This window comes from Paraburkholderia sp. BL27I4N3 (genome assembly GCF_003386115.1).
In the GTDB taxonomy this organism is placed as follows: domain Bacteria; phylum Pseudomonadota; class Gammaproteobacteria; order Burkholderiales; family Burkholderiaceae; genus Paraburkholderia.
This window is the reverse complement of the sequence record NZ_QREJ01000001.1, coordinates 1,208,330-1,439,015: the sequence shown is the minus strand read 5'-3', so window position 1 is coordinate 1,439,015 and position 230,686 is coordinate 1,208,330. Positions and strand designations below refer to the sequence as shown.

At 60.9% G+C, this 230,686-nt stretch carries 189 protein-coding genes, 5 tRNA genes, 14 pseudogenes and 1 other annotated feature (2 of these 209 cut by a window edge); of the genes and pseudogenes, 86 read left to right on the top strand and 122 right to left on the bottom strand.

Going from position 1 to position 230,686, the window contains the following annotated elements:
• The 15 genes from rnhB to rpsB form a co-directional block, all read right to left on the bottom strand.
• On the bottom strand, nucleotides 1-610 hold the 5' portion of the coding sequence (rnhB, locus tag B0G71_RS06555) for a ribonuclease HII (RefSeq protein ID WP_116140546.1). 137 nt of this gene lie to the left of the window's left edge; only the first 610 of its 747 coding nucleotides appear in the window; its start codon is at nucleotides 608-610; the stop codon falls past the left edge of the window.
• Complete coding sequence (gene lpxB, locus B0G71_RS06550; RefSeq protein ID WP_106279647.1) at nucleotides 607-1,776, bottom strand: lipid-A-disaccharide synthase; 1,170 nt, start codon at nucleotides 1,774-1,776, stop codon at nucleotides 607-609. The genes rnhB and lpxB overlap by 4 nt, the downstream gene beginning before the upstream one ends.
• Nucleotides 1,777-1,779: 3 nt before the next feature.
• Entirely contained in the window at nucleotides 1,780-2,568 is a 789-nt protein-coding gene (gene lpxA, locus B0G71_RS06545) for an acyl-ACP--UDP-N-acetylglucosamine O-acyltransferase (RefSeq protein ID WP_116148372.1), read from the bottom strand.
• Between the two features lie 118 nt (nucleotides 2,569-2,686).
• A complete protein-coding gene (fabZ, locus tag B0G71_RS06540) occupies nucleotides 2,687-3,151 on the bottom strand; it encodes a 3-hydroxyacyl-ACP dehydratase FabZ (RefSeq protein ID WP_012433437.1) in 465 nt (154 codons plus the stop codon).
• A 228-nt stretch (nucleotides 3,152-3,379) separates the two neighbouring features.
• Nucleotides 3,380-4,480, bottom strand: coding sequence for a UDP-3-O-(3-hydroxymyristoyl)glucosamine N-acyltransferase (gene lpxD / locus B0G71_RS06535; RefSeq protein WP_116140544.1), 1,101 nt, complete (start codon nucleotides 4,478-4,480; stop codon nucleotides 3,380-3,382).
• A gap of 74 nt (nucleotides 4,481-4,554) precedes the next feature.
• A complete protein-coding gene (locus B0G71_RS06530) occupies nucleotides 4,555-5,076 on the bottom strand; it encodes an OmpH family outer membrane protein (RefSeq protein ID WP_181916899.1) in 522 nt (173 codons plus the stop codon).
• Nucleotides 5,077-5,138: 62 nt separating this feature from the next.
• Nucleotides 5,139-7,442 carry an outer membrane protein assembly factor BamA gene (gene bamA, locus B0G71_RS06525; protein ID WP_116140542.1) on the bottom strand — a complete coding sequence of 768 codons (2,304 nt, stop codon included), beginning with the start codon at nucleotides 7,440-7,442 and terminating at the stop codon, nucleotides 5,139-5,141.
• A 67-nt stretch (nucleotides 7,443-7,509) separates the two neighbouring features.
• Nucleotides 7,510-8,895 (bottom strand): RIP metalloprotease RseP, encoded by a 1,386-nt coding sequence (gene rseP, locus B0G71_RS06520; protein WP_116148369.1) that lies wholly within the window; start codon nucleotides 8,893-8,895, stop codon nucleotides 7,510-7,512.
• 7 nt (nucleotides 8,896-8,902) lie between these two features.
• The gene (locus B0G71_RS06515; protein WP_106279639.1) at nucleotides 8,903-10,108 is read right to left on the bottom strand and encodes a 1-deoxy-D-xylulose-5-phosphate reductoisomerase; all 1,206 of its coding nucleotides are present in this window, start codon (nucleotides 10,106-10,108) and stop codon (nucleotides 8,903-8,905) included.
• A 10-nt stretch (nucleotides 10,109-10,118) separates the two neighbouring features.
• Nucleotides 10,119-10,940, bottom strand: coding sequence for a CDP-archaeol synthase (locus B0G71_RS06510; protein WP_116140540.1), 822 nt, complete (start codon nucleotides 10,938-10,940; stop codon nucleotides 10,119-10,121).
• Nucleotides 10,934-11,716 (bottom strand): polyprenyl diphosphate synthase, encoded by a 783-nt coding sequence (gene uppS, locus B0G71_RS06505; protein WP_106279635.1) that lies wholly within the window; start codon nucleotides 11,714-11,716, stop codon nucleotides 10,934-10,936. The genes B0G71_RS06510 and uppS overlap by 7 nt, the downstream gene beginning before the upstream one ends.
• Nucleotides 11,717-11,779: 63 nt before the next feature.
• On the bottom strand, nucleotides 11,780-12,340 hold the full coding sequence (frr, locus tag B0G71_RS06500) for a ribosome recycling factor (RefSeq protein WP_012433445.1): 561 nt from the start codon (nucleotides 12,338-12,340) through the stop codon (nucleotides 11,780-11,782).
• A 100-nt stretch (nucleotides 12,341-12,440) separates the two neighbouring features.
• Nucleotides 12,441-13,154: a UMP kinase gene (gene pyrH, locus B0G71_RS06495; RefSeq protein ID WP_012433446.1), complete on the bottom strand. Its 714-nt coding sequence runs from the start codon at nucleotides 13,152-13,154 to the stop codon at nucleotides 12,441-12,443.
• Between the two features lie 221 nt (nucleotides 13,155-13,375).
• Nucleotides 13,376-14,257: a translation elongation factor Ts gene (tsf, locus tag B0G71_RS06490; protein WP_106313372.1), complete on the bottom strand. Its 882-nt coding sequence runs from the start codon at nucleotides 14,255-14,257 to the stop codon at nucleotides 13,376-13,378.
• A gap of 205 nt (nucleotides 14,258-14,462) precedes the next feature.
• A complete protein-coding gene (gene rpsB, locus B0G71_RS06485) occupies nucleotides 14,463-15,215 on the bottom strand; it encodes a 30S ribosomal protein S2 (protein ID WP_012433448.1) in 753 nt (250 codons plus the stop codon).
• A gap of 464 nt (nucleotides 15,216-15,679) precedes the next feature.
• Between rpsB and map the strand changes: the two genes are divergently transcribed.
• From map to B0G71_RS06470, 3 genes and pseudogenes are all read left to right on the top strand, one after another.
• Complete coding sequence (gene map, locus B0G71_RS06480) at nucleotides 15,680-16,489, top strand: type I methionyl aminopeptidase (RefSeq protein WP_116140538.1); 810 nt, start codon at nucleotides 15,680-15,682, stop codon at nucleotides 16,487-16,489.
• A gap of 30 nt (nucleotides 16,490-16,519) precedes the next feature.
• Nucleotides 16,520-19,099 (top strand): [protein-PII] uridylyltransferase, encoded by a 2,580-nt coding sequence (locus B0G71_RS06475; RefSeq protein ID WP_116140536.1) that lies wholly within the window; start codon nucleotides 16,520-16,522, stop codon nucleotides 19,097-19,099.
• Between the two features lie 306 nt (nucleotides 19,100-19,405).
• Nucleotides 19,406-21,328: pseudogene (locus tag B0G71_RS06470) on the top strand (pseudouridine synthase); the annotation flags it as partial.
• A 123-nt stretch (nucleotides 21,329-21,451) separates the two neighbouring features.
• On the opposite strand, the gene def reads toward B0G71_RS06470, so the two are convergent.
• The 5 genes from def to B0G71_RS06445 all read right to left on the bottom strand — a co-directional run bounded on the left by def (nucleotide 21,452) and on the right by B0G71_RS06445 (nucleotide 30,298).
• A complete protein-coding gene (def, locus tag B0G71_RS06465) occupies nucleotides 21,452-21,985 on the bottom strand; it encodes a peptide deformylase (RefSeq protein ID WP_012433453.1) in 534 nt (177 codons plus the stop codon).
• A complete protein-coding gene (gene ligA / locus B0G71_RS06460) occupies nucleotides 21,982-24,048 on the bottom strand; it encodes an NAD-dependent DNA ligase LigA (RefSeq protein ID WP_116140532.1) in 2,067 nt (688 codons plus the stop codon). Before ligA ends, def begins: the two co-directional genes overlap by 4 nt.
• A 190-nt stretch (nucleotides 24,049-24,238) precedes the next feature.
• Entirely contained in the window at nucleotides 24,239-25,519 is a 1,281-nt protein-coding gene (locus tag B0G71_RS06455; RefSeq protein WP_116140530.1) for a cell division protein ZipA C-terminal FtsZ-binding domain-containing protein, read from the bottom strand.
• 116 nt (nucleotides 25,520-25,635) lie between these two features.
• Nucleotides 25,636-29,154, bottom strand: a complete 3,519-nt coding sequence (gene smc / locus B0G71_RS06450; RefSeq protein ID WP_116140528.1) for a chromosome segregation protein SMC — start codon at nucleotides 29,152-29,154, stop codon at nucleotides 25,636-25,638.
• Between the two features lie 148 nt (nucleotides 29,155-29,302).
• On the bottom strand, nucleotides 29,303-30,298 hold the full coding sequence (locus B0G71_RS06445) for a DMT family transporter (protein ID WP_116140526.1): 996 nt from the start codon (nucleotides 30,296-30,298) through the stop codon (nucleotides 29,303-29,305).
• A gap of 51 nt (nucleotides 30,299-30,349) precedes the next feature.
• Between B0G71_RS06445 and B0G71_RS41255 the strand changes: the two genes are divergently transcribed.
• The 7 genes from B0G71_RS41255 to cls all read left to right on the top strand — a co-directional run bounded on the left by B0G71_RS41255 (nucleotide 30,350) and on the right by cls (nucleotide 37,430).
• Complete coding sequence (locus B0G71_RS41255; RefSeq protein WP_181916725.1) at nucleotides 30,350-30,688, top strand: hypothetical protein; 339 nt, start codon at nucleotides 30,350-30,352, stop codon at nucleotides 30,686-30,688.
• Nucleotides 30,689-30,824: 136 nt separating this feature from the next.
• On the top strand, nucleotides 30,825-32,042 hold the full coding sequence (gene dapC, locus B0G71_RS06435; protein WP_116140522.1) for a succinyldiaminopimelate transaminase: 1,218 nt from the start codon (nucleotides 30,825-30,827) through the stop codon (nucleotides 32,040-32,042).
• A 70-nt stretch (nucleotides 32,043-32,112) separates the two neighbouring features.
• Entirely contained in the window at nucleotides 32,113-32,940 is an 828-nt protein-coding gene (dapD, locus tag B0G71_RS06430) for a 2,3,4,5-tetrahydropyridine-2,6-dicarboxylate N-succinyltransferase (RefSeq protein WP_012433460.1), read from the top strand.
• Nucleotides 32,940-33,305, top strand: coding sequence for an ArsC family reductase (locus tag B0G71_RS06425; protein WP_012433461.1), 366 nt, complete (start codon nucleotides 32,940-32,942; stop codon nucleotides 33,303-33,305). The genes dapD and B0G71_RS06425 overlap by 1 nt, the downstream gene beginning before the upstream one ends.
• A gap of 243 nt (nucleotides 33,306-33,548) precedes the next feature.
• The gene (gene dapE / locus B0G71_RS06420) at nucleotides 33,549-34,688 is read left to right on the top strand and encodes a succinyl-diaminopimelate desuccinylase (protein WP_116140520.1); all 1,140 of its coding nucleotides are present in this window, start codon (nucleotides 33,549-33,551) and stop codon (nucleotides 34,686-34,688) included.
• A 16-nt stretch (nucleotides 34,689-34,704) separates the two neighbouring features.
• Complete coding sequence (prmB, locus tag B0G71_RS06415; protein WP_116140518.1) at nucleotides 34,705-35,589, top strand: 50S ribosomal protein L3 N(5)-glutamine methyltransferase; 885 nt, start codon at nucleotides 34,705-34,707, stop codon at nucleotides 35,587-35,589.
• Between the two features lie 389 nt (nucleotides 35,590-35,978).
• Nucleotides 35,979-37,430, top strand: a complete 1,452-nt coding sequence (cls, locus tag B0G71_RS06410; RefSeq protein ID WP_116140516.1) for a cardiolipin synthase — start codon at nucleotides 35,979-35,981, stop codon at nucleotides 37,428-37,430.
• A gap of 11 nt (nucleotides 37,431-37,441) precedes the next feature.
• Here the strand turns inward: cls and B0G71_RS06405 are convergent, their stop codons facing one another.
• Nucleotides 37,442-37,921: a glutathione peroxidase gene (locus B0G71_RS06405; RefSeq protein WP_116140514.1), complete on the bottom strand. Its 480-nt coding sequence runs from the start codon at nucleotides 37,919-37,921 to the stop codon at nucleotides 37,442-37,444.
• Between the two features lie 134 nt (nucleotides 37,922-38,055).
• Here B0G71_RS06405 and B0G71_RS06400 point away from each other — a divergent pair, with 134 nt between their 5' ends.
• Complete coding sequence (locus B0G71_RS06400) at nucleotides 38,056-40,008, top strand: ATP-binding cassette domain-containing protein (protein ID WP_116140512.1); 1,953 nt, start codon at nucleotides 38,056-38,058, stop codon at nucleotides 40,006-40,008.
• Nucleotides 40,009-40,020: 12 nt separating this feature from the next.
• Here the strand turns inward: B0G71_RS06400 and B0G71_RS06395 are convergent, their stop codons facing one another.
• Nucleotides 40,021-40,338 (bottom strand): hypothetical protein, encoded by a 318-nt coding sequence (locus B0G71_RS06395; protein ID WP_116140510.1) that lies wholly within the window; start codon nucleotides 40,336-40,338, stop codon nucleotides 40,021-40,023.
• Between B0G71_RS06395 and B0G71_RS06390 the strand changes: the two genes are divergently transcribed.
• A complete protein-coding gene (locus B0G71_RS06390; RefSeq protein ID WP_116140508.1) occupies nucleotides 40,325-41,368 on the top strand; it encodes a CaiB/BaiF CoA-transferase family protein in 1,044 nt (347 codons plus the stop codon). The two genes, B0G71_RS06395 and B0G71_RS06390, sit on opposite strands and share 14 nt — an antisense overlap.
• 225 nt (nucleotides 41,369-41,593) lie before the next feature.
• Here the strand turns inward: B0G71_RS06390 and B0G71_RS06385 are convergent, their stop codons facing one another.
• From B0G71_RS06385 to alr, 3 genes are all read right to left on the bottom strand, one after another.
• Nucleotides 41,594-41,872 (bottom strand): DUF2866 domain-containing protein, encoded by a 279-nt coding sequence (locus B0G71_RS06385; protein ID WP_106279604.1) that lies wholly within the window; start codon nucleotides 41,870-41,872, stop codon nucleotides 41,594-41,596.
• A 143-nt stretch (nucleotides 41,873-42,015) separates the two neighbouring features.
• Nucleotides 42,016-43,392 (bottom strand): DNA repair protein RadA, encoded by a 1,377-nt coding sequence (gene radA, locus B0G71_RS06380; RefSeq protein ID WP_116140506.1) that lies wholly within the window; start codon nucleotides 43,390-43,392, stop codon nucleotides 42,016-42,018.
• A gap of 102 nt (nucleotides 43,393-43,494) precedes the next feature.
• Nucleotides 43,495-44,565 carry an alanine racemase gene (gene alr, locus B0G71_RS06375; RefSeq protein ID WP_106279600.1) on the bottom strand — a complete coding sequence of 357 codons (1,071 nt, stop codon included), beginning with the start codon at nucleotides 44,563-44,565 and terminating at the stop codon, nucleotides 43,495-43,497.
• A 221-nt stretch (nucleotides 44,566-44,786) separates the two neighbouring features.
• Between alr and lplT the strand changes: the two genes are divergently transcribed.
• Together lplT and thiD are read left to right on the top strand one after the other, a co-directional pair.
• A complete protein-coding gene (gene lplT / locus B0G71_RS06370; protein ID WP_106279598.1) occupies nucleotides 44,787-46,094 on the top strand; it encodes a lysophospholipid transporter LplT in 1,308 nt (435 codons plus the stop codon).
• 59 nt (nucleotides 46,095-46,153) lie between these two features.
• Nucleotides 46,154-46,960, top strand: a complete 807-nt coding sequence (gene thiD, locus B0G71_RS06365; RefSeq protein WP_116140504.1) for a bifunctional hydroxymethylpyrimidine kinase/phosphomethylpyrimidine kinase — start codon at nucleotides 46,154-46,156, stop codon at nucleotides 46,958-46,960.
• Nucleotides 46,961-46,967: 7 nt separating this feature from the next.
• Here thiD and B0G71_RS06360 read toward each other — a convergent pair whose 3' ends face one another.
• From B0G71_RS06360 to tsaB, 4 genes are read right to left on the bottom strand one after another with little or no spacing between them, the layout of a single operon-like run.
• Complete coding sequence (locus B0G71_RS06360; RefSeq protein ID WP_116148367.1) at nucleotides 46,968-47,981, bottom strand: DUF1853 family protein; 1,014 nt, start codon at nucleotides 47,979-47,981, stop codon at nucleotides 46,968-46,970.
• Nucleotides 47,978-49,192 carry a uracil-DNA glycosylase family protein gene (locus tag B0G71_RS06355; RefSeq protein ID WP_116140502.1) on the bottom strand — a complete coding sequence of 405 codons (1,215 nt, stop codon included), beginning with the start codon at nucleotides 49,190-49,192 and terminating at the stop codon, nucleotides 47,978-47,980. Before B0G71_RS06355 ends, B0G71_RS06360 begins: the two co-directional genes overlap by 4 nt.
• Nucleotides 49,179-49,673, bottom strand: coding sequence for a ribosomal protein S18-alanine N-acetyltransferase (rimI, locus tag B0G71_RS06350; RefSeq protein ID WP_012433475.1), 495 nt, complete (start codon nucleotides 49,671-49,673; stop codon nucleotides 49,179-49,181). The genes B0G71_RS06355 and rimI overlap by 14 nt, the downstream gene beginning before the upstream one ends.
• Nucleotides 49,670-50,491, bottom strand: a complete 822-nt coding sequence (gene tsaB / locus B0G71_RS06345; protein ID WP_116140500.1) for a tRNA (adenosine(37)-N6)-threonylcarbamoyltransferase complex dimerization subunit type 1 TsaB — start codon at nucleotides 50,489-50,491, stop codon at nucleotides 49,670-49,672. Before tsaB ends, rimI begins: the two co-directional genes overlap by 4 nt.
• Nucleotides 50,492-50,833: 342 nt before the next feature.
• On the opposite strand from tsaB, the gene B0G71_RS06340 reads away from it, so the two are divergent.
• The 3 genes from B0G71_RS06340 (at nucleotide 50,834) to aceA (ending at nucleotide 55,041) form a co-directional block, all read left to right on the top strand.
• Nucleotides 50,834-51,103, top strand: coding sequence for an acyl-CoA-binding protein (locus B0G71_RS06340; RefSeq protein WP_012433477.1), 270 nt, complete (start codon nucleotides 50,834-50,836; stop codon nucleotides 51,101-51,103).
• Nucleotides 51,104-51,635: 532 nt separating this feature from the next.
• A complete protein-coding gene (locus B0G71_RS06335) occupies nucleotides 51,636-53,276 on the top strand; it encodes a DEAD/DEAH box helicase (RefSeq protein WP_116117608.1) in 1,641 nt (546 codons plus the stop codon).
• A gap of 460 nt (nucleotides 53,277-53,736) precedes the next feature.
• Nucleotides 53,737-55,041, top strand: a complete 1,305-nt coding sequence (gene aceA, locus B0G71_RS06325; protein ID WP_116140496.1) for an isocitrate lyase — start codon at nucleotides 53,737-53,739, stop codon at nucleotides 55,039-55,041.
• 246 nt (nucleotides 55,042-55,287) lie between these two features.
• On the opposite strand, the gene B0G71_RS06320 is transcribed toward aceA, so the two are convergent.
• Together B0G71_RS06320 and B0G71_RS06315 are read right to left on the bottom strand one after the other, a co-directional pair.
• The gene (locus tag B0G71_RS06320; RefSeq protein WP_012433480.1) at nucleotides 55,288-55,722 is read right to left on the bottom strand and encodes a universal stress protein; all 435 of its coding nucleotides are present in this window, start codon (nucleotides 55,720-55,722) and stop codon (nucleotides 55,288-55,290) included.
• Between the two features lie 191 nt (nucleotides 55,723-55,913).
• Nucleotides 55,914-56,816, bottom strand: a complete 903-nt coding sequence (locus B0G71_RS06315; protein WP_116140494.1) for a LysR family transcriptional regulator — start codon at nucleotides 56,814-56,816, stop codon at nucleotides 55,914-55,916.
• 151 nt (nucleotides 56,817-56,967) lie between these two features.
• Between B0G71_RS06315 and B0G71_RS06310 the strand changes: the two genes are divergently transcribed.
• Entirely contained in the window at nucleotides 56,968-57,783 is an 816-nt protein-coding gene (locus tag B0G71_RS06310; RefSeq protein ID WP_106279583.1) for a haloacid dehalogenase type II, read from the top strand.
• A gap of 82 nt (nucleotides 57,784-57,865) precedes the next feature.
• Nucleotides 57,866-59,476: a malate synthase A gene (aceB, locus tag B0G71_RS06305; RefSeq protein WP_116140492.1), complete on the top strand. Its 1,611-nt coding sequence runs from the start codon at nucleotides 57,866-57,868 to the stop codon at nucleotides 59,474-59,476.
• A 208-nt stretch (nucleotides 59,477-59,684) separates the two neighbouring features.
• On the opposite strand, the gene B0G71_RS06300 is transcribed toward aceB, so the two are convergent.
• Together B0G71_RS06300 and rraA are read right to left on the bottom strand one after the other, a co-directional pair.
• Nucleotides 59,685-60,086 (bottom strand): gamma-glutamylcyclotransferase, encoded by a 402-nt coding sequence (locus B0G71_RS06300; protein ID WP_116117612.1) that lies wholly within the window; start codon nucleotides 60,084-60,086, stop codon nucleotides 59,685-59,687.
• Nucleotides 60,087-60,174: 88 nt separating this feature from the next.
• A complete protein-coding gene (gene rraA, locus B0G71_RS06295) occupies nucleotides 60,175-60,669 on the bottom strand; it encodes a ribonuclease E activity regulator RraA (protein ID WP_116140490.1) in 495 nt (164 codons plus the stop codon).
• Between the two features lie 174 nt (nucleotides 60,670-60,843).
• On the opposite strand from rraA, the gene B0G71_RS06290 reads away from it, so the two are divergent.
• On the top strand, nucleotides 60,844-61,743 hold the full coding sequence (locus B0G71_RS06290; protein WP_116140488.1) for a helix-turn-helix domain-containing protein: 900 nt from the start codon (nucleotides 60,844-60,846) through the stop codon (nucleotides 61,741-61,743).
• A 36-nt stretch (nucleotides 61,744-61,779) separates the two neighbouring features.
• On the opposite strand, the gene B0G71_RS06285 is transcribed toward B0G71_RS06290, so the two are convergent.
• From B0G71_RS06285 to gltX, 7 genes are all read right to left on the bottom strand, one after another.
• Complete coding sequence (locus B0G71_RS06285) at nucleotides 61,780-62,244, bottom strand: GNAT family N-acetyltransferase (protein ID WP_116140486.1); 465 nt, start codon at nucleotides 62,242-62,244, stop codon at nucleotides 61,780-61,782.
• Nucleotides 62,245-62,386: 142 nt separating this feature from the next.
• Nucleotides 62,387-62,463, bottom strand: a tRNA-Asp gene (locus B0G71_RS06280).
• 93 nt (nucleotides 62,464-62,556) lie between these two features.
• Nucleotides 62,557-62,632, bottom strand: a tRNA-Glu gene (locus B0G71_RS06275).
• Nucleotides 62,633-62,693: 61 nt separating this feature from the next.
• Nucleotides 62,694-62,770, bottom strand: a tRNA-Asp gene (locus B0G71_RS06270).
• 97 nt (nucleotides 62,771-62,867) lie between these two features.
• Nucleotides 62,868-62,943: transfer RNA gene (locus B0G71_RS06265), tRNA-Glu, on the bottom strand.
• Nucleotides 62,944-63,098: 155 nt separating this feature from the next.
• Nucleotides 63,099-63,174 (bottom strand) — tRNA-Ala (locus B0G71_RS06260).
• A 122-nt stretch (nucleotides 63,175-63,296) separates the two neighbouring features.
• The gene (gene gltX / locus B0G71_RS06255) at nucleotides 63,297-64,706 is read right to left on the bottom strand and encodes a glutamate--tRNA ligase (RefSeq protein WP_116140484.1); all 1,410 of its coding nucleotides are present in this window, start codon (nucleotides 64,704-64,706) and stop codon (nucleotides 63,297-63,299) included.
• Nucleotides 64,707-65,112: 406 nt separating this feature from the next.
• Between gltX and B0G71_RS06250 the strand changes: the two genes are divergently transcribed.
• The gene (locus tag B0G71_RS06250; RefSeq protein ID WP_116140482.1) at nucleotides 65,113-66,063 is read left to right on the top strand and encodes a patatin-like phospholipase family protein; all 951 of its coding nucleotides are present in this window, start codon (nucleotides 65,113-65,115) and stop codon (nucleotides 66,061-66,063) included.
• Nucleotides 66,064-66,177: 114 nt separating this feature from the next.
• Here the strand turns inward: B0G71_RS06250 and B0G71_RS06245 are convergent, their stop codons facing one another.
• The 5 genes from B0G71_RS06245 to B0G71_RS06225 form a co-directional block, all read right to left on the bottom strand.
• The gene (locus B0G71_RS06245) at nucleotides 66,178-66,843 is read right to left on the bottom strand and encodes a C40 family peptidase (protein ID WP_116140480.1); all 666 of its coding nucleotides are present in this window, start codon (nucleotides 66,841-66,843) and stop codon (nucleotides 66,178-66,180) included.
• A 137-nt stretch (nucleotides 66,844-66,980) separates the two neighbouring features.
• Complete coding sequence (locus B0G71_RS06240; protein ID WP_116140478.1) at nucleotides 66,981-68,615, bottom strand: ABC transporter ATP-binding protein; 1,635 nt, start codon at nucleotides 68,613-68,615, stop codon at nucleotides 66,981-66,983.
• Nucleotides 68,612-69,718 (bottom strand): ABC transporter permease, encoded by a 1,107-nt coding sequence (locus B0G71_RS06235; protein WP_116140476.1) that lies wholly within the window; start codon nucleotides 69,716-69,718, stop codon nucleotides 68,612-68,614. Before B0G71_RS06235 ends, B0G71_RS06240 begins: the two co-directional genes overlap by 4 nt.
• Nucleotides 69,718-70,755: a microcin C ABC transporter permease YejB gene (locus tag B0G71_RS06230; protein WP_116140474.1), complete on the bottom strand. Its 1,038-nt coding sequence runs from the start codon at nucleotides 70,753-70,755 to the stop codon at nucleotides 69,718-69,720. The genes B0G71_RS06235 and B0G71_RS06230 overlap by 1 nt, the downstream gene beginning before the upstream one ends.
• Nucleotides 70,756-70,790: 35 nt before the next feature.
• Nucleotides 70,791-72,632, bottom strand: coding sequence for an extracellular solute-binding protein (locus B0G71_RS06225; RefSeq protein WP_258875748.1), 1,842 nt, complete (start codon nucleotides 72,630-72,632; stop codon nucleotides 70,791-70,793).
• A 246-nt stretch (nucleotides 72,633-72,878) separates the two neighbouring features.
• Here B0G71_RS06225 and fabI point away from each other — a divergent pair, with 246 nt between their 5' ends.
• Nucleotides 72,879-73,670, top strand: a complete 792-nt coding sequence (gene fabI, locus B0G71_RS06220; protein ID WP_116140470.1) for an enoyl-ACP reductase FabI — start codon at nucleotides 72,879-72,881, stop codon at nucleotides 73,668-73,670.
• A 155-nt stretch (nucleotides 73,671-73,825) separates the two neighbouring features.
• Here the strand turns inward: fabI and B0G71_RS06215 are convergent, their stop codons facing one another.
• The gene (locus B0G71_RS06215; RefSeq protein ID WP_116140468.1) at nucleotides 73,826-74,173 is read right to left on the bottom strand and encodes a hypothetical protein; all 348 of its coding nucleotides are present in this window, start codon (nucleotides 74,171-74,173) and stop codon (nucleotides 73,826-73,828) included.
• Between the two features lie 756 nt (nucleotides 74,174-74,929).
• Here B0G71_RS06215 and B0G71_RS06210 point away from each other — a divergent pair.
• The 5 genes from B0G71_RS06210 (at nucleotide 74,930) to B0G71_RS06190 (ending at nucleotide 82,559) form a co-directional block, all read left to right on the top strand.
• Entirely contained in the window at nucleotides 74,930-76,216 is a 1,287-nt protein-coding gene (locus B0G71_RS06210) for an MFS transporter (RefSeq protein ID WP_116140466.1), read from the top strand.
• Between the two features lie 23 nt (nucleotides 76,217-76,239).
• Nucleotides 76,240-78,663: a glycoside hydrolase family 31 protein gene (locus B0G71_RS06205; protein ID WP_116140464.1), complete on the top strand. Its 2,424-nt coding sequence runs from the start codon at nucleotides 76,240-76,242 to the stop codon at nucleotides 78,661-78,663.
• A 63-nt stretch (nucleotides 78,664-78,726) separates the two neighbouring features.
• A complete protein-coding gene (locus B0G71_RS06200; protein WP_116140462.1) occupies nucleotides 78,727-79,911 on the top strand; it encodes a porin in 1,185 nt (394 codons plus the stop codon).
• A gap of 158 nt (nucleotides 79,912-80,069) precedes the next feature.
• Entirely contained in the window at nucleotides 80,070-80,981 is a 912-nt protein-coding gene (locus B0G71_RS06195; protein WP_116140460.1) for an amidohydrolase, read from the top strand.
• Between the two features lie 324 nt (nucleotides 80,982-81,305).
• Nucleotides 81,306-82,559, top strand: a complete 1,254-nt coding sequence (locus B0G71_RS06190; RefSeq protein ID WP_116140458.1) for a site-specific integrase — start codon at nucleotides 81,306-81,308, stop codon at nucleotides 82,557-82,559.
• 498 nt (nucleotides 82,560-83,057) lie between these two features.
• Here B0G71_RS06190 and B0G71_RS06185 read toward each other — a convergent pair whose 3' ends face one another.
• Together B0G71_RS06185 and B0G71_RS06180 are read right to left on the bottom strand one after the other, a co-directional pair.
• On the bottom strand, nucleotides 83,058-83,672 hold the full coding sequence (locus B0G71_RS06185) for a hypothetical protein (RefSeq protein ID WP_116140456.1): 615 nt from the start codon (nucleotides 83,670-83,672) through the stop codon (nucleotides 83,058-83,060).
• The gene (locus tag B0G71_RS06180; RefSeq protein WP_116140454.1) at nucleotides 83,665-84,036 is read right to left on the bottom strand and encodes a mCpol domain-containing protein; all 372 of its coding nucleotides are present in this window, start codon (nucleotides 84,034-84,036) and stop codon (nucleotides 83,665-83,667) included. Before B0G71_RS06180 ends, B0G71_RS06185 begins: the two co-directional genes overlap by 8 nt.
• A 398-nt stretch (nucleotides 84,037-84,434) precedes the next feature.
• Between B0G71_RS06180 and B0G71_RS06175 the strand changes: the two genes are divergently transcribed.
• From B0G71_RS06175 to B0G71_RS06155, 4 genes are all read left to right on the top strand, one after another.
• Nucleotides 84,435-85,706, top strand: a complete 1,272-nt coding sequence (locus B0G71_RS06175; protein WP_181916724.1) for an SMODS domain-containing nucleotidyltransferase — start codon at nucleotides 84,435-84,437, stop codon at nucleotides 85,704-85,706.
• Nucleotides 85,707-86,338: 632 nt separating this feature from the next.
• Nucleotides 86,339-87,202 (top strand): nucleotidyltransferase, encoded by an 864-nt coding sequence (locus tag B0G71_RS06165; RefSeq protein ID WP_116140452.1) that lies wholly within the window; start codon nucleotides 86,339-86,341, stop codon nucleotides 87,200-87,202.
• A gap of 3 nt (nucleotides 87,203-87,205) precedes the next feature.
• The gene (locus B0G71_RS06160) at nucleotides 87,206-87,970 is read left to right on the top strand and encodes a hypothetical protein (protein WP_116140450.1); all 765 of its coding nucleotides are present in this window, start codon (nucleotides 87,206-87,208) and stop codon (nucleotides 87,968-87,970) included.
• Nucleotides 87,971-88,752: 782 nt separating this feature from the next.
• Nucleotides 88,753-88,965, top strand: a complete 213-nt coding sequence (locus B0G71_RS06155; protein ID WP_116140448.1) for an AlpA family transcriptional regulator — start codon at nucleotides 88,753-88,755, stop codon at nucleotides 88,963-88,965.
• Between the two features lie 17 nt (nucleotides 88,966-88,982).
• Here the strand turns inward: B0G71_RS06155 and B0G71_RS06150 are convergent.
• The 4 genes and pseudogenes from B0G71_RS06150 to mobH form a co-directional block, all read right to left on the bottom strand.
• Nucleotides 88,983-89,428, bottom strand: a pseudogene (locus B0G71_RS06150) (SET domain-containing protein).
• A gap of 54 nt (nucleotides 89,429-89,482) precedes the next feature.
• Nucleotides 89,483-90,181, bottom strand: a complete 699-nt coding sequence (locus B0G71_RS06145) for a DUF4400 domain-containing protein (protein WP_116140446.1) — start codon at nucleotides 90,179-90,181, stop codon at nucleotides 89,483-89,485.
• A 10-nt stretch (nucleotides 90,182-90,191) separates the two neighbouring features.
• Nucleotides 90,192-92,345 (bottom strand): type IV conjugative transfer system coupling protein TraD, encoded by a 2,154-nt coding sequence (traD, locus tag B0G71_RS06140; RefSeq protein ID WP_116140444.1) that lies wholly within the window; start codon nucleotides 92,343-92,345, stop codon nucleotides 90,192-90,194.
• A 23-nt stretch (nucleotides 92,346-92,368) separates the two neighbouring features.
• Nucleotides 92,369-94,504, bottom strand: a complete 2,136-nt coding sequence (gene mobH, locus B0G71_RS06135; protein ID WP_116140442.1) for a MobH family relaxase — start codon at nucleotides 94,502-94,504, stop codon at nucleotides 92,369-92,371.
• A gap of 636 nt (nucleotides 94,505-95,140) precedes the next feature.
• On the opposite strand from mobH, the gene B0G71_RS06130 reads away from it, so the two are divergent.
• From B0G71_RS06130 to B0G71_RS06095, 8 genes are read left to right on the top strand one after another with little or no spacing between them, the layout of a single operon-like run.
• Nucleotides 95,141-95,671 (top strand): lytic transglycosylase domain-containing protein, encoded by a 531-nt coding sequence (locus B0G71_RS06130; RefSeq protein ID WP_116140440.1) that lies wholly within the window; start codon nucleotides 95,141-95,143, stop codon nucleotides 95,669-95,671.
• Nucleotides 95,668-96,717, top strand: a complete 1,050-nt coding sequence (locus B0G71_RS06125) for a CpaF family protein (protein WP_116140438.1) — start codon at nucleotides 95,668-95,670, stop codon at nucleotides 96,715-96,717. The genes B0G71_RS06130 and B0G71_RS06125 overlap by 4 nt, the downstream gene beginning before the upstream one ends.
• Nucleotides 96,710-97,132, top strand: coding sequence for a hypothetical protein (locus B0G71_RS06120; protein WP_116140436.1), 423 nt, complete (start codon nucleotides 96,710-96,712; stop codon nucleotides 97,130-97,132). Before B0G71_RS06125 ends, B0G71_RS06120 begins: the two co-directional genes overlap by 8 nt.
• An 11-nt stretch (nucleotides 97,133-97,143) precedes the next feature.
• Entirely contained in the window at nucleotides 97,144-97,518 is a 375-nt protein-coding gene (locus B0G71_RS06115; RefSeq protein WP_258875501.1) for a VirB3 family type IV secretion system protein, read from the top strand.
• A complete protein-coding gene (locus tag B0G71_RS06110; RefSeq protein ID WP_116140434.1) occupies nucleotides 97,512-100,190 on the top strand; it encodes a VirB4 family type IV secretion system protein in 2,679 nt (892 codons plus the stop codon). Before B0G71_RS06115 ends, B0G71_RS06110 begins: the two co-directional genes overlap by 7 nt.
• The gene (locus B0G71_RS06105; protein WP_258875500.1) at nucleotides 100,183-100,986 is read left to right on the top strand and encodes a conjugal transfer protein TrbJ; all 804 of its coding nucleotides are present in this window, start codon (nucleotides 100,183-100,185) and stop codon (nucleotides 100,984-100,986) included. The genes B0G71_RS06110 and B0G71_RS06105 overlap by 8 nt, the downstream gene beginning before the upstream one ends.
• Nucleotides 100,987-100,997: 11 nt before the next feature.
• Nucleotides 100,998-101,282 (top strand): hypothetical protein, encoded by a 285-nt coding sequence (locus tag B0G71_RS06100; protein WP_116140430.1) that lies wholly within the window; start codon nucleotides 100,998-101,000, stop codon nucleotides 101,280-101,282.
• 29 nt (nucleotides 101,283-101,311) lie between these two features.
• Nucleotides 101,312-102,340: a type IV secretion system protein gene (locus B0G71_RS06095; protein ID WP_116140429.1), complete on the top strand. Its 1,029-nt coding sequence runs from the start codon at nucleotides 101,312-101,314 to the stop codon at nucleotides 102,338-102,340.
• A gap of 3 nt (nucleotides 102,341-102,343) precedes the next feature.
• Here B0G71_RS06095 and B0G71_RS06090 read toward each other — a convergent pair whose 3' ends face one another.
• Nucleotides 102,344-102,613, bottom strand: a complete 270-nt coding sequence (locus tag B0G71_RS06090) for a hypothetical protein (protein ID WP_116140427.1) — start codon at nucleotides 102,611-102,613, stop codon at nucleotides 102,344-102,346.
• Between the two features lie 75 nt (nucleotides 102,614-102,688).
• Here B0G71_RS06090 and B0G71_RS06085 point away from each other — a divergent pair, with 75 nt between their 5' ends.
• Genes B0G71_RS06085 through B0G71_RS06075 form a run of 3 tightly spaced genes read left to right on the top strand, consistent with a single transcriptional unit; the run spans nucleotide 102,689 to nucleotide 105,794 of the window.
• Entirely contained in the window at nucleotides 102,689-103,435 is a 747-nt protein-coding gene (locus B0G71_RS06085; RefSeq protein ID WP_116140425.1) for a VirB8/TrbF family protein, read from the top strand.
• The gene (locus B0G71_RS06080) at nucleotides 103,432-104,457 is read left to right on the top strand and encodes a TrbG/VirB9 family P-type conjugative transfer protein (protein ID WP_116140423.1); all 1,026 of its coding nucleotides are present in this window, start codon (nucleotides 103,432-103,434) and stop codon (nucleotides 104,455-104,457) included. Before B0G71_RS06085 ends, B0G71_RS06080 begins: the two co-directional genes overlap by 4 nt.
• A gap of 2 nt (nucleotides 104,458-104,459) precedes the next feature.
• Complete coding sequence (locus B0G71_RS06075; protein WP_116140421.1) at nucleotides 104,460-105,794, top strand: TrbI/VirB10 family protein; 1,335 nt, start codon at nucleotides 104,460-104,462, stop codon at nucleotides 105,792-105,794.
• A gap of 321 nt (nucleotides 105,795-106,115) precedes the next feature.
• Here B0G71_RS06075 and B0G71_RS06070 read toward each other — a convergent pair whose 3' ends face one another.
• On the bottom strand, nucleotides 106,116-106,988 hold the full coding sequence (locus B0G71_RS06070; protein WP_116148362.1) for a LysR family transcriptional regulator: 873 nt from the start codon (nucleotides 106,986-106,988) through the stop codon (nucleotides 106,116-106,118).
• A gap of 147 nt (nucleotides 106,989-107,135) precedes the next feature.
• Between B0G71_RS06070 and B0G71_RS06065 the strand changes: the two genes are divergently transcribed.
• Nucleotides 107,136-107,780, top strand: a complete 645-nt coding sequence (locus B0G71_RS06065; protein ID WP_106282936.1) for a hydrolase — start codon at nucleotides 107,136-107,138, stop codon at nucleotides 107,778-107,780.
• 372 nt (nucleotides 107,781-108,152) lie between these two features.
• Here B0G71_RS06065 and B0G71_RS06060 read toward each other — a convergent pair whose 3' ends face one another.
• Nucleotides 108,153-109,040 (bottom strand): hypothetical protein, encoded by an 888-nt coding sequence (locus B0G71_RS06060; protein ID WP_220377317.1) that lies wholly within the window; start codon nucleotides 109,038-109,040, stop codon nucleotides 108,153-108,155.
• Between the two features lie 456 nt (nucleotides 109,041-109,496).
• Here B0G71_RS06060 and B0G71_RS06055 point away from each other — a divergent pair, with 456 nt between their 5' ends.
• Together B0G71_RS06055 and B0G71_RS06050 are read left to right on the top strand one after the other, a co-directional pair.
• Complete coding sequence (locus tag B0G71_RS06055; RefSeq protein ID WP_116140419.1) at nucleotides 109,497-110,516, top strand: IS110 family transposase; 1,020 nt, start codon at nucleotides 109,497-109,499, stop codon at nucleotides 110,514-110,516.
• 286 nt (nucleotides 110,517-110,802) lie between these two features.
• Complete coding sequence (locus B0G71_RS06050) at nucleotides 110,803-111,825, top strand: IS110 family transposase (RefSeq protein ID WP_116140417.1); 1,023 nt, start codon at nucleotides 110,803-110,805, stop codon at nucleotides 111,823-111,825.
• A gap of 902 nt (nucleotides 111,826-112,727) precedes the next feature.
• On the opposite strand, the gene B0G71_RS06040 is transcribed toward B0G71_RS06050, so the two are convergent.
• The 10 genes from B0G71_RS06040 to B0G71_RS05995 all read right to left on the bottom strand — a co-directional run bounded on the left by B0G71_RS06040 (nucleotide 112,728) and on the right by B0G71_RS05995 (nucleotide 125,279).
• Nucleotides 112,728-113,729: a nitronate monooxygenase family protein gene (locus tag B0G71_RS06040; RefSeq protein WP_116140413.1), complete on the bottom strand. Its 1,002-nt coding sequence runs from the start codon at nucleotides 113,727-113,729 to the stop codon at nucleotides 112,728-112,730.
• A 37-nt stretch (nucleotides 113,730-113,766) separates the two neighbouring features.
• Entirely contained in the window at nucleotides 113,767-115,578 is a 1,812-nt protein-coding gene (locus B0G71_RS06035; protein WP_220377316.1) for an acyl-CoA dehydrogenase C-terminal domain-containing protein, read from the bottom strand.
• Nucleotides 115,579-115,669: 91 nt separating this feature from the next.
• Entirely contained in the window at nucleotides 115,670-117,574 is a 1,905-nt protein-coding gene (locus tag B0G71_RS06030; RefSeq protein WP_116140409.1) for an acyl-CoA synthetase, read from the bottom strand.
• 92 nt (nucleotides 117,575-117,666) lie between these two features.
• Entirely contained in the window at nucleotides 117,667-118,455 is a 789-nt protein-coding gene (locus tag B0G71_RS06025; protein ID WP_116140407.1) for a crotonase/enoyl-CoA hydratase family protein, read from the bottom strand.
• 53 nt (nucleotides 118,456-118,508) lie between these two features.
• A complete protein-coding gene (locus tag B0G71_RS06020) occupies nucleotides 118,509-119,291 on the bottom strand; it encodes an SDR family oxidoreductase (protein WP_116140405.1) in 783 nt (260 codons plus the stop codon).
• 23 nt (nucleotides 119,292-119,314) lie between these two features.
• Nucleotides 119,315-120,490 (bottom strand): acetyl-CoA C-acyltransferase, encoded by a 1,176-nt coding sequence (locus B0G71_RS06015; RefSeq protein WP_116140403.1) that lies wholly within the window; start codon nucleotides 120,488-120,490, stop codon nucleotides 119,315-119,317.
• Between the two features lie 28 nt (nucleotides 120,491-120,518).
• Nucleotides 120,519-122,597 carry a 3-hydroxyacyl-CoA dehydrogenase NAD-binding domain-containing protein gene (locus B0G71_RS06010; RefSeq protein WP_116140401.1) on the bottom strand — a complete coding sequence of 693 codons (2,079 nt, stop codon included), beginning with the start codon at nucleotides 122,595-122,597 and terminating at the stop codon, nucleotides 120,519-120,521.
• A gap of 43 nt (nucleotides 122,598-122,640) precedes the next feature.
• Nucleotides 122,641-123,414 (bottom strand): enoyl-CoA hydratase-related protein, encoded by a 774-nt coding sequence (locus B0G71_RS06005; RefSeq protein WP_116140399.1) that lies wholly within the window; start codon nucleotides 123,412-123,414, stop codon nucleotides 122,641-122,643.
• A 147-nt stretch (nucleotides 123,415-123,561) separates the two neighbouring features.
• The gene (locus B0G71_RS06000; protein WP_116140397.1) at nucleotides 123,562-124,194 is read right to left on the bottom strand and encodes a response regulator transcription factor; all 633 of its coding nucleotides are present in this window, start codon (nucleotides 124,192-124,194) and stop codon (nucleotides 123,562-123,564) included.
• Complete coding sequence (locus B0G71_RS05995; RefSeq protein ID WP_116140395.1) at nucleotides 124,191-125,279, bottom strand: histidine kinase; 1,089 nt, start codon at nucleotides 125,277-125,279, stop codon at nucleotides 124,191-124,193. The genes B0G71_RS06000 and B0G71_RS05995 overlap by 4 nt, the downstream gene beginning before the upstream one ends.
• 150 nt (nucleotides 125,280-125,429) lie before the next feature.
• Between B0G71_RS05995 and B0G71_RS05990 the strand changes: the two genes are divergently transcribed.
• Nucleotides 125,430-125,996, top strand: a complete 567-nt coding sequence (locus B0G71_RS05990; protein WP_116140393.1) for a TetR/AcrR family transcriptional regulator — start codon at nucleotides 125,430-125,432, stop codon at nucleotides 125,994-125,996.
• Between the two features lie 386 nt (nucleotides 125,997-126,382).
• Entirely contained in the window at nucleotides 126,383-128,050 is a 1,668-nt protein-coding gene (locus tag B0G71_RS05985) for an MFS transporter (RefSeq protein WP_181916722.1), read from the top strand.
• A 62-nt stretch (nucleotides 128,051-128,112) separates the two neighbouring features.
• On the opposite strand, the gene B0G71_RS05980 is transcribed toward B0G71_RS05985, so the two are convergent.
• Nucleotides 128,113-128,580, bottom strand: a complete 468-nt coding sequence (locus B0G71_RS05980) for a MaoC family dehydratase (RefSeq protein ID WP_116140390.1) — start codon at nucleotides 128,578-128,580, stop codon at nucleotides 128,113-128,115.
• Between the two features lie 79 nt (nucleotides 128,581-128,659).
• Entirely contained in the window at nucleotides 128,660-129,406 is a 747-nt protein-coding gene (locus B0G71_RS05975; protein ID WP_116140388.1) for an enoyl-CoA hydratase-related protein, read from the bottom strand.
• Between the two features lie 624 nt (nucleotides 129,407-130,030).
• Between B0G71_RS05975 and B0G71_RS05965 the strand changes: the two genes are divergently transcribed.
• A complete protein-coding gene (locus tag B0G71_RS05965; protein WP_116140386.1) occupies nucleotides 130,031-131,056 on the top strand; it encodes a type IV toxin-antitoxin system AbiEi family antitoxin in 1,026 nt (341 codons plus the stop codon).
• 31 nt (nucleotides 131,057-131,087) lie between these two features.
• Complete coding sequence (locus tag B0G71_RS05960; protein WP_116140384.1) at nucleotides 131,088-131,936, top strand: nucleotidyl transferase AbiEii/AbiGii toxin family protein; 849 nt, start codon at nucleotides 131,088-131,090, stop codon at nucleotides 131,934-131,936.
• A 36-nt stretch (nucleotides 131,937-131,972) separates the two neighbouring features.
• On the opposite strand, the gene B0G71_RS05955 is transcribed toward B0G71_RS05960, so the two are convergent.
• Entirely contained in the window at nucleotides 131,973-132,392 is a 420-nt protein-coding gene (locus B0G71_RS05955; protein ID WP_116140382.1) for an ACT domain-containing protein, read from the bottom strand.
• Between the two features lie 193 nt (nucleotides 132,393-132,585).
• Between B0G71_RS05955 and B0G71_RS05950 the strand changes: the two genes are divergently transcribed.
• The 10 genes from B0G71_RS05950 to B0G71_RS05905 all read left to right on the top strand — a co-directional run bounded on the left by B0G71_RS05950 (nucleotide 132,586) and on the right by B0G71_RS05905 (nucleotide 141,762).
• Complete coding sequence (locus B0G71_RS05950; protein ID WP_116119537.1) at nucleotides 132,586-132,810, top strand: helix-turn-helix domain-containing protein; 225 nt, start codon at nucleotides 132,586-132,588, stop codon at nucleotides 132,808-132,810.
• A 407-nt stretch (nucleotides 132,811-133,217) separates the two neighbouring features.
• Nucleotides 133,218-133,904, top strand: a complete 687-nt coding sequence (locus B0G71_RS05945) for a DUF3577 domain-containing protein (RefSeq protein ID WP_116140381.1) — start codon at nucleotides 133,218-133,220, stop codon at nucleotides 133,902-133,904.
• Between the two features lie 505 nt (nucleotides 133,905-134,409).
• The gene (locus B0G71_RS05940; RefSeq protein ID WP_116140379.1) at nucleotides 134,410-134,829 is read left to right on the top strand and encodes an antirestriction protein; all 420 of its coding nucleotides are present in this window, start codon (nucleotides 134,410-134,412) and stop codon (nucleotides 134,827-134,829) included.
• Nucleotides 134,830-134,919: 90 nt separating this feature from the next.
• Nucleotides 134,920-135,507, top strand: coding sequence for a hypothetical protein (locus B0G71_RS05935; RefSeq protein ID WP_116140377.1), 588 nt, complete (start codon nucleotides 134,920-134,922; stop codon nucleotides 135,505-135,507).
• 281 nt (nucleotides 135,508-135,788) lie between these two features.
• A complete protein-coding gene (locus B0G71_RS05930) occupies nucleotides 135,789-136,349 on the top strand; it encodes a DUF3275 family protein (RefSeq protein WP_116140375.1) in 561 nt (186 codons plus the stop codon).
• Between the two features lie 53 nt (nucleotides 136,350-136,402).
• Nucleotides 136,403-137,521 carry a DUF6094 domain-containing protein gene (locus tag B0G71_RS05925; RefSeq protein ID WP_258875498.1) on the top strand — a complete coding sequence of 373 codons (1,119 nt, stop codon included), beginning with the start codon at nucleotides 136,403-136,405 and terminating at the stop codon, nucleotides 137,519-137,521.
• A 73-nt stretch (nucleotides 137,522-137,594) separates the two neighbouring features.
• Entirely contained in the window at nucleotides 137,595-138,047 is a 453-nt protein-coding gene (locus B0G71_RS05920; RefSeq protein ID WP_116140371.1) for a hypothetical protein, read from the top strand.
• 290 nt (nucleotides 138,048-138,337) lie between these two features.
• Nucleotides 138,338-138,949: a hypothetical protein gene (locus B0G71_RS05915; RefSeq protein WP_116140369.1), complete on the top strand. Its 612-nt coding sequence runs from the start codon at nucleotides 138,338-138,340 to the stop codon at nucleotides 138,947-138,949.
• A 119-nt stretch (nucleotides 138,950-139,068) separates the two neighbouring features.
• Nucleotides 139,069-141,366 carry a DEAD/DEAH box helicase gene (locus tag B0G71_RS05910; protein ID WP_116140367.1) on the top strand — a complete coding sequence of 766 codons (2,298 nt, stop codon included), beginning with the start codon at nucleotides 139,069-139,071 and terminating at the stop codon, nucleotides 141,364-141,366.
• 45 nt (nucleotides 141,367-141,411) lie between these two features.
• Nucleotides 141,412-141,762: a DUF3085 domain-containing protein gene (locus B0G71_RS05905; RefSeq protein WP_116148359.1), complete on the top strand. Its 351-nt coding sequence runs from the start codon at nucleotides 141,412-141,414 to the stop codon at nucleotides 141,760-141,762.
• 409 nt (nucleotides 141,763-142,171) lie between these two features.
• Here B0G71_RS05905 and rarD read toward each other — a convergent pair whose 3' ends face one another.
• Nucleotides 142,172-143,083 (bottom strand): EamA family transporter RarD, encoded by a 912-nt coding sequence (gene rarD / locus B0G71_RS05900; protein WP_116140365.1) that lies wholly within the window; start codon nucleotides 143,081-143,083, stop codon nucleotides 142,172-142,174.
• 23 nt (nucleotides 143,084-143,106) lie between these two features.
• Complete coding sequence (locus B0G71_RS05895) at nucleotides 143,107-144,045, bottom strand: LysR family transcriptional regulator (RefSeq protein ID WP_116140363.1); 939 nt, start codon at nucleotides 144,043-144,045, stop codon at nucleotides 143,107-143,109.
• 679 nt (nucleotides 144,046-144,724) lie between these two features.
• Between B0G71_RS05895 and B0G71_RS05890 the strand changes: the two genes are divergently transcribed.
• The 3 genes from B0G71_RS05890 (at nucleotide 144,725) to B0G71_RS05880 (ending at nucleotide 148,364) form a co-directional block, all read left to right on the top strand.
• Nucleotides 144,725-145,981 carry a conjugal transfer protein TraB gene (locus tag B0G71_RS05890; protein WP_116140361.1) on the top strand — a complete coding sequence of 419 codons (1,257 nt, stop codon included), beginning with the start codon at nucleotides 144,725-144,727 and terminating at the stop codon, nucleotides 145,979-145,981.
• Between the two features lie 280 nt (nucleotides 145,982-146,261).
• Nucleotides 146,262-147,134 carry a hypothetical protein gene (locus B0G71_RS05885; RefSeq protein ID WP_116140359.1) on the top strand — a complete coding sequence of 291 codons (873 nt, stop codon included), beginning with the start codon at nucleotides 146,262-146,264 and terminating at the stop codon, nucleotides 147,132-147,134.
• Nucleotides 147,135-148,364 carry a hypothetical protein gene (locus B0G71_RS05880; protein ID WP_116140357.1) on the top strand — a complete coding sequence of 410 codons (1,230 nt, stop codon included), beginning with the start codon at nucleotides 147,135-147,137 and terminating at the stop codon, nucleotides 148,362-148,364. It begins immediately after the preceding gene.
• Nucleotides 148,365-148,417: 53 nt separating this feature from the next.
• Here the strand turns inward: B0G71_RS05880 and B0G71_RS05875 are convergent, their stop codons facing one another.
• The 11 genes from B0G71_RS05875 to B0G71_RS05825 all read right to left on the bottom strand — a co-directional run bounded on the left by B0G71_RS05875 (nucleotide 148,418) and on the right by B0G71_RS05825 (nucleotide 157,462).
• Nucleotides 148,418-148,702 carry an HU family DNA-binding protein gene (locus tag B0G71_RS05875; RefSeq protein ID WP_116140355.1) on the bottom strand — a complete coding sequence of 95 codons (285 nt, stop codon included), beginning with the start codon at nucleotides 148,700-148,702 and terminating at the stop codon, nucleotides 148,418-148,420.
• A 269-nt stretch (nucleotides 148,703-148,971) separates the two neighbouring features.
• Complete coding sequence (locus B0G71_RS05870; RefSeq protein WP_116140353.1) at nucleotides 148,972-149,256, bottom strand: hypothetical protein; 285 nt, start codon at nucleotides 149,254-149,256, stop codon at nucleotides 148,972-148,974.
• A gap of 63 nt (nucleotides 149,257-149,319) precedes the next feature.
• Complete coding sequence (locus tag B0G71_RS05865) at nucleotides 149,320-149,889, bottom strand: single-stranded DNA-binding protein (RefSeq protein ID WP_116140351.1); 570 nt, start codon at nucleotides 149,887-149,889, stop codon at nucleotides 149,320-149,322.
• Nucleotides 149,890-150,020: 131 nt separating this feature from the next.
• A complete protein-coding gene (locus tag B0G71_RS05860) occupies nucleotides 150,021-150,509 on the bottom strand; it encodes a hypothetical protein (RefSeq protein WP_116140349.1) in 489 nt (162 codons plus the stop codon).
• Between the two features lie 16 nt (nucleotides 150,510-150,525).
• Entirely contained in the window at nucleotides 150,526-151,599 is a 1,074-nt protein-coding gene (locus B0G71_RS05855) for a PFL_4669 family integrating conjugative element protein (RefSeq protein ID WP_116140347.1), read from the bottom strand.
• 170 nt (nucleotides 151,600-151,769) lie between these two features.
• Nucleotides 151,770-153,377, bottom strand: coding sequence for a hypothetical protein (locus tag B0G71_RS05850; RefSeq protein WP_116140346.1), 1,608 nt, complete (start codon nucleotides 153,375-153,377; stop codon nucleotides 151,770-151,772).
• Nucleotides 153,374-153,865 carry a hypothetical protein gene (locus tag B0G71_RS05845; protein ID WP_116140344.1) on the bottom strand — a complete coding sequence of 164 codons (492 nt, stop codon included), beginning with the start codon at nucleotides 153,863-153,865 and terminating at the stop codon, nucleotides 153,374-153,376. Before B0G71_RS05845 ends, B0G71_RS05850 begins: the two co-directional genes overlap by 4 nt.
• The gene (locus B0G71_RS05840; protein ID WP_116140342.1) at nucleotides 153,858-154,508 is read right to left on the bottom strand and encodes a hypothetical protein; all 651 of its coding nucleotides are present in this window, start codon (nucleotides 154,506-154,508) and stop codon (nucleotides 153,858-153,860) included. The genes B0G71_RS05845 and B0G71_RS05840 overlap by 8 nt, the downstream gene beginning before the upstream one ends.
• Entirely contained in the window at nucleotides 154,508-156,280 is a 1,773-nt protein-coding gene (locus B0G71_RS05835) for a ParB N-terminal domain-containing protein (RefSeq protein ID WP_116140341.1), read from the bottom strand. Before B0G71_RS05835 ends, B0G71_RS05840 begins: the two co-directional genes overlap by 1 nt.
• The gene (locus B0G71_RS05830; RefSeq protein WP_116140339.1) at nucleotides 156,277-157,152 is read right to left on the bottom strand and encodes a ParA family protein; all 876 of its coding nucleotides are present in this window, start codon (nucleotides 157,150-157,152) and stop codon (nucleotides 156,277-156,279) included. The genes B0G71_RS05835 and B0G71_RS05830 overlap by 4 nt, the downstream gene beginning before the upstream one ends.
• A 61-nt stretch (nucleotides 157,153-157,213) precedes the next feature.
• Complete coding sequence (locus tag B0G71_RS05825; RefSeq protein WP_116140337.1) at nucleotides 157,214-157,462, bottom strand: helix-turn-helix domain-containing protein; 249 nt, start codon at nucleotides 157,460-157,462, stop codon at nucleotides 157,214-157,216.
• 133 nt (nucleotides 157,463-157,595) lie between these two features.
• Here B0G71_RS05825 and B0G71_RS05820 point away from each other — a divergent pair, with 133 nt between their 5' ends.
• The 4 genes from B0G71_RS05820 (at nucleotide 157,596) to B0G71_RS05805 (ending at nucleotide 161,176) form a co-directional block, all read left to right on the top strand.
• A complete protein-coding gene (locus tag B0G71_RS05820) occupies nucleotides 157,596-158,033 on the top strand; it encodes a helix-turn-helix domain-containing protein (protein WP_116140335.1) in 438 nt (145 codons plus the stop codon).
• A 136-nt stretch (nucleotides 158,034-158,169) separates the two neighbouring features.
• The gene (locus B0G71_RS05815; protein WP_116140333.1) at nucleotides 158,170-158,382 is read left to right on the top strand and encodes a hypothetical protein; all 213 of its coding nucleotides are present in this window, start codon (nucleotides 158,170-158,172) and stop codon (nucleotides 158,380-158,382) included.
• 615 nt (nucleotides 158,383-158,997) lie between these two features.
• Nucleotides 158,998-159,951 carry a fatty acid desaturase family protein gene (locus tag B0G71_RS05810; RefSeq protein WP_116140331.1) on the top strand — a complete coding sequence of 318 codons (954 nt, stop codon included), beginning with the start codon at nucleotides 158,998-159,000 and terminating at the stop codon, nucleotides 159,949-159,951.
• Complete coding sequence (locus B0G71_RS05805; protein WP_116140329.1) at nucleotides 159,938-161,176, top strand: sodium:solute symporter; 1,239 nt, start codon at nucleotides 159,938-159,940, stop codon at nucleotides 161,174-161,176. The genes B0G71_RS05810 and B0G71_RS05805 overlap by 14 nt, the downstream gene beginning before the upstream one ends.
• Nucleotides 161,177-161,245: 69 nt before the next feature.
• Here the strand turns inward: B0G71_RS05805 and B0G71_RS41835 are convergent, their stop codons facing one another.
• From B0G71_RS41835 to B0G71_RS41830, 4 genes and pseudogenes are all read right to left on the bottom strand, one after another.
• Nucleotides 161,246-161,596 carry a helix-turn-helix domain-containing protein gene (locus B0G71_RS41835; protein WP_404935321.1) on the bottom strand — a complete coding sequence of 117 codons (351 nt, stop codon included), beginning with the start codon at nucleotides 161,594-161,596 and terminating at the stop codon, nucleotides 161,246-161,248.
• Between the two features lie 959 nt (nucleotides 161,597-162,555).
• The gene (locus B0G71_RS05795) at nucleotides 162,556-163,470 is read right to left on the bottom strand and encodes an HTH-type transcriptional regulator ArgP (RefSeq protein WP_181916721.1); all 915 of its coding nucleotides are present in this window, start codon (nucleotides 163,468-163,470) and stop codon (nucleotides 162,556-162,558) included.
• Nucleotides 163,464-164,278: pseudogene (locus tag B0G71_RS05790) on the bottom strand (IS5 family transposase). The gene B0G71_RS05795 and the pseudogene B0G71_RS05790 overlap by 7 nt, the downstream one beginning before the upstream one ends.
• A 138-nt stretch (nucleotides 164,279-164,416) precedes the next feature.
• Nucleotides 164,417-164,950: pseudogene (locus B0G71_RS41830) on the bottom strand (NAD(P)/FAD-dependent oxidoreductase); the annotation flags it as partial.
• Between the two features lie 506 nt (nucleotides 164,951-165,456).
• Here B0G71_RS41830 and B0G71_RS05780 point away from each other — a divergent pair.
• The 5 genes and pseudogenes from B0G71_RS05780 to B0G71_RS41820 all read left to right on the top strand — a co-directional run.
• A complete protein-coding gene (locus B0G71_RS05780) occupies nucleotides 165,457-167,073 on the top strand; it encodes a carboxylesterase/lipase family protein (RefSeq protein WP_116140323.1) in 1,617 nt (538 codons plus the stop codon).
• 346 nt (nucleotides 167,074-167,419) lie between these two features.
• Nucleotides 167,420-167,718 (top strand): annotated as a pseudogene (locus tag B0G71_RS05775) (transposase).
• Nucleotides 167,719-167,730: 12 nt separating this feature from the next.
• Nucleotides 167,731-168,968, top strand: a protein-coding gene (locus tag B0G71_RS05770) for an IS3 family transposase (RefSeq protein ID WP_258875494.1) whose coding sequence is annotated in 2 segments (ribosomal slippage) — nucleotides 167,731-168,034 and nucleotides 168,034-168,968 — 1,239 coding nt in all. Because the reading frame shifts where the segments join, the coding sequence is not laid out codon by codon here.
• Nucleotides 168,021-168,137: a sequence feature (AL1L pseudoknot), on the top strand. (Overlaps the previous gene by 117 nt.)
• Nucleotides 168,969-169,006: 38 nt before the next feature.
• Nucleotides 169,007-169,583 (top strand): annotated as a pseudogene (locus B0G71_RS41825) (IS5 family transposase); the annotation flags it as partial.
• A gap of 218 nt (nucleotides 169,584-169,801) precedes the next feature.
• Nucleotides 169,802-169,984: pseudogene (locus B0G71_RS41820) on the top strand (IS21 family transposase); the annotation flags it as partial.
• Between the two features lie 172 nt (nucleotides 169,985-170,156).
• On the opposite strand, the gene B0G71_RS05750 reads toward B0G71_RS41820, so the two are convergent.
• The 3 genes from B0G71_RS05750 to B0G71_RS05740 all read right to left on the bottom strand — a co-directional run bounded on the left by B0G71_RS05750 (nucleotide 170,157) and on the right by B0G71_RS05740 (nucleotide 173,689).
• A complete protein-coding gene (locus B0G71_RS05750; protein WP_116140319.1) occupies nucleotides 170,157-171,818 on the bottom strand; it encodes an electron transfer flavoprotein-ubiquinone oxidoreductase in 1,662 nt (553 codons plus the stop codon).
• Nucleotides 171,819-171,993: 175 nt separating this feature from the next.
• The gene (locus B0G71_RS05745; RefSeq protein WP_116140317.1) at nucleotides 171,994-172,926 is read right to left on the bottom strand and encodes an electron transfer flavoprotein subunit alpha/FixB family protein; all 933 of its coding nucleotides are present in this window, start codon (nucleotides 172,924-172,926) and stop codon (nucleotides 171,994-171,996) included.
• A 13-nt stretch (nucleotides 172,927-172,939) separates the two neighbouring features.
• A complete protein-coding gene (locus B0G71_RS05740; protein WP_116140315.1) occupies nucleotides 172,940-173,689 on the bottom strand; it encodes an electron transfer flavoprotein subunit beta/FixA family protein in 750 nt (249 codons plus the stop codon).
• Between the two features lie 729 nt (nucleotides 173,690-174,418).
• Here B0G71_RS05740 and panD point away from each other — a divergent pair.
• Nucleotides 174,419-174,791: pseudogene (panD, locus tag B0G71_RS05735) on the top strand (aspartate 1-decarboxylase).
• A 338-nt stretch (nucleotides 174,792-175,129) separates the two neighbouring features.
• Here panD and B0G71_RS05730 read toward each other — a convergent pair.
• On the bottom strand, nucleotides 175,130-175,795 hold the full coding sequence (locus tag B0G71_RS05730; RefSeq protein ID WP_258875493.1) for a TetR/AcrR family transcriptional regulator: 666 nt from the start codon (nucleotides 175,793-175,795) through the stop codon (nucleotides 175,130-175,132).
• Between the two features lie 312 nt (nucleotides 175,796-176,107).
• On the opposite strand from B0G71_RS05730, the gene B0G71_RS05725 reads away from it, so the two are divergent.
• Complete coding sequence (locus tag B0G71_RS05725; RefSeq protein ID WP_116140311.1) at nucleotides 176,108-176,920, top strand: citryl-CoA lyase; 813 nt, start codon at nucleotides 176,108-176,110, stop codon at nucleotides 176,918-176,920.
• A gap of 336 nt (nucleotides 176,921-177,256) precedes the next feature.
• Here the strand turns inward: B0G71_RS05725 and B0G71_RS05720 are convergent, their stop codons facing one another.
• The 16 genes and pseudogenes from B0G71_RS05720 to B0G71_RS05645 all read right to left on the bottom strand — a co-directional run bounded on the left by B0G71_RS05720 (nucleotide 177,257) and on the right by B0G71_RS05645 (nucleotide 191,606).
• On the bottom strand, nucleotides 177,257-178,147 hold the full coding sequence (locus B0G71_RS05720) for a nitrilase-related carbon-nitrogen hydrolase (protein ID WP_116140309.1): 891 nt from the start codon (nucleotides 178,145-178,147) through the stop codon (nucleotides 177,257-177,259).
• Nucleotides 178,144-179,640, bottom strand: coding sequence for a class I adenylate-forming enzyme family protein (locus B0G71_RS05715; protein ID WP_116140307.1), 1,497 nt, complete (start codon nucleotides 179,638-179,640; stop codon nucleotides 178,144-178,146). Before B0G71_RS05715 ends, B0G71_RS05720 begins: the two co-directional genes overlap by 4 nt.
• A gap of 29 nt (nucleotides 179,641-179,669) precedes the next feature.
• Nucleotides 179,670-180,188 (bottom strand): MaoC/PaaZ C-terminal domain-containing protein, encoded by a 519-nt coding sequence (locus tag B0G71_RS05710; RefSeq protein WP_258875492.1) that lies wholly within the window; start codon nucleotides 180,186-180,188, stop codon nucleotides 179,670-179,672.
• A 36-nt stretch (nucleotides 180,189-180,224) separates the two neighbouring features.
• The gene (locus B0G71_RS05705; protein ID WP_116140303.1) at nucleotides 180,225-181,034 is read right to left on the bottom strand and encodes a polysaccharide deacetylase; all 810 of its coding nucleotides are present in this window, start codon (nucleotides 181,032-181,034) and stop codon (nucleotides 180,225-180,227) included.
• Nucleotides 181,031-182,212, bottom strand: a complete 1,182-nt coding sequence (locus B0G71_RS05700) for an acyl-CoA dehydrogenase family protein (protein WP_116140301.1) — start codon at nucleotides 182,210-182,212, stop codon at nucleotides 181,031-181,033. Before B0G71_RS05700 ends, B0G71_RS05705 begins: the two co-directional genes overlap by 4 nt.
• Nucleotides 182,213-183,007, bottom strand: a complete 795-nt coding sequence (locus B0G71_RS05695) for an SDR family NAD(P)-dependent oxidoreductase (protein WP_116140298.1) — start codon at nucleotides 183,005-183,007, stop codon at nucleotides 182,213-182,215.
• Between the two features lie 467 nt (nucleotides 183,008-183,474).
• Nucleotides 183,475-184,137: a TetR/AcrR family transcriptional regulator gene (locus B0G71_RS05690; protein WP_116140297.1), complete on the bottom strand. Its 663-nt coding sequence runs from the start codon at nucleotides 184,135-184,137 to the stop codon at nucleotides 183,475-183,477.
• Between the two features lie 46 nt (nucleotides 184,138-184,183).
• On the bottom strand, nucleotides 184,184-184,618 hold the full coding sequence (locus tag B0G71_RS05685; RefSeq protein ID WP_116140295.1) for a thioesterase family protein: 435 nt from the start codon (nucleotides 184,616-184,618) through the stop codon (nucleotides 184,184-184,186).
• A 231-nt stretch (nucleotides 184,619-184,849) separates the two neighbouring features.
• Nucleotides 184,850-185,653 (bottom strand): aspartate/glutamate racemase family protein, encoded by an 804-nt coding sequence (locus B0G71_RS05680; RefSeq protein ID WP_181916720.1) that lies wholly within the window; start codon nucleotides 185,651-185,653, stop codon nucleotides 184,850-184,852.
• Between the two features lie 86 nt (nucleotides 185,654-185,739).
• Nucleotides 185,740-186,096: pseudogene (locus B0G71_RS05675) on the bottom strand (hypothetical protein); the annotation flags it as partial.
• Nucleotides 186,097-186,445: 349 nt separating this feature from the next.
• Nucleotides 186,446-187,942, bottom strand: a complete 1,497-nt coding sequence (locus B0G71_RS05670) for a class I adenylate-forming enzyme family protein (protein ID WP_116140291.1) — start codon at nucleotides 187,940-187,942, stop codon at nucleotides 186,446-186,448.
• Between the two features lie 29 nt (nucleotides 187,943-187,971).
• Entirely contained in the window at nucleotides 187,972-188,469 is a 498-nt protein-coding gene (locus B0G71_RS05665) for a MaoC/PaaZ C-terminal domain-containing protein (RefSeq protein WP_116140289.1), read from the bottom strand.
• Nucleotides 188,470-188,597: 128 nt separating this feature from the next.
• Nucleotides 188,598-189,437, bottom strand: a complete 840-nt coding sequence (locus B0G71_RS05660) for an ABC transporter substrate-binding protein (protein WP_116140287.1) — start codon at nucleotides 189,435-189,437, stop codon at nucleotides 188,598-188,600.
• Between the two features lie 65 nt (nucleotides 189,438-189,502).
• Nucleotides 189,503-190,159, bottom strand: a complete 657-nt coding sequence (locus B0G71_RS05655) for an amino acid ABC transporter permease (RefSeq protein WP_116140285.1) — start codon at nucleotides 190,157-190,159, stop codon at nucleotides 189,503-189,505.
• Complete coding sequence (locus B0G71_RS05650; RefSeq protein ID WP_116140283.1) at nucleotides 190,156-190,809, bottom strand: amino acid ABC transporter permease; 654 nt, start codon at nucleotides 190,807-190,809, stop codon at nucleotides 190,156-190,158. Before B0G71_RS05650 ends, B0G71_RS05655 begins: the two co-directional genes overlap by 4 nt.
• Nucleotides 190,809-191,606, bottom strand: coding sequence for an amino acid ABC transporter ATP-binding protein (locus B0G71_RS05645; RefSeq protein WP_116148353.1), 798 nt, complete (start codon nucleotides 191,604-191,606; stop codon nucleotides 190,809-190,811). The genes B0G71_RS05650 and B0G71_RS05645 overlap by 1 nt, the downstream gene beginning before the upstream one ends.
• Before the next feature lie 587 nt (nucleotides 191,607-192,193).
• On the opposite strand from B0G71_RS05645, the pseudogene B0G71_RS05640 reads away from it, so the two are divergent.
• From B0G71_RS05640 to B0G71_RS05625, 4 genes and pseudogenes are all read left to right on the top strand, one after another.
• Nucleotides 192,194-193,211 (top strand): annotated as a pseudogene (locus B0G71_RS05640) (MBL fold metallo-hydrolase).
• A 140-nt stretch (nucleotides 193,212-193,351) separates the two neighbouring features.
• A pseudogene (locus B0G71_RS05635) lies at nucleotides 193,352-194,429 on the top strand (tartrate dehydrogenase).
• A gap of 637 nt (nucleotides 194,430-195,066) precedes the next feature.
• Entirely contained in the window at nucleotides 195,067-195,474 is a 408-nt protein-coding gene (locus B0G71_RS05630) for a RidA family protein (RefSeq protein WP_116140282.1), read from the top strand.
• 8 nt (nucleotides 195,475-195,482) lie between these two features.
• Nucleotides 195,483-197,066: an NAD(P)/FAD-dependent oxidoreductase gene (locus tag B0G71_RS05625; protein ID WP_116140280.1), complete on the top strand. Its 1,584-nt coding sequence runs from the start codon at nucleotides 195,483-195,485 to the stop codon at nucleotides 197,064-197,066.
• A 98-nt stretch (nucleotides 197,067-197,164) separates the two neighbouring features.
• Here B0G71_RS05625 and B0G71_RS05620 read toward each other — a convergent pair whose 3' ends face one another.
• The gene (locus tag B0G71_RS05620; RefSeq protein ID WP_116140278.1) at nucleotides 197,165-198,250 is read right to left on the bottom strand and encodes an IS630 family transposase; all 1,086 of its coding nucleotides are present in this window, start codon (nucleotides 198,248-198,250) and stop codon (nucleotides 197,165-197,167) included.
• A 152-nt stretch (nucleotides 198,251-198,402) separates the two neighbouring features.
• On the opposite strand from B0G71_RS05620, the gene B0G71_RS05615 reads away from it, so the two are divergent.
• Complete coding sequence (locus B0G71_RS05615; protein ID WP_116140276.1) at nucleotides 198,403-199,503, top strand: IS630 family transposase; 1,101 nt, start codon at nucleotides 198,403-198,405, stop codon at nucleotides 199,501-199,503.
• 359 nt (nucleotides 199,504-199,862) lie between these two features.
• Here the strand turns inward: B0G71_RS05615 and istA are convergent.
• Nucleotides 199,863-200,813, bottom strand: a pseudogene (gene istA, locus B0G71_RS05610) (IS21 family transposase); the annotation flags it as partial.
• 117 nt (nucleotides 200,814-200,930) lie between these two features.
• Here istA and B0G71_RS05605 point away from each other — a divergent pair.
• A complete protein-coding gene (locus tag B0G71_RS05605) occupies nucleotides 200,931-202,472 on the top strand; it encodes an IS3 family transposase (RefSeq protein ID WP_116140274.1) in 1,542 nt (513 codons plus the stop codon).
• 34 nt (nucleotides 202,473-202,506) lie between these two features.
• Here B0G71_RS05605 and B0G71_RS05600 read toward each other — a convergent pair whose 3' ends face one another.
• The 3 genes from B0G71_RS05600 to B0G71_RS05585 all read right to left on the bottom strand — a co-directional run bounded on the left by B0G71_RS05600 (nucleotide 202,507) and on the right by B0G71_RS05585 (nucleotide 207,205).
• On the bottom strand, nucleotides 202,507-203,037 hold the full coding sequence (locus B0G71_RS05600) for a transposase (protein WP_116140272.1): 531 nt from the start codon (nucleotides 203,035-203,037) through the stop codon (nucleotides 202,507-202,509).
• 318 nt (nucleotides 203,038-203,355) lie between these two features.
• Nucleotides 203,356-205,284 carry an ATP-binding cassette domain-containing protein gene (locus B0G71_RS05590; protein WP_116140268.1) on the bottom strand — a complete coding sequence of 643 codons (1,929 nt, stop codon included), beginning with the start codon at nucleotides 205,282-205,284 and terminating at the stop codon, nucleotides 203,356-203,358.
• 337 nt (nucleotides 205,285-205,621) lie between these two features.
• The gene (locus tag B0G71_RS05585; RefSeq protein ID WP_116140266.1) at nucleotides 205,622-207,205 is read right to left on the bottom strand and encodes an NAD(P)/FAD-dependent oxidoreductase; all 1,584 of its coding nucleotides are present in this window, start codon (nucleotides 207,203-207,205) and stop codon (nucleotides 205,622-205,624) included.
• A 241-nt stretch (nucleotides 207,206-207,446) separates the two neighbouring features.
• On the opposite strand from B0G71_RS05585, the pseudogene B0G71_RS41815 reads away from it, so the two are divergent.
• A pseudogene (locus B0G71_RS41815) lies at nucleotides 207,447-208,122 on the top strand (transposase); the annotation flags it as partial.
• 707 nt (nucleotides 208,123-208,829) lie between these two features.
• On the opposite strand, the gene B0G71_RS05570 reads toward B0G71_RS41815, so the two are convergent.
• Nucleotides 208,830-209,942 carry a helix-turn-helix domain-containing protein gene (locus B0G71_RS05570; RefSeq protein WP_116140259.1) on the bottom strand — a complete coding sequence of 371 codons (1,113 nt, stop codon included), beginning with the start codon at nucleotides 209,940-209,942 and terminating at the stop codon, nucleotides 208,830-208,832.
• Nucleotides 209,943-210,281: 339 nt separating this feature from the next.
• Here B0G71_RS05570 and B0G71_RS05565 point away from each other — a divergent pair, with 339 nt between their 5' ends.
• The 4 genes from B0G71_RS05565 (at nucleotide 210,282) to B0G71_RS05550 (ending at nucleotide 214,171) form a co-directional block, all read left to right on the top strand.
• Nucleotides 210,282-210,494, top strand: coding sequence for a hypothetical protein (locus B0G71_RS05565; protein ID WP_116140257.1), 213 nt, complete (start codon nucleotides 210,282-210,284; stop codon nucleotides 210,492-210,494).
• Nucleotides 210,495-210,503: 9 nt separating this feature from the next.
• Nucleotides 210,504-211,994: a cytosine permease gene (locus B0G71_RS05560; protein WP_116140255.1), complete on the top strand. Its 1,491-nt coding sequence runs from the start codon at nucleotides 210,504-210,506 to the stop codon at nucleotides 211,992-211,994.
• 171 nt (nucleotides 211,995-212,165) lie between these two features.
• Nucleotides 212,166-213,029 (top strand): SMP-30/gluconolactonase/LRE family protein, encoded by an 864-nt coding sequence (locus B0G71_RS05555; protein ID WP_181916718.1) that lies wholly within the window; start codon nucleotides 212,166-212,168, stop codon nucleotides 213,027-213,029.
• Nucleotides 213,030-213,274: 245 nt separating this feature from the next.
• Nucleotides 213,275-214,171 (top strand): DMT family transporter, encoded by an 897-nt coding sequence (locus B0G71_RS05550; RefSeq protein ID WP_116140252.1) that lies wholly within the window; start codon nucleotides 213,275-213,277, stop codon nucleotides 214,169-214,171.
• A gap of 824 nt (nucleotides 214,172-214,995) precedes the next feature.
• Here B0G71_RS05550 and B0G71_RS05545 read toward each other — a convergent pair.
• The 9 genes from B0G71_RS05545 to B0G71_RS05505 all read right to left on the bottom strand — a co-directional run bounded on the left by B0G71_RS05545 (nucleotide 214,996) and on the right by B0G71_RS05505 (nucleotide 227,629).
• Nucleotides 214,996-216,090 (bottom strand): zinc-binding dehydrogenase, encoded by a 1,095-nt coding sequence (locus B0G71_RS05545; protein WP_116140250.1) that lies wholly within the window; start codon nucleotides 216,088-216,090, stop codon nucleotides 214,996-214,998.
• A gap of 157 nt (nucleotides 216,091-216,247) precedes the next feature.
• Nucleotides 216,248-216,946: an SDR family oxidoreductase gene (locus B0G71_RS05540; protein WP_116140248.1), complete on the bottom strand. Its 699-nt coding sequence runs from the start codon at nucleotides 216,944-216,946 to the stop codon at nucleotides 216,248-216,250.
• A 116-nt stretch (nucleotides 216,947-217,062) separates the two neighbouring features.
• The gene (locus tag B0G71_RS05535; protein WP_258875491.1) at nucleotides 217,063-217,902 is read right to left on the bottom strand and encodes an ABC transporter substrate-binding protein; all 840 of its coding nucleotides are present in this window, start codon (nucleotides 217,900-217,902) and stop codon (nucleotides 217,063-217,065) included.
• A gap of 243 nt (nucleotides 217,903-218,145) precedes the next feature.
• Nucleotides 218,146-219,135 (bottom strand): YCF48-related protein, encoded by a 990-nt coding sequence (locus tag B0G71_RS05530; protein ID WP_258875490.1) that lies wholly within the window; start codon nucleotides 219,133-219,135, stop codon nucleotides 218,146-218,148.
• A gap of 13 nt (nucleotides 219,136-219,148) precedes the next feature.
• Nucleotides 219,149-221,509: an RND family transporter gene (locus B0G71_RS05525; protein ID WP_116140244.1), complete on the bottom strand. Its 2,361-nt coding sequence runs from the start codon at nucleotides 221,507-221,509 to the stop codon at nucleotides 219,149-219,151.
• An 88-nt stretch (nucleotides 221,510-221,597) separates the two neighbouring features.
• Entirely contained in the window at nucleotides 221,598-223,424 is a 1,827-nt protein-coding gene (locus B0G71_RS05520) for a DUF1302 domain-containing protein (protein ID WP_116140242.1), read from the bottom strand.
• Between the two features lie 92 nt (nucleotides 223,425-223,516).
• On the bottom strand, nucleotides 223,517-224,899 hold the full coding sequence (locus tag B0G71_RS05515) for a DUF1329 domain-containing protein (RefSeq protein WP_116140240.1): 1,383 nt from the start codon (nucleotides 224,897-224,899) through the stop codon (nucleotides 223,517-223,519).
• Nucleotides 224,900-225,987: 1,088 nt separating this feature from the next.
• Nucleotides 225,988-226,398, bottom strand: coding sequence for a substrate-binding domain-containing protein (locus B0G71_RS05510; RefSeq protein ID WP_116140238.1), 411 nt, complete (start codon nucleotides 226,396-226,398; stop codon nucleotides 225,988-225,990).
• Nucleotides 226,364-227,629 (bottom strand): IS256 family transposase, encoded by a 1,266-nt coding sequence (locus B0G71_RS05505; protein WP_116140236.1) that lies wholly within the window; start codon nucleotides 227,627-227,629, stop codon nucleotides 226,364-226,366. The genes B0G71_RS05510 and B0G71_RS05505 overlap by 35 nt, the downstream gene beginning before the upstream one ends.
• 324 nt (nucleotides 227,630-227,953) lie before the next feature.
• Between B0G71_RS05505 and B0G71_RS05500 the strand changes: the two are divergent.
• Nucleotides 227,954-228,704: pseudogene (locus B0G71_RS05500) on the top strand (IS5 family transposase).
• Nucleotides 228,705-228,971: 267 nt separating this feature from the next.
• Here B0G71_RS05500 and B0G71_RS05495 read toward each other — a convergent pair.
• The gene (locus tag B0G71_RS05495) at nucleotides 228,972-229,526 is read right to left on the bottom strand and encodes a cupin domain-containing protein (protein WP_116140234.1); all 555 of its coding nucleotides are present in this window, start codon (nucleotides 229,524-229,526) and stop codon (nucleotides 228,972-228,974) included.
• 76 nt (nucleotides 229,527-229,602) lie between these two features.
• On the opposite strand from B0G71_RS05495, the gene B0G71_RS05490 reads away from it, so the two are divergent.
• Nucleotides 229,603-230,427 carry a pyrroline-5-carboxylate reductase gene (locus B0G71_RS05490; protein WP_116140232.1) on the top strand — a complete coding sequence of 275 codons (825 nt, stop codon included), beginning with the start codon at nucleotides 229,603-229,605 and terminating at the stop codon, nucleotides 230,425-230,427.
• 75 nt (nucleotides 230,428-230,502) lie between these two features.
• On the opposite strand, the gene B0G71_RS05485 is transcribed toward B0G71_RS05490, so the two are convergent.
• Nucleotides 230,503-230,686, bottom strand: partial view of an aldehyde dehydrogenase (NADP(+)) gene (locus tag B0G71_RS05485; protein WP_116148350.1) — the 3' portion only. The gene runs 1,433 nt beyond the window's last position; 184 of the gene's 1,617 nt are visible here — the last part of the coding sequence; its start codon lies off the right edge, out of view; the stop codon is at nucleotides 230,503-230,505.

Below are 230,686 nucleotides of genomic sequence, written 5' to 3'. Positions count from 1 at the left end.
GATGATGCTCGCAAGGCCCATGCTCGCGCAGCGCCTTGAGATGCTGTGGCGTGCCGTAACCGGCATGCGCGTTGAAGCCGTAGACGGGATGCGTCTGGTGCAATTCGAGCAGCATCCGGTCGCGCGTAACCTTGGCGAGAATCGACGCCGCCGAAATGCTTTTGACGAGCGCGTCGCCGCCGATCACCGCTTCACTGCGCACGCTCAGCGTGGGGCAGCGATTGCCGTCGATCTTGACGAGCGTCGGCACGACCGACAGGCCCTCCACGGCGCGCTTCATGGCGAGCATGGTGGCATGCAGGATATTCAGCGAATCGATTTCTTCGACGGATGCCGACGCAATGCAGTAAGCGAGCGCCCGGTCGACGATCTTGTCGTACAGTTCGTCGCGCTTTTTCGCGGTCAATACTTTGGAGTCGTCGAGGCCGCGAATCATCGGCTTCGACGGGTCGAAAATCACCGCCGCGGCCACGACCGGGCCGGCCAACGGGCCGCGCCCTGCTTCGTCGACGCCGCAGACGATGTCATCCGGCGTCTCGAAGTTCAGGCCGACCTGCTGCGCCGCCGCACCGGCGACGGTTTTACGGCGAGGCGCGCGTGACAGGGTCACGGCCGCCCCTTCCGCTTTTCGATGACGCTCGCCACGACTTCCGCCGCACGCTGCGCGGTGTTCTGCTTCAGCACGTGATGCATCTCCGTGAAGATTTCCGTCAGCGTGCGCCGGTTGGTCTCGTCGCGCAACTGTTTCAGCGTGGCTTCGGCCAACGCCTGCGGGGTGGCGAAGTGCTGCAGGATCTCCGGCACCACGAAGCGCCCTGCCAGGATATTCGGCAGCCCGACATACGGCAGATAGCCCTGGCGACGCATGATCTGGCCAGTCAGCCAGGGCACCTTGTACGAGATCACCATCGGTTTTTTCAGCAGCGCGGCTTCGAGCGTCACGGTGCCGCTCTTCACGAGGATCGCGTCGGCCGCCGTCATGGCGAGTTGCGCCTGGCCGTCGGTAATCGTCAGCGCGAGGCCGGGGTGCGAATCGACCAACGGCCGTAGCATTTCGCGCAGCGCCGGCGTGGCCGCCGGCATCACGAAGCGCAGACTCGGCTCCTGGTGCTGCATCATCTCCATCGCGGCGAAGAACGTCGGGCCGATCAGATCGATCTCGGAGCGCCGGCTACCCGGCAGCACCGCGATGATCGGACCGTCTTCCGCAAGACCCAGTGCCCGGCGTGCGCCGAGCGTGTCCGGCACGAGCGGAATTTCATCAGCGAGCGGATGGCCCACGTACGAGGCCGCGACGCCCGCTTTTTCCAGCAGCGCCGTTTCGAACGGGAACACGCACAGCATGTGGTCGACCGCCTTGGCGATCTTCTTGATGCGGCCGCCGCGCCACGCCCAGATGGACGGGCACACGAAGTGAACGGTTGGGATCCCGGCCTCGCGCAACGGATGCTCGAGCCCAAAATTGAAATCCGGCGCATCCACGCCGACGAACACCGACGGCGGCTCTGCCAGCAACTGCCGCTTCAGTTCGTTGCGAATGCCGAGAATGCCGGGGATATGCTTCAGCGCCTCGACATAGCCGCGCACCGAGAGCTTTTCCATCGGAAAGTGGGCGTCGAAGCCCGTGGCGATCATGCGTGGGCCGCCGATCCCGTAGTACTGGGTGCCGGCGGGCAGGCGGCTCGTGAGGCCGTCGAGCAGCGAGGCCGCCAGCAGGTCGCCGGACGGCTCGCCGGCCACCATCGCGACGCGCAATGGACTGGGTTGCAATGCCATCGGTTAGCGGATGATGCCGCGTTGCGACGCTTCGACGAACGCGAGCAGCGTCTGCACCGGCGCGTCGCCATCGCCGCCCGCGGTCGCGAGTTCGCGCAACTGCACCTTCGCTTCTTCGAGCGAGAGACCGTTCTTGTACAGCACGCGATACGCCGCGCGCAGCGCCGAAATCGCGTCCGGCGAGAAACCGCGGCGGCGCAAGCCTTCGACGTTAATGCCGTGCGGCTCGGCCTTGTTACCGGCGGCGATCACGAACGGCGGAATGTCCTGCACCAGCGCCGAAGCGCCGCCCAGCATGGAGTGCGCACCAATGCGCACGAACTGATGCACGCCCGACATGCCGCCGACGATCGCGTGGTCGCCGATCGTGACATGTCCGGCCATCTGCGCGTTGCTCGACAGAATGACGTTGCTGCCGACGTGGCAATCGTGCCCGATGTGCACGTACGCCATGATCCAGTTGTCGTCGCCGAGCGTGGTGACGCCCGCGTCCTGCATCGTGCCGGTGTGGATCGTGGTGAATTCGCGGATCGTGTTGCGGTTGCCGACCACGAGCCGGGTCGGCTCGTCCTTGTACTTCATGTCCTGCGGACGGCCGCCGACCGATGCGTAGTGGCCGATCCGGTTGTCTTCGCCGAGGGTGGTGTGACCTTCGATCACGCTGTGCGAACCGACCATGGTCCGTGCGCCGATCGTCACATGTGCGCCGATCACGGCATACGGTCCGACTTCGACGGATTCGTCGAGTTGTGCGCCCGGTTCGACGATCGCAGTGGGATGAATCCTGCTCATGCGTCCTCGCTTCTGATTCTGTTGCGTTGTCTGGATGGGCATCTGGCGGGAGGCCAGCGCGCGCATGACGCCGCCGACCACCCGGACGCTGGCTTAAGCGCCTCGCGCCTAAGTGCGTTTAAGCGTCTTTGTCCGTGTGCCGCACCGCGCACATCAGGTCGGCTTCCGCCGCGACCACGCCATCCACTTCGGCGCGCGCCTTGAACTTCCAGATGCCGCGCATGTGACGCTCGAACGTGCAGTTCAGGATCAGCTGATCGCCCGGTTCCACCACGCGCTTGAAGCGCGCGTTGTCGATGCCGACGAACAGATACAGCGTGTTCGACGGGTCGCTCGGCTCTTCCGAAAACGTCAGCAGGGCCGCCGTTTGCGCGAGTGCTTCGAGAATCAGCACGCCCGGCATCACCGGACGCGTCGGGAAGTGACCCTGAAAATACGGTTCGTTGATCGACACGTTCTTCAACGCTTTGATGCACTTGTGCGGCTCGAGTTCGAGCACCCGGTCGACCAGCAGGATCGGGTAACGATGCGGCAGCAGCGTGAGAATCTTATGAATGTCGAGATTGATTTTTTCGGTGCTCATGGTGTTTCTGCTCACGCATTGACTGCGCGGTGATGACTGCGGATGCTGGTGCAGGTGGATTGGTAAAGCGTGCTGCCGGCGCTCGCCGTGACTCGGTAGCCGCGCCACCCGGTCACGGCAACCGACTTTGCTTCCTGTTGCTTGCCCGCCATTTTACGCGGTGCCGGCGGGTTGCCCGGCGAAATGCTGAGTCTGCTGAGTCAATTGCCCTGCGAGTTGCCCTGATGTTCAGGCTTTGCTGCCCGCGGAATTGCTTGCTGAGCCGTCCTGCTTCTCAGCTGCGGCGTTTTCAAGCGCCTTGATTCGATCGCGAAGTTTGTCGATATTGCGCAGCAACGCCGCGCTCTTGTTCCAGTCTGCATGGTTCACGGCCGGGAAGGCACTGGTGTACATACCAGGCTTGAGCAGCGACTTCGAGACGCCGGACTTGGCCGTGACGATTACATAGTCGGCCAGCGTGACATGCCCGGCAATTCCGACCGCGCCGCCGATCATGCAATGGCGGCCAATGGTCGTGCTGCCCGCGATACCCGCGCAGCCGGCAATCACCGTATAAGCGCCGACCTTGCAGTTGTGACCGATCTGCACCAGGTTGTCGATCTTCACGCACTCTTCGATGATCGTGTCCGCCATGGCGCCACGGTCGATAGTGGTGTTCGCGCCGATTTCGACGTCGGCCGCGATCGACACGCCGCCGACCTGCGGAATCTTCACCCAGCTGCCGGTACGCGCCTCACCCTCGCCGACGAAATCCGGCGCGAAGCCGAAACCGTCCGAGCCGATCACCGCGCTCGCGTGCACGATCACGCGCTCGGCGAGCTTGCAACCGTGGTACACCGCGACATTCGGATAAAGATGCGAGCCCGCGCCGATGCGCGTGCCACGGCCGATCACGACATTGGCGTCGAGCCGCACGTTGTCGCCGATCACCGCACCCGCTTCCACCGTGACGTGCGGGCCGATCACCGCGCTCGCGGCGATCTGCGCCGACGGGTCAATGGTCGCGCTCGGATGCACGCCGGGCGCCGCCTTGGGCGCAGCGAGGTCTATGAAGGTTTGCGCGACGCGCGCGAAGTAAGCGTACGGATTGGGCGTGACGATGAAGTTACGATTCTCGCGGGAAGCGAGCTTGGTGAGGTCGTCGGCGTTGATCAACACCGCGCCCGCACGGGTCGTTTCAACCTGCGACAGGTACTTCGGATTGGCGAGGAACGCCAGCTGGTCCGGGCCTGCCTGGTCGAGCGGCGCAAGACTGCCGACGCGCTGCGAACCGTCTCCGACTACTTCACCGCCGAACCGCTGGACGATGTCCTCGAGCGTAAATGCCATGCCTATCCTGTCTCCTGGTATTCGGTCCAACTTGTCAGATCCGCTGCCGGGGCCGTTAAGCCCGGCAGCCATGCTCAGTTACCCGACGCCGCCAGAGCCTTCAGCACCTGATCGGTAATATCGATGCGCGGACTCACGTACACCGCTTCCTGGACGATCAGATCGTAATGCTGCGCTTCGGCGATCTGTTTGATCACCTTGTTGGCGCGGTCGAGCACCGCCGCCAGTTCTTCGTTGCGGCGCTGGTTCAGATCCTCACGAAACTCGCGTTGCTTGCGCTGGAAGTCCGTGTCCAGTTGCGACAGGTCGCGCTGCTTCTGCGCGCGGTCGGCGGGCGACATGGACGCGCCGTTCTTGTCGAGCGAATCGGACATCGACTTCAGCTTCTGCGCCATGTCGGCCAGGTCCTTGTCACGCTTGGCGAACTCGGCCTCGAGCTTGACCTGCGCGGCCTTCGCGGCAGCGGATTCGCGCAGGATTCGGTCGGAATTCACCGCCGCGATCCTGGCCTCCTGCCCATGCGCGACCCCGACACCCAAGGTCATTGCCAGCGCCAGCGCGCACGCCACACGTTTCGAAAACATACCGGTTAGCAAAGTCATCCTCTCGATACTGTAGTTTGGCCGGGCCGCCAGCCGCCTGCCTCCAGGCCGCCGGATCAGAATGCCGTCCCGATCTGGAACTGGAATTTCTGATACTGGTCGCCGGTGTGCTTCGTAAGCGGGAAGCCCAGGCTGAGCTTGAGCGGGCCGATCGGCGAGATCCACGCCAGACCGACACCGTAGCCGTAACGCAGGCCGTTGGCGCCGATACTGTTGCCTTCCGTACCCCACACGTTACCGGCGTCGAGGAACGTGAAGACACGCAACGTGCGGTCGTAGCCCGTGCCCGGCAGCGGGAACGTCAATTCGATGTTACCCACCAGCAGCTTCGAGCCGCCGATCGGGTCGTTCGTCTTGGCGTCGCGCGGACCCAGCGAGCTCGGCTCGTAGCCCCGCACCGAACCGATACCGCCCGCATAGTAGTTCTTGAAAATCGGATAAGGCTTGCCGCCGAGGCCGTTACCGTAACCGCCCTGGAAGTTGAAGCCCAGCACGAAGCCGCGCGAGAACGAATAATAGTACTGCGCGTTGATGTCGGCCTTGTAGTACTGCGTGCCGCCGATCGGCGTGCCGTATTCGGCGTTCGCCTGCGTGAAGTAGCCGCGGCTCGGCACCAGCGCGCTGTCACGCGCGTCGCGCGACCAGCCCACCGTGATCGGCACGTTGTTCGACACGCGGCCGAATTCATGCACGTAGTCGATGTAGCTCTGCGGCGTGTTCGCGTCGATATCCAGCTGGTTCTGCTCGAGGCCGGCACCGAAATACACCGTGTCGACTTCCGAGAACGGAATACCGAACTTCAGGTCGCCACCGATCGTGACGATCTTGAAGCTCGAATCCGTGGAGTAGTACAGCGGCTGGTACGTACGGTAGTAGACGTCGGTAATACGCTTGATGCCGTCGACCGTGAAGTACGGGTCGACCTGCGTGACCGTCAACGTACGGTACGTCTTGGCGGTATTCACGTTCACCGAGAGACTCGTGCCCGAGCCGAACACGTTGTCTTGCGACACGCCGGCCGAGAGCACCACCTTGTCGGTCGACGAGAAGCCCGCACCCAGCGTGATCGCGCCGGTCGGTTTTTCGGCCACCTTGACGTCCACATCGACCTGGTCCGGCGTGCCTTCAACGGGCACCGTGGTCACGTCGACATCGGTAAAGTAGCCGAGACGGTTGATCCGGTCTTTCGACAGCGCGAGGCGGTTCGAATCGAACCACGAGCTTTCGAGCTGGCGCATTTCGCGGCGCACCACTTCGTCACGCGTACGCGTATTGCCGACCACGTTGATGCGGCGCACGTAGACGCGGCGGCTCGGATCCACCTGCAGCGTCAGGTCGACCTTATGGTTGGCCTGATCGATCTGCGGCTGCGCATTGACCGTGGCGAACGCATAGCCGTATTCGCCCAGCTTGTCGACGATAGCCTTGGTGGTGGCCTGCAGCTTTTCAGCCGAGAAGCGGTCGCCCGGTTTGATCTTGATGAGCTTGGCCAGCTCCGGCTCACGATCGAGCAGATTGCCCGCCAGCTTGATATTCGAAATCGTGTACGGCTCGCCTTCGTGCAGCGTGACCGTCAGATACATGTCCTTCTTGTCCGGCGTGATCGACACCTGGGTCGACTCGATGTTGAACTCGAGATAGCCGCGATTCAGATAATACGAGCGAACGTTTTCGAGGTCGCCGGTCAGCTTGTCTTTCGCGTACAGGTCGTTCTTCGTGTACCACGAGAACCAGTTCGGCGTGGACAACTGCATTTCGTCGCGCAGCGTGCCCGTGCTGAACGCCTTGTTGCCGATGAAGTTGATCTGGCGGATCTTCGCGCTCGGACCTTCGGCCACCGAGAACAGCACCGACACGCGATTGCGGTCGATCGGCGTGATCGTGGTGGTGACTTCAGCGGCGTAGTAGCCGCGCGTCAGATACTGACGCTTCAGTTCCTGCTCGGCCTTGTCGACCAACGCCTTGTCGTAATAACGGCCTTGCGACAAACCCACGGCGCGCAGCGCCTTGGTCAGATTTTCCTTGTCGAACTCATGAATGCCGGCGAAGTCGATCGTGCCGATGGCCGGACGTTCCAGCACCTGCACGATGACGACGTTGCCTTCGGTCGCGATCTTGACGTCGTTGAAGAAGCCCGTGGCATACAAAGCGCGGATGGCTTCCGATGCCTTGTCGTCGCTGAAGGTGTCGCCTTGCTTGATAGGCAGGTAGGCAAACACGGTACCAGGTTCGACGCGTTGCAATCCCTCGATCCGGATGTCTTGCACCACGAAGGGCGTCGTTGCGTGAGCAACCAGCCCATGCGCGGCGAACGCCGCGGCTATAACCGTCTTTGGAACAAAGCGATGAGGTTTAAACAACGTGCTTCCCCAGTGTGTATAGCTGCATCAGGTCGGGCGGTCGCCATCGTGAACGCCGCCGAACACTTTAAAAATGGATTAAACGAGCCAGATCGTTGAACAGCGCGATCGCCGACAACGCGACGATGCAGGCGAGACCCGCCCTCTGAAAAACGAGTTGCCAGCGATCGGAGACAACTTTACCGGTAACAGCTTCAACCAAATAATATAACAGATGACCCCCGTCCAATACCGGAATTGGTAACAGGTTCAGTACACCAAGGCTAATACTGACAAGGGCCAGGAACGACAGGAATGCAGAAGGACCTAGACGTGCGCTCTTTCCTGCGTAATCCGCGATCGTCACCGGCCCGGAAAGATTTTTTAGCGATGCCTCGCCTACGATCATCCTGCCGAACATGCGCACCGAGTAGACCGCAAGGTCCCACGTGCGGTGCGCGCCCAACTGCAAGCTTTCAACCGGACCGTAATGCACGTCGATCGACGGCACCTGCGTGGCCAGTTCCGCGCCGATGCGGCCGATCTGCTGCCCGGTCGTTTCATCGCGCTGCGCCTGCGGCACGATGTTCACGTCTTCGAGCTTGCCCGCCGCTTTACCGCCTCGCTCGACCTGCAGCGTCACCGCTTTGCCGGCGTGCGATTTTACATAAGCGATGAAGGCCGTGGCGTTATCGGTCGGAATATCATCGACGGCACGCAGACGATCGCCGGCAACGAGGCCGGCCTTTTGCGCCGCGCTGCCCGGTTGCACACCCGCGACCGTCAGCTTGCCACCGCCCGGCTCGAAACCGAGATGCGACATGAAGTCGTCATCGACATCTTTTTCGCTGAGGCCGCGCAGATCGAGTTGGAAATCCGAGGTGCCGTGTGCGTCTTTTGCACTCAGCACGATGCGCTTGTGATCGAATGCCGCGCCGAGCAGCTTCCAGCGCAGGTCTGACCACGAACGCACCGGCTCGGATTCGGCAGCGTTCTCGGCACGCACGGCAACGATCGTTTCACCGCCGTCAAAACCGGCAACAGCCGCGGGCGTATTCGGCGCGGGCGCCGCGATCACCGCCGCCGGCTCCGTCACGCCAGTGGCGAAGACGAGCGCGAACAGCACGATGGCCAGCAGGAAGTTCGCGACCGGACCGGCCGCGACAATCGCAAAGCGGCGCCACACGGACTGCCGGTTGAACGCATGCGGCAAGGCTTCGGCGGGAATCGGCTCAGCGCCCGTTTCGCGCTCGTCGAGCATCTTCACGTAGCCGCCGAGCGGCAGCGCGGCAATGGTCCATTCGGTGCCCGTCTTCGGACTCACCCACTGAAACAGCGGCTTGCCGAAGCCGATCGAAAAGCGCAGCACCTGGACGCCGCACAGGCGCGCCACGCTGTAATGCCCGTATTCGTGGACGACCACGAGTACGCCAATCGCGACCGCGAAGGCGAGCAGTTCGATCAGCAGGTTCATGAGCGCCTCACTGGACGGCGCGTTCCGTGCGACGGGCGCCGTCGGGCAGACGCGCGATGAATTCGGCAGCGGCGCGACGCGCGGCGGCATCCGCTTCGATCACGTCTTCGAGCGCATGCGCGCTGCGGTTCGGCAATGCGCTGAGCACCGCGTCGACCACCTGGGCAATCGCCATGAAACCGATCTGGCGCGCGAGGAACGCTTCAACCGCGATTTCATTCGCGGCGTTCAGCGCCGCGCTCGCCAGGCCGCCCTCGGCCAGTGCCTTCACTGCGAGAGCAAGGCACGGAAAGCGCGTGTAATCCGGCTTTTCGAACGACAGGGACGCGACCTGCAGCAGATCGAGTTGCGCCACGCCCGAATCGACGCGATCCGGAAACGCCAGCGCATGCGCGATCGGCGTGCGCATGTCGGGATTGCCCAGTTGGGCGAGCACCGAACCGTCGGCGTAGGACACCATCGAGTGAATCACGCTTTGCGGGTGAATCAGCACCTCGATGCGCTCGCCCGGCAGATCGAACAGCCAGTGTGCCTCGATCACTTCGAGGCCCTTGTTCATCATGGTGGCCGAGTCGACCGAAATCTTGCGGCCCATGACCCAGTTCGGATGCTTACAGGCTTCGTCCGGCGTGACGTCGACGAGGGTGGCCGGTTCGCGCGTGCGGAACGGCCCGCCCGACGCCGTCAGAATGATCTTGGAGACGCCGCCGTGCAGCGCGGCCTCGCGCGGCAGGCACTGGAAAATCGCGTTGTGTTCGCTGTCGACCGGCAGCAGCACCGCGCCGTTGTCGCGCACCGCGTCCATGAAGATCGCGCCGGACATGACCAACGCTTCCTTGTTGGCGAGCAGGATGCGTTTGCCGGCGCGCGCGGCGGCAAGACTCGGCGCGAGGCCGGCCGCGCCGACGATCGCCGCGACCACCGTATCGCAGCCGTCGCTCTTCGACACGTCGACGAGCGCTTGCGGTCCATACGTGACCTCGGTCTTGCAACCCGCTTCGCGCAGTTTCGCCGCGACGCTCGCGGCCGTATCGGCGTCGCCGACCACCGCGACTTCGGGCTGAAAGCGCAGGCATTGCTCGACGAGCTTGTCGCCGTTGCGATGCGCGCTCAGCGCATAAACCGAAAAGCGCTCGGGATGACGCGCGACGACGTCGAGCGTGCTGTCTCCAATCGAGCCCGTGGAACCGAGCAATGTCAGACGTTTTTGCATATCTCTTTCTCTAGCCGAGCAGCAGCATGGCAAGCGGCAGCACCGGCAACAAGGCATCGATGCGGTCGAGCACGCCACCGTGCCCCGGCAACAGGCCGCTTGAATCTTTCACACCGGCCTGGCGTTTCATCATCGATTCGAACAGGTCGCCCACCACGCTGAATGCCACCAGCAAGGTCAGCGCGAGCAGCGTGCGCACGGCGCCCCAATGCGCCAGCAGCGCAGAATACAGGGTCGGCTCGAACGCATGCAAAAAGACCGCCGCCGCCGCGACGATCATCACCACCAGCCAGCCGCCGATCGCGCCCTCCCAGGTCTTACCCGGACTGATGGCAGGCGCCAGCTTGTGTTTTCCAAACGCTTTTCCGGAGAAGTATGCGCCGATATCGGCCAGCCATACCAATAGCAGCAGCGACAGCACGAATGGCACACCCTGCATGCGCGCGGCGACGAGAGCATGCCAGCACGCGACGAATACCACAATGCCGGCAAGAAACAGGAAGGGACGCCACGCGCCCTGCGCGAGCGTGGGCTTGCGCAGCAGCACGAACGGGCCGGCGATCACCCAGAAAATAGCGGCCGCTTCAAAGAGCGGCCTGGCCTGTTCGATGCCGGTACCGAGACGCGTGCTGGCCACCAGCGCCACTGCGGCGATCAGGGCGTAAATGACCGGGCCCGCGCCGCCCAGCTTGAGCAGGCGCGCCCACTCCCACGCGGCGAACACGACGACAAAAGCGATCAGCGCGCCGAACGCGCCCACCGGCGCGAACAACGTGACCGGCAGGAACACTGCCAGCAGGATGATCGCCGTGATGACACGGGTTTTTAGCATGGAAGCGAATCGACGTTTTGCGATTGCGGCTCGAGTTGAGCACTGGTGCGGCCAAAGCGGCGTTCGCGCTCCGCGTACGAAGCGATGGCGTGGCCGAGCGCGTCGGCGTCGAAATCCGGCCAGAACGTGTCGGTGAAGTAGAACTCGGTGTAGGCGAGTTGCCACAGCAGGAAGTTGCTGACGCGGCGCTCGCCGCCGGTGCGGATGAAGAGATCCGGCTCCGGCGCATAAGCCATGGAGAGGTGTTCGGCGAACGAATCCTCGGTCACCTCGACCGCCTTGCCCGCCAGCGCCGACTGTTCGGCGAGCTTGCGGGTGGCCTGCATGATGTCCCAGCGGCCGCCGTAATTCGCGGCAATCGTGAGTGTGAGACGGGTATTACGCGCGGTCTTGGTCTCCGCGCGCTTGATCAGATCGCGGATGCGCGTATCGAAGCGGGCCAGGTCGCCCACCACGCGCAAGCGGATGCCGTTCGCATGCAGCTTGCCGATCTCGCGCTCCAGCGCGGTCACGAACAGGCGCATCAGGAACGAGACTTCCTCGTTCGGACGGCGCCAGTTTTCCGAGCTGAAAGCGAACAGCGTCAGATATTCGACACCCTGACGGGCGCACGCCTCGACGGCCGCACGCACCGCGTCGACGCCGCGCGTATGGCCCGCCACGCGCGGCAAGCGCCGCTGGGTGGCCCAACGGCCGTTGCCGTCCATGATGATCGCGATATGTCGCGGCACCGCGGCGACATCAGGCACGCGCACGGTTGAGCTGGTATAGGTCATGGCCGTCGGGACAGTGACTGCAAATAAAAGAAGTGGAGAACGTGAGCAACTGAGCGGCCGGCCTCAGACCGTCATGATCTCGGCTTCTTTCGTCACGACGAGCTTGTCGATTTCGGCGACGAACTTGTCCGTCAGCTTCTGAACGTCGTCGCCCGCACGACGTTCGTCGTCTTCCGAAATTTCCTTGTCTTTCACGAGCTTTTTCAGTTGCTCGTTGGCGTCGCGACGCAGGTTGCGCACCGCGACCTTGGCCGTTTCCGCTTCGCTCTTGACCACTTTGGTCAGTTCGCGGCGGCGTTCTTCGGTCAGCGCGGGCATCGGCACGCGGATCACGTCGCCTTGCGTGGCCGGGTTCAGACCCAGGTCCGATTCGCGGATCGCCTTTTCGACGACTTGCACCATCTTCTTTTCCCACGGCTGCACGCCGATCGTGCGTGCGTCGATCAGCGTCAGATTCGCGACCTGCGAAATGGGCACCGGCGAACCGTAGTAATCGCACTGGATGTGATCGAGCAGGCCCGTGTGCGCACGGCCCGTGCGGATCTTCGACAGGTCGTTCTTGAACGCGTCGATGGAGCGCTGCATCTTTTGTTCAGCGCCCTTCCTGATATCAGCCACAGACATTTTTAAACCTCCGAACCTTCAAAACGGTGCGAGCCGGCCAGCGCGCGCAAGATGCGGCGGCCCGGGCTCGCGCTAAAGCCCACGTTATGTGAACGAGAGTTTACACGTGGACGAGGGTACCCTCGTCGTCGCCTTGTACGATGCGCTTGAGCGCGCCCGGTTTGACGATCGAAAACACCCGGATCGGCAGTTTCTGGTCGCGGCACAGCGCGAATGCCGTGGCGTCCATCACCTGCAGATTGCGGCCGATCGCCTCGTCGAAGCTGATCGTGGTGTAACGCGTCGCGCTCGGGTCTTTCTTCGGGTCGGCGGAATACACGCCGTCTACCTTGGTTGCTTTCAGCACGACTTCCGCGCCGATTTCCGAGCCGCGCAGAGCGGCGGCCGTGTCGGTCGTGAAGAACGGGTTGCCGGTGCCGGCCGCGAAAATCACGACTTTGCCTTCTTCGAGCTGGCGAATCGCGCGGGGCCGGATGTACGGCTCGACCACCTGGTCCATGCGCAGCGCCGATTGCACGCGCGCCTCGATGCCGGCGTGGCGCATGGCATCCTGCAGCGCCAGCGCGTTCATCATGGTGGCCAGCATGCCCATGTAGTCGGCCGTGGCGCGGTCCATACCCGCCGCGCCGCCCGCGACGCCGCGGAAAATATTGCCGCCGCCGATCACCACGGCCAGCTGCGTTCCGAGACGGACCACTTCGGCCACGTCCGCCACCATTCGTTCGATGGTCGCGCGATTGATGCCAAAGGCATCGTCGCCCATCAGAGCTTCACCGGAGAGTTTGAGCAGGACGCGTTTATAGGCAGTGGGCATAGGGGTATCCAGATCGCGCAGAACAGGGCAACAACAAGGGACTAATGTAGGGGTGAAATGCTGATTCGGGCAAGCGTCGCCAAATTGACGAACCCTGGGTTCGCCAGCGGCGGCTGCGCGGCGAGGGTCAACCCGCGCGCAGCCTTGCGGCGCTGCCGACCGCGGCAAAGTCTTGCTCCGCCGCGGGTCCGACGATACAACAGTTGCTGCTTAGGTAAGACTTATTGTTGCTTTGCAGCAGCGACTTGAGCGGCCACTTCAGCTGCGAAGTCGTCCTGCTTCTTCTCGATGCCTTCGCCCACCACGAACAGCGCGAACTTCTGCACGCTCGAGTTGCCGGCCTTCAGCATCTGTTCGATCGTCTGCTTGTCGTTCTTAACGAACGTCTGGTTCAGCAGCGACACTTCCTTCAGGTACTTCTGCACGCTGCCGTCGACCATCTTGGCGACGATTTCAGCCGGCTTGCCCGATTCGGCAGCCTTCTGCTCAGCAATGCTGCGCTCCTTGGCGATCAGGTCCGCCGGCACGTCGTCCGACGACAGCGAAACCGGCTTCATCGCGGCGATGTGCATCGCGACGTCTTTGCCGACCTGCTCGTCCGCGCCGGTGTACTCGACCAGCACGCCGATACGCGTGCCGTGCAGGTACGCTGCCAGCTTGTTCGAGGTTTCGAAGCGCACGAAACGGCGGATCGACAGGTTTTCACCGATCTTGCCGACGAGTGCCAGACGCACTGCGTCGACCGTCGAGCCGTCCAGCGGGAGTGCCGCCAGCGCTGCGACGTCAGCCGGATTTTGCGTGGCGACCAGTTCAGCGACTTTCTTCGAGAAACCCAGGAAGTCGTCGTTCTTCGAAACGAAGTCGGTTTCGCAGTTCAGCTCGACCAGCGAACCCGCGTTGCCGCCGATGAACGAGGCAACCACGCCTTCTGCCGTTACGCGCGATGCAGCCTTGCTGGCCTTGTTGCCCAGCTTCACGCGCAGCAACTCTTCAGCGCGCGCCATGTCGCCGTCGGCTTCCGTCAGCGCCTTCTTGCATTCCATCATCGGCGCGTCGGTCTTTGCGCGCAGTTCTGCAACCATGCTTGCGGTAATTGCCGCCATCATTTGCTCCTTGAGTTCCGTCTGTCACACACCGCCCGCACTTCGATGCCGGCGGCAAGAATTCGTTTCAGCGTTTACCGTATTTTTTACGGAGGACGCGTTGAGCGCTGCTTCGGACATTGCCGGCAGCGCCCCACTACAATGTCGCGGCTTAAAAAAAGGGGGCCTGTAGAAAGCCCCCTTTTTTGCCGGACACGGGGCAGCTTTACGCTTCCGAGTTGACCTCGACGAACTCGTCGCCGTCGCCACCACGTGCAGCCTGCACCACTTCGTTGACCGCGTTCGCACGGCCTTCGACGATCGCGTCAGCCACGCCAGCCGTGTACAGAGCGACAGCCTTCGAGGCGTCGTCGTTACCCGGGATCACGTAGTCGATGCCTTCCGGCGAGTGGTTCGTGTCGACCACGGCGATGACCGGAATGCCGAGCTTGTTCGCTTCGGTCACGGCAATCTTGTGGTAGCCGACGTCGACCACGAAAATCGCGTCCGGAATGCCGCCCATGTCTTTCACGCCGCCGATCGACTTGACCAGCTTGGCCATTTCGCGTTCGAACAGGAGCGCTTCCTTCTTGCTCATGCGTTCGGTTTCACCGGCTTCCAGCGCTGCTTCCATGTCCTTCAGGCGCTTGATCGAGACCTTCAGCGTCTTGAAGTTGGTCAGCATGCCGCCGAGCCAGCGTGCGTTGACGAACGGCATGCCGGCGCGTTGTGCTTCTTCGGCGATCGTGTCGCGCGATTGACGCTTCGTGCCGACGAACAGGATCGTGCCGCGATTGGCTGCCAGTTGACGCGCGTACTTCAGCGCGTCGTTGTACATCGGCAGCGTCTTTTCGAGGTTGATAATGTGAATCTTGTTGCGATGACCGAAAATGAAGGGAGCCATCTTCGGGTTCCAGAAGCGCGTTTGGTGACCGAAGTGGACACCGGCTTCCAGCATTTGACGCATGGTAACTGCCATGAAAATCTCCGCGAGGGTTGGGTCTTAAGCCGGCTGCCGTATCGGCCGCGCTGCCATCTCTCTGGCTGAACGCGACGGACACCCTGGGTGCGCCGGCTTGCGAGTCTGCTGCTTTGTGCTGCGTTTTCGTTGCCTTCTTATGCTCGGCTTCCGCTTCCGCATGACCTCATAGCGCAGGCAACCGGCGCTATGAGAAGCCAATCCTGCCGCTTTTTGCCCACATGTGGACAAATATTGCAAGACAGAGATCGACTTAGCCAAAGATTATAGCACGCGACTATTGCACGACTCAACCTGCCCGGTAGCCCTGTTGATGGCCTGCGGGTTGCACCCGCGCGAGCGCCGGCCGCTTTGAACGAGCCCGCACGCGAGTCCGTGAAAGCCGCCGGTCCGGCCGCAAAAGCCTGCGGCGGCCGGAATATGGTGCGATAATCCTGCAATAAATCGCATTTCAGGCCCGACTCATGGCTATTACGCTCAAAAACGAACACGATATCGCGCAAATGCGCGTCGCCTGCAAACTGGCAAGCGAAGTGCTCGACTACATTACTCCGTTCGTCACCGCCGGCATCACGACCGGCGAACTCGACCGTTTGTGTCACGAATACATGCTGAAGGAACAGGGCACGGTGCCGGCGCCGCTGAACTATCAGCCGCCCGGCTACCCGCCCTACCCGAAGGCCACCTGCATTTCCGTCAACGACGTGATCTGCCACGGCATTCCAGGCGACAAGACGCTGAAGAACGGCGACGCGCTCAATATCGACGTCACGGTCATCAAGGAAGGCTATTTCGGCGACACCAGCCGCATGTTCATCGTCGGCGAGGGCTCGATCATGGCCAGGCGGCTCGTGCAGACCACTTTCGAATGCATGTGGCTCGGCATCGACCAGGTGCGCCCGGGCGCACATCTCGGCGATATCGGCTACGCGATCCAGAAACATGCGGAAAGCCACGGCTACAGCGTGGTGCGCGAATATTGCGGCCACGGCATCGGCACGGTATTTCACGAAGACCCGCAGATCCTGCACTACGGCCGTCCTGGCACCGGGCTCGAACTGCAAACCGGCATGATCTTCACGATCGAACCGATGATCAACGCCGGCCGTCGCGACATTCGCACCATGCCGGACCAGTGGACCGTCAAGACCAAAGACCGCAGCCTGTCGGCGCAGTGGGAACATACGATCCTCGTCACCGAAACCGGCTACGACGTGCTGACCGTCTCCGCCGGCACGCCCGCGCGCCCGCCGGTCGTCGCGGCCACGGCCTGACCGATTTCCCACCTCTGCGCCTCCCTGCCAATGAGTAGTGTTCCAGCCGTCGCCCAATCCCCTGCCACGTCGCTCAAGGCGGAGTACAAAGTGGCCAAAGCCCAACTGCTGGAACGTTTCAGGACGGCCACCAACGTCGACGCGTTGATGGCCTCGCTGGCGCGCGCCACCGACGACTCCCTGCGCGCGGCCTGGAACACCTGCGAACTGCCGCCCGAGCTGGCGCTAGTGGCGGTAGGCGGCTACGGGCGCGGCGAATTGGCGCCGCATTCCGATATCGACATCCTGGTCCTGCTGCCCGACGCGCCGATCGAGCATCTCGAAGCGCGTATCGAACGCTTTATCAGCCTCGCATGGGATTTAGGGCTGGAACTCGGCAGCAGCGTGCGCAGTGTGTCGCAATGCCTCGAAGAAGCCGCCAACGACGTCACGGTGCGCACCTCGCTGCTAGAGGCACGCCGCATCACCGGCAGCGCTGAGCTGTTCGACGACTTCGCGAAGCGTTACCGCGAAGCGCTCGACCCGAAAGCCTTCTTCCAGGCCAAAGTGCTGGAAATGCGCCAGCGCCACGCGAAATTCCAGGACACGCCCTACTCGCTCGAACCCAACATCAAGGAAAGCCCGGGCGGCCTGCGCGATCTGCAGCTGATTCTGTGGATCACCCAGGCGGCCGGTTTCGGCAGCAGCTGGCGTGAACTCGAAGCACGCGGCCTGATCACCGAGCGCGAGGCGCGCGAGCTTCGCCGCAACGAGAGTTTCCTGAAGGCGCTGCGCGCACGGCTGCATGTGATTGCCGGGCGTCGTCAGGACATCATGGTGTTCGACCTGCAAACGGCGGTGGCCGAGAGCTTCGGCTACAAGCCGACCGCGACCAAGCGCGCGAGCGAACAGCTGATGCGCCGCTATTACTGGTCCGCCAAGGCTGTCACGCAGCTCGCCACGATCCTGATCCAGAACATCGAAGCGCAGCTCTTCCCCAGCACGAGCGGCATTACGCGCGTGCTGTCGGACCGCTTTGTCGAAAAACAGGGCATGCTGGAAATCGCCAGCGACGACGTGTTCCAGCGCGAGCCGAACGCGATCCTCGAGGCCTTCCTGCTGTACGAACAGACGCCCGGCGTAAAGGGCCTGTCGGCGCGCACGCTGCGCGCAATTTACAACGCCCGCGACGTGATGGACCAGCACTGGCGGCGCGATCCGGAAAACGGCCGCCTCTTCATGGACATCCTGAAGCAGCCGGCCGGCATCACCCACGCGCTGCGTTTGATGAACCAGACGAGCGTGCTGGGGCGTTACCTGCTGAACTTCCGGCGCATTGTCGGACAGATGCAGCACGACCTGTATCACGTCTACACCGTCGACCAGCACATCCTGATGGTGCTGCGCAATCTGCGGCGTTTCGCGGTGGCCGAGCACGCGCATGAATATCCGTTCTGCAGTCAGCTGATCGCCAACTTCGACCGGCCGTGGGTGCTGTACGTCGCGGCGCTGTTTCACGACATCGCCAAAGGTCGCGGCGGCGACCATTCCACGCTAGGCATGGCCGACGCGCGGCGCTTCTGCCGCAATCACGGCATCGAGGGCGAGGACGGCGAACTGGTCGTGTGGCTGGTTCAGCAACATCTGACCATGAGCCAGGTCGCGCAAAAGCAGGACACGAGCGACCCGGAGGTCATCAAACGGTTCGCCGAACTGGTCGGCACCGAGCGGCGCCTTACGGCGCTCTATCTGCTGACCGTGGCCGATATTCGCGGCACCAGCCCCAAAGTCTGGAACACGTGGAAAGGCAAGCTGCTGGAAGACCTGTACCGCGCCACGCTCGCGGTGCTGGGCGGCGCGCGGCCGGATGCGCATTCGGAGCTGAAGTCGCGTCAGGAAGAAGCGCTCGCGCTGCTGCGTCTCGAAACCGTGCCGGAAGGCGCGCAGAAAGCGTTGTGGGACAAGCTCGACATCGGTTATTTTCTGCGCCACGACGCGGCGGATATCGCGTGGCAAACACGTGTGCTGTACCGCCACGTGGAAACGCCCACGCCGATCGTGCGGGCCCGTCCGTCGCCGATCGGCGAGGCGCTCCAGGTGCTGGTGTACGTGAAGGACCAGCCGGATCTGTTTGCAGGCATTTGCGCGTATTTCGACCGCAACGGCCTGTCGGTGCTCGATGCGCGGGTCAGCACGACTCGGCACGGGTACGCGCTCGATAATTTCCTCGTCGCGCATACCGAAGAAGACGTGCATTATCGCGATATTGCCAATCTGGTCGAACAGGAACTGACCGCCCGCCTCACCGGTGACGGCACCCTGCTCCCTGGGCCGTCGAAAGGCCGTTTGTCGCGGCTGTCGCGGACCTTCCCTGTTACCCCGCGCGTCGATCTTCGGGCCGACGAGCGCGGCCAATACTACATCCTGTCCGTGTCGGCGAACGACCGGCCAGGCCTTCTTTATTCGATCGCGCGTGTGCTGGCCGAGCATCGGGTCGGCGTCGCTTCGGCGCGGATCAATACGCTCGGCGAACGCGTCGAAGACGTGTTCCTGCTGGATGGACACGGTCTGTCGGACAGCCGCCTGCAAATTCAGGTCGAGACCGAACTGCTGCGCGCGATCGCAGTGTGAGATTTCATGCGAGTCAAATTAACAGCCAAGCACCCGCGGCCGGCTTCGTCCGAACGCGCCCCTGTCCGTACCGGCAGCACGTCGGCGCGTAAGCCGACGCGCCCGGCGGGACCCAGGCCGGCGACCCCGGCTCCCGGCGGGGCGCGGGATGAACGCGCCGGCGCGGCCGGCGGCGGTAAGCGGCCGGCGGGCGCTGGCAAGTCGGCCGGTGCCGGCGCGCGTCCTGCGCGTCCCGCCAGGGCTGAAGGGTCGTTTTCGCGCGAGCGGGACGCCGGTGGCGCGCCGCGCGCGGCGTCGGATCGACCGGCGCGCCGCGAGGGCGCGGGTGGTGCGCCGCGTCGCTTCGAAGGTGGTGGCGATCGTGCTCCGCGTCGGGATGATGGTGAGCGTGCGCCGCGCCGGTTTGAGGGTGGCGGCGATCGTAGCGAACGTGCGCCGCGCAGGGCTGACGGCGAACGGGGTCCACGAAGGTTTGAAGGTGGCGGCGATCGTGCTCCGCGTCGGGATGATGCGGAACGCGCGCCGCGTCGGTTTGAAGGTGGCGCGGATCGCGGCGAACGTGCGCCGCGCAGGGCGGACGGCGAGCGCGGCCAAGGCGCGCCGCGTCGGTTTGAAGGCGGTGGTGACCGCACCGGCGGCGCGCCGCGCCGTTTCGAAGGTGCAGGCGATCGCGCTGAGCGGGCTCCACGCAGGTTCGAGGGCGGTGGCGATCGCCCGGAACGCGCTCCGCGCCGCTTTGAAGGCAGTTCGGATCGCGGCGAACGCGCCCCGCGCCGTTTCGAAGGCGCCGCGGACCGCGGTGACCGCGCGCCGCGTCGTGAAACCGGTGATCGAGCCGAACGCGCACCGCGCCGCTTCGAAGGCAGCACGGATCGCAGCGAACGCCCGCCGCGCAGCTTCGGCGATCGCGCTCCGCGCCGCGACGACGGCGAACGCCGTCCGTTCAGCGGAGCGCGTCCGGGCGCAGGCCGTCCGTCGGAAGGCGCTCCGCGTGGAGAGCGTCCGGAACGCCGTGAACGCGACGCATCCGACCGCCCGCGTTTCAGCGGCGACCGTGGTGCTCCGCAAGACCGCCGAGGCGGCGAGCGCGGGCCGCGCAGCGAAAGCGCGCCGCGCCGTTTCGAAGGCGAGCGCGGTGCATCCGATCGTGGCGAACGCAGCTTCGCCAAGCCCGTCAAAACCGGCTTCAGCGACCGCCCGGCACGCGCTCCGCGCGACGAGCGTGGCGAGCGCGCCCCAGCCAAACGCGAATTCGGCGACCGTCCGGCGCGCAGCGCTGAGCGCAATGAACGCAGCGAGCGTGGCGAGCGCCCGGCCCGCAGCTTCGACAAGACGCTGCCGGCCGCCGGCCGCCGTTTCGGCGACGACCGTCCCGCGCGCGCCGACAAGCCGCGTGGCGTGGCCCGAGCCCAGCGGGCCAGCGAAATCGATGCCGCTCCGCGCACCCCGCGTCGCGACTACGAAGACGCGCCAGGCATGCTGCGCCTGTCCAAGCTGATGTCCGAACTCGGCATGTGCTCACGCCGCGAAGCCGACGAGTGGATCGAAAAAGGCTGGGTGCTGGTGGACGGTGAGCGCATCGACACGTTGGGCACCAAAGTCCGACCGGACCAGCGCATCGAAATCGACCCCGCCGCCGAGGCCGCGCAGATGAGCCAGGTGACGGTGCTGATTCACAAGCCGGTGGGTCTGGTCTCAGGTCAGGCGGAAGACGGTTATCAGCCGGCCATCACGCTGGTCACGCCGGAGAATCGCTGGGAAGGCGATCACTCGGACATCCGCTTCTCCGTCGCGCATTTGCGGCAGCTTGCGCCGGCCGGCCGCCTGGACATCGATTCCACGGGCCTGCTGGTGCTGACGCAAGACGGCCGGATCGCCAAGCAACTGATCGGCGGTCATTCCGAGATCGATAAGGAGTATTTGGTGCGCGTGGCATTCGGCGAACACACCACCGACGTCGAAAGCCACTTCCCGCCCGAAAGTCTCGAGCTGCTATGCCACGGCCTGTCGCTCGACGACGTGCCGCTGAAACCCGCGCAAGTGAACTGGCAGAACGGCGAGCAATTGCGTTTCGTGCTGCGCGAAGGCAAGAAGCGCCAGATTCGCCGCATGTGCGAACTGGTCGGCCTCGAAGTGATCGGCCTGAAGCGCGTGCGCATGGGCCGTGTGATGCTGGGCGCGCTGCCGCCGGGCCAATGGCGTTATCTGTCGCCGGACGAGTCGTTCTAAAGCCGCGCGCCTGACCCACGCCTCAACAAAAAACCCCACGCGATCGCGTGGGGTTTTTTTATCCCTGCGCTGCGCCAAGCTGAATACGCCAGCGCCGCAGTGCCCGAAACAGCACAAGTCGCCTCAATCGTCGCTATTCGGATCCATATCCGGAAACAGCACCTCCGTGAAGCCGAACTTCGCGAAGTCGTTGATCCGCATCGGATACAGCTTGCCGATCAGGTGGTCGCACTCGTGCTGCACGACGCGCGCGTGAAAGCCCTCGGCGACACGGTCGATTGGCTTGCCGTATTGATCGAAGCCGTGATACTTGATCATCGAAAAGCGGCTCACCGCGCCACGCAACCCCGGCACCGACAGACAGCCCTCCCAGCCCTCTTCCATATCCAGCGAGACCGGCGTGATGGTCGGGTTGATCAGCACCGTTTCCGGCACCGGCGGCGCGTCCGGATAGCGCTCGTTGTGCCCGAAGCCGAAGATCACCACCTGCAGATTCACGCCGATCTGCGGCGCGGCAAGCCCCGCGCCGTTCGCGTCGTGCATGGTCTCGAACATGTCTTTGACGAGCTCATGCAGCTCGGGCGTGTCGAAGTGATCGACCGGATCGGCAATGCGCAAAAGGCGCGGATCGCCCATCTTGAGAATTTCGCGGATCATAACTGCCCCTCCAGGAGCTTACGCATACCATCTTCGTCGAGTACGGGAACGCCGAGTTCCTCAGCTTTCGCCAACTTGCTGCCCGCATCGGCGCCCGCCACCACATAGTCCGTTTTCTTCGATACGGAGCCGGCCACTTTCGCGCCGGCCGCTTCCAGCATTTCCTTCGCCTCTTCGCGGGCGAGGCTCGGCAAGGTGCCGGTCAGCACGACCGTCTTGCCGGCCAGCACGCCCACAGGCGCCTTCGGCGCGGGCGGGCCTTCGGGCCACGTGACCTTGCCCGGCGCGCGCAACTGCACGACCACCGTGCGGTTGTGCTCCTCGGCGAAGAACTGATGAATCGACTCGGCGACCACCGGCCCCACGTCGTTGACCTCGAGCAAGGCTTCGACCGAGGCGTCCATGATCGGGTCCAGCGAGCCAAAGTGCTTGGCGAGATCTTTCGCCGTGGATTCGCCCACATGCCGGATACCGAGCGCGTAGATGAAGCGCGCCAACGTGGTGTGCCGGGCTTTTTCGAGCGAATCGAGCAGGTTCTGCGCGGACTTTTCGGCAAAGCGGTCAAGTTCGGCGAGCGTGGCAAAACCGATGTTGAACAGATCGGCCGGCGTACGCACGAGATTCTGTTCGACCAGTTGGTCGATGATCTTTTCGCCGAGGCCGTCGATATCCAGCGCGCGCCGCTGCGCGAAATGCCAGAGCGCCTGCTTGCGCTGCGCGGGACAGAACAGGCCGCCGGTACAACGCGCGATCGCCTCGTCCGGCAGGCGCTCGATGCTCGAACCGCACACCGGACAGTGCGTGGGCATCACGAATTCGCGCGCGTCGGAGGGACGCCGGTCGAGCAGCGCGCTCACAACTTCGGGAATCACGTCGCCGGCGCGCCGCACGATCACCGTGTCGCCGATGCGGATGTCCTTGCGACGCACTTCGTCTTCATTGTGCAGCGTGGCATTCGTAACCGTCGCGCCGCCGACGAACACCGGCTCCAGCCGCGCTACCGGCGTGATCGCGCCGGTCCGGCCGACCTGCACGTCGATCGCGACGAGTTTGGTCAGCGCCTCCTGCGCGGGGAATTTGTGCGCCAACGCGAAGCGCGGCGCGCGCGACACGAAGCCGAGCGCATCCTGTTCATCGCGCCGGTTGACCTTGTAGACCACACCGTCGATGTCGTACGGCAGCTTCTCGCGTTTCTCGCCGACGCTGTGGAAAAAGCCCAGCAGGCCCTCGGCGCCCTGCACCACGGCTCGCTCGCTATTCACGGGCAAGCCGAGTTCCTTGTACCAGTCGAGCAGTTCGCTATGCGTGGCCGGCATCTCCATGCCTTCGAGCACGCCAATGCCATAAGCAAAAAACGACAACGGCCGTTGCGCGGTGATCTTCGAGTCGAGCTGCCGCAAGCTGCCCGCCGCGGCGTTGCGCGGATTGGCGAATTCCTTCTGTTCCGCGGCCCGCTGGCGTTCGTTCAGACGCTCGAAATCGCGCTTGAACATCAGCACTTCGCCACGCACGTCGAGCACGTGCGGGACACGCTTGCCCTTGAGCTTGAGCGGAATGGAGCGAATCGTGCGAACGTTCCCGGTGACGTTCTCGCCGGTCGTGCCGTCGCCGCGCGTGGAGGCTTGCACGAACGCGCCGTCGACGTAACGCAACGAGATGGCGAGGCCGTCGAATTTCAGCTCGGCCGCGTAGTCGACCGGCACCGGCGGCTCGCTCGCGTTCTTGCCGAGCGCGTCGCCAACGCGCTTGTCGAACGCGACGATGTCTTCGTCGGCGAAACCGTTGTTCAGCGACAGCATGGGCTGGTCGTGCACGACCGGCTCGAAGCCGCTCGCCGCCTCGCCGCCTACGCGCTGGGTGGGCGAATCCGGCACGATCAGGTCCGGATGCTCCGTCTCGATACTCTCCAGTTCCTTGAACAGCTTGTCGTATTCCGCGTCAGGCAAATCCGGCTGGTCGAGCACGTAGTACGCGTAGTTGGCGCGTTCGAGTTCCGCGCGCAGCCACGCGGCACGCTCGGCCGGGGCGTTGGTTGCGGGATGTGAGGCGGAGGTTCGGGCCATGCTGTCGGAAGGTTCTTCAATGAAGTTCAGACATTGGATTATCGCAGGAAGCGTGCCCCTTTACATCGGCCGAATGGCCAGTTTAGGCGCGTTGCGCGTCGGCTCGAAATGCGCGCGCGAAGCCGCGGCCTAAAGCGAGGACGGCCGCACATTGTGCGGCCGTCGGAGACAGCGGTAAGACGTAAAAAATTTACTGGCTGAACAACCGCCGCGTGGCCGGCGAACCCGCCGGAATGCCCGCCTGTTCGAGCTTCGCGTAAAGCGTCATCAACTGCTTTTCGATCGCGAGCAGCGCGGTTTCCGGCAACGGACGGCGGCCGTCGTCGACCACCCGCCCGCCGATGCGCTCGGCCAACGATTTCGCGTAGTCGCACATCAGACGGAACGGCAGGATGTCTTCATCGGCCACCGGCACGTCGAGCACCAGCGTGATCATCTGGCCGCCCTTGTAGGTGAGGTCGTCGCGCAAAAAGTTGGTGTCGCCGAATTGCAGCATGAACACCGGGCTTTGCCGCGCGTCGAGCTTGACGAACCGCGTACCGTCGCGCGAAAGCAGCAGGCCGTCTTGTGAAGCGACCGCCTGCACGTAGTTGGCGGACCACGGCGCCCCGTCGGAGAGCACGTTGATCGACAACTGCGCATCGCACTGCGCGGCGAAGCCGTCGAGTTCGCGCGCCATCGCGACCGTTTCGAGCATGTCCGGGAATTCCGGCGACGCATCCAGCGCGTCGGCAAACTGCTGCACGCCGGTCACGAACTCGGAAAACTCCAGTTCGTTGAGGGCGCCGCTGCGATTGGCCAGTTGCGCGGCCGCGCGCAGTTCTTCATAGCGCGCGCCGTTTTGCAGCAGTTCCCAAGCGCCGCCTTCGAGCTTGCCTTCGATATGCACCGGCTTGCTGCCGGCGCGGCGCAGACGCTGCGCGAGTGGAATTACCTTGTCGCCCGCGACCGGACCGTTCAAACGGATCGGCACAATGCAGTCGATGCGCCGATCGACAATAGCCGGCGGCGCCGACGAGATCGTCGTGGCGGCCGGCAGAATCGGTTCGACGGGTTCGCCGGACTGGCGGGCTTGCGCGGTCTCGGCGCTCGCGTCGCGCTCGGCTTCGGCCACGCCCTCGGCTTCCGGATAGCCGTTCGGCGTGGTCGTCTCGGCCTGAATATCGGCGGCCGTGTCGAGCGGCGCCGTGCCGGCTGCCTGGCCGCCGAACGTTGGTTCGACGCGCGCCGCCGTGCCTGGCTCCACCGCCTCGGCGCCCACTACGGGCTCACGGCGCGTGGTCGGCCGGGCCGGCTCGATGAACGGGCTCTGTTCCTCCTGATCGTCCCGCGCGAGATTTTCGGCGGTGTCGGCCGGCATCGGCCGCGGCATCTTCCGGCGCACCTTCGCGCTCTGCCATGCGTTGTACACGACCACGCCCCCGACCACCACGGCACCCGCGCCGATCAAACCGAGTGTCAACTCGTCCATGCATGCTCCATCAGCAATTCTTTTATCTGCGCGGCTCTGCGCCCGCTCCACGTGTCGCGCGACCACCGGCCGCTGCGCTGAACGCGGACACCCGCGAGGCTCAATTCAAATCAAACTCAAACGATATTCTGGGCGAAACCAGCGGCCGATTCCATGTCGACGGCAACGATCCGCGACACGCCCTGCTCCTGCATGGTCACGCCGATCAACTGCTGCGCCATTTCCATCGCGATCTTGTTGTGCGAGATGAACAGGAACTGGGTCTTGTCCGACATCGCCCGCACGAGGTTCGCGAAACGTTCCGTGTTGGCGTCGTCGAGCGGCGCGTCCACTTCGTCCAGCAGACAGAACGGCGCCGGATTCAACTGGAACATCGCAAACACCAGCGCGGTCGCCGTCAGTGCTTTTTCGCCGCCCGACAGCAGATGAATGGTCGAATTCTTCTTGCCCGGCGGCTGCGCCATCACCTGCACGCCGGCGTCGAGAATTTCGTCGCCGGTCATGATCAGCTTCGCCTGGCCACCGCCGAACAGACGCGGGAACAGTTCGCCGAAATGCTGGTTCACCTGGTCGAAGGTGCCTTGCAGGAGCGTGCGCGTTTCCGCGTCGATCTTGCGGATGGCGTCTTCGAGCGTTTCGATCGCGCTGTTCAGGTCGGTGGATTGCGAGTCGAGGAATGACTTGCGCTCGGTCGCCGCCTTCAGTTCGTCGAGCGCGGCCATGTTGACCGGGCCCAACGCGGTGATGGCGTTATTGATGCGCGTGACTTCGCCTTGCAGGTACGACGGCTTCATGTCCGGCGTAAGCTTGGCCTGCAACTCGGCCTCGTCGACACCGGCCGCGGCCAGTTGCTCGATAAACTGCTCGCCGTTCAGGCGCGCCGCCTGTTCCTTCAACTGCAATTCGTTGATGCGGTCACGCAGCGGCTGCAGCGCGCGCTCGGCGGTCAGACGCGTTTCGTCGGCTGCACGCAGCTTGGCGGTGAGATCGTCCAGTTCGAGGCGCGCGGCATGCAGCGCCTCTTCCTTGACGGCGCGAATATCGAGCGCGTCCTGCAAGCCGGTGTGTGCGGTCTGCTCGTTGATGGTTTCCAGCTCGGCGCGCGCATCTTCCAGCGACGCCGCCACACGCTCGCTCTGCTCGTGCGCGACCTGAATGCTGCGCTTCAATTCGTCGATGCGGTTCGCCATGTTGCGCGCCGCGAAGCGCGCGTCGGTGGCGGCACGGTCGAGATCGCGCGCCTGAGCGCGCGCGGCGGTAAGTTGCTCGTCGAGCGCTTCGAAAGCGAGTTGATGGTCTTCGAAACGCGCCTGCAATTCGGCGAGTTCGCCATCGTGACGCTCGAAGTTCGCTTCCGACTCCGCGCGCATGGCGCGCTGCTCTTCGATCTGCGCGGTGATCTCCGCGAGTTCCTCGCGAATCTGCGTGCTGCGCTGGGTGTAACGCTCGTGCGCCTGGGTAAGTTTGAGCACGTCCATTTGCAGCGCGTGCACGCGCTGCGTGGCGCGCTCGGCCTGTTGACGCACATCGGTCAACAGCTGGGCGGCTTGCGTGTGAGCGGCTTCGGCGCGGATCGCGGCGGCCTTCGCCTCGTCGGCGAGCAAGGCTTGCGCGCGAACCTGGCGCGCCAGATTTTCGATTTCCTGCTGACGGGCCAGCATGCCGGCCTGCTCGGAATCGGCGGCATACAGTTGCACGCCGACGCGCGTCACCACGTGCCCCGCCTTGACGACGAACGAGCCGCCTTCCGGCAGTTGCGAGCGCATGGCGAGCGCCTGCTGCAGATCGTCGGCGACGAACGCGAGGCCGAGCCAGTCGTTCAGCACCGCGCGGATGCCCGCGTCGTCGATCCGCACCAGCGACAGCAACGGCCGCAGAGCGGGCGGCGTGGCGGCCGGCTGGCCGGCTACCGGCGGCGCATAGAACGCGAGCTTGGCGGGCGGCGCGTCGGTGGCGAAGGCCTTGACCCAGTCGAGGTTCGACACTTCCAGCGCGGCGAGCCGCTCGCGCAGCACGGCCTCGAGCGCGGCCTCCCAACCGGCTTCGACATGCAGTTTTTTCCACAGACGCGGCAGGCTGCCCAACTCGTGCTTTTCGAGCCACGGCTGAATCTTGCCTTCGGTCTGGACGTTTTCCTGCAGTTGCTTGAGGGCGGCGAGGCGCGCGTCGAGCTGATGAATCTGGGCGCTTTCCGCCTGCACGCGTTCCTGCGCGGTGCGACGTTCGCCGTCGAGGCGCGGCAGCGTTTCCTGCGCCTCGGCCAAACGCGTTTGCGCGTCGTGCAGGATTTCCTCGTGCTCGGCGAGCTGCATGCGCAGGTCTTCGAGCTGCACTTCGTCGGGGGCGTCGAGACCGCCCGCTTCCGACTTCAACCGCTCGTGACGCGCCTGCAATTGCTGCAATTGCTGATCGGCGTTGCGCTGATGCGCGGCTTCGAGCTTGAGCGCCTGTTCAGTCTGCGCGATACCACCGCGTTCGGCGTTCAACTCCGTTTGCGCATCGCGCCAGCGCGCTTCGAGCGCGGGCATCGCGTCGTGCCTTGCGGCCGCTTCGTCTTCGGCGAGCGCGGCTTTTTCTTCGGCGACGGCCAGCTGTTCCTCGGCGTCTTCGAGATCGTCTTGCGCTTTTTGCGCCTGCGATTGCCACTGCTCACGCTGCGCGTTCAGCGCGGCAATCTGCGCCTGCACGCGATTGCGCGATTCGACGATGAACTTGATCTCGGCTTCGAGCCGGCTGACTTCCGAATTCGCCTCGTAGAGCGCGCCTTGGGCGCCTTGCATCGCGTCGCTGGCGGAGTAATGCGCGACGCGCAGCGTTTCGAGTTGCGCTTCCACTTCGCGCAGCCTGGCGGTGTGCGCTTCGAGATCGATCTGGGCCTGTTCGATCGCGCGTTGCTGGCGTTCCTGCTCGCTGCCGGCTTCATTCTTGCGCAACAGCCACAACAGCCGCTGCTTCTCTTCGCCGTCGGTCTGCAGTTCCTTGTAACGCGTGGCGACCACGGCCTGCGCTTCGAGCTTCTCCAGATTCGAACTGAGTTCGCGGACGATATCTTCGACGCGCGTCAGATTCTCGCGCGTGTCGTGCAGACGGTTCTCGGTTTCGCGGCGGCGTTCCTTGTACTTCGACACGCCCGCGGCTTCTTCGAGAAACACGCGCAGCTCTTCCGGCTTCGCCTCGATCAGGCGCGCGATCATGCCCTGCCCGATGATCGCGTACGCGCGCGGCCCGAGGCCGGTGCCGAGGAAGATGTCCTGAATGTCGCGGCGGCGCGCCGGCAGATTGTTGATGTAGTAGCTCGAGGTGCCGTCGCGCGTGAGCACGCGCTTCACGGCGATTTCGGCATACTGGCCCCACTGGCCGGCGGCACGGCCGTCGGCGTTGTCGAACACCAGTTCGACGCTGGCGCGGCTACCCGGCTTGCGCGCGGTCGAGCCATTGAAGATCACGTCCTGCATCGACTCGCCGCGCAGCTCGGAGGCGCGCGATTCGCCGAGCACCCAGCGCACGGCGTCGATGATGTTGGACTTGCCGCACCCGTTCGGCCCCACCACGCCGACTAACTGGCCCGGGACCTGGAAATGCGTGGGATCGACGAATGACTTGAAGCCAGCGAGTTTGATCGAGGTCAGACGCACGGCGATTTCGCTGTTTGAAAAGGGAAAAAATAGGTGGCTCGTGAAGGCCGCGCCAGCCGTTCGCCGACAGAGCGACACGGCCCGCGAACCTTCGCGCCTCGGGCGCCGGCTTCATGCATTGAGGCATGCGCCGGCTAATGAGGGGCAATCATACCATCGCGCGTGGGCGGTTTTTGCCGTCCTTACGGTCGTCGGGTCCGGCATCGCGCCCGTCAGCGAGACTGACCTCCTGAATGGCCGGATCGGGCGGCATGGCCTTGGTCCGATGCACCCAGCTGGACAGCGCCGAAGCCAGCACGATGCACACGCCGCCCGCCCACTCGCGCGGGCCGGGCGTCTCGCCGGCGAAGAGCCACGCGGACAGCGCCGTGACCACGATCTCAAACAGCATGATCATCGAGGCCCGGTTGGCCGGCACGCGCGCGAGCCCGTATTGCACCAGCATATTGTTCGAGGCCAGCAGAAAGCCGAGCCCGAGCACCAGCCAGGCCGCCGTGCCGAGATGCGCGCCGGTGGGCGGCGCGGGCATGGCCTCGAACAGGGAAGCACAGGCGCTGAATAACGCCGCACCGCCGAAGATCGTCGCGGTGCGCATTTCCGGTTTCATGTCCGGCAGCACGCGGCTCGTCTTGAGAATCAGCACGTTGCTCATGGCGAAGCCCATGCCGCCCGCGAGGCCCGCCCATTCGGCGAGATTGCCGGGCACGGGGATGCCGAGTTGCGGCGACCACAGCATGGTCATCGCGCCGGCCAGCGACAGCGCGGCGAGTGCCGCGCCGGCCCAGGTCAAGCGTTCATGCAGGATGAAATGCGCGAAAAGCGCGGTCCACGCGGGGGTGAGATAGAACAGCAGCAGCACGCGCATCACCTGGCCGTGAATCGAGCCCCATACGAAGCCGAGGTTGGTGATACCCGCCGCCAGCGCGAGCGCCGGCAGCAGCCAGTGCCAGCGCACGGTCTTGAGCGCGCGATAACGCACCAGCAGCACGAACAGGCAGCCGGCGCCGCTCGTCAGCGCGCTCGCCGCCGTGCCGGTCACGCCGAGCGCGTTCAGCATGCGCAAGGGGTACCAGATCATCCCCCACACCGACGCGCCCAGCATGATCGCGAGCGTCGGCCAACCGTTGCGAAGCCAGTTGCTCATGGTGCGGGGCTCCTTGCGGAGGTGATCGGGGTGTGTCTGTCGCGGACCGCGATGCGTGTTGCGGAGGCGCTGGGGGCTTTCCTTCCGTGGACCGCGGCGCTCCTGCGCCTGTTGTGTCCGGATGTCTCCAAGACTGCTGCGTACATTGCTGCTCCTGCTTCTTCTTGCGCGAACCGTCGGCGGCTCGCGTCGTTCCCGCTGCAGCGCATTGCCTGCGCCGCCTGGCGGGTTGCGCCGTTGCTCAACGGCGCGATGTTCTTCATCTGCTCAATGCTTCACTTGCTTTCACCGCGCTACCGTAAATCGCCTGCGCGACGCCGCCGTGCCATGCTTACCCGCAAATCCGCCACGCCACCGTATGCCCGCCATGCCGGCCTCGCCACGCTATAATCATTCGCCCGCCGCTGCTGCCGGCCGTTCAGCGTGTTTTGTACGTTTTTACCGCCGCCGGCGCGTGCCCCGCTTTTTGCTGCATGCTTTTCCGCAGCCGTCTCTCGCTCATCTTCGATCAGGCTCGATCCGCCCAGTGAATCCGCTCCTCGACTCCCTTCAGCCCTACCCGTTCGAAAAGCTGCGCGCGCTTTTCGCGGACGTCACGCCGAGCGCCGGTCTCGCGCATATCAGCTTCGGCATCGGCGAGCCGAAACATCCCACGCCCGAATTGATCCGTGACGCCGTGGTGGCTTCGCTCGGCGGCTTGTCGTCGTATCCGGCCACGATCGGATCGCCCGCACTGCGCGAGTCGATCGCGAAGTGGGCCACGCGCCGCTACAACCTGCCGCCGGTCGATCCGGCCACCCAGGTGCTGCCGGTGTCGGGTTCGCGCGAGGCGTTGTTCGCGCTCGCCCAGACCGTGCTCGACCCGAAAAAGAATGCTGACGGCGAACCTGCGATCGTACTCTGTCCGAACCCGTTCTACCAAATCTACGAAGGCGCCGCGATTCTGGCCGGCGCGCAGCCGTACTTCGTGAATAGCGACCCGGCGCGCAACTTCGCCTGCGACTATTCTGCGGTGCCGGCCGACATCTGGGCGCGCACGCAACTGCTGTATGTCTGCTCACCGGGCAATCCGACCGGCGCGGTGCTCACGCTCGACGACTGGCGCGAACTGTTCGCGCTGTCGGACCGCTACGGCTTCGTGATCGCTTCGGACGAGTGCTACTCCGAAATCTATTTCGACGAAGCCAACCCACCGCTCGGCGGCCTGGAAGCGGCGCACAAGCTCGGCCGAGGCTTCGAGCGCCTTGTGATGCTGTCGAGCCTGTCCAAGCGCTCGAACGTGCCGGGCATGCGCTCCGGCTTCGTCGCGGGCGACGCGGCGATTCTCAAGGACTTCCTGCTATACCGGACATACCACGGCGCGGCCTTGTCGACGGTGTTCCAGAGTGCCAGCATCGTGGCCTGGAACGACGAGACGCACGTGCGCGAGAACCGCGCGAAGTACGTGCAGAAGTTTTCCACCGTCGCGCCGATGCTCGCCGAGGTGCTCGACGTGCGCCTGCCGGACGCCGCGTTCTACCTGTGGGCGGACGTCTCGCGCACGGGCCTCACGGATACCGAGTTCGCCCAGCGCCTCTACGCCGACTATAATGTGACGGTTCTGCCGGGCTCGTTCCTCGCGCGCACTGCGCACGGCGTGAACCCCGGCCGCAATTTCGTGCGCATGGCGCTCGTCGCCGGCGTCGACGAATGCACGCAGGGCGCGCAGCGAATCGTCGACTTTTGCCGTGCGCTGGCGGGTTGAGTTTTCGTCGATCGCCACCCCGCGCACCGCATCCCTTCTTCAAACTTCAACTCTTCGATAAAGCACGCATATGTCGCAACAACTTCAGCAGATCATTGACACCGCCTGGGAAAACCGCGCCGAACTGTCGCCGAAAGCCGCTCCGGCCGACGTGCGCGAAGCCGTCGCCCACGCCATCGAGCAACTGGACAAGGGCCTGCTCCGCGTCGCGGAAAAGAAGGACGGCGACTGGGTCGTCAATCAGTGGCTGAAGAAAGCCGTGCTGCTGTCGTTCCGCCTGGAAGACAATGCGCCGATGCCGGCCGGCGGCTACAGCCAGTTCTACGACAAGGTGCCCTCGAAGTTCGCCAACTACACCGCTGAAGACTTCGCCGCCGGCGGCTTCCGCGTGGTGCCGCCCGCCATCGCGCGCCGCGGCTCCTTCATCGCGAAGAACGTCGTGCTGATGCCGTCGTACACCAACATCGGCGCGTACGTGGACGAAGGCTCGATGGTCGACACGTGGGCCACCGTCGGTTCGTGTGCGCAGATCGGCAAGAACGTGCACCTGTCAGGTGGCGTGGGCATCGGCGGCGTGCTGGAGCCGCTGCAGGCGAACCCGGTCATCATCGAAGACAACTGCTTTATCGGCGCGCGTTCGGAAGTGGTGGAAGGTGTGATCGTCGAAGAAAACTCGGTGATCTCGATGGGCGTGTACCTCGGCCAGAGCACCAAGATCTACGACCGCGAAACCGGTGAAGTCACGTATGGCCGCATTCCGGCGGGCTCGGTGGTGGTGGCGGGCAATCTGCCGTCGAAAGACGGCACGCACAGCCTGTACTGCGCCGTGATCGTCAAGAAGGTCGACGCCAAGACGCGCGCGAAGGTCGGCCTGAACGAGCTGCTGCGAGGCGACTGATGGCGCGCGGCACGAAAACCGTCGTCTACGGCATCCCGAACTGCGACACCGTGAAGAAGGCCCGCGTGTGGCTGGAAGAGCACGGCGTCGAGTTCGAGTTCCACGACTTCAAGAAACACGGCGTGACCGAACCGCTCGTGCAGGACTGGCTGAAAGACGTGAAGCTCGACGCCTTGCTGAACCGGCGCGGCACCACGTGGCGCGCGCTGTCCGACGACATGAAAGCGGCCGCGGACACGCAGTCGGGTGCGATCGCGTTGATGATCCACAAGCCGTCGGTGATCAAGCGGCCTGTGCTGGTGGTCAACGGGCGCGTCAAGTCGCTCGGCTTTTCCGCGGACGAGTACACGGCGCTGTTCGCCTGAGAAAGTTATTGTTGCCTGAGCGCGGAGCTGTTTGTTCAGGCAGGGCGCGACTCGCCTGGTTTGGCGTGCAGTGCTGGATACTGGGGCTCGCGGCCAGTCCGCGCGAGTCTCAGTGCATGCGCCGAACGCACCGCGCCATGTAGTAGAACGCGGCCCGGCCGCGTGACTCAAAAAGCTGTTGCCGGCTGCGGTGTTCAACCGCCAGCCGGCATTTTTTCATTTCAAAGTGGCTGTATCGAATCCATGTCCGGCACCCTCGCCCTTACCGAACAACTGATCGCGCGCGCGTCCGTCACGCCCGACGACCAGCATTGCCAGCGCCTCCTGATCGAGCGCCTGTCCGCGCTCGGCTTCGAGCACGAGACCATCGAATCGAACGGCGTGACCAACCTGTGGGCCGTCAAACGCGGCGTCGACGGCACCGCGGGCAAGCTGCTCGCGTTCGCCGGCCACACAGACGTGGTGCCGACCGGCCCGCTCGAACAATGGCGCTCGGCACCGTTCGAGCCGACCCATCGTGACGGCAAGCTCTATGGCCGCGGCGCGGCGGACATGAAAGCGTCGATCGCGGGCTTCGTGGTGGCAAGCGAGGAGTTCGTCGCCGCGTATCCGGCGCATCGCGGCTCGATCGCCTTCCTGATCACGAGCGACGAAGAGGGTCCCGCCACCGACGGCACCGTGAAGGTCGTCGAAGCGTTGCAGGCGCGCGGCGAGCGCATGGACTATTGCGTCGTCGGCGAACCGACTTCGAGCGTGCATTTCGGCGACATGGTGAAGAACGGCCGCCGCGGTTCGATGTCGGGCAAGCTGATCGTCAAGGGTGTGCAAGGTCATATCGCCTATCCGCATCTGGCGAAGAATCCCGTGCATCTGCTGGCGCCTGCCTTGGCCGAACTCGTCGCCGAACGCTGGGACGACGGCAACGAATATTTCCCGCCCACCACGTGGCAGGTCTCGAACATTCACAGCGGCACCGGCGCGACCAACGTGATTCCGGGCCATGCGGACGTGATGTTCAACTTCCGCTTCTCGACGGCGAGCACCGTGGAAGGTCTGCAGGCCCGCGTGCACGCGATCCTCGACAAGCACGATCTCGACTACGATTTGCAGTGGACCGTGAGCGGGCTGCCGTTCCTCACGCCGCGCGGCGATCTGTCGAACGCGCTCGCCAAGGCGATCAAGGACGAAACCGGCGTGAGCACGGAACTGTCGACCACCGGCGGCACCTCGGACGGCCGCTTCATTGCGCGCATCTGCAATCAGGTGATCGAGTTCGGCCCGCTGAACGCCAGCATCCACAAGATCGACGAACATATCGAAGTCGCACACATCGAGCCGCTGAAGAACGTGTATCGCCGCGTGCTCGAACAACTGATCGCCTGACCCAAGGACTATTGCGATGACGCTCCCGTTTTCCACCGTTCGCGACCTGCTGCGTTTCGCGGTCTCGCGCTTCAACCAGGCCGAACTGTCGTTCGGCCACGGCTCGGCCAATGCCTACGACGAAGCCGTTTATCTGGTCCTGCACACGCTGCATCTGCCGCTCGATCTGCTGGATCCGTTTCTCGACGCGCGCTTGACCGCGGCTGAAATCGACGCCGTGCTGAACGTGATCGAGCGCCGCGCCACCGAACGCGTGCCGGCCGCCTACATCACACAGGAAGCCTGGATGCACGGCTTCCGCTTCCACGTGGACGAGCGTGTGATCGTGCCGCGTTCGTTCATCGGCGAACTGCTGCAGGATGGTTTGCAGCCCTACGTGGAAGATCCCGAGCAGGTGAGCGCCGTGCTGGAGTTGTGCACGGGTTCCGGCTGCCTCGCGATTCTCGCCGCCCACGCGTTCCCGAATGCGGATATCGACGCCGTGGATCTGTCGGCGCCCGCGCTGGAAGTCGCCGCGCGCAACGTCGCGGACTACAAGCTCGATGACCGCATCGCCCTGTTCGAAGGCGATCTGTACGCGCCGCTCGCCGAGCGCCGCTACGACGTGATCATCAGCAACCCGCCGTACGTGAACGCGGCGTCGATGCAGGATCTGCCGGCCGAATACAAGCATGAGCCGGACATGGCGCTGGCGGGCGGCGTCGACGGCATGGACATCGTGCGCCGGATCATTGCCGAGGCGCGCAACTGGCTGACCGACGAAGGCGTGCTGGTCGTCGAAATCGGCAACGAGCGGCAGCACGTGGAAGCGGCGTTCGGCGGCCTCGATCTCGTCTGGCTCTCGACCAGTGCCGGCGACGACAACGTATTTCTGATCCAGGCGGCTGATTTGCCGGTTTGAGGTCTTATCCCTTCTCCCGGATGCGGTCCGCGCAGCGGGGCTGTTATGCCGTGCGCACCGCGTCTGGGCGAAGCTGCTTTTCCGGGCGTTCGCAATCGCGCCCAATCGCGGAATATCGCGCTTCCGAATGAGGCAGCCCTCACGAGCGCTCCCTTTGAGCCGAAATCTCGACGAGGTGCCCCAAAGCCCAACTCGCGCGCTTCCGGCCAGGCAAGCGCAAAAAATCTTTTGCCACGTCGACCACAGCGCATTGGGGCACTCGCCCTCCAAGCCTGACCGTGGCTCGACCATTCCCCCCAACGCACGCGCGTTCGGTAAGATGGGCGCGGTCAGCTGCCCGGCGCTCATCGAGCCGGCCCAGGCAGCGCTTCGCCAACCCAACGCCGCCTATGCAATTCGACCTGCTTCACATCGGCACGCTGGTCGCCCTCTGCCACATTCTCGGCGTGGCCGCGGCATGTCACGCGATTCTCAACACGCGCACTTCGCAAGGCGCGATTGCGTGGGCCGTGTCGCTGGTCGCGATGCCTTATCTGACGCTGGTGCCATACCTGTTCCTCGGCCGCAGCAAGTTCGCCGGCTACGCGGACGCTCGCCGCGTCGAAAACGAACTGCTGCGCACGCGCGCGCATCCGCCGGAATGGGACACGCGTGCTTCGTCAGCGGGACTGCCGACGCTGGAACTCGGCGGCCGGCTTGTGCATTCGCTCACGCGTCTCGGCGGCATGCCGTTTCTGCCTGGCAACTCGGTGCGCACGCTGGTGAACGGCGCGGCGACCTTCGAGGCGATCTTCGACGCCATCGAGCACGCGCGCCGCTACGTGATCGTGCAGTTCTTCATCGTGCGCGACGATGCGCTCGGCGAGATGCTCAAAGACGCGCTGATCGCGAAAGCGCAACAAGGCGTGCGCGTCTACTTCCTGTACGACAGCATCGGCAGCTTCGATCTGCCGCACCGCTACGTGGCGGCGCTGCGCGCGGGCGGCGTGGAGACGCATCCGTTCGCCACCAATCGCCGCTTCGTCAACCGTCTGCAACTGAACTTCCGCAATCACCGCAAGATCGTTTCGGTGGATGGCGAACGCGCGTTTGTCGGCGGACATAACGTGGGGGTTGAATATCTCGGCGGCAAGCCGCCACTCTCGCCGTGGCGCGATACCCATATCGAGGTGCGCGGGCCGGCCGTCGCCAGCATCCAGTTCGTGTTCACGGAAGACTGGCATTGGGCCACGCAGCAGTTGCCCGAGTTCGACCTGCCGCCCTTTCCTGTCGCCGACCCCGCAGCGGAGCAAGGCATGCACTGCCTCGTCGTGCCAAGCGGTCCCGCGGACAAGCAGGAGACCTGCTCGCTGTTTTTCGTCGAAGCGATCAACGCGGCACGCGAACGGGTCTGGATCACTTCGCCCTACCTGATCCCCGACGAGTCCGTGTTCGCGGCGTTGCGGCTCGCGGCGCTGCGCGGTGTGGACGTGCGCATTCTGATTCCGAGCCGGCGCGATCACCTGGTCGTGTTCGCCGCCTCGAAACTCTATGCGTACGACTCGTTACGCGCGGGGATCCGGATTTTCCGCTACCAGCCGGGCTTCCTGCATCAGAAGGTCGTGCTGATCGACAGCGTCGCCGCGGCAATCGGCAGCGCGAATCTCGACAACCGCTCGTTCCGGCTGAACTTCGAGATCATGGTGCTGACCGTTGACCGCGCCTTCGCCAAAGAGGTCGAAACGATGCTGCTGGCCGACTTCGCCGAATCGCGCGAAATCGACCGCAACGAATACCGCAAGGCGACCGCTTTGAAACGCGTGTTAATGCATGTGGCGCGTCTCTTTTCGCCGATCCTCTAGCGGCCGCCGCCTCATAGCAGCTTTTCGATGTCTTCGGTGATCGCGTCGGGCTTCGTCAGCGGCGCGTAGCGCTTCACCACGTTGCCGTCGCGGCCGATCAGGAACTTGGTGAAATTCCACTTGATCGCTTCCAGGCCGAGCAGTCCCGGCGCCTCGCCCGTCAGATAACTGAACAGCGGATGTGCGTTCGCACCGTTCACGTCGACCTTGTCGAACATCGGGAACGTGACGCCGTAATTCTTTTCGCAGAAGCTGCCGATCTGCGCGGCGTCGCCCGGCTCCTGCTTGCCGAACTGGTTGCAGGGAAACCCGAGCACCGTGAGTCCGCGTGCGGCGTAGGTGTCGTACAGGTTCTGCAAGCCCGCGTACTGTGGCGTGAACCCGCATTCGCTCGCCGTGTTGACGATCAGCAAAACCTTGCCTTCATACTGCCCAAGGCTGACCTCCTCGCCGCCCAACGTGCGTGCCGAAAACGAATAAATCGATGTCATATGCTCCCCCGTGAAAGCCGTCAGTCTATGCCAAAAGCCTCGCCGTTACAGTCGGCCGAATGGCCGATCCCGGTTGAGCGCCCGGTGTCGGGCCCGGCAGTCTAAAATAGCGGTTTTCTTCAGCCGGCCTCTTCGTGATCCGCTTTAACCAGTTCAGCCTCGCGCGCGGCACCAAGCCGCTCTTCGACAACACCACGTTCACCCTCAACCCTGGCGAGAAGGCCGGCCTGGTGGGGGCAAACGGCGCGGGCAAGTCGACGCTGTTCGCCGTGCTGCTCGGCGAACTGCACGCTGACGGCGGCGATTTTTCGATCCCGCCGAACTGGCAGATCGCCCACGTCGCGCAGGAAACGCCCGCCGCGGACAAGACCGCCCTCGCCTACACGCTAGATGGCGACGCCGCCTTGCGCGCGATCGAAGCGGCGATTGCCGCCGCCTCCGCGGCGCATGACGGCGCGGCCGAAGGCGAAGCGCACGCCGCGTTCGCCGACGCCGACGGCTACACCGCGCCGGCGCGCGCCGAAGCCCTGCTGCTCGGCCTCGGCTTCACGCTCGACCAGACTCGCGAACCCGTCAGCAGTTTCTCGGGCGGCTGGCGCATGCGGCTGAATCTGGCTCAGGCGCTGATGTGCCGCTCCGATCTGCTGCTGCTCGACGAACCGACCAACCACCTGGATCTCGACGCGATCGTCTGGCTGGAAGACTGGCTGGCCCGTTATCCGGGCACGCTGATCGTGATCTCGCACGACCGCGAATTCCTCGATTCGGTCTGCAATGTCACGCTGCATCTGGAACAGCAGCAGATCAAGCGCTACGGCGGCAACTACTCGCAATTCGAAGTGCTGCGCGCGCAGCAGATCGCGTTGCAGCAGAGTGCGTACGAAAAGCAGCAGCGCACGGTCGAGCATTTGCAGAGCTACATCAACCGCTTCAAGGCGCAGGCGACCAAGGCGCGCCAGGCGCAGAGCCGCGTCAAGGCGTTGGAAAAGATGGAGCTGATCGCGCCGGCGCATGCGTCCTCGCCATTCACGTTCGAATTCCGCACGCCCGATTCCGCGCCGAACCCGATGATGGTGATGGAAGACGTGCGCTGCGGCTACCGCAGCGAAGGCGAACCCGCGGTCGAGATTCCCATCGTCGATCACGTCATGCTGTCGATCCAGAATGGTCAACGCATCGGGCTGCTCGGCGCGAACGGCCAGGGCAAGTCCACGCTGATCAAGACGCTGGCCGGCACGCTCGAGGCGCTCGGCGGCCATGTGCGCGAAGGCAAGGGGCTGCGCATCGGCTACTTCGCGCAACATCAGCTCGAAACGCTGCGCCCGGACGACACGCCGTTGCAGCACCTCGCACGTCTGGCACCGGACACGCGCGAACAGGAATTGCGCGACTTCCTAGGCAGCTTCAATTTTTCCGGCGAGATGGCGACGTCGAAGATCGCGCCCTTCTCCGGCGGCGAAAAAGCCCGTCTCGCGCTCGCGCTGATCATCTGGCAAAAGCCGAACCTGCTACTGCTCGACGAACCGACCAACCATCTGGATCTCGAAACACGGCACGCGCTGACCATGGCGCTCGCGCAGTTCGAAGGCACGCTGATTCTGGTGTCGCACGACCGGCATCTGCTGCGCGCCACGACGGATCAGTTCATGCTGGTCGCGAAACATCGCCTGCAGGAATTCGATGGCGACCTCGACGACTACCGCGACTGGCTGCTGCAACACGCGGCCGAACAGCGCGCGGCGCTCAAGGCGAATGCAGCGGCGAGCGGCAGCAATGGCGGCGACAGCGGCCCGGACGGCGTGAACCGCAAGGAACAGCGACGCCTCGAGGCGGAAACGCGCCAGAAGCTTGCGCATCTGAAGAAGCCGCTGCAAAGCCGGATCACGAAGATCGAAAAGGAAATGGACGCGCTCAACGCGGAGAAGGCGACGCTCGACGCGTTCGTCGTCGACCCGGCAAGTTACGAGCCCGAGCAGAAAAGCAAACTGACGGAGGCGATCCGCCGTCAGGCAGATGTGAACGCGCGCCTCGAAGCGCTCGAAGCCGAATGGCTCGAGACTCATGAGGAACTCGAACAAATCGGCTGACGGCCCGCTGTTTCAGGGCCGTGCCGGCATCGACGGGAGCTTGGCTTTGTCATCCGGGAATTCATCCGTTTCAACGCCTGGGGCGTCGGCTGGGGCGTCGTCGGCGGCTTCGGCTGTTTCGTCGGCGGCGACTTCCGTTGCTCCGTCGGCGGCGGCTTCGGCGGCTTCATCCGTGGCGGCTTCGGCTATTTCATCGGCGCCAAATTCGGCCGCATCTTCGGCTGCCGCTTCGGCCAAGTCTGCGGCTACTTCACGGGCAGCGGGTTCGGCCACTTCGCCGGCCGCCTCCGCGCCACCCGCGTTACAGGGCTTGCGCGTGCTCGACCTCACGCGCCTGCTGCCGGGCCCGGTTGCCACGTTGCGGCTCGCCGAACTGGGCTCAGACGTGCTGAAGATCGAAGCGCCCGGTGCGGGCGACCCCACTCGCACGATGATGCAGTCGTCGAGCGATCGCGTGGCGGGGCGGCCCGGCGCGTTTTACCGGCTGGTGAATCGCGGCAAGCGCGAAACGCGCCTTGACCTCAAGTCCGAGGCGGGACGCAACGTGCTGTGCGCGCTCGCCGCCGAAGCCGACGTCCTGATCGAGAGTTTCCGGCCGGGTGTGATGGAGCGGCTGGGCCTCGGCTACGAAACACTGCACGCGCTCAATCCCCGGCTGGTTTACTGCGCAATCAGCGGATACGGCGCGAGCGGTCCGTTCGTCGATCATGCCGGCCACGATCTGAACTACATCGGCTACGCGGGCGTGCTCGATCAACTGGCGGGCCGTGACGGCGCGCCGATCCTGCCGAATTTCCAGATTGCCGACCTGCTCGGCGGCGCCCTCAGCGCGGTCACGCAGATTCTCGCGGCGCTATGGCATGTGTCGCGCGGCGGCGAAGGCCGCTTCGTCGATGTCTCCATGACGCACGTCACCTACGCGCACAACGTGGTGGCGCAGGTCGCGCTCGCCAACGACGGTGCGGCACCTGCCGCCGGCGCCGGCCTGCTGAACGGCGGCGTGCCGTGCTACAACCTGTACCGCACGCTCGATAACCGCTGGCTCGCGGTCGGCGCGCTCGAACTGAAGTTCTGGGAAACGCTCTGCATGGCGCTCGACCGGCCTGAATGGGCCACGCGCCATTGGAGTCTCGGCCAGGCGATCGGCGGCCCGGACGCCGCCGCGCTCACGCAAGAACTCGCCGAGGTGATCAGCAAGCGTCCGCTGGAAGAATGGGTTTTGCTACTGGAGTCGCTCGACTGCTGCGTCTCGCCGGTGCTGACGGCGGCGGAAGCCGCGCGCCATCCGCTGTTCAATCCACAGGCTTACGAGGCGGCGAGCGCAGACGGTGCCGACGAGGAAGACAGGTTGATCAGGTAGCGCGCGCGGGCCAGCCCAGGCTGGTCGGTAATACGGCGCTTGATATGGTGCGCGTTCGCTCCGTTAGGCTGATCAGCCTCACTAGCCGCGTTGGCATCGTCGCACTGTGTGCGGCGTTGGTTTCGTCGCACCGTTCGTGGCATTGGCCCCAAGTGGCATGACCGGCAACCGGGGCACAAAACCGATCACCACCCCCGCACCCGCAGATCCGCGCCGCGCAAGCCCTCAGCGCCGCGCTACCGCCTGCCGCGGCAAAGTCTGACGCGGCGTTTTTTCGTCGTCGTACAGCACGTGCTTGCGGCCTTCCACATGACGATTGATCGTCGCGCGGACTTCGGCGGCCGTGGCGTCTTCGGCCACGACCCGCCGGGAAATCTGCCCTGCCGTGTCGATCCACTCGACGATCCGGCAAGCGCCGCCCCATGGCTGGCGAATAGGCGCGGAGACGCGGCACCCGCGCACCTGTATCGGCTGTTCGGCTACGGTTTCATATGACTGTTTCAAGGCGCGATCCTTTTTCGGGCATCAGAAGGGATGCATACCCTTGCAGCTTAGGAAAAAGGAATGTCGGGTAGGTTACAGCCAATATGGAGATATTTACCGGTCATTACAGAACGTCGGGCGCCGCCAGGCGCCCGAACCCCGGTCTATTCAAGCGTGCGGACCCGGTCGATGGCCTGTTCGATCCGTTCGACCGCAACGACCTGTAAGCCTTCGATCGGCTGTTTCGGCGCATTGGCCTTGGGAATCACCGCAACCGAAAAGCCCAGCTTGGCGGCTTCCTTCAGGCGCTCCTGACCGCGCGGCGACGGCCGGATTTCGCCGGCGAGGCCCACTTCCCCGAACACCACCAGCCCCTTGGGCAGCGGCTTGTTGCGCATGGATGAGTGAATCGCGAACAGCACGGCCAGGTCGGCGGCGGGCTCGGTGATCTTCACGCCGCCCACGGCGTTCAGGAACACGTCCTGATCGAAGCACGCGATGCCGGCATGCCGGTGCAGCACCGCCAGCAGCATCGCGAGCCGGTTTTGCTCCAGACCGACGGCGAGGCGCCGCGGGTTCGGCGCGTTGGCCGAGTCCACAAGAGCCTGCACCTCGACCAGCAGCGGCCGCGTGCCCTCCTGCGTCACCAGCACGCAGGAACCCGGCACCGACTGTTCGTGCTGCGACAGAAACAGCGCCGACGGATTGGCCACGCCGCGCAAGCCGCGCTCGGTCATGGCGAACACGCCGAGTTCGTTGACCGCGCCGAAGCGGTTCTTGATCGCGCGCACCAGACGGTACGAGGAATGCGTGTCGCCCTCGAAGTACAGCACCGTGTCGACGATGTGCTCGAGCACGCGCGGCCCGGCCAGCGCGCCTTCCTTGGTCACGTGGCCGACCATGATGATGGTGGTGCCCGACTGCTTGGCAATGCGCGTGAGTTGCGCCGCGCACTCGCGCACCTGGGCGACCGAGCCCGGTGCGGATGTCAGCGCGTCGGAATAGACCGTCTGAATCGAGTCGACCACCGCGACATCGGGCCGCTGCTCGGCGATCGTCGCCTGAATTTTTTCGAGCTGGATTTCCGCCAGCAATTGCAGCTCGCTTGCCTTCGAGCCGGGTTCGAGCAACGAAAGCCGTTGCGCGCGCAACGCAATCTGCGCGGCCGACTCTTCGCCGCTGATATAGAGCGCGCGTTTGTCGGCGGCGATCTCCGCTAGCGATTGCAGCAACAGCGTCGATTTGCCGATGCCCGGATCGCCGCCGATCAGCACCACGCCGCCCGGCACCAGCCCGCCGCCGAGCACGCGGTCGAACTCGCTCACGCCGGTGGAAAAGCGCGGCACGTCGGATGCATCGATATCAGCGAGACGGCGCACGGGCGCGCTCTTCGCGAGCGACTGGAAGCGGTGCGTAGACGGCGCTTCCGCCACCGACTCGACCAGCGTGTTCCATGCATTGCACGAGGGGCACTGCCCGGCCCATTTCGGCGATTGCCCGCCGCATTCACTGCAGATGTACAACGTTTTGGGTTTTGCCACGCGTTATTGCCTGTGTTGCTGTTCTTTGGGATTGAAACGCTTGATGTGGGGCCGGGCGCGCACCGGGTTGCGTGCCTGGTTTGCGCGCCGGGTTTGCGTGCCTTACTCCGCCCGCACCGGCACGCGCGGCGCCACCGCGCACATCAACTCATAGCCGATGGTGCCGCACGCCTGCGCGACGTCGTCGATCGGCAGCGAGGTGCCCCACAGCTCGACGCGCGAGCCGACGTTGGCGGTCGGCACCGGCGTCAGGTCGACGGTGAGCATGTCCATCGAGACGCGCCCGACGACCCGCGTGCGCACGCCGTCGACGATCACCGGCGTGCCTTCCGGCGCGACGCGCGGATAGCCGTCCGCGTAGCCGCACGCCACCACGCCGATGCGCATCGACCCGCGCGCCTTGAAAGACGATCCGTAGCCGACCGTATGGCCTTCGGCAAGTGTCTGCACGGCGATCAGTTCCGAGGCGAGCGTCATGGCGGGCTGCAGGCCGGTGCCTTCGATCGCCGCCGTGACGCCGGACGGCGATGCGCCATACATGATGATGCCCGGGCGCACCCAGTCGAAATGCGTGGCAGGGTGCCACAGCGTGGCCGCCGAGTTGGCAAGGCTGCGCGCGCCGGCAATGCCTTGCGCGCCGCGCTCGAACGCCTGCACCTGATAGTCCACGCCGCGATCGCCGTCGGCGTCCGAGAAATGGGTCATCAACGTGATCTGACCGACGCCCTGGGCAGCGCGCGCCCGTTCCCAGGCGGCGCGGAATTTCTCCGGCGTGTAACCGAGGCGATTCATGCCAGTGTTCATCTTCAACTGGATATTGACCGGTTTCGACAGGCGCGCCATTTCGAGCATGCGCAACTGTTCGTCCGAATGCAGCGCGGTGGTCAGGCTGTAGCGGTCGATCACATCGATATCGGTCGGACGAAAGAAGCCTTCGAGCAGAAGAATCGGGCCGGCCCAACCCAATTCACGCAACTTCACGGCTTCTTCGAGGTCCAGCAACCCAAAGCCGTCGGTTGCGCGCAGGCCCGGAAAAACGCGCGCAAGGCCATGCCCGTATGCGTTGGCCTTGACGACGGCCCAGATTTTGGATTTCGGTGCATAGCGCCGGGCAACGGCGAGATTATTGGCGAGAGCGGAGGTATGAATCGTGGCTGAGAGCGGGCGCGGCATGGGATATTTTCGTAAAGACGCTTGCGAATCAGCGGCTTACAGTGCGTTTTCAGCGCTCCGTAGCCCGCTGGGCGGTGCGATCAAGGATTCTGCTAGTCCGAATGCATCTATTTTCATGATATAAAGCCGTGCGCACAACCCATTTCGACGAACGGCATAAGCCCGGACGCTCAACCAGCGGCCGGGGCGGACAGACCGCAGCGAGGACAGCATCGCATCAGATGAAAAAAGGTTTTTACACCATCATGGCCGCGCAGTTTTTTTCGTCGCTGGCCGACAATGCGCTTCTGATCGCTGCTATCGCACTGCTGAAAGATCTTCACGCCCCGAACTGGATGACGCCGCTGCTCAAGCTGTTCTTTGTGCTGTCGTACGTCGTTCTCGCCGCGTTCGTGGGCGCCTTCGCCGACTCCCGTCCGAAAGGACGCGTGATGTTCATCACCAATACCATCAAGGTCGTCGGTTGCATCACGATGCTGGTGGGCGCGCATCCACTGCTCGCGTACGGAATCGTCGGCTTCGGCGCGGCGGCCTACTCGCCCGCCAAATACGGCATTCTCACCGAGCTGTTGCCGCCTGACCGGCTGGTCGCCGCGAACGGCTGGATCGAAGGCACGACCGTCGGCTCGATCATTCTCGGCACGGTGCTCGGCGGAGCGCTCATCAGCCCGCACATCGCCGCGCCGATCCTGCGGCACCACATACCGTCCGTCAACACCCCCGCCGAAGCCGCGATGCTGGTCATCATGGCCATCTACGTTATCGCGGCGCTGTTCAATCTGCGCATTCCCGACACCGGCGCGCGCTATCCGAAACAGGAACGCGGCCCGATCAAACTCGTCACCGATTTCGCCGACTGTTTCCTCGTGCTGTGGCGCGACAAGCTCGGCCAGATTTCGCTCGCCGTGACCACGCTGTTCTGGGGCGCGGGCGCGACGCTGCAATTCATCGTGCTGAAATGGGCTGAGGTGTCGTTGAACATGTCGCTGTCCGAAGCGGCCATTCTGCAGGCAGTGGTGGCCGTGGGCGTGGCGGCCGGCGCGATCTTCGCGGCCTCGCGCGTGCCGCTGAAGAAGTCGCTGTCGGTGTTGCCGGTCGGCATCATGATGGGCATTGCCGTGATGCTGATGGCGTTCTATACACGCGACCTGTTCCCTGCCCACTGGGGCATTTATTTCGGCCGCGTGCACTTACCGGGCTATCTGATCGTCGCGTATATTTTCCTGATGATCGTCGGCGGCCTGTCGGGCTTTTTCGTCGTGCCGATGAACGCGCTGCTCCAGCATCGCGGGCACGTGTTGCTGTCGGCCGGTCACTCGATCGCCGTGCAGAACTTCAACGAAAACCTCTCCGTGCTCGTCATGCTGTGCCTCTACGCCGTGCTGGTATGGCTCGACGTGCCGGTCACGGCGGTGATCGTGCTATTCGGCACCTTCGTCTGCGTGATGATGTGGTTCGTGATGCGGCGCCACCAGGCCAACCAGCGCGCGTTCGACTCAGTCGCGCTGATCGGCGAAGTCAAGCACTGATTCGCGGCGGGTCGTCCGCTCACGTCGCGGCCCGTGCCTTCCTCCTTCCTCGCATTGCCATGACTCAACCGATTCCCAATGTGCTGACGATCGCCGGTTCCGATTCCGGCGGCGGCGCCGGCATTCAGGCCGACCTCAAGGCTTTCTCGGCACTCGGCGCGTACGGCGTGAGCGTGATCACCGCGCTCACCGCGCAAAACACGCGCGGCGTCACCGCGATTCACGCGCCGGACCCCGGCTTCATTACCGCGCAACTCGATGCGGTGTTCGACGACATCCGCATCGACGCCGTGAAGATCGGCATGCTGGCGAACGCGCCGATCGCGCGCGCGGTCGCCGATGCATTGCGCCGTCACAAACCGAAGCACATCGTGCTCGACACGGTGATGATTTCGAAGAGCAACCACGCGCTGCTGCTGCCGGACGCGGTCGCGGCGGTGCGCGACGAATTGCTGCCGCTCGCCGATCTGCTGACGCCCAATCTGCCGGAAGCGGCCGCGCTGCTCGGCGTGCAAGCCGCGACCGACGAAGCCGGCATGGTCGAGCAAGGCGAAGCACTGCGGGCGCTCGGCGCACGCGCGGTGCTGATGAAGGGCGGCCATTTGAGCGCCGCGGATAGTCCGGACTGGCTGGTGCAGGAAAGCGGCACGCTTCGTTTAGGCGGCCCGCGAGTGCCGGTGAAGAACACGCATGGAACGGGCTGCACGCTGTCGTCGGCGATTGCGGCGCTGATTCCGCAGCGCGGCGATCTGGCGAGCGCCGTCGCCGATGCCAAGCAGTATTTGACCGGCGCGCTGCAGGCGAGCGATCGGCTCGACGTCGGCGGTGGCGTGGGGCCGGTGCATCATTTTTATCGGTGGTGGTGACGCGCCGCTACTGCCGCGCGTAGTGTCGCGCCAGCTCGGGCCATTCGTCCGGCACGATAAAGCCGCGCGAGCGCTCGATCAGATTGCCTGCGCTATCCTCGACGAACGCACCCACCATCGCCGGTCCGTGCTGATGCAACGTTTGCCCGGCGAGCGTTTTCGCATCGACGAATGCGAGGTCCGCACTCCGCACCTCAAGAGCCGCATGGCGTCGCGGCGCCAGCCATTCCAACCGCAGCAATGTCCGCCATTTCTCCGCATGCGCCGCAGCGAACGCCGGCCAATCACTGCGCGTCACCCACCAGCCGCGACCATGTGCCGGATCGAGTTCGACCGGATCGACCGACGTTTCGCCATGCCGATAAAACAGCCAGCCTTTGATGAACATCTGCGGCGTCCACGGACCCGCGTAGCCGACCGAGGCAAACTCCTCACGCGCGCTCAACGGCAATTGATGATTGAGCATATGAGCGAGTTTCAGATCGAAGCGGTCTTTCAGATTCGGGCCGACGTAGTCGGATAACTGCGCGGATAACTGCGCGCGCCCGTCGCCGGCATGCAGATAGCACTTCACGGCCAACTCCCAATGGAGCCGCGCGCCCCGCCGCGTCCGCACCAGGAAATCGCATTCGCCGAGCGTGACGCCCCCGCGCCGTAGCGGCACGCCCGCCGCCACCAGCCGCGCCGCCGGCCCATGCTGCAGGAACCAGCCGAGCAGCCGTTCGGCGTAGCGGCCGAGGCGCGTGATGCGCGTCGCCGCGAGTTCGTGATGCAGGGGTTCAGGCGCGGCGTCGAGCGCGCGCAGCCAGTCGAGGGTCGCCTGTGCTTCCTGTGGCGTGTCGAAGGGATTCGCCAGCGCGCCGACCGGTGGTTGCGGGCGCAACAGGTCGGCGCTCAGCAGCAGCCAGGCGAGATCGCGCACGGCGGCGTCGCGCAAGGCGTCGAGCAGCGCATCACGGCTCGCGGCATCGATGCCGGGCGTCGCGGCGGAACCGAGCGCCGGACCCTCGCCGGACTTCACTTCGACGCGTTCGACGGCGTGCCGCCGGCCGCCCGCCAAGTGTCGCGCGCGAGGCACAGGTCGGCCCAGGCTTTCGCCTTATCGGGCAGGCTGCGCAACAGATACGCCGGGTGATAGGTGACGATCACGGGCACGCCTTCGTATTCGTGCACGCGGCCGCGCAGCGACGAAATGCTCGCCTCGGTCTTCAGCAAACTCTGCGCCGCGAAGCGGCCGAGCGCGACGATCAGCTTCGGCTTGACCAGCGCGACCTGACGTTGCAGATACGGCTCGCAACGCGCGACTTCGTCCGCTTCGGGATTACGGTTGCCGGGCGGCCGGCACTTGATCACGTTGGCGATATAGACGTTGGTGTCGCGCGCGAGCGTCAGCGAACGCAGCATGTTGTCGAGCAGCTTGCCGGCCTGGCCCACGAACGGTTCGCCCAGACGATCCTCGTTCTCACCCGGCGCTTCGCCGATCAGCATCCAGTCGGCGCCGCGATCGCCGACGCCGAATACCGTATTGGTGCGCTTCTCGCACAGACGGCAAAGCTGGCAGGCGGCGACGCGCTCGCTCAGCGCATCCCAGTCGAGCGTGTGGATTGCCGGCGCCGCAGGGGCTTCGTGGCGTGCGTCCGTGGGAGCCTGGGTCGGCAGATCGTCAAACCAGGCGAAATCGTCGTCGGGTGGCGCGTCGAATGCCGGTGGCTCGGGGCTGCGGGGTTGCTGGGGCCGTGCCGACTGCGGTGCTTGCGGCTGGCTTGCCTCGACCGACGCTTGCATCCGGCCTGGCATCGGGTCTTGTGAAGGCAGCCTTTGAGGTTCGGTTTGCGCACCGCTCTGCATGGACCGCGACGACTCGCCTGAGCGCGTGTCAGCGGGCGGCTGGCGCTCAGCGAACCGTTCGCGTGCCCCGGCCGCGGGCGATGCCTGATCCGGACGTCCAGACGCGCCGCGTTCGCCTGGCGCCGGCGCGGCGTTGGCTTGGTGAACGTCGGCGGCGCGCATCGCGGGCTGCGAGGCTTCCTGCGCGCGAGCAACGGGCGGCAGCCCTGGCGCCGCCCCACGCGCATCATCACGACGCGCATCCGGCACAGCCGCGCCCTGCCCGACCACGGCCGCGGCTTGCGCCTGCGGTTCAGCGACCGGCTCCTGCTCCGCCGCCATGCCCCGACGCACCCACAGCGGTGTGAGTCCGAACTCTTCCAGAACCGATTCATGCAGCGCCATCTGCGCCCTCCGTGGCAAACGAGAAACGCATCACGATGGCGTCCTCCCGGCTGCGATGCCGCGCCGGATAATAGTTTTTGCGCCGGCCGATCGAAGCGAAGCCGAAGCGCTCGTAAAGCCGGATCGCCCGATGATTCGACGGTCGCACTTCCAGCAACAGCCCCTCGAGTTTTTCAGCGCGGGTAATGCGCACGGCTTCGCGCAGCAGCGCGAGCCCGGCGCCGGCGCCTTGCGCCGCGGGCGTCACGCATAGATTGAGCAGATGCATTTCGTCGACGACCGGCATCAGCACGCAATAGCCGATCAGGGTACCCGTGACATGGCGCAGACAGACGCCGAAGTAGCCGTTGCGCAGCGAGTCGCCAAAATTGCCCCGGCTCCAGGGAAACTCATATGCGATTTTTTCGATGGCGGCGACTTCATCCAGATCGCCTTCAGTCATCGGCGACATGTAGCGGTCCGCGAGCAACACGCCACTCATTGCCGGCCCTCGCCTTGCGCTGCGTCGTGCGCGAGTCGGGCGGCCTGCTCGGCCCTGGCGGCTTTCTCGGCTTTCTCGGCGACCCGTTCGGCGGTGGTCTGGGCGACCTTGTCGCGCACGTATTCCGGCGCGGCCTGGTCGGCGGGCACCGTGCGACCCGCCCGCAACGCGCGCAGCGCGGCGTGCGCTAGCGGCACGGCATGCGGCAGCGCTTCGCTGTCGACGCTGCGCGCCGCGGCGACTGCGGGCAGCCGCGCGCCGAACGCCGCGGCGGCATTGCCTGCCAGCGTGAAGGGGACGTCGGGCAAAACGAGCCGGTCCGGCGCATCGAGCGAAGCCGCCTGCAGCGTGCGCCATTCACCTTGCGCGTCGTCCCACGCGTAGTCGGCCCAATAGATTTCGTCCATACGGGCGTCGAGCGCGGCGAGCACGCGCGTCGCCGACGGATCGCGCAGGCGGGCGCTCTCCGCACAGGCGAGCAGCGTGCTGACCGGCACGACCGGCAGATTCAGGCCGAACGCGAGGCCTTGGGCGACACCGGTGGCGGTACGCAACCCGGTGAACGAGCCGGGACCGGAACCGAAGGCGATGGCGTCGCAGTCCGCCAGTGTCAGGCCGGCTTCGTCGAAAAGTTCGCGGATGGCGGGGAGCAGGCGCGTGCTGGAAACCGCGCCGGTTTGCTCGTGGCGCACCCACAGATGCGGTTCGGCGCGGGCCTCTTCAGGCGTCGCGCCGGCCGCGTTGCCGGCGGCGGACAAAAGCGCCACCGAGCAGAATTCGGTCGAGGTATCGAGGGCGAGGAGCACAGTTTGAGTCATGGACCGTATTGTAATCGGCACGGCGCGCGCAAATGTGGTTTGGCATGCGCCGAGGTAGCTCGGGTCGCGCGAAGGTGGCTGCCCGCTCGCGAGGCTGGCTTGGGTCGCGCCAAGTGGTTTGGATCGTGCGAAAGTGGTCCACCTCGCGCGAGGCGCATATGGCTTGCGCCCAGCAGCGGCCCAGTTTGCGCCAAACCGGGTTCGCCTCGCGCCCGAGCCTGTCCGTCTTGCGCCGCATCGCCGGCCGGCGTTTGGAATGAGCCCTCGGCCCCTGCCGGGGCATCCAGTTGTTATGATCGTCAGCCGAGTTCAATCCCGATCCCGCCTGGCGGGCAAACGACAATGACCGACATCGACACCCAGTTCACCCAAGCCCACGAAGACGTCCAGCAACTGCCGGAGCGTCCGGGCAATCTCACGCTGCTGCGCCTTTACGCGCTCTACAAGCAGGCCACCCGCGGCGACGTTCAGGGCGACAAACCCGGCTTCACCGACATCGTCGGCAAATACAAGTACGACGCGTGGGCCGCGCTCAAAGGCACCGCGCAAGACGCCGCGAAGCAGCAATACGTCGAACTCGTCGAATCGCTCAAGAGCGGCGCGTCGGCCTGACTGGTCCCGATCGATGCCAGGCGACTTCACGCGAACGATTGCCTGATCCGCCCCCGGCCGACGGCGAATCGCCCTGAACCGCGCCGGCACGACGATAGCCGGCCGGCGCAGCCGCCTGTCGAGCCGCCCGAACAGCACCCCGGCACAAACTTTTCCGCCAGGAAAATTCCTAATAGTGGCGCAGTGCAGCAAAAGGCTATACAATGCTGCCTGCGCTTCACTGCTTTGCCCGGCTTTCCTCTAGCGGCCTTTGCGGCGCAGCGCCTCGTAGCGTTTAGCTCCAATCCAGTTTAGAACCTGTCCCCTCCTGCCTAGCCCCTCCGGGCGATCATGTCCCAGGCTGGCGGCACGCCGTGTTGGCATGTCGCATCCGATACAGCTTCTAACGAAAAGCTCGCCTTCATTGCCGCGAGCTGCCCCCGTTTTTCGATTTGCTCGCTGCTTCTTTGCTCGCTGAATCCGACGACTTGGGTATGCCGATTGGCGCCGACGTTTTAATTCCGTGTGTACCAAGGATTTACCAAGGATTCTCATGACTTCGAGCAATACCCCCAGCAGCCCGTTGAACGCCATCGCCGATCAAGCCCTCGGTCTCGAAAGCCGTGACGCAGCACCCGCACAAGCCGCAGCCGTTGCTGTCGCTCCGGAAGCCGTCGCAGCAGAAGCCGCAGTGCCGACCGGCCCGTCGTTCGCGTCGCTCGGTCTCTCCGCGGACGTCGTCTCCGCGCTGACCGCCGCTGGTTACCAGAACCCGACTCCGGTTCAGCAACGCGCAATCCCGGCTGGCATCGCCGGCCGCGATCTGATGGTCTCGAGCCCGACCGGTTCGGGCAAGACCGCCGCGTTCATGCTGCCCGCCATCGAACGTTTCTCGCAACTGCAAAAAGCACAAGCCAGCCAGCCGCGTGAACCGCGTCCGGCTGACGGCGCCCGCACGCGTCGTCCGCAACCGGTTGCCCGTCCGACCATGCTGGTTCTGACACCGACCCGCGAACTCGCCATGCAGGTCACCACCGCCGCCGCCACGTACGGCAAGCACCTGAAGCGCTTGCGCACCGTCAGCATTCTGGGCGGCGTCGCTTATGGTCAACAGCTGATGCTGCTGGCCAAGAACCCGGAAATCCTGGTTGCCACGCCGGGCCGTCTGATCGACCACCTGGAACGCGGCCGTATCGATCTGTCGCAACTGCAGATCCTCGTGCTCGACGAAGCCGACCGCATGCTCGACATGGGCTTCATCGAAGACATCGAAACGATCGTCGCCGCTACGCCGGCTTCGCGTCAAACCATGTTGTTCTCGGCCACGCTCGACGGCAAGATCAGCTCGCTGACGGGCCGCCTGCTGAAGGATCCGGAGCGTATCGAGATCGTTCAGCGCCTGGAACAGCGCACCAACATCGCGCAAACCGTCCATTACGTGGATGACCGCGATCACAAGGATCGTCTGCTCGACCATCTGCTGCGCGACGAGGGCCTCGACCAGGCTATCGTGTTCATGGCAACCAAGATGGACGCCGACCAGCTTGCAGGTCGTCTGGCCGATGCCGGTTTCGAATCGGCAGCTTTGCACGGCGATCTGCCGCAAGGCGCGCGTAACCGCACGATCAAGGCACTGCGCGAGCGCCGTGTCCGCGTACTGGTGGCAACGGACGTCGCCGCTCGTGGTATCGACATCCCGGGCATCACGCACGTGTTCAACTACGACCTGCCGAAGTTCGCTGAAGACTACGTGCACCGTATCGGCCGTACCGGCCGTGCTGGCCGCTCGGGCATCGCGGTGAGCCTCGTGCACCACGCCGAGCAAGGCGCGCTCAAGCGCATCGAGCGTTTCGTGCGTACCCCGCTGCCGGTCAGCGTCGTCGAAGGTTTCGAGCCGCGCAAGTCGGCTCCGTCGGGCAACGGCCGTCCTGGCTTTGGCGGCCGCGGCCGTCCGGGCGGTGGCAACGGCGGTGGCCGTCGCTTCGGCAGCGGTTCGGGCAAGCCGGCCGGTAACGGCGGCGGTGCGCGTAGCGGTAGCGGCACCGGCGGCGGCTGGGCCGGTAAGTCGGCTGGCGGCGGCTCGCGCGAAGGCGGCTTCGGCGGCGGTTCGCGTGAAGGCTACGGCGGTTCGCGCGACGGCGGCTACGGCGCACGCCGCAGCGACGGCCCGCGTACGGCGCGTCGCGGCAGCTAAGTACTGAGACGGGCGTACTCTGCATCAGGGCTTCGGCCCGTTGCGGCGCTCATCCAGTACTGTCAGCAGTCAGCTTGAAAAAAGACCCGGACGGCTTCTCGCCGTTCGTCAGTCGGAAGAAACCGGTGCTCATGCGCCGGTTTTTTTTCGCCCATCAATCGGCGCGCCCCAAATTTCACGATGTGGAAAATTTTTTTGCGTCGTAAAAAATCGTGCTGCACGGCACAAGAGCGCCTATTGCAAGATGGGAAAAGTCGTTTCTTAATGCGAAACGCTCATCGTAATTAATTGATTTTAAATACAAATAAATATTCAAAAAGGCCGTACGGGCGGCTGTTGCGCGACCATCGATTTGCCTAGACTCTTATACAAGACTTCACGAAACGAAACGCCTCAACCGGCCGCCCGCTTCGACGAAGAAAAGAGTCACCCATCCATACAGGCAACCAAGGAGCACACCATGTCCCGTCAAGAACAAGTCAAGCAACTCCAACAGCAATGGGAAACCGATCCGCGCTGGAAAGGCGTGAAGCGCAGCTACACGGCGGAAGACGTGATCCGCCTGCGCGGTTCGGTGCAAGTCGAGCACACGCTCGCCAAGCGCGGTGCGGAAAAGCTCTGGGAAAGCGTAAACAACGAGCCGTTCGTGAACTCGCTCGGCGCGCTGACCGGCAATCAGGCCATGCAGCAGGTCAAGGCCGGCCTCAAGGCGATCTATCTGTCTGGCTGGCAAGTGGCGGGCGACGCGAACGTCGCCGGTGAAATGTACCCGGACCAGTCGCTGTATCCGGCGAACTCGGTGCCGCTCGTCGTGAAGCGCATCAACAACACGCTGACGCGCGCCGACCAGATCCAGTGGTCGGAAGGTAAGAATCCCGGCGACGAAGGCTATGTGGACTACTTCCAGCCGATCGTGGCGGATGCGGAAGCCGGCTTCGGCGGCGTGCTGAACGCGTTCGAACTGATGAAGGCGATGATCGAAGCAGGCGCTGCGGGCGTGCACTTCGAAGATCAACTGGCTTCGGTGAAGAAGTGCGGTCACATGGGCGGCAAGGTGCTCGTGCCGACGCGTGAAAACATCGCCAAACTGACGGCCGCGCGTCTGGCCGCCGACGTCTCCGGCACGCCGACCGTGCTGCTGGCGCGCACCGATGCGGAAGCCGCCGATCTGATCACGTCGGACATCGACGACAACGACAAGCCGTTCCTGACGGGCGAACGCACGGTGGAAGGCTTCTACCGCACCAAGCCGGGTCTTGAACAGGCGATCTCGCGTGGCCTCGCCTACGCGCCGTACGCCGACATGATCTGGTGCGAAACCGGCAAGCCGGACCTCGAGTTCGCGAAGAAATTCGCCGACGCGATCCGCAAGGAGTACCCGGACCAACTGCTGTCGTACAACTGCTCGCCGTCGTTCAACTGGAAGAAGAACCTGGACGACGCGACCATCGCCAAGTTCCAGCGCGAACTCGGCGCGATGGGCTACAAGTTCCAGTTCATCACGCTGGCCGGCTTCCACGCGCTGAACTACTCAATGTTCAACCTCGCGCACGGCTATGCCCGCAACCAGATGACGGCCTTCGTCGAAATGCAGCAGGCTGAATTCGCTGCCGCCGAAAAGGGCTTTACCGCGGTCAAGCATCAACGCGAAGTCGGCACGGGCTACTTCGACGCCGTGACGCAAACGGTCGAGCGCGAAGCATCGACGACCGCGCTGCACGGCTCGACGGAAGACGAACAGTTCTTCGACAAGAAGGTCGCGTAAGCAGGCACGCGGTCTGATCGCTGGAACAAGGCAGATAGACGAAAAGCGGCGCCGTCAGAGAGCCGCCGTCACAGGGAGGAGCGAGGCCGTCGGGGCGGAAGTCGAACCGCACCCGACGGCCGAAGTCTCGCAGCGGAACTTGGGAGAGCTCGCAGCAGCAGTGGAGAGAAAGCCAGCACAACGGATTGTGCGGCGAACACAGCGCGCGCCGGCCTCACCGCCGGCGCGTTTTTTTCGCCCGCGATTTCAGCGATACACGATCACCGGAATCTTGGTATGCGTGAGCACCCGCTGCGTTTCGCTGCCGATCAGCAGGCTGCCCAAACCGCGCCGGCCATGCGAGGCCATGAAGATCACATCGCAGCCGCCCTGCTCCGCCGCTTCGATGATGCCGAGATACGGCGCCGGGTGCACGCTGGTCCGGCTGTCGACCGTGACGCCGACACGGCGCGCCGCCATTTCCACCTCGCGCAGATGCACGCGCGCTTCGCGCTCGCTGCGCTGCAGGAATTCGGAGGGCGGTTCGACCACGACATCGGAGAACGGCGAGTATGGGTATTGCGGCAGACACGCGTAGGCGGTCACGTGGGCATTGACGGCTTGCGCGAGATCGATGGCGCCGTCGATCGCCTTGCGCGACAGGTCGGAACCGTCGGTCGGAACCAGGATGTGCCTGAACATGATGCCCTCCGTCGCCGACTGCGCAGAGCGCGGCGTCGGCGTCCAACGAGGCTCGGCTTACGAGCCGCTTGAATCGATTGTAGGTCGCGGAATTGAGCACATGAATCTGTCGAGGGTCTGCCCGCATATCGGAAACCCCGTGTTCGCGGCGGCGCCAGCAACATCCGCCGCGCACCCGGCCTTCCGCATGTTCAACCCCAGTAGTCAGGGTGTCCGTACGTATGCTTGAGAAAGTCCAGAAACAGCCGCACGCGCAACGGCAAGTGACGGCGCTGCGGAAACACCGCGTGAATGCCGATGGGCGGCGCGGCGAATTCGTCGAGCACGCTGACGAGCCGCCCGGCCGCGATGTCCGTGCCGACTTCCCACCACGAGCGCCAGGCGAGTCCGTAGCCTTCGAGACACCATTCGTGCAGCACCGCGCCGTCCGAGCATTCCATCGTGCCGGACACCTTGATCGACACGACCTTGTCGCCCTGCTGGAACATCCAGCCACGCTGCTGGTTGGCGCTCGCGCCGAGCGCGAGGCAGTTGTGATGCGCGAGGTCGGCGAGGCTGTGCGGCGCACCGCGCCGGCTCAGATACGTTGGCGACGCCACGCACACACGGCGGTTCTCGCCGAGCTTGAGCGACACCAGCGACGAATCCGGCAACTCGCCGAGACGCACCGCACAGTCGAAACCTTCGTTGACCAGATCGACGAGGCGGTCGGACAGGTCGAGCGTGATCGACACGTCCGGATGCGCGACCGTGAAGGCCGGCACCAGCGGCGCGACGTGCCGCCGCCCGAAGCCTGCGGGCGCGGACAGCCGCAAATGGCCGCTCGCCTTTACGCCGCCCGCCGACACGCTGGCTTCGGCGTTCTGCATCTCGTGAATGATGCGCTGGCAGTCTTCGAGAAAGGCCGAGCCTTCGAAGGTCAGCGTGATCTTGCGCGTGGTGCGCACCAGCAATTTGACGCCGAGGCGCTCTTCGAGCGCGTCGATGCGGCGGCCGATGATGGCCGGCGCGACGCCTTCGGCCGAAGCCGCTGCAGACAGGCTGCCTTTCGCCGCGACGGTCACGAAAGTCTCGATCTGCTTGAAACGGTCCATGAGCGATGGGAGCCGCGTCTAGGCGGGAAAGTGGTCGGTGCGCGTCAGATTAGGCGGATGAAAGTAAAAGATCAAGTGATGTTTAGCCTCTTTTTTAGCGTCCGGCATCACTAATACAATCCGTCCTGACCTCTGACAGGAGTGCACGGCAATGTCGGCCACAACGACACTCTCCCCTAAAGCAGTGATTTTCGACGCCTACGGCACGCTCTTCGACGTGCATTCGGTGATCGCCGCCGCAGAGCAGATGTTCCCCGGCCGCGGCGACGCGCTCTCGCAGTTGTGGCGGCAAAAACAGATCGAATACACGCAGTTGCGCACGCTCGCCGATTCCGCGGACGCACCCGGCGCGCATTACCGGCCGTTCTGGGACATCACGCTCGACGCGTTGCGCTTTGCCGCAAAAAAACTTCAGCTCACGTTGGGCCGCACGGCCGAGAAGCGTCTGATGGACGAATACGCGTGCCTGTCCGCTTTCCCCGACGCCGTGGCCGCGCTGCGGCAGTTGCGCGAAGCTTCCCCTGACTCAGCGGCGCGCGCGGGCGGTGAACCCACCCCGCCGCCGCGCCTCGCGATTCTCTCGAACGGCAATCCGCAAATGCTCGACGTCGCCGTGAAGAGCGCCGGCATGACGCGCCTGTTCGACCGCGTTCTCTCCGTCGACGCCGTGCGCGCCTACAAACCCTCGCCCGCCGCTTACGCGCTCGGCACGCAAGCCTTCGACGCGCTACCGCGCGAGATCGTCTTCGTGTCGTCGAACGGCTGGGATGTGGCGGGCGCGACGTGGTTCGGCTTCACCACTTTCTGGCTCAACCGGCAGAACGCCCCAGCCGAAGAACTGGGCGTCACGCCGCATGGCGCGGGCGGAGGCATGGCCGATCTGCTCGCTTTTCTGAAGAACCCCGCGTCGCCCGGCCGCAGCAGCGGTGCCGGCGGCAGCCGCACGCGCCACAGCCCTGGCGCATGACGGTTACTGCTGGCTAACGCGACGCACAACTACCGCATCTCAACATTTGCACCGTTGCAATCTGACCGACCAAGGAGAAAACATGGCAAGCCCGCAGTCCTCGCATTCACCGTTGCAGTTGCCGCAGGGCATGGAAATCACGGCTGACCTCAAGCCGGGCTATGACGCGATCCTCACGCGCGAAGCGCTTGAACTCGTCGCCGCGCTGCATCGCACGTTCGAGCCGCGCCGCCAGCAGTTGTTGCAGGCGCGTGTGGAACGCACGAAGCGCCTCGACGCCGGCGAGCGCCCCGACTTCCTCGCCGAAACGAAAAGCGTGCGTGAAGGCGACTGGAAAATCGCGCCGCTGCCGCAGGATCTGCAATGCCGTCGCGTGGAAATCACCGGTCCGGTCGAACGCAAGATGATCATCAACGCGCTGAATTCGGGCGCGGATTCGTACATGACCGACTTCGAGGATTCGAATGCGCCGAGCTGGGATAACCAGATCACCGGCCATATCAATCTGAAGGACGCGGTGCGCCGCACGATTTCGCTGGAACAGAACGGCAAGTCGTACACACTGAACGACAAGGTCGCCACGCTGATCGTGCGTCCGCGCGGCTGGCATCTCGACGAGAAGCACGTGAAGGTGGACGGCAAGCGCGTGTCGGGAGGCATCTTCGATTTCGCGCTCTTCATGGTGCACAACGCGAAGGAACTGGTGGCGCGCGGCTCGGGGCCGTACTTCTATCTGCCGAAGATGGAAAGCCACCTCGAAGCGCGTCTGTGGAACGACATTTTCGTCGCCGCACAGGAAGCCGTCGGCGTGCCGCGCGGCACGATTCGCGCGACGGTGCTGATCGAAACGATCGTCGCAGCCTTCGAAATGGACGAGATCCTGTACGAGCTGCGCGAACACAGCTCGGGTCTGAACGCCGGCCGTTGGGACTACATCTTCTCGGCGATCAAGAAGTTCAAGGCCGACCGTGACTTCTGTCTGGCCGACCGCTCGCAGATCACGATGACGTCGCCGTTCATGCGCGCCTACGCGCTGCTGCTGCTAAAGACTTGCCATCGCCGCAATGCACCGGCGATCGGCGGCATGAGCGCGCTGATTCCGATCAAGAATGATCCGGCCGCGAACGAGAAGGCGATGGGCGGCGTGCGTTCGGACAAGGCGCGCGATGCCGGCGACGGCTACGACGGCGGCTGGGTCGCGCATCCGGGCCTCGTGCCGATCGCGATGGAAGAGTTCGTCAAGGTGCTCGGCGACAAGCCGAACCAGATAGGCAAGCAACGCGACGACGTGCTCGTCACGGCCACCGACCTGACGGACTTCCGTCCGGAAGCCCCGATCACCGAAGGCGGTCTGCGCAACAACATCAACGTCGGCATTCACTACCTGGGCGCGTGGCTCGCGGGCAATGGCTGCGTGCCGATTCACAATCTGATGGAAGACGCTGCCACCGCGGAAATCTCGCGCTCGCAAGTGTGGCAGTGGATCCGCTCGCCGAAGGGCAAGCTCGAAGACGGCCGCAAGGTGACGGCGGAACTGGTGCGCGAGTTGGCGACGCAGGAACTCGAGAAGGTAAAGCAGGCCGTGGGCGGCGATACCAGGCCGTACGAGCGCGCCGCGCAGATCTTCGAAGAAATGTCGACGTCGGAACAGTTCACCGACTTCCTCACGCTGCCGCTGTACGAGGAAATTTGAGGCTGGCGTCAGGCCTCGCGCATGCATCGGGCGCAGTCATTCAAATGCACTCCGATGCATCAACAACGGACGACGCAGTAACAAGCCCGCCTTCACGCGTCTTTAGCACGCGGCGTGAAGTGGCTTGAGTCGCAAGGCTGACCGACCGGACGGCCCGACAGGCGTATGCCTGCCGGGCCGTTTTTTATGCGCCCGTAGCGCCGCCTGGTCAGCGCGTGCTGCGGTGCTCGATCCAGTCGCCCGATTTGATTTCAGGCAAGCCCTTCACCACATTCGGTGCAACGGGATAAAAGCGGCAGTTGACGACGTTGCCGTCGACTTTCACCATCACTTCGCGCGCAAGGAAACGATCCTCGACGCCCGGATAGACCGCCTCGATTTCATCGAGCACGGCGACCAGTTCGTCGTCGATCTCGTAGACGTCGCCGATCACGTCGACGCCGGCTTCGTCGACCACGAGGCCGGGATACGAGCCGAAGTCGAATAGGTGGCCACGCACCGTGGCCGTGCCGAGCAGATTGGGCGCGGCGATCTCGTTGCGCGCCGCGGCGTGGCGGATGTCGTTCACTTCACCGGCGCGCAATGTGCCGTATACAAAGACGGTCTGCATCGTCGTTTGCTCTCCTTGAATCAGGTTTGGGAGGGTTCTGTTTCCAGTTCTGTTTCCGGCTCTGTTCGAGCTCGAGTCCGGGCTGGGTTCAGTTCAGCGCCGCGCTCGCCACGAGCACGCCGTCGATATCCACGTAGATCCATTCGCCGGGACGCACGAGCGCGCCGGGCAATTGCACCGCCACGTCGCGCTCACCGGTGCCGAGCTTCCGGCCGCGCCGTGGTGAAGTGGTCAAAGCCGCAATGCCGACATTCACCTCGTTGAGTTCGAGCGCATCGCGCACACAGCCGTTCAGGACGATGCCCGCCCAGCCGTTCTGTTCCGCGATTTGCGCGAGATTGCCGCCGACCAGCGCGCAACGCAGGCTGCCGCCGCCGTCGATCACCAGCACACGGCCCGCGCCCTTCTCTTCGAGCGTGGCCCGCACGAGCGCGTTGTCCTCGAATACCTTCAGCGTCACGGCCTCACCGCTGAAACACTCGGCGCGGCTGAACAGGTGGAAAACCGGCTCGAGCACACGCAACGTGCCGAGCGCCAGCTGGTCCTCGTGCGCGTCGCACAGATCCGCGGTGGCAAAGCTCATGGCGTTCTCCTCGGGTCCGTAATCGGGACATTATGCAACGCCCTGTCCTTTGCAACACCTACAATGAGAAGCCCGCGGCGGTTTGTCCGCCCGCACGGGGTTTTGCCTAGCGGCGCTTTCGGCGTACCGGGAGAGCGCGCTGCCCGCGTTCCGTTATCGGGATCGATCTTCACCATGACTTCGTCCGCCGACTCAAACCTGTCGAGCCTCGTACGCTTCGCCGATATTCCGCCCGAGTTCCAGCCGAACGAAACGCATCCGATCCGTGTGCGTTCGCGGCAGATGCCCTCGGGCTGGCGCATCGCACGTCACACGCATGCGTGGGCGCAGGTGGCCTATGCGTCGCGCGGCGTGCTGCGGGTCGCGACGACCGGCACGACGTGGATGGTGCCGCCCTCGCGGGCAATCTGGGTGCCGCCGCACGTGACGCACGAAGTGGTCGCCGTCGAAGACGCGTTCCTGCGCACGCTCTACATCACCGAAAGCACGGTGCCGGCCGGTCTCGATACGCCACGCGTCGTCGAAGTCTCGGATCTGCTGCGCGAAGTGATTGCCGCGCTCGACACGCCCGGCATCTCTGCCACGCGCGAGCGGTTGCTGGGCGCCCTCGCACTCGACGAACTGACTCGCTCGGAGCCGCTGCCGCTCTCCGTGCCGATGCCTAACGAAAAGCGTCTGCGCGCGCTGTGCGAAGCGGTGATTGCCGACCCGACGCATGGCGAGTCGCTCGAACAATGGGCGTCCAGCGTGGGCGCGAGCACGCGCACCATTGCGCGGCTGTTTCGTCAGGAGCTGGGCGTGAGTTTTTCGCAGTGGCGCCAGCAGGCGATTCTGGCGCGCGCGATCCCGCTATTGAGCCAGGGGCGGCCGCTTTCGCATGTCGCGTTGGAACTCGGCTATCAAAGCCAGAGCGCGTTCTCTGCGATGTTCCGCCGTGCCTTCGGAGAAAGTCCGCGCGCGTTTATCGAGCGTGGCTCGGAACATCGGGCGGCGCATGGCGAGCACGGCGAGACAGACGTGGACGACGAGACGGCGCGGGATCGCGCGGATGCCGAGAGCGATGCGGAGCATTGAGTGAGTGTGTAAACCCGCGGCGTCACACGCCACGCCTCAAACCCGTCGCGCCAGATGGCGAATCGCACCCAGTTGCGCAAGACGCGGCCCGGCCAGCTTATAGCCTTTGCGCTGATAGAGGCGGGCCGCAGGGTTGTCGACGAACACACGCAATTGCAACTCGCGCAGGCCGCGCTCGCGTGCCCATTGATGCGAGACATCGAGCAGATACGTGCCGGCGCCGAGCCGGCGATGGCCTTCGGCAATCTGCACGTCGCGGATATGCAGCGAATCGCCCTCTTGCGTGATGCGCAACACGCCGATCGGCGCGCCGTCCATTTCGAGAATGAAATTCTCCGACTCGCGCCAGCTGCCGAGAAACAGATCGCCACGCCAGACGAGATGATGGCGGTGGTAGTAGCCGCCCATATTGTTGCGTGTCAGCGCCTCGGCGAACTCGAAATCGTCCATGCTGGCTTTGCGCAGATGAAACGGTAACGGAGCTTCGGTGGGATCGAACATGGCGGGGCGACAAGGGAGAGTCGGGTCAACGGTAAAACAGGCCGCGCACGCTGGCAATGGCTGTTTGTCCCGAGCATACCCAGGCGCGCCGGACAGTGGAATAAAAAAAGCCCACTTCTTTCGAAGTGGGCTTTCTCAAATCTGGCGGAGCGGACGGGACTCGAACCCGCGACCCCCGGCGTGACAGGCCGGTATTCTAACCAACTGAACTACCGCTCCAGATTTCTTGCGCCGCGGCTGATGAGACTGGCTCATTCACCACTGCGTTACCGCTGCACCGTTCAAACTTCCAACCGAACGACGCCGATTTGCTGGCGTCCCCTAGGGGATTCGAACCCCTGTACTCACCGTGAAAGGGTGATGTCCTAGGCCTCTAGACGAAGGGGACAACGTACTGCTTACACCTTTAATGAAAAAGCCCGTTCAAGTTCGTATGAACGGGCTTTGTCTGGCGGAGCGGACGGGACTCGAACCCGCGACCCCCGGCGTGACAGGCCGGTATTCTAACCAACTGAACTACCGCTCCAGTTTGCCTATCAATGACTTGCGAGCGTTGGTTTTCTCTCTGCAAGCTGTGCCGCTTACTACTCGAATAAATCGAACGCTAAAGCGACGCTGATGTTTGGCGTCCCCTAGGGGATTCGAACCCCTGTACTCACCGTGAAAGGGTGATGTCCTAGGCCTCTAGACGAAGGGGACATAATCTTTTCAGATCTGTCTTTATCTTGCTGCTAACTCACGCTAACTTCTGTTTCGCCAGCAGCAAAGACCGATATTCTAACTACGTTACCGCTGTTTGTGAAGTCTTTTTTGCTACAGGCTCCACACTTCGGAACAACTTCACTCTGCTCTGATGGTGGAGGTAAGCGGGATCGAACCGCTGACCTCTTGCATGCCATGCAAGCGCTCTCCCAGCTGAGCTATACCCCCCTTGCAGAACAGAAACGAGATTCTAGAGGCCAAATTGCGCTTTGTAAATACCCTTTGAGCAATTGCATGCGACTTTTTTCCAAAGCCGCATGCAAACCCGCTCAAGGCATGCGCGAACGCGCTCAGACCAGCGCTTTTTCGATACGGCCCACGACGACGTCACGCCCGAACAGCATCAGCACGCTGTCGATCGACGGCGTATGGGTGGTGCCCGCCACCAGCAGACGCACCGGCATCGCCAGTTGCGGCATCTTCAGCTTGTGCGCGCCAAGCGTTGCCTTCAATGCGGCGGCGATCGCTTCCTTGGTCCATTCCACGGTCTTGAGCGCGGCGGCCAGATCGGCGAGCGCCGGGCGCACCGCGTCGGTCACGTGCTGCGAGACAGACTCGGCATCCGGCGCCGGCGTGCGATAGAACATCGCGGCGTTCTCGGCGATTTCCTTCACCGTCGACGCACGGTCCTTCAGCAAGCCGACCACGGCCACCAGATCGGCGCCTTCCGCGAGCGCGGCCTCGTCGATACCCAGTTCGGTGAAGAACGGCTTGGCCAGCTCGGCGAGACGTGCGTTATCCGCTTCCTTGATGTAGTGCGCATTCAGCCAGGCCAGCTTGTCGTGGTCGTACTGCGCCGGGGACTTGCCCAGATGCTCCAGATCGAACCACTCGACGAACTGCTCGCGCGAGAAGATTTCCGCGTCGCCATGCGACCAGCCGAGGCGCGCCAGATAGTTGACCACCGCCTCCGGCAGGAAACCGGCGTCGCGATAACCCACCACGCTCATCGCGCCGTGGCGCTTGCTCATCTTCTCGCCCTGCTCGTTCAGCACGGTCGGCAAATGCGCGTAGACCGGCGGCTCGCCACCGAGCGCGCGCAGAATGTTGATCTGCCGGGGTGTGTTGTTGACGTGATCGTCGCCGCGAATCACGTGCGTGATGCGCATGTCCAGATCGTCCACCACCACGCAGAAGTTGTAGGTCGGCGTGCCGTCCGGGCGCGCGATCACGAGATCGTCGAGTTCTTCGTTCGAGATTTCGATGCGGCCTTTCACGGCGTCGTCCCACGCCACCACGCCGGTGAGCGGGTTACGGAAGCGCAGCACCGGCTGCACGCCCGCCGGCGGCTCCGGCAGCACCTTGCCCGGCTCCGGACGCCACGTGCCGTCATAACGAGGCTTTTCGCCGGCTTCGCGTTGACGCTCGCGCAGTGCGTCGAGTTCTTCCGTCGACATGTAGCACGGGTAGACCAGCCCGGCGTCCTGCATCTGCTTGAGCACTTCGCGGTAACGGTCCATGCGCTGCATCTGGTAGAACGGGCCTTCGTCGAAATCGAGGCCGAGCCATGCCATGCCTTCGAGAATGGCATCGACAGATTCGGAGGTGGAGCGCTCCACGTCGGTGTCCTCGATCCGCAGCACGAAGGTCCCTTTCATCTTGCGCGCGAACGCCCACGGATAAAGCGCGGAGCGAATGTTGCCGAGGTGGATGAAGCCGGTGGGACTCGGTGCGAAACGGGTACGAACAGAGGTGGTCATTAGCGGTTACTCGGAAGACGGGCGCCGGCGCTCGGGGCGGACATCGCCCGCGAAGCGCGGCAGCGGAGCGCGCCCATTCGGCAAAACAGCGCCGTGCATGGGCACGAAGGAATTAAATGCGAGAGCCGAATTATACCTTCGAGAGGCGTCTTACCTGCCCTCGTCCGAACGGCCAGGTGCCGCGTGCGTGCCGCGCGGCGCAGCGTCCAAGGGCTTCCTCTGCAACGTTTCATTACCGCGCCGCCGCGCGCGCGGGGCTTTGCTTTATGATGTGCGCGCGCTGCGGCCGGAGATAGACCCACGGCGCATGGAATCGCCGCCGGCGACCCCGTCCCTCTGACTATCCGCCTGATCGCGGCCACCGGCGACGCCGACTGCGTCGCCCGCGCCGTTGCTGGAGAACTCGTTGAAGCCCTCATCGCCTAGCCTCGCCCGCCGCAACTTTTCACTGGCCGCCGCCTCCGCGGTGCTGGCCGCCTGCACCACGACCGGCGGCAAAACCGACAGCACGCCCGTCGCCGTCATACCCGTTACGCCGACACCGCCACTCGACAAGCCGCAGCGGCCGCTGCGCGTCGCGCTCGCGCTGGGCGGCGGTGCCGCGCGCGGCTTCGCGCACATCGGCGTGATCAAGGGGCTCGAGGCGCGCAATATTCAGGTCGATCTGGTGGCCGGCACCAGCGCCGGATCGGTGGTGGGCGCGCTGTACGCGTCTGGCATGAACGGTTTCGCGCTGAACAAGCTCGCATTGACCATGGACGAAGCGTCGATCAGCGACTGGGCCATGCCGTTTCGCACGCGCGGCTTTCTGCAAGGCGTCGCGCTGCAGAACTACCTGAACACGACGCTCAACAACCGACCGATCGAGAAGATGGCCAAGCCGCTCGGCGTGGTCGCCACCGATCTGAAAACCGGCCAGCCGATCCTGTTCCAGCGGGGCAATACCGGTATCGCGGTGCGTGCGTCGTGCAGTGTGCCGTCGATTTTCGAGCCGGTGAGGATCGGCGGCCACGAGTATGTGGACGGCGGCCTGGTGAGCCCGGTGCCGGCGTCGTTCGCGCGCAAGATGGGCGCGGATTTCGTGATCGCCGTGGATATCTCGCAGCGCCCGGAAAGCGGCCTGACGGCCAGTTCATTCGACGTGCTGATGCAGACCTTCACCATCATGGGCCAGACGATCAAGGCTTATGAACTCGACAAATACGCCGACGTCGTGATCCGTCCCAATCTGGCCGCCATGAGCGGCAGCGATTTCTCGCAGCGCAACGCGGCGATTCTGGCCGGCGAGGAAGCGGTGGCGAAGATGATGCCGGAATTGCAGCGCAAGCTGGCGGCGGCGAGGCGGGCCGCGGCGTAAACGAACCCGCGCGGACCCGCGCAGCCCCCGCCGCCGCCTCGTCCGCCGCTCAAACGCAAAAAAGCCTGCTTCGTTCGAAGCAGGCTTTTTCATGCGAGAAACGCAGGCGCGATCTTACTGATTGCCGCCGATTGTTGCGTTCACGCGCTTGCGCAGATCCTCGCCTTCCTGATACGAGGTCTCGATACGACGCGCGCCGGTGAAGCGCTTTTCCCAGTAGCCGTCATCCATGTCGTCGACACGAATCGTGCTGCCCGTGGAGGGCGAATGCACGAATTTGTTGTCGCCGATATAGATGCCAACGTGCGAGAACGTGCGGCGCATGGTGTTGAAGAACACCAGATCGCCCGGCTTCAGGTCGCTCACGCGAACCTTTTCACCGACACGGCTCATTTCCTCGGCGCGGCGCGGCAGCGCCATACCGAGCGTGTCCTGGAACACGTAGCGCACGAAGCCGCTGCAATCGAGCCCCGAATCCGGGGTGTTGCCACCCCAACGGTAGCGCACGCCGATCATATTCAGCGCACCGACAACCACATCGCCCGCTTTGCCGGCCATGCCGGAGAGGAACGATTTGGCGCCGCTGTCGCTAGTGGAAGCGGTGGCTTGCGAGGCAGGAGTGGACAAAGAATTCGACCCGTTGAGGGTCGAATATGAGGCATTCTGATTGAAACTGCTTACTTCGTCGGCGAACGCGCCGGGAGCTGCTGCCATCAAGACGCCAATGAACATCCCGGCGACGACGCGCGTGCAAGCCTGGGTTAGGTTTCTGTGCTGCATTGGTCGGTATTTTTTGCCTAAAAATCAGGGGTCTACGGAAAAAAGTTTGGTCGATACTAGCCAGTAAGTATTCACATGTCAAAACAAATAGAAAAATACAATCGAGAGGCGCACCCAATTGGTGAAAAAGCGGTAAATCAATGGTCCAGCGCTGCTTTCAGCAGCTTTCGGGTGTAGGGGTGGGCCGGTGTCGCAAAAATCTCCTCAACCTCGCCGCTTTCGACAATCGAACCGTTTTGCATGACCGCGACACGATGCGCCATGGCCCCGATCACCGCCAAGTCGTGGCTAATAAAAACGAAGCCGAGGTTGTACTTCCGTTGCAACCCGGCGAGCAGTTTCAGCACCTGCTGTTGAATGGAGACATCGAGGGCGGAGGTCGGTTCGTCGAGGATCAGAATGCGTGGTTCGAGCACCAGCGCGCGCGCAATCGCGATCCGCTGACGCTGCCCGCCGGAGAATTCGTGCGGATAGCGTTGCAGCACCGTGCGGTCGAGGCCGACCTCGCGCAGCACCGAGATCACCTTGTCGCGGCGCGCTTGCGGCGTCATGGCCGGCCGGTGCAGCGCGAGCCCTTCGCCGACAATCCGCTCGATGGTCTGCCGCGGCGAAAGCGAACTAAACGGATCCTGGAAGACAACCTGCATGTTCGACCGCAAGGCGGTCTGTTCGGCGCCACGATAGCTGTCGAGCGCCCTGCCCTGAAACTCGATCTCGCCGTGCACGGTGCGTTGCAGGCCGAGCAAGGCCATCGCGAGTGTCGACTTGCCCGAACCCGATTCGCCGACGATCCCGAGTGTCTCGCCCTGGCGCACCGACACGTTCGCGTCCGCGACCGCGCGAAACCGTCCCGAGCGGAACCAGCCGCTGAAGCCCGGCAGCTTCGTTTTGAAGTCGACCGAGATTCCGCGCGCTTCGAGCAGCACCGGCGAAATCGGCAGCACCGGCACCACCGTGCGTTCCGGGCGGCTCGCCAGCAGACGTTGCGTGTACGGATGCTGCGGCGACCCGAACACCTGTTCGACCGGCCCGCTCTCCACCAGCACGCCCTTCTCCATCACCGCGATGCGCTGCGCGAAATGGCGCACCAGATTCAGGTCGTGCGTGATCAGCAGCACGGCCATGCCACGTTTCTCCGCTTCGTCGCGTTGCAGTTCCAGCAGCAGGTCGACGATCTGCGCGCGGATCGTCACGTCGAGCGCCGTGGTCGGCTCGTCGGCGAGCAGGAGGCGCGGACGGCACGCCAGCGCCATCGCGATCATCGCGCGCTGGCGCTGGCCGCCTGAAAGCTGATGCGGATAGCTGTTCACGCGCTTGCCCGGCTCGGCGATACCCGTGCGTCCCAGCAGCGCCACGGCGCGCTTGCGCGCCTCGTTTGCGCTCACGCCGTCATGCACGACGATGGTTTCCGCGATCTGGTCGCCGACCGTGTAGAGCGGATTGAGCGCGGTCATCGGCTCCTGGAAGATCATCGCGATGTCCGAGCCGCGCAGGCCGCGCATCTCGCGCTCGGTCTTGCCGAGCAGATCCTCGCCATCGAAACGGATCGAGCCGCTCACCTGCGCGTCGCTCAGCAGCCGCAGGATCGACAGCGCGGTCACGCTCTTGCCCGAGCCCGATTCACCGACCAATGCCACACGCTCGCCGCGCTGGATCGCGAGCGTCACGTCGCTCACCGCGACGGTGTCGCCGAAGCGCACGTGCAAATGGTCGAGTTCCAGCAGCGGCGGTGTCGTGGCCGATGTCGCGTTGCTTTGCAAATTCGCGCTCATTGATTGCCTCCGGCACGCATCGCATCGGAGATACGGGTATCGAGCGCGTTGCGCAGCGCGTCGCCCATGAAGGTCAATAGCAATAGCATCGCCACCAGTACGCCGAAGGTGGACAGCGAAATCCACCACGCGTCGAGATTCGCCTTGCCTTGCGCGAGCAGTTCGCCGAGGCTCGGTGTCGGCGACGGCACGCCCAGACCGAGAAAGTCGAGGCTCGTCAGCGCGAGAATGGCGCCGCTCATGCGAAACGGCAGGAACGTGATCACCGGCGTGAGGCTATTGGGCAGCACATGCCGCCACATGATCTGCCAGTTCGACAGCCCCATCGCGCGTGCCGCCCGCACGTAGTCCTGATGACGATTGCGCAGGAATTCGGCGCGCACGTAATCGGACAAACCGATCCAGCCGAACAACGAGAGCAGTACGATCAGCAGAATGAAGCCCGGTTCGAAGATCGACGAAAAGATGATCAGCAGATAAAGCTCGGGCATCGCGCTCCAGATTTCGATCAAACGCTGTCCGATGATATCGATACGTCCTCCGAAATAACCCTGCACGGCTCCCGCGGCGATACCCAGTATCGTGCCGATCAACGTCAGCACCAGCCCGAATTCCACCGACACCCGGAAGCCGTACAGCAAACGCGCTAACAGGTCGCGGCCGCGGTCGTCGGTGCCGAGCCAGTTCTCGCGCGACGGCGGCGCCGGATTCGGTGCTTTCGAAAAGTAATTCAGCGTGTCGTAGTAGTAGCGATTCGGCGGATACACGGCGAAATTGCCCGGCGCGTCGAAACGATGCTTGATATACGGGTCGAGATAATCGGCCGGCGTCGGGAAGTCGCCGCCGAAGGTGGTCTCGGCGTAAGTCTTGAACATCGGAAAATACAGGCTGCCGTCGTAGCGCACCACGAGCGGTTTGTCGTTCGACCACAGCGGTCCGGCGAGGCTCGCCGCGAACGCCACGACGAACACGATCAGGCTCCAGTAGCCCAGACGCTGCTGGCGAAAACGCTGCCACACACGGCGCGCCGGCGAAGGCGAGACGAACGCGCGCGCCGGTTCGGAGCGCGCCGACGCGTCGGCGGAAAGACGGGCTCGATTCATCAGCGCTCCAGTTGTTCGAATTGGATGCGGGGATCGACCCACACATAGCAAAGATCGGAAATCAGCTTGGTCGCGAGTCCGATCAACGTGAACAGATACAACGTGCCGAGCACGACCGGATAGTCGCGCCGCACCACCGATTCGTACGACAGCAGCCCGAGGCCGTCGAGCGAAAATAGCGTTTCGATCAGCAGACTGCCGGTAAAGAACGCGCCGATAAACGCGGCCGGAAAGCCGACGATCAGCGGCAACAGCGCATTGCGAAACACGTGTTTCCACAGCACGCGCTTTTCCGACAAACCTTTGGCACGCGCGGTCAGCACGTATTGCTTGCGGATCTCGTCGAGGAAAGCGTTTTTCGTCAGCATGGTGACGACGGCGAAACTGCCCACCACCGAGGCCGTGATCGGCAACGCGATATGCCACAGATAGTCGAGAATCTTGCCCGCCACGCTCAATTGCGCCCAGTTGTCCGAAGTGAGATTGCGCAGCGGGAACAGTTGCAGGAACGTGCCGCCGCCGAACAGCACGAGCAGCAATACGCCCAGCACGAAGCCCGGAATCGCGTAGCCGACCAGCACCACGAGGCTTGTCGCGACATCGAAACGCGAGCCGTTGCGCACCGCCTTCGCAATGCCGAGCGGCACCGATATCAGATACGTCAGAAAGAACGTCCATAAACCGATGCTGATCGACACCGGCAGTTTGGACACGATCAGCGACCACACGCTTTGATGGCGGAAATAACTCTGGCCGAGATCGAAAGTCGAGAAGCGCTTGAGCATCAGCATATAGCGTTCGAGCGGCGGTTTGTCGAACCCGTAGAGCGCTTTGAGTTGCGCGATCTGCTGCGCGTCGACGCCGCTGTGCGCGCGCAGACCGAACGGCGCGCCGTTTTCCGCGCCTTTGCGCAACTCGTGCTGCATCTGCTCGACCGGGCCGCCGGGAACGAACTGGATCACGACGAAGGTCAGCGTCAGCACGCCGAGCAAGGTCGGGATCATCAGCAGGAGGCGTTTGAGGATATAGCTCCACATGGCGGCGTTTCCGAATGAATGACGCGTTGGCGCGCTTAAGGTTGCGCCGGCGGCTGCGGCTGCGATGGTGGCTGCGCGAACCACCACATCGACGTAATCCAGCCTTCCGCCGTATAGTACAAGGGCAGCGTTTTGGGCCACGCAAGACCGCGCTTGAACGCCACCCGATGCGTGGCGCTGTACCAATGCGGCACGACATAGTAGCCATGCATCAGCACACGGTCGAGCGCATGCGTGGCGTCGACCAGTTGCTCGCGCGTTTGCGCATGCACGAGCGCACTCAGGATCGCATCCACCACAGGCGACTTCAGCCCGATCATGTTATCGGACCCGTGCGTATCGGCGGCCTTGCTGCCGAATCGTTCGATCTGCTCGGAGCCAGGCACCTGCACGTCCGGCATGCGAATCGTGGTGGTGTCGAAATCGAAGGCGTCCAGACGCTTCTGATAGACCGCGAAATCCGACACGCGAAACGTGGCCTGGATGCCCAGCTTCTGCAGATTGCGAATGAAGGTGGCGACGATCGGCTCCATCTGCGCGGACGAGCCGGAGTCGTCGAGAATCTCGAAGCGGAACGGCTCGCCCTTGGCGTTGCGCAATGCGCCGTCGCGATAGGTCCAGCCGGCCTGCTCCAACAGCACGCGCGCTTCCAGCAGATTGGCACGCAGCGAGCCGGGCGGATCGGTATCCGGCTGCTTCGGCGGCGGACCGAACACCGCCGGGTCGAGCTTCGCGCGCCACGGCTCGAGCAAGGCCAACTCGCCCGGAGAAGGCAGACCCTTCGCCTGCAGATCGGTGTTGGCGAAGAAACTGTCGATACGCGTGTACTGGTTGAAGAACAACTGGCGATTGAGCCATTGAAAGTCGAGCGCGAGATCGAGTGCCTTGCGCACGCGAACGTCCTGAAACAGCGGCCGCCGCGTGTTCAGCATAAAGCCCTGCATACCGGTGCCGTTATGTTGCGGAAACACCTGCTTGATCAGTTCGCCGCTATCGAATTTTTTGCCGACGTCACGCCGCACCCAGTTGCGCGCGACGTACTCGACCAGTGCGTCGTACTCGCCCGCCTTGAACGCCTCCAGCCGCGCCGTGTTATCCGAGTACAGCTTGTAGACGACGCGATCGAAGTTATTCATGCCGACGCGCACCGGCAACGCCGCGCCCCAGTAATTCGGATCGCGCCGGTAGGTAATCGTGCGGCCGTTGTCGTAGTGCTCGATCAGATAAGGCCCGCTGCCGATCGGCTTTTCGAACGCGAGCTGGTCGAATGGAATACGGCTGCCGTCCGGCTTCAATCCCCACTTGCGCGAGAACACCGGTATGCCGCCCGCAAGCAAGGGCAGCTCGCGATTGCGCTGGTGAAACTCGAAGCGGATCGTATGCGGATCGATCACCACCGCGCGCGTGATTTCGCCGAAGATCGACGCGAATTGCGGCGCGGCCTGTGGGCTTTTGAGCGTGTCGAGCGAGAACTTGACGTCGTCGGCGGTGACCGGATCGCCGTTCGAAAACCGTGCGCGCGGATTGATGTGGAACGTCACCGACAAGCCATCCGGCGCGATGTCGATGTCGTCGGCGAGCAGCCCGTAGGCGGTTGCCACTTCATCGCTGCTGCCGACGGTGAGGCTTTCGAACATCAGGTCGATACCGGGCGCCGTATTGCCGCGCAGCGTGAACGGATTGAATTTGTCGAAACTGGTGAGGCGGCTTGGATTGGCGAGCACCAGCGTGCCGCCCTTCGGCGCATCGGGATTGACGTAGTCGAAGTGCTTGAAATCCGCCGGATATTTCGGTGCGCCGTATTGCGCGATCGCGTAGACCGCGTGCGCCCGTGGCGCCGCCAGCAGACCGGCCACGGCCAGCACGCCGCACATCATCGCGGCGCAGACGGAACGCCAGGAACGCGGCGCAAACGCAAGGCCGTCACACGAGGGTTGGTGAATCACGCTGCACCGAAGTGCACGAGGCGTTGGAACCCGTCGCGAGCCAGTTGTCATGGGGGCCTTGATGGTCAGTGGGCAAGTGCAATGTGAGAGAATTCTATCCAATAAACCCGCGCGATCCGCACGTCCGTCGCGCATGGTGTCGACGTGCACGGCGCGCCGATCCGATCAGGAGATTTCATGGGCTTCCTCGCTGGCAAACGTATCCTGCTGACCGGCTTGCTGTCGAATCGTTCGATTGCCTACGGCATCGCGCAAGCCTGCAGGCGTGAAGGCGCCGAGTTGGCGTTCACCTATGTCGGCGAGCGCTTCAAGGACCGCATCACCGAATTCGCCCACGAGTTCGGCAGCGACCTCGTATTCCCCTGCGACGTCGCCGACGACGCCCAGATCGACGCCCTCTTCGTCTCGCTCCGGCAGCGCTGGGACGGCCTCGACGGCCTCGTCCATTCGATCGGCTTTGCACCGCGCGAAGCGATTGCCGGCGATTTCCTCGACGGCATGACGCGCGAAAATTTCCGCATCGCGCACGACATCTCCGCGTACAGCTTTCCGGCGCTCGCCAAGGCCGCGCAATCCATGTTCACGCCGGACGCGTCACTGCTCACGCTCAGCTACCTCGGCGCCGAGCGCGCGATTCCAAATTACAACACCATGGGCCTCGCCAAGGCTTCGCTCGAAGCGAGCGTGCGTTATCTGGCGGTCTCGCTCGGCGCGAAAGGCGTGCGCGTCAACGGTATTTCGGCTGGTCCGATCAAGACCCTGGCCGCGAGCGGTATCAAGGGCTTCGGCAAGATTCTCGAGTTCGTCGAACAGAACGCGCCGCTCAAGCGCAACGTGACGATCGAACAGGTCGGGAATACGGCGGCGTTCCTGTTATCGGATCTGGCGGCCGGGGTGACGGCGGAAATCGTGCACGTCGATAGCGGGTTTAGCGCGGTGGTGGGCGGCATGGCCGCCGTGGCGGAATGAACGACGAAGGTTCCGCGTGAACGCGTGATGCTTCGTACTCGTTGCTGCGCTTTACGGGCTGATGGCAGAGCTTATGACAGAAGCCCAATGAAGAAACCGCCCACGTGGGCGGTTTTTCTTTGACCTCGCGATCCGGTCAACCGCGGGCTGGACGTTTAGTGCCAGCCGCGATGGTTGTCGTAATGGTCGCGGCCGTAGTTGTAATGGCCCGGGGGATGATGACGATACCAGTCATCGCGCGCCCAGTAGCGGCGGCCGTCCCAGTAGCGGTCGCCATGCCAGCCGATCACTACCGCCGGGCCGCCGTAGTACACGGGTGCCGGTTGATAAACGACCGGCGGAGGAGGAGGCGGCGGCGGTGCGTATACCGGTGCCGGCGCGACGTAGACCGGCGCGGGAATACCGATGTTGACCCCGATGTTGACACCGCCGGCCATTGCGGCACCCGACGCACCCAGTGCGAAAACCCCGATCAAAAGTGGAACAAGACGAGCGGACTTCATCGATCACCCTTTTAGAAGAATGTGTTGTTGGCGGAAATATAGCGCAAGGCGCCGCACCGCGTATTTCAACTTTGTAATAACTGATGCATAACATCGCACGCAACGCCGCGCGGTTACGTCTCGTTACATCGGACATGCTTTTGGTGAAAAGGCGGTGGCGTTGTAATCGGAGCGGGCCAAGCGCGAGGCGCCTCTGCTCGCAGCGCACTCATGCCTTGAAGGATTCGACCGCGGCGATATGCAAGCCAGGCACGCATGGCGTTTGCTCGTTTTCAGTGCGGACGAAATCCGTAGGATATCGAATTACTATTTCCTCCTGCCTTGCCCTTCCTTGACATTGAGACGTTCGGATTCGCCTGGCACGGTTCGAGTGCTGCCAGTTTCGGGACGCCGGTCGAGCCGGTTCCTGCGGCAAGACAAGTTGACGGCATCGACACGCCGTCGCCATCGCAAACACGCCCAGCGACCCGCCATTTGCGTCCATGCGCAAAACGAACATTCTATGTTCGAAGGAACATTTACAGAAAAATCAAGAAGTAGCCGGTCGTCCGACATCTAGCTGGTCACGCATCGCCCAAAGGCCTGTTTCATTGACCATTCCTCGCAGATTTCGACTGAGTGCATGGTTTTCCCTAGTATTCGGCAATCACATCAGTGATACGATGACTGACACTAAACGAAGATAAATGTTCGAATTCGCGCATAACCGCTTTCCCAACGGCCAGCCACCGAACACTTCGCGTACGGAGACGGATTTTGAAAACAATCATTGGTTTGCGCTGGTGGATCATCGCGCTCGTATGTCTCGGGACGATCGTCAACTACCTGTCGCGCAACGCACTCGGCGTGATGGCGCCGGAGTTGATGAAGTTGCTGCACATGAGCACGCAGCAATACTCGTACGTGGTGGGCGCCTTTCAGGTCGGCTACACGATCATGCAGCCCATCTGCGGGCTGATCATCGATCTGATCGGGTTGCGGCTCGGCTTTGCGCTATTCGCCTGCCTGTGGTCGCTGACAGGCGTGCTGCACGGCTTCGCGAGCGGCTGGCTTTCGCTCGCGGCTTTGCGCGGACTCATGGGCCTGACCGAGGCCGTCGCCATTCCGGCCGGCATGAAGGTGGTCGCCGAATGGTTTCCCAATCGCGAGAAGTCCGTCGCGGTAGGCTACTTCAATGCGGGCACCTCGCTGGGTTCGCTGCTCGCTCCGCCGCTTGTCGTGTTTCTCTCGTTGCGATACGGCTGGCAAAGCGCCTTTGCCGTGACCGGCGCACTCGGCTTTGTCTGGGCCGCTGCCTGGTATCTGCTGTACCGATCGCCGACTGAGCACGCCCGCATCAGCAAAGCGGAGCGCGAGACGATCGTCGGCGGCCAGACGCCGGGCGCGCCGCAGCGGCGCAGCATCCGCGAAGTGCTGCGCACGCGCCGCTTCTGGGCGATCGCCCAGGCGCGTTTTTTCGCCGAACCGGCGTGGCAGACGTTCAGCTTCTGGATTCCCCTGTATCTCGCCACGCAACGCCATATGGATCTGAAGCAGATCGCGATGTTCGCGTGGCTGCCCTTTCTCGCCGCCGACCTGGGCGGCTTGTTCGGCGGTTACCTGTCGCCTTTCCTGATGAAGCATCTGCGTGTGCCGCTGATCTGGTCGCGCATCGCGGGCGTCGTGCTCGGCGCGCTCATGATGCTCGGGCCCGCTTGCATCGGTCTCGTCGCGTCACCGTATCAGGCCATTGCACTCTTCTGCGTGGGCGGCTTCGCGCACCAGATGATCTCGGCGCTCGTGAATACGCTCGCCGCCGACGTGTTCGATCCCAGCGAAGTCGGCACTGTCGCCGGTTTTGCGGGCATGTCCGCGTGGATCGGCGGCCTCGGCTTTTCGCTGCTGGTGGGCGCCCTTGCCGATTCGATCGGCTACACGCCGCTCTTCGGCGCACTCGGCGCTTTCGATCTGATCGGCGCCACGCTGCTGATCATCCTGATGCGCGGCGTGACCCGCGACGCGCGTCCGCATCAAACCGATAGCAGCGCCAGCCCCGCTGCGTGACCTCAATCGAACGAAGACCCATCATGCATTCACCGACGAATTTGAAGCACCCGCCGCGCTTCTCGCTGTCGACACAGACCGGCAATCACATCGTTCTCGCCGCGCAGGCACAATGCCGGATCGAACTGTTCGTGCTCGCAGAAGACATCATCCGCGTGCTCGTGCTGCCTGACGGCGAACTGCATGGGCCGCGCACCTGGTCGATTGCGCCGGGCGAAGACGACGTCGCGCTCGAAGGGCGCGAGCGGCGCGACCTGAGCGGCTTCACGCCGCCGCCGTTCGAGGTGTCCAGCGACGCGCAACAGGTGGTGATCGAAACGGCGTGCATCCGCCTGACGGTCACGCTCGACGGCGGCTTCTGCGCCTGGGACATCCTGCACGACGACGCATGGCAGCGCGTGATGAGCGATCGCAAGACGCAGGCGTATAACTTCGGCTGGTGGGACGAGCGCGTGTATCACTACATCGAGCGGCGCCGGGATGAAATGTATGTCGGCCTCGGCGAGCGCGCCGGGTCGCTGGATCGCGCGCAGCAAAGCTACGAGATGCGCAATATCGACGCGATGGGCTACAGCGCGCGCACCACCGATCCGCTCTACAAGCACATCCCGTTCTACGTGACCTGGCAGCCGCAGACGTCGACGGGCTTCGGACTTTTCTACGACACGCTCGCCGATTGCCGCTTCGACATGGGCCGCGAGCTGGACAACTATCACGGCCACTACCGCCACTTCGTCGCCGAGCATGGCGATCTCGACTATTACTTCATCGCGTCGGCGGGCACGCCCCTGCACGCGGTGCGTCGTTTTACATGGCTGACCGGACGGCCGGCGTGGATGCCGAAGTGGGGACTCGGCTACTCCGGCTCGACGATGAGCTACACCGATGCGCCGGACGCGCAGCAACGCATGGGCGAATTCATCGAACGATGCGGCGAACACGACGTGCTGTGCGATTCGTTCCATCTGTCGTCGGGCTATACGTCAATTGGCGCGAAGCGCTACGTGTTCAACTGGAATCACGAGAAGTTTCCGGATATCGACGGCTTCGTGCAGAGCTATCTCGACCACGGCGTGCGTCTGTGCGCGAACATCAAACCTTGCCTGCTGCAGGACCATCCCGCCTTCGCGGACGTTGCCCGAGCCGGCCTGCTGATCGAGTCGCGCGACGGCAATCCTGCCTGGGTGCAGTTCTGGGACGAAGTGGGCGCGTATCTGGATTTCACCAATCCCGACACCATCGACTGGTGGAAGGCGCGCGTCCAGGACAGTCTCCTGAAACACGGCATCGCGGCCACGTGGAACGACAACAACGAATTCGAGATCTGGTCGCCCGACGCGATCGCACGCGGCTTCGGCGCGGCGTATCCGGCGCGCGAGGCCAAGGTGCTGCAAACGCAATTGATGATGCGCGCGTCGCACGACGCGCAGCGCGAGCACGCGCCTGAGAAGCGGCCCTTTCTCGTGTCGCGTTCGGGCGGCGTCGGCATGCATCGCTATGTGCAGACCTGGTCTGGCGACAACTACACGTCGTGGGAAACGCTGCGTTTCAATCTGAAGATGGGCCTCGGCCTCGCCATGTCCGGCATCTCCAACAGCGGCCACGACATCGGCGGATTCTCCGGCCCGGCGCCGGGCCCGGAACTGTTCGCGCGCTGGGTCGCGTTCGGCATCTTCCTGCCGCGCTTCAGCATTCATTCGTGGAACGACGACGGCACCGTCAACGAACCGTGGATGTACCCGGAAGTCACGCAGCAGGTTGCCGCGCTGATCAAGCTGCGCTACCGCTTCATTCCTTACCTGTACGAGTTGCTCTGGCAGTCGCACAGTGCCTACGAACCCGTCTTGCGCCCGATGTTCGCCGAGTTTCCCCGCGACCCGCGCTGCCTCGTCGACGGCGACGACATGATGCTCGGTTCCTCGATGCTGGTCGCACCGGTGGTCGACGCGGGCCAGTCGACGCGTGACGTGTATCTGCCGTCCGGCTCGCGCTGGGTGGCGTACTGGGGCGGCGAAACGTTCCACGGCGGCCAGACCGTGAACCTGCCCGCGCCGTTCGAGCAGCCGGTGATCCTGCTGCGCGAGGGCAGCGTGATTCCATTGAACGTCGCTGAACAACACTTCGGCCGCCCCGCCGACGAACGCGCGTTCATCGCCGTGCCGCATGCCGGCGTTGGCACCACGCGCGGCGGCTGCGTCGAAGACGACGGCGAGAGCGAAGCCTGGCGCGAAGGCGCTCAAGGCCGCTGGCACATCACGCTGGCCGGCGATGCGAGCACCTTGCGCATCTCGGCCGAACGCGAAGGCTGGATGCCGCAGCCGCAGCGCGAAGTCCGGATCTTTGTGCCGAAGGACGAAGCGCGCGCGGTCGAATGCATCGGCGGCGCGCTCGTGGCCGATCACACCGCCGACGGCTGGCGATGCCTGACGATTTCCATGGCCCACTAAACAAGCCCGCATCACCGGCCTGAAGCACTCAGGCCGCTCATCTAATCCGGAGACCTGCAAGCGATGAACTCATTCAAGCGTGCGCGTACGCGCGCACTCGTCCTCTCGTGCCTGCCGTTCGCGGGCGCCGCGCTGTCGAGCGACGCGGCCGCGCAAAGCAGCGTCACGTTGTACGGTGTCGTCGATAACGCGTTCACCTATGTCAGCAATCAGCGTGGTCACGCCAACTTCTACATGAGTCAGGGCAACCTGCAGGCGAGCAAGTTCGGCTTGCTCGGTTCGGAGGACATCGGCGGCGGCACGAAAGCGATTTTCCGGCTGGAGAGCGGCTTCAACTCGCTGACGGGCGCGCAGAGCAGCGCGGGTTTCCTATTCAATCGGCAGGCCTATGTCGGGCTGAGCAACGACCGGTACGGGACCTTCACGCTCGGCCGTCAATACACCCCCTACTTCCAGATGGTCGGCGCACTCGGGCCGACCGGCGTGCTGACCGGCGCGACCGGCGCGCACCCAGGCGATGTCGATGCGCTCGACACCACGCTGCGCTTCAATAATTCGGTAACCTATCTATCGCCGAACATCGCCGGCCTGCAATTTAGCGCGCAATACGGCTTGGGCGGCGTGCCGGGCAGTGTGGCCAACGGCAGCAATTTCAGCGCGGCGTTTCGCTACGACTACAAGCCGTTCGCGGTCGCGGCGGGCTATGTCAAGCTGAAAGACATTGCGACGAGCGCGGCGCTCGGCACCTTCGCGATCAACTCGCCGGTGAATAGCGGTTATGCGACGGCGCGCAGCGCGCAACTATTCGCCGCGGCCGCTCGTTATAACCTGCGGGACCTGATGGTCGGCGTCAACTATTCGAACGTGCAGTATGCGCCGGGCTCCGGTTCGCTATTTGCCGGCGAAGCGGTATTCAACACGTACGGCGTGATTTCGACGTATCGGATTACGCCGGCGGTGATCGTCGGCGCCGGCTATAGCTATACGCGCGCGAGCAAGGCGAATGGCATGAGCGATCCGGCGCGCTATCACCAGATTTCGCTGGAGCAGACCTATAACCTCTCGACGCGCACCACGTTGTACGCGCTGGAAGCGTATCAGCTCGCGCGCGGCAAGACGCTGATCGCGGCGGGCGGCGCCACGAGCATTACCGACGCGGTGGCCGTGGTCGGGGATTCGCAGAATACGACGCCGTCGTCGGGGCCTTCGCAGTTTGTCGGGATGGTGGGGTTGAGGCACGCGTTTTGAGGGCGACCTGAAGAGGCAATTAAGCGACGGTAAACCCGCGAAGAGAATCGGCTGCAAGAACACGCCGAGGGACTTCGCGGGATGCAGAAGCGACTCGTGCTAACCTCGCTGGACAGGCACTGTGCTTCAGTGCCGGCTCTCGTACGGAGACCTGGACGATGGACTGCGCCGCGCTGCCGATCCTTGACTGTCACCAACACTTCTACGACGCCCGACGCTTCCATTACCCCGTCTTCGCGACGCGCAGCGAAGGCTTCGAAGCGCTCGTCGGCGATTACGGCGCGCTCCCCCGCGTCTACTTACCCGACGACTACGCGCGCGACTCGAGCGCGTTAAATGTCGTCGGCACAGTCTGGGCGGAATTTATGTCGACCGATCCGGTGGGCGAGGCAGGCTGGGCACAGGAACTGGCGGACGCGACACGACGCCCTGACGGCATCATCGCTCTGGTCGATTTTTCGAGTCCTGATCTGCCGGCCACGCTAGACGCGTATTCGTCAGCGCAACGGATCCGTTGCGTTCGCCAGCACCTGGGCTGGCATCCGGCGAACCCGCTGCTTCGCTATGCGCCAAGGCCGGACCTCATGTCGGACCAGGCATGGCGACGCGGACTCGCGTCGCTGCGCGGACGTGGCGTGATTTGCGAACTGGAAATGTTCGCGCCACAACTGCCCCAACTTGCTTCGCTGGCGACTGCGTTTCCCGACACTCAGTTCGTGCTGCCTGTCATTGGCTGGCCACTTGACCTGACCAGCGAAGGCCAGGCGGCGTGGAAACGTGACATGAAAGCGGTGAGCGCGTGTCCCAATGTGGCAGTGAAAATATTCGGGCTGGAGTGCATCTTCGGCATTCATTGGACGGTCGCTCAGGTCCGGCCCTGGATACTGGAAACGATTGAAGTCTTTGGCCCCGATCGATGCATGTTTGCAAGTCATATGCCGATAAGCAAGCTGGCCTGCAGCTTCGAAAAGCTGTATCGCGCGTACTTTGAGGTGATCGCGGAATTCAGCGTGTCTGAGCAGCGAAGACTTCTGCATGACACGGCCGCGGCGATTTACAAGCTGAGCTAAATGTTGGTTGCGGGAGAACCGGACTGCGCGTACCGCTGCGAACGCGGGTGAAGCGACCCGTTGTCGTGCTGATCCGTTCGAACTGCAACACCCCCAAAAAAACAAAAACCCCGCAGAGCCTAGACTCTGCGGGGTTCTCTCTACCACTTCTGGCGGAGACGGAGAACTTCTCCGCTTGTCACTGCAGATCACGCCAGATCACTCAATGTCACATAGTCATTTGTTTTAAAAGGAAATTATTGTCCATTCTCGTTTGAGGGCGTATGCTTAAATCGACCGACTTGGCATGGGTAAAAACGTGGGTAAGCGCCGCTCGAGGACAATATGGCCCTAAAGCTTTTCAAGCTTACCGACCGCATGGTTCGGGAAATGAAACAGCGCGGTTACTTCGGCGATGGCGGCGGTCTCTGGCTGCAGATAAGCAGGTCAGGCAGCAAATCATGGGTTTTCCGGTACACGCGAAACGGCCGCACCCATGAGCTGGGACTGGGTTCCTATCTGAATGTCCCGCTGGGCACGGCACGACAGAAAGCGGAGGCAATACGCCACGCGCTCGGACGCGACGAGGATCCGCTCGCGGCGCGCATCGCCGAGCGGGCGGCGGCTGCGGCCAGGCTCACCTTCGCACAGTGCGCGGAACAATATATTGCCATGCACAGCCCGGGGTGGAAAAACCCCAAGCACGCCGACCAGTGGACCAATACCCTAGACACCTACGCGATGCCTGTCATCGGCAAACTCGATGTCGGCCTTGTCGATACCCAGCATATCGTGCAGATCCTCGAACCGATCTGGATCAGCAAAAACGAAACTGCGTCCCGCGTACGCGGTCGATTGGAGCGCGTGCTGGCGTGGGCCAGAACCCGCGGCCTGCGCACCGGCGACAATCCAGCGACCTGGCGTAATCATCTTGATACCCTTTTGCCCCGTCCTGCCTCGGTACAACGGCAGAAACATCACGCAGCCCTTCCCTTCAAGGACATCCACGCGTTTGTCACCGGGCTGCATGCGCAGCCCGGCGTGACGGCGCGAGCGCTCGAATTCACGATTCTTACTGCGACGCGCACCGGCGAGGTCATCGCGGCCACCTGGGAAGAGATCAATCTGCGCGAGGAGGTATGGATCATTCCGAAGACACGGACGAAGGCGAAGCGCGAACACCGGGTACCGCTGTCCAGCCGCGCGATCGAACTTCTCAAGCAGATGAAGAAAGCACGCAAGAGCGACTTCGTTTTCCCGGGATGGAAAGCAGGAACGGGCCTGTCGAACATGGCCATGCTTCAGTTGCTGCGCAAGGCCGGCTATTCAGAACTGACCGTTCACGGATTCCGCTCCACGTTCCGCGACTGGTGCGCCGAAATGACCTCGTATCCTCGCGAGCTCGCTGAAGCAGCACTTGCGCATACACTAACCAACAAGGCCGAAGCTGCCTACTTCCGTAGCGACATGTTCCAGAAGCGGCGTGAAATGATGCAGGCCTGGTGCAATTACATCAATGCGGCGCCAGCCCAGGCCCGGCAGCCCGCCAACACCAGGGCCGACCGAACCGAGCATTCGCGAGAGACGGCTTCTATCTAGTCGATTCAGCGTGCAGGTGACGTAATAACCTGGCATGCATCGCCAACCCTGCGTCCACGGGACTCACTAGACGCCGCATTTGATGTCCCTGGCGGCCGAGCTCGAAAATGGCCATAGTGGCCAATGTTTCCTCGTCAAATGGACTGCCGATTGGCGCGTTCCCGTACATCGGCGGCCGTGGCGATCGGCAAGGCGATGAACTCCCGCTCCGACGTTTCGAGGAATGCCTGCGGGACCGCCAGATAGAGTCGCACGATCCATTGCTTCCAGCGTACAGGTGGAGGATCTCGCCATCGGGCGCGCACCGGTCGAAGCGCAGCCCGCCCTCGCTCGGGTAAGCATGGGAACCTGGCATCACCAGGACCAACCGAGCCGAGCCGTCGCGGGAAGTTGTTTCCGGCTAACGTAGAGCATGCATGCGACCATGCCCCTTTTGCGCCAAGCTAATGTACCATGCCGCGCCTGGTTGGAACGCTTGCGGTCGGGGACCGCAGAAATCTAGTAGAAAGACACGTCAGTAGTAGTGTCGGGACTCTCTTGACGAAACCTGATTCTGCCAACGGTTTTTCGGCTTGTGAAGTATGCACCGGACAACTCCAATACCCTCCTCGGCCCCTCAGCGGCGCACCTTATGTCAAAAATCGTAGATCCTTTATATTCATCCCATTCCGGATTTTTCGGTATTGATCTATACAGATAGTAAATCTTGTACTGCCCCCCTTCGGCTGCGGGCGTGGTTTCCAGCGTGATAGATTTTGATGTTTCCGTATGGATATCGATTTGCATCTGCAAAAGCGTTTGACGAATAACCGCTTTCGCAGAGATGTTTTTTCCATCCGCAGTGACAATCTCGCCGCTCCAGGTTCCGTTCAAGTCCGGAAAGAGATTGCTATTAAGGCGCTTCACGCTCTTCCAAATAAAACGGGAGATGCCATTTGTAGTGAGCGCGAAAATAATTGCAAGAGCAACCAACGGTGCAATGCTCACAACCTTTATGAGGGGAAGATCGTTCTGCCAGTATGTGCGCAAGCATTCGTAAGCGATTAAGCTGATGAAGGTAGTGGCGGATGCAACATACCGAAGAACCGAAACAAAGTTTATGATTCTAAACATGGTCGATCATATCATCAAAGTTTTGCAGTCGACCTTTTCCGCTGCTTTTGGCGAACAGAAGTGCGATATAGGAATCTCTCAGGGTATTGCCAACGCCTGCCGAGAATGATATTTCCTCGCCCGCGATTTTTCTGATTTCTGCAAAAACTGTGCTATTTTGGAAAAAAGATGACGATGACCCGGCCACGCCATCGGCGGCACAAAAAAGTATGTTAAACCCTTGATATTTTAGAAAATCTGCAATTTGCGCGATTTTCTCTTGCACGAGGTCGTTGGTTCTTGTCAGTTCTTTCGTGTCGTTTGTCAGATACGCTGATGCTATTTTTTGCCCGATGTCGTCGCCGTCGATAGTAATGTATTTCATGACTGCCGTCGATTAACCATGTACAAGGGACGGCATAGTAGCATGCGCGTCAGTGCATGACCGTCGGCGTTTCCCGTCTCCCCAAGCGACGTTTGGCCTCTTTCGAGCGCAGGGCGGGAAATTCTCGCTGAAGACCGAAGGGCTTCTGCGTTTCGTCACGCGAGTGAGCATTCTTGCCCCGTCTCCGGCGACACCCGGCCCCACCTGTGCTTTTTCACAGGCCACCTACCATGCGCAAACGATTGCGTGTATTTTTGTTACAAAATAATTTTCCCGACCATCATGTACATAACCCACGCTGGAGGCAATCTCCACTAGACTCTGTGTTATTGAATCGGCTTGACACTATATCTAGTGTTGGTAGCGAGTGCCGGTCTCTTTTAATAAGGAACTGAAAAATGACCGCCGAAACGCTATTTGCCGAGCCTGCACGATTCAAGGTGAGTCGCCCAGCGACATCTGAACTCACTCGACGTTTTTTCTTTCTGGTCGATGCGGTCGCCCGCGATCATGAACCGACTGCAACGCAGCTTGACCGGCTGGCCTCCTCCTATGAGAGCACGGCGCAGTTTCTCGCGAACCGAGACGAGTTCGAAGGGCTGTTGCTCAAGATACATCCGCATGGTTCGCGGCAACTCGGCACGATGGTAAGACCGTCGAGATCGACTCACGACGGCTTCGACGTCGATCTGATTGCGCTATTGAGTGCCGATGCGCGCCGTCGGTATATGTCTAGCGGTGGCCCCTCTCTGCTCCTCAACGACTTCTATCGCGCCCTGAAGGATTACGCGGATTCTCATAGCTTATCGATTCGCCGTTGGGAGCGATGCGTCACGCTTGGGTACACCGACGGGATGTGCGCCGACATCACGCCGGTGATTGATGATCCGCTCCTGTCGGCGCCGTATGGGCAAACGCATGCGCTGATACCGGACCGGGAGCTGATGCGGTACGACTCGACCAACCCACTGGGTTACGCGAAACACTTCAATCGGGCTGCCGCAATATCACCCGCGTTTCGCGGGCAACGGGTCATGGCGAAAGCGATGGACTCCGCGGAACGTGCAGAGGTAGTACCACTGGCAGAGGCGGATGAGGTTTTTAACCGGCTGCTCTGCCGATTTGTGCAATTGCTCAAGCTACACAGAAACAGTCGCTTTTCCGCGAGCGACGGCTTGAAGGAACTCGCGCCTACGTCCGTGTTCGTTACGACGCTGGCAGCGATGGCGTACACCCAACTTGCTCCGCTTGAGCACGACAGTCCGCTGGATCTGCTTCTCGACATGGTCAAGATAATGCCCAGCCTATTTGTCCGGACCAGATCGATGAACGGCGCTGATGAGTGGAACCTGCCGAACCCGTCCGCACCCAGGGAGAATCTGGCAAGTTCGATGAACCGTACTGGGCGTCATGAGGCGTTCGATGGGTGGATAACCGTGCTTACCCGCGATCTTGAAAAACTACTGGAAGCAGTGGAACAGAACCTCGGCAATGACGTGCTGGTCGGCATCATCGACACCGCTTTCGGCACCCGATCCGCGAATGCGCTAAAGGCAGAGTTGTCCAAGATGCGCGATTCGAATCGGACCGCCGGGCGGGTCTCCATCGTCACGGCGGCCGCGAGTTCGCGTGTCATCCCCGCTCGCGCGCACAGCTTCTACGGTGACTGATGCAAAGTCCGTACGTGAGCGCGCCCACACTTTCCCAGAGGCGACTGGAACTCGAGCGGCTCGACCTGCCCGGCGCCACCATACACAGCCGGTCTGGACGGGAGTTGCAATACCGGTTCTCCGTATCACCAGGTGAGTTTTCTCGATTTTATGACTGCCTTCTCAGCGTCCGGCCCGGCTTTGTCGCGCCAGATATTTTTGTGTTGCGGCCTGATCTGTCGATCCTATCGGGCGGTCGTCGCCCACCACACATATACACGCACAAGGGGCGAGGTACCCGGCTTTGCCTGTTTTTGCCAAAGCGTCGCGAATGGATGCCGCAGATGAAACTGGCTGATACGCACCTTGCCTGGACCGTCGAATGGCTCGGATACTTCGAAGAGTGGCTACTGACCGGTGAATGGGCCGGCGGAGGTTACCATCCGACGTCGCACAGGCGCGCAGCCAAAATGTGCGCGCTAGTATCGATCGCGCGTAGCCGAGGACAGCGCTCCCTGAACAGGGTTACCACAAGTGAATTTGTGCCGTGACCGATCCACAAGGAACAGTTGCCAACGAACCCGACCTCATTGAAGAGGACTGCGCCGGTTCCTGCGATACACATTTCAGCGCTGGAATTCGACGAGACGCGCATGCCCTACACCGTTGAGGTTTCGTTTGACCGGTTCTACGATAACATTAACCTGAGCGGCGACCATCGGGGCACCGCAAACGTACGTCGCGACGACATCGTAGCTACGCTCGGCAGGACCTTCGAGATCGTTGAGGCTTTCAGTACAGGCTCGATTCCGAAATTCACCGCATTGAAGCAGCATGCCGATCTGGATGTGATGGTTGCCCTGCACTACGGCAAGCATATCAAGGACAAGACTCCAACCCAGCTGCTGCAGAGTGTTCGTGAAGCACTAGCGGAGTGGCGAACTGGCGTCCGTCGAAACGGGCAAGCAGTAACGCTTTACTACAAGACCTGGCCAACCGTCGATATCGTCCCCGTGAGTCGGGTTGTGAATGACGATGGAACGGTGTCGCACTATAACGTCCCCGACTCCAACACAGACACCTGGATTACATCCAGGCCCAAGGCCCTGGCTGCGACGATAGAGTCGAAGTCTTCGGAATGTGGCTACAACTTCCGGCGGATCATCAAAATGATCAAGAATTGGAATCGCATTCACAGCGACTACCTCCGGAGCTACCACATCGAGGCGTTGGCGATTAAGGTATTCAGCGGGAATCTGGACGACACCGCGTGGCACGTGTTCCAGTTCTTCGACAACGCGCGAAAGCTGCTCGAGGGCCCACTTTGGTACGACACTGGTTTCGCAGACGATTACCTGTTGTGGTACGACAGGCAGGAAGTACTCAAGCGGTTCGACACTGCAATCGAAAAAAGTCGATCAGCCTGGAGCAAGACGTACGGCGATACTAACGACCACAAAAGCGCTATCGAAATCTGGAGGCAGATCTTCGGCAGCGATTTTCCCAACTACGGATAAGCAATGTCTCGCGCCGACCCGATTCGCAAAAGTTACTACGATGCCGTTGAACTGGCCGACAAGACCTCCGACTGGCTTTTTTATGGCGGTGCGGTTCTGTCTTTCGCGACCTTGTTCGTGGATAGCGTGAGGTTTCCGGACGCCTACAGCGTCATCCTCATTGCTTTCACTGTCTCGGTCCTTGCCTTGTTCGTGATCGGCCTAGCCTCGCGCTTGTACCTGACACCTCGCGCAGAGGACAAACGGCGACAGGATTTCTACAGCAACGCATGCGGCATTGACCTGATACACCAGAGGACGGAAGGTTACTATAACAATGATCTCACCGACCCTATCAAAAAGATGGCGGCGCAATTACTAGAGAACAGCCTCTTCAGCAAAACGATTGCCCTAAGAATGACCAAGCGGGAGCGAATCAAGATCTCCGTGTACACCATCCTGTGGGTGGTCTGCCTGTTATATAGGCGGACCGATCTTGGCGTTGTGGTGGCTGCGTCACAGGCTGTGTTCAGTGAGCAGGTGCTGGCTAAGTGGGTTCGTCTGGAGTGGCTCCGGATGCGGTTTGAGAAGACGTTTGACGACGTGTATAAGGTCTTCCAGTCGAAGCCGCCGGTGAATGAGTTTAACGTTATAACGCTTGATGCGTTGTCGATGTACGAGACGGCCAAGGCGAACGCCGCGATCACCCTATCGTCGCAGATTTTCGAGGAATTGAACCCGCGGCTGTCCGCCGAGTGGAACGACATCAAAGCAGTACTCAAAATTTAGGCGATCGGAATCCACCCCCGGCGTCAGACTACTTATCGTGTTATCTGATTCCTGTAGACAGGATCCGGGGGCGGTAAGGGTGAATGAAAGCCTACTCCGCAACTGCACGGATGATCGCGCCATCTGCACTTGAGTCGCTAACGCCGATCAGCGACGACCTCGTCGCGCATTTTCAATGGATTCCGGCCGCCTCATATGCGCGGAGATTGTCACTGCGTCGGGGGTACTCCCACGCGGGCCCAGCAAAGCCAAGACGGCGCGGCAGCCGAGTTCAAATACGGCCGGCGATGACGCAACGCCAACCGACAGTTTTGCAGCTTTACCTCGCGCGAGGGTATGGCCGACTGGAATCGGGGCAACGCTCTATCCAAGCGATCGACCTCTGAGACCGGGGTCTAACGCGTCGTCATGCACCCCATATTCTCGCGGATCCTATTCGAATACGTGCGACCGCACAACGGCGTCGTCCGTTCCAAATGCCCCGCAGTTTCAGGTAAATCGTCGACGAGGGCCAAGCAAAAACGGACCAGGTACGCGAGCGACCACCGTAAAGACGCATTTCATCCCGCGCGACGTCGCTGCAATGCGTGAGCGCAAGCAAGTCGATTGATCGACAAACAGGTAACCAAGTGTAACACCGCCATATCTCATTTAATCGTCAAGTCCGTCGTGATCTCACGGTACCGTCTGCCACGTCACGGTGTACCTCGTGCGAGTCCATTGCCAGCAGGAACACGCCGAGGATAATTAGTCGTGGCGAGTGCAATCAGGAGTGGTACAAAATGGACCAGGTAATGCGCATGAAGGATGTGGTGAAAAAGATCGGCCTATGCCGTGCCACGATCTACGCGATGATCAGCCGCGGCGAATTCCCGCGCCCCATCCGCATTGGAGAACGTGCAACCGGGTGGCGCGAGTCCGAACTGGAAGCCTGGCTCGCAAATCGTTCGGCCGCCAGGGGACAATCGACGCCGGCCCTGTCAAAGAGCCGCTGATTTTCCGAGCGATGGCATCACAAAGATCCGGCTGCCAGCATTGTCCCCCGGCACCCTGCCGAGCCACACCGGCAGGCGTAGCACAGTCTCGTCCCTTCGTCCGGCGTTTCGTCCACCTCGAGCCTGTAGTCGAGGAAAAGCTCTTCGCCAGGCGCAATTGCGCTCGTGGCGTGGATGAACACGCGGTCCTCAAGCTCGATTGCCTCGCAGTTGGCGTTGCATGAGTGATTCAGCCGGCGCGCGCTGTTTCCCCGGAGCCCGCCGTCGATGACGCGCCCGTCGGACAATCCAAAGAAAAACGTATGGCCAAAGGTGCCGCGCTTCCCGTACTGCCTGATAGTCGTTCTCCAGGCGATCCGCTCGCCTTTGTACTCGAATATCCTCTCGCCCGCTTCCAGCCTTCGCAATGCGAATACCCCCGCCCGTGCACGGACGAGCGCCTACCCACCACACGTCGCTGCATGACCTATCTGCCCTCCTTTCTGAGTGGCCGAAGTATAGGGCGGCCAATTGTGATCTACGTGTACTTCTTGAAGTACTTCGCCATGTTCCATACTGCGATCACGATCATGATCGACACCAGCCAGAAAAGCAGGTTAATCGGCAGCCGTACCGGCGCCACGAGCCAGATGACCGCAGTCAACGGGATCACACCGAACGTCAAGAAGCGCTTCCCGTGATGGTAACGGGTCGCCGACTCGTGCCCGCCCTGCGTGCGCCTCACGTGTCGCGCCACCAGACCGTCGGCCACGGCGACAGCAATCGCAAGCACGAACTGCGGAACTGTCATCACGAGCATGGCGATGCGAACGCCGAAGAGCTTGATTCCGTACATCGCCACCACGAGCGCCTCGCGTGTCGCCCCGGAAAACGCCGGTCGCAGGTAGGAGCCGAGACCATGTGACGGCAGGACGCCCGCCTCCCATGCCCGAGCCGTCGCATCAACACCCGTCCAGCCAAACCAGCCCCAATACGCGGCGTCGGCCGCGCGCGCAGCCAGCGTAGGATCGGTCGTCTCGCTCAGGTAATAGCGCAGGAGCTCCTGCATCCCGCCCACCGGGTCATCGCGCCACAACGAGTGCGCAGCGGCGAGATCCGCCATCACCGCGAGGATACTGGCGAGCAGTAGCCAGAGGACAACGTGGATCGCCAGATCGACAACCCAGAAAAAAGACTTCACACCATCGGCATTGCCGTCGCGCGTTTTTGCCACCATGGTTGCTCTTCTATCGTCTGAACCCAGCGCCTTTGCCCTGCACCGCCCACGGTCCAGAGATCGGTGCCGGCGTGCCGGCATTCGCGTCGACGGGCATGAAACTGCCCACGGCGCCTCCGATGAAATCAGGCGACACACCTCCTACCTCATCGAACGGCGACACAGCCTGAACATAGGATGCATAGCGGGACCGCATGTCGGCCACCACGTCGTCGAGCCCCGGCAGCATGATTGGGTCATGCGCGTCGAGCAGCGGCAGCCGGACCTTCACAAGCTGGCCGCCCTCGATCAGCGCAAACGCGTGGCCCTTGGGTAACTGCGTGAGGTCGGACGCCTGCAGCGTCGGCACCTGTCGCACCGAGATCTGGTCGTGCGTCTGCGCCGTAAAATGTACGCCCTCGCCGTGCCGCACGGCGTCCGTCGCAGATGAGGCGAGCGTGAGCGATTTCACATCGATCATCGGAAGCTGGTCGGTCAGGATCTTCGCGGTCGTCACGTACTTCACGCGCAGCATCACGAGCGTGTTGAAATTCCCGAAGATCTGCTCGGCCTTCGCGCGTGAGCCAATCTTTGCCTCAAGGTCGGCGCTCGTCTGCGTGTAGGCGGTGACCTGGTAGCCCGCGCCCCCCGCCTTGTTGACCATCGGCACGAATTCGTCGCCGACCAGTTCGTTGAACTCGTCCGCATGGATCGACACGCGGCGCCTGCCGCCCACGTTGCTTTGTCCGTAGCTGTGCCCATACTTGTAGATTCGGCCTGCGGTCGACGTCAGATCGGCGAACATCGCATTACCGACCACGCCGGCCACCTCGAAATCCGATAGCGCGTCGAGTCCGACATAGACAATGCCACCGCGGTCCATCACGCGATTCCAGTCGAACACGGGGCGCGAATCATGGGGATCGTCATAGTCGGGCGACAGCAGTTCCGATGTCCGACCTGTGGTGAGCTTTTCCAGGAGCGGATACAGCGACGACACGAGCTTGTCGAAATACGAGCGCTCGTTGCTGATGACCGACAGCAGGCCGTTGGCGATCGGATCGGACCAGCCCTGCTGCCGGATCAGGTTCGCCACCTGCAGCACTTCCTGATTGCGCTGCAGCCGCATCGCCTGCTTCGCCTCCTCCTTGTCGAGCGGCTCCAGTCCCTCCTTCCATGCAGGGTGATCCCGGTCGAGCCAGAAGCGGAAGTACCGTAACGCCAGCCCATCGATGTTCACGGCGTTCTGGTAGATCATTTCGTAGGTCGGACGGATGCCGAGCGCACTCATCGCGCGCGCCATCACGTTCACGAAGCGCCAGACGAAATCCCGGAATGCGGCCGACTGGCCCTCCTTCGGCAGGTTGCCGGCGATACGGGTCGCCACCTCCGTGATCCGCGAATACGTGCCAATCGGACTATAGCGCGCGGATTTGTCCGGGTAGCCCAGATGGAAAAACGTGAACTCGCTCTCCCGCCCGCAACGTTTCGCCTCGGCGTACATGCGAAGCAGCAGGTCGACGTCGCCTTTCGGATCGAACACGATCACGATATCGCCGCGGCGGATGTCCTGGGCAACCAGGACCTCGCACAGCCGGGTCTTGCCAACGCGCGTCGTCCCAAGCACCGCCATGTGCCCCACACGCTCGCCAATGTCGAACCAGATGTCGCGTTCGTCAGGTTCGACGCCATGCAGCGCGGGATCGCCACCGACCGGCGGCAACGGCGCGACCGGATTCCACCATACCGCGCGACGGGTTACACGCGCGAGCCGACTATCGGGATACCGACGCTCATGATCCCGCGCCCGGTCGTACAGGTCATTGCGTGCAAGGAGGCGGCGGTTTTCGGGAAAGCGGGCCTGATAGAGCCGCTGAGTTTGAATAACGCTCCAGCGAAAGCCCCGCCCGAGAAATACCTCCTTGCTGGAGCACGGGATAACGCCTGCAGGAATCACATACTGCGGTAGGCATCGGAGATTGCGCTGGAAACGGATCAGCCGCCATGCCTGTCGCCCGCGAACGCAGGCCAGTGACAGGAGCGCAACGGTCGTGACGCCACCCGTGGCGGGCGTGATAAGGAAGAGCGCCGCGTGGGACCAGAGGATGCCGATCGCTGCGAGCGCAGCCACGGAGGACAGCAGTTCAACGGGCCTGCGAAAGAAGTTCTCGACCGGATACGCCATCGCCGTTGTCCCGATGCCCCCGATCACACCTCAGACGACTGAGGCAAATCCGCATCTTCCGTTGCGACTGCCTTCTGCTTCGACTGGATCATCGCGTTCGGCGGTGGCACGGGATTGAAGAACCGCTCCGGCTCGGGAACGAGCATCACAGATAGCTGCCGGCCACCGGCGCCCTTGATGGTGTAGTGGAGCAGATAGGACCGGCCTGCGCCGCCGGCATCGGCTGTCACCGGATAGCCGGATTTCTGGAAATCGCGTTGGACCTGCTTCCATGGCTCCGGGGTCCGTCCATCTTCGGTGGGCGTCTGCTCGATCGCGTCGGGATGCGTATGCGCGAAATCCCGGAAGATCGCCGGCGTCACAAGCAGCATGCCTTCCGGCACAAAATGCACACGGGCCATCGATTCGTTGTACGGCAACCCGCCCGTAGCAACTCCCTCCTGCACCCAGGCCATGAATCGTTCCGCATTCGGCCGCAACTGCCGGGCACCCGCCCGAGCGGCAATGGATCGCGACGGCACCCGCCCCTTCTCGCGCGGGCGAACCGGCGCACTCACCTGATCCGATATGGGTGCATCGTCGTTGCCTTTGCCGTGCGCCACGACCGCTTCGTCATTGAGCGCGGCAGCGCTCTCTGCGTCCGGCAGATACGCCAGCTCGCCGTCGTTCATGGACGAAGCAACGGCATCAGAAGCGGCCCGCTCCTGCGACGCAGGCGAGTCATCGTCCGCTTTACGCCGATCCCGCCGATCCGGTTCTTCGCGCGCTGTTGACGCCGCGGCGTCTGGCGCGTCGACGCTTTGATCGACCGCCGTCGTCACCGGGTCCCCGACTGGGGACGGCCCTTCCCGGCCACGCTCTGCGCGCGCGGCCAATACACCGTCATCGGCGCGGTCGACACATTCAGCCGGCGGGGTCCGCTCGGCGCCCACTTCGATGGTCTGGACCGAGCCCGCAGGCAGAGCGCGCGGGTAGTGAGCAGATTCGGCGTAGAGCCGATCAAGCGGAAAACGCAGAACCGTGAAGGTTTGCTTCCATGCGCCAATCGCGACTGCGATCGTCCAGATGGCACCGCCTTCCGCCGTAGGCACAAGCGCACCGTATTCCTGCCAGGTGTCGAAGAGCCGGTTATTGTCCGCCGGAATCCCTGCCGCGCCGCTCTGTTGCTGCTCATGCGACGCAAGGTAAGCCCGGACGGCCTCGGCCAGCGTTTTCGCCACGCACCAGAGCGATTCGCCGTCGCAATAGCCGGTCGCGCCGGCGCGGTTGAGCGGCATACCGCCCTCGGCCAGAAGCCGTCGCAGCCCCTCCATCAGCCGCTCGATCAGCGGCACCGCGCGCGCCGAGGCGAACCGCGTACGGGGACCGGCCAGCAGGTTTTCCGCGACCGAGCGGCGATCCGCGTCACCCACGATCTTCGCGAGCGCGCTGTCTTTCGAACTGGCCTCTCCGGACAGGTATGCAGCCAGTTCCTGCAGCACGGGCGGATACTGGGCCAGCCAGCTCAACGACGCTGGTGGCACGAGGCGCTGCAGCAGCACGATGGCGAGACGCGAATGGGCACCGTAATCGCGCTCGCCGGGCGTTGGGAAATCCACGCAATACCACGCGCCACCCTGCTCGTTCATGCTGCCGGCCATCGGCACCCAGGGACGGACGTCATGTCCGGTGGCCAGTTCGACTTTCAGGTCCGCGAGCGGCTTGCCGATGTCGTGCAGCAGCGCGCTGACCAATACCCCATAACTGCACCGCGCCTGATGCTGCATCTGGTCTTCGGGACTGGCCCCGAGCGGCAGCCGGTACCCTTCACGGAAATGCAGCGCATAGCGCGCGACCTCGAGCAGATGGATCAGCAGGCCACCCGGTTGCGCGTGATGATGCGACTCGGACGCGGGCAGGAGCTGCACAAATTCCGTGAGCCGCTGCAGCAACGGTTCGAGGTCACGCTGCTCGCTCTCAGGCGACAGCCCGAGACTGCTGGCGATACGCCGGACTGTCCCCTCCACACCGGTTCGCTGAATCAGCTCACGGTATCCCAGTACCGGCTGATACTTTGGCGAAGGTGGCACGCTGTGCCTGGCAGGCGGCACCGGCGGCGTCGCCTGCAGTCTCGACGATCGTGGCAACTTCAACCAGTTAAGGGCGTTGGCAAAAGCCATGTGGGGTTTCCAGCAGAACGGGAGAACGGGACTGACCTCGTCATGAGGCGCGCGACTCAACGCGTCGCATGGTTCAACCGTACGCACTGGCCCGCAGCGCCTGCCGCGAATGGCTGCACGAGAACGTGCCGCGCCGCGCAGTCATGCTGCTGGACAGATGGCCCCGATTACGCGCCGCCGCCTGTCCTTTCCCGGCCTTCTGCGGCAAAGGCCGTGGCGTTTTTGTCCACCTTTTTGCCCTTCGCCGTTTGCGCGTTTGAGCGGGTGATGCGATTCATCCCAGCTTCACCCGCGGCCTTTGGATTGGGCCCTTCCCTTTGAGCCGCCCTTTGTTTCCCTTGCCTTTACAGCCTTCTGCAGGCGCCTTTGCGTTGCGCTGGACGGGTGACCCCACCCGAAACGGGCCGATATGCGGCCCCCGGAAAACCTGCTCGCCCAACTGCGAATACGGGCAGGCATCCGGTCCGGTCGCGACTCTTCGCTGCCTACAGTGAACCCGTCGGCCCTTCCCCCTGGGCCGACGCGCGCTGTTGGCCTGCCGGACTGCTCCCCGCGCCTGGCAGGTCCTTTTTCCCTGATGGCTGGCGCGGCCAGGTCGTGGTCACCGGATCATGGCCACGAACAGACGAGGTCAAGGTGAAGCGTGTATGGATCGTTCTTGCTAGTGCTGTGCTCGGCGGCCCGGCCGCTACTGCCCGGGCCGACTGCATCGACGACGCCGCGCGGTTTCATCACGTGAATGCGCGGCTTGTTCGTGCGATCGCCATCGTCGAATCCGGGCAGCATGCAAACGTCGTCCACGTGAACACCGATGGCAGCACCGATATCGGACTGATGCAGATCAACAGCCGGTGGCTCGCCACGCTCTCGCGCTTCGGGATTTCGCTTGCGGACCTCCATGACCGCTGCATCAACGCCTACGTCGGCGCGTGGGTCCTGTCGCAGAACCTCCACCACCTCGGCCTGAGCTGGGATGCCGTTGGCGCCTATAACGCCGGGCCGCACGTGAAGCGCATTGCTTACGCGCGCCGCGTCTATCTCGCACTCAACACGGCCCCGCCCCTGCCGTCCGCGCCGGCCACTCCGCTCGCGGCGCAGGACCCGGGGCTGATCGCGAAGCTGTTCTGGCCGATCACGTGGCACACGACATGGGGAGCTGGGCGATGAGCCGGCTCACATACGAATACGCGATCGAGGTGCTGAACGACTACCTCGGCCCGCTTCAACCGATGCTCGCCGATCCCGACGTTCAGGAAATCATGGTCAACCGCGCCGATGCGATCTTTGTCGAGCGCAATGGAACAGTAACGTACGTCCCCGGCTGCGACCTCGATCCGGACGCACTGGATCGAACCATCACGATTCTCGCGAACGTGAATGCCAAGGAGCAGACGCCTCTGCTCGATGCCCGACTGTCGGGTCTGCGCATTGCCGCCGCCCGGCATCCTGTGGCCGTCCATGGCGACATGATGTCGATCCGCAAGCACACGCGCCGCCGCATTGGACTCGCCGACTACGAGCGCGCCGGGGCATTCGACGTGCTGCCAGATACGAAGTCGCCCGCCGCGCGCCGCCGCAATACCGCGCTACTGGGCCGTCTCGCATCGGGCGGCGCCGCGCTGCGCGAGTTCTTTGAATGGGTCATGCGCGAGCGGATCAACGTCGCGTTCTCCGGTGGCACCTCATCTGGCAAGACCACGATGCTCAACGCGATGATCGATGCGATGCCGCAGGAAGACCGCGTCATCACGATCGAGGACACGGCCGAACTGCAGGTGCACGCGCCCAATCACGTCGCGTTCGAGACCAATCTCGGCATCACCATCCGCGACCTTGTGCGCTTTTCGCTGCGCGTGCGCCCTGACCGCATCATCGTCGGCGAGGTCCGTGGCGCCGAAGCCTTCGACCTGATGGAAGCACTCAACACCGGGCACCCCGGCTCGATCGTCTCGTTCCATGCTGACTCGTCCGACACCGCCCCCGCGCGGCTGGAGTCGCTCATCCGCATGAGCGACGAAGGGCGGCTCCTGTCGATTGACGACCTACGCCAGAAGATTGCCTCGACGTTCCGCTTCTTCGTGCACGCCGAGCGGCAGGGCGCGGTGCGCGGCCCTGTCGAAATCCGCGAAGTGCTCCGTGCAGGGGACGGCCGCTACCAGACCCGGTGCCTCTTTTCCCGCTTCGCCTCCCACGAGGAGCTGGCCCATGCATGATTTACGTCAACGGGGCTGGTGGCTCCGTGCCGCCCGCCTCTTCATCACCACGCTTCGCAACCGTTGTGCGGATGTGCGCGACGCTTGGCGAAACGTTGCGACCCCTCATCACCGTTCGCTGCGCCTGTTCTTCACGGCCTTCTGGCTCGCTTTAATTCCGACCATCGCGCACGCGGGCATCTGGAACGGCGGGCTATGCACCGTGTACCAGGACGTGCTCGATAACGAGTTGCTCGAAGTCGTGTCGCTCTCGGCGCTCGTCGGCTCGATCGTGCTGTGGCTGCTCGACGATGGTCGCAGCAACATCAAGACGCATGTGCTGCGCGGCGTGCTCGGCACGCTCGCGATCCTGAACATGCCGCTGCTGTGGGCCCAGGTGTTCAACCACGGCGCTGCCTGCACGGGCACCATCTGACGAGGTCCGGCATGGAGACGCATCGCCCCGACGCACCTGACGCATCCGTTGGCTCGGTCGATCCGCTGGATCCACTTGATCCACTCGCCGCGCGCGTTCGAAAGACGATGCTCGAACAGTTCCTGCTACTCGGCATCGACCGCAAATGGTGCATCGCGCAGGGTGCCATCGTCATCACGTTCGCCGCAGGCCTGCACAACGGCTGGGTACTGCTCGCGGTGCTGGTCACGCATCCCGTATTGTGGCTCGCCGTGCGGCGCGATCCCGACCAGATCCGCTGCTATGCGAAATACAGCCGGCAGGGCGACTACTATGAGCCGCGTCAGCTGCTGCGCCAGAAGATCAATGCCCGCCCGAAAGGCTTCGCCCGGGGGATGCCGTGCTGAAGCCCCCCTTCTCGCCGTTTGACGCCGAGTCGCTCGTACAGGTCGCGCAGCGCACCGATGGCGATCGCCGTTCCACCGCCGAGATGGTGCCGTGGCTCTTTCGCTTTAGCGACACGCTCGTCGTCAACAAGGACTCGTCGGTGATGGCGACCTATGAGTTCTCCGGACCGGATGCCGACGCGTTGTCGACCGGCCATGTCCTCGAACTGATGGAGAACCTGATCACGTCACTGCGTGACATCGCCCGCCGGCCCGTCACGATGTGGTGGACGATTCATCGCCGCCGCAGCGCGCGCTATCTCACCGTACCAATGCCTGACCCGGTGGCGCAACGGGTCGACGATGCCCGGCGCGAAACGTTCGAGCGCGGCGCCAACTACACGAACCGTCATTTCGTGACGTTCACGCTGGCTCCGGACGTCGGCATCGACCGGTTCGCCGGCAAGATCACGCACGGCATGACACATGACGGGCTGTCGATCGCAGAGTCGCTGGTGCAGGCCGTGCGCGGCACGTTCTCCGACCAGTACCTGTTCGCATATACGGCGTCAGAGCTGGCCGCCATCGTCGAGACCTTCGAGAACATCCTGTTCGGCTTCGTCGCGAGCAACCCGCGCCTGGCCTGCCGGCGCCTGATTGGTCCGGCACTCGGTGCGTTCATGCACGCGTGCTGCTCCCCGCCGAGCGATCACGTATCAGCCGTGCCGATACCGGACATCCCCGCACTAGACCTCGCGATGTGCGATACGGAGGTCCGGCCAGGTCACGACTACCTGCACTTCTACTCGCATGGCCGCCAGCGCTTCGCTATCGCGGCGGGTATTCCTGCCCGCCGCGAATTCTGGCCAGACACGGTGTTGCCCACGAGCCTGGACGGCCTGCTGAAGGTGCCCGGGGAACTCACGGTCAGCCACTGCTTCCGTCTCACCACGCCCAACGCCGCGATGCGTTTCATCGACAGCGTGCGCCGCTATCATGAGGGCCGCCGGCTCGACACGCGTTCGCTGCTCGCCGCTACGCTGCGCGGTGGCGACACGTCCGGCGCGCGACAGAACCAGTCCCGCTCCGCCGCCGCAGACGACGCGAACCGGCGCGTGGGCAAGGTCGAGATGGCCGAGGAGATGTACGGGTACTACAACCTGTCCGCGCTCTCCTTCTCGCCCGTTTTCGAGACGGCACCGTTCGATGACGGCACAGCCGTCGAAGCCGCGTGGGCGCAGGCGGTCATGACCCACCGCGCCGTCGAGGAAGCGCTGCGAGCCGCGCATTTCGCGCCCGTGCGCGAAACGCTTCACGCGTTCTCGGCCTTCGCGACGAGCATCCCCGGCATGTGGCGCGAATGCGCGCGCTGGTCGTTCATCGATACCGCAGCGCTTGCCCGCCTGCTGCCGCTGCGCGGTGTCTCCGAAGGGCACCCGATCAACGCGCACCTGACGAAGGAAACCGGCACGCGCTGCCCAGCGCTCGCCGCGTTTCCGACCGAGTTCGGCACGCCCTACTGGTTCACCGCCTTCCTCGCCGATGTCGGCCACATGCTGGTCTGTGGCCGCACTGGATTCGGCAAGACGATCTTCATGCTGCTGTGCGCGACGCTCTTTCGCAAGTACCCGAACGCCTGGCTGTACGGATTCGACAAGGACCTGTCGATGCGCATCCCGACCATCCTGCAGGGCGGCCGCTACCTGCAGTTCGATCATGGCGCAGCCGGCGCTTCGGCGGACGAACGCGCGCAAATGAACCCGCTCGCGTTGCTCGCGGACCCGCGCCACATCGAGTTCCTCGCCGAATGGATCGTGATGCTGGCGCAGCAGCGCGGCACCTACCGCGTGACCGCGGGCGACCGCAGCGAACTCGAGAAGGCGCTTGCCGCGACGCGCAGCCGCGCCGACCGACGACTGTGGCGACTGCGCACCGTCCACGCGTCGCTACCTGCGGGGCCGCTTGCCGACGAACTGGCTCTGTGGGTGGGCTCCGCCGTACACGCCCATTACTTCGACAACCTCAACGACAGTTTCGACGACACGCGATGGGTGTCGATGGCGACCGACCGGATTCTCGCGAACCCTGTGATCGCGAGGCCGTTCCTGTCGTATGTGACGTACCGCATCCAGGATTCGATGGAACAGCGGCGTGCCAAGGGCGTTATCGGCCCGACGCTCGTGATGCTGCCCGAGATCTGGAACCTGCTCGACGACGACGCGTTCGCAGCGCAGATCGGCAACTGGATCGTCACGATGCGCAAGAAGCTCGGCTGCGTCTGGATGGATGCGCAGTCACCCGAACAGGTCTCGACCTCGAAAATCTGGCCGCAGATCCGCGACAACGTGCTCATACGCGTATTCGTGCCGGTCGAGAATTTCACGCCGTCCGCGAAAACCGCCTATCAGCGCGATTTTGGTCTTTCCGACGGACAGATCCGCACCATCCAGCGGCTCATCGCGAAGCGCGACTACTTCATTACCGAACAGGGCGGTGCATCGCGCCGAATTTCGGTGCCGCTCGATCCGGCATCAATCGCCATCCTCCGGTCGGAGTTGAGCGCGCAGCTGATATTCGACCGGCACCTGCATTCCGGTCATCCGGACTGGAGGGCACGGTACATCGAGGAGGCCATGGCACAGCCCAGCATGGACACGGCGGCATGGGCCGAACCGGAGGCCCATCATGCGTGAGCCCGTACTTCGTCGAGCCGGCGTGGCCGTTGCCCTCGCCCTGGTCCTTCACACGGGCACTGTTCGCGCCGGCGGCGGGATGACGGGCGGCGCGACCGAAATCACACAGTTGTTAAACCACGCCGAGCTCGTTTCGTCGGTCGCCCAGCAGGCGCAGATGGTCGAGCAGAACGTTCAGGCGCAGATCACCCGCCTGCAGCAGTACGTCACGATGGCCCAGAACCTGAAGCAGGTTCCAGCGTCGCTGATCGACCAGACCATCGCCCCCTACCGCACGCAGATCACGAGCTTCCAGTCGCTCTCCACGGCCATCACGCAACTTGAGCAGGCGGCGAGCGCCACGAACAGCCTCTTTGGCCGCAGCCTCACCGAGATGAATACGACGGGCATGTCGCCTGCCCAGTGGCTGTCGGCTTACACGTCGCTGGCCTCGACGCGCGGCGGCATCAACCAGCAGCAACTGACGCAGGACATGCAGAACCTCGACACGCTGGCCGACCGCGCGCAGAACCTCCAACAGATCCAGTCGCAGATTCCGAACGTCACGGGCGCCGTACAGGGCCTGCAGATGCTGAACCAGCAGTCGAACGTGCTCGCTGGCGAGATGGTCGATCTGCATGCGCTCATGCAGCGGCAGGTCGCGCAGCAGATGCAGGACCACATCGCACAATCGCAGGCCCAGGGTAACGCGGCCAAGCTCGCCGCCGCGCGCGCCGCGGCGCTCAGCCAGGTCAACCAGCAGGAACAGCAGACGACACAGGGCGCGCCCGACTTCGACCTGTTGCAGGACCAGTAGGAGATGCGGTCGTGCTGTTGCGCTGGCTGATCCGCCACCTGTGTACAACGCCCGCCGAGCTACGTGTGGTGCTGCACGCCATCCGTGAATATCAGCTCCGCAGCGTCATTCCATTCGATCAGCGCGATCCGGGCTGGACGTTCGACCGGCGCATTACCCGCAGCGTCCGGCTGTCGCTGCTCGTCGGGCTGCTGGTGGTGCACGCGGAAAATCCGCAGGTTTTTGCCGCGGCCTGGATCGCACTGCCGCTCGCCCTGCTGTTGGGGTTGCTGCGCCTTTCCGGCGGTCTGCGGTAGCGGCGTCCCATTGTCAACTGGACCAGCTCATGAACGACGTCATCTCCGTGCTCAACGCCCTCTTCGCCGCGATGCAGGCGAAGGGCGCGAGCCTGCAGACGCTGTTCCTCTCCGACGGCATCGATCTGCTCTCCGCGCTGGGCCTTGTCATGGCGACATGGCACGTGTTCCTGTGGCTGCTCGAAGGGGACTTCCCCGGCTTCTTCGCGAACCTGTTCCGCCACCTGATCAAATGCGCCGTCATCCTCGTGATGCTCACGGCCTGGTCCGGCACGGTGCATAGCTACTTCGTCGACAACATGCAGACCATGGCCTCGCGCGTGTCCGGTGGCGAAGGGAACCCCGGTGACTTGCTGCGAGCGCTGGTCAACGCCGCCTCAACCATCATGCAGGGCGTGCGGACGGAAGCGGCCCAGGTCTGCGAGCAGGTGCCGGACGTGACGCCCGATGGCGTAGTGATCCCGAACACGGAGCATCAGGAATGCGGGACCGCGAGCGATGCCGGGGCGAATTCGGCAGGCCTGAGCTCGATCTGGACGCTCATCAAGAACCTGCCGCTGGTCCTGCTCGCGTTCCTTGCCAAAGCGCTCGCGATCATTGCGATCACGCTCATGACGATGATTTTCGTGGTGGTTGTGCAATTCGGCTCGTTTCTGCTCGACATCGCCTTCTGCCTCGGGCCCGTACTCATTCCCTGGTACGTCCTGCCCGCCGGCGAATTCCTCTTCGATGGCTGGCTGCGCTTCACGATTTCCGCAGGGCTCTTCAAGGTCGTCGCCTGGCTGATGATGGCGATTGTCTATAGCGGCTTGTTGCCGGGCATCGAGAGTCTCGTGCAACAGAGCGCGACGCAGAACGGCACGAATAGCGACGCGTACTACGCGACAAACTACCTCGCGATGCTGGCGCTCGCACTCGTCTGCGGTGTGGGGGCTTTCATGATGTGGCAGGTGCCCGAAATCGCTCGCGCGGTTGTATCAGGCAGTGGCGGAGGTGGGGCCGGCGGATTCGGCAAGGGATTAATCGGCCGAAATATCACCCCTAAATCGTTAAGGTGAAATTCAATGATGGCGATGCTTTGCGCTTTGTTGAGTCACGTAGTACGCGTTCCGCTCTTCGTCCAGTCGACGTTGACGGTCCGCGTCTGCGCGCAGCGACTCCTCTCTTTCCCTTGGAGTGGTGCTCATCCACGCCCAAAGAATGAACACGACCGCACCCGCAAGCATCATCGCCACGCCGAAATGCTGCGCGCCGACCTGGTACAGGACGAAGGTCGCGAACAGCAGGATCGGCAATACGAAGTACAGGAGGAGGATCTTGAGCTTTGCCATGGCTGCAACCTTGCAGCAGGTGAATTGGATCCCAGTGTAGCACCGGGCGCATATTGCTGCCGGAAGGGTTGAGTCATGCACAAACACCAGCCCTTCCGCGCCTCTTCCGGCACCCAGACACCCGCCGCCGACCTTCCGTCGCCACCGCATACCGGCGAAGCGGTTACGGCCTGGTTTGCCGCCTTCCAGCGCCCCCTCTGGGAAAAGCGGCTCGCAATCAAGGTGGCCGCCGTGTTCGCGCTGATCGCTGCCGGTGAATGCGCTGCACTGATCGTGCAAAGTGTACACAGCGGCCCGCGTCCGTATTTTGTCGAACACGACGAGAAGAGTGGCGCCGTATGGGTCTCGGACCGATACGCCGAAACCTACTCGGTCACCGCGGCGAACAAGCGCTATTTCCTCGTGAAATGGGCGTCGCGCGTCTTCACGATCGAAGCGGACAGCCAGGAGACGCTCACGCGCCAGATCCCGGCCGCATTCGGCTGGACGTCGGGCGCCGCCACGCAAGAACTGGAAACGTACATTACCGCGACCGATCCGGTCGCGCAGCGCGTCGCGCAGACGCCCGGCCTCACCCGCGAATTCATCGAGAACTCCACCTCGTTCTCACCCGATGGACAAGTCGCCTACCTGATCTTCACGTTGATCGAGAGCGTGAACGGCAAGCCGTCCCGCCCGAAACAGATGCTGCTCACGGTCAGTTTTCTGCTCGCACCCGAAACGCTGAAATCCGGCGAAGAGAAGGACAACCCGATCGGGCTTCGTATCACCCACTTCAGCCTTACACCCTATCTGGGTGTCAATCCCGGAGCCACGCAATGAAGCTTCTTCTTCCGACTGTGTGCGTCACGGTGCTCCTTGCGATGTGCGCAGCGACGGCCCGGGCCCAGGGCGCAGCACCATCGCCAGCGCCGTCCACGCCGCTGCCCGCAAGTATGGTGACGACAGTCCCGACGCAGCCCGCGGAGAATGCCGTTCGCACGCCGACGCCGCGGCCCCGCGCCCGACACGCGCCTGTGTCCCGTGCGCACGTCAACGGTCCATATCCGGCGCCCGACGATTCGTCGCTCGTCGTCTACGACTATGACCCGGACTACCTCTATCCCGTACTTGTGCGCACCAACGAGGAAACGCACCTGGTGTTCGGCCCCGACGAGGAAGTCACCGGTGTCTACCTGTCCGATACGGGCAAGCGCTGGCTCGACCATACGGCGCTTACCAAGCGCGACGTATTCGTCGAGGCACGCCTGCCCGGGCTCGACAATGCCGCAACGATTATCACGTCGCGCCGGCGCTACGAACTGGACCTGCGCTCATCGGACAATGGGACGGTCTATCACCGCGTCTCCTGGCACTACCTCGATACCGATGCGCAAATGACAGCGGGACAGGTCTCGCCCTTCGGCATCGAGTACCCGGGCAACGCTCCTGCGCAAAGCACGGGCGAACAGGCGAACGGAAGCGCGCAGGCGGGGTCGCCTGGCGATGTGCGCTCAGCCGGCCCGCGCATCGCACTCGACCAGGCGAATTTCGACTATCGCCTGGAGGGAGATGCACCGTTCACGCCAGTGACCGTTTTTGACGATGGAAGGTTCACATATCTGCAGTTTCCCCACCACGCCGAGCTGCCCGCGATCCTGGTGATGGACGATAAGGGCCATGCCGAGATCGCCAGCTTCGTGCCGCTCGGCAACGACCTGTTCGAGGTGCAGCAGATCGCCCCATACGGCCTGCTGCTCAAACGCGGCAAAGAGGAAGTGCGGGTCTTTAACGGTCGGGGCAAAGGCTGCGGACTGTTCGGCTGTGACTCGGCCCGCATGAAGAACATTTACGGGAAACCGTGAACATGGCCGCCCCCGAAAAAAGCGGCACCCCGCTCACGCCTGAGCCAGCCAGACTCACACGCATCCGCCGGAATCTCGCGAAAACGCTGCTCATCGCGCTGTGCTCCGCACTGCTCGCGATTGTCCTCGTGCACGCGCTGTCCCATCCGCACGAGACCGCGGCCGAGCGGCGCGAGCGCGAGCAGATTGAGGCGGACGCGCGGCAGCCGAAGGCCTCACCGGATGCGATCCGCAAGCGCCTCGAAGACCAGCGGAACCTGGCACTGGCACGCGCGGGCGATGCCGCGTCGGCAGGCAGCGCCCCGCTCGGCGGCACACCGCTCGATGGCATCCCCAAAGGCGTGCCCGGAGACGATGCCGGTCCGCTGCCCCGAAACTACCGGAGGTCTGGCCCAGGCACCCCCGATCACGACGCCAATCGACTCGCGCTGCAACGGCAGATCGACGCCATGCAGAGCCAGTCGCTCGTCGCTTACGAGGACACGGGTGGAGGCAACGGCAACCCGTCCGCGGGGAATGGGCTATCGCCCGACCGCATCGCGGGCAGCCTCGCGCACCTTTCCGGCTTGCAGGCAGCGCCAGGCAGCCCATCACCGGGTGGTTCCTCGGAGACGACCGCGTCAGATCTCACGCCCGTCAATGTGTCGCGCGACATCAACCGGCGCAACGCCGACTGGGTCAGACAACAGAGCGAAGCGACTGACGATGCGAAACCGCTGGTTCCAGTCCCCATCGATTCGCCGTACATGGTGATGGGCGGCACACCGATTCCCACGGTGATCCTTCAGGGCGCGAAAAGCGACATGCCAGGCAGCTTCCGTGCGATGGTCGATCGCGACCTCTACGACAGTATCGATGGCAACTGCAAGCTGATCCCGAAGGGCACGCGGCTTCTCGGTCGGACAAACAACGACGTGGCAATCGGCCAGGACCTGATGCTCATGGCTGCCACCCGGATGATTTTCCGGCACGCGACCATGCGTCTCGACGGGCTCACGGGCAACGACCCTGACGGCGAAGCGGGCGTCACCGCCGAGGTCAACAACCACTTCTTCAAAATTTTCGGGTCGACCTTCCTGATCGCCGGCGTCGCTGCCTGGATCGGCCACAACCAGAGTCAACAGAGCGGCACCACGATCAACATCAACGGAGGCGCGTCGACCGGTCTGTCGGAAGCGGCAGCACAGTCACTGTCGCAAACGACCCAGACCATTCTCCAGCGCAACATGAACATCCAGCCGACCCTGAAGCTGGAGCCCGGTCAACGCATCACGTTCATCACACAACGGGACATGATGCTGCCGCCCAACGTCACTGACGGGAGCTGCAACAGATGAAACACTCAATCACCGACGCTTTCTGCATCTGCATCTATTTCCTGCAGTAGAAGTAGCGTTAGGTGTACGGCTGGCAATCCGCTTCAAGCTTCTGGCAATGTCGCGACAGGAATTCAGTACGACGAGCGCCGAAAATCGCGCAATCTTATCGACTCGGTCATTCGAGACGATGTGGTGGCAGCACTCATCCTCCGGAATACCCGAGTCCTTGCGGTCCTTCTTCATTCGCATCCTCGTATTGGATTCGGCTTATCGCCGCAATCAGCCGAAGAGGCATGCACCTGTTGTCCAAAGGAGCCGCGCTTTCGCGACGCCGGGCGACTACGCGTGCTGATCGAAACACTCGATCAGCATGTCGGTCAGGACCCGGATTTTTGCCGAGGGATTCTGACCGGGCGGGCGCACAACGTATATACCCGCCGTTGGGGGCGGAAAACGACACATGACCGGCACGAGCGCGCCAGACGCAACATATTGCTCTGTCACGCCGTCAGGGAGCCATGCGAGGCCGAGCCCCGCTACCGCGGCGGCGGCGATAGCGATGGCGTTGTCAGCCTTGAAACGCCCCTGCGGATGAACGGTTATGGCCTTGTCGCCATCCATAAACCGCCAGCTTTCCGTTCCCTGCATCAGAGCCTGGTGACCGAGAAGTTCGTCCGGTGTTTCAGGCGCGCCGTGCGCTTCGACATAGCCAGGGCTTGCGACCAGCTTTCCGTAGATAGGTCCAACGCGCTTTGCGATGAGATTCGAATCCTGAAGGTAGCCGATCCGAATCGCGCAGTCATATCCCTCGCCAACCAGGTCGACAATGCGGTCGCTGTAGCAGGTATGGATGTGCAGCAGCGGGTGACGTCGCGCCATTTCTGCCAAAACCGGTGATAGATGAGTCGGGCCGAACGTGAGCGGCGCTGCGATTCGCAAGCGGCCGCGCAGGTCTCCGGCTGGTGAAATCGTCTCCCTGGCTGCGTCGATCTCGGCAACGACGCGGGCGGCGTAGTCGCGAAACGCGGTGCCCGCTTCAGTCAGAGCGGCACCACGGGTTGTCCTCGCCAGGAGCTGGGCGCCAAGCTCTGATTCAAGCCGCAATAGTCTCCGGCTAACGATGGATTTTGAGACCCCCAGACGGCGAGCAGCGGGCGAAACGCCGCCGGAGTCCGCGACCTCAACAAATGTCTGAAGCTCTTCGATGTCCAATTCGGCGTTCCTCTTTCCGCGACACAGAGTGGCAAAAATTGAGTCTACCGTCGCGGAACAGCGAATGACAACATTCGTTTGCCGGCCGCTTGTCGGCGCGTCTCCAAGGAAACCCCTCAACATTTCCCATAAACGCAGAGGATTTTTATGACATTTCGCAATGGCCTCAATTCACTCCTCCGCCCGGAAGATTCGGTCCTTGTCTTGATCGACCACCAGCCGTACCAACTCGCCAACCTGAACAGCCACGATCCTCAGGCCGTCGTCAACGCGTCGACTGCCTTGGCAAAGTCGGCCAGGCTCTTCGGCGTTCCGACCATCCTCACGAGCGTGGTTGCTGCTCGCGGCGGTCTGCTCTTCCCGCAGATCACCGACGTTTTCCCCGGCCAGGAAGTGATCGATCGCACCTTCATCAACACCTGGGAAGACAAGAAAGTCGTGGACGCCGTTAAAGCGACGGGCCGCAAGCAACTGATCATCGCTGGTTTGTGGACCGAAATTTGTGTGGCGATGCCTGTTATCCAGGCGCTCGGGGAAGGCTGGGACACTACGGTCATCACAGACGCATCGGGTGGTACATCCGTGGAGGCGCACCAGGTCGCTATCCAGCGCATGATCGCAGCGGGCGCGAACATGATGACCTGGCTGGCACTGGCAGCCGAGTGGCAACGCGACTGGGCTCGTACCGAAACTGCGGGCGCGATGACAGAAGTATTGGGCCAGCACGCTGCCGGTAGCGGCATTGCCTATTTCTGGGAGCAGCAGCTTCTCAACACGCCAGTTCCCGCCTGACTCTGATCTCCGAGGGAATGACACAGTGCGCGCTTGACTATCTATGCAGTCGGTCGGCCGTGGCGCGTCATTCCCTTCTTATCACGTTCGCTGCTCAGCGAACACACTACAACCGAAGCCATTTCTGGCTGACCGTGCCATACCTCGCTGAAGGAATGATGAACACGACGACTGAGAAAGAATCTCCTCATTGATATTGATCTGCGTCGCCTAAGCAGCGACGACTTGCGGGACCTGATTGCACTGCTCCATCGTTACGGAATTCCGCTTGCGCCGCTACGTGATTTAGCGGCGACAAAGCGATTTTTCCGGGCCTTAATGATCGAAAGCATATTTCTACAGAAGTATGTTTAGGAGCAGTGGTCGCAGCCCTCAACCTTGATAGTCGCCCCGCGCGCTTTTGAGAAGATCCGAAATAAGATCGTGGTGCCTGTCCAAGTCGGCCTTGGTGAGGCGAAGCTTGTAGCGCCCTTCTCTCGTGTTGTATTCGAGAACGTTGAGTCCGGCGTCTTCAAGTTTCGATTCGATCGCGCTGTCTTGCGGCAGCCGGATTTCTATGCGCAGCCAGTCTTTCTTGGGTTTAAAAATGACAAAGTTATCTGAGTTACCATTGCTATCTGCCAGGCCGATGTAAAACTTGTTGTATTTGAGGACAAGCTTTGGTTCGGAAGCATTGATCAGTTCGAGAACGTCGTCCGCCAGTCCCACTGTCGCTTTCGTGCCTCGCTTTTCCCAGTATGAACGGTCGGTGCTTTCGGCAACTTCTTCATCCTCCTCAACCAAACCCAGCGTACGTTCGTCCAGAACAGTCGTGAAGAGTAGAGAAATGGTTCCGTTCACTTGGTGCGCTCGGACTTGAATAGCGATTAGCGGAATGAATCCGTTAAATAGATTTACAACGTTCAGGAAACGGCTTGTTATGTCTTCGGCGACAATGACAGCCACGTGCTCGTACTGCGGATAGCGCTTTCGCTCGATATCCCAGTACTCGATGGTACGGATGATGTGCGACTCGTCTGTTTTCCCGAGTTGTATCTCGATTTCATAACGCCTATTCGCGTCTGCGTCTTGGCAAAGCATGTCCAAACGTCCGGCGCCGCTGTGGATCCTCTCTTTATCCTTCAAGACAAGGTCACCTAGGCCAAGAATTGAAGGATCCTCCGCGATGCGGTCTTGCAGCCACCGCTCGTTGAAAACGGGATGCTTCTTCATTTGTATGAAAGAGGCTTTAACGTAGTTCAGGTTAGCTAGTTCGGTCATTCTCGGCTCGGCGGTAGTGATCTACTTTACTGCAGTCCAACGTAGGATAGCGGCAGACGAGCGAAAACCTTGAGCTTTTTCATTCGACAGGTGGCGGACAGAAGTGTATCAACCCGGGTAGCGCTGGAGCCGGTCGGCATCCCGTCTATATGAACGCCGCGCCCGAGGCGATTTATCGGGCGCCGGCGTAGGGCGCGCTTCGGCCGAGATGGAATGGACACCGCCCTCCCTTCGGGGAGGGGGCATGATTGAGGGCCTCCAGAACCGAACGGCATCAATGTGCCAAAGTGGAGTTGCGACACAACCACTTGAGGAACGGAGGAATGGAATGAGCGCCTCCCACCCGTGAGAGGTAGGAGTTGAAGGCAGAAAGGTGGGCCCTCACGGGGCGACGGCATCAAAGTGCCCAAAACGGAAGATCATAGAGATTTTCCAGAGCCAAGCCGGAGGACCCTCATGAAGCTTACGCCCGTTGGGATCGACATTGCAAAGAACGTCATGCAGATGCACTACGTGGATGAAGGGACCGGGGAGGTTGTGAACAAGCCGATCAAACGTGCGCAGTTCCTCGAGTATTTCGCGAATCGCGCGCCGTGCCTGATCGGGATGGAGGCTTGTGGCGGTGCGCATCACTGGGCACGGCAACTCACGAAGATGGGCCATCAGGTGAAGCTGATGCCGGCGGAGTTCGTGAAAGCGTTCAACATCCGCAATAAGAACGATGCGGCGGACGCGCGGGCGATCTGGCTAGCGGTGCAGCAACCGAGCAAGCCTGTCGCGGTAAAGACAGAGATGCAGCAGGCGATGCTGGCGCTGCACCGGATGCGCGAACGAATGGTGGCGTTCCGCACAATGCAAATCAACGGCCTGCGCGGAATGCTGACCGAATACGGTGAAGTGATGGGCAAGGGCCGGCCCGCGATAACGAAGGCGATTCCGGAAGTACTTGCACGGGTCGCGGATCGGTTGCCCGCGGTGCTCATCGATACCTTACGCGAGCAGTGGAACCGGGTCGCGGAGTTGGACGAACAGATTGCCCGTATCGAGCGGCGGATGCGGGAATGGAAGAAGGACGATCGCGCGGTGAAGGCGATCAGCGAGATTCCGGGCGTGGGATTGCTGACAGCGACGGCGGCAGTCGCGATGATGGGCGACGTGAAGGCATTTAGATCCGGTCGCGAGTTCGCTGCGTGGGTCGGCTTGGTACCGAAGCAAACCGGGTCGGGCGGCAAGGTAAACCTGCACGGGATCAGTAAGCTCGGGGATACATATCTGCGCACGCTGCTGATTCACGGTGCGCGCAGCGTGTTGACGAATGCAAAGGAGCCCGGCCCGTGGATCGAGCAAATGAAGAAGCGGCGACCGTTGAACGTGGTGATCGTCGCGTTGGCCAACAAGATGGCACGAACGATCTGGGCAGTGCTGGCTCACGATCGACCGTACCAGAAAGGATACGTGAGCGCGAAACCGGCATGACCGGTTAGCACGGCACAGAAGGTGACATTTAACACAGGGTGAACGCTGAAGGTTGCGCAGGCAACGTATGTGATGACAAGACAGGTCGGACCGGGACTTGCTAAACCTGGATTTGGGGCAGAGCCTCGAGCTCGCCGGAGGAATGAGGTGCGAGTCAGCGGATTTCATAGGGGGCCGCAGCGGCAACATCGGCTGCAATAAGCCCGGATATAGAGCTGCAACCCATCCTGTCAACGTTGGAACATGCGAATCTTGTGCAAACGGGAGGCGCTCATATAGCCCCCAAATGAATGCTACGACATACGGACTGGATGTTGCAAAGCGGGTGTTCCAGTTGTACTGGGTCGACACCCAAACCGGCGAGATTGCGAACCGGCGGTTTGGCCGTGACGATCTGATCGCGTTTCTGGCTCAGCGTCCTGCCGGGCGTGTCGCTCTTGAAGCGTGCGGGAGCGCTCACTGGTGGGCACGTAAAATTCAGGCACTGGGACACGAGGTCGTGTTGTTGCATGCGCAGTTTATCCGGCCCTTTGTGCAAACGAACAAGACCGACGCGGCAGATGCGAAGGCGATATGGACCGCGGTTCAACAACCTGGAATGCGCACCGTCGCAGCGAAGACAGAAGATCAGCAAGCGATGCTGAGCTTGCACCGAATGCGTTCGCAGCTCATCAAGTTTCGAACAATGCAGGTCAACCAGCTCCGTGGGTTTCTCTACGAATTCGGCGTGACGTTTCGCACAGGACGTGCGGCAGGGCTTGCCGAGGTAAGGCAGCGCATGGCAGAACTGGAAGATACACTTCCCGCATCGATCATGCTTAATCTGCAAGACCAGTTACGACGCATCAACGCGTTCGAGGATGATATCGATCAACTCGAGGAGCGCATTGGTGCCTGGCAGAAACAGGAAGTGGCATGTCGCGCGATCTCCGACGTGCCCGGCATCGGCAGGCTAACCGCAACGGCCCTGGTAGCAACAATCGGAGACGCGAGGACCTTCAGATCAGGGCGTGAGTTCGCTGCGTTCCTCGGTCTTGTTCCGCGGCAAAGCGGTACGGGCGGGAAGATTCGATTGTGCTCCATCTCGAAGCGAGGCGATCCGTACCTGCGCACGCTGCTGATCCATGGAGCGCGCTCCGTCCTGTGCCACACGAAGGTACCAACAGCGTGGCAGAAAGGAATTCAGGAGCGACGACCCGCCAACGTGGTAGCCGTCGCTCTGGCGAACAAGATGGCACGAACTGCCTGGGCCATACTGGCCCACAAGAGCAGTTACGAAGCGAATCACGTCAGCATAAGACCAGCTTGACTGTAAGAGGCTCTGAGACCTCGATGAACCGGTAGGTTGCTATGGTTGATTACTTGTGATGGCAAAACAGGTCGGACCGCAGGAACGCAAACCTGAACACACCCTTGTGCCTGAAGCACGCGGCCGAGATAAGGACGTTCCTGGCGCATTCCATCAGGGCTCGCGGCTTCGGCTCGCGTAAAGCCGGATATAAGACCGCAGCCGATACCTTGTTGCGGCATCACATCAAGATCAACTTGGCAAACCGGGCGGTGTCCATATAAGGTTGTGTGAAAACGCATGCTGAACGCGGCGTTCTAAAAAACCGACCCTTCAGATCGCGCCGTATCGGCTTGGCAGCAACTTGGGAAGGGTAAAGCGACACTCGAAAACCGAGTACTTTTGCGTTTTCACACAGCCTCGGCCAGAAGTGGCCACTCGGGAATGCGAAGTCGAGTGACCGCCGTCCGACAGCGGTCCGCTTCGGGTCAGAGCGCCCCTTAGAGGCAAGATCAATAGTTGCACGGAACAAAAGCAACGTACCGCGCGTACGCTAGTCAGACTTTTGGAGACGCCGATCTGTTTGCATTTTTCCGGTAGCTGTTTCTAGTCCATGCCGGGAAGTCATCGTATAGCCATCCGTCACAGCTCCGAACGCGAATTAATTTGACCGGACGGACGCCTTCGGACTGGCTGGCGAAGGAATGATTGCTCTCGTGCTGCTCGAATGGCGCTGTCAAAGTCATCCTCCGTTGAAAGATGCCTATGATCGACACTTACGAGCCAGCCCCGTGCAGACTTGCACCATCTGATACGACCGTCATCGTACAAAGCCGAAAACCAACGCCATAGGTCAGCGTCATCGGCGTTGGCTCTGTCGCGGCAATCAGTCGCTCGTTCTCCATGCATGTCGTACTCATGCACTAATCCCGCGAGAGTCGGGAATTCGCAGCATCGACAGATCCCAGCAATCGTGTCGCAATGATCTGCTCGGCCTCGTGCATAACGCGATCGATCAACTCCGCGACGGTCGGGACGTCGTGGATGAGTCCTGCCACCATTCCGCAAGACCATGCTCCAGCATCCAGATCGCCCTCCTTCATGACGCGCGGATACACGCCCCCCACTTCCTGCACGATGTCAGCGAAAGTGATTTCCGCACCGAGCTTTTGCTCTTTCGCAAGCAGGCGTTCAACACCCCGGTTATTCAGAACCCGCTCAGTATTACGCAGCGGACGCATTACGAGACGGGTGTCAAGTTCGGTTGCAGCAACGATTGCGTCCTTCACATTCTGATGAACAGGTGCCTCGCGGGTCGCAACGAAACGCGTGCCCATGTTGATCCCCGCAGCCCCCATCGCAAGAGCCGCAACCAGCGAACGGCCGTCTGCCATACCGCCTGACGCGACGAATGGAATCTCCAGTTCGTCGGCCGCGCGTGGCAGGAGTATGAAATTCGGAACATCGTCCTCGCCCGGATGGCCGCCGCATTCAAACCCGTCGACGCTTACCGCGTCGCAGCCGATGGCTTGCGCTTTAAGCGCATGGCGCACAGAGGTGCATTTGTGGATCACCTTGATGCCCGCCTCGTGCAAGGCTGGCAGCCACTGCTGCGGGTTGTTCCCCGCAGTTTCGACAATCTTGACGCCGCCTTCGATGATGGCCTTTACGTACCCCGGATAGTCAGGCGGATTGCGCGCGGGCAGAAACGTCAGATTGACACCGAACGGCTTTGCGGTTGCCTCCCGGCACTGGCGAATCTCGCTCGCCAGCGCCTCAGGTGTCGGCTGGGTGAGTGCCGTGATAATGCCGAGACCGCCTGCGTTGGAAACTGCCGCCGACAGGCTGGCGAAGCCGACATAGTGCATGCCGCCTTGGATGATCGGGTGCTGGATGCCGAAAAGATCTGTGATCTGCGTTTTCATTGCAGATGCTCCTTTCGTTCGAAGATTGGCACGCGGATCAGAACTGCTCAGCCGGGAGTGTCATCAGGCATTCGGACCCCGTCCTGACGCGCTGGCCCAGGGCAAAGACCACTGGCAACTCGCGTTCAAACCAGTACCGGGCAAGCGCGAGCTTGCGTTCGAAGAACGCCCTGTTTTCCGCCTGAGGCAGCAGCGTCTTTGCAACGTAAGCAATGCGCAGCCACATCCATGCACATGCGAGAATGCCCAGCATCGTCAGAAAGTCGTGGGACGATCCGCCGACGTCGTAAGCATCGCGCGAGGACTCACGGAACCAGCTCGCACAATCCCGCGCCTCCAAAGCCGCAGCGTTGAGTGCATCAGCATACGGACGCAGTTCTTTCTGATCTTGCACTTCGCGTGTAGTGGCATCCAGCATCGCCAGAAATTCAGCGAACGGCCGCCCTTCGTACGACGACAGTTTCCGCAGCACAAGGTCCAGCGCCTGCACGCCGTTGGCGCCTTCATAGAGTTGGAAAATGCGGGCATCTCGAACGAGTTGTTCAACGCCATTCTCGCGGATATAACCGTGGCCACCCATCAGTTGCATCGCATCATTCGCCGACTCAAACGAGCGGTCGCTGAAGAATGCCTTCACGACCGGCGTGAGCAGACTTGCGAATGCGGCTTGCTGCGGCCGTCGCGCTTCATCGGGTTCGTCGAGTAGTGCACGCACGTACAGTCCCAGTGCGCGCGCGCCTTCGATAAACGAGGCCTGTTTCAGGAGAAGGCGACGCACATCGGGGTGAACCACGATCGGGTCCGCCGCGCCGCCGGTGCGATCGGCGGCCTTTGCAGCGCGTCCGGCAAGCCGTTCGCGCGCGTATTGCGCTGCATGGCCATATGCACGATTGGCAGATGAGAGCGCCTGTAAACCCGTACCCAGGCGCGCCGAATTCATCATGTCGAACATGCCGCTCATACCCGCCGACGACTTACGTGCAGCACCGGTTGCCTCCCTCGACTCCTGAAGCGGGTATGCGCGCGCGTTCTCGAAGGCGAGCGTGCATGTAGCACTGCCTTTGAGCCCCATCTTGCGTTCGATGCCAGTGACGGTGACGCCGTTGGCTCCGCGTAGTGCCCCGGTGACCGTATCCAGCGACAGTTTGGATACAAGGAACAGCTTGACAGTAGACAGGTCCTCGACAATACGACCATTCTCATCCGGCACCTTCGCAAGCACGAGGTGGATGACGTTTTCGCTCAGGTCCTGATCGCCACCCGAAATAAAGATCTTCGTACCGCTCAGACACCACGTGCCGTCGGCCTGCGGGACGGCACGCGTTTTCATGAGACGCAGATCGGTGCCGCAGTGCGGCTCGGTAAGACACATCGTGCCCGCCCATTCGCCTTTCACCATGCGCGGGACGATATGCTGCAGCATCCAGTCATCACCAGTGCGTCGAATGGTGGCGTGTGCACCGCTGGTTAGCCCTGTGTAAAGGCCGAGCGAGTTACACGCAGACGCCGAAAACTCTCGTACTGCCTGACCAATCGAGTCGGGCAATCCGGCGCCGCCATAAGCCTCCGGCGCAGATACGCTGTTCCAGCCCGCCTCGCATTGCGCGGCGTGACCGGCTTTATAACCCGGGGGGGTTTTGACCGCTCCGTTTTCGAGCCGACAGCCAGCCTCGTCGCCCGGTCCATCCAACGGCGCCCAGACTTCCTCGAAGAAGCGCGCCGCCTGTTCCAGCACCTGGCGGGTATCATCGCGCGACAGATCGCCGATTGCATGAGGCGCAAGCGGGCCGATCACGTCGTGCAGCAGGAAAAGATAGTCCTCAACAGGCGCGTTATAAACAATGGACACGGCAATATTCTCCTGATCAATACGAAGCGGCATCGGCCGCCTTCACGAGCGTTCGCGATTCAAATAGCGTTGATTGACAACCTTCACTCCATCATTCATTAGCATGCCGGATTGAATGTGGGATCGTAAAACTACGTAATGCTTCGGCGAGCTTTTCCTTATCGTAGGTGCTATCTTGCAAAACGATTTCGACGAAGAATCCGTTACTTGCCCGGTCTGTTGCTCGCAACGCCGCGAGCTCGCCCGCGCCGGCTTTGTCGAGCGCTGCACGAAACATGCGCTCGATCGCATCAAGCCGCAGCACGTTCTTCTGAATCTTGCCCACCTGCGTCTTGGGCATCTCGGGCAGCACGTAGCAGTGCTTCGGTACGGCTGCGCGCTCCGGTACATGCTCCGCGGCAAAGCGCAGAACAGCGTCCGCGGTAGCGTTTTCACCCGGCTTGACCACCACATAAGCCACCGGCACCTCACCCGCGTGCGCGTCCGGGGCGCCAACCACTGCGGCGTCCTGGATCGCCGGATGCGCGAACAGAGCTTCTTCGACCATTTTGGGATCAATGTTATGGCCGCCACGAATGATTAGATCCTTGGAGCGGCCCGTGATCCATAGCCAGCGCTGTTCGTCGAGATAACCAAGATCGCCGGTATCGAGCCAGTCGCCATCGAGCCAGCGCACGCTCTGCGCGTCGTCGAGATACCCTGGAAACACCGACGGGCCACGCACGATCACCAGCCCCGACTCACCCGGCGCGCAGTCCGATGCGTGCCCCGTGGAATCGATCCGTACCACGCGCACCTGCTGATAAGGCAGGCGTACGCCGGAACTTCCAACCTTGACGTCATCAACGGGCGGCGTGATGCAGGTGACGGCGGTCGTTTCCGTCATGCCCCAGCTTTCCCGTATGCGCAAGCCGGTCATCCGATGAAATGCCTGGGCAACAATCGTCGATAACGGCGCCGTCGACGACGCCACATAGCTGAGCGTCGAGATGTCCGCTCCACCTAGGGGAATCGACAGCACCTGGTTGACCAGCGTCGGCACGAGGGTCAGCATGTTGGCGCCGAACGCTTCGACAATCCGCCATATGTTGGGAAGTACGGTACGGTTGCGGAAGCCCGCCGAGGTCATCAGGACCATCGTCGAACCCTTGGCCAGCGGTCCGTAACAGCCCACCACAGCTCCTGCGACGTGGAAGATGGGCACGCCGACCAGACGGACTTCGTCATCATCAAATCCCGAAAGATGCATCGATGCCCAGATCCAGAAAACCTGGTTGCGATGGAGATGACGCGCAAGTTTCGGCGCGCCGGTAGTCCCGCCGGTATGGAAGAGTGACGCGGTGTCGTCGGGTGCAAATACGCGCCCCGAGACGAGGTGGTCTTCCGGGAAGCGTTCGAGCACGGTATCGAAATCGATAATGGGGACGTCCGCCACAGCTTCGACACCTCCTGCCCTGCCGCCAACGCGGACCAATGCGGTGATCGACAGTACGCCTCGCGCGACCACCTCCGCCTTGGCCCAGATATCCGGATGGTCGTCGCCGGCAAACGCAACAAGGACCTTCGTACCCGCCGCGCGAAACATCTGGGTCAGGATTTCCGGCTCCAACATCCAGTTCGCCGGGTTCACAATCCCTGCTGCCTGCGCGCCCCACAGCACGTATTGCGATTCGGGAATCGCAGGAAGCAGAACCGAAACCACATCGTCCTTGCCGATGCCGAGCTCGGTCAACAGATTCGCGGTCTGATGAACACCTGCGCGCACCTGTGCGAACGTGATCTGCCGCGCGGTCTCTAGCGGGCGGGCGCCGTCGGTAAAGAAATGGATCGCGACCTTGTCCGGATCGATGCTGCAACCATCCATCAGCATCTGGTAGGTCGACACCGGCAGATTGCGCGATTCCAGTGGCACCTGTTCGAAGCGCGCTACATCAGCTTCGCTGAGCAGCAGTTCCGGTGAGTAGTAGTCCGGCAAACGGGATGTTGCGCAAGCCATTCTGGTCGTCTCCTGTTCCAGCTTCTTTTTTGAAGCGAGTATGCGCGGCGCGACATGCTGCCGCGCATAGTGAGCGAGAGTCGCGCCGCCGCTCAATGTCCCTTGAAGCGCGCCTCGCGTCGCTCGACGAACGACTGGATACCTTCCTTGAAATCTTCCGATGCGAACACTTCCTCGCGCACGCGCGGAATGACCTCGATCGCGGCCTTTTCGCCGTGCTCGATGTAGGTCAGCGCCGCGGCTTTGGTCGCGCGCAGACCGATCGGCGCAACCTTGCAGATCAGGCCAGCGATTTCCATAGCACGCTCACGGTGCTGGCCATACGGAAGCACTTCCTGCACGAAGCCGCAACGCAACGCCTCCTGAGCGGAGAACTCGTCGCACAGGAACAGGTGATACATCGCATTGCCCCAACCAGTGCGTGTCAGATAGCGAAAATGCGCGCCGCCGAGCGGGGCGATGCCGCGCTTCGATTCGAGCTGGCAGAAGCGCGTCGTGTCGGCCGCGATGACGATGTCGGATGCCAGCATCTGCTCAATGCCGATGGTGTAGGTAATGCCGTGCACAACGGAAATCACCGGCTTGCGGCAGCGTCGCTTGAGGCCGAATGGATCGACCTGGTTGTCAGGAATCGGCTTGGCCGTCGCGCTCGGGCCGAAGAATTTCGGCATGTCCAGGCCTGCCGTGGTGTGCTCGCCAGCTGGGTCGAGCACAGCCACCCAGAGGGTGTCATCATCGTCGAACTCGGTCAGACGTTGCGACAACTGCTGCATCAACTCGGGCGTGATCGCGTTTTTCTTCGCGGCGTTGTCGAGCGAAATCACCGCGATGTGATCCACTACCCTCATACGGACTTCGGGCGTCGCTGCTTCATTGATCATTGCTGTGCTCCTTGAGTACGGAATTCGTCGTAGATGGAAGTTCGGACGCTGGTTCAGACAGCCGTAATCCCGCCGTCCACGGCGAGGATCTGGCCGGTGATGTGCTTGCCCGCGTCGCTGGCAAACAGCAGCGCCGCGCCTTTCAGATCGTCGTCGTCGCCGATGCGTTGTAGCGGCGCACGCTCCGAGAGCTTTTCGACGCCCAGCTTTTCGATGGTGCCCTTCGTCATCTTCGAGGGGAAAAAGCCCGGTGCGAGCGCGTTCACCGTGATGCCGTGTGGCCCCCACTCACCCGCCAATGCGCGCGTGAGATTCACCACCGCGCCCTTGCTGGTGTTATAGGCAAGGGTGGCTTGTGCGTGCGGTCCATTGCCCTTAAGCCCGGCGATGGAAGCGAGATTGATGACGCGACCATGGCGGTTCGGAATCATCGACAGGCGGCCAATCTTTTGCGTGAGCAGAAAGATCGAGCGCACGTTCAGATTCATCACCTTGTCCCATGCAGCCAGCGGATGATCGGCCGTCGTCGCGCCCCACGTGGCTCCCGCGTTGTTCACCAGAATGTCCACGCGGCCCAGACGCTGCACGGCCTCGTTCGCGAGCCGCTCGATCTCTTCTTCCTGTGCGTTGTCCGCGGCAATCCAGTCCGCATCGACACCAAGAGAAGCCAGGTGTGCCTGCGCCGTCTGGAGCCCATCCGCCTTGCGCGCCGAGATGAGAACCCGGGCGCCCTGCGTTCCAAGCGCCTCCGCGATCTGCAAGCCGAGCCCGCTGGAGCCCCCGGTCACGAGCGCGGTGCGGCCGCGCAGATCGAAAAGCTTCGCTACTGCTGTCATTTACGTCTCCTTGTCTCAAGCGTTCAAAGAACTTCGAATAGGCCGGCAGCGCCTTGCCCCCCGCCAATACACATCGTCACGACGACGTACTTCACGCCACGCCGCTTGCCTTCGATGAGTGCATGACCAGTCAAACGCGAGCCGGTGACCCCGTAGGGATGACCAACCGCGATCGCGCCACCGTTGACGTTCAACATGTCGTCAGGGATCCCAAGGTTATCGCGGCAATACAGCACCTGGCAGGCGAATGCCTCGTTCAACTCCCACAGCCCGACGTCCTCCAGCTTGACGCCCGCGCGCTCGAGCAGCCTGGGGACTGCGAAGACCGGACCGATGCCCATTTCGTCCGGCTCGCAGCCTGCGATGGCAAAGCCTCGAAACAGCCCGAGCGGCTCCAGGCCACGCTGCTCAGCAAGCTTTGCGTTCATCACGACGCAAGCCGATGATCCATCCGAGAACTGGCTCGCGTTACCAGCCGTCACCACACCACCGGGAAGTGCCGGACGGATGCGCGCCACGCCTTCAAGCGTGGTATCGGAGCGAATTCCCTCGTCCTCCGCGATTGTCACTTCGCGGGTCACGATGCGGCCGTCCGGGCCGACCGCGCCCATTGTGGTGGTCATCGGCACGATCTCGTCTTCGAACCTGCCTGCGGCTTGTGCCGCCGCAGCGCGCTGCTGACTGCGCACGCCGTAGGCATCCTGATCGTCCTTGCTGATGCCGTATCGGCTTGCGACCTGCTCCGCCGTTTGCAGCATGTTCCAGTAGAGTTCCGGCTTGTGCTCGACGAGCCACGGATCGCGGCGCATATGGGTGTTCGCCTGGTTCTGCACGCAGGAGATGGATTCGACGCCACCCGCGACGATCGCGGGTGCCCCCTCCACGATCACACGTTGGGCCGCCATTGCGATCGCCTGCAAACCCGACGAACAGAAGCGGTTCACACTGACGCCGCCCGCGGTCACCGGCAGCCCGGCACGCAGGGCGATCGCCCGTGCGATGTTGCCGCCAGTGGTGCCTTCGCCAAAGGTACCGCCCATGATGCAATCCTCGATTTCGTCGGGCGCAAGACGGGAGCGCTCGACCGCATGCCTGACGGCGTGGGCGCCAAGGGTCGCGCCATGAGTCATGTTGAATGCACCCTTCCAGCTTTTGGCCAGCGCGGTGCGGGCGGTCGAAACGATGACGGCCTCGTTCATGTTTTTCTTCCGTTAGAGTGGATGGAAATCAGGCGTGGAATGCGGTACCTGCGTCGGCGAGCCGCTCGATCAGCACAGCGGGCGCCCAGCTCGGATCGTCCGCGCTGAATCCACGCATCGCGCGCCGCACGTCGTAGAGACCGATCGTATCAGCGTAGAACATCGGGCCGCCGCGCCAGCGCGGGAAACCGTAGCCGTGCACGTACACAGCGTCGATATCCGAGGCGCGCGCAGCAATGCCCTCTTCGAGAATCTCAGCCCCTTCATTCACCAGCGCGTAAATCAGACGCTTGACGATCTCTTCGTCGCTGAAGCGGCGAGGCGTCACCCCCTTTTCTCGCCACCAGGTTTGAAGCATTTCCCGCGTGCGAGAGGACGGAACAGCCTTGCGCTGCCCAGGCACATAGTCGTACCATCCAGCGCCAGTTTTCTGGCCGAAGTGCCCGGCTTCGCAGAGCCGGTCTGCAATCTCGAAACGCGGCATCGACGGATCTTCCTCATAGCGGCGCTTGCGAATCGCCCAGCCGATGTCGTTGCCCGCGAGATCGCCCATGCGAAACGGTCCCATCGCCAGGCCAAAGCGCTCGACCGCGCGATCCACCTGCTCGGGCAGCGCGCCCTGCTCCAGCAGCTCACCGGCACGACGCGCATAGCGTGCGATCATCCGATTGCCAATAAAGCCGTCGCAGACGCCCGACACCACCGCGACCTTACCGATGCGCCGCGCGAGTTGCATCGACGTTTTGAGGACATCGGGCGCTGTAGCTGCGCCGCGCACTACTTCGAGCAGGCGCATCACGTTGGCGGGGCTGAAGAAATGCAGGCCAATCACATCCTGCGGACGACGGGTTTCCGCAGCGATACGGTCGACGTCGAGCGTTGAGGTGTTGGTAGCGAGAATCGCACCGGGACGAGCCACCTCGTCCAGCGCCCGGAAAGTTTTTAGTTTTGCATCCATGTCTTCGAAGACGGCCTCGATGACGAGATCGCAATCGGCCACATGCTCAATCGAGACCTTCGGCTGAAGCCGGGCCATGCGCGCTTCCAGCACGGCAGCATCAAGCTTGCCCTTCTTGACGCTCGCTTCGTAGTTCCCACGAATCGCCGCAACGCCTTTCTGTACCGCCGCCTCCGAAATGTCAATCAGCACGACCGGCATTCCCGCGTTGAGAAAATTCATGGCGATACCGCTGCCCATCAAGCCCGCGCCCACGACAGCCACCTTGTTCACCGCCCGGTCCGGCGTCGTTTCCGGTACGTCGGGCAGCTTCGCGGCCGCGCGTTCGGAGAAGAAGGCGTGACGCAACGATCTCGACACGGGTCCGTTCATCAGCTCTAGGAAAAGGCGGCGCTCAATCGCGAGTCCCTCGTCAAATGGCAATTCAAAGCTCGCCTCGATCGCTTTGAGGCAACTCGTCGGTGCGGGAAGATCCTTGTATTGCGCGGCAACAGCCTGGCGCGCCACGGCGAGATAGCCTTCAGGATTCTTATGCAGCACCGCACGGTCCCGAACGCGAGGATGCGTGCCGCCGCGCCGCGCCATCTCGCTTGCGAATGCGATTGCATCGGCGAGCAGGTCCCCTTCGGCCATCCGGTCGAAGAGACCGGAATCAGAAAGCGCGTCCGAGGTAATCGACACGCCGTGCACAATCATGTTCGTGGCCGCTTCGAGTCCGATCAGGCGCGGCAGGCGCTGTGTGCCGCCCGCACCCGGCAGAAGTCCCATCGTGACCTCGGACAGCGCGATGCGCGCACCGCGCGCAGCAACCCGGTAGTGGCAGGCCATTGCCAGTTCCAGGCCACCGCCCATCGCCACCGAGTGCACCGCGGCGACCACCGGCTTCGGGCTGTTTTCGATAGCAGCGAGGACCGTGTTCAATCCCGGATCGCGGCCCGTCATGGGACCGTTGAATTCCTTCATGTCAGCGCCGCCGGAGAAGGCCTTGCCTGCCCCCGTCAGGACGATGGCCTTCACCTCGCCGTCGACCAGCGCGCGATCAAGCCCCTCGACAATGCCTAGCCGCACGGCATGTCCCAGCCCGTTGACCGGAGGATTGGCGATCGTGATGACGGCGACGTCGTTAGCGACGGAGTATTCGGTGCTCATGACAGGTCCCTTTGCGTTGAAAACCGGTTGGTCTGCAGTACGCTCAGCCGCGGCTGGACGCCATTGCTGGCTCGCGTTGCAGGAAATGCTGGAAGATGTCCTGCGCTTCGCGCGAGCGGCGCAGGGCGTCAAAAACTGTCCCTTCGCGCTGAAGGCGCGCCTGGACCAGTTGATCGGTGGATTCGCGGATGAGGCTGCGTGTGGCAAGTAGCGCTTCACGCGGCTTGGTGGCAAGACGTTTTGCAACAGACAGTGCTTCTTCGCCGACCATGGCGACGGGCACAACGCGGTTCACGAGGCCCGCAAGGTGCGCCTCGGCCGCGGGAATGGGTGCGCCAAGCAGCAGCCATTCGGTGGCCTTGTTGCGGCCGACCACATGCTGTAGCAGCAAGGTAGAGGCGAATTCGGGGCAGAGCCCGAGATCAACGAAGGGGAAGCGGATGCGCGCATCGTCGGACGCAACGACGTAATCACAGTGCAACAGGACCGTTGCGCCGATACCGACCGCATGCCCGCAGACACATGCAACCACAGGCTTGCGCAACGCGGTCATGCCTAGCAGGAAGTCATTCGCACGCGAGCCGCGATGCGCCCCGTCGGGAGCATCGACGAACATGCCGATATCGTTCCCGCTGGTGAAGTTGCCGGCCGCCCCCTTCAGCAGCACGGCCTGTATATCGTCGCGTCGGTCCGCGTCGGTCATCGCGGCGGCCAGCGCACCGTACATGGATGCCGTAATCGCGTTTTTCTTCGCGGGCCGGTTAAGCGTCACGACCAGCACACGCTCGTCGACCTGCACCAGCACTTCTGCGCTCATCGTTTTCTCTCCCTTCAGTTCGACGGTTTATGTCGTTTCCTGAAAAGAGAGTGTGGACTTCGAGCCGCTGTCTGGCTGTCGGAACTGGCTCTATGGCGTGTCAGCGTTTTCTGAAGCTCGAGCGCACAAGATGCGCCGAAGGACCGATCAGTCGATCAGTCGATGCTGGAGCGCGTAGCGGGCCAGCTCGGCATTACTCGATACACCAAGCTTCCTGAGCACGCGCGTGCGATACGTGCTAACCGTCTTCACGCTCAGAAACATCTGCCGTCCAATCTCGGTGAGCCGGACGCCACGCACGATTAGCAGCATGATTTCGTACTCACGCGACGACAGCTGCTGGTGAGTGGCCGCTTCGGACGGTCGGCCAAAACCGTCGATCAGGCAGTTGGCTACTGCTGCGGTCACGTAACGCCCGCCTTTAGCGACGCCACGGATCGAATCGACCAACTCCATGGCGTCCATGTCCTTTGTGACATAGCCCGATGCGCCGCCCTGGAACGCCCGCCTTGCGTATTGATCAGCCGGGTACATGCTCAGCACGATAACTGGCATGGACGGCCATTCCGCTCGCAGAGACGGCAGCATATCGAGTCCGCTGCGCCCGGGCATATTCACATCGAGCAGCGCGACGTCGACAGGCTGTTCGCGCAGCCGGCCCATTGCCTCGGACGCGTCGCTCGCTTCGGCCACCACGTCGAACTCATGTTGTTCGGCAAGCAGGCGCTTGAGGCCTTCGCGAAAAATGGTGTGGTCATCAACGAGCAAAAGTCGGATCATTCGCCTATCTCCTCCAGAATGTCTTCGCACCGCACCGGCATGTCGAGCTTGATGCTCGCACCCGATCTCGGCCCCGTGCCCAGCAGCAGAATGCCGTTCAATTCTCGCGCGCGCTCCTGCATACCCAGCAGACCGTGGTGGCCCTCCAGATCCTGATCGTCGCCCCCGAAACCGAGCCCGTTATCCGCAATCTCCAGCGTGACGCCATCGGACCGCCAGCCGAGATCGACGGTGACTTCAGTCGCGTGTGCGTGCCGCGCGACGTTGGTCATTGCCTCCTGGAAAATGCGGTAGATGCCGATTTCGGTGTCGCGATCGAGTCCGAACGCGCACCCGCTGCTGCAAAAGCGGGCGACGATACCATAGCGCTGCTCGAAGAGGCTCACCTCCAGCGCAAGCGTGTCGTTCAGGCCAAGATGGTCGAGCGCCCCAGGGCGCAACCCTTCGGAAATGCCGCGTACCGCCTCAATGGTTTCCTGAGCCAGTTGTAACGCCTGCACAGCAGTCGCACCTAGCGCACCGCGGTCCTGTGCCGCGTCAATTCCCCTCGCCAACCGGGAAAGGTCGAATTTCAACGCCGTGAGCATGCCTCCGACGACGTCGTGCAGTTCGCGTGCGACGCGATTGCGCTCTTTTTCACGCACGCTGTTGGCATTCGAGACGAGTTCTCTCAACCGGCGCCCCGCGTCGACCAGTTCTGTGCGCTGCCGCTCCTGTTCCGTAATATCGATCCCCACGCCGACGATAGCCGGGCGTCCATGGAACATCACGCGCGTGCCGTGTATTTCGAAGCAGCCGGGCCGACTTGGCAAGGTGCGCCGGATGATAAAACGTTCAGACGGCCCCCTGCTATTGATCTTGCGTTCGTACTGGGATAACAACGCCGCGCGCTGCGCGGGGTTGGCTACATCACCCAGCCGCGCGCCTATCAGTTGGTCGCGCCGCAGTCCGCACATATGCGCGAACGTCTCATTGACATAGCGAAAGCGCCCGTCCTGGAGAATGTAGATGCCTGCGATGGATTGCTCGACGATACCTTTGAAGGGAACCTCGTAGTCGTCCAGTTCAATAGTCGGTTCGTCCATGAATCCCTCCGGATCGACTCTAGCCGCGCCCGATTTTATGCACGATTCCTGCCCGACGATCGATCCGGCACGGCTTTTAGCATGACGATTGTCATGCTAAAGAATGACGACCATAATGCAGAATGTCAATAGATCAAACCCGGAGACGCTATGGGGCACTCACAGGCGGACAAGGCCCGCAGCAGAGAACGCATTCTTGAGCTCGCAGCGAATCAGATCAGGGAACAGGGACTGGAATCGGTCAGCGTCGGGAAGCTGATGAACAGCGCCAACCTCACCCACGGGGGGTTCTACGGCCATTTCGATTCGCGCACCGATCTGCTGCTACACGCGCTCGTGCGGGCCCTGGACGATGGCAAGGCCGCTTTCGATGCGAAAAGCGGTAAAGGCCCTCACGAATATAGCGCAACGATCCGAGGCTATTTGAGCCGCAAACATCGCGACGCGCGTGCCTCAGGGTGTGCGATTGCGGCGCTGGCTGGCGATGTCGCGCGCGCCGATGAAGCGGCACGCGAGGAAATGTCGGCGCGCATCGAAAGGTTTGTCGAGAATCTTGGAGCGTCGATGGGCACCGAAGACGAAAGCCAGGCGCTTTTCGCGGTGAGTGCGCTGATTGGCGCGCTGGTGGTGTCACGCGTGTTGGTCGACGAGAAACGTTCTGACGCCGTGCTCGCAGCTGCGAAGCAGGCTTTGCTCGCGCTGCCGGGCGAACACTGATTGGCCGGAATATCTTAATTTGTAGACAGCAGGATTTGACTCGACAGACATCGTCAGTTTATTTCGTCATTCCCGACTTGATAGCTGCCTTCCCGGGGCGAGGAGAAGGTCAAGCCCGAGGCCGCGAAGCGGTGCGCCAGCGGCGCAGGCTTGAGGTTCGAATCGCCCCGGAAAACCATTCCGACGGTCGGGAGTGGACGATATCCCTTCTGACATTGTCTGGCCGGTCGAGTACCGGCTAATACACTTAATTAGCAATACGAATAGGAAATATCCGACACGAACTCAAGACAACGATGACAGCCTCCGAAAATCAGTGCGTCCTATTCTGGAGTGGTCTTCCATTCCAGGAAAGACGCTTACCACAACACCAACGGAGACATCGAATGAGTTCTGAAACATCGCCCATGGCCGGCGCACGCACGCAGTCGCGTTCCGGTGCGATGGGGCATTCCCGTCGGCGCAGCCTGTACGTTCTTGGCATCCTCACCGTTGTCTATGTCTTCAATTTTCTCGATCGGCAGATCCTCACAATCCTCGCGCCGTATATCAAAGCCGATCTGCGGATCGGCGACGCGCAAATCGGCCTGCTCTACGGCACCTGTTTCGCCCTGTTCTATGCCGTGATGGGTCTGCCCCTCGCGCGCTTTGCCGACAGTTGGGATCGCGTTCGCACCCTGTCGCTCGGTCTGGCCGTCTGGTCCCTGATGACAGGCCTTTCAGGCCTCACCTCCGGATTCGTGGGACTCGCGCTCGCTCGCATCGGCGTGGGCATTGGCGAAGCGAGCGCGACTCCCAGCGCGTTCTCCCTGCTGCAAGACTATTTCTCCGAAAGAAGGCGCGCGACGGCCATCGCAGTCTATTCAAGTGGGATCTTCATTGGCTCCGGGCTCGCGGGCGCCGTCGCAGCGCTTACCCTGAACGGCTGGCGCAAGCTTCAGGCGGCCGGTAGCGCGCCGCTGGACTTTTCAGCGTGGAAGGTGACGTTTCTGACGCTCGGCCTTCCTGGCATCCTGCTCGCCCTTGTGCTGTTGTTCACTGTACGCGAGCCACGCCGCGTCTGGGCGGGCGGTGTCGAAGGCATCACATCATTCGCAGCTGTCGCGCGTGCCGTCGCTGGTGACATCGCCAGAATGACGCCTCCATTCAGCATCGCGGCCGCGTGGCGCGCTGCTCGCTCAACGAAAGATGTCGCGCAAAACCTGGCCGTGCTTGCCAGCTGCACGGCCGCAGCTGCGATTTTGACTGCGGTGACCGAAAGCTTCGTCGCAGAAAAAGGACATGGCGCCTGGGGGCACATTGGCCCTATCGCTGTGACAACCCATCTTGTTCAGTGGTCCGCCGTCGCTTTCGGCGTCTATGCCGCGTACTGCTGGCTGCGTGACCTCGCCCGGCGTGATGCACTTGCCACCGCACAGATCCTGCGCGCGCGGGTTGTGCGCGTGACGATACTGGCAGCAGCACTTCAAAACACCGTGAACTACGCCGTCGCCGGGTTCACATTCATCTATGGCGTCCGCTATTTTGGCCTTCGGCCGCAAGACGCCCTCACCTTCGGCGCGCTGATTGCGCTGTCGGGTTTTCTGGGTACCACGTTGGGCGGCATCGCTGCCGATGCGCTTGCGCGACACACCGCAGCCGGCCGGTTGTGGCTCGCTATGGCGGCCGCGACATGCAGTGGCGTGCTATACGCGATCGAGCTTTTTGCGCCCAATAAGAACGCCTTTTTTGCGGCTTTCTTTGGAGCGCAACTTACCGGCACTGTGTGGTTTGGTGCGGCGTCAGCGACCGTTCAGGGGCTGGTCGCTCCGCGCCTGCGAGGCACGGCCATCGCCGTCCAATGGCTCGTCATCAATCTGATCGGGCTGGGAATCGGCCCCTATTGCGTTGGTCTGGCGGGCGACGTAACCGGCGATCTTCGCGTGGGTATGCTCGGCGCACTGATCCTGATACCAGCGTCGCTGGTTTTCTATTACCGCGCTGCACGTCTGTTGCCCGAAGCCGAACGCAGGATGCGTTCTGGCGATTGCGCAACATGTGAGCCCATTGTCTGATCACGAAAACCGAGTGGGTCAAGGCGCGTTTAATCCGCTCGCGCCTCCACCGTCCTGAGTAGCTAGAAATACAGCCGGCTGAGGGTCTCAGCAACGCAGGCAGGCTTTTCGGCCCCCTGCACTTCCACCGAAACCGACCACGTGAGCGTCACGTTCTTCCCGCCGACCGAATCGGCAGCTTCGATGCTCCGCAGTGTCGCGTGCAACCGGACACGCGATTCGATCGGCACCGGTGCGGTGAATCGCACACGATTCAGCCCGTAGTTGACGCCCATTCGCACGTCGTTCACCTTGATCGTTTTCGCCATCAGTGCAGGCAGCAACGAAAGTGTCAGAAAGCCGTGCGCCACTGCAACGCCGAAGGGCGACTCGCGACGCGCGCGTTCGGGGTCGGTGTGTATCCATTGATAATCGCCTGTAGCACGCGCGAACAGATCGATGTCCTCCTGCGTCACTGTGATCCAGCCGTCGCTCTGCAATGTCTCGCCGACTAGCGCTTCGAGGTCCTGCAATGTCGATATTGTCTTCACCTATAGTCTCCTTATCGCTCCGAATAATGGATAGCATTACCAATTAACTTATCCCCACGTCGTGCCGGCACGCCAATGCCTAACGGGGACGCGACAGAAAATCGCGAAAGATTCGCTGGGCGTCGGGAGTGTCGCGCAGCGTACGAAATATCTCCCGCTCTTCGTCAACGCGCGCGGCCATGATGTCGCGTTGTGCGGACTTCAGCAGGCGGCGAGTCTGCGCCAACGCTTCGGCCGGCTTTTTAGCAAGCGCTCGCGCGACGCTGCCCGCGTCGTCGAGCACCTGATCGTTTGGCAGGACCTGATTGACGAGTCCAGCAGCGAGCGCCTCGGCCGCCTGAATGGTCGCGCCGATTAACATCCATTCGTTGGCTTTGGCTCGGCCGACGACTAGCGGCAAAAGCAGCGTCGAGGCGAACTCGGGACACAGACCCAGATCGACGAACGGAAAACGGATACGCACATCCACCGACGCGACGACGTAATCACAATGCAGCAGCATGGTTGCACCGATACCAACCGCGTAGCCGCAGACTCCAGCAACAAGCGGCTTCTCCAGTTGCATTACGGCGCGCATGAAGCGTTCCGATGCACGCTTTTCGGTGCCGCTTCCGTCGTCGGCAAAGTCGGCGATGTCGTTGCCGCTGGTGAACACCGCCGACGAACCTTGGAGTAGAACGGCGCGTATCTGATCGTCGCTGTTCGCATCTTCAAGCGCGAGTGCGAGGCGCAGATACATATTTTGCGTCAGGGCATTCTTCTTACCTGGTCGATTCAGTTTGAGGATGAGAATGCCATCCGTATATTCAGCGTGAACGAATTTCATGGGTAGGGCTTTATCGATGTCCGTCGGATGCGGGGCGACGGTCGCCGCCGCGGCGAGTGCCTTGCACGCGCCACGACATCGAAACACAGGGAAACACGCCAGTTTTTAGCGCCCAAACTCGACTCGTGTGGCAGGCCCAAACGAGTGTGGCACGTCACTGCCACCCGTGAATGTAGGAATGGTCTACGTTAAATGTCGGATTATTCTGAAGCTGCCTCTCTCGACGTTCGGTGCGTACTTAGCACTCAAACCGAACGCCACCACGAAAAGAGCAACGAAGCGTAGAGGCCAGACGTCCGTTCTGCCCTCAAAAACAGCCCTTTAATTCGCCTGCCGTGGGCGACCGCTTCGGGGTCGATCAGCGACGTTCGCTCACACTTCCGGCTAGCTCGGCCATCGGAGCAAACGCCGGTTACTTCAACCCTGGCGGCAAAAGGCGTCCCTGCCTGCAGCGTCAATCCTCGTGACGAGCCATCCCAATAGAAAGGGCCTCTCGTCCAAAATTCGCGCCTGTCCACGGTACGTGGACGAGTAATATTCTCGGACAAAACCGATCTCATCCAAAACGTCAGACTGTCCACGTAACGTGTACAATGAATAAACTTAGACAACCGCGACCTTGCCATGCATCCGGCCGACCACGATCTGCCTCCTCTGCTGGAAGCTGCCGCCACCGCGTTCGGCGATGCGACCGGCGTTCCTGTCCATCTGCGCAAGGCGCCACCCCGATCCGGCGCGGATGCAGTACTGGAGTTCCATGTCGGCACCCGCCGCTACAAACGCCTCGCGCATGTCAAGCGGACGATCGATCGCTACGGCACCTTGGCCGCTGTCCGCGCGCAGGCCGCGCCGGGCGACGGTGACCGGCTCCTGCTCGTGACATCATATCTATCCCCTAACATGATTAACGCGTGCCGCGACATGCAGGTTGATGCGCTCGACCTGGCCGGCAACGCCAGTCTTCTTCTAGGCGACAGCGTCATTCTCGTGTCTGGACGCCCACGCACGGACAGCAGCCCGCAGGCACGCAGACCGACCTGGACCAGATCGACACTGCGCGTCGCGCTCGCCCTGCTCGCCGTCCCTTCACTGATGGAAAAAACCTACCGGGATATCGCCCAGGTTGCCGGCGTCAGCCACGGAACGGTCCAGAATGCCATTCACGGCATGCTGGACCGGCGCGACCTCATCGAGCAGCCCGGCGGGCACGGCATGCAGTTCGCCGATGCAGGCCGGCTCATCGATGAATGGACCACGTTGTACCCGACACTGTTGCGTGGATCACTTCAGCTCGGCCACTTCCGCACCGACATCCCCGACTGGTGGAGAAACGTTCCCGAGCTTCCCGGCCGGTGCCAGTTTGGTGGAGAGCCGGCAGCAGCCATCCTTACGCAATACCTGAAACCAGCCACCTTCACCGTATACTGTGCCAGCGAGGTCCCGAGGGAGTGGATCGCGAAGGCTCGCCTGCGGCCTGATCGCAACGGCAACATTGAATTCCTGAGGTCCCCGATCCAGCTCCAGCCTGCGGCTGGACTTCCGCAAAACATCGCGCCGCCCCTGCTCGTCTACGCTGATCTCGTGGCGAGTGGCGACTCGCGCAATCTCGAAACGGCCCGGTTAGTGCGTGAACAATATCTCCCCTCTTGAACCTCGCCCCCATCGCCCTTTTCCAGCCGCAATGGTAGCCCTTTTGCGTGAAGTAGCTGCCGCCGCTTCCGAAAAGGGCATCCCGTGGTTTGTCGGTGGGGCGAGCGCACGCGACATCGTGCTAACGCACGTCCACGATATCGAACCGACACGAGCCACTGCAGACGTTGACATCGGCATCGCCATCGGAAGCTGGGCCGGCCATGCAACACTGAGAACGGCGCTGCTCACGTCCGGCCACTTCGAGCAGCGAGGCAGTGCAACCCACCGGCTGCACTATCAGGCCCCTGAGACCGGCGCCAGAACCTGGCTCGATATCGTACCGTTCGGGGGCATCGCAGACGATGGCGGCGAAATTGTCTGGCCGCCCGATCAGGTCATCCGCATGAACGTCGCCGGCTTCGAGCAGGCGCTGCAGGCCGCTGTGCCGGTACGCATGGATGCCGATCTCGTGGTGCCTGTCGCTTCCCTTCCGGCGCAGGCAATGCTCAAGATCATCGCCTGGAAAGATCGTCACGCGGTCGATCGCAAGGACGCAACCGATCTGCTTTTCCTGCTGGCATGGTACGGCGAGGCAGGAAATCTCGAGAGGCTGTATGCCGACGACGCCTTCGACCTGATCGAACGGCACGAGCACGATCCCGATATCGGCGGCGCGGCCCTCCTCGGCCGCGACATGGCGGGTATCGTCACGCCCGAAGTGCACGACCAGATCCTCGCGGTCATTGCGCCGGACGATCCGTCGCCGCTGATAATGACGCACATGATGGCAAGCCGCGCACGGATTTTCGGCGGCGATACGGCTGAACGGATCAGCAAGCTCTTTGACGCGTTTCGCCAGGAATTTGTCGAGGCGGTTCAGCGAGGAAGCGGAACCTGACCGACCGGGGCAGGAAACATTCCCGACCGGTGCCGGCTAACCCGGCACGCCCTGTCCTGCCCGCGCCTGGAGGTCCGTCAACTGAGCAAGCGCATCCCGCGCGCGCTCCACGGGCACAAAAATGTGATCGTGAAATGCGGCAGCAACCACGTTGCAACTGATGCAGGCCCTGGTCAGCGCTTCAGCCACTGCAGCCGTGAGTCCCACAGCCTCCAGGTCGGAATGGACGTTCAGCGTGATCCAGGCTGCCCGGAAAAGAACCGGTAACCCTTCGCGCAGCGCCGTCGGTTCATCGATGATGACGGTTAGCCCCTCGCGCTCACGAAACGTCGCCAGGGGAGCGAGCTGCGACACGTCCCTGTCTGCGTGCACGGACGAAAAAACATAGGCGCCTTCATTCAGCTCTGGCTGCATCGACGCCAGCAGCTGAGCAAGATCCGAGACGGGTTGGCTCACTGCGCTTCCTGTACGAGAAGAGGGTCAATCGGGCAGGTTCACCGGCCGCTGCATCGCGAGCCGTACCCACGTCGAATATCAAAACCATTGCGACCGACATGCAAAATTGTCACTCATAGTGCGTGTCATGATAGAGCGTGGCCTCAAACAGGTCAAATACGTACGCTTCGATATCTTTCCGATCGAGATGTCGATGCAGTACGACCCCCTTACCCTGTTTGGGAAACGCCTGGTCGAGCTTCGCAAGGCGCGCGGCTGGTCACAGGAGCGCCTTGCGCTCGAAAGTGGCCTCGCCCGGTCGTATGTTGGCGGGATCGAACGGGGCCAGCGCAATATCGCCCTCTATAACATCTGCGTGCTTGCCGCCACACTCGGCGTTTCTCCCGCTTCCATGCTGGATTTTGATGAGCTCACGTGACATTGCGTGATTGGCTTGCTATGCAATCCCACCCACTTTCTGCAATCAGAGCGCCGGCACATCCGTCGACCTGCCAAGTTTTCGCTTGTGAGACATCGTGACGCATCGGGAGATCAAGTTCAATCCCGTCAAATTCATTTGAATAGCGAACAGAAATGATCCGGCAAACCGCCTTGATTTTTTGGTATCGCCGACTATGATTCGCGATTGAAGTTGCCCGCTGGAGCCCGTCCAGCATCCTTCGCAGTACCGTCGCTCGTGCGACACTTTTCGCGGTTCGCTTCGTCCCACTGTCTGGACCACCGCAGGTCTTTTGACCGGATGCTTTCCTTTCTTGCCCGTCTGGGGAATTGTCATTCCCCGACACGGGCCGTGGCGATTCCTCTTTTTCGTTCTGGAGAATCGTCATGAATCAGTCTGTCGAACCCCGCAAGTATTTCGACCTTCATCTGCGCGGCCTCGGGCATCTGTCCCGTGTCCGCGATGTTACGGCCAGAGGCAATGGCCGCAGCAAGGCCAGGCCCTTCCTCGCCTGCGCCATCTCGGCGTTTCACGGCGATCCGAACGTCGAGAATGGCGTCGTGTATCTTCCGCTGGACCTGATCGTCTCGGGCGAGAAGGCGAAGGAAGCTGTGCGCGCCGTGATGAACGACGCCAACGATCCGGACGTGAAAGTCCTCGTCTCCTTCCGCGCTGGTGATCATTACATCCGTACGTTCGAGCGTACCGGCAACCGCGCGGGCGAGACCGGCGCTGTCCTCAAGGGGCGTCTGCTCAAGCTTTTCTGGATCAAGGTCGACGGCCAGGAAGTCTATCGTGACGAAAGCGACCGTGAAGACGACGACGCTGAAGCAGGCGCCGACACTTCCTCGGAGACCGTCAACGGGAATGGACCGTCGACGGGCGATTGCGATCCCCGCGATACGCCTTCTGCGGACGAACCGGCCAACAGCCGCGACATCGGAGCCTCAAGCAACGATGCGGCAGCGGCCGACCGCACGGCCGAACGCACCCACGCACGCAGCAACCGCTATCCGCCGCTGCGCCGTTATGCGAACGGGAGTTCCCGTCGGCCGTCCGCCAACGCCGAATGACCGGCGCCCCTCGGTCCCCGCCTCGTGCGGGGGCTTCCTCTCGCGCATTACCGGACTGCCGGTTTTCCAGAGCGACACTCATCGAGCCCGCTCCGGAAAGCCGGTACCGTCCCGCAGATCGTCGACCGGGTCCACGGTGGCCCCACTACGCCGTGCCGTTTGCGCCGGACCGATCGTTCCGGCCCGGACACGCGCCTGGCAGGGGTTAACTGCCAGGCGTCATGCGTCATTGGCCCTCACTGCCCACCAGTGCCAATGAGGGCCAATGACGCATGACGTGTTCACTGCCGACCTGCCAGTTGCAGGTCCGTCTGTCGCCGCGTCAGGCGACACCTTCACAGCCCTCTTCCGGTGCCATTGTCTGCACGGCTGTACCCGCGTCGCGATGATGCCGGGTCCGGAACAGCTCGCTTCCCCGCTCTCAGGTACTTCCTTTGTTCAACCCTCGCGGGGAATGCGCTCCCCGCCCGGGCAGCCATCCTCCGCTCCTTTTCCGGAGGATGTCATGAACCAGACCACTGAAACGCACGGCATCGTGGCCACCATCGTGCCCGAGGACCGTCGTATGGAAATCCTGCCGCGATACTTCGGCAAGCATATGATCCGCGCCGAATTCGCTGTTTACACCGCGATGTCGTCGTTGTGCCCGACCTATCACGGCGGATTCTGGGACTACGTCGAGCTGTCCAACGGCGCGTTCTACATGACGCCTCGTCTGGATGGCCCGCTGCCCATCACCTGCGACGGCAACGGATACGATGGCGAAATGAGCAGTGACGCCGCCGGTATTGTTGCCAGCCTCTTCGCCCTGAACGCCATGGCGTGGTCGACAGAAGACCCGCATTTCACGGAGCTCTATCACAGGCTGCTCGCCTTCGTCCCATCTCACCCTGAGGCGCGCGAGATCTTCGCGGCAGTCGATTGACGGGCTGATGGACTGACGCCCAGCCTACCTTTCACGTCTTGCGGAACGCAGCCCGCAGGGCGCGTCTCCGCAACATTCCCGGAGACAACGATGTCAATCTGCACTTCCATCACCCCTTCCCGCCCCGCTATCAGCGGCTTCGATACGAGTACGCGCCACGGGTCACTGCCACGCGAGAACGGCTTCCAACAAAGACCAGCATCACAGCTTCATGCTGCCAATCAGCCCGATGATGACGTCCATCCGTCGCAGCAGGTTTTTCAGTGCCGCGACGGGCGCACATTGCCGCGCTATACGGTGCAGAGCGTCGATCTTCCCGACGGCCTCTACCTCGGGCTCTTCAATGGACGCGACGATCCGCTTGGGTCCCCGCTCGTTACAGGGTTTGATGGACCGCTGATCGGCCGGCTGCGTTATTGCCACACCGTCGAGGCCCGCGACCTCAAGCTCGAATTCCTCGATCCGTTCGAGGGTTATCGGTTCTTCCCCGACATGGAGCACGTGTCTGGACGCGACGGGCAGACGCCTACCGGCAGGATCACGATGCCGATCCAGCTCGTGCTGAACGCGGGCGCGATCGTTTTCGACGGACGGTATTTCGCCGACTGGACAGTCTTCATTATCAGCTCGGTGCGTACCGTCATCGGTCGCGACCTTCGCTCACAACGGCGCGTGTGACCAGAGCCCTGTTGCCGCATCACGTCATTCTTTCGCCTGCGCCGAATCAACGGTGGATTCCCCGCGGGGCATCGCACCCGCCTCGGGATAGACGCACCGCGCCACCTGCAGAACCGTACGTCACCACGTGAGGCGATAGCTGCAGTTTTTCCGGCGCCTTCCTGTCTGCGCCGCTGCCTGCCCGGCGTACGGCCAGACGGAATCAATTCGCATACGACTTTCCAAACCGGCGGGACTACATGCCCGCGAGGGATGGTTCCGCCTCACCGCGTGGAGGCATCATGATCTCTCTTTCCGGCACGCTCGACGTGCGCACCATCAAGGGCAGCAACGGCCCGTTCCAGGTCGGCGAACTGACCACGTCTGTCGGCGAATTCAAGGTCAAGGACAAGGTGCTCGAGCAGTTCGAGCCTGGCGCCTATACCGGTACCTTCCTGATCGACAGGATCTATCCGCACAGCTACGTGTGGTACGGCAAGGTCACGGTCGAGATCCGCGCGAGGCTCGCCGATGTGCAGCTCGACAACGATGAGCCGTTCAGCGAGACCGGTCAGGCACCGTCCTCGACCGAGCCGGATCCGGCCGACGAGGAACGCATACCCAGTGCCGCAGCCCCCGCCCATGCTGACCAGGGGCCATCCCCCGCGCAAACCGAAGGCGATTCTGGCGAGCTCTACCTGCCCGACCTGTTCGGAACCGAGCTGGCCGATGCGATTGTCGCCGGCCAACCAGTGAAGCTCGATCCAACCGTCGAGCGCGGCGTGTTCCGTCAGCAACGCGACCAGCTTCGCGCATTCGGTTACGCCTTCCAGGCCTCCAGCCAGACCTGGCTGAAAGCCTGATTCCTTCCACTTGCGGCGTGCCGGGCCTTCCGGCAACGGCACGCCAAGATTCGTTGGAGATCGACATGGCTTTGATCTTTCCCCGCCTCGCCCGAAATTTCGTGAAAAACGGCTACTTTCCGACCGATGCCGTCACGCTCGGACGGATCATCCCGGCACTCGCGCTGGCCGATCCAGACCGCCCCGTACGGTTGCTCGATCCATGTTGCGGCGAAGGCGCCGCGCTGTACGGGCTAAAGGAAGCACTGGGAAGGCAGTCCGCAACACCTGATGCGATCCGCGCATTTGGCGTCGAGTATGACCGCGAGCGTGCATGGCACGCGAAGGATGTCCTGGAGACCGTGGCACACACCGACATCCAGGACATGTTCATCACCGCCCGCAGCATGGGACTCCTGTTCCTGAACCCGCCGTATGGGGACGTCGTATCGGACAAGGCCCAGACTGGCGAGCGTCAGCCGGACCGTCTGGAGAAGCTCTTCTATCTGAAGGCGGTTCCCTGGCTCGCGTTCGGTGGCGTGCTCGTGCTGATCGTGCCGTACTACGTGATGGACCGCGAGTTCGCCACGATGATCGCCCGTAATTTCACACGCGTCGAAGTGTTTCTCGCGCCCGACCAGACGTTCAAACAGCTCGTCCTCTTCGGCGTCAAGCGTCGGGCGGATGGTGTCGACACTGCCCTCGCCGCACGTCTCGCCCGCATCAGCGACGGCGAACTGCCACCTGAACAGCCGGAGGTCTGGACGGCACAGCCGTATTGCATTCCATCGGCCGCCGGTGAACAGGTCTTCATGTCCACACGGATCGATGCGCCGCAGCTTGAGCACGAACTGCAACGCCTGCAGCACGCCACGCTCTGGCCGCAGTTCGCTGCGATGTTCGGAGCAAAGGCGGTCACGCCTCGCCGTCCCCTACGTGACCTGTCCGACTGGCACCTCGCCCTCGCGCTTGCGGCCGGCCAGATTACCGGTGTGGTTACCGGCGTTGATGGCACACGTCTGCTCATCCGCGGCGACACCATCAAACAGAAAGAGCAGGAAGTCCAGATCGAGGAAACGGACAAGGGCGATATCCGGACCACGATCCTGATGCGCGACCGGTTCGTTCCCACGATCGCGGGCATTGACTTCACGCCCGGCCCGAATCTCGGCCGCGTTGTCACGATCCGCTAGTGCGGGTCACGTCTTCAACCCCACGGGGCCTTGCCCCGCAGGGGCAGGTTCCGCCTGCAAGGACACCCGAATCATGACTGATACAAGCCCCACGAACCAGCCACTGTCTGCTTACCTGGTCGGCTATAGCCTCGACCACACGCACCGGGTCGTCGTCGGCATCCGGGCCGCCGGCGCCGAGGCGGCCTGCGCCATTGCGCGTGCGGCATTCGACGCCGGTACGTTGTGGGATGACGCGCCGAACATGCCGCTGCTCTACGACGACTATGAGGAACTCGACGGACAGGTCCTCAGTTTCGATGCGACGGGCGTCACGGCATGGCCGCCCCCCGACGTCTCGGTCCGTGCTGTGCGACTGCACGCAGCCGCACACCAACTCCTCGCGATCGCACGACTCATCGACGAACGGTTGCCTCAAGCAGCAGCGATCGAGACCTGGCATCCCGAAGCTGTGGTGTCGATGACTCTCACGGCCGGACAGGTCCGTGAACTTCGCGCCTTGCTCGGAACGCTGACTGACTGTTGACCGCGGCCGTTCCTTCTACACCTCTGTGCGCCCTGTCTCCAGGGCGCTTTCCCCGACCGTTCACCGGGACGCTCAAGGAAAGCGCTTCGCGCTGCACGTTTTCCCGCTGGTCTGCCGGTAGCAGACCCGTTGTCGCCCGTGACGCGACACCTTCAGCCGTACCCCAGCCGCATCTTTCCGGCGCCTTCGTCTGCGCAGCGGCGGCTCCCTCGCGGACGCCCCGGAATTTTCCTTAACCCACCCGGGTCAGCGCCCGGTGGGTGCGCCGGGCATTCACGCTGGAGCACCCCATGCTATATCCCATCAAGGAACTGCAGGACATCTTCATCGATGCCTGCGTGCGTGCACCCGATGGCGAGCTCGCCTTCGTGTCCGTATTCGGTCGCGATGGCGCCGTTCAGCAGCTTTACGCCTCACTACATCTGGGCGTCCAGGAGGGCGGCATCCGTCAGATCACGCTCATCACTCCCGACAGCAGCCAGACGATCGCCGCCGTACCTATCGGCGATCCGCGGCGGCTGGACAAATACAGCGGTCGTCTGTCGAAGGACAACCTCTTCGGCAACCTCGTGCATACGTGGATCTACGACGAGTCGCTGCTGACACCGTCAAAAGCCACCGGCTCGGCATGGCTGCTGGTTGACCGTGAGACGCAGGCGCACGACGAGGCGTCGCTGGAAGCACGCGTGTGGTCGCTGATTGAACAGCTCAGTCCGATACCGCTGCTGCCGCACTGGCGCTCCCTGGTCCTCGCCGAACTCGGTGACCGTCTGGTCAGCAGGCTCGGCGAGACACCCTATGCACCCGTCGGACGCCTCGACGCATTCCGGATCGCGCTCCCTGATCCGTTCACTGAAGCGATTTCCAGCTTCGTCCGCAGCGGTGCGCTCGCAATCGACTAACCCGCCTGCGCTGAGCCGACCGCCCCTGAAGTCATGAGCGGCCCTCCTTCAATTTTCCCCACCGGCGGGACCTGCGCCCCGTCCCGGGGGCGCGTGGCCCGCGCTTCTGGAGACACATCATGGAAGATCTGCAATCCGCCGTCGCCGACGGCGATGCCGAACACGACGACATCACCGCCGACGACAACGCCGTCGACGTGATCGCCCTGCCGGACTTCATCTCGAACTTTGGCGCCGGACTGCTCGACGCCGTTCGCCAGCAAAACCCCTCGATCTACGATGGGCAGCGCCCCTCACGATGGGACGCACTGCTCGACGAACTGTCGCGACAACCGTTCCCGGCGCAACGGGAAGTCATTCACGCGATCACGACCCTGTTGACGCAACACGCACCGGGCGGTGTCATCAATGCCGAAATGGGTACCGGTAAGACGCTGATGGGCATCGGCGTTGCCGTCCTGCTCCACCATTGCGGCTATCCGCGCACGCTCGTCATCGCGCCGCCCCATCTCGTATACAAGTGGCGCCGCGAAATCAGAACGACGGTGCCGGGTGCACGCGTCTGGATCCTCAATGGCCCGGACACACTGCGCAAGCTCCTGCAGCTCCGTATCATGCGTTCGAGGCCAACGGTACCCGAGTTTTTCATTCTTGGCCGTGTGCGCATGCGCATGGGATTCGACTGGAAGCCTGCCTTCGCGCGCCGCGTCGCAACGCTCGATATGGAGACTGACGCAATCACGCGCGTGTTTGCCTGCTGCCCTGCCTGCGGCGAGTTCGTGTGCGACGAAGATGGCAATCCGCTGACACCCACCCAGGCTCGGCCCGCGCTCAACGAGAAGCGTCGCGCGTGCAGTTGCGGCGAACGCCTGTGGACCCTGGCACCGAAAGGCCAGGGCACGCGGTCGATGCGCGAGCTGGTGAAGGGAGCGCTGCTACAGATGCCGACCGTCGGCGAGAAAACCGCCGAACGCCTGCTCTCCCGGTTTGGCGAATCGATGCTGGCTGACATGCTGCAGGATAACTTGTACGAGTTCATCAACCTGATGGACGACAGCGGTGAACTCGTGTTCTCGGACCGACAGGCCAAGCGTATGGAACGCGCGCTCGCCCATACCGAAATCTCATTCGGGCAGGGCGGATATCAAGCCTCAGAGTTCGTTAAACGGTATCTGCCACAGGGCTACTTCGGTTTGCTCATCGCCGATGAAGGCCACGAATACAAGAACGAAAACTCCGCCCAGGGCCAGGCAATGGGCGTACTCGCCCGGAAGGCGTCGAAAACGTTGCTGCTCACGGGGACGTTGATGGGCGGCTACGCCGACGACCTCTATCACCTGCTCTATCGTCTGAACCCGACCATGCTGATCGACGATGGGTTTAACTACAACAGCAACGGCTCGATGGCGGCCGCGACAATGGCGTTCATGCGCGAGCACGGCGTGCTCATCGACATCCACAAGCAGGTCGACGAAGGCTCGCACCGAACTGCGAAAGGCGACCGCAAGAGCGTTTCGACGGTGAAAGGTCCGGGCTTCGGCCCCAAGGGCATCATGCGGTACGTCGTGCCGTATACAGCCTTCCTGAAGCTCTCGCAAATTGGCCAGAACGTCCTGCCGCCCTATGACGAATCCCTGCTGCCAGTCGCGCTGACTGAGGAAATGGCGGCAGCGTATCGCTTGCTCGAATCGACACTGACATCAGAATTGCGCGCGGCGTTACGCTGCGGCGACAAGAGTCTGCTCGGCGTGGTGCTCAATGCGCTCCTCGCGTGGCCAGAATGTTGTTTCCGTCCTGAAATCGTGCGTCACCCTCGGACGAAGCGGATCCTGGCCAGCGTGCCTGCATTACTGCGCGACGATCAACCCGGTCCCAAGGAAGAAGCGCTGCTGCGACTCGTCCGCGGCGAACTGCTGAACTACCGGCGCACGCTGGTCTATACGACCTATACCGGCACGCGCGACACGTCGGTGCGACTGAAGAATCTTCTCGATGCGGTCGGTGTCAGGGCATCTGTGCTTCGTGCGAGTGTGCCTGCGGAAAAGCGTGAGGACTGGGTCGCCGACCAGCTGGAGCGTGGCGCCGACGTCATCATCACAAATCCGGAACTGGTCAAAACCGGCCTCGATCTTCTTGAATTCCCGACGATTGCATTTCTTCAGTCGGGCTTTAACACCTACACGCTTCAACAGGCTGCACGCCGGAGCTGGCGTATCGGTCAGACGCATGACGTCACCGTGCGATTTCTCGCTTACGAGGCCACAACGCAGATGCGGTGTCTGAAGCTGATGGGACAGAAGATTGCCGTCTCGCAATCCACGTCGGGCGACATGCCCGAGTCCGGTCTCGACATTCTCAATCAGGGCGGAGAGAGCATCGAAGTTGCGCTCGCGCGGCAACTGGTAAATCAGGAATAGCGGGAACCTCATTTAATAACCCATCCCCTCATGGAGGAACCCATCATGATCCACTTCGTTGCAGCGGATCTGCATCCCGTCATCTGCGAAGCCCGCACACTGCAATGTCGAATCTTGCTGGTCAAGGATCGCGGCGTCTACATGCTCTCGGAGAAAGGCGAAATAGAAAACGGCCGACGCAGCATCATCGCGTGGGCCGTCGAATGCAATCCCGATACGGTGCCATTCGACGACTGGTGGGAGCGCGCCCGTGCAGAATTCGGCGGCGATGATTGCGCCGAGTATCTTGACCACAACGATGCGGTCTTTGAACGCGTAATCGACGAAGGCTTCGATCTCCAGATCGAAGCCGATGCCGGTTATCTCTACATCAACGCTGTCGCTCCGCGGCCCTGAAGGTCTGCCTCCTTTTCGCTCCCATTCAAAGCGCCTGATCCCTTCCGGGACCGGCGCTTTTTTTCGGTTCATCGCAGATTTCCGTGGATGCCGCTGCTCTACCCACTGCGGCCGGTCGACGCGGCGCGACATCTAGGTCGGCCTCCAAGATACTACGAACGTTTGTTGACTCGCACTGCGAGACTGGAATTCGGCCGTTTGCCGACGTTCACGTCTCGCCCTGCATCGGGCAGCTTCAAGTCGACTTCCTGCCGTTCGAGCGGGCGCAACCTCAAGCGCGGCGCTTACTGCCAGCGAATGCGTACTACCGACCCCGAACGGCCACTCGCCACGCTTTTGGAGTGTCGAATGCTCATTAGGAAGCGGCCGTTCGCGGGCTAGATTTGGACCGCTGGTTGAGCGCTTCACTTTAGTTACAGTCGCACGGCGATCCTGCAAGGGCACGGCGTTTCAGTTTGAAGCCAGCCAGGTTGATCCCACCTTCGGCAGCGAGAAGCAAGACCGCGATCCAGATCGGAATATACGTTAACCACTGTTCCGCATGGATTCGCTCACCAAGCATCAAGGAGGCCATCACCATCAGAACTGGCTCAACATACCCCAGCAATCCGAACAGCCCGAATGGAAGCAGCCGGTTCGCAACCGTATAGGCCATAAAAGCGGCAGCACTGATGATAGCGAGCAAGCAAAGCAAAACGCTCAGGTGCGGGGCGGTAGAGAAAGCATCGTGTGGCGTGCGGCAGACAAAGCAGAACGCAGCGGGCAAGGTTAGCGTGACGTCAAACCAGAGACCGCCAAGATGAGCCGTATTCAGCCTGCGCCGCAGAGCGAAATATGCAGGGAACCCGAGACAGACAAAGAGCGATGTCCAGGATACACCGCCAACTTGATAAAATTCATTAGCGACGCCGATGGCTGCGGATGCGGCCGCGAGCTTCTGCATACCGCTCAGTCTCTCTTTGTAGAAGTAGCGGCCAACAAACAGCATCACCAATGGAAGCAGGAAGTAGCCCATGGAGACATTAAGCGCTTGGCCATTAAGGGGAGCCCACATGAACAGCCATTGCTGGCTTCCGAGAAGCGCGCTGCTCAGCACAAGGTAAAGGAATAGCTGAGGACTTTTTCTGATCCGCAAACACAACGCCTTGACCTTTCTCCATTCGCCAGTTGCAATCAAGAAAACGGTTATGCAAGGCATCATGAGAACCATCCGCCAGCCAAATATCATTTCGCCCGTAAGCGGGTGCAGCAACGTAGCGTAATAGTACAAACCCGCAAAGAGGCTTGTGGCCGTGATGGACAAAGCTACACCTTTCAACACGTCGTTCTCCTATTTAAGGCTCGTCATCGCAGGGGAAAATCCCACGGTGCTCCGTGCCTGAATCGGCTTTCGATCCAGCTTTTGAAGGCAGACACCGGTGCTGCTTCATATTTGGCGGAAGGCCGGACAAAAGATATGTCTCCCGCTGAATCCAGTTCCCAATCCGGCAGGACGCGGACCAGTCGCCCTTGCGATATGTCCTGATTCATAAGCCACTCCCCCGCGCCGACAATTCCTGTTCCCGAAACGGCGGCTGCTAGCAACGTATCGCTATCGTTAGTCGTTAAACTTCCGTCGACAGGACAGGTGTATCGCTCCTCTCCACGAACCAGCTTCCATTCCGGGAATGATGTGAATCCGCTAAAGCGAAGGCAATTGTGATTTATCAAATCGGCCGGTCCTGCGGGGTGGCCTCGCCTTTTGACATAGGACGGTGCAGCGCCCAGAATCCGGCGATGCGTGCTTAGTTTTTTTGCTACCAGTCGGCTGTCTGCAAGCTCACCGATACGTATAGCTGCGTCGAACCCTTCGCGTATCAGATCCACAAATCGTTCATCAAACTCAGCAACCACTTTTACTGCCGGATACGTCTCCATAAACTCTGGCAGTATCGGTGCAATCCATCGACGCCCCATCGAAGCAGGGAGCGCCAGTCTCAAAATACCTCGGACGTCGGCAGATTCGCTTGCCGCCTGCCGCTCTGCATCACTGATCATCGCCATTGCCATTTGAAGACGCGACGCCATATCTAGTCCAACCTGGGTCAATCGAACATGTCGCGTCGATCGCTCCATCAATCGGACGCCAAGTCGTGCTTCCATCGCGGCTATCCGCTTCGAAAGCACGGTCGGGTGGCGGTTCAAAAGCTGCCCGGCTGCAACGAAGCTTCCTTGCTTTGCCACCGCAAGGAAGGCTGCGATTTCGTCAGAGTGACGGTTATCGAAAATATTGGCGTATTCCATTGGTCCGTCCGAAAGGTTGAACAAGATCGATTGCGCTGATTTCGTGATCGACGCGTCCGACCGTCTCCCGATGACCTTTCGTTGCGTCAAATTATGGGAAAGTCGGACTCGTGCATCAAGCGGGATACGTGCAGTTAATTGCTGCACATGATGCAGCAATTCCGCAGCGAATGGCGGGGAAGCCTGGAGACTTGCGGGGGCGCACCGCAGGGATGTCAGCTAACACTTCGAAAGCGGCCGTAGGATAACGGGCGCCGGGCGTCCCTGATTGGCCGTAAGTACCCGTTCGCCGATCTGAGAGTCGCCCGCTCCGGAACCGGCTCGGGCGAACGGCTGGTTAGCACCGTGCAGCCGCCCGATGACGGGCGGTAGCTGAGCGTCTGCAATGGCCGACGACACGAAGCCGGCATCCAGCGATCGGATGACCGCGCGGTGAAGTTGCCGTCTGAACGTCCTCGCGACGCGTCGGGCGAAGATCGCCTTCTGGCCGACAGTTCTCTTTGCGTTCCCCGCTATTCAGCGAAGAGCTTTTTGTGTTGGTGTCTTTTCTCCCGACGCTGATCTCTCGACGTAGCGCGAACGAAAAAGCTGTCCTATGCTCGACAGTGCAGCGCGCGCATCACTGGGAAAGCCCGGCCGGCATCGACCGTGCCGCTAACTTCTGCCTCCCTCTGGACCCATGTTTGCGCTGCCTCCACTTCTTCGATCGACGCGGGCTCCTGTCCGGTCTCTCCCACGCAGCCTCGCATGCATGGCGTTGATCGCCACCGGCGCACTCGTGGCGCTCGCCACATGGTACCCGGGGCACTGGCAGGTGCTCCTGCTGCTCCTGCCGGCCGTATGGTCGCGTGTGCGTAGACGTATCTCGGCGCTCGCGATCTGGATCGGCTATTACCTTGCTGGCGCACGGGATATTCCCCTCGTGTGCATGCGCTTCTTTTCCGGCTATGGAGATCTGACGCGCCCCGATGCGCTGATGCTCGGCTTCTTGTTCTGGATCGCGCAGGCGTGCGTGCTGGCGACCCCGTGGGCCGTGCTCAAACCTGAGTCGGACGCAAGCGCCGCACGCCACGCCTTGTGCGCCGCCGTCGCGACGGTGCTCGTGACCGTACCACCACTCGGGATCATTGGATGGTTATCGCCGGCATATGTCGCCAGCACCCTGTTTCCAGGTTGGAAGGCGCCAGGCCTGGTGCTCGGCATCACCGCCACTGCGTGCGCAGCCTCCGTCTCACGCGGTCGCTTCGCCCGACAGGTTGCAACGGTGCTGGTGATCCTATCCCTTCTCGCGCGCGGTGTGGCGAGCGCGCCAGTTGTACCGTCCCGGTGGACAGCACTCGACACACACCTTGGCCGGTTCGATCAGTCCAGCTACGCGTCGCTCTATGCCCGGACGCAACAGGTCCAGATGATCGCACAGCGTGCGTTCAGCGAAGGCGGCACCGTTGTGGTCCTTCCCGAGGAAATCGTGGGGCTGTGGCGCCCGGCGATGGGCTACTGGTGGCGTGACGATATCAAGGTGTTCGCCGCGGCCAGGCGAACATTGATCGTCGGCATGGACCTGGCCGCGTCCGGTACGCCGCTCCGGTATACCGACAGCGCTGTCGTCGTCGGCGCGGACCACGGCCGCCTGGATAGTCGCCAGCCGGTGCCGGCGGCACTGTGGCGCCCCGGTGCGGCCATCAGCGCGATCCGCGGAAGTCTCAGCCAGCCATACGTCATGGTCGCAGGCAAGAGCGTGGCCTTCTCGATCTGCTACGAAGACCTATTGTGGTGGCCGCACTGGCGCATCCTGCTGCATTCGCCCGATGTGCTCGTCAGCCTGTCCAACAGCTGGTTCGATTCCGACCTCGCGCTCGCACAGATCCAGCGCCAGGGCGTCGCCGCAATCGCCCGACTGTCCGGTGTGCCATTGCTGCGTGCGGTGAACCGGTAGCCGCCGTTGGTCTGGGCAGGCGTGGGATAATTCGCCACGTTCCCGCTCCCGTTGTCCTGATGCAGCAATGCCGAAAGCAGACCGGAGACGAAAGCGCCCCGTTTGCCCGTCGATCGGTGCGCTGATGCGCTACCGGAACAGGATGGTGCGCGTGGTTGCCGAGGCGAGCGGCCAACGCGCCGTTATCGAGTCCATCCTTGAAGACGGACGCCCGTTGAGAAGCGTAGTGAAGTGGCATAACCTTGTGAGTCCTGGCGACCAGCTCTTTTAAGTCCGACCCATGCAACTCGATATTTTTGACGACAGCCGTGATGTGATGCTGCGCAACGATGTCCTGTCGGCATTGCAACGCCACGATGCCTCCGGCGCCCGCCGCGCGCTGCAGACCCTCGGGCATGAATATCCGGACGATGCGGCACTCGTGGCGCTTGACACGCTCGTGACCGCCCTCGAAGCGCGTTGCAGCCTACCCTTTGCGAACCATGACGCCGCGCTTGGCGCGCGGGAGACGCTACTGACCCGCGTCCGACCCTCGGCGAACCAGCTGATGGGCGAACGGGCCGCCATCGCCTGGCTTGCGCCGTTCTGGAAGGAACTCGCGCAACGCGCCGCGGATCTGGCGTTCCGTGCGGCCCAGCCCAATGCGCACGGCGCCGCGCTCTACCTGCATACGGGCGACTGGAAAGCCGCTGAAGCCGCCGTCATGCGCATCGAATCCTGGCGACGCATTCCCGCACCACTGATGTGGATGGCCGAATGCCGATACCGGCTCGATGGTCTCGATGCCACCTGGCCGCTTCTGGCCGAACTCGCGTGGCTTGCACCCATCCGTTTCGATGGCCTGCTCCGCCATCTTGAGGACAGTTTGCTGGATACGCTGCGCAGGGCATTCGATGCGTCCTTTGAAGGAAGCGGCGATGTCGCCGATCTCGCGTGGTTTCCCGCCTGGGTACTGATCGATAAAACCAGCCTCGCACCACTGCTGAAGCAGGCGCAACCCTGCCGTGATACCGCCCCCGAACGGGCAGCAAGACTCGTGCTTCGGCTGCTCGCGCTCGAGCGCGAAGGCCGTCACCACGAATTGATGGAGAGCCGCCGCGATCTGCGTGACCTGCACGATGCGCTCTACCGGCACTACATGAAAACGCGCTGAATGCTGAAAACCGGGATGTCACACACGAGCTCACATCGATGGCCCTTCGTCGCCCGTTTCCGGCGTAACGCCTTCGGCTGGAAATCAGCGCTGCCGATCCAGCGGCTGAAGGAAGCGGTCGTCGAGATCCGGCAGGTGGCGCGCTCCGACGCCATCCTTGCCGCCGAAGGCGCAGTGCTCCTGCTCGAAAAACTGTCTCCGGCACTGGAACAGGTCGACAGTTCGTCCGGCGCGATGGGCACCGCAGTCAATCATGCCATCGATACACTGGCTCCCCTGATTGCCGCAGCCACGGTTGATACCACAATCAGACAGGCGTGGCTGGAACGTCTCTTTGAGGCACTGCAGGAAAACCAGATGCCGTATATCGAACGCCTTGCCGATGTGCGGGGAGAACTTGCTGTGACGCCAGAGATGGCATCCGCATGGGCGGACAGGCTGCTGCCCATCACAGCGCATGTGGTCGGCCCCGACAGCCAGGGTGGATTTTTAGTCGGGACTACCGCGTGCATGAGTGCGCTTTACGTCGCGCACCGGTTCGACGAACTGCTTGCACTGGTCGACTCGGAGCGCATGACATGGTGGGAGTACCGGCAATGGGGTGTAAAGGCGCTCGTGGCACTCGGCCGACCCGAAGAGGCGCTGCGTTACGCCGAGCAGTCGCGTGACGCCCATGCGCCGGAAAGTGCGATCGCCCTCGCCTGCGAGACGATCCTGCTCGCCCGCGGCATGACGGACGAGGCCTACCGGCGGTATGCGCTCGCGGCTAACCGCTCAGGGACGTACCTCGCGACCTTCCGTGCGATCGCGAGGAAGTATCCCGGGCGATCGCAGGCAGCAATCCTGCAGGACCTGATCGAAAACGAGCCTGGCTCGGAAGGCAAATGGTTTGCGGCCGCGAAGGACGCGGGACTCTTCGATCTCGCGACGTCGTTCATCCAGACCAGCCCGACCGATCCGCGTACCCTGATTCGGGCAGCATGGGAGTTCGTGCAGCGGCAGCCGGCGTTCGCGATGACCTGCGGCATGGCCGCTCTGCGCTGGATCGACGCCGGCGCCGGATACGAGATCACGGCGGCAGATGTGCTCGATGCCTACGCGGCGCTTACCGACGCGGCCTGTGCGAGCGGCGCTTCCCGCGATGTTCTCAACGCACGACTTCGGGAACTGTTCGGGCCGGGTGCAACCTCTGCATTCGTCGGCAAGGTGCTCGCGCCGCATATGCGGTAGCGGCACCCGGCGAAGCAACCGTCGTCCAGGTAACCCGGTATGGGATAACTCTCCTAACGCCCGCCGCCGTTGACCGCGTCCTTGAATCCCCTGCCTGCGGTGAACTTCACCGTTTTCGCGGCAGCGATGCTGATCTCCTCACCGGTCGCCGGATTGCGGCCCGTGCGCGCCGCACGCTTGCTCTGACTGAACGAGCCAAATCCGATCAGTTGCACGCTATCACCCTTGACCACCGCCTCCTTGATCGCGCCGATAAAAGCATCGATGGCCTCGCCCGCGATGGCCTTGCTCGAGCCCGTTGCTGACGCGATGGCATCAATCAGTTCCTGCCTGTTCATGAATTTTCCTTCTGTCAATGCAAAAATAAGACGGCACGATATTGCGTGGTCGGCTACGCGGACGGCCGCTACAGCAAACCAATCCGCATACCGTACCGCGAAGACAGCTGACCGCACAAGCCCTCTCTCGCCCCCTCTGTCGCCGATTCGACGGACTCGACATGGCAAGCCAATAGCCGCAGCGTCGCATATGGGCGGTCACTGCCGCCTGCCTCAACGCGGCAATCTCAAGGGCGAAAGACATCGATCCAGCGATGGCGCAGACACCCTCATCGTTCTGCCGCGCGGTCGGCGCGGTCGTCAACTACCAGGCAGGCGCGCTCGAGTAATTCGCCATGGGGGTGGCGGATCTCGACGGTGACCGGCGCAAGGCAACCCGCGCGGCAGCGGCCCTCGCGCGAGACCAGGACGATCCATCTGTGAAACCGCGCAACGTACCGCCCGTGACGCGCTAGCGCTATGCCCTCATACACCAGCGCCCGCAACATCCGCAGTTCCTCAACGTCCGGCATGGCCGGCGAGCTGACGTCCATCACTTCCGTGTCCTCCGCCATACTCCCGCGTAGAAGTCATGCACGGCGAACGGTGTGCGCGCATGACGTCGACGAAGGTGCAAGCTATTCGGCCGCGGCTCGCGCCGCCCGACGCGAACGCCGGCCTGCAGGCTGGGCAGAGGTAGCCGCATCGGAGTCTGCGGGATCCGGCGGCGTTCCTGGTTCCTCGCCTGGCGTGGACTCTTCCGCTTCGCCATCGGCCGGACCGGCTGGCTCACCGGCGCCTTCGTCCTGTGCTGGGACATCGGACTCGCGCGTCTGGCGCGGGCGGTACACCACGTGGTCGATGCGCACGAGGTTCAGGGCAATGGATTCGGCGTCAACATGGGCGCCCGCGTCGGCCTCGTTCTCGCGGTTGATCCATGGACTCACGTAGAAGTCGCCGCGCACGACGACGCTCGCGCCCGTGCGGATGTGCTGCATCACGCGCTCGGTCAGGCGCTCGCTCCACACCGTCACGTCGACAGGAAAGGTCCGACCTTCGCGCTGCTCCAGTGTCCCGTCGTCAAGACGCCGGTAGCTGGCAGACATGACGCGCAGCTCGACGATGCGCCGCGTGCCGCTGGCGGTGTTGACCTGCTTCATCGTCGGCGACGCCAGCACGTTGCCGACCAGTTCTGCGTAGATACCCATTGCGGACTCCGTTCATCAAGGATTGCCCCTGCGATACGAACGCGCTGTCCACTACCTGCTACTTTTGGTTGGCTGCTCTGCGTCAGCCTGATGTCCCATTGTTCACGCCAGGACAAGACGCTGCGGCCGTCTCAGGTGTCACTGGTCCGTCGAAGTTTCACGGTGCCGTGCTCCAGGTACATCGCGAGCTGACTCGCCGCATACCGGAAAACCGACTCCAGTGCGTTAAGCTCCCTCGCGCGCGCATCGCACTGTTGCAGGTACGCGCGCAGCGGCGCCGGAATGCGATTGAAACATTGCTTCGCGCGCGGCCAGGCGATTGCATGCGGCTCACCGCGGACGAACCATTCGAGACGATGGCGCGTCGCGCCGCTCGCCAGTGCAATGCGCACGCAGCGCAGCGACACGTCGATCCCGGTGGTCGTGCTCTCCAGCGCCAGCGTCTGCATTTCCGTCACAGTGTCCTCTAGCCAGTGCTCGTACGAGCGCAGCAGCACGCGTATGCCCGCGTCGCCCGCGATCCGTGACGCAGGTAGCGCCATCGCTGGCCCAGGGCTGCCGGCTCCCTTACCCTTAAAGGCCTTTGAACGTCGATCCAGATCCGAAGGTCGGTCAGTCATTGCCGCAGTCCTCGCATCATTGCACCAAGGCGTCTGCTGCAGCTTGCGCGAGCGCGTCGTCCCCGGACAGCGGCACACTGTCGAGCAGACGCAGTTCCGCATCCGACAGGCGGCTCACGCGCCGCCGGCTGTGACGTGGCTCACGCGCGCCGGTAAAGACGTCCCGCGGCAAGACACCGAGCAGCGCGCGCGCCGCTTCAGCGCGTTGGCGTGCGGCAGCATCCGCATTCGGCAGGAAGTCGATGCGCGAAAGCGGCAGCAGTTCGGCGCGCGTGAGCACGCGCTGGCAGTGCACGGCGAAGTGAAACACGGACAGGCACCGGTGCCTGGCCGAGCCGATGCGCCGGAAGCCCTCTGTCGACGACATCAGGTCGCGCAACACCGCGGAACGCACGAGACGCACCAGATAGTCGAGTTCGACCAGCAGCATGACGATCATGTAGCCGTACGGCGAGCCAAACTCAAGCGAGACGTGCGCAGGTTCGCGTGATTGCAGCACCGAATACTCGAGGCCTTTTTCACGCGCAGCATCCAGCAACTGGCGGGCATGCTGCTGCTCGAGATCGTTCGCGCGCCGGACGCCGGAGATGCGATCCGCTATCTCGATGAGCTTCCAGTCCGCATAGGGGTTGTCGCTGCCCGACAGCGACCACAACGCGCGCAGCGACGCAGCCACGCGGCGGCCGCCCGCCATCGCATGTCCCGACTCCCCTGGAGCTACGGCCCGGCCAAGAAACAGCCGCATCGCGTCGCGCGTGTGCAGCCGCATGCGGTCCGCACCATCGCTACCAAGCTGACCCATGCGGCTGATCTCCTGAGCCTCGTGCGGGCGCACCAGTGGATCGCTGCCCTGTCGCAGCGCGTGAGTCTCGCGCATGCGATTCAGCGCTTCCTCGCGTTCGAGAAGCAACTGATAGCGGCCGAACAGCGGATCGGCAGGATCGGGATCACCGTCGGCAATCAGGTGTGCCAGCACGGCGCGTTCAGTATCAACGTCATAACCGTCGGCAAACGGGGACGACGTGGAGCGCGCGAAGGCGTCGACAGACGGATCAATGGTGTGCGACGAAGAGGGGGACGGTGTGTCCATAAGAGACTCCCAAACAGGTATTCGTTGGACAGTGAGGGAAACGCCAGCGCTGTTACCCCGGGTAACAGCAGGCAACCCCGCACAGTTGCGTGTTAACCAGGGTGACAGCGCGCGCGATGGGAAAACACGGGCTGGTACGCGCATGTGCTCCGCAAACGCGATCGATCCGGTCACGCATGGGCGCCCGCCTGACTGGCCGCCCCGCAGGCCGAATGACGCGCAGGCCGATGTGCGATCCGTTCGCGCAGTGCATCGCGAATCGCCGCGAGATTCCGGCGGGCCGTCTCAGGCGTCGACGCGCCCGGCTCCATCGCATCACCTGGAAGCACTGACCCAGCGCTCCCGCCCTCCCCCCCGGTCGCCCGCCTGCGTGCCGCGCGCTCGAGGTGCGCCCTGGTGGGGATGAATTCGCCGCCGATGTAGCGTCGCACGAGCCCTGCGATGTACGCGACGGGCAACTGCACCGGCTGGCGCCGGTGGCCTGCCGCCATCTCGTCGAGCAACATCTGGCGGTCGGTCGCAGGAACCCGTGCGAGGTGCGAGGCGATGAGTGCGCGATCGTTGACCGGCAGCATGGTGGGCCAAATGAGCACGCTGGTGTCGTCTGCCGCAGGCAATGGCAAGATCGGCCAAGCAGAATCGGCGCCAAGGTCGATTCCCACCACAACCGCGTTTGACCTCTTGCCGGTCGAGATCGCTGGGCCGTCGGTCGTTGTAGTCCTGTATGTAATCCTTCCGTATACGCGCGCGTCTGGAACGCCCGTTTCCCGCCATCGGTAATGGATCAAACCCGCCAACTGCAGTGGCACCGCAGGCGGATCCACATACAGCCGGAGACTTCCGGTTGGCGACTTCGGGCGCTCCACCGCCCAGGCACGCGCGTGTGGCGCATGAATTTCCATGGCGGACGGCCGGGTGTTACCCGGGGTAACAGCCGGTAGCGTCGCTGCGGCTGCACGCACGTCTTCTTCGTGCAGACTCTGCGCGAGCAGGCGCTTGCGCGTCGCGAGCCGCTCGCGCATATCGCCGCGCGACACCAGGCGTTCGAGCTGGCGCTTCAGTTCGCCCGCATTGACCTGTGTGAAAACACGCCGGCCGGTGCACTGGCGCATGAACTCGCGAATCAGCCCCTGGCGCACAAGCCGCGCTCTCGCGTTATCGAGCTGACGCCGGTTAAGTCCCAGCGTGCGTTGCCACTCTCCGGCCGTGTGCGTGAACCAGGTACATTGCCGGTCGGCCTCGCGGCGCTGCAACTGCACCATGCGCGAGAGCAGCAGCGCGGCATTCACGTTGCCGACGAGATCAACAAAAACGCGTCGGTACGCGACAGTCGGCCCCAGCAACGCGTCACCCGCGAACGGGTCCGCCCGCATCGCTTCGATCGATGCCGGGAGCTGCACGGCCATTGGACAGGTCGCGCGAACGGCGGCCGATATGGCTTCCACCTCCAGCCGGTAATGCATGCGCGCAGGCTGACCACCACGCCATTCGGCCAGCAGGTTCAGATCCCGCATGCGCCGCCGCGCATTTTCCTGCTCTTCACGCGACAGGCCTGTTTCGATCAGCCAGTGTTCGCGGGTCTTGTGGATCCAGCCGCCGTTGACCTCCACATCGCGTCCGCGTCGCGTCCAGTACACGAGCTGCGAGAGCAGCAGCGCCTGCTTCGGATGTCCGGTGATGCGGGCCATGCGCGTCCCGAAAGCGACGGGACGGTACGGCCTGAGGAGGGTCCACATCGTTTCGAACTCGGTGATATAGGGATGGCAACCGGGCATCATGACTGGACCTCCTCCGACTGGTTCAGCTGTTGCGGCTGATCGGGACGTACAGGGGGCCAGACAATATGCGCGGTGCGCTCCTCCGCGTTGCGCTGAAGTAGCGCGAGCACAGCCGGCCAGAGGATACGGAACTCATCCGCCAGCAGCGTCTTGCGCCGACGATGCGTGATCAGGCCTTTCGACCGGAGCAGTCGCCGCGCGGCGCGCTGCTGCGACCCAGTGAGCGCCAGTCTGCGCGCGAACTCGTCGGGCGCGACCTGAAGCCAGTCATGGTGACGTCCCGTCTCGCTCTCAACCGTCGACAGCTCCGTAAGCATGGCGGCCGCGGCGAGGTCGCCACAGACCTCCACGAAACAGCGGTCTATCATGATCGGCACGTCGAGCATCGAGAGCACCATTTCGGCTTCGGCGGGCGGCGGTCCGGGTGAATCGTCCCAGGTCTTGCCGGGCAGCAGGTTGCCCTGCGGATCAAGTCGCATGTCATACATGGTCAGACTCCTGATGGGAAGAAGGTGGGGCAAGGTCTCCGGTGTCCGCGTCAAGCGCCGCGAAAAGCGTCGCGAGCGACCATTGCTCGTCACATTGCTCATGCAGCGCCAGATAGCGTTCGCGCAGATCGCCGATGTCTTTCAGACCGGCCCACGCATCGAACAGCAGATCCGTTTCAGAGCGCGATAGCGCACGCGGTTTGGTCGGCGCGGCGACATTGAGTTCGGCGCGCAGCTGCGCGATCGTTGCGCGCGTGGCGGTGCGGAAAAACGTTCGGATCATCGGAATGCTCGCCTGCCGCTCCACAAAGGCGCGCAACAGATCCCGATCGCGCCACTGCCGTTCGATCAGTTCGCAGCGGCGCTGCAACGCGCCGGCGTCCACAAAAACACGCAGTGCACCAGCACCCAGCAGATCGCGCACGAGCGTCGGCGAACGGGCATCACTGAGCACACGCCTGATTGCGCCCGGTAGCCGATCTGTCAACGATGTCAGATGCGGCGACACTGTTTCACATGAAACTTCGTTATCCTCATGTTCTGCAATGATGTGCCGATCTGTCATGCAAGCACACGTAATCAGCTCGAGTAGCACGAAATGCGCGAGCGCTTCGCTCTCCAGCCGCAGGAAAGCGTTGTCCATCACGCCCCTCCCCGCTGAAGCCGCTCGTCTGCACTCGGCTCGGGCCAGCGCGCCGGTGCAAAGCGCTCGGGGTACGCCGCCCGGAATGCGCGCGCCGCGCGCATGACCTCGTCCCACCATTGACCAATCGGGTGATCCGGATTGAGCATCAGGTCGAACATCACGTCCATGCGGTCGGCGAGCAACGGCTCGCCGACGCTCGCGTCACAGGTGCGGTTCCACGTCTCGTCATCGCGGGACATCTGTGCGAAGAGACTCCCGGAGGGAACGCGTGCGATGCCCGTTGCGGTGTTTTGCCGTGACAGGCTCACGAGCCACCACCAGCCGAGATACCGGTTGAGCATCTCTTCGTCGCGCTGTGCGCCGACGCCGGGCGACAACCTAGGCGCGACACCGGTCGAGAAGCGCGGACTGTCCGGCGGCGGTGGCTCGACCATAAATCCGTAGGGCAATGCGGGCGCATCACGTACGCAGCCATCGAGACCGCAGGTTCGTGCGAAAGTCAGCACCGTTTCCCGGAAAAGCTCACCCGGGTTTGAAGAAGACGCAGCGTGCAGAGCGCTGTCCCGGTGAACGTCGTCAGCCACCACCGTGGATGGGTCATCCGGTGCGCGTTGCGGAGCATCCGTCGACACGACTGACTCGTCACGCCGTTGCCCGTCACTGGTCGGGCGTGGCACGGTTCCGTCCGCACCCGGCATGGCACGAGGCTGTTCGTCGGCACCGGGTCCCGACGAGGCCGGACGATCCGGTGTGGCCGCTGCACGATTCGCGTCGACATGGGATGCGATCGATGAAGATTCACGTCGCTCACCCGGCATGCCACCGACTTCACGTAAGTCATCACCGGCTGCGTTCGGTGTGCGCTCCAGCAGATGACACATCCGGTCCATGGCGTCGCGCGGCACGCCGAGCTCGCCTGCCAGCCGTTGTTTCAATCCGTCGACCAGCTGCGCAGCATCAAACGGCGCAGGCTGCGCCAGCGTGCCGGCCGCGTCCGGGTTGTCCGGATTGCAGCGGGCGGCAATGCCGGTCAGTTGCGGATCGATCACCCGCACCTGCAACCACTGATCGTCGAAGCCGAGGCGCCTCGTGAGGCGCAGCAGTATGCCGATTCCCGGCTGGATCACATCGACGAGCGCGCGCCGGCTCAAATACCCCGTGGCGGGTCCGAGGCCGGAGAGACGGTCGACCGCGAACTGGAAGAGCGAGAGCAGCACATGGCTCACCGGTGCCCCTTCCTGTTCAAGCAGCCGGGAGAACTCACGTAACGACAGCGTCTCGCTACGTTCGGCTTCGAGATCGGCCTTGAGCGCGAGATAGCCATTCGCCTTGTCCCAGAAGCAGAGGTCGGCGCGCTGGTCATTCTCCCGCAGGTGCGCCGCCAGCAGCTTTGCCTCACCGGGATACGGCACGTAGACAAAGTCGTAGTAAACGAAGCGTTCGTCGCGGGTTTCGTCGTGAAGGGCCGTCGCTGCCGTCACGCGCGAATTGCCGCCCTTCGCCACCACGTAACGCGTCTCGCCTGGACGGCGGGTCACCGTCACGATCTGCTCGATGCCGTTCGCCCGGATCGACTCCTTGAGTTCGACGATGCGCTCGTGCGACGCGCGCCGCGGATTGCGCTCATAGACCATCACATCGGTGATCTTCAGCCGGATCACCGATGTGAGCTGCGGTTCGGGTGTCTGAGCGCCTGGCGGGGGCACGTCCAGGCGCTGGGCCGCGAGCGCTTCGCGCGCCTCGCTGAGCGGCTTGTCCGACACGTTCACGCGACCGCCCCCTGCCGGACACCGGACCGGGCGTCGCCCGTCGAACATTGCGGAGCACCAGCATAGACGTTCGCGAGCGACGGAAACAATTCCCATGCGAGACCGTGCATGACGTTCCACGCGGAATTCCCGAACCGTCGGCGACGATCGAAGTCGTGTACCGGGACGCGTGAGCTCGCCGCTGCCGCGTACGCGGCGGCTGACGGGATCACGGTGTCGAGCACCCTGACCTTCGGATGTCCGGCAAACCGCTGCCGCAGCACGGCCGCGAGCGCCCGCGCATTAGTGGTGCGCTCGTGCGCGTTGATCATCGCAAGCAGGTCGCCCGAACGGAAGGATTCGCCGAAGTCGGCCAGCCGGTTCAGCTCGTCGAGCATCGCGATCGTGCCCGTGGCGAACTCGCCGGCGCTCAGCGCATCCGGCTTGACGGGCGACACCATCACGTCTGCCGCCATCGCCGCTGACTTCTGCAGTTCGCCGACCGCGCCTTGCGTGTCGATCAGCACTACGTCATAAGGGTCGACGAGCGGACTGCGCATCGCCCGGCGCAGGATCATCAGGCGATCCTCACGGCGATTGAGCCACGCCTGCAGTGCTGCATCCGGCGTATCGGAATAGACCAGATCGAGATTGGAGAAAATCGTGCGACTGATACAGTCGGCCGACGGATTGCCGCCCGAAGTCACGACGGCTGTCAGACCTTGCGATGAACGGTAATGGACGGGAAAGAACTTGCTTAGACTCGGCTGGACATCTGCATCGATCGCGAGAACCTTCAGGCCGAAGGCTGCGAGCAGGCCGCCAAGATTGGCGGCGACGGTCGTCTTACCGACGCCGCCTTTGGTGGAGACGAAGGAGATAACTACCGGCACGGTGGGAGATCCAGTACAGCGTCATCGCTTGAAATTCAGTTAATGAAAGAGAATATGGTCGCTACGTCGGATCGTGAGACGGCCCGTATGGATCGCGACTGGCGTCCTCGGTGGCATCGTTCCCACTGGAGTGCGTCAATTGCGAGGCGATCCAATTTTCATACTGGTCGACCGGAAAAAGACGCCGGCGCCCCACGCGGATTGACGGCGGCATGGGCAGTCCGAGCGTCAGCCGGTTACGTGCGGTGGCCGGCGCGATATGCAGCTCGCGCGCAATCTCTTCCAGCGTGTAGAACCGACTGCTCGCCACTTTTCCTCCGCCGCTCCTCGAAGCATCACCCGCCCAACGATAGATGTTTTGGTCCAGGCACGTCCAAGCTTGTCCGTTACTCGATCGCACCTATAATCAAGGTACGAAATCACTCTAGGTAGGTGAGACAGACATGTCAAGCACCGCTGCTCACGAGGACTATCACCAACGCGTTGCGCAGGTGCGCGAGCACCTCCAACTGTCCCAGGAGAAAATGGCCCGGCGGCTTGGGCTGTCGCTGCGCGCCTATGCAAATTATGAGCGCGGCGAGCGTGCGGGACCTGTCGAACTGGTGCGCGCGCTGTACGAGCAGTTTTCAGTCGATCCCGTCTGGCTGCTGACAGGTGACGGCAGCATGATTCTCGACCGAGATGTGCGGTACCGGCTCGACCAGAAGACGCTCGACAGCGTGCTGGTCGCCGTCGCGCGGATCGAGCAGCGTCTTGAAGTGCCACTCGACGCGAAGAAAAAGGCGCGACTCATTGGCCTGCTCTACGAGCAGTGCCAGTTGCTGGGCGAAAGTGCCGAGCAGATCCTGAAGGACTCGCGCATCAGTCGCCTCGCACGTTGATTGCGCTCAAGTCAGCGACGAGAACAATTCTGCAATGGTGCCCGCCAACCATCGGTCCGACATTAATCTTCCGACGTAGCGCATTTTGACGCAGCGTGAAAATGCCTGTGATATAGCCATCGGTTTGGAGAATGGAATGGGACGTCCGGAAGAAATCAGCAAGGAATTTGATCAACTGGCTAGCGAGATCGAGAAGGACGCGCTGCTTGCCCATGGCGGGCAGGCAGCGAAAACCGTATCCGCGCCCGAAACGCATATCCGTCTTGAGCTCGTCATTGCACAGCATGCGCCCACCAGAGTGCAGATCCGCATTTCGACGGAACCGGTTGATGATGGCGGACCAACGTAGCGGCGCGCGTTCTGCTCGTGGCGCCACCGATTCGTGAAGATCCCCCGACCCGTTGATCGATTCTCTCCGCCCGGAATATGGCACATCGTCACGTGATGGGGGCTTGATTCGCGGAGTCGATGACGGAATCCTGTTGACGCCACTACAGGGGTTAACGGTAAGAAACATACCTCCATCGTCACCGCGACGCCCCGCATCACCTCTGGATCCATGCAGGGCACCTGACGATATAGCGCCCAAATTGACGCTGTAACGCACACGATCCCCTGTCTCTTCAGTACTTCTTCAACGCGCTCTCCGTGATATTGCCCGATATCGCGGGACGTTTCGCAGTTCTGCCTGGCATTGTCTCGCGCCCCCAATACCCGAGGCGCCGCGTACGTTATCCGCCCGATCATACCCGCGCCATTCATTTCATTGCCGCTGAAAACCGTCGCGCTCGCCGTTGCCGAAAATGCAACCGCATGAATATTTTCGCAACGCGGGATCACCCGCCCACTGGTTTCGTAATATCAAAGCTCGGTTGTCGTCACCCGTGTGCATTCGATGCGATTTCGCGTCCGCTGCAGGCGACGTGTTTGTCTTCGTTGTGAGGTGATCCATGCGAGGTAATTCATGAATAGTCGCGCCGTAATTCACGACCAGGATCTGATCCGCTCCGCGTTTCCCGAATGGAATACCCTTCACCGGTCGATGACATCGCCCGACGTGCTCAATGTCGTCATCGATATCGTGTTCGACTGGCTGAGCATCACCGTTGCAATCCTGATCCTGCTGCGTTACGGATGGTGGACGGCACCTGCGGCTGTTGCATGGATCGGTAACCGGCAACGTGCGCTCGGCAACCTGCTGCACGACGCCGCACACCGTAATTTTGCTCGCTCCAGTCGGCTCAACGACGCGCTCGCGCGCCTTTTCATCGCGCCGGCGCTCTTCAGCAGTCTTGCCCTCTATCGTGAGCTCCACGCCCGCCATCATGCGTGGTTGGGCGACCCGGGGCGCGACCCTGACTACATCGCCATTCAGCCCGGGCCCGGGGACCGCTGGTGGCATCCGTTTCTCAGGGTGCTGCTTACGCCAGCAGCCTGGTCAGGTTCAGCATTCGGCCACCTGCACCTGCCGAGGCTCGGCTGGATGCAGCGCTTTGGCATCATCGGATGGTGGGTCGCCGTACTGGGTGCCGCGACGCTTGTATGGGGCGTTCATGCGGCGGCGCTTTTCTTCAGCATGTGGTTGCTGGCGAGAGTCACGTTCTTTCACGCGATCACCACGTTTCGTGAGCTGTGCGACCACTTTGGTCTGGCGGGAGGCGGGATTTTCAGTTACACGCGTGACGTCTCTTCCCGCAGCATCGCGCGCTGGATCGTTCACCCGCACAACAACGGCTACCACCTCACGCATCACCTGATGCCGTCGATGCCTTATCACCGCCTGCCTCGCGCACAGTGCAAGCTGCTCGCTTTGCCCGCCTTCGACAGCGAGGCGAGAGTCTGCCATGCGTACTTTCGCGGCCCTGATGCGGTCGTGCGCGAATGGGCAGTCCAGGGAGGTGAAAATGTTGCAGCGTAATCTAGGTGCGATTCACGTGGCCGCTCTGCTCGTCTCGGCGAGCTACGGTGTCGCATTCCTGCTCGGCTCCGGCGAAATGGCACTTCATGCCGGCATGGCGGGCAGTCTGTATGCGGTCGTCACCGCACTGGGCATGCTCAGGCTTGCGCTGGCCGCGCCGGCGCTCTGGCGGGGACGCGAACTCATCTGGGACGTGTTTGGCGAGCGTTACGGTCCGGTGGTGCGCAAGCTCGTCGCGCTGCTCTCGCTCGTCTGGATGTCCGGCGTACTGGCCGCCCAGATCCACGGCGGTATCGCCGTGCTCGTCGCGGCGGGACTGCCGGCAACCCATGCATTGGCCGTGGTCGCTGCGGCGCTGCTCGTCATGTCCTCCATTGAGCTCGGCATGGCAGCGACGCTCTTTGCGTGCTGCCTGCTGGCGACGAACATCGCACTGCTGCATGCACTTGTCGCATCGGACGGGCTGCCCGTGTACCTGCATGCGTGGCCGTCCTTCATTGGGGAGATACGCACTGCGCCACGAGCCGAAACACTCGTGACCATCGCGGCGGTCGGCTTTCTGGTCATCACGGGATCGGACTATCAACAGTTCGCCATCGCTGCGCGCCGACCGGGAGATGCATGGCTGGGCTGTGTGCTCGCGAGCCTGTTCCTGATGGTGACGGGATTTCTTCCGGCCGCGACGATCGTTGCAGCGCTTCGCGCCGGCAAGCTGTACGGCCTCACCGAGACCGCTAGTGCGATCCCATGGATCATGCTGCGGACCAGTGGGGCGATGGGGATGGTTTGCATCGGCGTCATCCTGCTTGCTGCGCTCGGATCCGGAACTGCCATCACGCGAGCGATGTCCTCGGCCCTTGAGGGCCTGCATTCGGGTGATAACCGCCACAGCCACGTGGCGCGCGTGCTGATCGTTGCCATCGGATGCGCAATCGCGACGGACGGTCAGGCGATCGTATCAACCATCGTTTCTTTGAACGTCGTCTATGTTGCGGCCGTCGGGTTGCTGTTTCTCCTTCACGAGACCGGACGACGCGTTGCACCGCGCTGCGCATCGTGGATGTTGCTGTCTGGCGCCGCGACCTCGTTGCTCGTTTCGTCGATGAACTGGACTCATATCGGCAATCCGCCCGGCTGGCTCCCGCTGCCGGCCGGGTTGCTCGCGTCCGCCTGCGTGCTGGCCGCATGGCGATTCGCCCGCCTTCCGGGCCGCGCGCGATCCTGAAGTCCGGCCGTCTAAGCCGGGCAGAATGGAGCGCTGGGCAGGCGTTCTCAACCCTGGTCGTTCGTGCATTCAGACGATGCAGTTCTGATTCCAGCTTCGGACGTTTCGGTTTCCCTGGCTGGATTCGCCCAACCGACGCTGGATTGCCCTGTAGTCGGTTGGGGTCTTTCCGAGATGCTTGCGAAACAGCGTTGCGAGTCGGCCGCCGCTGCCCATGCCGCAACGTCGCGCAATCTTGTCGACTGGCGGTCTGATCCCGACGAGTAAACGGCAACACCTGCCGAGCCGCAGATGCAGGAGGAAGTCGTACGGTGTGGTGCCCATTTCTGCCTTGAAACGTCGCAGGAAGTTCCGCTCATCGCGGCCGCCTCGGCAGCCTGCCCGATTGCAACTGGCCGGTTGCCATTTGCCTCCAGCCATCGCGCAGCGCCCCGGATCTTCTCGCTGACATTACGCGTCGCTGTTCGACAGATAATGTCGGTGAGTTATGTAAGCGCCGGAGACATTATGTGGTGCGCGGTCTGGCGCACGATCTCACCGCCAAGGTCTTCTTGGATGATGCTTAATGCCGCGCGAATCGCCGGAGGCGCCGCGCGCGTGGTCGGCGCCCGGAGGGTAATTCTCGCCCCATACGAAGCCTGTTCGTCGATGCACCAACCGGTTTGCGGGCATGTATCCCGCTCGTTCCAGTAGCTGGCGCCCTTTGGCAATGGGATAAACGAGCCCGGCACGCTCACATGTTCGGCCCCGCCGCTCCAGGACCTGCTTGTGGCATGCGATGTGATGAACGCCTGCCCCGTCAGCGACGAAAAGCACCTGGAAAAAGCTCGACATGGCGCGGCGTGTCAACGCTTCCAGTCCACACGTTGACCGAAGACGAGCTTGCGACGCAACCGCCGACAGTCGAAAGCAGACACACCTTGTACCGCACGGCACGCCCGCGGTCACACGAAAGGAGTACATTGGCAGACTGGAACACCTCGATAACAGACGCGGTCTCGCAGAGCGCGAATCGGTCGAATAATGCGATGCCAATATGCTTCACTGACTTTATCGTAGCGTTCTCTGGCATGTACGTGCAATTGTCGTCGCTGGAAACGGGTGGCCGTTCGTTGGCAATCAAGTTCTCCTGCCTCTCTGGACCGTTATGGTCCCAGACACGTCGCGCGGCATAACATTTCATCGCTCGCGTCACCCCGGAAACTCCGGGTGTGAACAAAATCGAGATAAATGAAATGAGACCGGCTATGAGAAAGGCCAGCGAGAGATCGGACCGCATGACGTGTCCATAAAAAAAGCGCGGGCGACAATGAGCGGCGTGACAAGGGCGGCCGAAAGACGCGCCGCGGAGCGTCGCGCCGGCCCGCTGCGATGGTCCGTCAACTGGCGTCTTCCCTCTTCGGGGCCGGCTGGACCAGGCTTCGCCGCGCCGCATCCATCACCAGTGCGCTGATCTTCGCGAGCGGCCCGGGCTCCTGTTCCCAGTGATGCCAGTACAGATCGATCATCACGTCGTGGTCTGGGGCGAGCGCCACCAGTCTGCCGTCACTGATCAGCGGCCCCGCCTGCATCGCCGGTACGAGCCCATACCCGAGGCCGTCAACAATCGCATTGAGCAACGCCGATGGTGAAGGCAAATAGTGCTTGATGTACCTGCCGACTGCCACATCGAAGTACGACCTGAGAAATACGTCGTGCAACCTGTCCTTCCGGTCAAACAGGATGGCTGGTGCCTTGAGCGCGCCTGGCAAGATCAGACCGCCAGCGAAATGTTCGCGAGCGAACCCGGGCGAAGCGACACACTGATAGCGCATCTGTCCAACCGGCTCGGCCCCGAAACGATCACCGACAGGCTCCGCCTGTGTCGAAAGAAAGCCTTTGACGTCGCCGCGCGCCAGCGCTTCGAGCGTGTGATCCTGGTCGTCCACCAGAATCTCAAGCTCCAAATGGTGCTGCACCAGTTCACGCGTAACCGGCTCGAACCAGGTTGCAAGGGAATCGGCATTGATCGCAAGTGCTAGTGCACTGGTCGCGGCCCTTCCGGGCTCGATATCCCGTAGCAGGTCGTCCTCCTGGAGCCGGATGGACATGAAATGACGATAGACTTTTTCTCCTGCCTGCGTCGGCATCACAGTCGGGTCGCGGATCAGGAGCAGCGCCCCCGTCGACCGCTCAAGCCGCTTGACCCGGCGTGTCGCTGCAGCAGAAGAGATGTTAAGTGCAGCGGCCGCCTGCGAGAAACTGCGATATTCGACCACTGCGGCAAACGTCTCCAGTTCGATCATGTTCAACATTGCGCCCACTTTTTTTCACTCCTTGGCGTACTCGATATTCCTAGATCCGTGTTCACATTTACGAGTGGCCCAAACGAGCAGGCAAGGGACGCGAACACGAGATAGCTGTCGGCGAGCTTGTCATACCGAGTGGAGACACGGCGAAAATGCTTGATACGGTTGAAGAAACGCTCGACGAGGTTGCGTGTGCGGCACAACGCTCGACTGTAGCGGCGCTTTGTCTTGCGATTCGAGCGCGGCGGAATGACGGCTCTCGCCCGAGCGGCCCGAATCCGATTCACGAAGGCATCCGAATCGTCGCCCTTGTCCGCGATGACTGCCCCGGTGCGCAGATGCTCCACCAGTTCTGTGGCACACGAGATGTCGACGACCTGTCCTTCAGTGACGATCAGTCGCAACGGGTGACCCTTCGAATCCACCGCCAGATGCAGTTTGGTGCTCAGTCCACGTCGGGAACGTCCGAGAGCTTGCGGCCCGCTTTTTTTAAGGCCCCGGCCGAATGCTGGTGCGCTCGCACGATCGTCGAATCGATCAGGATGTGCTCGATTTCCGTCTCGCCTGCCAAAGCATTCGCCAACCGCGGCCATACGCCCTTGCTTCGCCAGCGCGAGAAACGAATATATACCGTATGCCATCGGCCGAATTCCGCGGGAAGATCGCGCCATGGACTGCCGATGCGCGCAATCCACAGCACCGCTTCGCGAAACCGGCGATTGTTGGATGCCGTTCGGCCCCGCTCGCCTTCCTTGCCCGGCAGGATGTCTCGGACCTTGTTCCATACTTCATCGCTCAGTAACGTTCGTGCCATCCTGCCTCGTAGTGCAAAGGACGGGATGTAACACAAATTTTTAAATGTGAACAGCACCTAACACAACATTGTTTCGGCGTCCGAGGCCTCGAAAAGACGGATGCCCTCGTTCGAGAAGGCTGCATCGCCACCCACCTACGCTCCGCCCGGAAAAACCATGGAACACCAACTTCGGCAATGACATCGTCCGCAGTCAGTAATTGCCCGGGCGGCGATAACGCGCGCTTGCCGCCCTCCAGAATCGTCCAGATCACCGGGCACGTCTTGTAGCGCTGGAACTTCTCGAATGGCAACATATGGATTCGAGTAACCGAGTCCTACCACGAAGCCCACCATCAACTGGTTGTTGTGCATGTGATAGAGGGCCGACCCACCGTGAGCGTCCATCCAGCGAAGTGCATTACCAGACCAAGCCTGTGCTTCGACGGCTCGCGTTCCAACCGTGCCTTGATGCCGATGCCATACACCTGCGACTCGATGCCGTCACCCGCCCTGAACTTCTCGTTCAGTTGACTGCCCAGGTAGCCGGGCACGGTTTCGCAGAAGAGCGTGTACTTCGCATGCAGTTCCATGCCGAGGTGGAGGTTCTCGGTCGGCTCTCCTTGTTGTCGATGCCAAGGTGCCCGTCGCAACGTCCTTGACCGAACCGTGGACGTCGTACAGGCTTTCCGCTCTTTTTTCCGCTGCGAACTGTTTCGTCCGGATCGCAGCGAAACGGGCCCGCCGGGTCGCCCACTCTACAAGCTGCACGAACCGCTCCCGCGTAGTTGCTCTGCTTGGCGCAGTGTGACGGCGTCCGAACTTACCATCGTATTTTCTATGGATGCAACTGGATCGGGCGAAAGCTACGGGTATGCGCTGAAAGATTTTTCTCGGTCGCGCAGTACACTTGCAAATACTGACTTCTCAGTCTAATATTGTGAACCATGGGTATTACTAGAACATTAGTCGCTGAAAACATATGTCGAATGGTGGATCACAGGACGACCTCTTTATTACTGCCCCGCCGATTTTAGTACCGGCCTACGCCATACATATAGGCGGGCGATCGGTCCGAAAGAAGTCCTTCGCCCAGCCGGAGGGCTTCGGGCCCGACAGGGGCGACCCGGATCTTTACAGCCGGTTACGTTGAATCGTATACCTAATTAATGGATCTCAGAAATCCTCAGGAGAGTTAAATGGGCAGGTATGGAAAAGTTGTAGTTGCTGTTTGGCTTACCATCGAACTGCTTTCAGGATGTGGTGCGCAATCGAACATTTCGAGCGATCCCGCCGTCGCTCACACCGAGCAGGGGACCGTTCGCGGCAACATGGGGGACGGTTACGTTTCGTTTCTCGGAATTCCATACGCTGCACCGCCGGTTGGCGACCTGCGGTGGAAGCAACCTGCACCGGCCCCTGTTCGACCGCAAGAGTTAGCGGCAACAGCCACACCGTCGGAGTGTGTTCAATTTGCCCCTGACTCTTCGGTAGCTGGGTCTGAGGATTGTCTTTATCTCAACATCTATCGTCCGTCGAAAGCGGATGCGAAGTCCCTCCCGGTTCTCGTTTACATTCATGGCGGAAGCTTGACGACTGGGCAAGGTAGTAATACGGATGGCATCGCGTTCGCGTCGCAGAACAACGTGGTTCTAGTTACGCTTAACTATCGCCTGAACGGGTTTGGCTTTTTTGCCCATCCTGCTCTAAGCGCCGAAGCGGGTGGCAGTTCCGGTGCCTATGGTTTGCTTGATCAACAGGCCGCGCTTCGCTGGGTAAAAGCTAACATCGCGAACTTCGCGGGCGATCCATCCAACGTGACGATTTTTGGCCAATCATCAGGCGGCGTCTCGGTGGTATCTCACGTGGCGTCTCCGAGCTCGGCCGGCCTATTTGCAAAGGCCGCGGTAATCAGTGGGGGCTGGTATCCGGACACTCCCCCATTGGCGCCTGCTGAAGCACGCGGGGCCGCGGATGCCACCTCATGGGGCTGCACAGGAGACGACGCGACGATTACCCGCTGCCTTAGAGCTCTACCTGCGAGCACGATCGTACGCGCAACGTACGCACCATTGCAGCAGGAGTTTGTGCCGGTGGTCGACGGAAAGGTGCTGACAATGACCGTAGAGCAAGCACTTGAATCGGGTCATTTCAATTCAGTTCCATACATGACAGGCGCTACCCCTGATGAATGGGCTTTGTACGCCGCGCCCGTGCTGGCGAATGCTCCTCTCACCGCACAAAATTACGATAGCGTAACGGCTGCATACGTGTCGACAATAGCGGATCGTCCGATTCTGGCTTCAGACATACGAAACCTGTATCCAGCCGCGAACTTTGAAAATCCAACGAAGGCGTACGTAGCGGCGGTAGGTGACTTCAAAATAGCTTGTCAACATTTAAAGTTTGCCGATCTAGTCGCAAAAGTGCAGCCCGATGTTTGGGCGTACCAGTTTGCTCCGGCAAGCGTCCCAAATTACGAACCCGGTATGGACCCTGCGTACTTTCCCGGGCCAGAACTTCCTTGGTTTGGCTCTTGGGGTATCTTTCATACGTCCGACATCCAGTATTGGTTTGAGGACTTCCGGCAACAAGACAGAACTTCAGCAAACTTGAACCTGTCAGCAGTTATGCGCCAGTATCTCGTGAACTTCGCGTCCACGGGGAATCCGAACGGTACGTCACTTCCTAATTGGCCTTCGTTGCGCTCGGCCCCACAAACAGTGTTGAATTTTGGAGCGCCAATCAACCCTAGTTTCGACGCACGGACTGAGCACAACTGCTCCTTCTGGGAAAATTACAATTTGCAAGAGTGAGCTTGGCATATGTGCGGCATGACGCTCTCAGTTGGATCGATCGGTCACGTCGGACCTATGCCAGATCGAGCCTTGATCCACTGGGTTGATTGCGTTTTGAGTTGGAGTTGAGCGGAGTTTCGGGCAGGGTGTCGCGCGCGGTTGTAAATTGATACGGCAACGCACTTCGGGAGACTCTGGACAAGGCCTGGCTTAGAGGTGCGGGCAGACTATCCTGGGAGAAGGGGATAGTTAATGAGGGAGAGTGACGACGACGCAACTGGATCTTGGTCTGGATCTGTCAACGAAACTCACGCGCAAGCGAGAATTTCTCGATCAGATGCGGAGTGTGGTGCCATGATCGAGGTTGATTGCGCTAATCGAACCGCACTATCCGACGGGTAAACCTGGACGGCCGCCGTTGCCGATTGCGACGATGCTGCAGATACATTTTCTGCAGCAGTGGTTCAGTCTCTCAAAGAAGCGCTCTATGACGTCCCGTTGTATCGAGAATTCGCGGGACTGGACGGCGGCATGACGCGTTTGCCGGGCGAGAGCACGATTCTCCGGTTTCGTCACCTGCTCGAAACACATGGCCTGGCTGTGCAGATGCTCGCGCTTGTCAATGTGAAGCGCCCCGGGTTTTCCGGAGGCTCCAACTCTTGAGAAAATGGAGCTATGGAAAACGTCAAGAAGAAGTCGCCGAGGTATTCGCCGGAAGTGCGTGAACGGGCAGTCCGGATGGTCCACGAGCACCGTGGCGAACATGAATCGCAATGGAAGGTGATCGTGTCGATTGCTGCCAAGATGGGCTGTTCCGGCGAGACGCTGCGTAACTGGGTACGACAGGACGAACTCAATCGGGGCTTGCGTGCCGATGGCAACACTGCGGATCAGGAACGCCTGAAAGCGCTGGAGCGGGAGGTTCGCGAGTTGCGCCAGGTCAATGAGATCCTGCGCAAGGCATCGGCGTATTTCGCACAGGCGGAGCTCGACCGCCGACCGAAGTGATGATCACGTTCATCGATGATCACCGGCAGGTCTATGGGGTCGAGCCGATCTGCAGGGTGCTGCCGATCGCCCCGTCGACGTATTACCAGCATAAAGCCCGGCGCGCTGATCCAGCACGCCTGTCGGCGCGGGCCCAGCGTGACGCAATGCTGGGCGGGGAGATCCGGCGCGTGTGGGAAGAGAACTTCCAGGTGTACGGGGTACGCAAAGTCTGGCGGCAACTCGCACGAGAAGGCATCCAGGTGGCCCGCTGCACGGTAGAGCGGTTGATGAGGAAGCTCAGTCTGCGGGGTGTGCGGCGCGGCAGGTTCATCAGGACAACCGTCAGCGACCGCTCGACACCGTGTCCGCTGGACCGCGTGCAGCGGCAGTTCAAGGCTGAACGGCCCAATGCGCTGTGGGTGTCAGATTTTACGTATGTAGCGAGCTGGCAGGGCTTCGTCTATGTCGCGTTCATCATCGACGTGTTTGCCCGACGCATTGTCGGTTGGCGTGTGTCGGCGTCGGCGCACACGGACTTCGTGCTGGACGCGCTGGAGCAGGCTCTGTACGAACGACAGCCGGCGCAGAAGGATGGGCTGATCCATCACAGCGACCGCGGCGTGCAGTACGTTTCGATCCGCTATACGGATCGTCTGGCAGAAGCCGGCATCGAGCCGTCCGTGGGCAGCGTGGGCGACTCCTACGATAATGCGCTGGCCGAAACGATCAACGGACTGTACAAGGCGGAAGTGATCCATCGGCTTGGGCCGTGGCGCAATCTGCAGGCCGTTGAGATGGCCACACTCGAGTGGGTCGACTGGTTCAATCATCGGCGACTGCTCGAGCCGATCGGCAACGTTCCACCTGCCGAGGCGGAAGCCGCTTATTATGCAAAACTCGCTGGGTCTGCCATCGCGGCATGACTCAAGCAAAACAGTCTCCGGGATTCCCGGGGCGCTTCAATGAGATCCTGAGCGAGAAAGGTCTAATGCTTAAGGCACGGTCGGCGGTCGACGGCACTTTGATTTCAGCGCCAACTTCCACGAAGAATGCGTCCGGTACCCGGGACCCGGAAATGCACCAAACGAAGATAGGAAATCAATAGTATTTCGAGATGAAAGCCCATATCAGCGTGGACGCGCAGTCCGGTCTGGTTCACACCGTCGTCGGCACCGCGGCCAACGTTCACGACATCAATAAGGCCGAAGCGTTGCTGCACGGCGAGGAGACGGATGTGTAAGCTGATGCGGGCTATCAGTGTATTCAAAAGCGAAGTACGGGCGCTCCATGGCGCGATGCGACCAGGCCGGCACAGGCAACTCGACCCGCATGGTCGTCTGGATGCGATATACGCCCAGGTCGAGCGCCTGAAAGCCAGCATCAGGGCCAAGGTTGAACATCCATGTCGCGCTCTCAAACAACAGTTTGGCTATACAAAGACACGGTATCGGGGTTTGATGAAGAACACGGCCCAGATGACCCTGCTGTTTGCGCTGGGTAACCTTTGGATGGCTCGCAAGGCTCTGCTGAAAGCCTGACGCATCGGAAGGCTGAGGCCACGAGTGTCGGCGAACGTGGCCCGCCGCTGCTCAAAACCCGTTATACCTACGCACTGCCGCATCCTCAACGCCGATGTCACACAGATATCAAAAGGTCTGCGCGCTGGAAACGGGTTGTGCAGACCATCCTTAGGAATCTATACACCTCGTGTAGGGTTGCTCCTTTTGGGCGGCCCGTGATCAGTTACGATGAGTACATGGCAATCGAGATTCTGCATCGCCGTGGACACAGCCTCCGGGACATCGCGGTCGAGATCGGCATGGCAGTCAACACGGTTCGGAAGTATCTGGCATCCGGTCTGCCGCAACGTAAGACGCGTGAGCCAGTCATCGGCAAACTTGCGCCGTTCAGAGCGTATTTGCGGGGCCGCGTCATGGCACGCAATGAGGGCCGAGTATATCGGGGCGCTGGGTTCGAATAGAGTGCTGGTCTATGGCCGGAAGATATGTTTAAAAAAAACGGCCGGCATATCAGGTGTTATGCCGGCCTCTCAAGCCTCGGAGACTCTGTTCAATCCAATTGTTTTCGCCGGCGCACTCTCAAGTCTCCCTTTACATATTTGGATAGTTCGGACCGCCACCACCTTCCGGTGAGACCCACACGACGTTCTGCGTCGGATCCTTGATGTCGCAGGTCTTGCAGTGCACGCAGTTCTGCGCGTTGATCACGAGCCGCTCGCTGCCGTCGTCGTTCTTCACGAACTCATAAACCGCTGCCGGGCAATAGCGGCTCTCCGGTCCGGCGTAGGTGTGCAGGTTGACGTTCACCGGCACGCTCGGGTCTTTCAGCGTCAGATGGGCCGGTTGATTTTCCTCGTGGTTGGTGTTCGAGATGAACACCGACGACAGACGGTCGAACGTCAACTTGCCGTCCGGCTTCGGATACTCGATCGGCTTGCACTGCGACGCCGGTTTCAGCATCTCGTGGTCCGAATGCTGGTGATGCAGCGTCCACGGCACATTGCCGCCCAGCACCTTTTGCTCGAGGCCCACCATCAGCGTGCCAAGGTACAGGCCTTTGCTCATCCACTGCTTGAAATTACGCGCGCGGTACAACTCGGTGTGCAGCCACGAGGTCTTGAAGCTCTCCGGATAGGCCGTGAGTTCATCGTTCTGGCGCCCCACCTGCACCGCTTCGAATGCAGCATCGGCGGCCAGCATGCCGGTCTTGATCGCCGCGTGCGAACCCTTGATCCGCGACGCGTTCAGGAAGCCCGCGTCATCACCCACCAGCGCGCCGCCTGGGAACACCAGCTTCGGCAGCGACATCAGGCCGCCCGCGGTAATCGCCCGCGCGCCGTACGATACGCGCTTGCCGCCTTCCAGAATCGCACGGATCGCCGGATGCGTCTTGTAGCGCTGGAATTCCTCGAACGGCGACAGGTACGGATTCGTGTAACCCAGGCCGACCACGAAACCCACCACCACCTGGTTGTTGTCCATGTGATAGAGGAACGAGCCGCCGTACGTGTCGTTTTCCAGCGGCCAGCCGGCGGTGTGCATCACCAGACCCGGCTTGTGCTTTGCCGGATCGATTTCCCACAGTTCCTTGATGCCGATGCCGTAGACCTGCGGATCGGCGCCCTCGCGCAGCCTGAACTTCTCGTTCAGCTGACGGCCCAGATGCCCGCGTGCGCCCTCGCAGAACAGCGTGTACTTCGCGTGCAGTTCCATGCCAAGCTGGAAGTTCTCCGTCGGCTCGCCGTCCTTGCCAATGCCGAGGTTGCCGGTCGCGACGCCTTTGACCGAGCCATCGTCGTTGTACAGGATTTCCGCCGCCGGAAAGCCCGGGAAAATCTCCACGCCCGCGGCTTCGGCCTGCTGGCCCAGCCAGCGCGTCACGTTCGCGAGGCTGATCACGTAGTTGCCGTGGTTCTTGAAGTTATCCGGCAGCGCCCAGGCCGGCACACTCTTCGAGCCGGTTTCGGTCAGGAACAGGAAGCGGTCTTCGGTCACGTCCACCGTCAGCGGCGCGCCTTTTTCCTTCCAGTCGGGGATCAGTTCGGTCATCGCGCGTGGATCCATCACCGCGCCCGAGAGGATATGCGCCCCGATCTCCGAGCCTTTTTCCAGCACGCACACGCCGATTTCAGCGCCCTGTTCCGCCGCCAGCTGCTTCAGGCGGATCGCTGCGGACAGGCCAGCCGGGCCGCCGCCGACGATCACGACGTCGTATTCCATCGACTCGCGTGGACCGTATTGGCTATTGGACATTTGCAACCTCTTTGGCGGACGTATCCTTTCTTTGACGCATTACGCAAAACGGCGAAGGCGTTTTGCTGCCGATATCCCAGCGAAATGCATCGCTCAGATACGACTGAAATGCGACGGCGACAGGGAAATGTTTTAGACCAAACAACGGCAATCAGTGACCGCGGAGTGCCGCCAGTTACAGCGTATTGACAAGGTCCGGAATCGCCACGAACAAATCCTCGACGAGCCCGTAATCAGCGACGCTGAAAATCGGCGCTTCCGGGTCCTTGTTGATCGCCACGATCACCTTCGAATCCTTCATGCCCGCCAGATGCTGGATCGCGCCCGAGATGCCGACCGCCACGTACAGTTGCGGTGCGACGATCTTGCCCGTCTGGCCGACCTGATAGTCGTTCGGCACGAAGCCCGCATCCACAGCCGCGCGCGATGCGCCCAGTGCCGCGTTCAGCTTGTCCGCCAGCGGCTCCAGCACCTTGGTGTAGTTCTCGCCGTTGCCCAGACCGCGGCCGCCCGAGACGATGATCTTCGCCGAAGTCAGCTCCGGACGGTCCAGCTTCGTCACTTCACGGCTCACGAACTGCGAGATGCCGGAGTCTGCCGCGGCTTCGATCTTCTCGACCGATGCGCTGCCGCCGTCGGCTGCGACGGCGTCGAAACCGGTCGTGCGCACCGTGATGACCTTGATCGGATCTTGGGACTGAACCGTTGCGATGGCGTTACCGGCGTAGATCGGACGCTCGAACGTGTCGGCGCTGTCCACGGCGGTGATGTCGCTGATCTGCGCGACGTCGAGCTTCGCGGCGATACGCGGCGCGATGTTCTTGCCGTAAGCGGTCGCCGGCGCGAGGATGTGCGTGTAGTCCTTCGCAATGTTCAGCACCGTCGCCTCGACGTTTTCCGCGAGCCCCGCAGCGAGTTGCGGTACGTCGGCCAGCAGCACCTTCGAAACACCTGCAATCTTCGCTGCGGCGTCCGCTACGGCTTGCGCGTTATGCCCTGCGACCAGCACGTGAATATCGCCACCAATTTTCTGCGCGGCTGCAATCGTGTTCAGCATCGCGGCCTTGATCGACGCGTTGTCGTGTTCAGCAATAACCAGATTCGTCATTTCGTCCGTCTCCTCACAGCACCTTGGCTTCGGTCTTCAGTTTCTCGACCAGCGTCTTCACATCCGGCACCTTCACACCGGCGGAGCGCTTCGGCGGCTCAACGACTTTCAGCGTCTTCAGGCGCGGCGTCACGTCAACACCGAGGTCTTCCGGCTTGATCGTTTCCAGCGGCTTCTTCTTCGCCTTCATGATGTTCGGCAGCGTCACGTAGCGCGGCTCGTTCAGGCGAAGATCGGTCGTAATGACAGCGGGCAAGTTGAGGGAAAGCGTTTCAGCACCGCCGTCCACTTCGCGCGAAACGGTCGCCTTGCCGTCAGCAACAACCACTTTCGAAGCGAACGTCGCTTGTGGCAAACCGGCCAACGCGGCCAGCATCTGACCCGTCTGGTTGGAATCGTCGTCGATGGCCTGCTTGCCGAGAATGATCAGTTGCGGCTGCTCCTTATCCACCAGCGCCTTCAGCAGCTTGGCGACCGCCAGCGGCTGCAACTCCTCGGACGACTCAATCAGGATCGCGCGATCCGCACCGATAGCGAGCGCCGTGCGCAGCGTTTCCTGCGCCTGCGTCACCCCGGCCGAGACGGCGATCACCTCCGTCGCCATGCCCGCTTCAAGCAGACGTACGGCTTCTTCCACCGCAATTTCATCGAACGGGTTCATCGACATCTTCACGTTCGCGATGTCGACGCCGGTGAAATCGGACTTGACGCGCACCTTCACGTTGTAATCTACAACTCGTTTAACTGGCACCAATAATTTCATATCCGACCCTGTTTGCTTCTCAAGATTTCACAAAGCGACGGTGACGCCACATCCTTCTGCTGCCAACCCTCAGACACTGGCGACCATCGACCGGCCGTACGCAGCTCAGCCGTCAAAGCGGCGAATCTAGCTCTCGCCTTTCTGTGTGAAAGAAGGGTCGTCGTGAAAGCAATGCTTCCACATGCCAGCGCTGCAACATACTTCTGGTTCAACAAAACAGACTGTCTAGTATATATTCACAAAATTGACAGATGCAAGGCCCACCTCAACCGCCGACAGACACATACGCTCATCCTGGTCTGCCCACGCCACGGGGCAAGCGTCCACCGCGCGTTGAGCGCAAGTAGTGATTGAATGACAGGTATCAACAAAGAGCACGTCGCACGATTTTTCGTCCCGAAAAGAATTTTGACTTCCCGGCTTTCCCGTGCACACTGACCTTCTGGTCTCAAATACCATCCACTAAGTATGCTCGTGCAGCATTCTCACGGGCAGGATGCCTCGTAGATCGAGGCACATTGACCAGAACAGCAAGCAGCTCACCGGCTACAAGGCATCACCCACGAGTGGCGAGTCAGAAGGTAACCGTCATCGACGGCGAGTCCCGCGATTTCGAAACTACAACGGTACGCCCTGTAGTCGGCGCGAGCTAAGCTGCGACGTAAAGCTCAACTCCTGCCCTTCACTAGATACGAGCCAATCAATCAAGGACGCGGAGCGCTATCGAACATGCTGAAGGGGAAAATTCACCGCGCTGTGTTCACCCACTGCGAGCTGCACTATGAGGGGTCTTGCGCGATTGACGAAGATCTTCTTGATGCTGCCGGCATATTCGAAAACGAACGCATTGATATCTGCAACATCAAGAACGGCGAGCGATTTTCAACCTACGCTGTTAAGGGCGAGCGCGGCGGTGGGATAGTTTCGCTGAATGGCTCGCCTGCACGGCGAACGCAGATAGATGACCTAGTCATTATTGCGGCCTTCGGTTTGGTAAGCGAGGACGAGGCGCGCCGGCTTGGAGCCCAAAATTGTCTTCGTCAGCGAAGAGAATGATGTTTCGAAGGTACGCGAACGTGTGCCTGCACAGGCGCGGTCGTGAGCCAAGCGGATTCTCATTGATTGACGGGCAAAGATAGCGCTAACACGCGTCCACCAAATCAATCGGGTCGACCATCTCGCCCGTGATACCGGCGGGTTCCACCGACGCCGGATACGGGCTGCTCAAGTCAGGTGCATGAGTAGCGGGGACCGATATCAGAACCCGCTTGGCAAACGGTAACCTTCTCGAAGGCCTCCCTTTGGGACACATCAGTGCTATCCGGTCTTCAGACCCGTTGACCCACACGAGGTATTAAAAGTGTCGAATCTGTCAGGTCCGAGGTGAGCCGCCTAAACCGAGCGCGACATAGAGGGTGCGCGACGCCTAACCAGTGCGGATCACGCGTTTGCCGTCTTTGCAGAGGGCTTGGATCTGGCTGCTTTTTGTAGTTTAGAAGGCAATGCGTAACCCTCCATCAGCAACGAAACATAGTGGTCGGCAATCGCCTGAGGCGACAGCGGCCCATCCTGCTTGTACCATGTGTAGAGCCAGTTGCAACAACCCAGAATCGCCCGAACAGCGACGGCAGTCGGAATGTCATCCCTGATTGCGCCTGTGTCCACGCCAGCCTGATACACGCGTTCTATTGCCGCGTCGTATTCCCGCTTTCGCCCGAGTATTAACTTTTTCTGCTTCTCGGTCAGCTCGCTTTCGTCCCGATGGTAGATAGCGGTCCACTCGTGGCGCTCCATCACGTTGATCGCGTGGGCGCGGATGATCCGCGCGAGCGCGTCGATGGGCTCCAACTCTGCTTGTGAGATTGCAGTGATACTTTCAAAATATGTGTCGTAGTTGCGGGAAAAAACCTGCCAGAGGATTTCGCTCTTGCTGCGGAAATAGTAATAAACGACAGACTTCGTGTAGCCGAGGTTAGAGGCGATGTCGTCAATGGTGACGGCTCGAAACCCGCGGGCTGCGAACAGAGTGACCGCCGACGCCAAAATCTCATCCTGTACGTAGGCCTGCTTCTTTGCCTTCAGTTCCTCGCGTCGGTCCAGCTTCATCTTAGGCTCCATAAGTTGATTTTGTTCAAGCTTCGGCTTCGCGACCGCATCGTCCGCGATAACGCATTTAAGTGGACACGTTTCGGCACAGCAGATCACTCCGCCCCATGTATCGCTAAATTGTCTTTTTTTTTGACCACCAAGTCAACTTAGTCGAATTTTTAGGGCGTTCTAAGGTGCCATCCTGCTGCTTGCTCAATTTTAGACTCTCTGGACAAAAAACATGCTTAGCGGTACATTTTTAAAACTACGCAGTTTTGACCACTGTGGCGGATTTCGCCATATACATTGAAATCTAACTGGAAGCTGGAAATGTCAACCGAACAGAAAAAGTATTGGCAAACGTCTGTCAGCGATGTTGAGGAAGCGAGTGTTTTCATCCGGGGATACGACCTGGGACACATCATTGGCGAACTGTCGTTCGCTTCGTCGGCCTTCCTCCTAATCCGCGGCAGACTGCCGTCACCCGGCGAGTCAAAGATGATGGAAGCTGTTCTTTGCTCGGTCCTTGACTATTCGTTGAAGAAACCGGGAACGATCGCGGCGCGGTACTGCGTGTCGGGCAACCCGTCAATGGTCGCAGGCCTCGCTACCGCAATGCTTTCTGCCGGTGAGTACACCCTTGCGCCGGACTCTGGAGGCGCTTTTATCGTCGCTACCTACGCGGACTTCAAGAAGAGCAACGACTCGATCGAATCGGCAGCGGATAGACTCGTGAGCACGCTACGTTCGCATGGTCAGCGTGTGCCCGGCTTCGGCCACCCGAACTTTCGGTTTACCGATCCACGCGCGCAGAAGCTGAAAGATATTGCGCAGGCAAACGAAGTATGGGGTGAAATATGCGACTGGTATGAAGCGATCCATGCATCATTCATCAAACAGGCGAACAAGCCTGACCTCGTGATCAACGAAGTGGGTATGTTGGCAGCTATTCTCTCGCAGATGGAGTTTTCTCCCGACGAAATGACTGGTCTTGCGCTGATTTCAACAATGCCCGGTGTCGTCGCACACGTCTCGGAAGAACTGAAGAGCAAGACACGTATTCGCACCGTCCCCGACCACGACGTATCGTACAACACGACGCGACACGATCTTGATGCAGACCTGAAGGCGCTGGGCTGGTAAATAGGCGGTTCTGAGCGCTCGACGATCCCGACCGAAGTTGACTTGGGTGGTCGAGTCATTGACCAGCCCGACCTGTGGTCGCCCCCGCCAACGTCGTCTCAATCGATTAGCATCAAACCTACACAACTAACTTCAATGGACGCCTGGGAGGACGGGCGAGGCAGCTGCATGAACTTCTACAATGGCGCCCAGTGCAGCGGCGAATATTTTGTTGGCTCGTCGTCGCGACGTTCGACAAGAAACCAAAACCCCTCGATCATCTTAAACGGAACAGGCCCGGCAAATGCCTTGCCTGTTCCGTATCATCGGCTGACGCGTCTGGAAGAGGCTTTTCGCCTAGCCTTTAGCTGCAAATGACTCGTAAAGCGCCGGGCGCCGATCCCTGATTTGACGGACTTCGGCGCGCTCACGCGAAACCCTGAGGGTCTCAAGGTTAAGGGTACTCGACAACAGGTCCTCTCCTTCCTTGCCCACCGCGTAGGTGCCGTCCTCGATCTTGAAGCGGTTGTCGATTGGGCAAGCCACGAAAGCTCGCCCACTGGCCGTTGTCTGATAGTCAACGGGAATTTCGAGCGGGCCGACGAGCGTGGATACACACACGTACAGTTGATTCTCCAGCGCCCGTGCGTGCGCACTATGCCAAACACGCCAGGTGCCCCGGGCGTCCGTCAGCGAAGGAACGAAAAGCACTTCGACGCCCTTTCGAACGAGATATTGCGTCACCTCGGGATACTGGACGTCATAGCAGACAAAGAGGCCGCACGTTACGCCATCAAGGTCGAAAGTCATGATGTCATGGCCGCCCTCGGTCGCGATAGCCCTTTCGGCGCGTGTCATATGCATCTTGTCCTGGCGCAGCGTGGCGCCGTCCGGCCGGAAGACGAAAGCACTGTTGCGGCCGATACCTTCCTCTTCGTGCCAAAACGAAGCCCCGACAATCGCAACCTGCTCGCGTGCCGCTATCTCCGACAAGATGCGACAGTAGTCACCAAGCATGGGCGTCAGCACGCGGCGATAAAAGGATGCTACGGCCTTATTGTCAATTTGCGCCGCCTCGGGATCGATCCACAGCAACCCGATACAGGTCAGTTCAGGCAACAACAGCACTGTGCTACCTGCTGCTCTCGCTTCGGACGCCAAGCCGCCGACGTGCTTGCCGAACGCAGCTAGCGTTGGGTAACGACGGGTACCAAAAGATGCAATCGAAACCTTCAGTTCGGAAGTCACTTTTTACTCTCCATCCAGTGCGCGAGAAGCGCTTTCCTGTCTACCTTGCCCGTGTTGCCCAATGGCAATGCGGTCGCCGGCACGATATATGCCGGGATCTTGAAGTCCGCAAGCTTGCCCTGACACCAGGCCTTCAGTTCCTCGTCCGCCGGCAGCGTGCCACTGCGCGGCACCACGTACGCTGCCACCAGTTGCCCGAACTTCTCGTCCGGCACCCCGATGACCGCCACGTTTTGCACCGACTCATGTCCGGCCAGCACCTGCTCGACCTCGGCCGGCGCGATATTCGCCCCACCCCGGATGATCAGGTCCTTGCTCCGTCCGGTGATGTAATAAAACCCTTCGCTGTCGCGATGCCCCAAGTCTCCTGTACGAATCAGGCCGTCGTGAAACAGCTCACGCGTCTGCGCCTCGTTTTTCAGGTATCCCAGCGTTGCCGACGGGCCGCGCACGTAGTATTCCCCCTCCACGCCATCGGGCACGTCGCGCCCTTCCGGATCGACAATCTTCACCACCGCGCCCGGCGCCACCTTGCCGATTGCCCGGGCCGGCACCGGCGCCGGATCGTTCCAGTAACGACCAAAGATAGGCCGCGTTTCCGTGAGCGCGTAATAGTCGTCAATGCGCCGAGCAAACCGCTTCTCGAACCGCTCATGCAACTCCGTCGACAGCGGCGCGCCCGCCGAGATCAGCAGCCGCATGAACGACAGGTCGATCTCCAGACTGTTCTGCTCGGCATACTCGAGCATCATTGCGAACATGGTCGGCACGCCTTGAAACACCGTCGCCCGGTGCTGCACCAGAGCCTCCAGCACTTCGCGCGGATGGAACCGGCGCAGCAGCACCGCCTGACCGCCCGACTGCAGCGTCGCCCCCGTCGCCGTCGTCAGCCCGTAGTGGTAGCCCATCGGCAGCGCGACCACGTTCACGTCCTGCGGACCCATCCCCCACATCTCGATAAGCGATGCGTTACCGGCCACCTCATGGACCTGCGACATCGCCACGCCCTTCGGCTTGCCTGTCGAGCCAGAGGTATAAACCATCAGGAACGGGTCCAACGGGCCGTTGACCGGTGTGACTTCACATGCAGGCGCGTCGGTCCCCATGAACGCGTCCAGTGTCATCCCCGGCGTCGTCCCGCCTGCGGCCAGCGCCGCCGCCGCGATATCCTGCATGCGCTCGTCATACACCAGAACGACCGCCTCAGCGTGCTCGAGAAGGTAGGCCACCTCCGCCGCGCTCAGACTCGCATTCACTGGCACAAACGTGCCGCCGAGCCGCGCAATCGCGTAATAGAACAGCATGATTTCGGCCCGGTTCTCGCACAACACCGCAACCGGACGACGACCGTCGAAACCCAGCATCTTCAGCCGCGCCACCGTGCGGTCAATTTCATGCACCAGATCCGCGTAGCTCAGGGCACCCGTTGCCGTGCGTAGCGCCACTTGTCCGCCGTCGCGCTGTGCGTGTGCCTCGATGTCCGTGTTCACCATACAAACGTTTCCCGTTGAACGCGCGCCGCTCAATGCGCCGCAGCCGCTACCGGCTTGCGGTGCATCATCACCTTCCACTCGCCTTCCTGCACCACCTCGCCGCGCTGGTTGACGATCGCCACATAGAAATTCACGATGCCCGTACCCGGTTTCTTCGTCTCACGCTTGGAGGCCACCTGTTCGCGCACATGGATCGTGTCACCGATCTTCACCGGACCGCGCATGTCCCACGTCATGCCCAGGAACGCAACTGCGGTGCCTTCCTTGATGCCGAGCCGGCTCTCCAGACCCGTCGCGATTGCAAACGCTGCCGGACCGTGCAGGATGCGCCCGCCAAAGACCGTCGTCTTCGCAAACTCCTCATCCGTATGCACCGGATTGTGGTCACCCGTCACCGCCGTGAACATCACAATGTCGGCTTCCGTAATCGTGCGCCGCGGTGACTCCCACTGCGTACCAACTTCCAGATCCTCGTAATACTTCGCATTCTGACCAATTCCAAGCTGCGTGCTAGTCTGAGCCCCAACCGACATAAAATTCCCTTTCATTTATTGACTGCGCGGCGTACCCCGCGAACCGTCACATCAAACCTCGGCTGCCTCTGCGGCCTCTGCCATGGTCGAGAAAGTGACCCCGCCCTGAGACTGCATGTGCCTGATCAGTTTTTCCAGCATCTTGACCCGCGGACCCCGTCCGATAATTTCCGGGTGACAAGTCAACGTAAATAATCCGTCTTCCTCATGAGCGCAGTCGAACTCCGCCGCCCATAGCGAATAAACGTCATCCGTCAGTCGGAGGCCTTGGAAAACCGGGCGCGACATAAACTGGAAGTACGGAAAGTCGTCCAGTTCCCATGCCACAGGAAACTCGAGGATCGAGCTTTCAGTGCCAAAGGCAAACCGCTCCTCGCCCATCGCATCGCCTTTGCGCGCGCGAAAAGGGTGGAAGTCCGAGGCCATCAGACTGCTGTCATACCGAAGGTCGAACTCTTCAAGCAAATTGATGGTGTTGTCGCTCAGGTCCCAGGCAGGTGACCGGTAACCCACAGGTCGCTTCCCGGCGATCTCTTCGAGCACCTTGATGCTCCTGGCCAGCAGCGACCGCTCTTCCTCGAGCTCCAGACCGACGGGCGACTCGTGAACCAACCCGTGCAGACCAACTTCGTGCCCGCTTTCAACCAGCGCCTTCACTGCCCCTGGAAAGGTACGTGCGGTGTGCGCCGGCGTAAAAAATGTCGCCTTTACGCCGCAACGATCGAGCATCGCGAGAATTCGCGGCATTCCAACGCGCGCACCGTACTCGCCACGCGATAGAGGCGTGGGGCTGGTTTGTTTGAAAGTGCTCAGCCAGATGGACAACGCGTCGAAGTCGAACGTAAGGCAAACGGTTGTCATGACGGGAGCCCCAATGTGTCGGCTTCGCCGCCTTCCAGCATGCGACGCGCGATCACCAACTTGTTGATGTCGTTTGTACCTTCGCCAACCAGATACAGCGGCGCCTCGCGATAGATCCGCTCGATCGCGAATTCGTTGATGTAGCCATAGCCACCGTGCACGCGCAGCGCATCTTGTGCGATCTCAACACATGCTTCGCTCGCATACAGCTTGGCCATCGCTGAAAGCATGTCGGCGCGCTCTCCCGCTTCCTTCTTCCGTGCGGCCTCAGCGGTGAGAAGGCGCGCTGCCACAAGCTTCGTCGCCATTTCAGCCAGGCGCAGCTGCACCGCTTGATGGCGATCGATGGCGACCCCGAAAGCCTTTCGCTCGCTTGCGTAGCGTGTTGCTTCGTCAAGCGCGTTGGCCGCAAGCCCGACCGCACTTGATGCAATAGCGATACGGCCGATCTCCAAGCCGTCCAGCAGCTGCCGCAGCCCTGCGCCTTCTGCGAGCCCAACCAATGACGCCGCCGAGACCTGTGCGTCTTCCAGTCGGATCTCAACGGTATCGACGAGACCAAAGCCCATCTTGTGAAAAGTGCTACCCACCGACACGCCCGGCGCTTTCTTCTCAACGAGGAACAGGCTGAGACGAGGTTTGCCGGTCTTCTCGTCCTTGCCCGTCCGGGTCAGCGTCAGCAGCACCGTAGCCTTCTCGCCGTTGGTGACAAAAATCTTGTCGCCCCGGATACGATAGTTGTCGCCATCGAGTGTACCGACCGTTGTGATCGACTGGAGGTCGGATCCGGCACCCGGTTCGGTCAGGCAGAGCGCCCCCCGGTCTTCGCCCAACGCCATGGTCGGAAGGTACTTGCTCTTCTGTTCTTCGGTGCCGTGCGTGGCGATCACGTAAGCAACAGTCGCGTGACTATTTATGTAAGCAGCAAGCGTCGTCCAGCCTGCGGCCAGCACTTCCATTACGGCAGCGAACACGGGTACTCGCAACTGAAGACCGCCGTACTGCTCCGGGACCGCCAGACCGAACAGGCCGAGCTCAGTTATGCCAGCCAGCAATTCGGTCGGAAAAGTCTGCTCGCGCTCGAGTTTCGCTACCTGAGGACGCACCTCTTTGGAAACAAATCGCCGAACTGCTTCGACAATCTGCTTCTCTTCGTCAGAAAATTCGAATGTGCTCATTTACGTTGCCGTCCATCCACCGTCAATTGCGATCGCCTGCCCAGACATATAGCTAGCGGCGTCCGATGCCAAAAATACTGCTACGTCCGCAACCTCTTGCGGAAGGCCTCGCCGGCGGGCCGGAATGGTGCGCTTCCATGCTTCGGGATCTGCGCCAACGCCGCGATTCATCGGGACCGTGTCCGCGCCGAGGATCGTCCCCGAATTCTTCCGCACGTCTGTCTGGATCGACCCGGGACAAATCGCATTCACGGTAATGCCCTGTTCGGAGTAGTCGCACGCAATCTGCCGCGTCAGCCCAACTACCCCAAACTTCGCAGCGGTGTACGATGCGCCATCCGCCGCACCGCGCAGACCGCCAACCGACGAGGTATTGATAATCCTCCCGCCTGAACCTTGAGACAGCAATTGTTTCAACGCTGCCTTGCATCCGAAGAAACAGCCCTTCAGATTGATGTCGATGATTTGATCCCACAACGCCGTCGTTGTTTCAAGGCAACTTGCGAAGCCGTCAAATACACCAGCGTTGTTAATCATGATGTCCAGTTTGCCGAACCGGCTTACTGCCTCGGCAACCAAACGCTCTACTTCAGCTTCGATTCGCACATCTGTCTTAACAAAATACACGTCGCCGCCTTCCGCCTTAATTTCACTGGCCGCGCGTTCGCCTTCTTCGACGAGGATTCCGCCAATGACCACCTTCGCGCCCGACTTGGCGAGAGTGCGTGAAATGGCGAGACCAATTCCAGTCTCGCCTCCAGTAATCACAGCAACACGTCCGGAAAGATCAAACATAGATTGCGCCTCCTAGAATTCATATCCGTCTTCCTCGCGCGCTTGCGCATTCGGAAGACTGCGGACTAGTTCGCCCTGATAAAGACCACTCGACAGAAAAATTCGACCCAGCGGTCAGTATGCACCAATCCGCTTGAAAGTCAAAATCATTTGGCCCGTGCCGCAGATCGCGGGCACCCTAGCCCAAGGCCCTAGCAGACGGATGGATAGCGACCGGCTCAAGACGTGCCCCCCGTGCTTATACGACACCTCGGCGACGCGTCGGGCACGCATGCGCAATACCTTAAAAGTGGCAGGGAGAATAGGCAGCCAGCCGTGGTGGCTTTATAAGGGTGACGCCGCTGCCCACTCGTCGGAGTGGTCACACACGGCCAGATTTCACGTCGCTGGATGAACGCGCGGGAGAATTAAGCAGGAGCGCATTCAGAGAAAATACAGAGGTTACCCAGTCAGGTACGGCAGGAACGTCAAGCGCTCGCTAGTTTCGTGGAAGGTCTCGTGATCGCAGCCCTGCCCGGCACGGCGGGCGACGCAAAGCCGTCCATCAACATCGTTACGTAGTGCTGCGCGATTATTGGCGCAGGTAACGCACCGTCGGACTTGAACCACGTATAGAGCGAGTTGCACATGCCGAGAATTGCACGAACGGCAACGCCCGGGGGAATATCCTTGAAGACGCCCTTTTCGACGCCGTCTACGTAGAGCAGTTCAAGCTTCGCGTCATACTCGCGCTTGCGCATTGCCATCTGCTTACGCTGCTTTTCGTCGAGCTCGCTTTCGTCTCTGTAGTAGATCGCGTTCCACTCGGAACGTTCCATCACGTGCTGGGCGTGCTGAATGATCAGTTCCGAAAGTGTTTCCTTAGGGCCCAAGCCCAACTCCGTGACCGACGAGATCATCCGAAAATAATCATCGTAATTGCGCGCGAAAATCTGCCAAAGGATCTCGCTTTTGCTGCGAAAATAATAGTAGACAACCGATTTTGTATAACCGAGATTCGATGCGATATCGTCGATTGTTACCGCCCTGAAGCCCCGACGGGCAAACAAGCTTACAGCGGATAGCAATATCTCGTCCTGCACATACGCCTGCTTTCGTGCCTTGAGTTCCTGACGGCGTTCGTTGGTCATATTCGGTTCCTTGCAACGTGATGCCGAAGCGGCAGGACATCGGTTGTCACGGGCCGCTGCGTTCGTCCACTTGCGCGAGTTCTTCCAAAAGCTGACGCGCGCCCGCGCTGACGCTGTCCGGAATCGGGATACTGCGCCGGTCAAGCAAATGAAAATACACCGAGGTCATGTGCACCTCGGCGGCGAGCTTGTGACCCGGCCCAAAGAGACGATGGTGCGACTTCAACGAGCTGTTGCCAACCTTTGTCACGTCGCTCTCGACGCGAAACAGATCCCCTACCTTTAATTCGCCGCGAAAATCAATTTCATAGCGAACGTCCGCCCATCCTTCGTTTCGGCTATGTCGCCACTCCGGATCGTAGCCGATCGACTCAACGAGATGCCACATCGCCTGATCGAACGCGGCAACGTAGTACTGAACAGTCATATGGCCCATTGCGTCCGACTGTGCAGGATAGACCACACCCCGGTAAGTTTGCATGGAGGTTCAATTCCGTAACTAGAATTCACACCACTATGGAACAGGTTGAATTGTCCGATTTTTTGACCCGCAAGTCAAATTACAATTGCGAACAGAATTCAGCCTGAGGCGGTGTATGGGTCGCCAGATCGCGTGTGCCCCACTTCGGCTCGCCCTCAATCGGGAGATGTCGAAGCAGGGTATACGATCGGCAAGCTCGTCGACTCTTCTGTCGAGACGCGTCTTCTCGGGTCAACCGAAGGTCTTCTGAAGCACGGACTGCACTTCGACCCACGTCTTGCGGGTCTTCTCAGTGACCGACCTGTAATGCGCATCCTTCGGCTGCTGGTAATAACCTACACGCGAAATCTGGTACGCATTCGCCTTTCGCAGGTCCGCAAGCGGTTCGGCGACCTTCAGCGCCATCAAGTTCGGATTGATAACTGGGACGTCGGCCGGTGCGCCACCGTTGATCAAATAGGTCTGGTAGCAGGCGGCGATGATGGTGCAGTTCAGAATGATCGCTTCCGCTCCTGTCTTCTCGACAGTCCGCTTTGCAACTTCTATCACGTCCCGCCCAACCGCATCCGCGTCCTTAATCATGTCGCGGATGAACCAGTTGATAACTTCGAAGCCGCGGATGTTGCCGTCGAGTCCCGTCACCTTCGCATAGTCGCGCATGTACTCGCAAGCCTTCAGGTGGTCTGTCACAATTGCCACCGACCGGCCGAAGTAAGGAGCCATCTGCAGTGAAGCTTCCATTGGCCCTATCACAGGAATGTCCACCAACTCCCGCCCCACACGCACGCCTGGGTCATAACAGCAGCCAGAAATTACTGCATCGTATCCGTCCTCCTGCGAACGCTGGATCGCCTCGAACAATTGCATCTCCATCATATGCTTCGGATAGAAGTAGTCGGGATCTGCCGTCGCGCCCTCGAGGTGCGTAATCACCAACTCCGTACCCTCGGATGCATAGTGAGAAAGCGTGTTGTGAATGATCTCGTCATAGGCAAAGGTGCCAAACGGATTGATAAAATTGATCTTTCGTGCCATTGCCTGCTCCTTCCAATTTCATGCAAGACTTGCTGACTGCCGGCGATCTGAGATTGACGATCGCCGACGCTTCATGCGTAACCAATTTACTGGACCGCAATTGGGCGAAGATCGAACCCGCCAATCGACCCGCGAATGTCGTTCGTGCTCGGCATAAATGTGAACTCGTAAACCTTGTTTGTCGAGAGTGATTCCAGGTTCATCATTTCGATGATGTGGACACCCTGTTCAATCAGTGCATAGACGTGCATCGGATCGCTGCTACCAGGCTTCTTGGGTGGATAAACCTCCACACCGGTTGTATCGCCACCGATAACCATCGCCCCTTGGTCCGCGATGAGCCACTTTGCCGCGGCCATGCCGAGGCCCGCATAGTTGCGGTCTTCCAAGACTTTACGATCGTGGCCGCTTTCTCCCCAGTAGCGATTCATTCCGGTGCGAACGAGAACAACCTTCTCCCCGCTTCCACTTGATCAAGCCGTCGCCACCCGCGAAAGCGGGACCGCTTGATGCAATCGCCAATGCAACGGCAGCGACAACCGTGCTTACGAGCCTCATCTTGCGTAATCTCCAAGAATTTATTTTCTGTTTTCACGGGTACGAATCGCCCGCGCAGGACCTGACGACCATGCACAACAACACTGAAAACCGAGACAATCAATCGGCCGCAAACAAACTACTTTGTTTTCACCAGCGCGAAACGTGTGACGAAGCGCACCAGCGAAAGGAACGTTGCTACGCTGCTAGCCAGGAGGGTCGCCTCGTGTCCTCTTGCGCGTGGTGTGGTCGCCTTTAGGCGCGTCCCTCCATCCAGTGCGCGAGAAGCGCTTTCCTGTCTACCTTGCCCGTGTTGCCCAATGGCAATGCGGTCGCCGGCACGATATATGCCGGGATCTTGAAGTCCGCAAGCTTGCCCTGACACCAGGCCTTCAGTTCCTCGTCCGCCGGCAGCGTGCCACTGCGCGGCACCACGTACGCTGCCACCAGTTGCCCGAACTTCTCGTCCGGCACCCCGATGACCGCCACGTTTTGCACCGACTCATGTCCGGCCAGCACCTGCTCGACCTCGGCCGGCGCGATATTCGCCCCACCCCGGATGATCAGGTCCTTGCTCCGTCCGGTGATGTAATAAAACCCTTCGCTGTCGCGATGCCCCAAGTCTCCTGTACGAATCAGGCCGTCGTGAAACAGCTCACGCGTCTGCGCCTCGTTTTTCAGGTATCCCAGCGTTGCCGACGGGCCGCGCACGTAGTATTCCCCCTCCACGCCATCGGGCACGTCGCGCCCTTCCGGATCGACAATCTTCACCACCGCGCCCGGCGCCACCTTGCCGATTGCCCGGGCCGGCACCGGCGCCGGATCGTTCCAGTAACGACCAAAGATAGGCCGCGTTTCCGTGAGCGCGTAATAGTCGTCAATGCGCCGAGCAAACCGCTTCTCGAACCGCTCATGCAACTCCGTCGACAGCGGCGCGCCCGCCGAGATCAGCAGCCGCATGAACGACAGGTCGATCTCCAGACTGTTCTGCTCGGCATACTCGAGCATCATTGCGAACATGGTCGGCACGCCTTGAAACACCGTCGCCCGGTGCTGCACCAGAGCCTCCAGCACTTCGCGCGGATGGAACCGGCGCAGCAGCACCGCCTGACCGCCCGACTGCAGCGTCGCCCCCGTCGCCGTCGTCAGCCCGTAGTGGTAGCCCATCGGCAGCGCGACCACGTTCACGTCCTGCGGACCCATCCCCCACATCTCGATAAGCGATGCGTTACCGGCCACCTCATGGACCTGCGACATCGCCACGCCCTTCGGCTTGCCTGTCGAGCCAGAGGTATAAACCATCAGGAACGGGTCCAACGGGCCGTTGACCGGTGTGACTTCACATGCAGGCGCGTCGGTCCCCATGAACGCGTCCAGTGTCATCCCCGGCGTCGTCCCGCCTGCGGCCAGCGCCGCCGCCGCGATATCCTGCATGCGCTCGTCATACACCAGAACGACCGCCTCAGCGTGCTCGAGAAGGTAGGCCACCTCCGCCGCGCTCAGACTCGCATTCACTGGCACAAACGTGCCGCCGAGCCGCGCAATCGCGTAATAGAACAGCATGATTTCGGCCCGGTTCTCGCACAACACCGCAACCGGACGACGACCGTCGAAACCCAGCATCTTCAGCCGCGCCACCGTGCGGTCAATTTCATGCACCAGATCCGCGTAGCTCAGGGCACCCGTTGCCGTGCGTAGCGCCACTTGTCCGCCGTCGCGCTGTGCGTGTGCCTCGATGTCCGTGTTCACCATACAAACGTTTCCCGTTGAACGCGCGCCGCTCAATGCGCCGCAGCCGCTACCGGCTTGCGGTGCATCATCACCTTCCACTCGCCTTCCTGCACCACCTCGCCGCGCTGGTTGACGATCGCCACATAGAAATTCACGATGCCCGTACCCGGTTTCTTCGTCTCACGCTTGGAGGCCACCTGTTCGCGCACATGGATCGTGTCACCGATCTTCACCGGACCGCGCATGTCCCACGTCATGCCCAGGAACGCAACTGCGGTGCCTTCCTTGATGCCGAGCCGGCTCTCCAGACCCGTCGCGATTGCAAACGCTGCCGGACCGTGCAGGATGCGCCCGCCAAAGACCGTCGTCTTCGCAAACTCCTCATCCGTATGCACCGGATTGTGGTCACCCGTCACCGCCGTGAACATCACAATGTCGGCTTCCGTAATCGTGCGCCGCGGTGACTCCCACTGCGTACCAACTTCCAGATCCTCGTAATACTTCGCATTCTGACCAATTCCAAGCTGCGAAGAAGTATTTGTGCTCATTCTCGTATCCTGTTTAAAAGAGGTCGACGTCTCGCGCTACCCATGCCAAACTCCACCACCCGCACCGCGCCGGGCGACGCCTGAGCGACGCATGGGTGCTAACCAGCTTCGCTCGGGCAATGCGACGATTACTTCGCGTCAGCGTAGCGCGGGTCGCCCACTTTCGAGGCGTCCGGATTCAGACCATACGATTTCAAGATCTTCGCAATCTCGCCGTTCTTCTGCATCTCGTCGATCGTCGCGTTCAGCGCGGCGCCCAGCGCCGCGTTGCTCTTGTTATAGAGAAAACCTGTTTGCGCAGGCTTCACCGACGAACGGACGCGGTCATCAGGATCTGCAACGGTAATCTTGAACCCCTTAAAGCCGCCCTTCTTTTGGGCCTCGATACCAGCCGTATAGGTGTCCACCGCAGCGTCGATACGGCCAGTCTGGAGGTCCTGCGCCATCGCCACGGGGTTCGGATACAGTTTAAGCTTGTCGCCAAAGATCGCCTGAAGCTCCGGCACCCAGAGGTAACCCTGAACAGTGCCAATAGTCTTTCCCTGCAAATCGTTCAGCTTCTTTGTCCCTTCTTTTGTATAGATGCCCATCAATTCGAGATATAGCGGATCCGAGACGCCCATGACTTGAGCGCGCTTCTCGGTTCGATACCACGAAGCAGATGAGATATCGGCTCGCCCGGACACCACGTATTGAAGTGAAGCAGCGTCGTCCGCAACGGCCGCCTTGACCGTCAGGCATTCATTTTCCGCGAAGCGCTTCAAGATTTCCGCGTCAACGCCTACGAATTTCTCGTCCTGCACGTTATCGAACGGAGGATAGGAAATCGTCGATACGGTCAGGGTTCCGGGCGCCACGGTGTCAAACTTGTGAGCAGGTGTACAGCCTGCCGCAAATACCGATTGCGCCGTTAGGACTCCCGATAACACTAAGGCCGCGTACGAAATTTTCAAAGCTGAATACTTCATTTTTTGCTCCTCTCTCCGATGAATCACCGTGGTTTAACTTCGATAAATTCAGAACCGTTGTGTCGCTATTCGTGGCGGGAAAAGTGCCGCTCCATTCGGCCGATCATCAGCGTCGAAGGCACGCAGATACACGCATACAGCAAGCCCGTAAGAACGAGCACCGGCATGTACCTAAAAGTGCTGGATCCAATATCGTTCGCGCGGCTCACCAGTTCAGGCAGGGCGACGGTGAAGCAAAGCGACGTCGCCTGCAAGATGAGCAGCGCATAGCCAAGCAATGGCGGAATCGCAACTCGCAATCCCTGCGGCAAGACGATGAGTCGGAAGCTGTCTCTCGGGCTAAGACCGATTGCAAACGCTGCCTCGCGTTGTCCAAATGGAACCGAAAGCAGACCTGCGCGCATGATCTCACTGGTATAGGCGCCGGCATTCAATGCAAGTGCCAACACTGACGAAGCGAAGGAAGATAAGGTAAGTCCGGTCGTCGGCAATCCAAAATAGAGAAACTGCAGCAGGATTAGAGCCGGCGCCCCACGCCCAATTTCAATGAATACCACCGCAACTGTCCGGAGAACCCTGGATGGCGAGCCCACACATACCGCGAGCAGCAACCCAAGAGGAATGCCCAATACCAGGCATGCGATAGTCACTTCCACACTGATCTTCAGTCCACCAAGGAGGCTCGGCAGCCACTGCGCCCATAGATTCAGAATTTCGCTCATCGTGCAATCCTCAAACGAAGCCGCTTGTCCAACGCGCGGGTACTCCACGCCATAAAGATGCTTATGAAGAAGTACATTACGCCAGCCGTTGCATAGACCTCAATGCCTTTGAACGTGTCCATCGAAACGTGGTAAGCCGCAGAGGCCAGTTCCGGCACGCCGATCGTCGACGCGACAGCAGTGTCCTTCAGAAGGCCGATAGCGTATGTAGCCGACGATGGTAGTGCGACCCTGAAAATCTGTGGTCCGAGTACGTCGGAGTATTGTCGTAATGACGAGAGTCCGAGAACCTTCGCTGCTTCGAACTGCCCGGCAGGTACTGCCTTGAGCGCTCCCCGATAGATCTCGGCGACGTTTCCCGCGGTGATGAGCGCAAGCCCTAGCACTGCAGAGACAAAGGGACTGAGATGCAGCAGGCCACTTCCAATGCCGAAGAACATGAAGAAAAGCCACACGATCGGCGGAATGGAACGCAGCGTCAAAATAATCGACAAGGCAACCGTGTTCAACAACCTCACGTGCGAAACACGCATCGCACAGAGCGGAATAGCAAGAATCGCGCCTCCAAAAAACGATAAAACCGTCAGTGCGATCGTCCACGGAATCGCCCCGACGAGCGCACGCGCTATTAATTGGAGTAGGTCGAACATTATCGATCCCTCACTGCAGAGAGGAACTTGCGAACCCGATCGTTACGCGGACTGTTCATTACTTCGCCGCTCCGCCCTTCTTCGAGAATCACTCCATCCGCCATCACGATAACGCGGTCTGAAACATTCTCGGCGAAACGCATTTCGTGCGTCACCACGACCATAGTCATACCATCGTCTGCAAGTTCGCGCATGACTGCGAGAACTTCTAGTCCCACTTCGGGATCCAGTGCCGATGTGGGCTCATCAAACAGCATGATTTTCGGATCAAGCGCCAGCGCCCGTGAGATTGCGATTCTTTGCTGCTGACCACCGGAACACCGCGCCGGATATTGGCTAGCCTTATTTGCGAGGCCGACCCGCTCAAGCAACTGCATCGAGCGGGCGTCTGCCTCCTTCTTGCTTCGACCCAACACACGCTGTTGAGCCAGGCTAACGTTTTGCAGGACGCTTAGATGCGGGAATAGATTGAATGATTGAAATACCATTCCGAGAGACCGGCGGAAATGGTTCAGTTCGGCCATCGACGGTTTCTTGCCAGCTGTGATGGTCACGCCATCCACCGAGACACTGCCTTCCGTCGGCGGTTCAAGCTGGTTGATACATCGCAACAACGTGCTCTTCCCGGAACCGCTGGGTCCAATGATAGCTAGCACTTCGCCGGCAGCCATCTGCAGATTGACACCGTCAAGTACCTGGTGAGCGCCAAATGCCTTCTTGACGCCATCTAGACGCATCAACGGCACCGTTGCGGCCGTAGTTGGTCGTTTCATACCCACCACCGAAAGATCAGTCATATTCATCGCTTGCTATCAAGATGATTCGTGAAGCCTGGCCTCGGTCGACGCGCGCAGATAGAAAGGCGCTCAGTCGCATCTTCAGTCGCCGTGTACATACCGGCCGGTTATCGTGCCCGGGTCATCGGGTTTAGATACTCATAAACCTTAAAATTCGACCATCGGGTCAGTATGCATGAATTCATACCCGCGTCAAAATTATTTTTAGGGGCAACAAGGCCATCCGTCTAACGCTCGACAATGCTCCCGCGCCTTAGGACCAAGCCGGCAAGGGCGATGCAGCCGCAGCGACCGGTTACTACATCGCAGACCAGGAAATACCCTAGCCCTGACCTCCTCGCATCGAACTACACCGAACTCAGTCGGTGTGGAATGATCCCCAACGACGAGCCCAACAATGACGCGGCACGCCCTCAACTGCTCATTGAACCAATGTCGCGACCACGTCGATGCCTTGGCATTACCCGGGTTAACAGGCATACTGACCCGACGGACTAAAAACAACACCAATCAGTCTTTAATTCCGTTTTCCCAGGTGACACTGCTCAGTGAGTCAGGGGTCGCTCACTTACGAACCCAGGTTCAACATAAACGCGTTTGAACATCAGCTCGAATACCCATTTGGCGACGCAGTACCGGCGGCAGGGACGCTGTGGAAGTCGCGCACAGCGTGTTTTGGGTGCGCATGCCCTTGCCGTTTGCACTTGACCATATCAACTTATGGCTGCTGCGAGACAGTGCGAACGGGGTATCTGGCTGGACGGTGATTGATTGTGGAGTCGCCTCAATCGAGACAAAATCACGGTGGGAGGCGCTGTTCGACGGACACTTGGGCGGTCTTCCGATCCGTCGCATCCTTGTGACCCATTGCCACCCCGACCGTCTCGGCTTGGCTCAATGGCTGGCCACGGGTGGAGATCGAAAGCGATGGGATGCCCGACTCTGGGTGTCACTGGGCGAATACATGTCAGGTCGTGTCGTGGCCAATGGTATGGGTTCAAATGCCGACGCCCACGACGCGGCGCAGCAATTCCAGCTAAATGGCCTGAGCGATTCAAACTTGATCGAACAGGTTCGTGGACGCACCAATTACTACGCCAAGTTGGTTCCAGACATCCCGGCGCGCTATCGGCGGATACAGGACGACGACGTGGTCTCGATCGGGGAGCGGCAATGGCAGGTGGTGACAGGGTATGGGCACTCTCCTGAACATTGCGCGCTTTATCGCGAGAACAGCCGGCTTCTCATACCGGGCGACATGGTTCTCTCTCGCATTTCGACGAATGTCTCGGTCCACGACACGGAGCCGGAGGGTAACCCGCTCGCGTCATATCTTGACTCGCTTGCACAGTACGAGTCGATGGCACCCGACACGATGGTACTCCCGTCACACGGCAAGACTAGCCGAAGTGCTTTCGGCTTGCGCCAGCAAGACGTGTAGCGCCGCGGACCTTTTGCCGGTGCTATTCCGACGCTAGCTCGATGCTCATCAGATGACCTTCGCAATGGGTGAGGCACTCGCGCATCTGCACCTGCTTTGGCATGGCGAAACGCTCTCGCGTCATTGAAGCCGATGGCAGTTTCCGCTTCGGCCTGAAAAAATGATCCTCTTCTCAGACATAACTGAATTCATTGAGGCCTCTATACACAGTCGCGAGGCCGACACCCAGAGGCCAGCCCGCTTGGGTCTAAGAACTCCATTTTGTTCAGCAGAAAGTTTTGAACGAACCCATACAGGTGAAGGCATGTCCAGAAAGTATCGCATCGCCGTCATCCCGGGCGATGGAATCGGTGTAGAAGTCATGCCCGAAGCACTCCGGGCGCTTGATGTCGCCGCGGCAAGGTTCTGGCTCGATCTGGAGTACCAGAAGAAAAAGTGGGCCAGCTGCGACTACTACCCTGAGCACGGGAAAATGATGCCGGACGACTGGAAAGAGCAGTTGCTGCAGTGTGACGCCATACTGTTCGGAGCAGCGGGTTGGTCCGACAAGGTACTCGACCATATTTCGCTATGGGGCTCACTTTTGAAGTTCAGATGCGAGTTCGACCAATACAGCAACTTACGGCCGGCGCGGCTCTTTGAGGGAGTCCCCCCGCCCCTCGCAGGGCGTAAGGTCGGCGACATCGACTTCATGATCGTGCGAGAGAACACCGAGGGTGAATACACCTCGGTCGGTGGCGTGATGTTCGAAGGCACTGAGCGCGAATCGTCCTGCAGGAATCGATCTTCACACGGCGCGGCAGCGAGCGCGTGCTCGACTATGCCTTCGAGTTGGCGCAGCGTCGTGCCAAGAAAATTACTGTTGCGACCAAGAGCAACGGCGTCGCAGTAAGCACGCCATGGTGGGACGAGCGCGCTGCTGAAGCTGCGGCACGGCATCCCGACGTGAAGTGGGACAAACAGCACATTGATATCCTGTCTGCGCGTTTCGTTCTGTCGCCCGACCGGTTCGATGTCGTGGTCGCGACGAACCTCTTTGGCGACATCCTTTCAGATTTGGGGCCGGCCTGCACGGGCACTATCGGCCTTGCACCTTCTGGCAACCTGAATCCTGAGCGAACGTTTCCGTCGCTTTTTGAGCCAGTGCATGGTTCAGCGCCTGATATCGCGAGGAAAACATCGCGAACCCAATCGGCATGATCTGGTCTGCCGCAATGATGCTCGATTTTCTCGGGAACGGCGTTGGCGCGGAGCACGCAGCGGCGAATGCGATTGTCGCTGCAATCGAGGACACGCTACGCCGTGGCCCGCGTACCGGTGACCTGGGCGGACGCGCGGACACTACCGAAATGGGAATGGCAATCGCCGCCCGCATCGCTTGAGTTCCGAGGGGGTTGCCACCGTAGATCGATTCGTTCCCGTATTTGCCCCAAAGCGAGTTAATTCCCTCAGCGATCAGATCGAGCGCCACGCCCTAGGTCACCGCGCCGAACGGTTCCGTCCCACGCTCGGCGCGTGATTCCCCGCGACGCTCGAAATACCCCATTCGCACGTCTGGGCAACGACCCGAAGAGGACTAAGCACCGTCTTGGCAAATCCCTGAATCAACGGGTTCGATTCTGCATCACCACCGAAGGCTTCTGTTTCGACGATTGGCTCCCCCTCGACAGGGACGCGGGAAGCCACCGGTGCGACGCCGTCTGGAATCGGCTTATCGAAGACATTTCGTCACCTTCTTTGTGTAAGCCACCATCGCGATGCCCGCGTCTCGGCGGACGACGTGATCTGCGGGTAGGACAAGAGCAGGGCACCACATGCGCGCCCTTTTTTAACGCTCAAAAAAATGACTAATAAGCACATATTTAAGACCACTTGGTCGGCATCTCAAGAAGGACCTGCTGACGTCGACCATGTGAACTCATCCAAGCGGTCCTTGCGTATCTAAAAATTAGCGTTATATACTATGTGGTCAGTTTTTTAAAACCAATGGTTTTCCCAACCGACTAATAGGTGACACAAATGCTTACACCCATCAACGCCCCCGGCGGTGCCTTCCCCGGCGTCTCGCAGGCAATGCAGATCTCCGGTGGCGACCTCCTTATCTTGAGTGGTCATGTTGGCACCGACGCAAACGGTAATCTCGTCGAAGGCGGATTCGAGGCGCAGCTCCGCGCAACCTACGAAAACCTCCGAGCCACTCTCGACGCTGCAGGCGTCGGTTTCGAAGCGGTTGCACGTATGACGCACTATGTGACTGAGTTTGACCCGTCGCTTCTCCCGATCCTCCGCAAGGTTCGCGCTGAGTTCATCAACAACGACGCACCACCGTCGGCCGCGCTGGTCCCGCTGGTGCAGTTGTACGACAAAGCAGTGCTTGTGGAAGTCGATGGTTTCGCCGTTCTTCCTTCCAAGACTCGTATTTCCTGATTTAAACAATGGCTGATTTCGACGCAGTGATTATCGGCGGCGGTCACAATGGACTTGTCTGCGCGAGTTATCTCGCCAAAGCCGGCAAGAAAGTGTGTGTCCTTGAACGCCGCGGCATCATCGGCGGTGCAGCGGTGACGGAGGAGCTTTGGCCGGGCTTCCACCTCTCGGTGGCGTCCTACTGGATGTCACTGCTTCAACCGAAGATCATGATTGACCTCGACCTCGTCGCCCATGGCGTCAAGGTGCTCCCGACCGCGCCCGGCATCCAGCCGTTTCGCGATGGCCGGCTGTTGGTCTATTGGGATGACATCCAGCGCACCTGCGACGAAATCCGCCAGTTTTCGCCTGAAGATGCCCAAGCCTATCCGCGCTTCGTCAAGCATATGGAAGGTCTCGTCGTTCACCTCCGGAAACTACTGTTTGAGGTTCCGGTCGACCCAACCACGGGTCGAATCAAAGATGTCGCAAAAGCACTCGCGTTCGCTTGGCGATTCAAGTCTATCGGTGCTCGCTTCTATGATCTCTGGGATCTGCTTACGCTAAGTGCGCAAGATTTCCTGCGCCGTTGGTTCGTCAGCCCGGAAGTCTTGGCCGCATTTGGATCATATGTTTCTGGAGCCAGCAGCTTCTTTGGCCCCAAGAATCCCGGGACTGCATATGTGCTAGCGCGCCCATTTATCCGGGATTCCTCGACGGCCGCCGGCCCCGGCGGCCTCGTACAGGGTGGGATGGGCAGTATCACCAAAGCGCTGACGAAAGTTGCGGAGCAACACGGCGTGCAGATAAGGCTCAACGTGTCTGTGGACAAGGTGATCGTCGAAGACGGTAGAGCCAAAGGAGTACGTCTAACAACCGGCGAAACAGTAAGTGCGAGCGCAGTTATCAGTAACGCGGCGTCCAAACTGCTGTTCACGCAACTGGTAGATCAAAAAGACATTCCTGAGGCAGCTTATGATGCAGCGAAACGCATCAGGACCGACTCATCCGTTTTTAAGGTCAACCTCGCTCTGAAGAGCCTGCCAAAATGGACAACGATGGCCAGCCGCGGGCTGGACTTTAGCCCTGGTTCGATCACACTCGCAGAAAGCATGGAAGAGCTTCAATCCAACTTCGAGGCGGTCGAACGGGGAGAGATGGGCGAGCGCCCGTACATGTGGATAGTGACCCCTAGCGCGTTCGACGCGACAGTCGCTCCGCCGGGATTTCACACCATGAATATTATGGGTGGCCACGTCCCCTACCGGCTCAAGAGCGGACCGTGGGATGAAGCTGCTCATGAAAAACTTTTCGACATTATCGCGACGCAAATCGAACGGTATGCATCAGGCTTCCGGAACGATGTTCTGCACAAACAAGTGCTTGCGCCACCCGACATTGAAGCGATGTTCAACCTGCCCGGCGGACATGTTCACCAAGGCGAACTCACTATCGATCAAACCTTCTTCCGGCGGCCGATGGCCCATTACGCGGACTACCGGTCTCCGATTTCAGGACTCTATCAATGTGGCGCATCGACCCACCCCGGCGGCGGAGTCACAGGGGTCCCGGGTCACAATGCGGCAAAAGTCGTGCTTAGCGACTTGCGCTAGTTCCCATTGTTTTATCGGCCGGGACGGTTGATTGCAGCGCGACCGTTCCGCGGAAGGCGACCCTCAGCGCAAACGCGACAATGTGCTAGTGGTCTGCGTCAAACGGATTGCATCTTATTCAGCTTCTTCCTGGCACGCGTGACTTTCGCCAGGATATCGGAAGCCTTTGCCGTCCAGATGAACGGTTTCGGATCACGGTTGTGCTTCTCGACGTACTGTTCGATGGTGCTCACCAGGTCGGGCACCGAGGAAAATGCAGAGCGCCGTAGTTGGTTTTCCGATAGATCACGAAAGAAACGTTCAACCATATTGAGCCAGGAGGCGCTGGTGGGCGTGAAATGCATGTGAATTCGTGGGTGCTTGGCCAGCCACGCCTTCACCTCGGGGTGCTTATGGGTTGCATAGTTGTCTGCAATCAAATGCAGTTCCTTGTCCTTGGGTGTACTGCAATCGATCTTGCGCAGGAAGCCCAGCCATTCCTGATGACGATGTTTCGTTTGGCACTGGCCGATGACAGTGCCGTCGAGCGTGTTCAGTGCGGCGAACAACGTCGTCACACCATTGCGCTTGTAATCGTGCGTCATCGTCTGACCACGACCTCGCTTCATCGGCAAGCCAGGCTGGGTTCGGTCCAGAGCCTGGATCTGGGACTTCTCGTCAGAACTGAAGACCAGTGCGTGCTCCGGCGGATCGAGATAAAGTCCGACGATGTCCTCCAGTTTTTCGGCGAAGTGCTTGTCGTTCGAGACCTTGAAGGTTTCAATCCGATGCGGCTTGAGTCCATGCGCTTGCCAGATGCGCCGCACGCTCGCTGCACTGACGCCGACCGCTGCCGCCATGCTGCGCGTACTCCAATGCGTCGCGTTATCGGGACGTTGCTGCGTGGTCAGCGCCACGATGGCCTTCACTTTGCGTGCCGAAATCTTCGGTTTGCACCCCGAGCGCGTTTGGTCGTGTTCGATACCCGCTACACCGCCAGCGATAAAGCGAACCCGCCAGCGCGCTACCGTGCCTCGCCAGACACCCAGCTTTGCACCGATCTCTTTGTCTGTCAGACCCTGTGCCGCGAGCAATATCATGTTGGCGCGCTCGGCCAGTCGAACCGCGACTGTGCGGCCAGCTGCCCATGTTTCCAGTTGATTGCGTTGCCCTTCGCTCAGCTCGACTTTTTCAGCAATTCTCACGATCCCCCTTCAATCAATCAGGAATACAAAGGAACAAGACAAGAAAATTGCGAATAAGTTGCACTATTTATGACGCACTACACTAGTGTCCCGAGTTAGAAATTAATTGCCTTATTTGCGTTATGTACTAACCTGGGTTCCAGGGTTCGCAAATGAGCGAGGCAACGATGAGAGGAAGACCCAAGACGCCACTGATCCTGAGTGAAGCGGAACGCGGACAGCTGACTGCACTGACGATGCGGCGCAAGACGGCACAGGCGCTTGCCCTGAGAGCGCGCATCGTGCTGGCTTGCGCCGAGGGCGTCGACAACAAGACGGTCGCGACAAGACAACGTGTCACCTCGCATACCGTGTCGAAGTGGCGTTCGCGATTCATCAGTCACCGTGTGGACGGGTTGCTTGATGCACCTCGCCCGGGAGCGCCGAGGACGATCGAGGACGCGCAGGTGGAGGCGGTCGTCGCACGCACGCTCGAATCCGTACCCACGGGCGCGACTCACTGGAGCACGCGTACCATGGCCCACGAGATGGGGATGTCGCAGACAGCCGTGTCGCGGATCTGGCGTGCCTTCGGACTGCAGCCGCATCGGCAGGAGACCTTCAAGCTCTCCACCGATCCATTTTTTGTGGACAAGGTGCGCGATATCGTCGGGCTGTACCTGGATCCGCCACTGAAGGCCATGGTGTTGTGCGTGGACGAGAAGAGCCAGATCCAGGCGCTGGACCGCACCCAGCCTATGCTGCCGCTGGCCCCGGGCATCCCTGAGCGACGCACGCACGACTATATGCGCCACGGCACGACCACACTGTTCGCGGCGCTGGACATCGCCACGGGCGAAGTCATCGGCGAACTGCATCGACGTCATCGCAGCAGCGAATTCCTGCAGTTCCTGCGCACCATCGAGGCCAACGTGCCCCCCCAACTGGACGTGCATCTGGTGATGGATAACTACGGTACGCACAAAACCTCCTCAATCAATATCTGGCTGGCGCGCCATCCGCGTTTTCATGCGCACTTCACCCCGACCTCTGCTTCGTGGATCAACCAGGTCGAACGCTGGTTTGCCACGCTCAGCGAGAATTACATCCGCCGAGGTACTCATCGCTCCACCCGGCAACTCGAACAGGCGATTCGCCAATACATCCAGATCAACAACACCGACCCGAGACCTTTCAACTGGACCAAATCGGCCGACGACATCCTCGCCAGCGTCAAGCGATTTTGTCTACGAATTTCTAACTCGGGACACTAGCTCAGACCATCACACGCGAAACCGGTCTTTGGGCAACCGGCACCGCTTAGAAAGCTGGTATCAGTGCCCCACCGCGGTGGCGCACACCGCCCTTCAAACGTTCCATCCCATCGCGTGTCCCGCGTCAACTAAGCGCGGACGGTTAATCATGTGTGTTTGCCCGGCTTCATCGTGAGGCGCCATCCGCTACATTGGGCTAACACCGCTGGCAGATAGCGCAAATATCGAAGGATGCGCGCAGCTAGCAAGCTAAGCGATCGTGATCAGGATTCCGGATGAATAGAAAATCTCGCGAGCTCTCTAATTGCGCCGTCGATAGCTCTGTCCATTGTTAGCCCTTCGGGCTTGAAATGCGCTTGTTCAACGAAACCATCGAACGGCTGGCCCACCGGCATCAGGTGTGGCCGCTCGGCCGACCACGCCTCCCAGATCGTCATGTCCTGCTCCGGATGCCGGGTCTGCTGCCACAACAGCACGCATTGATCGGCCAGCCAGTCGTTGAGCGCGGCGAGTGAACCGAACGTCGGCACCTTCTGCCAGAGCCGGTGACGGCTGTCCTGGACGTTCTTCTCGATCTGTCCCTTCTCCCAGCCCGAGGCGACGTTGCAGAACTCGGCGTCAAACAGGTAGTGGCTCACCATTGCGCTGAACCGCGCGTTGACCTCGCGGACCTTGCCGGGACGCACCCTGTCGACGGCGGTCTTCATGTTGTCGTAGATGCCGCGGCGTGGAATGCCGCCCCACGCAACGAACGCATGATGATGGGCGTCGAACAGCATCTCGTGAGTCTGCAGCAGGTAGGCACGCAGGAAGAAGGCGCGGCTGTGGCTGAGCTTGAGTTGCGCGACCTGCAGCTTGGTGCGCTCGCCGTTGATGACGGCCCAGTCCTCGCTCCAGTCGAACTGGAACGCTTCGCCTGCAGCAAACCGGAGGGGAACGAACGTCCCGCGTCCGGTCGTCTTCGCCTGCTCGTGTTGTTCCTGTCGCCAGCGTCGGGCAAACGCCGCGACGCGATCATAGGAGCCGGTGAAACCCAGCGAGCAGAGATCCGCGTGAATCTGCTTAAGAGTTCTTCGCTGTTTGCGAGGCCGGGTCGCTTCGGTCTTGAGCCAGCCAGCAAGCTTCGCCGCGAACCCGTCGAGTTTGCTGGGGCTATGACGTTCGGGATAGGCAGGCAGTACGGTGCCGGCCCGTATGTAACGCCTGACCGTGTTTCTGGACACGCCCAGCCGTTTGGCAATCTCGCGCAACGAGACATGATCGCGAAAGTGCCAGCGTCGGATGATGCTCAATATAGCCACGTCGATCACTCCCTTCCCCTGCCCGTTGCCGAGCAGGTCAGTGTTCTACGTGGGTCAATATTCGATGCGAATTACTGCGTAGGGGTGGAGCTGCGGACGAAAACTTGGACTACCTGGAGGTAGTTCATGTACTCGTACGAAGACCGCATGCGAGCGGTCCGGCTTTATTTGAAGTTGGGTAAGCGCGTCGGGGCGACCATCCGACAGCTGGGTTATCCGACCAAGAATTCTCTGAAATCGTGGCATCTCGAATACGAACGATGTCATGATTTGCGGACCGGCTATGTTCGTTCCAGGCCGGTATATTCGGCCGAACGGAAGAAGGTGGCCGTCGATCATTACTTAGGCCAGGGCCGTTGTGCTGCTGCAACCTTGAGGGCGTTGGGATATCCCAGTCGCGGGACGCTCGCCGCCTGGATCGAAGAACTGCATCCCGAAATCGGAAAACGCATTGTCGGCAGAGCAACTGGCAGCATTCCGAAATCGCCGGCGGTGAAGCAGGCGGCAGTCATCGAACTGTGCACCAGAGAGGAAAGCGCGCGCCTGCTTGCGCAGAAAGCAGGCGTGAGCAGGCCGACGCTTTACAATTGGAAGAACCAGCTACTCGGTCGTGAAGCCCCAGCATCCATGAAACGCCAGAAGAAGCCAGCGCCGGACAATGAGCGTGCGAAACTGGAACAGCAGGTCGAATCGCTTCGACGCGACGTCCGGCAACTGCAGCTCGAGCACGACATCCTGAAGAAGGCGAACGAACTGATAAAAAAAGGAATGGGCATCGTCCCGCAACTCCTGAGCAACCGGGAGAAGACGATGCTGGTTGATGCCCTGAAAAACACCTACACGTTGTCAGAGCTTTTAGCCGTATTGGGGCTAGCTCGCAGTTCCTACTTCTATCATCGTGCGCGTCTGCTCGTGGCCGACAAGTATGCTGGCGCTCGCCGAGTCATCGCAGACATCTTTGAAGTCAATCACCGGTGTTATGGCTATCGCCGGATACGCGCTGCACTGGGCAGGCAGAAGGTCGTTATCTCGGAGAAAGTGGTGCGACGTTTGATGAGGCAGGATGGGCTGACCGCTGCCACAGCAAGACGACGTCGCTACCGCTCCTACGGCGGAGAAATAAGCCCTGCGCCGGAGAACATCATCAATCGTGACTTCCGCGCAGGAGCCCCGAACGAGAAGTGGCTCACCGACATTACCGAATTCCAGATCCCGGCCGGCAAGGTGTATCTGTCTCCGTTGATCGACTGCTTCGATGGACTGGTGGTGAGCTGGACAATCGGCACGCGGCCGGATGCCGAACTTGTAAATACCATGCTTGATGAGGGCATCAAGACGGTAGCCAACAGTAATAAACGGCCTGTGGTCCACTCTGATCGCGGGGCGCACTATCGCTGGCCTGGATGGCTCGCACGCATACGTGATGCCAAACTAGTTCGCTCGATGTCACGCAAAGGATGCTCACCCGATAACGCGGCCTGCGAAGGCTTCTTCGGGCGGCTCAAAACGGAGTGGTTCCATTCCCGTGATTGGCGGACTACGACCGTCGAGCAATTCATTGAGGTACTTGACTCCTACATACGCTGGTATAACGCGAAGCGGATCAAGGTCTCGCTAGGCGCTCTCAGCCCGCTCGAATACCGGGAGAGCCTGGGAATCGCAGCATAAACCAGTCCAAGTATTTAGCCGCACCCCCGGTGGGTCAGGATTCCGTGCAAATCAACAGCTTGAGCTCCGAACAACCTTTGAACTGCTTTCTTGTCCAGAACTTCACCGCAGCCAGACCCAGTGGCAGACCGTCGGCGGTAACCACCAGACTGGAATGCATCAGGATGCCGCACTGTGTCCGCACGCTTGTCTGGTTGAACCGGTCGCGCGTCGTGCTGGTGCCCGTATAACCCACGAGTTCTGGATGCTCCCGTTGATAGGAGAAGGTCGTGGTGTCCTGCAGAACCAGTATCGGGCCGGCTGCGGCCGCGAAACGTGCCGCAGTGGCATTGAAATGACCGCTCAGAATATCGTGTTCGCTGACGCGGTCGTTGGAGAAAAAACGGTAAGCGGCCTTGGTCGAAGCCCAGTCCTGACAAGCGAAAGGGATCGTCTGTCCCATGCCGGCCCATAGCTTATCCAGCAGGATAGCGAAGCGCCGACGTAGCCGGGTATCCTGAAAATCGCTTTCCCGGACCTCGCGGTCAAACCACGACTGATCATCCGCCTGTCGCCTGCTGGCCATCTCGCTCGAACACGGGACATCGTGTATGCCAGGATACCAGGTTTCGCGCTAAAAAGAAGTGGGTAATTGCAAGCGCGGTCGGACGGTTACGGCGCAATCGCGAGCTTCATCCATATGAAGGAGAGACTGCATCTCGCGGATGACCCAGTCGGAGTGGCGCTGCGTTCACACGTTGGCAAGCATGAGCGTGCGTCGGAATTAAGCAGCAAAGTTGGGTGGAACGTCTTCGGTCAACCTACGTGCTGGCTCGACCCGAGTGTCACAAACAACCAGATCGAGAAGTTGACGGCAGGTTTTATGACGAAATAATGGAGGAAGCTATTTCGCGTTCTCCAGTTTTTCCTGCGTTTCTATCCATTCGGCTTCTAATGCGACCAATGTCGCGTGAAGCTCACCGAGCCGACGAGCAGCAGCCGCACGCTCGGTGCCATAATCTTCGGGACTTGAAAAAACCGCGCCGAGTCTACTTTGTTCGATGTTGATGCTTTCCATTTCCTTTTCAAGTCGTACTACCTTTTCCTGAAGGGGTCTTCGCTCACGGTCAGCACGCTCGCGCACATAAGCCTCTTCTCGCTTTTTCTCTTTACGACGGTCGGATTTCGTTGCAGCGTGAGCCCGCTCACCACCGCTCGTGGAAGAATTCGACTGGCTAGCTGTCTCTCCGGAATGTGCAAGCAGATAAGCCCGATAGTCATCGAGATCCCCGTCGAAGGGCAGCAGCCGGCGCCCGCACACGAGCATGAACTGGTCAGTGGTCGCGCGCAGTAGATGCCGGTCGTGCGAAACCAAGATCAGCGATCCCTCGAATTGTGCCAGCGCCATTGTCAACGCCTGACGGGTTTCGAGATCAAGGTGGTTCGTAGGTTCGTCGAGCAACAAAAGATTTGGTTTGCTCCAGATGATCAGCGCCAGCGCGAGTCGCGCCCTCTCGCCGCCCGACAACAGGCTAATCGATGACGTAATTATCTCGCCAGTGAAATTGAAGCTGCCGAGGAAGTTTCGGAGCTCTTGTTCTCGCGCTTGCGGAGCGATACCCAACATATGCTCCAGCGGTGTATCTCGGGAACAAAGAGTTTCAAGTTGATGCTGGGCGAAATAGCCGATGGCGAGCCCCTTTCCTGGTCGCACCTCGCCGGTAAGCGGGGAAAGCAGCCCGGCCAACGTCTTGATTAAGGTCGACTTACCTTTTCCATTGGCGCCTAGTAATCCTATGCGCTGCCCGCTCTGAACGGACAGCTTCACCTGTTCGACAATTACGGTCTCATTGAGTCCGTCAGAAACATAACCGCAACTTACACCGTCCATAACTAATAGTGGGTCCGGTGCCGGGTTAGGTGAGCGGAAATCAAACGAGAAATGCTGCGACATATGGACAGCAGCATGTCGCTCCATCTTCTCGAGCGCCTTGATCCTGCTTTGCGCTTGCCTCGCCTTCGTAGCCTTGTATCTGAACCGGTCTATGTAGCTTTGTAGATGCGCAATCTTCTTTTCTTGTTTTTCGAAGAGACTGTGTCGAAGCGCAAGTTGTTGAGTTCGCAACGTTTCGAATTGTGAGTAATTTCCACTGTACCGCGTAATCTCACGACCCTCAATGTGCAACGTGACGGTGCATACCGAGTCGAGGAAATCGCGGTCGTGTGAAATGACGATAAGAGTCCCTGCGTAGCGGCGCAGCCAATCTTCCAGCCACAGAATCGCATCGAGATCGAGATGGTTGGTCGGTTCGTCGAGGAGCAAAAGATCCGAACTCGACATGAGCGCCTGCGCAAGGTTAAGGCGCATGCGCCAACCTCCGGAGAAGCTGCTAACGGGCTTACGTGTTTCTGAAAGCGTGAATCCAAGGCCGAGTAGGAGCGCTTCTGCCCGTGCCGGGGCAGTGTAACCATTAGCATCAGCAAAGGCGCCGTGGGCTGCTGCTTCAGCGGTGCCGTCCTGCGCCGCCGAAGCAGCTACGATGAGGCGTTCGATTTCCCGCAAGGTTGAATCGCCATCGAGCGTATGGTGCAAGGCCGAACGCTCCGTCGCAGCCAACTCCTGCGACACGTGCGCAATACGCCACGCAGCCGGCACGGACACGCGTCCGTCGTCCGGCGTTATTTCGTCGTTCAGCACCGCGAACACGCTAGATTTGCCCGCTCCGTTCGCCCCCACGAGCGCGGCCTTCTCGCCCGCGTGAAGTACGAAGCTGACAGAATCGAACAGCGGCTTCGTTCCGCGCGCAAGGCTAAAGTTTTCAAAACGAATCACAGCATGGGGGCGCTATACGCGTTAGAGTTGAATTGGGTATGCCCAATGACAGGCCGATTTGAGGAAAAAGGCTGGTAGATCGCATGCATTCTGCCAGCCAAAGCCCTCGGGAAGGCTATCTAAACCGAAGGGCTCTCAGCCCCATTCCAACGACATAATCGGAAAACTCGGACTGTCACCTTCCCCGTTACCCCGACGACGCTCTGTGTCGGGTCCCTACTGTCGCAATTTTTGCAAAGATGCGTAGTTCCGCTCTAGGCGCTCCCTGCCGTCGCCGGTTTTGACGAACTCAGGCATTGCCCCTAGGCAGTAACGCGATCTGCACTTGCACTTCGTATCATTTCAGGTCAGAAAGAATCACTGTTGCCGCGTTATGACCTGGAACACCAGTAACGCCGCCGCCCGGATGAGTCGACGCGCCGCACTGATACAGCGAGCGGATCGGCGTGCGGTAGTCTGCGAAGTGGGCTATCGGACGCCGGAAGAACGTTTGGTCGAGGCTTAGCTCCCCATGGTGCACATGGCCACCAGGGAGGGCAAAAATTCGCTCAATGTCGGGCGGCGCAAGCACCTGTCGATGCAAGACATCATCGCTAAACCCCGGCGCGTAGCGCTCGATCTGACGCATCACGATCTCGAAGAGGCGATCATGGGCCGCTTCGTCCCATGGTCCGCTGTTTAGCGTATAAGGGACGTGGCCGCCGAGAATGCTAACGGTGTGCATGCCCTCGGGCGCGGCTGTCCTGTCAACCGCGCTTGGCGTGATGATCCACATATACGGTCGTTCGGCCATCTCGCCATGACCGGCACTCTCGAAGGCACGCTGCAACTCTTCCAAGTTTTCAGCGATGGTAATGGACCCCGGATTGTGAGAAATGCCGCGTCTCTTCATTGCTGTCCATGCAGGCAACGCTTTGGTGGCGAGGTTGATCTTAAAACATGATGAATCTGTGCGGATACGCTTGACCGCATCAATCACCGTGGATGGCACGTCGCTCGGATCAAGAAGGTTTAAAAATAGAACTTTCGATGCCGCGTTACTAGCGACCGCACGGGCGCTGATGACCTCGCCGTCAGCAAGCTTTACGCCTTTTGCAATCCCGTTTTCGACGATTACCCTGTCGACCACGGCGTTGACGCGAATCGTGACACCTCGATCTTCGGCGCATTGACGCATCGCCTGCGAAATACTTCCCATCCCTCCCTGTACGAGGCCGCCAGGGCCCGCTGCCGTCTTGCCGTCTCTCAAGAATGGTCGGGCGAGCACGTAAGCCGAGCCGGGACTTTTAGGGCCAATGTTGCCACCGCTACCCGACGCATAACAACCGAAAATTGTCAGGACCTCTGGACTGGAAAACCAGCGTTTGAGGTAGTCGTACGCGCTCAGCGTCAGAAGATCCCACAGGTCATAAAAACGAGCACCGATCTTCTTGAAGCGCCAGGCGAATGCGAGCGCTTTCGCAACATCCCTCATCTTGCCCGTCGTGGGGTCCACCGGCACTTCAAAAAGAAGTTTCCTGAGATGAGTGGCGAGCCCTTCCATGTGTTGAACAAAACGAGGATACGCCTCCGCATCTTCGGCGGAGAACTGGCGCAGCTCCTCGCACATCTGCTTGACGTCCGGCCAGAAGACAATGCTACGACCGTCAGAGAACGGCTGAATTCCCGGAGCTGTCTCGAGGACCTTTACACCGTACTTTTTGAGCTCAAGATCCAGCATGATCTTGGGCTGAAGAAGCGACATCCAGTATGAGGCTACCGACAGATGGAACCCCGGCCACAGCTCCTCAGTCACGGCCGCTCCGCCGACAATTGGTCGACGCTCAAGGACACAGACCTTGAGACCGGCATTTGCAAGGTAGGCAGAGCAAACGAGCCCATTGTGCCCACCACCGACGATTACGACGTCAAATTCAGCCATGTTGGTTCTCTGGAATACTCATCTTGACTACGACGAAACACAACGCCCCCGCATGCTCAGCTAAGTCGCGTTTAGCAGGCAGCATCTGAGTCGCTATTGATCCTCGAATGCGGAAAAAGACCGAGCGAGACAAAAAACTGACCATCTAGTATATATCGCCAAATTCCCGACTAGCAAGGCCAATCAACGGGGCACCCTACCCGTTTTTGATAGAGTCGCCTCTCACAGCGAAGACGCGCAACTTTCACGGCTACTCGATTCGCTCGACGATGCCGTGTGCCGCCACGCGCTGGGTAGCAGCAAGGTTCACGCTGACGACACGCTGCTGTCGGTTCTCGCTCCGAGCAATGGCAGAACGAAAACCGGTCGGTTCTAGTTGTATGTCTGCGATGATCGACCCAGCTGTTCAACCGACGATCCAACAGCCCGGCTTGCCTAAGCGCCAGATAGCCGCGGCGAGCATCCGCAGCGGCATCGTGTGGACGTTGAGGGTATCCTGCAGGCAGACGCATTTCGCTGGCTGCGCTCAACGCTACTTGGGCGGTCAGATTCAAGCGGCAGCGTGCATCGCACACGCACGTTGAAAGCTGCATGATCTGCAAAAAATGCGACCATCGCCGATTACCGGCGAACCACTGGAGCGCATCGGCGCTCTACCGCGTTGCAGAACACATTCGCGACAAGCCGCCTGAAGAGCGACGACTCGTCCACCAGGCGCACGTCGTGCCGCTGCTCTATGGCATGAAACGGTGGTTCCATGCAACGCTTCTCACACTGTCAGCGAAATCGGACACGTTCAAGACAACCCAGTGCACACTGACTCGGTGGCCTATCACTGCCGCGTTGGTCAAGCCGAGATCGACAATCTGATCGCCGAACACGCATTGCTCGGCGTGGCTATGGGCAGGTCCAACTGGCCCGAGACGATGACCGGCCGCTTACCTTCGGTTTGCGGCTGAGGCCCGCCGCCCGTATGAAACAGCATCTGCCGCTCAGCGCCGCGGGCAAGATCAAGCGCAGCATTCACAGCGAGTGGGCTTACAGCAAAATCCGCGCAAGGGCATACCGGCCGGCCCGCGGCTTTTGGTCTTGGCGAGCGCCCACCCCCAGCGCGTCAGCGGCGGCAACCAGCCTAAGACCGCTGCTCGCCTACACGCGCGGCGGAGAGCCCAATCAACCGTACCCGGACCAGTTCGGCTGCCTCAACCAAGGTACGTGGCGCACGTTGCGGAAAGCTTCCAAAGTGACAGCGCGGGTATGCTCGCCACGCCCTTACAGTTCGCCAAACACGTCATCGAGTCTGGCGAGCATGCCTGTGCACACGTCCGATGCCGTCAACGCGGTGGTTGCAGTAACGCAAGCGTGCGATTGTGGGTACAGAGTGCGGGAGAGATGCGACCACGTTCGGCGAGCGCATGATCGAAAAGAGGGTCGCGGGAACCAGCCTAGGTTGGGACGACGCACGTATTCTAGTTCGTCGGCGTTTTCTAATCAGGTCCGCGATGAAGTTTGGCGTCGACGGCCTCGGACACGGACCCGCTCTGACTGGGGTTGGGCACCGTTGGACCCCGATCGCTAACAGGCCAGAACTAAATTTCGGTGAGGTTTAACCGCGCCCAACGATTCATGCCCGACCGCTTTGAAGCGTGGCAGAGGGCAGTTCGCCGAAGAAATCCGAATAATATTTGGAGAAGCGGCCGATGTGGCCGAATCCCGCATCGAAGGCCGCACCCTGGATCTGCGCTCCCGCGGCCGACTCCGTCAGCGCGCGACGAGCAACGTTGAGCCGGACGATGCGCATATATTGCATCGGAGATATCCCCATTACCTGTTCGAAGCTATATTGCAGCGTTCTTCGGCTTATCTTGAGATGGCTGCACAGGTCAAGCACGCCAAATTCTTGGTCATGACAATTCGCAACGAATAGTTCGCTACTCCTGCGAACTATGTAAGCGCGCGTGGACGCATTCGGACAAGTGTCATTGTCGGATGTCCCTCCACCAAGCATTTCCCCGACGCATGTAAGAAGAGACTCGGTACTGTGGTCAATCTCCGAAAAGAGTGGATCACCGTCGAGTAAGTCGAAATGTCGACCGACTTTTCGATGGTAGGCGGTCGTTAGTCCTGTCGCTGGTTTGACAACTAACTCAAATCCATTCGATCCGGAGATTGGCAGGTTCGCTAAAGGGAGCCGTTCCACAAAAAAACGTCGATCGAGCGTCAGAAAATCGCTCTGCACAGAGCTTTTCGTAATGCACTGCACGCTGCGACCTGACGCCAAGTAAATCATGTCGCCGTTGACCTGCCGCCCGTTCATGATGACGCCGCTCGTGGACCGGATGAGCGCGATGAGGACTTTGTCCTCAGGAACACGTCCCATTTGCTCAATCGAAGGCGTAGTAATCGTCTCCTTATTGACCGAAATTTCGTCGCGCACTTGATGGTCCAGCAGCACCGCATCAAAGGAAAATTTGGGGCTCAACTGGTACAGCCTGTGGTCAATCCAATCACGGTACGCAGCGGCGTGTTCGTTGGGATGGCTTGCCCGCGAAACCTTATATGAGCTGGAGATATCACGAACAGAGGTAACCATGGCAGTTTGGATCGGGCTTAGGTGCAGACAGTAAGCGACGAGACCCAGCCGCTTCAAGGGTGAGGCTATTAAGCCATGCCAAAAACAGTCATGAAACGCGATGTCAAAAATGTACGGTATTGGGGTTGTCACGGAGATCTCCAAGCGAGTCGTTCCTGCTTGAGAACGCTACTTGTTCCCGTGTTCGGCGGTCGTGCGACCCCAGTCCTTGTCTCACGTGGCTTCCACGGCGGCGCGGCATGATGCGCAGTCAGAGCGTGAACGAGGACGTCGACTCGGTAGGAGGCGAAAGTAGCCGATAAGCGTAATCGGACAAATCAGTTTGACGGAGTTGCCGAAACTGGCTAGCTGGTCAAAATTATCGGTCGCATAGTATGGACATGACGCGGACGTGTGATAGGAGCATCCTGAACCCCGCGTCCGCTAAGCAGCACTGCACAACTTTGTGCTGAAAGGTCGTCTCGATACAGGACGGAGGGGAATATGGCATCAAAAACTTTGAGCGAGATAGCGCATTTGGACGACGAAGAGTTCCGCCTCAACAAGGATCTGGCGAACCAGATCAATGAAATGCTGGAAGGACAACACTTCGGGTCCGATTGCGCCAAGTCGGGTCGTCCGATGCTACTCGAGGCGGTGTTGTGGTGCGTTGGCGGTGCCATCGTGTGGATAGTGGCACTGCGACTTGTAAACTAGGAGTAAGCCATGGCATCTAGCAATCAACGTTCGACCGTCGAACGTGAAGCCCTTGCGGGTCGCCTGCCCATTCTCAGCGGGGAGCGGGTTTATTCGACGTACACCTCCTTTCTCTGGACTTGTTGCACGTTTAGCGCGGCTACTTGGGCATTTTTGATCGGTGGTTACCTACCCGCTGTTGGAGATTGGCGACTCGGCGCGGTCGGTTACGCTATCGGCATGATTATCGGCATGGCCGTCGTAACGCTCGCCTCGGGCGGCCCCACGTTCAAATATGGTACTGATGTCGTCGACTCAGCAAAGCCGAGCATGGGTTATCGCGGTGCCGTAATCCCGTTATTCGGCTTGCTAGCGACGCTGCTCGGCTGGTCGTATGTGCTTGAAGCACTGACCGCGCGTGGTGCGGCGAACGTTGTTGCAACGATCACCAGCACCTCGTCCACGAGCCTACCCCATGAGCATCTAGTGATCTGCGTTGGGCTTGTGGTGCTTGTCCTTGCGTGGCTGATTACCGTAAAAGGTCCGAAGCTCTTCGAGCGGCTCAATGGTTACGTTGGTCCGCTGCATATGCTGATAACGGTGCTTATGTTGGGCGTTTTGGTTCACCGCTACGGCATCGGCACATTGTGGATCAAGCAGCTACCTGCGGGTCAAATGCTGACACATGACCGGTTGCAGGGTATGGCTCTCGCGGTCGAATTCGGTGCGTCAAACGCGATGACTTGGTGGCCGGTCATTGGCGGCCTCACCCGACTTGCGAAGCGTCGCAGACATGTTGTTGGTCCAACCGTTATTGGTGCAGGAATTCTTGGAGCCGCATTCGTGTCATCAGTGGCCGCTCTGGCCGCCATCAGCGCCGGCACGCCTGACCCGACCATTTGGATGATTTCGCTCGCAGGCCCAGTGCTTGGAACCATTGTGATGTCGGTCGTACTGACAGCAAACGTTGCTACGATGGTGGTGATGATGTACCTGTCCGCCGTATCTATTCAGCAGGTGAGGATCCTGGCTCGTATTCGCTGGGATGTCCTGTTAGCGCTGATGCTCACTCCGGGTATCTACTTTGCGTTCCGCACGCAATGGCTTTTGTCTGAAGTGATGACCTGGCTTTCATACAACGGCGTAATGTTTGTCGGTATCGTCGGGATTACGTTCGTCGACTTCTATTTCTTGCGTAAAGAGGAAATCGATCCCGCTCACTTATTTAACGCCTATGGCAAGTACGCGTACTGGGGGGGCGTCAACTGGGTGGCGATGCTGATCATCGCGCTATCGACTTGGGGGTATCTTGCTCTGTATGACCCAGTCACATCGGCGTCTTCGTTCTCTTTCAGGTATATGGGAGCATCGTTTCCCGGCGTCATTCTTTCTGGGATTGCCTATCTGGTAGCCGCGAAATTCATTCTGAAGCCGCTAGGCAAAGGTAGTTATTCCGGTAGTAGCGGCACAAGCAAGGCTTCCGCGGAAGGCCAAACCGGGACGATCAAGGTCGCGCTTTGATGTAAAAGGCTATATGTGGCCTCGTGCGCGAGGCCATTCAAGCGACGCAAATTGGTTTCGTAACTACGAACTCCAACCGACGCCGTTGTGACTAAAAGCATGCTTGCCGGCTGGCGTGGCGCCCGCGCTACGTCTGCCCGCGGCGTCTCAAATTCTCTGTTTCCACCAATCATGAAGATCAATGTAGAAGTAGGCGGAACGACCGTCGAATCAACGGTAATCGATAATGAGGCAATGTTCCCCGAGGGCCCGATTTTTGTCAAAGGCAAACTCTATTATGTGGAGACCGGTGCAAATCGCGTGTCCGTTTTGGATGGGACCGAAAAATCGACGCTATTCCAACGTGACGGGCTTGGGCCTAACGCTGTCACTACATTCTGCAAGGGTCTTCTCGTTGCCGGCTACTTCAGCAACTCAGTTTTGCATATCTCGCTGAATGGAGAGTTGATCGAAGAATTCGATAAGGCTGACGATGGCACGCCGATGATTGGACCTAACGACCTTGTTCCGGACGGCATCGGAGGTGTCTACTTCACCGCTTCGGGACCGTGGGAGACGGATCCGATCGTTGGAAAGGTGTTTCACATCTCGTCGAGCGGCCGCTTGCGGCAAATGGCGGACGACATCCACTACGCTAACGGCATCGTCTTGGCCAATGAGGGAACTCGTCTCCTAGTTGCGGAATCGGAAGCCTTCCGCATCATTTCATTTGCCATTGGTGAGGACGGCACGTTGTCAGATCGCCGAGTTTTTGTCCGCGTACCTCAGGCAGACAAGGGTGCCGGTCCAGACGGCTATCCCGACGGCATCAAGTTTGGTCCGGACGGTAATCTGTATATCGCGCAATACTCCAGCGGACGGATTGCCGTTGTTACCCCAACGGGCGAATTCGTCCGGGCGTACAAGTTTCCTGCTGCAGGGGTAAGCAACCTCACCTTCACACCCGATGGGAAATCTCTGGTAGCGATGGTCATTGACGATAAGTCGGGCGCGCCTTGGCCAGGAAAATTGTGTGTAGTCGATCTGGTTCTATAAGCTCGACGAACTGAACGCTCCGGGGACTGCTACACGACGGCTGCGCTCCCACTACATTCGCCTTTTCGTGCAAATACGCATACGGCGCTCGACGCGCCGTCTTAATCCGACTTCATCGGATCGAGGTCAAACTCCGTCTGGCAGCCGGCGACCAGCATTGATGGACCCGATCCCCTCAGGCGATTATTCAGCGCGGTTTGGCACCTTTTAATGGCCTGGGTGTTGTCGAGTAGTCGGGGGCGAGGATGAATGTTGGTGTGATATTTAGTTTTGGTTTCCTGTCGATCGCGTGGGGGCTGTCTTTCCTATTCGTGGCGAAGGTTGTCCATGCGTTTGGGTGGGCGGCCGCCGTCTCTTTCCGAGCACTTATTGCTGCAGCCGCGCTGGCAATAATTGTTATGGTCACCGGCCGGAAACTTTCATTCAGTGGTAGGCTCTGGCCACTGATCGTGGTCGGGGCCACCTCCGTTTCTGGCCAGTCGATCGGGCTGTCGTATGCAACCCCTATTATCGGGACGGCTATGGCAGCAATTCTTGTTGCCACCATTCCCCTATTCTCAATGCTCATTGGCCGCATATTCGGTCATGAAAGAATCTTCGGCGTCCGTCTGCTGGGATTAATCTGTGGACTCTGCGGCGTTATATTGCTGGTCGGCTTCCCGTCCGTCGGAATGTCGGCGAGCTTCGCCGTCGGTTGCGCCGCCTCGACTTTTAGCTCCTTGTGTGCTGCGTTCGGTAGTCACTACGCCAGCCGCCAGAAGAATATCGGTCCGCTAGAATTGACTATCGGCTCATTTGTCACTGGTGGACTGATTACTTTACCTCTGGTTGCGCTCGTACCAATACCTAGGTCAGCAACAACAACAGATTTCGTCTATCTATGTGTCCTCGCTATTATTATGAGCTCTTTCGCCTATGTCACATTCTTCGCTCTTGTGGCGAAAGTCGGGGCAACGAAAGCGATTAGCGTGGAATTCTTGGTTACGGCTGTTGCAGTCGCGGTTGGGACGTTGCTCCTTAACGAACGGTTGTCTGTCGTGCAGGCAACAGGCGCCGTGTTGGTCGTCTCGGGATTCCTGCTTGTTCTTGACTTGCTCCCGCAGAGCATACGGAAGTCATATAGCAGAATTAGACGCAGTTAGGAGTGCCTTTGCTGGCGTTGCGGAAAGTCATCACTGAGGCCGCAAGGGCGTGAACCTATGAACACGCAGTGGGTCTTAGAGGTGTTTGGCTGGCACACATCGAGGTATGTCGCCGATGTTTGGGGTCGGCGCTGCGAAAGCCTGACCCTAAAGGCAGACGGAGTTAAGTTCCAAGCCACTAATGATCGCCGCAGCGATGCTTGGCGCCGAGGTCCACGGTAACCATTCATGGAGGAGCTCCCTGAGGGCGGCGTAGCTCGGCTCACGATTAGCCGTGACCAGGTTACGAAGTCTCTCATCCTAGCTGGTGCGGCAAGTATGAGCTAGCATGAAAAGAACTGGGTAATTTCAAGCATCGTCGGATGCTTACGATTAACTGGCGATCCAGCAGCATTTAATTTAATGCTGAAGGTCGTCGCGGACAACGTACCCAAATTCATCAATGGGCTGTGACGCGCCGTCCGGTGACAAAGTTGCTAGTCGCCAGAACTAGCTTAGCGCGATGGATGCGCTTGGGTCCAGTTCGGACCCGTGTTCTTGGCGCCATCGACCATTGCCGATTGCCATCATCAACTGCCGCACCTCTGATTCTGTGACACTCCCATAACGCGAAGGCCCACAGCATCTCGAAAAAACGCCACTTTGCGACGGGCAAGTGATCTGCAAGTTGTCGAGCGAGGCAAGTTCGACCTCGATGCTCTCGGATGCACAGCACGTCCGAGATGCAGGTGAAAGGGGGTGAATTGAGGGAATCTAGGCGCCCCCCCGGCGATTGCCGGGAGGCGAACCTACGAAATTACGTGTATGGCGCAAGTCTTTGTAATTTAAAACTGAATCACACTTCGGCCCAGCGGCCCTATTTCGATCTCCGCCATGATGTCGTTGATCTCGTCCAGACGGCGGACCTTCACCATCGTGTCGAGATCCAACTTGCCCTGCCGGTAAAAGTCTGCGAATCGGGGAAAGTCAACTTCCGGTGTCGCCGAACCGTAAAAGCTGCCACGGATCTCGTGTTCCCGGCGCACTAGAACAAAAGGCCTGAAGCTAACTTCAACATCCGAGCGCGCAACGCCTGCAAGGATCGCCTCTCCGCCGCGATGAAGAATCGCTACTGCAAGTTCCATGGTGGCTTGGCGGCCGACCGCTTCGATACTGCAGTCAACGCCGCCCTTGCTGATCTCCATGACAGCCTCGACAGCCGCGTCCCGAGCGGAATTAACCACATGGGTTGCTCCGAGCGACTGCGCTAGCGCTAGCGCACCATCCGATTGATCAATAGCGATGATCTTCCCCGCGCCCGCAATGCGCGCGCCCTGAATCGCACTCAGGCCTACGCCCCCACATCCAATGACCGCAACCGTGTCACCGGGTTGAATGTGTGCTGTATTGAGGGCGGCGCCGACACCGGTAGTAACGGCACATCCAACCAGTGACATCGGAATCAACGGAAGATCCTTCTCGATTCGGATCGCACATTCTGCTGCTACGACAGTGTATTCTGCGAAAGTCGAAGTCCCAGCAAAGTGCAGAATCTCCTGACCATCACACTTGTAGCGACTCGTTCCATCCTTCATACGGCCAGTGTCGATCCAATTGGCGCCGTCACAAAGATTCGGTCGTCCCCGCAGGCAACTACGGCAATGCCCGCAGGTCGGCTTCCACGACAAAATCACGTGGTCGCCGACTGAGACATGATCCACGCCCGGCCCAACGGATTCGACAACACCAGCGCCCTCGTGCCCGAGAATCGCCGGCATTAGGTCGCCATACAGTCCCTTTGCCGCCGATAGGTCCGAGTGACAGACTCCACTCGCCGCCACTTTGACGAGGACCTCCCCCTCTTTAGGCTCCCCAATCTCGATTTCCTTAACCTTCATTGGCTTGTTATATTCGTAAAGAATTGCGGCTCTACAGCGCATGGGGCGCCTCCAAAAACAGTTAATTCAAATTCAAAAGAAATCCCCTGTTGGGGGGCAGTCGGAGATGTCTTGGCGGCAGTTCGTCCATATGCGTCCGCTTGGACACACGCAAGAACTCGCTTTTAGCGTAAGCGATCCGACGACCGTCGAAGCCACGTCACAAAGTGTTAACCAGTGCACCGTCGACCAGGATGTTTTGTCCGGTGATGTAACCCGCGCCGTCCGACAGGAGGAATTCAACCGTCTTGGCGACCTCATCGGTCGTTGCCAAGCGTTTCATCGGGATTCGAGCAATGATCTCGGGTGGGGCGTCCCAACTGTCGACGAAACCAGGCAGCACCGCGTTCATCCGAATATTCTTATCTGCGTACCGCTGCGCATACAGACGGGTGAAAGCACTCAGCGCCGCCCGCAACGACGAGGAAATCGGAAAGGACTGTTCCGGCGCAACAGCGCCATATGCCGAAATATTGACCACGGCTCCGTGGCCCTGCTCAAGAAAGACTGGCGTGACCAGACGCATCATTCGGATTGCGCTGAGAATAATCATCTCGAAGCCACCGGTCCATGACTGATCGTCGAGTTCAAGCAAGTCGCCGAAGGGAAGATGTCCGATATTGTGCACAACGGCATCGATGCGGCCATATCGGGACAGCGTCGTCTTCACGAGCGACTCCAGATCCTCCAGGGAAGTCACCGATCCGGCCAAGCCAATTCCCCCCAACTCCTGGGCGACTCCGACCGCAGCGCCAGACGGCGACATCAGCGCCACCTCGTAGCCGTTCAAGGCCAACTGTCGAGCGATAGCTGCGCCGATTCCCTTGCCCGCAGCGGTGACGATCGCAACCTTCTTCATTTCAGTATTCATACAAATAAGAATAATCTCTAAACAGGGTTTATGACTGAGACGCTACGCTGTTGTTGCCGGAAATATCGCAGCGCCCTTTGCTGAACTTGTGGACTTCAACTCGACTACTGAATCAAACGCGAGGGTCCGGGATCCGCGGCCTTGGCATCAAGCCCATGCTCTTTGAAAATACTAACCATGCTGCCGTTCTTATGTATCCAAGCGATATAGTCGTTCAACGCGGTTCCGAGTGAGTCGTTTCCCTTCTGATAGAGGAAGCCGATCTGTGCCGAATTGACAGTGGCGCGCACCCGCTCATCTGGCTCGCCTACCCGGATTTTAAGATTGGCGTACCCGCCTTTCCTTTGCGCGTAGACGCCAGTACCGTAGCTGTCAACACCAATATCAACGCGGCCTGCCGCCAGATCTTGTGCCAAAGCAACAGGATTTGGGTACATCTTCACGTTCCCGCCAAGGGTCCTCTGAAGATCGCTCACCCAGTTATATCCCTGAATCGTCCCGACGCGCTTACCCTCAAGCTCAGAGATTTTTGAATAGCCTTCCTTCGAATAGATCCCTAGCTGGTCCAGATAGAGCGGATCGGATATGCCGACGACCTTTGCTCGCTCCGCAGTCCGAAACCACGACGCCGCCGCGAGGTCCGTCCGGTTCGTCACCAAGTACTGAATCGCTGCGGACGCGTCCACGACCATAGTGTTGATCTTCAGACATTCCAGCTCGGCAAACGACTTCAGAATGTCCCCTTCAACGCCTGATAGTGAACCATCCGCGCTAGGTATGTCATATGGAGGAAACGTTTGGCTGACGATCGTCAACGTTCCCGGAACAATCGTTTTGATCTGGTGCTTTGGCTTGCATTCCTCAGCGCTAGCCGTAAGCGAAAGGCCCATCGAAACGACGAAGACGAGAATGCTGCTACTCATCAATAAAGTTGTACGTTTCATCGTGATTTCCCTATAAACCGAAAAACATATATAGGATTACTAATGTATTAATCCAGTTGATCGACGGATCCGTATACGCTCTTAAAGCCATTTTTCCTTCTTGGAAAGCCTTATAAAGACTAAGACTCACTCGGATGACATAGGCTGCTCAGCAGTTAGTCGGAATATGGAACTTTTAATTTTAGACCAAGAAGATGCAAAAACATACTGCACGGTCAGTCTACACCAATTGATCTAAGGAGACTACGGTTTGGCGACACCCTGATCTGACAAAATAACCGGCACTCCTTTTTGAGGGTCGATCACGGCCGTCAATGCTGTGCGGTTCGCCCCCTGTTTGCCAGCAAATGTTTTTCCTTCGTCGATACTCGTCAACATGACGCCATCAAGTGAGGTCGCCAACACATTATGGTCCTGCGTCTGTACGATATCGGTGACTGAACTCTTGAACGGTGTTTTTGACGCCTGCCAAGTTACCCCGTGGTCCGAGCTACGAAAGATAGAGCCGCGGAGTCCTCCGACCAAAAGCGTACCGTCGTCAAGTGCGGCGCCGGTCCAAAACGAACCTGAATATCCCGTCTCCGCGTAGGTCCAGTGCGCTCCTGAGTCTGTCGATCGGATAACGCGCCCCTGTTCGCAAGCCACATACAATGCTCCATCAGAGTCGGCAAAGATTTTGTACAAGTTTCGATCAGCCTTCTGGGAGCCGGGAGGCGGCGGTAGCTTAACGGCGGTCCATGTTGCGCCTGCATCTGTCGTATGTAGCATCAGTGACCACAAACCCACTGCCCACCCCTCGTTTGCATTCTTGAAGAATACCGAGAACAGGGGTTGGTCAGTGCCAGTATCGCTACGCTGGAGCGCCCAGGTGTCGCCTCCATCAACAGTCCGGATGACCACTCCCCAATGACCGACCGCCCAGCCATTATGTGCATCAGAAAACGAAACTGCGGTCAGCGTCGAGTCCACCGGTACGGTAGCGGCCTGCCTGAAGGAGTGGCCGTCGTCATCCGAGAGCATCACAACGCCATGATCGCCGACAGCGACAAGGCGCCGACCTGCTTTAGCCACCCCTAAAAGTTGCACTCCTGTCGCAGCACTGGACCTTTCGGCAGGGCGAATTTGCAACTGCGGCTTCGCTTCGCCTACTTGTTCCACACCGCGAGCGAGCGACATTAGACAGCAACCAGCCAGCACCCCGGCGCCTATATTTCGCACAATATTGCTTTTCACGATTGAAATCTCCTCAGTGACCGAACACGCCGGGCGCACGGGCCGGCCTCCGTCGTGGAAATAGTCGCTCGAGTACGACGGCAAGAGCAGGAAGCGCTGTCATCGCCATGACCAAGTTAACAATGAACATAAACGCAAGCAACTTACCCATGTCAGCCTGGAACTTCAGAGAGGAGAAGCTCCACGTCGCAACGCCAATCGCTAGCGTCACCGCTGTGAAAATGGTCGCCATACCTACCTCCAAAATCGAATTTTCCAGCGCTTTGACGATTGGCTGTCCCGCAGCCAGATGTGCTTGAAGCCGGTTGTAAATATAGAAAGCGTAGTCCACGCCTATACCCACGGCGAGCACCATGACGGGCAACGTGGCAACTGTCAGTCCTATATCGAGTGCCTTCATGAACCAGTAGCCAATGAAGGTACCGACAGTCAGCGGGAGGCAACACGCAACTGCAGCGCGCAAATCGCGGTAAGCCACAAGTACCAGAAGCACAATCGCCGCATAGACATAAAGCATCATAGGCAGCTCGCTTTTCGCCACCTCGTCGTTGACTGCTGCGAACAATCCTGCGTTGCCGCCTGCCAGACGAACGCGAATTCCGGGCGTTGGATGGCTAGCGCGAAACTGCTTCACAGCCTGGATGACGTTGTTGATTGTGGTCGCCTTGTGGTCCGACAGGTATAGGTGGACCGCTGTCATGCTGCAGTCCTTGTTCAGATAGCCCCGAACGCGTCCGATCTCGGTACTCAACCCAGCATAATTTCCCGGATCGATAGGCACGACGCGCATCTTGGGATTGCCTTCGTTATAGCCTTGGTTGTACGTGCGCAGCATGTCCGGATATGAGCTGATTGACACGACACCAGGCACATCCCTAAGTGCGTAGGTTAACTTATCATCGAATATGCCGACGGCCGGGTTTTCGCACGAGTCAGCAGGCGCCTCGATCACCACCGATAGCCAGTCAAGCCCCACGTCAAAATTACTTGCAATCTCCACTGCGTCTCGGTTGTAACGAGCATCCTGTCGCAACTCAGGAGCACCGGGCTGTAGTGTTCCGACAATCCGGTCGCGGCTCTGCCAAACTGCCGTTACGAATACTCCTGCCACGACAAAAATCACAATCACGGCGTTGCGTGGTTCGGCAACACGAGCGAATTTGAGCAACGATATTGATCGTTGTTTGCGCTTCGCCATCGCCTTCGCAGCGTATGCCTCCGAGAACTGGAAACATGATGCAGCGACGGGCAGCATAACCAGATTTGTCAGAATTTTGTAGCCGACACCGAGCGACGCAGTGATTGCGAGCTCCCGAATCATCGGAATCGGAATCGTAAGTAACGTCACGAACGACACGAGGGCAGTCACGAGCGCCAGCGTCCCGGGAATAAGCAGGCCCGTGAAGCTGTGACGCGCCGCTTCCATCGATGACTTTCCGTGTGCCAGCTCTCGAGTGATGAAGTTGATCTGCTGCACTCCGTGCGACACACCAATAGCAAATACCAGGAATGGAACGAGTACGCCAAGAGGATCGAGACCGAAACCTAACAGCTTTAACGTCCCGAATTGCCATACCAGTGACGTAAGCGAACACGCAATGGGTAACACCGTAAATCGAATTGAATGACAGTACCAGTAAACTGCTAACGCAGTTAAAAACAAGGCAATGACACAAAATACGAGTACAGATTTCGCGCCGTCGGCGATATCGCCAATTTGCTTAGCGAAGCCTATGATTTGTATGTCATAGTGACCGTCCTCGAATGGCTTCCGAAGCTTCTCTTCTAACAGACGGTTGTATTGAATGTAATCGATCTTCTTTCCGTCTGCTCCTACCTCGCCTATTTCCGCCGTAATCATCGCCGCCGTCTCATCGCGCGAGATCAGTGACCCAACGAAACCGCCTTCTACAGCCGACCGCTGGATCCCTGCGATCACGTCTGGCGTCAAACCCTCGACTGTCACTGTTCCGGGAATGATCGGCTGAGACCGAAATCCTTCCTCAGTAATTTCGTTGACGAAACTGTTTGGCGTCCATAGTGATTGAACGCCAAGCCTGTCGATGTTAGGCAGATAAACAACTGCCTGGGTGACAGATGCAAGTTTTGCTAGACCTTCTCGAGTCCAAATGGTGCCGTGTTTTGACTTAACAACCACGGTCAGCCGATTCGCTCCAAACAAGTCAGCGCGGTACTGGTTGAATGTCTGAATATATTCGTGACCGATCGGGATTTGTTTCTCGAACCCTGCGTCCATTCTCAATTGGACGGCAAAAATTCCCATAACTAGAGTAAACGCCGCGAACAACGCCAATACTAAGAATCGACGCGAGAACAGCGAGTCTTCGATATGTCTGATAATGCTGAATAACACTTCCAGTCTCCTAGTTGTCGGAGGAGTCGTAACGGCTGCGCCTCCAATCGAACGGAGGCGCAGCTTGTATTCAGTCCTTGGAGACCAATTAAAAATTGCGCGTCACAAACAGGCCAACGAAGTTACGGTCACCGTAGGGCTGGGAAAGCGCGTTACCGCCAAAGAACATGGTGTAATTGATCCCGGCCTGCCAAACCTGAGGATTCTGGTTAAACAGGACGTAAAAGTTGATCGACTTCGCACCTTGCTCGTAGTTAGCCGAGAACGTGGGGGTGTAGCCAGATATCGAGTCTGTAAATGTCACGCCGGGCGTCAGTTGCCAGCCATGAATTACGGTACCGTCATATGTCCAGTTGAAGTCCATCGTCAATCCAACCGATCGGGCCGTTCCCTGAGCTGCTGCGATCTGATAACCCAGCGTCGAGTTGTTGTTCAGCCACGTGCCATACCCGGCATCCGCTATCTGATAGACCGTCTTTCCCCCAACCGTGCTGAAGTACTGCCCCCCCGTCTTAAGACCCGGATAATCAATTGCAGTAACTTCCGCGGTGAATACCGCCATGTCGGCACCGATCAACTTCAGGAACGGATAGGATGTCTTTGTGAGATTCAGCTGCGCATTCACATCAAGCTGAAACTTCTTCATATTCATGTATGCCGCACAGTCACTTCCTGACATTCCGTTGGTTTGCGAATCCGATGGACCTCCTGCGCCAAAGCAGCCTGACATCGCTACGGCGTCGCTTGGACGATAAGACAGCTCTGAACCGATAGCCCAGTCGCCCAATGAAAAATTAGCACTGACACCAAACAACTGGCGATTTTTCTCGTAGGACCACTGCGCAGTGCCGTTGGCGAGGTATGACAAAACCGGAGCTTTATCGATATAGTTTTCGTAGTAAAACCCAAAATTGATATCAGCATTAGGAGGCTTATACCCTAGTTTCACGCCGAATTGGGGACTATTGCTAGGCAGCACCGTGTTGTACGGCACACCGAGCGCGTTGGTAGGAGGCCCGCTGTACAGTCCGTTCACGAGGTTCTGGTTCGTCGTGGCAATGAGTCCGTTGTTCTTGCTGCCCGCCCCAGCGATCGTACCCGCGTCAACTCCACTGAGGTTAAAGTTGCCTGTGTTGTACGAAGCAGGCTGCGCTCCCCGGCCAAAGACGTCCGAAGTCGACCAGTAAGTGCCGACAGGAGGATAGCGATTGCTGTGCCACTGACCCTGCAGATAAGCTTCCGTGGAGAAGCCGACCGGCAAGCTGCTAGCAAAGCTGATCATCGGAGCGGGCAGCAGGGCCTGCTTGAGTTGGGTTCCAGGGATCAAAAGCTTTTGAATATCGAGAGAGTTAGTCGCATTGATACCACCCGATGCAAAGTAACTTTCACCCCAATTTATCACCTGATTACCAATGCGTACATGTGCGCTTTGGTCCGCGATGTTGAAATCTTTCTGCACCCAAAGGTCCAACAAATCGGCGTCTTTAACCACCTGGTTATAGGCTCCAGGGGAGAGATCCGTACGTTGAGTATGGGCCGCTGCGAAGTCATAAAGTGCCGTACCGCGAACAAGGAACTTCAGGCCTTCACTCGGCATGGTCAGCAGCAATTCTGACGTTAGACTCATATAAGCACTGTACGGCTGGCCTTTTTTATAATTAAGGTCTCCGTCGTCCCCGTTGGCCCATTGCGAAGTGTTTGCCCCTGCGCCGCAGCCATTTGCGTTCGGGTCTCCGGTTAGCGAGCAACTGGGAGACTTTGTGCGTGTAGCAACCCCTCCGGTGACGTTCGACACCCACGACGCCTGAATATCGGCAATCCCGGTGTCGAACGTGTATGCATTAGCAGACCCAGAGACCATCAGGCCACACATGGTCGTCCAGAATAAGCGGGCCGTCTTAGCTTTTTCCTTCATTTCCTGCCCCTTTCTATAGGCCTACTAATCTATTTTATGTTTATAACAACGTGTGGTTCCCGATAACGCTCAATGTTTTCGCGTAGCATCGGTTATCGATCGCTAATCTTCCCTAGGTTTTCTCCCGTGAAATACTGGCTTGTCAGTCGGGAGTCGCTACTTCCCGGCGGATAGTATTTCACGTCCTTTCCGCTACCGACTACAGTGTTATCAAGGACGTAGCGACCACTGATAAGATCGCTGTAGATAGATGTGGGGACCGCGCATGCACCGATCTCCCACTCTGGAGTGATACTGTTCTCTTTCGATTTCCAGATCTTGCCTTGTGCATCGTAGTCGTCCCCTACAGCGACCAGCCAGCTATCCTCATCAACATAGAGCGTCTTTTTTGGTGTTGAATGACGAACCCCTGACTTCACCGTCCCCTCGATCTCCCAGACTCTGTGCAGTTCGTACCTACGATAGTTCGCGTTGACGAAGGAGGGACCAGCTAACGAATCCAGCTTGTCATCAAAGCGTTGCATTGCGAACTGGTTATACGGCACGTACACTTCCTTCTTGCCGACGAGCTTCCAGTCGAACCGATCTGGATTCCCATAGAATCCAAACGAGATGTCCGCAGGGTATTGGTTCTCGAACCCAATCAACGGCGCATCGTATGAATAGGCTGGCAAGCGACGGACGCGGCGTTGGCCCGTAAAGTAATAATAGGTATCGGTATCCTTATTAAAATAGTACCGCTGCATCGTTCCCTGGCCAGCGAGTGCGGCCGGGTCTGTGTAAAGGTAGTAAGTTCCGTTTTGCAAGCCGGATTCGTCTTGCGGCGTATGTCGGCCGTTTTTCGCCCAAGGATAGAACATGAGCTGATTGAAGTGCACGACAATAGGTTGAGTGGTCCCCGGGCGCGGCGAGACAAGTGTGGTAGCGTCTCGCCATTCAACGCCTGCCCCCTGATATCGCATGAGCCAGTTCCACATTACCTGGATCCCAGTTTGTGGCATTGGAAAAGGGACTCCCGGCAGGGTCGCGTTGTCCAACGACCAGCCATCTTTTCCAATCGTCGACTTAAGTGCTCCACTCTTGGTGTTTTCTGCCACCGTGTCGGGGAAGCCGCATTCTCGGTGCGTTGGATACACCGGCATCGTGTATCCCTTGATCTGCTTGATCATCTGAACCTGTCCCGGCGTCAGCTTGTCAGCATACTTGTCGACGTTTGAAGCATCGATAACAACAGAAGGCTTCTCTCCCTTGTATTTCCAATAGTCCTCTCTAACCTTCCCATAGGCCCAACCAGCCGACGGCTTTGACATACCCGCGAATGCTGGAATGGTTCCGTCTTTGCTCCCTACCTTCTCCGCTCCTACTGACGTCAAATCTCCGCCCAACTTCGAGGCGTCGTCCTCCGTCGCTGAACATGCGACGGATGTAAGTAGGCCCAATGCCGTAAGAGCAGTAGCTAGTGGCTGCAGTTTCATGGTCGAATTCCTTCGTGTCTTGCTTCTGTCTAAAAATTTTTCCTCAACCGGCACCGCGTAAGACCCGCAAAATCCGGAGGATTTTCAGGCAACGGTTTGCGCGCTGGCCGTTGTGATCTGCTGTCACTTTTGGATCGGTATTGGACAGAGGGTTTATGGATCCGAACGTCCTCTATACTTTTATATGTAGTACTAAATTAATGGGTATTTCTCGTGTTACCGTTTATCACGTCTAGAAATGCGGTATCGAATGCACACACCTCTCAAAACCGAATGTAGTTACAGTGGACGTCAAAATATCTATCGACTTTGCTGCAACGGTCAGTTCTCGATAGCGCACTTCATTGCTGCTGCCTTCGAACCGACGCGCTTCGACTGCTCGAATATTACAATCTGTAACAAACCGACCCAAACGATGGTGACGCACAAAAGGTCGCCTCACCGATCCTGAGCCGTCCGCTAGCGGAATGAACCGACGTACAGCCCACACAACTGCTAACGATCACCGACTCCGTGCACATACTATGAGGCCAAACTTTTTGACCATCTATCCAGTTTCGGCAATGTGAGGCCAACGCCGGATAAAAAGGCCATCTATCCAGGCATCTTCCGACGCCCATCACATCAGCAGTCGGTAGCACTGTAAGGCCCGTTGTTCATACTGCAGGGCGAAGCAGGCAGATCCGTTACGTTGGACCACTGAGAGGCGCACCTCTTGATGCCCCGTCCCTAGGCTTCTTTTGATAGTGCGGATGAAAGGTTTACGTAAGAACTTGGATTTTTTCATCGCTTTGCTCACGAAGGCGTTGGCCGACGCCGCTGACCTACTCGGAGCGAGGTGGCGCCGACCCAGTCGTCGATCGGATAATCGTCAGCCCCGTTGGGAAAATAGGGCTCCGCCAACGACAGAAGACCGCCTCGCCGGCGTTCGCCCCTTTCAGCTGATGTGCGAGGCGAAGAGGTTTCCGCGCTGCAAAGGGCGTAATTCGCGACGGAGATCTGCGCAACATCGATCTCCAACCCGCTGGCCAGTATGTTGAATCCACCACTGGCAACAGAACGAGCTTGCCCTTGAGGCCGTCAACTCCCTAGCCAGAAAGGAACGAAGACATCGCAGATGCAAGCGATTCGCCGAATTGACGCTTGAGATCTGTCAGGACCGGTCTTATAGGCACCCTCGTGCCCTCCGCGTTAAGTTCTTTGACGAGTGCAGCAGCTGCGTATTGTCCAATCTCGCGTGCGGGTACCGAGACGGTTGTGAGAGCGGGCCTGAAAATGTTGGTGTAGTCGTCATCGTCGAAGCCGCTGATGGGGATGTCTTCTGGCACACGCAGACCCATGCGCCGACACTCAGCAATCGCGCTAAATGCATAGATGTCGCTGTTGCACGCGATAGCGGTTGCTTCAGGCCATTCGCGAGATAAGGTCAAGAGTGGTGTATGGGCAGCTTGATGAGCGGCGACGTCAAGCGGCGAGTTTCTGCTGACCCGGTCGATCATCTTGCACCGGTTCGCCGTCCTTGAAGGCAATGCCTTCCAGTAACAGCTTGATCTGTTCAGGGCTGTTGATGCGTCGCCAGGTTTTCTCGGCCTCCTCGATCAGCTTGAATGCCAGCCCTAGGAAGGTCGGTCGCGACACACAGTTGCGCGTACGCGTCGTCCGGTGGCGCACCGTCGCGAACGTCGACTCGATCGCATTTGTTGTCCGCAGGTGCTGCCAGTGCTCCGCCGGGAAGTCGTAAAACGCCAGCAGGCTTTCCCGGTCCTTCTTCAACGTTTCCGTCGCCTTCGGATATTTCGCCGCGTAGACCGTCACGAAACGATCAAACGCGGCATATGCGTCGGCGCGCGTGGCAGCCATCCAGATCGCCTGCAGATCGCCTTTGGCTTTGCCTTGCTGTGACTTTGGCAGCGCATTCAGGACGTTGCCCATCTTGTGGAACCAGCAGCGTTGGCCGCGCGTCGCGGGAAACACCTCCTCCAGTGCGGCCCAGAAACCCATTGCTCCGTCGCCGACCGCCAGCGATGGACCGACCTCCAGGCCACGCGATTTCAGATCGAGCAGCAGCTCCTGCCACGACGCCTTCGACTCGCGATACCCGTCGCCAATCGCCACACGTTCCTTGCGCCCATCCGGCCTCACGCCGATGATCACCAGCAGGCATTGACCGTCCGAGTTCTCGCTGCGCAGCCCGGTGTGAATGCCGTCAACCCACCAGTACACGTAGCGCGACTTCGACAGATCACGCCGGCTCCAGCTCGCATGCTCGTCGGCCCACTGGGCCTTCAGGCGACTCACCACGTTCGCCGACAGACCCTTGGCATCGTCGCCCAGCAGCACGCTCAGCGCCTCACTCATGTCGCCCGTCGAAATGCCCTTCAGATACAGCCACGGCAGCGCGGCACTCACGCGCGGCGACTTCCTCACATACGGCGGCACAATCGATGAGTTGAATTTCACGCCTGATCCTGATCGGTCACGAACCTTCGGCACCTTCACTGGAATCGGCCCGGCCGCCGTCAACACCTCGCGCTCCGGCAGATAGCCGTTGCGCACCACGGCGCGCTGGCCGTGCAAGGTCTTGACGTTCGCGAACCGCTCCAGGAGCGAAGCCAGCTCCGCTTCGATCGCCTGCTGAATCACCTGCCGCGCACCTTGCCGGACCAGATCGTCCAGACCCAGACCGACTCCCGATAGACCAACGACTTCTTTTTCCGTAAACTTGCTCATGGTGGATGGTTTGTTGTTTGCTGGTTTCCGACTTCGACAATCAGATTCTCAGCTGAAACCTCCACCGCTTTCAATCTCCCGCCTCAACTCCCCCGTACACCACTTTCGACTTTAGCTCGCCATTCGCTCCTGACTGCCGCATTGCATGCGCATCCTTGGGACACCGCTGATGCATAGCTCTTTTCAACGATGTGTGTCGGTTCGTGAATACCGTATGCTGCGCTAATCCCTGAAAGGCACTAGGGCCTGTTGACAACCAGCGCTGAGGGGGCTGTTAACTTGTGAGGAAAGCTGTTTACATCCTGTCTTTTGCGGAAGAACAGGATGCCAAGACTGATGCTCAGTGACGACCAATACGAACGGATCGCCCCCTTGCTGCCAGGCAAGGCGATGGACCCCGGTCGGACGGCTACGGATAACCGACTGTTCGTCGAGGCCGTACTATGGGTCTCGCGCACCGGCAGCCCATGGCGCGATTTGCCGCCCGATTTTGGACCGTGGAATAGCGTGTACCGACGCTGTGCCAGATGGTCTCGGGCAGGGATATGGCATGCAGTATTCGCTGAACTGGCGGCCGACACCGACCTCGAGGAAGTCTTCATTGACAGTACGATTGTGCGTGCCCACCAGCATGCCGCCGGAGCAGCGAAAAAAAAGGCGACCAGGCAATCGGGCGCTCGCGTGGTGGATTGAGCACTAAGATTCACGCTCTGCTCGATGGTCTGGGCATGCTCGCTCGCTTTCATCTGACGGGCGGACAAGCTGGTGACAGTCCCGAAGCTCTGCCTTTGCTGGGCGAACTGAAACCCGCCAGTCTGGCTGCCGACAAAGCCTACGATTCGAACACGATCCTGCAACATCTGGAATCGACTGGTATTCAAGCCGTCATCCCAGTCGCGCCAATCGCCTTGAGCAACGTCCTTTGGACGAACATCTTTATGCTTCGAGAAATCTGGTCGAACGATTCTTCTGTCGCATCAAACAATTCCGTCGCGTTGCTACCCGCTACGACAAGCTCTCCGAACGATTTTCATCATTCGTTGCGCTCTCCTCCGCTTTCATCTGGACCTGCTGATTGTCAACAGGCCCTAGCAAACTTAGATTAGTTGTAGCCCAGAATCGCAACTGATGCCACGTCCGCCCGCTCCGTCGTGTTTCCTGCAAGCCCCGACAACGGCGAGGTCAGTAGCGAAGCGTAAGGAGATGCCGGCGCTGTCGCTGTTGGCCGCTGCGAAGAGCCCAGTGCAGATTGAAGGATATGATGAAACGGAGGCGGAGGTTGAGTGTGTACCATGAGAAACAAGTCCTCAAACAATAAAGAGTTACAGGACGGCCTATCTCGCTACCGCAGGCGATTTGCATCGATTGGCGAAAAGCCGTTGCTCGCCTCGATTGCGCCGACGTTTTCGGGCCGTGCGAAATTCTCGGGAGCGACGTCGCCAGGCTTACGCGGCCTTCCGATAGCTTTGAAGAAGGTGTCCAAGCCCGATGGCACGAAGAACCATACCCAGTGCAAGTCTTCGCTTCCATCGTTTATTAGTGTGTGTGATTGCCTGGGACCCAGGTAGATCGTCATGCCCGGCTCGATCTGATAATCCCGCCCTTCCACAATCACCCTGCCTTCACCCCGAATGAAGTGAAGTATCTCTTCGGACTCCGCGTGTGCGTGCAGACGAACAAAACCACTAGGCGGCACAGTCTGAGTGCCTGCCGCAAACGGCCGCTGCATCGCTACGAGATGGGGCGCAAGGTGCACCGCGGCGTAGCCATTTGCAGGCACTGGCTGCCAATAGCTCTCTTCCGATTCCGGACGAACGATCAGGAACTGGGATGTGCTGTTGCAGTCGCTCGGTTTAGCGCCCGAGGCGGGGTTATCTAATAATGCGTCATCCGTCATTTCTGCCTCCCTTCTGAAGCCGGCGTTCTGCGCAGCTGGTATTGTGGAACAATATCCTGTATCCAGAACAAGTTCAATGCTGCTTCCCCAGCAAACGAATTTCGACGTTGAAACAGGAGGTCCGGAGATGACTGAGCGGATAGGATTCATCGGGACAGGCACAATCACGGAGGCGATCGTTAGCGGCCTTACCGCAGAACCCCGCGGTCTTCGAGAGATATGGGTCTCACCTCGCAATCAGGAGACCGCCTCAAGACTTTCAGACAAATACACACTAGTCCGAGTCGGCCGCGACAATCAGGAGGTCGCAGACAGATGCACGTTGCTCTGCCTCGCAATCCGCCCTCGAATCGCTGAAGATGTATTGTCAAAGCTTCATCTCGGGCCAACGCACTGCGTTTTCAGCTTCATTGCTACCTGGAATCTCGAGAGGCTGCGCGTGTTGATGCCTGACGTCGCGGATATTGTGCGTCTGGCCCCCTTACCCATGGTAGCCCAGGCGATGGGGCCGACTATCGTATTTCCGGCTAACCCTGTAGCGATTAAACTTTTTGCACCGCTCGGTGCCGCGATTCCCGCCAGCGATGAAAAGGCGTTCGATTGTCTGTTTGCGTCAACCGCCCTGATGGGCAGCTTTTTCGCCACACTCGAAAGCCATGCTATCTGGCTACAAGACAAAGGCATTCCCTACAGGGACGCTCGAGCCTACCTCGCGTCTCTATTCAGCGGACTGGCCTCCACCGCGAAAGCGCGTTTTGAGACCTTCGCCGAACTGTCAAAGGAGTTTTCAACGCCGGGCGGTTTGAACGAGCAGGTGACCGCTGATCTCGAACGGGCGGGTGCACTTAACGCCCAACACCTTGCCCTCGATCGCGTCCTCGACCGCATTAGAAATCCCTGAACACTTGCCTGCTCAAAAAGTCCAGCGTCATGCAGGTCACTAGTGCTGCATCGGCGACCTGCCCTCTTCCGGCCGTCAGGCTTGCACAGTGGCGCTTGCTGCCTCCTGCGGCGCTGTTAGCTCGCCGTCAACCAGGCGCCAGATCTCTAGCGGGTTTGCCTCTTTTACCGCTGCCGGCAGCAGTGCATCCGGCAGATCCTGATAGCACACCGGTCGCAGGAATCGGTCAATCGCCGTTGCGCCCACCGATGTGAACATC

What these genes read in the sequence shown, in the direction of transcription:
- lpxB (WP_106279647.1), bottom strand. Translation starts at nt 1,776, where the DNA reads ATGGCATTGCAACCCAGTCCATTGCGCGTCGCGATGGTGGCCGGCGAG.
- lpxA (WP_116148372.1), bottom strand. Translation starts at nt 2,568, where the DNA reads ATGAGCAGGATTCATCCCACTGCGATCGTCGAACCGGGCGCACAACTC.
- fabZ (WP_012433437.1), bottom strand. Translation starts at nt 3,151, where the DNA reads ATGAGCACCGAAAAAATCAATCTCGACATTCATAAGATTCTCACGCTG.
- lpxD (WP_116140544.1), bottom strand. Translation starts at nt 4,480, where the DNA reads ATGGCATTTACGCTCGAGGACATCGTCCAGCGGTTCGGCGGTGAAGTA.
- rseP (WP_116148369.1), bottom strand. Translation starts at nt 8,895, where the DNA reads ATGAACCTGCTGATCGAACTGCTCGCCTTCGCGGTCGCGATTGGCGTA.
- B0G71_RS06515 (WP_106279639.1), bottom strand. Translation starts at nt 10,108, where the DNA reads ATGCAAAAACGTCTGACATTGCTCGGTTCCACGGGCTCGATTGGAGAC.
- B0G71_RS06510 (WP_116140540.1), bottom strand. Translation starts at nt 10,940, where the DNA reads ATGCTAAAAACCCGTGTCATCACGGCGATCATCCTGCTGGCAGTGTTC.
- uppS (WP_106279635.1), bottom strand. Translation starts at nt 11,716, where the DNA reads ATGACCTATACCAGCTCAACCGTGCGCGTGCCTGATGTCGCCGCGGTG.
- frr (WP_012433445.1), bottom strand. Translation starts at nt 12,340, where the DNA reads ATGTCTGTGGCTGATATCAGGAAGGGCGCTGAACAAAAGATGCAGCGC.
- pyrH (WP_012433446.1), bottom strand. Translation starts at nt 13,154, where the DNA reads ATGCCCACTGCCTATAAACGCGTCCTGCTCAAACTCTCCGGTGAAGCT.
- tsf (WP_106313372.1), bottom strand. Translation starts at nt 14,257, where the DNA reads ATGGCGGCAATTACCGCAAGCATGGTTGCAGAACTGCGCGCAAAGACC.
- rpsB (WP_012433448.1), bottom strand. Translation starts at nt 15,215, where the DNA reads ATGGCAGTTACCATGCGTCAAATGCTGGAAGCCGGTGTCCACTTCGGT.
- map (WP_116140538.1), top strand. Translation starts at nt 15,680, where the DNA reads ATGGCTATTACGCTCAAAAACGAACACGATATCGCGCAAATGCGCGTC.
- B0G71_RS06475 (WP_116140536.1), top strand. Translation starts at nt 16,520, where the DNA reads ATGAGTAGTGTTCCAGCCGTCGCCCAATCCCCTGCCACGTCGCTCAAG.
- def (WP_012433453.1), bottom strand. Translation starts at nt 21,985, where the DNA reads ATGATCCGCGAAATTCTCAAGATGGGCGATCCGCGCCTTTTGCGCATT.
- ligA (WP_116140532.1), bottom strand. Translation starts at nt 24,048, where the DNA reads ATGGCCCGAACCTCCGCCTCACATCCCGCAACCAACGCCCCGGCCGAG.
- B0G71_RS06455 (WP_116140530.1), bottom strand. Translation starts at nt 25,519, where the DNA reads ATGGACGAGTTGACACTCGGTTTGATCGGCGCGGGTGCCGTGGTGGTC.
- B0G71_RS06445 (WP_116140526.1), bottom strand. Translation starts at nt 30,298, where the DNA reads ATGAGCAACTGGCTTCGCAACGGTTGGCCGACGCTCGCGATCATGCTG.
- B0G71_RS41255 (WP_181916725.1), top strand. Translation starts at nt 30,350, where the DNA reads ATGCGTGTTGCGGAGGCGCTGGGGGCTTTCCTTCCGTGGACCGCGGCG.
- dapD (WP_012433460.1), top strand. Translation starts at nt 32,113, where the DNA reads ATGTCGCAACAACTTCAGCAGATCATTGACACCGCCTGGGAAAACCGC.
- B0G71_RS06425 (WP_012433461.1), top strand. Translation starts at nt 32,940, where the DNA reads ATGGCGCGCGGCACGAAAACCGTCGTCTACGGCATCCCGAACTGCGAC.
- dapE (WP_116140520.1), top strand. Translation starts at nt 33,549, where the DNA reads ATGTCCGGCACCCTCGCCCTTACCGAACAACTGATCGCGCGCGCGTCC.
- prmB (WP_116140518.1), top strand. Translation starts at nt 34,705, where the DNA reads ATGACGCTCCCGTTTTCCACCGTTCGCGACCTGCTGCGTTTCGCGGTC.
- cls (WP_116140516.1), top strand. Translation starts at nt 35,979, where the DNA reads ATGCAATTCGACCTGCTTCACATCGGCACGCTGGTCGCCCTCTGCCAC.
- B0G71_RS06405 (WP_116140514.1), bottom strand. Translation starts at nt 37,921, where the DNA reads ATGACATCGATTTATTCGTTTTCGGCACGCACGTTGGGCGGCGAGGAG.
- alr (WP_106279600.1), bottom strand. Translation starts at nt 44,565, where the DNA reads ATGCCGCGCCCGCTCTCAGCCACGATTCATACCTCCGCTCTCGCCAAT.
- lplT (WP_106279598.1), top strand. Translation starts at nt 44,787, where the DNA reads ATGAAAAAAGGTTTTTACACCATCATGGCCGCGCAGTTTTTTTCGTCG.
- thiD (WP_116140504.1), top strand. Translation starts at nt 46,154, where the DNA reads ATGACTCAACCGATTCCCAATGTGCTGACGATCGCCGGTTCCGATTCC.
- B0G71_RS06355 (WP_116140502.1), bottom strand. Translation starts at nt 49,192, where the DNA reads ATGGCGCTGCATGAATCGGTTCTGGAAGAGTTCGGACTCACACCGCTG.
- rimI (WP_012433475.1), bottom strand. Translation starts at nt 49,673, where the DNA reads ATGAGTGGCGTGTTGCTCGCGGACCGCTACATGTCGCCGATGACTGAA.
- tsaB (WP_116140500.1), bottom strand. Translation starts at nt 50,491, where the DNA reads ATGACTCAAACTGTGCTCCTCGCCCTCGATACCTCGACCGAATTCTGC.
- B0G71_RS06340 (WP_012433477.1), top strand. Translation starts at nt 50,834, where the DNA reads ATGACCGACATCGACACCCAGTTCACCCAAGCCCACGAAGACGTCCAG.
- B0G71_RS06335 (WP_116117608.1), top strand. Translation starts at nt 51,636, where the DNA reads ATGACTTCGAGCAATACCCCCAGCAGCCCGTTGAACGCCATCGCCGAT.
- aceA (WP_116140496.1), top strand. Translation starts at nt 53,737, where the DNA reads ATGTCCCGTCAAGAACAAGTCAAGCAACTCCAACAGCAATGGGAAACC.
- B0G71_RS06320 (WP_012433480.1), bottom strand. Translation starts at nt 55,722, where the DNA reads ATGTTCAGGCACATCCTGGTTCCGACCGACGGTTCCGACCTGTCGCGC.
- B0G71_RS06315 (WP_116140494.1), bottom strand. Translation starts at nt 56,816, where the DNA reads ATGGACCGTTTCAAGCAGATCGAGACTTTCGTGACCGTCGCGGCGAAA.
- B0G71_RS06310 (WP_106279583.1), top strand. Translation starts at nt 56,968, where the DNA reads ATGTCGGCCACAACGACACTCTCCCCTAAAGCAGTGATTTTCGACGCC.
- aceB (WP_116140492.1), top strand. Translation starts at nt 57,866, where the DNA reads ATGGCAAGCCCGCAGTCCTCGCATTCACCGTTGCAGTTGCCGCAGGGC.
- B0G71_RS06300 (WP_116117612.1), bottom strand. Translation starts at nt 60,086, where the DNA reads ATGCAGACCGTCTTTGTATACGGCACATTGCGCGCCGGTGAAGTGAAC.
- rraA (WP_116140490.1), bottom strand. Translation starts at nt 60,669, where the DNA reads ATGAGCTTTGCCACCGCGGATCTGTGCGACGCGCACGAGGACCAGCTG.
- B0G71_RS06290 (WP_116140488.1), top strand. Translation starts at nt 60,844, where the DNA reads ATGACTTCGTCCGCCGACTCAAACCTGTCGAGCCTCGTACGCTTCGCC.
- B0G71_RS06285 (WP_116140486.1), bottom strand. Translation starts at nt 62,244, where the DNA reads ATGTTCGATCCCACCGAAGCTCCGTTACCGTTTCATCTGCGCAAAGCC.
- gltX (WP_116140484.1), bottom strand. Translation starts at nt 64,706, where the DNA reads ATGACCACCTCTGTTCGTACCCGTTTCGCACCGAGTCCCACCGGCTTC.
- B0G71_RS06245 (WP_116140480.1), bottom strand. Translation starts at nt 66,843, where the DNA reads ATGCAGCACAGAAACCTAACCCAGGCTTGCACGCGCGTCGTCGCCGGG.
- B0G71_RS06240 (WP_116140478.1), bottom strand. Translation starts at nt 68,615, where the DNA reads ATGAGCGCGAATTTGCAAAGCAACGCGACATCGGCCACGACACCGCCG.
- B0G71_RS06235 (WP_116140476.1), bottom strand. Translation starts at nt 69,718, where the DNA reads ATGAATCGAGCCCGTCTTTCCGCCGACGCGTCGGCGCGCTCCGAACCG.
- B0G71_RS06230 (WP_116140474.1), bottom strand. Translation starts at nt 70,755, where the DNA reads ATGTGGAGCTATATCCTCAAACGCCTCCTGCTGATGATCCCGACCTTG.
- B0G71_RS06225 (WP_258875748.1), bottom strand. Translation starts at nt 72,632, where the DNA reads ATGATGTGCGGCGTGCTGGCCGTGGCCGGTCTGCTGGCGGCGCCACGG.
- fabI (WP_116140470.1), top strand. Translation starts at nt 72,879, where the DNA reads ATGGGCTTCCTCGCTGGCAAACGTATCCTGCTGACCGGCTTGCTGTCG.
- B0G71_RS06215 (WP_116140468.1), bottom strand. Translation starts at nt 74,173, where the DNA reads ATGAAGTCCGCTCGTCTTGTTCCACTTTTGATCGGGGTTTTCGCACTG.
- B0G71_RS06205 (WP_116140464.1), top strand. Translation starts at nt 76,240, where the DNA reads ATGCATTCACCGACGAATTTGAAGCACCCGCCGCGCTTCTCGCTGTCG.
- B0G71_RS06200 (WP_116140462.1), top strand. Translation starts at nt 78,727, where the DNA reads ATGAACTCATTCAAGCGTGCGCGTACGCGCGCACTCGTCCTCTCGTGC.
- B0G71_RS06195 (WP_116140460.1), top strand. Translation starts at nt 80,070, where the DNA reads ATGGACTGCGCCGCGCTGCCGATCCTTGACTGTCACCAACACTTCTAC.
- B0G71_RS06190 (WP_116140458.1), top strand. Translation starts at nt 81,306, where the DNA reads ATGGCCCTAAAGCTTTTCAAGCTTACCGACCGCATGGTTCGGGAAATG.
- B0G71_RS06185 (WP_116140456.1), bottom strand. Translation starts at nt 83,672, where the DNA reads ATGTTTAGAATCATAAACTTTGTTTCGGTTCTTCGGTATGTTGCATCC.
- B0G71_RS06180 (WP_116140454.1), bottom strand. Translation starts at nt 84,036, where the DNA reads ATGAAATACATTACTATCGACGGCGACGACATCGGGCAAAAAATAGCA.
- B0G71_RS06175 (WP_181916724.1), top strand. Translation starts at nt 84,435, where the DNA reads ATGACCGCCGAAACGCTATTTGCCGAGCCTGCACGATTCAAGGTGAGT.
- B0G71_RS06165 (WP_116140452.1), top strand. Translation starts at nt 86,339, where the DNA reads ATGCCCTACACCGTTGAGGTTTCGTTTGACCGGTTCTACGATAACATT.
- B0G71_RS06160 (WP_116140450.1), top strand. Translation starts at nt 87,206, where the DNA reads ATGTCTCGCGCCGACCCGATTCGCAAAAGTTACTACGATGCCGTTGAA.
- B0G71_RS06155 (WP_116140448.1), top strand. Translation starts at nt 88,753, where the DNA reads ATGGACCAGGTAATGCGCATGAAGGATGTGGTGAAAAAGATCGGCCTA.
- B0G71_RS06145 (WP_116140446.1), bottom strand. Translation starts at nt 90,181, where the DNA reads ATGGTGGCAAAAACGCGCGACGGCAATGCCGATGGTGTGAAGTCTTTT.
- traD (WP_116140444.1), bottom strand. Translation starts at nt 92,345, where the DNA reads ATGGCGTATCCGGTCGAGAACTTCTTTCGCAGGCCCGTTGAACTGCTG.
- mobH (WP_116140442.1), bottom strand. Translation starts at nt 94,504, where the DNA reads ATGGCTTTTGCCAACGCCCTTAACTGGTTGAAGTTGCCACGATCGTCG.
- B0G71_RS06125 (WP_116140438.1), top strand. Translation starts at nt 95,668, where the DNA reads ATGAGCCGGCTCACATACGAATACGCGATCGAGGTGCTGAACGACTAC.
- B0G71_RS06120 (WP_116140436.1), top strand. Translation starts at nt 96,710, where the DNA reads ATGCATGATTTACGTCAACGGGGCTGGTGGCTCCGTGCCGCCCGCCTC.
- B0G71_RS06115 (WP_258875501.1), top strand. Translation starts at nt 97,144, where the DNA reads ATGGAGACGCATCGCCCCGACGCACCTGACGCATCCGTTGGCTCGGTC.
- B0G71_RS06105 (WP_258875500.1), top strand. Translation starts at nt 100,183, where the DNA reads ATGCGTGAGCCCGTACTTCGTCGAGCCGGCGTGGCCGTTGCCCTCGCC.
- B0G71_RS06095 (WP_116140429.1), top strand. Translation starts at nt 101,312, where the DNA reads ATGAACGACGTCATCTCCGTGCTCAACGCCCTCTTCGCCGCGATGCAG.
- B0G71_RS06090 (WP_116140427.1), bottom strand. Translation starts at nt 102,613, where the DNA reads ATGGCAAAGCTCAAGATCCTCCTCCTGTACTTCGTATTGCCGATCCTG.
- B0G71_RS06085 (WP_116140425.1), top strand. Translation starts at nt 102,689, where the DNA reads ATGCACAAACACCAGCCCTTCCGCGCCTCTTCCGGCACCCAGACACCC.
- B0G71_RS06080 (WP_116140423.1), top strand. Translation starts at nt 103,432, where the DNA reads ATGAAGCTTCTTCTTCCGACTGTGTGCGTCACGGTGCTCCTTGCGATG.
- B0G71_RS06075 (WP_116140421.1), top strand. Translation starts at nt 104,460, where the DNA reads ATGGCCGCCCCCGAAAAAAGCGGCACCCCGCTCACGCCTGAGCCAGCC.
- B0G71_RS06065 (WP_106282936.1), top strand. Translation starts at nt 107,136, where the DNA reads ATGACATTTCGCAATGGCCTCAATTCACTCCTCCGCCCGGAAGATTCG.
- B0G71_RS06060 (WP_220377317.1), bottom strand. Translation starts at nt 109,040, where the DNA reads ATGACCGAACTAGCTAACCTGAACTACGTTAAAGCCTCTTTCATACAA.
- B0G71_RS06055 (WP_116140419.1), top strand. Translation starts at nt 109,497, where the DNA reads ATGAAGCTTACGCCCGTTGGGATCGACATTGCAAAGAACGTCATGCAG.
- B0G71_RS06050 (WP_116140417.1), top strand. Translation starts at nt 110,803, where the DNA reads ATGAATGCTACGACATACGGACTGGATGTTGCAAAGCGGGTGTTCCAG.
- B0G71_RS06040 (WP_116140413.1), bottom strand. Translation starts at nt 113,729, where the DNA reads ATGAAAACGCAGATCACAGATCTTTTCGGCATCCAGCACCCGATCATC.
- B0G71_RS06030 (WP_116140409.1), bottom strand. Translation starts at nt 117,574, where the DNA reads ATGGCTTGCGCAACATCCCGTTTGCCGGACTACTACTCACCGGAACTG.
- B0G71_RS06025 (WP_116140407.1), bottom strand. Translation starts at nt 118,455, where the DNA reads ATGATCAATGAAGCAGCGACGCCCGAAGTCCGTATGAGGGTAGTGGAT.
- B0G71_RS06020 (WP_116140405.1), bottom strand. Translation starts at nt 119,291, where the DNA reads ATGACAGCAGTAGCGAAGCTTTTCGATCTGCGCGGCCGCACCGCGCTC.
- B0G71_RS06015 (WP_116140403.1), bottom strand. Translation starts at nt 120,490, where the DNA reads ATGAACGAGGCCGTCATCGTTTCGACCGCCCGCACCGCGCTGGCCAAA.
- B0G71_RS06010 (WP_116140401.1), bottom strand. Translation starts at nt 122,597, where the DNA reads ATGAGCACCGAATACTCCGTCGCTAACGACGTCGCCGTCATCACGATC.
- B0G71_RS06005 (WP_116140399.1), bottom strand. Translation starts at nt 123,414, where the DNA reads ATGAGCGCAGAAGTGCTGGTGCAGGTCGACGAGCGTGTGCTGGTCGTG.
- B0G71_RS06000 (WP_116140397.1), bottom strand. Translation starts at nt 124,194, where the DNA reads ATGATCCGACTTTTGCTCGTTGATGACCACACCATTTTTCGCGAAGGC.
- B0G71_RS05995 (WP_116140395.1), bottom strand. Translation starts at nt 125,279, where the DNA reads ATGGACGAACCGACTATTGAACTGGACGACTACGAGGTTCCCTTCAAA.
- B0G71_RS05990 (WP_116140393.1), top strand. Translation starts at nt 125,430, where the DNA reads ATGGGGCACTCACAGGCGGACAAGGCCCGCAGCAGAGAACGCATTCTT.
- B0G71_RS05985 (WP_181916722.1), top strand. Translation starts at nt 126,383, where the DNA reads ATGAGTTCTGAAACATCGCCCATGGCCGGCGCACGCACGCAGTCGCGT.
- B0G71_RS05975 (WP_116140388.1), bottom strand. Translation starts at nt 129,406, where the DNA reads ATGAAATTCGTTCACGCTGAATATACGGATGGCATTCTCATCCTCAAA.
- B0G71_RS05965 (WP_116140386.1), top strand. Translation starts at nt 130,031, where the DNA reads ATGCATCCGGCCGACCACGATCTGCCTCCTCTGCTGGAAGCTGCCGCC.
- B0G71_RS05960 (WP_116140384.1), top strand. Translation starts at nt 131,088, where the DNA reads ATGGTAGCCCTTTTGCGTGAAGTAGCTGCCGCCGCTTCCGAAAAGGGC.
- B0G71_RS05950 (WP_116119537.1), top strand. Translation starts at nt 132,586, where the DNA reads ATGCAGTACGACCCCCTTACCCTGTTTGGGAAACGCCTGGTCGAGCTT.
- B0G71_RS05945 (WP_116140381.1), top strand. Translation starts at nt 133,218, where the DNA reads ATGAATCAGTCTGTCGAACCCCGCAAGTATTTCGACCTTCATCTGCGC.
- B0G71_RS05940 (WP_116140379.1), top strand. Translation starts at nt 134,410, where the DNA reads ATGAACCAGACCACTGAAACGCACGGCATCGTGGCCACCATCGTGCCC.
- B0G71_RS05935 (WP_116140377.1), top strand. Translation starts at nt 134,920, where the DNA reads ATGTCAATCTGCACTTCCATCACCCCTTCCCGCCCCGCTATCAGCGGC.
- B0G71_RS05930 (WP_116140375.1), top strand. Translation starts at nt 135,789, where the DNA reads ATGATCTCTCTTTCCGGCACGCTCGACGTGCGCACCATCAAGGGCAGC.
- B0G71_RS05920 (WP_116140371.1), top strand. Translation starts at nt 137,595, where the DNA reads ATGACTGATACAAGCCCCACGAACCAGCCACTGTCTGCTTACCTGGTC.
- B0G71_RS05915 (WP_116140369.1), top strand. Translation starts at nt 138,338, where the DNA reads ATGCTATATCCCATCAAGGAACTGCAGGACATCTTCATCGATGCCTGC.
- B0G71_RS05910 (WP_116140367.1), top strand. Translation starts at nt 139,069, where the DNA reads ATGGAAGATCTGCAATCCGCCGTCGCCGACGGCGATGCCGAACACGAC.
- B0G71_RS05905 (WP_116148359.1), top strand. Translation starts at nt 141,412, where the DNA reads ATGATCCACTTCGTTGCAGCGGATCTGCATCCCGTCATCTGCGAAGCC.
- B0G71_RS05895 (WP_116140363.1), bottom strand. Translation starts at nt 144,045, where the DNA reads ATGGAATACGCCAATATTTTCGATAACCGTCACTCTGACGAAATCGCA.
- B0G71_RS05890 (WP_116140361.1), top strand. Translation starts at nt 144,725, where the DNA reads ATGTTTGCGCTGCCTCCACTTCTTCGATCGACGCGGGCTCCTGTCCGG.
- B0G71_RS05885 (WP_116140359.1), top strand. Translation starts at nt 146,262, where the DNA reads ATGCAACTCGATATTTTTGACGACAGCCGTGATGTGATGCTGCGCAAC.
- B0G71_RS05880 (WP_116140357.1), top strand. Translation starts at nt 147,135, where the DNA reads ATGCTGAAAACCGGGATGTCACACACGAGCTCACATCGATGGCCCTTC.
- B0G71_RS05875 (WP_116140355.1), bottom strand. Translation starts at nt 148,702, where the DNA reads ATGAACAGGCAGGAACTGATTGATGCCATCGCGTCAGCAACGGGCTCG.
- B0G71_RS05870 (WP_116140353.1), bottom strand. Translation starts at nt 149,256, where the DNA reads ATGGCGGAGGACACGGAAGTGATGGACGTCAGCTCGCCGGCCATGCCG.
- B0G71_RS05865 (WP_116140351.1), bottom strand. Translation starts at nt 149,889, where the DNA reads ATGGGTATCTACGCAGAACTGGTCGGCAACGTGCTGGCGTCGCCGACG.
- B0G71_RS05860 (WP_116140349.1), bottom strand. Translation starts at nt 150,509, where the DNA reads ATGACTGACCGACCTTCGGATCTGGATCGACGTTCAAAGGCCTTTAAG.
- B0G71_RS05855 (WP_116140347.1), bottom strand. Translation starts at nt 151,599, where the DNA reads ATGGACACACCGTCCCCCTCTTCGTCGCACACCATTGATCCGTCTGTC.
- B0G71_RS05850 (WP_116140346.1), bottom strand. Translation starts at nt 153,377, where the DNA reads ATGATGCCCGGTTGCCATCCCTATATCACCGAGTTCGAAACGATGTGG.
- B0G71_RS05845 (WP_116140344.1), bottom strand. Translation starts at nt 153,865, where the DNA reads ATGTATGACATGCGACTTGATCCGCAGGGCAACCTGCTGCCCGGCAAG.
- B0G71_RS05840 (WP_116140342.1), bottom strand. Translation starts at nt 154,508, where the DNA reads ATGGACAACGCTTTCCTGCGGCTGGAGAGCGAAGCGCTCGCGCATTTC.
- B0G71_RS05820 (WP_116140335.1), top strand. Translation starts at nt 157,596, where the DNA reads ATGTCAAGCACCGCTGCTCACGAGGACTATCACCAACGCGTTGCGCAG.
- B0G71_RS05815 (WP_116140333.1), top strand. Translation starts at nt 158,170, where the DNA reads ATGGGACGTCCGGAAGAAATCAGCAAGGAATTTGATCAACTGGCTAGC.
- B0G71_RS05810 (WP_116140331.1), top strand. Translation starts at nt 158,998, where the DNA reads ATGAATAGTCGCGCCGTAATTCACGACCAGGATCTGATCCGCTCCGCG.
- B0G71_RS05805 (WP_116140329.1), top strand. Translation starts at nt 159,938, where the DNA reads ATGTTGCAGCGTAATCTAGGTGCGATTCACGTGGCCGCTCTGCTCGTC.
- B0G71_RS41835 (WP_404935321.1), bottom strand. Translation starts at nt 161,596, where the DNA reads ATGGCTGGAGGCAAATGGCAACCGGCCAGTTGCAATCGGGCAGGCTGC.
- B0G71_RS05795 (WP_181916721.1), bottom strand. Translation starts at nt 163,470, where the DNA reads ATGTTGAACATGATCGAACTGGAGACGTTTGCCGCAGTGGTCGAATAT.
- B0G71_RS05780 (WP_116140323.1), top strand. Translation starts at nt 165,457, where the DNA reads ATGGGCAGGTATGGAAAAGTTGTAGTTGCTGTTTGGCTTACCATCGAA.
- B0G71_RS05750 (WP_116140319.1), bottom strand. Translation starts at nt 171,818, where the DNA reads ATGTCCAATAGCCAATACGGTCCACGCGAGTCGATGGAATACGACGTC.
- B0G71_RS05745 (WP_116140317.1), bottom strand. Translation starts at nt 172,926, where the DNA reads ATGACGAATCTGGTTATTGCTGAACACGACAACGCGTCGATCAAGGCC.
- B0G71_RS05740 (WP_116140315.1), bottom strand. Translation starts at nt 173,689, where the DNA reads ATGAAATTATTGGTGCCAGTTAAACGAGTTGTAGATTACAACGTGAAG.
- B0G71_RS05730 (WP_258875493.1), bottom strand. Translation starts at nt 175,795, where the DNA reads ATGAAGCTGGACCGACGCGAGGAACTGAAGGCAAAGAAGCAGGCCTAC.
- B0G71_RS05725 (WP_116140311.1), top strand. Translation starts at nt 176,108, where the DNA reads ATGTCAACCGAACAGAAAAAGTATTGGCAAACGTCTGTCAGCGATGTT.
- B0G71_RS05715 (WP_116140307.1), bottom strand. Translation starts at nt 179,640, where the DNA reads ATGGTGAACACGGACATCGAGGCACACGCACAGCGCGACGGCGGACAA.
- B0G71_RS05710 (WP_258875492.1), bottom strand. Translation starts at nt 180,188, where the DNA reads ATGAAAGGGAATTTTATGTCGGTTGGGGCTCAGACTAGCACGCAGCTT.
- B0G71_RS05705 (WP_116140303.1), bottom strand. Translation starts at nt 181,034, where the DNA reads ATGACAACCGTTTGCCTTACGTTCGACTTCGACGCGTTGTCCATCTGG.
- B0G71_RS05700 (WP_116140301.1), bottom strand. Translation starts at nt 182,212, where the DNA reads ATGAGCACATTCGAATTTTCTGACGAAGAGAAGCAGATTGTCGAAGCA.
- B0G71_RS05695 (WP_116140298.1), bottom strand. Translation starts at nt 183,007, where the DNA reads ATGTTTGATCTTTCCGGACGTGTTGCTGTGATTACTGGAGGCGAGACT.
- B0G71_RS05690 (WP_116140297.1), bottom strand. Translation starts at nt 184,137, where the DNA reads ATGACCAACGAACGCCGTCAGGAACTCAAGGCACGAAAGCAGGCGTAT.
- B0G71_RS05685 (WP_116140295.1), bottom strand. Translation starts at nt 184,618, where the DNA reads ATGCAAACTTACCGGGGTGTGGTCTATCCTGCACAGTCGGACGCAATG.
- B0G71_RS05680 (WP_181916720.1), bottom strand. Translation starts at nt 185,653, where the DNA reads ATGGCACGAAAGATCAATTTTATCAATCCGTTTGGCACCTTTGCCTAT.
- B0G71_RS05670 (WP_116140291.1), bottom strand. Translation starts at nt 187,942, where the DNA reads ATGGTGAACACGGACATCGAGGCACACGCACAGCGCGACGGCGGACAA.
- B0G71_RS05665 (WP_116140289.1), bottom strand. Translation starts at nt 188,469, where the DNA reads ATGAGCACAAATACTTCTTCGCAGCTTGGAATTGGTCAGAATGCGAAG.
- B0G71_RS05660 (WP_116140287.1), bottom strand. Translation starts at nt 189,437, where the DNA reads ATGAAGTATTCAGCTTTGAAAATTTCGTACGCGGCCTTAGTGTTATCG.
- B0G71_RS05655 (WP_116140285.1), bottom strand. Translation starts at nt 190,159, where the DNA reads ATGAGCGAAATTCTGAATCTATGGGCGCAGTGGCTGCCGAGCCTCCTT.
- B0G71_RS05650 (WP_116140283.1), bottom strand. Translation starts at nt 190,809, where the DNA reads ATGTTCGACCTACTCCAATTAATAGCGCGTGCGCTCGTCGGGGCGATT.
- B0G71_RS05645 (WP_116148353.1), bottom strand. Translation starts at nt 191,606, where the DNA reads ATGACTGATCTTTCGGTGGTGGGTATGAAACGACCAACTACGGCCGCA.
- B0G71_RS05630 (WP_116140282.1), top strand. Translation starts at nt 195,067, where the DNA reads ATGCTTACACCCATCAACGCCCCCGGCGGTGCCTTCCCCGGCGTCTCG.
- B0G71_RS05625 (WP_116140280.1), top strand. Translation starts at nt 195,483, where the DNA reads ATGGCTGATTTCGACGCAGTGATTATCGGCGGCGGTCACAATGGACTT.
- B0G71_RS05615 (WP_116140276.1), top strand. Translation starts at nt 198,403, where the DNA reads ATGAGCGAGGCAACGATGAGAGGAAGACCCAAGACGCCACTGATCCTG.
- B0G71_RS05605 (WP_116140274.1), top strand. Translation starts at nt 200,931, where the DNA reads ATGTACTCGTACGAAGACCGCATGCGAGCGGTCCGGCTTTATTTGAAG.
- B0G71_RS05600 (WP_116140272.1), bottom strand. Translation starts at nt 203,037, where the DNA reads ATGGCCAGCAGGCGACAGGCGGATGATCAGTCGTGGTTTGACCGCGAG.
- B0G71_RS05585 (WP_116140266.1), bottom strand. Translation starts at nt 207,205, where the DNA reads ATGGCTGAATTTGACGTCGTAATCGTCGGTGGTGGGCACAATGGGCTC.
- B0G71_RS05565 (WP_116140257.1), top strand. Translation starts at nt 210,282, where the DNA reads ATGGCATCAAAAACTTTGAGCGAGATAGCGCATTTGGACGACGAAGAG.
- B0G71_RS05560 (WP_116140255.1), top strand. Translation starts at nt 210,504, where the DNA reads ATGGCATCTAGCAATCAACGTTCGACCGTCGAACGTGAAGCCCTTGCG.
- B0G71_RS05555 (WP_181916718.1), top strand. Translation starts at nt 212,166, where the DNA reads ATGAAGATCAATGTAGAAGTAGGCGGAACGACCGTCGAATCAACGGTA.
- B0G71_RS05550 (WP_116140252.1), top strand. Translation starts at nt 213,275, where the DNA reads ATGAATGTTGGTGTGATATTTAGTTTTGGTTTCCTGTCGATCGCGTGG.
- B0G71_RS05545 (WP_116140250.1), bottom strand. Translation starts at nt 216,090, where the DNA reads ATGCGCTGTAGAGCCGCAATTCTTTACGAATATAACAAGCCAATGAAG.
- B0G71_RS05540 (WP_116140248.1), bottom strand. Translation starts at nt 216,946, where the DNA reads ATGAAGAAGGTTGCGATCGTCACCGCTGCGGGCAAGGGAATCGGCGCA.
- B0G71_RS05535 (WP_258875491.1), bottom strand. Translation starts at nt 217,902, where the DNA reads ATGAAACGTACAACTTTATTGATGAGTAGCAGCATTCTCGTCTTCGTC.
- B0G71_RS05520 (WP_116140242.1), bottom strand. Translation starts at nt 223,424, where the DNA reads ATGAAGGAAAAAGCTAAGACGGCCCGCTTATTCTGGACGACCATGTGT.
- B0G71_RS05515 (WP_116140240.1), bottom strand. Translation starts at nt 224,899, where the DNA reads ATGAAACTGCAGCCACTAGCTACTGCTCTTACGGCATTGGGCCTACTT.
- B0G71_RS05510 (WP_116140238.1), bottom strand. Translation starts at nt 226,398, where the DNA reads ATGATCGACCGGGTCAGCAGAAACTCGCCGCTTGACGTCGCCGCTCAT.
- B0G71_RS05505 (WP_116140236.1), bottom strand. Translation starts at nt 227,629, where the DNA reads ATGAGCAAGTTTACGGAAAAAGAAGTCGTTGGTCTATCGGGAGTCGGT.
- B0G71_RS05495 (WP_116140234.1), bottom strand. Translation starts at nt 229,526, where the DNA reads ATGACGGATGACGCATTATTAGATAACCCCGCCTCGGGCGCTAAACCG.
- B0G71_RS05490 (WP_116140232.1), top strand. Translation starts at nt 229,603, where the DNA reads ATGCTGCTTCCCCAGCAAACGAATTTCGACGTTGAAACAGGAGGTCCG.